The sequence below is a fragment of the Olivibacter ginsenosidimutans genome (assembly GCF_039542865.1).
Classification (GTDB): Bacteria; Bacteroidota; Bacteroidia; order Sphingobacteriales; family Sphingobacteriaceae; genus Olivibacter; species Olivibacter ginsenosidimutans.
The window spans coordinates 1-166,265 of record NZ_BAABIQ010000038.1 but is presented as its reverse complement, the minus strand read 5'-3'; the positions used below and the strand labels follow the sequence as shown (position 1 = coordinate 166,265).

145 protein-coding genes and 1 tRNA gene are annotated in these 166,265 nt (G+C 40.1%); 90 read left to right on the top strand and 56 right to left on the bottom strand.

Translation table 11 applies throughout. The features are described from left to right. Positions 1-311: 311 nt before the first annotated feature. Positions 312-1,478 carry a pseudouridine synthase gene (locus ABD930_RS14280; RefSeq protein WP_345232411.1) on the bottom strand — a complete coding sequence of 389 codons (1,167 nt, stop codon included), beginning with the start codon at positions 1,476-1,478 and terminating at the stop codon, positions 312-314. A 364-nt stretch (positions 1,479-1,842) separates the two neighbouring features. On the opposite strand from ABD930_RS14280, the gene ABD930_RS14275 reads away from it, so the two are divergent. From ABD930_RS14275 to ABD930_RS14265, 3 genes are all read left to right on the top strand, one after another. After that, positions 1,843-2,646, top strand: coding sequence for a lytic transglycosylase domain-containing protein (locus tag ABD930_RS14275; RefSeq protein WP_345232410.1), 804 nt, complete (start codon positions 1,843-1,845; stop codon positions 2,644-2,646). 319 nt (positions 2,647-2,965) lie between these two features. After that, positions 2,966-5,809 carry an excinuclease ABC subunit UvrA gene (gene uvrA / locus ABD930_RS14270; protein WP_345232409.1) on the top strand — a complete coding sequence of 948 codons (2,844 nt, stop codon included), beginning with the start codon at positions 2,966-2,968 and terminating at the stop codon, positions 5,807-5,809. A gap of 19 nt (positions 5,810-5,828) precedes the next feature. Continuing rightward, positions 5,829-6,149, top strand: coding sequence for an iron-sulfur cluster assembly protein (locus ABD930_RS14265; protein WP_345232408.1), 321 nt, complete (start codon positions 5,829-5,831; stop codon positions 6,147-6,149). Positions 6,150-6,202: 53 nt separating this feature from the next. Here the strand turns inward: ABD930_RS14265 and ABD930_RS14260 are convergent, their stop codons facing one another. Next, on the bottom strand, positions 6,203-7,477 hold the full coding sequence (locus tag ABD930_RS14260; protein WP_345232407.1) for a cation:proton antiporter: 1,275 nt from the start codon (positions 7,475-7,477) through the stop codon (positions 6,203-6,205). A gap of 26 nt (positions 7,478-7,503) precedes the next feature. Beyond that, entirely contained in the window at positions 7,504-7,998 is a 495-nt protein-coding gene (locus ABD930_RS14255) for a cation:proton antiporter regulatory subunit (RefSeq protein ID WP_345232406.1), read from the bottom strand. 320 nt (positions 7,999-8,318) lie between these two features. Between ABD930_RS14255 and ABD930_RS14250 the strand changes: the two genes are divergently transcribed. Then, positions 8,319-9,812: an NAD(P)H-hydrate dehydratase gene (locus ABD930_RS14250; RefSeq protein WP_345232405.1), complete on the top strand. Its 1,494-nt coding sequence runs from the start codon at positions 8,319-8,321 to the stop codon at positions 9,810-9,812. A 130-nt stretch (positions 9,813-9,942) separates the two neighbouring features. Here ABD930_RS14250 and lipA read toward each other — a convergent pair whose 3' ends face one another. Then, positions 9,943-10,824, bottom strand: coding sequence for a lipoyl synthase (lipA, locus tag ABD930_RS14245; RefSeq protein WP_345232404.1), 882 nt, complete (start codon positions 10,822-10,824; stop codon positions 9,943-9,945). 104 nt (positions 10,825-10,928) lie between these two features. Here lipA and ABD930_RS14240 point away from each other — a divergent pair, with 104 nt between their 5' ends. Then, positions 10,929-11,345 (top strand): OsmC family protein, encoded by a 417-nt coding sequence (locus ABD930_RS14240; RefSeq protein WP_345232403.1) that lies wholly within the window; start codon positions 10,929-10,931, stop codon positions 11,343-11,345. Here the strand turns inward: ABD930_RS14240 and ytxJ are convergent. The 4 genes from ytxJ to ABD930_RS14220 form a co-directional block, all read right to left on the bottom strand. Beyond that, positions 11,326-11,658 carry a bacillithiol system redox-active protein YtxJ gene (gene ytxJ, locus ABD930_RS14235; RefSeq protein WP_345232402.1) on the bottom strand — a complete coding sequence of 111 codons (333 nt, stop codon included), beginning with the start codon at positions 11,656-11,658 and terminating at the stop codon, positions 11,326-11,328. The two genes, ABD930_RS14240 and ytxJ, sit on opposite strands and share 20 nt — an antisense overlap. Before the next feature lie 19 nt (positions 11,659-11,677). Next, a complete protein-coding gene (locus tag ABD930_RS14230) occupies positions 11,678-12,439 on the bottom strand; it encodes a hypothetical protein (RefSeq protein WP_345232401.1) in 762 nt (253 codons plus the stop codon). Between the two features lie 305 nt (positions 12,440-12,744). Next, entirely contained in the window at positions 12,745-13,239 is a 495-nt protein-coding gene (gene ribH / locus ABD930_RS14225) for a 6,7-dimethyl-8-ribityllumazine synthase (protein WP_345232400.1), read from the bottom strand. 21 nt (positions 13,240-13,260) lie between these two features. Next, a complete protein-coding gene (locus tag ABD930_RS14220) occupies positions 13,261-13,920 on the bottom strand; it encodes a tetratricopeptide repeat protein (RefSeq protein ID WP_345232399.1) in 660 nt (219 codons plus the stop codon). A gap of 401 nt (positions 13,921-14,321) precedes the next feature. Here ABD930_RS14220 and ABD930_RS14215 point away from each other — a divergent pair, with 401 nt between their 5' ends. The 3 genes from ABD930_RS14215 to ABD930_RS14205 all read left to right on the top strand — a co-directional run bounded on the left by ABD930_RS14215 (position 14,322) and on the right by ABD930_RS14205 (position 16,398). After that, positions 14,322-14,813, top strand: coding sequence for a hypothetical protein (locus ABD930_RS14215; protein WP_345232398.1), 492 nt, complete (start codon positions 14,322-14,324; stop codon positions 14,811-14,813). Positions 14,814-14,887: 74 nt separating this feature from the next. Further along, positions 14,888-16,012, top strand: coding sequence for a DNA replication/repair protein RecF (gene recF / locus ABD930_RS14210; protein ID WP_345232397.1), 1,125 nt, complete (start codon positions 14,888-14,890; stop codon positions 16,010-16,012). A 95-nt stretch (positions 16,013-16,107) separates the two neighbouring features. After that, the gene (locus tag ABD930_RS14205; RefSeq protein WP_345232396.1) at positions 16,108-16,398 is read left to right on the top strand and encodes a DciA family protein; all 291 of its coding nucleotides are present in this window, start codon (positions 16,108-16,110) and stop codon (positions 16,396-16,398) included. Positions 16,399-16,406: 8 nt separating this feature from the next. On the opposite strand, the gene ABD930_RS14200 is transcribed toward ABD930_RS14205, so the two are convergent. Genes ABD930_RS14200 through ABD930_RS14190 form a run of 3 tightly spaced genes read right to left on the bottom strand, consistent with a single transcriptional unit; the run spans position 16,407 to position 18,689 of the window. Beyond that, positions 16,407-16,925 (bottom strand): shikimate kinase, encoded by a 519-nt coding sequence (locus ABD930_RS14200; protein WP_345232395.1) that lies wholly within the window; start codon positions 16,923-16,925, stop codon positions 16,407-16,409. Positions 16,926-16,941: 16 nt separating this feature from the next. Further along, on the bottom strand, positions 16,942-18,126 hold the full coding sequence (locus ABD930_RS14195; protein WP_345232394.1) for a BT_3928 family protein: 1,185 nt from the start codon (positions 18,124-18,126) through the stop codon (positions 16,942-16,944). A gap of 11 nt (positions 18,127-18,137) precedes the next feature. Continuing rightward, entirely contained in the window at positions 18,138-18,689 is a 552-nt protein-coding gene (locus ABD930_RS14190) for a DUF1599 domain-containing protein (protein WP_345232415.1), read from the bottom strand. A 169-nt stretch (positions 18,690-18,858) separates the two neighbouring features. Between ABD930_RS14190 and folP the strand changes: the two genes are divergently transcribed. Both folP and ABD930_RS14180 read left to right on the top strand, forming a co-directional pair. Continuing rightward, positions 18,859-19,695, top strand: a complete 837-nt coding sequence (gene folP / locus ABD930_RS14185; RefSeq protein ID WP_345232393.1) for a dihydropteroate synthase — start codon at positions 18,859-18,861, stop codon at positions 19,693-19,695. Between the two features lie 153 nt (positions 19,696-19,848). Further along, positions 19,849-20,871: a WD40/YVTN/BNR-like repeat-containing protein gene (locus ABD930_RS14180; RefSeq protein WP_345232392.1), complete on the top strand. Its 1,023-nt coding sequence runs from the start codon at positions 19,849-19,851 to the stop codon at positions 20,869-20,871. A gap of 29 nt (positions 20,872-20,900) precedes the next feature. Here ABD930_RS14180 and ABD930_RS14175 read toward each other — a convergent pair whose 3' ends face one another. Then, positions 20,901-22,055, bottom strand: coding sequence for an MFS transporter (locus ABD930_RS14175; RefSeq protein WP_345232391.1), 1,155 nt, complete (start codon positions 22,053-22,055; stop codon positions 20,901-20,903). An 8-nt stretch (positions 22,056-22,063) separates the two neighbouring features. Next, positions 22,064-23,182, bottom strand: coding sequence for a M42 family metallopeptidase (locus tag ABD930_RS14170; RefSeq protein WP_345232390.1), 1,119 nt, complete (start codon positions 23,180-23,182; stop codon positions 22,064-22,066). 235 nt (positions 23,183-23,417) lie between these two features. On the opposite strand from ABD930_RS14170, the gene ABD930_RS14165 reads away from it, so the two are divergent. Further along, positions 23,418-24,260, top strand: a complete 843-nt coding sequence (locus tag ABD930_RS14165) for an alpha/beta fold hydrolase (RefSeq protein ID WP_345232389.1) — start codon at positions 23,418-23,420, stop codon at positions 24,258-24,260. A 123-nt stretch (positions 24,261-24,383) separates the two neighbouring features. After that, entirely contained in the window at positions 24,384-25,346 is a 963-nt protein-coding gene (locus ABD930_RS14160) for an isopenicillin N synthase family dioxygenase (RefSeq protein WP_345232388.1), read from the top strand. Between the two features lie 136 nt (positions 25,347-25,482). Here the strand turns inward: ABD930_RS14160 and ABD930_RS14155 are convergent, their stop codons facing one another. After that, positions 25,483-26,919, bottom strand: a complete 1,437-nt coding sequence (locus ABD930_RS14155) for an NAD-dependent succinate-semialdehyde dehydrogenase (RefSeq protein ID WP_345232387.1) — start codon at positions 26,917-26,919, stop codon at positions 25,483-25,485. Between the two features lie 476 nt (positions 26,920-27,395). Between ABD930_RS14155 and ABD930_RS14150 the strand changes: the two genes are divergently transcribed. Both ABD930_RS14150 and ABD930_RS14145 read left to right on the top strand, forming a co-directional pair. Beyond that, positions 27,396-28,412, top strand: a complete 1,017-nt coding sequence (locus tag ABD930_RS14150) for a DUF4271 domain-containing protein (protein WP_345232386.1) — start codon at positions 27,396-27,398, stop codon at positions 28,410-28,412. 20 nt (positions 28,413-28,432) lie between these two features. Continuing rightward, the gene (locus ABD930_RS14145) at positions 28,433-29,197 is read left to right on the top strand and encodes a uroporphyrinogen-III synthase (RefSeq protein ID WP_345232385.1); all 765 of its coding nucleotides are present in this window, start codon (positions 28,433-28,435) and stop codon (positions 29,195-29,197) included. Between the two features lie 85 nt (positions 29,198-29,282). Here ABD930_RS14145 and uvrC read toward each other — a convergent pair whose 3' ends face one another. Then, entirely contained in the window at positions 29,283-31,088 is a 1,806-nt protein-coding gene (gene uvrC / locus ABD930_RS14140) for an excinuclease ABC subunit UvrC (RefSeq protein WP_345232384.1), read from the bottom strand. Positions 31,089-31,383: 295 nt separating this feature from the next. After that, positions 31,384-33,624: a transglycosylase domain-containing protein gene (locus ABD930_RS14135; RefSeq protein ID WP_345232383.1), complete on the bottom strand. Its 2,241-nt coding sequence runs from the start codon at positions 33,622-33,624 to the stop codon at positions 31,384-31,386. 172 nt (positions 33,625-33,796) lie between these two features. Between ABD930_RS14135 and ABD930_RS14130 the strand changes: the two genes are divergently transcribed. The 17 genes from ABD930_RS14130 (at position 33,797) to ABD930_RS14050 (ending at position 50,392) form a co-directional block, all read left to right on the top strand. Then, a complete protein-coding gene (locus ABD930_RS14130; RefSeq protein WP_345232382.1) occupies positions 33,797-34,012 on the top strand; it encodes an AtpZ/AtpI family protein in 216 nt (71 codons plus the stop codon). 78 nt (positions 34,013-34,090) lie between these two features. Beyond that, positions 34,091-34,480, top strand: a complete 390-nt coding sequence (locus ABD930_RS14125; RefSeq protein ID WP_345232381.1) for a hypothetical protein — start codon at positions 34,091-34,093, stop codon at positions 34,478-34,480. Positions 34,481-34,494: 14 nt separating this feature from the next. Continuing rightward, complete coding sequence (gene atpB / locus ABD930_RS14120) at positions 34,495-35,667, top strand: F0F1 ATP synthase subunit A (RefSeq protein ID WP_345232380.1); 1,173 nt, start codon at positions 34,495-34,497, stop codon at positions 35,665-35,667. Between the two features lie 45 nt (positions 35,668-35,712). Then, positions 35,713-35,919 (top strand): ATP synthase F0 subunit C, encoded by a 207-nt coding sequence (gene atpE / locus ABD930_RS14115; protein ID WP_345232379.1) that lies wholly within the window; start codon positions 35,713-35,715, stop codon positions 35,917-35,919. Between the two features lie 111 nt (positions 35,920-36,030). Beyond that, positions 36,031-36,525 (top strand): F0F1 ATP synthase subunit B, encoded by a 495-nt coding sequence (locus ABD930_RS14110; RefSeq protein WP_345232378.1) that lies wholly within the window; start codon positions 36,031-36,033, stop codon positions 36,523-36,525. A gap of 31 nt (positions 36,526-36,556) precedes the next feature. Continuing rightward, the gene (gene atpH / locus ABD930_RS14105; RefSeq protein ID WP_345232377.1) at positions 36,557-37,093 is read left to right on the top strand and encodes an ATP synthase F1 subunit delta; all 537 of its coding nucleotides are present in this window, start codon (positions 36,557-36,559) and stop codon (positions 37,091-37,093) included. A gap of 58 nt (positions 37,094-37,151) precedes the next feature. Further along, the gene (gene atpA / locus ABD930_RS14100; RefSeq protein WP_345232376.1) at positions 37,152-38,726 is read left to right on the top strand and encodes a F0F1 ATP synthase subunit alpha; all 1,575 of its coding nucleotides are present in this window, start codon (positions 37,152-37,154) and stop codon (positions 38,724-38,726) included. 95 nt (positions 38,727-38,821) lie between these two features. Continuing rightward, positions 38,822-39,706 carry an ATP synthase F1 subunit gamma gene (atpG, locus tag ABD930_RS14095; RefSeq protein ID WP_345232375.1) on the top strand — a complete coding sequence of 295 codons (885 nt, stop codon included), beginning with the start codon at positions 38,822-38,824 and terminating at the stop codon, positions 39,704-39,706. A 201-nt stretch (positions 39,707-39,907) separates the two neighbouring features. Further along, positions 39,908-40,498, top strand: coding sequence for a hypothetical protein (locus ABD930_RS14090; RefSeq protein ID WP_345232374.1), 591 nt, complete (start codon positions 39,908-39,910; stop codon positions 40,496-40,498). A gap of 127 nt (positions 40,499-40,625) precedes the next feature. Then, positions 40,626-40,844 (top strand): hypothetical protein, encoded by a 219-nt coding sequence (locus tag ABD930_RS14085; RefSeq protein WP_345232373.1) that lies wholly within the window; start codon positions 40,626-40,628, stop codon positions 40,842-40,844. A 170-nt stretch (positions 40,845-41,014) separates the two neighbouring features. Continuing rightward, the gene (locus ABD930_RS14080) at positions 41,015-41,788 is read left to right on the top strand and encodes a 5'-nucleotidase, lipoprotein e(P4) family (RefSeq protein ID WP_345232372.1); all 774 of its coding nucleotides are present in this window, start codon (positions 41,015-41,017) and stop codon (positions 41,786-41,788) included. A 199-nt stretch (positions 41,789-41,987) separates the two neighbouring features. Then, on the top strand, positions 41,988-42,644 hold the full coding sequence (locus tag ABD930_RS14075) for a hypothetical protein (protein WP_345232371.1): 657 nt from the start codon (positions 41,988-41,990) through the stop codon (positions 42,642-42,644). A 195-nt stretch (positions 42,645-42,839) separates the two neighbouring features. After that, on the top strand, positions 42,840-44,552 hold the full coding sequence (locus ABD930_RS14070) for an arylsulfatase (RefSeq protein ID WP_345232370.1): 1,713 nt from the start codon (positions 42,840-42,842) through the stop codon (positions 44,550-44,552). Positions 44,553-44,555: 3 nt separating this feature from the next. Further along, positions 44,556-46,232 (top strand): arylsulfatase, encoded by a 1,677-nt coding sequence (locus tag ABD930_RS14065; protein ID WP_345232369.1) that lies wholly within the window; start codon positions 44,556-44,558, stop codon positions 46,230-46,232. Positions 46,233-46,244: 12 nt separating this feature from the next. Next, positions 46,245-47,654 (top strand): arylsulfatase B, encoded by a 1,410-nt coding sequence (locus ABD930_RS14060; RefSeq protein WP_345232368.1) that lies wholly within the window; start codon positions 46,245-46,247, stop codon positions 47,652-47,654. A gap of 12 nt (positions 47,655-47,666) precedes the next feature. Further along, positions 47,667-49,085, top strand: a complete 1,419-nt coding sequence (locus tag ABD930_RS14055; RefSeq protein WP_345232367.1) for a sulfatase family protein — start codon at positions 47,667-47,669, stop codon at positions 49,083-49,085. A gap of 50 nt (positions 49,086-49,135) precedes the next feature. Then, a complete protein-coding gene (locus ABD930_RS14050; protein WP_345232366.1) occupies positions 49,136-50,392 on the top strand; it encodes a DUF819 family protein in 1,257 nt (418 codons plus the stop codon). 117 nt (positions 50,393-50,509) lie between these two features. Here ABD930_RS14050 and ABD930_RS14045 read toward each other — a convergent pair whose 3' ends face one another. Beyond that, positions 50,510-53,095, bottom strand: a complete 2,586-nt coding sequence (locus tag ABD930_RS14045) for a M1 family metallopeptidase (RefSeq protein ID WP_345232365.1) — start codon at positions 53,093-53,095, stop codon at positions 50,510-50,512. Positions 53,096-53,206: 111 nt separating this feature from the next. On the opposite strand from ABD930_RS14045, the gene ABD930_RS14040 reads away from it, so the two are divergent. The 3 genes from ABD930_RS14040 (at position 53,207) to ABD930_RS14030 (ending at position 56,257) form a co-directional block, all read left to right on the top strand. Continuing rightward, entirely contained in the window at positions 53,207-53,881 is a 675-nt protein-coding gene (locus ABD930_RS14040) for an outer membrane beta-barrel protein (RefSeq protein ID WP_345232364.1), read from the top strand. Between the two features lie 21 nt (positions 53,882-53,902). Then, positions 53,903-55,540 (top strand): NAD+ synthase, encoded by a 1,638-nt coding sequence (locus ABD930_RS14035; RefSeq protein ID WP_345232414.1) that lies wholly within the window; start codon positions 53,903-53,905, stop codon positions 55,538-55,540. A 168-nt stretch (positions 55,541-55,708) separates the two neighbouring features. After that, complete coding sequence (locus ABD930_RS14030; RefSeq protein WP_345232363.1) at positions 55,709-56,257, top strand: DUF4136 domain-containing protein; 549 nt, start codon at positions 55,709-55,711, stop codon at positions 56,255-56,257. A 102-nt stretch (positions 56,258-56,359) separates the two neighbouring features. Here the strand turns inward: ABD930_RS14030 and lnt are convergent, their stop codons facing one another. The 3 genes from lnt to rsmI form a co-directional block, all read right to left on the bottom strand. Continuing rightward, positions 56,360-57,976 carry an apolipoprotein N-acyltransferase gene (gene lnt / locus ABD930_RS14025; RefSeq protein ID WP_345232362.1) on the bottom strand — a complete coding sequence of 539 codons (1,617 nt, stop codon included), beginning with the start codon at positions 57,974-57,976 and terminating at the stop codon, positions 56,360-56,362. 1 nt (position 57,977) lies between these two features. Then, positions 57,978-58,625, bottom strand: coding sequence for a PH domain-containing protein (locus ABD930_RS14020; protein ID WP_345232361.1), 648 nt, complete (start codon positions 58,623-58,625; stop codon positions 57,978-57,980). Between the two features lie 144 nt (positions 58,626-58,769). Next, complete coding sequence (gene rsmI, locus ABD930_RS14015; RefSeq protein ID WP_345232360.1) at positions 58,770-59,435, bottom strand: 16S rRNA (cytidine(1402)-2'-O)-methyltransferase; 666 nt, start codon at positions 59,433-59,435, stop codon at positions 58,770-58,772. Between the two features lie 387 nt (positions 59,436-59,822). Here rsmI and serS point away from each other — a divergent pair, with 387 nt between their 5' ends. Further along, on the top strand, positions 59,823-61,094 hold the full coding sequence (gene serS, locus ABD930_RS14010) for a serine--tRNA ligase (RefSeq protein ID WP_345232359.1): 1,272 nt from the start codon (positions 59,823-59,825) through the stop codon (positions 61,092-61,094). Positions 61,095-61,169: 75 nt separating this feature from the next. Here serS and ABD930_RS14005 read toward each other — a convergent pair whose 3' ends face one another. After that, on the bottom strand, positions 61,170-62,375 hold the full coding sequence (locus tag ABD930_RS14005; RefSeq protein WP_345232358.1) for an NAD(P)/FAD-dependent oxidoreductase: 1,206 nt from the start codon (positions 62,373-62,375) through the stop codon (positions 61,170-61,172). A gap of 182 nt (positions 62,376-62,557) precedes the next feature. Between ABD930_RS14005 and ABD930_RS14000 the strand changes: the two genes are divergently transcribed. After that, complete coding sequence (locus ABD930_RS14000) at positions 62,558-63,268, top strand: hypothetical protein (RefSeq protein ID WP_345232357.1); 711 nt, start codon at positions 62,558-62,560, stop codon at positions 63,266-63,268. Positions 63,269-63,398: 130 nt separating this feature from the next. Next, a complete protein-coding gene (locus tag ABD930_RS13995; RefSeq protein WP_345232356.1) occupies positions 63,399-65,468 on the top strand; it encodes a dipeptidyl-peptidase 3 family protein in 2,070 nt (689 codons plus the stop codon). A gap of 52 nt (positions 65,469-65,520) precedes the next feature. Here ABD930_RS13995 and ABD930_RS13990 read toward each other — a convergent pair whose 3' ends face one another. The 5 genes from ABD930_RS13990 to yihA all read right to left on the bottom strand — a co-directional run bounded on the left by ABD930_RS13990 (position 65,521) and on the right by yihA (position 70,556). Next, a complete protein-coding gene (locus ABD930_RS13990) occupies positions 65,521-66,102 on the bottom strand; it encodes an LOG family protein (RefSeq protein ID WP_345232355.1) in 582 nt (193 codons plus the stop codon). Between the two features lie 4 nt (positions 66,103-66,106). Beyond that, entirely contained in the window at positions 66,107-67,828 is a 1,722-nt protein-coding gene (locus tag ABD930_RS13985; protein WP_345232354.1) for a M3 family oligoendopeptidase, read from the bottom strand. Positions 67,829-67,898: 70 nt separating this feature from the next. Beyond that, entirely contained in the window at positions 67,899-68,726 is an 828-nt protein-coding gene (locus tag ABD930_RS13980) for a hypothetical protein (protein ID WP_345232353.1), read from the bottom strand. Positions 68,727-69,076: 350 nt separating this feature from the next. Further along, positions 69,077-69,931: a UbiA-like polyprenyltransferase gene (locus tag ABD930_RS13975; protein WP_345232352.1), complete on the bottom strand. Its 855-nt coding sequence runs from the start codon at positions 69,929-69,931 to the stop codon at positions 69,077-69,079. 16 nt (positions 69,932-69,947) lie between these two features. Further along, complete coding sequence (gene yihA, locus ABD930_RS13970; RefSeq protein WP_345232351.1) at positions 69,948-70,556, bottom strand: ribosome biogenesis GTP-binding protein YihA/YsxC; 609 nt, start codon at positions 70,554-70,556, stop codon at positions 69,948-69,950. Positions 70,557-70,643: 87 nt separating this feature from the next. Here yihA and ubiE point away from each other — a divergent pair, with 87 nt between their 5' ends. From ubiE to ABD930_RS13850, 24 genes are all read left to right on the top strand, one after another. Further along, entirely contained in the window at positions 70,644-71,378 is a 735-nt protein-coding gene (ubiE, locus tag ABD930_RS13965; protein WP_345232350.1) for a bifunctional demethylmenaquinone methyltransferase/2-methoxy-6-polyprenyl-1,4-benzoquinol methylase UbiE, read from the top strand. Between the two features lie 220 nt (positions 71,379-71,598). Next, a complete protein-coding gene (locus tag ABD930_RS13960) occupies positions 71,599-72,354 on the top strand; it encodes an SDR family oxidoreductase (protein ID WP_345232349.1) in 756 nt (251 codons plus the stop codon). Positions 72,355-72,579: 225 nt separating this feature from the next. Beyond that, positions 72,580-73,029, top strand: coding sequence for a GatB/YqeY domain-containing protein (locus tag ABD930_RS13955; RefSeq protein ID WP_345232348.1), 450 nt, complete (start codon positions 72,580-72,582; stop codon positions 73,027-73,029). Between the two features lie 47 nt (positions 73,030-73,076). After that, positions 73,077-73,838, top strand: coding sequence for an alpha/beta fold hydrolase (locus ABD930_RS13950; protein WP_345232347.1), 762 nt, complete (start codon positions 73,077-73,079; stop codon positions 73,836-73,838). A gap of 148 nt (positions 73,839-73,986) precedes the next feature. After that, on the top strand, positions 73,987-74,652 hold the full coding sequence (locus tag ABD930_RS13945; protein ID WP_345232346.1) for a CBS domain-containing protein: 666 nt from the start codon (positions 73,987-73,989) through the stop codon (positions 74,650-74,652). A gap of 4 nt (positions 74,653-74,656) precedes the next feature. After that, positions 74,657-75,547 (top strand): NAD kinase, encoded by an 891-nt coding sequence (locus ABD930_RS13940; protein WP_345232345.1) that lies wholly within the window; start codon positions 74,657-74,659, stop codon positions 75,545-75,547. 163 nt (positions 75,548-75,710) lie between these two features. Continuing rightward, positions 75,711-76,457, top strand: a complete 747-nt coding sequence (gene uppS / locus ABD930_RS13935) for an undecaprenyl pyrophosphate synthase (protein ID WP_345232344.1) — start codon at positions 75,711-75,713, stop codon at positions 76,455-76,457. 118 nt (positions 76,458-76,575) lie between these two features. Further along, positions 76,576-79,146: an outer membrane protein assembly factor BamA gene (bamA, locus tag ABD930_RS13930; RefSeq protein WP_345232343.1), complete on the top strand. Its 2,571-nt coding sequence runs from the start codon at positions 76,576-76,578 to the stop codon at positions 79,144-79,146. A 189-nt stretch (positions 79,147-79,335) separates the two neighbouring features. Next, positions 79,336-79,875: an OmpH/Skp family outer membrane protein gene (locus ABD930_RS13925; RefSeq protein ID WP_345232342.1), complete on the top strand. Its 540-nt coding sequence runs from the start codon at positions 79,336-79,338 to the stop codon at positions 79,873-79,875. Between the two features lie 145 nt (positions 79,876-80,020). Next, positions 80,021-80,638, top strand: coding sequence for an OmpH/Skp family outer membrane protein (locus tag ABD930_RS13920; protein WP_345232341.1), 618 nt, complete (start codon positions 80,021-80,023; stop codon positions 80,636-80,638). Between the two features lie 171 nt (positions 80,639-80,809). Then, entirely contained in the window at positions 80,810-82,054 is a 1,245-nt protein-coding gene (gene hemA / locus ABD930_RS13915) for a glutamyl-tRNA reductase (protein ID WP_345232340.1), read from the top strand. A 188-nt stretch (positions 82,055-82,242) separates the two neighbouring features. Then, a complete protein-coding gene (gene hemC, locus ABD930_RS13910) occupies positions 82,243-83,886 on the top strand; it encodes a hydroxymethylbilane synthase (RefSeq protein WP_345232339.1) in 1,644 nt (547 codons plus the stop codon). A gap of 250 nt (positions 83,887-84,136) precedes the next feature. Further along, a complete protein-coding gene (gene hemB / locus ABD930_RS13905; protein WP_345232338.1) occupies positions 84,137-85,105 on the top strand; it encodes a porphobilinogen synthase in 969 nt (322 codons plus the stop codon). A 129-nt stretch (positions 85,106-85,234) separates the two neighbouring features. After that, positions 85,235-86,599 carry a glutamate-1-semialdehyde 2,1-aminomutase gene (hemL, locus tag ABD930_RS13900; protein WP_345232337.1) on the top strand — a complete coding sequence of 455 codons (1,365 nt, stop codon included), beginning with the start codon at positions 85,235-85,237 and terminating at the stop codon, positions 86,597-86,599. A 186-nt stretch (positions 86,600-86,785) separates the two neighbouring features. Continuing rightward, positions 86,786-87,652 carry a sensor histidine kinase gene (locus ABD930_RS13895; protein ID WP_345232336.1) on the top strand — a complete coding sequence of 289 codons (867 nt, stop codon included), beginning with the start codon at positions 86,786-86,788 and terminating at the stop codon, positions 87,650-87,652. A 154-nt stretch (positions 87,653-87,806) separates the two neighbouring features. Then, a complete protein-coding gene (locus tag ABD930_RS13890; RefSeq protein WP_345232335.1) occupies positions 87,807-88,517 on the top strand; it encodes a response regulator transcription factor in 711 nt (236 codons plus the stop codon). A gap of 3 nt (positions 88,518-88,520) precedes the next feature. After that, entirely contained in the window at positions 88,521-89,033 is a 513-nt protein-coding gene (locus ABD930_RS13885) for a hypothetical protein (protein ID WP_345232334.1), read from the top strand. Between the two features lie 17 nt (positions 89,034-89,050). Next, complete coding sequence (gene hemE / locus ABD930_RS13880; protein ID WP_425571133.1) at positions 89,051-90,076, top strand: uroporphyrinogen decarboxylase; 1,026 nt, start codon at positions 89,051-89,053, stop codon at positions 90,074-90,076. A gap of 83 nt (positions 90,077-90,159) precedes the next feature. Next, positions 90,160-90,693: a CopD family protein gene (locus tag ABD930_RS13875; RefSeq protein ID WP_345232333.1), complete on the top strand. Its 534-nt coding sequence runs from the start codon at positions 90,160-90,162 to the stop codon at positions 90,691-90,693. A gap of 99 nt (positions 90,694-90,792) precedes the next feature. Beyond that, positions 90,793-92,412: a DUF6377 domain-containing protein gene (locus ABD930_RS13870; RefSeq protein WP_345232332.1), complete on the top strand. Its 1,620-nt coding sequence runs from the start codon at positions 90,793-90,795 to the stop codon at positions 92,410-92,412. 261 nt (positions 92,413-92,673) lie between these two features. Continuing rightward, positions 92,674-95,595 (top strand): SusC/RagA family TonB-linked outer membrane protein, encoded by a 2,922-nt coding sequence (locus ABD930_RS13865; RefSeq protein ID WP_345232331.1) that lies wholly within the window; start codon positions 92,674-92,676, stop codon positions 95,593-95,595. A gap of 11 nt (positions 95,596-95,606) precedes the next feature. Then, entirely contained in the window at positions 95,607-97,130 is a 1,524-nt protein-coding gene (locus tag ABD930_RS13860; protein ID WP_345232330.1) for a RagB/SusD family nutrient uptake outer membrane protein, read from the top strand. Positions 97,131-97,180: 50 nt separating this feature from the next. Further along, entirely contained in the window at positions 97,181-98,662 is a 1,482-nt protein-coding gene (locus tag ABD930_RS13855; RefSeq protein ID WP_345232329.1) for an endo-1,6-beta-glucanase, read from the top strand. 42 nt (positions 98,663-98,704) lie between these two features. After that, positions 98,705-100,036: a DUF5125 domain-containing protein gene (locus ABD930_RS13850; protein ID WP_345232328.1), complete on the top strand. Its 1,332-nt coding sequence runs from the start codon at positions 98,705-98,707 to the stop codon at positions 100,034-100,036. Between the two features lie 149 nt (positions 100,037-100,185). On the opposite strand, the gene ABD930_RS13845 is transcribed toward ABD930_RS13850, so the two are convergent. The 8 genes from ABD930_RS13845 to rpmB all read right to left on the bottom strand — a co-directional run bounded on the left by ABD930_RS13845 (position 100,186) and on the right by rpmB (position 108,710). Further along, a complete protein-coding gene (locus ABD930_RS13845) occupies positions 100,186-103,242 on the bottom strand; it encodes a glycosyltransferase family 117 protein (RefSeq protein WP_345232327.1) in 3,057 nt (1,018 codons plus the stop codon). A 94-nt stretch (positions 103,243-103,336) separates the two neighbouring features. Beyond that, positions 103,337-103,687, bottom strand: a complete 351-nt coding sequence (locus tag ABD930_RS13840) for an MmcQ/YjbR family DNA-binding protein (protein ID WP_345232326.1) — start codon at positions 103,685-103,687, stop codon at positions 103,337-103,339. Between the two features lie 167 nt (positions 103,688-103,854). Beyond that, positions 103,855-105,444 (bottom strand): bacillithiol biosynthesis cysteine-adding enzyme BshC, encoded by a 1,590-nt coding sequence (gene bshC, locus ABD930_RS13835; protein ID WP_345232325.1) that lies wholly within the window; start codon positions 105,442-105,444, stop codon positions 103,855-103,857. An 88-nt stretch (positions 105,445-105,532) separates the two neighbouring features. Next, entirely contained in the window at positions 105,533-106,867 is a 1,335-nt protein-coding gene (gene rimO / locus ABD930_RS13830; RefSeq protein WP_345232324.1) for a 30S ribosomal protein S12 methylthiotransferase RimO, read from the bottom strand. A gap of 18 nt (positions 106,868-106,885) precedes the next feature. After that, on the bottom strand, positions 106,886-107,848 hold the full coding sequence (ftsY, locus tag ABD930_RS13825; protein WP_345232323.1) for a signal recognition particle-docking protein FtsY: 963 nt from the start codon (positions 107,846-107,848) through the stop codon (positions 106,886-106,888). 162 nt (positions 107,849-108,010) lie between these two features. Beyond that, on the bottom strand, positions 108,011-108,199 hold the full coding sequence (locus ABD930_RS13820; protein ID WP_345232322.1) for a DUF4295 domain-containing protein: 189 nt from the start codon (positions 108,197-108,199) through the stop codon (positions 108,011-108,013). 46 nt (positions 108,200-108,245) lie between these two features. Further along, entirely contained in the window at positions 108,246-108,428 is a 183-nt protein-coding gene (gene rpmG, locus ABD930_RS13815; protein WP_345232321.1) for a 50S ribosomal protein L33, read from the bottom strand. 48 nt (positions 108,429-108,476) lie between these two features. After that, a complete protein-coding gene (gene rpmB / locus ABD930_RS13810; protein WP_345232320.1) occupies positions 108,477-108,710 on the bottom strand; it encodes a 50S ribosomal protein L28 in 234 nt (77 codons plus the stop codon). A gap of 332 nt (positions 108,711-109,042) precedes the next feature. Between rpmB and ABD930_RS13805 the strand changes: the two genes are divergently transcribed. The 17 genes from ABD930_RS13805 to ABD930_RS13725 all read left to right on the top strand — a co-directional run bounded on the left by ABD930_RS13805 (position 109,043) and on the right by ABD930_RS13725 (position 129,445). Continuing rightward, positions 109,043-110,635, top strand: coding sequence for an MFS transporter (locus tag ABD930_RS13805; RefSeq protein ID WP_345232319.1), 1,593 nt, complete (start codon positions 109,043-109,045; stop codon positions 110,633-110,635). 53 nt (positions 110,636-110,688) lie between these two features. Continuing rightward, on the top strand, positions 110,689-110,913 hold the full coding sequence (locus ABD930_RS13800) for a DUF6814 family protein (RefSeq protein WP_345232318.1): 225 nt from the start codon (positions 110,689-110,691) through the stop codon (positions 110,911-110,913). Further along, positions 110,900-111,298, top strand: coding sequence for a DoxX family protein (locus tag ABD930_RS13795; protein WP_345232317.1), 399 nt, complete (start codon positions 110,900-110,902; stop codon positions 111,296-111,298). The genes ABD930_RS13800 and ABD930_RS13795 overlap by 14 nt, the downstream gene beginning before the upstream one ends. 113 nt (positions 111,299-111,411) lie before the next feature. Continuing rightward, the gene (acs, locus tag ABD930_RS13790) at positions 111,412-113,331 is read left to right on the top strand and encodes an acetate--CoA ligase (RefSeq protein ID WP_345232316.1); all 1,920 of its coding nucleotides are present in this window, start codon (positions 111,412-111,414) and stop codon (positions 113,329-113,331) included. A 144-nt stretch (positions 113,332-113,475) separates the two neighbouring features. After that, positions 113,476-113,661: a CsbD family protein gene (locus ABD930_RS13785; RefSeq protein WP_345232315.1), complete on the top strand. Its 186-nt coding sequence runs from the start codon at positions 113,476-113,478 to the stop codon at positions 113,659-113,661. A gap of 88 nt (positions 113,662-113,749) precedes the next feature. Continuing rightward, entirely contained in the window at positions 113,750-114,520 is a 771-nt protein-coding gene (gene surE, locus ABD930_RS13780; RefSeq protein WP_345232314.1) for a 5'/3'-nucleotidase SurE, read from the top strand. Positions 114,521-114,636: 116 nt separating this feature from the next. Continuing rightward, positions 114,637-114,903, top strand: coding sequence for a hypothetical protein (locus tag ABD930_RS13775; protein WP_345232313.1), 267 nt, complete (start codon positions 114,637-114,639; stop codon positions 114,901-114,903). Between the two features lie 8 nt (positions 114,904-114,911). After that, complete coding sequence (gene lpxB / locus ABD930_RS13770; protein ID WP_345232312.1) at positions 114,912-116,021, top strand: lipid-A-disaccharide synthase; 1,110 nt, start codon at positions 114,912-114,914, stop codon at positions 116,019-116,021. 78 nt (positions 116,022-116,099) lie between these two features. Next, positions 116,100-116,786, top strand: coding sequence for a FadR/GntR family transcriptional regulator (locus ABD930_RS13765; RefSeq protein WP_345232311.1), 687 nt, complete (start codon positions 116,100-116,102; stop codon positions 116,784-116,786). A gap of 104 nt (positions 116,787-116,890) precedes the next feature. Then, positions 116,891-120,130, top strand: coding sequence for a SusC/RagA family TonB-linked outer membrane protein (locus ABD930_RS13760; protein ID WP_345232310.1), 3,240 nt, complete (start codon positions 116,891-116,893; stop codon positions 120,128-120,130). 19 nt (positions 120,131-120,149) lie between these two features. After that, positions 120,150-121,613, top strand: a complete 1,464-nt coding sequence (locus tag ABD930_RS13755; RefSeq protein ID WP_345232309.1) for a RagB/SusD family nutrient uptake outer membrane protein — start codon at positions 120,150-120,152, stop codon at positions 121,611-121,613. Between the two features lie 12 nt (positions 121,614-121,625). Then, positions 121,626-122,738 carry a sialidase family protein gene (locus tag ABD930_RS13750; protein ID WP_345232308.1) on the top strand — a complete coding sequence of 371 codons (1,113 nt, stop codon included), beginning with the start codon at positions 121,626-121,628 and terminating at the stop codon, positions 122,736-122,738. 12 nt (positions 122,739-122,750) lie between these two features. Next, entirely contained in the window at positions 122,751-124,247 is a 1,497-nt protein-coding gene (locus ABD930_RS13745; RefSeq protein ID WP_345232307.1) for a PKD domain-containing protein, read from the top strand. Positions 124,248-124,339: 92 nt separating this feature from the next. Then, on the top strand, positions 124,340-125,965 hold the full coding sequence (locus tag ABD930_RS13740; RefSeq protein WP_345232306.1) for an exo-alpha-sialidase: 1,626 nt from the start codon (positions 124,340-124,342) through the stop codon (positions 125,963-125,965). A gap of 6 nt (positions 125,966-125,971) precedes the next feature. After that, positions 125,972-126,907, top strand: coding sequence for a dihydrodipicolinate synthase family protein (locus ABD930_RS13735; RefSeq protein ID WP_345232305.1), 936 nt, complete (start codon positions 125,972-125,974; stop codon positions 126,905-126,907). Positions 126,908-127,126: 219 nt separating this feature from the next. Continuing rightward, positions 127,127-128,188: a galactose oxidase gene (locus ABD930_RS13730; RefSeq protein WP_345232304.1), complete on the top strand. Its 1,062-nt coding sequence runs from the start codon at positions 127,127-127,129 to the stop codon at positions 128,186-128,188. 18 nt (positions 128,189-128,206) lie between these two features. Further along, positions 128,207-129,445, top strand: coding sequence for an MFS transporter (locus ABD930_RS13725; RefSeq protein ID WP_345232303.1), 1,239 nt, complete (start codon positions 128,207-128,209; stop codon positions 129,443-129,445). A gap of 1 nt (position 129,446) precedes the next feature. Here the strand turns inward: ABD930_RS13725 and ABD930_RS13720 are convergent, their stop codons facing one another. Beyond that, positions 129,447-131,528, bottom strand: a complete 2,082-nt coding sequence (locus ABD930_RS13720; RefSeq protein WP_345232302.1) for a TonB-dependent receptor — start codon at positions 131,526-131,528, stop codon at positions 129,447-129,449. A 210-nt stretch (positions 131,529-131,738) separates the two neighbouring features. Between ABD930_RS13720 and ABD930_RS13715 the strand changes: the two genes are divergently transcribed. Beyond that, a complete protein-coding gene (locus ABD930_RS13715) occupies positions 131,739-132,572 on the top strand; it encodes a hypothetical protein (RefSeq protein ID WP_345232301.1) in 834 nt (277 codons plus the stop codon). Here ABD930_RS13715 and ABD930_RS13710 read toward each other — a convergent pair. The 4 genes from ABD930_RS13710 to ABD930_RS13695 all read right to left on the bottom strand — a co-directional run bounded on the left by ABD930_RS13710 (position 132,569) and on the right by ABD930_RS13695 (position 134,715). Continuing rightward, the gene (locus ABD930_RS13710) at positions 132,569-132,928 is read right to left on the bottom strand and encodes a hypothetical protein (protein WP_345232300.1); all 360 of its coding nucleotides are present in this window, start codon (positions 132,926-132,928) and stop codon (positions 132,569-132,571) included. The two genes, ABD930_RS13715 and ABD930_RS13710, sit on opposite strands and share 4 nt — an antisense overlap. 100 nt (positions 132,929-133,028) lie before the next feature. Continuing rightward, positions 133,029-133,403 carry a GreA/GreB family elongation factor gene (locus ABD930_RS13705; protein ID WP_345232299.1) on the bottom strand — a complete coding sequence of 125 codons (375 nt, stop codon included), beginning with the start codon at positions 133,401-133,403 and terminating at the stop codon, positions 133,029-133,031. Between the two features lie 340 nt (positions 133,404-133,743). Beyond that, positions 133,744-134,223, bottom strand: a complete 480-nt coding sequence (locus tag ABD930_RS13700) for an OsmC family protein (RefSeq protein ID WP_345232298.1) — start codon at positions 134,221-134,223, stop codon at positions 133,744-133,746. A gap of 18 nt (positions 134,224-134,241) precedes the next feature. Then, positions 134,242-134,715, bottom strand: coding sequence for a pyrophosphohydrolase domain-containing protein (locus ABD930_RS13695; protein ID WP_345232297.1), 474 nt, complete (start codon positions 134,713-134,715; stop codon positions 134,242-134,244). A gap of 588 nt (positions 134,716-135,303) precedes the next feature. Between ABD930_RS13695 and ABD930_RS13690 the strand changes: the two genes are divergently transcribed. After that, positions 135,304-136,050: a metallophosphoesterase gene (locus ABD930_RS13690; protein WP_345232296.1), complete on the top strand. Its 747-nt coding sequence runs from the start codon at positions 135,304-135,306 to the stop codon at positions 136,048-136,050. A 346-nt stretch (positions 136,051-136,396) separates the two neighbouring features. Further along, positions 136,397-136,750: a single-stranded DNA-binding protein gene (locus tag ABD930_RS13685; RefSeq protein WP_345232295.1), complete on the top strand. Its 354-nt coding sequence runs from the start codon at positions 136,397-136,399 to the stop codon at positions 136,748-136,750. 132 nt (positions 136,751-136,882) lie between these two features. Here ABD930_RS13685 and ABD930_RS13680 read toward each other — a convergent pair whose 3' ends face one another. The 4 genes from ABD930_RS13680 to ABD930_RS13665 all read right to left on the bottom strand — a co-directional run bounded on the left by ABD930_RS13680 (position 136,883) and on the right by ABD930_RS13665 (position 139,925). Further along, positions 136,883-137,404, bottom strand: coding sequence for a hypothetical protein (locus tag ABD930_RS13680; protein WP_345232294.1), 522 nt, complete (start codon positions 137,402-137,404; stop codon positions 136,883-136,885). A gap of 146 nt (positions 137,405-137,550) precedes the next feature. Beyond that, positions 137,551-138,255 carry an SDR family NAD(P)-dependent oxidoreductase gene (locus tag ABD930_RS13675; protein WP_345232293.1) on the bottom strand — a complete coding sequence of 235 codons (705 nt, stop codon included), beginning with the start codon at positions 138,253-138,255 and terminating at the stop codon, positions 137,551-137,553. Between the two features lie 426 nt (positions 138,256-138,681). Beyond that, entirely contained in the window at positions 138,682-139,584 is a 903-nt protein-coding gene (locus ABD930_RS13670; RefSeq protein ID WP_345232292.1) for a lysylphosphatidylglycerol synthase transmembrane domain-containing protein, read from the bottom strand. 5 nt (positions 139,585-139,589) lie between these two features. Next, positions 139,590-139,925 carry a hypothetical protein gene (locus ABD930_RS13665; protein WP_345232291.1) on the bottom strand — a complete coding sequence of 112 codons (336 nt, stop codon included), beginning with the start codon at positions 139,923-139,925 and terminating at the stop codon, positions 139,590-139,592. Positions 139,926-140,134: 209 nt separating this feature from the next. Here ABD930_RS13665 and ABD930_RS13660 point away from each other — a divergent pair, with 209 nt between their 5' ends. Both ABD930_RS13660 and ABD930_RS13655 read left to right on the top strand, forming a co-directional pair. Further along, the gene (locus ABD930_RS13660; RefSeq protein ID WP_345232290.1) at positions 140,135-140,665 is read left to right on the top strand and encodes a hypothetical protein; all 531 of its coding nucleotides are present in this window, start codon (positions 140,135-140,137) and stop codon (positions 140,663-140,665) included. Between the two features lie 168 nt (positions 140,666-140,833). Beyond that, positions 140,834-142,033, top strand: a complete 1,200-nt coding sequence (locus ABD930_RS13655) for a C1 family peptidase (protein WP_345232289.1) — start codon at positions 140,834-140,836, stop codon at positions 142,031-142,033. 80 nt (positions 142,034-142,113) lie between these two features. On the opposite strand, the gene ABD930_RS13650 is transcribed toward ABD930_RS13655, so the two are convergent. After that, a complete protein-coding gene (locus ABD930_RS13650) occupies positions 142,114-145,146 on the bottom strand; it encodes a protein O-mannosyl-transferase family (RefSeq protein WP_345232288.1) in 3,033 nt (1,010 codons plus the stop codon). Between the two features lie 281 nt (positions 145,147-145,427). Between ABD930_RS13650 and ABD930_RS13645 the strand changes: the two genes are divergently transcribed. The 7 genes from ABD930_RS13645 (at position 145,428) to ABD930_RS13615 (ending at position 151,623) form a co-directional block, all read left to right on the top strand. After that, positions 145,428-145,498, top strand: a tRNA-Gln gene (locus tag ABD930_RS13645). A gap of 68 nt (positions 145,499-145,566) precedes the next feature. Further along, complete coding sequence (locus ABD930_RS13640) at positions 145,567-146,526, top strand: ribose-phosphate pyrophosphokinase (RefSeq protein WP_345232287.1); 960 nt, start codon at positions 145,567-145,569, stop codon at positions 146,524-146,526. A gap of 240 nt (positions 146,527-146,766) precedes the next feature. After that, positions 146,767-147,354 (top strand): 50S ribosomal protein L25/general stress protein Ctc, encoded by a 588-nt coding sequence (locus tag ABD930_RS13635; RefSeq protein ID WP_345232286.1) that lies wholly within the window; start codon positions 146,767-146,769, stop codon positions 147,352-147,354. Positions 147,355-147,486: 132 nt separating this feature from the next. Further along, complete coding sequence (gene pth / locus ABD930_RS13630; RefSeq protein ID WP_345232285.1) at positions 147,487-148,047, top strand: aminoacyl-tRNA hydrolase; 561 nt, start codon at positions 147,487-147,489, stop codon at positions 148,045-148,047. Positions 148,048-148,299: 252 nt separating this feature from the next. Further along, complete coding sequence (locus tag ABD930_RS13625) at positions 148,300-148,644, top strand: arsenate reductase (protein WP_345232412.1); 345 nt, start codon at positions 148,300-148,302, stop codon at positions 148,642-148,644. A gap of 243 nt (positions 148,645-148,887) precedes the next feature. Beyond that, positions 148,888-150,840, top strand: coding sequence for a M1 family metallopeptidase (locus ABD930_RS13620; RefSeq protein ID WP_345232284.1), 1,953 nt, complete (start codon positions 148,888-148,890; stop codon positions 150,838-150,840). 81 nt (positions 150,841-150,921) lie between these two features. Beyond that, entirely contained in the window at positions 150,922-151,623 is a 702-nt protein-coding gene (locus ABD930_RS13615; RefSeq protein ID WP_345232283.1) for a peptidase associated/transthyretin-like domain-containing protein, read from the top strand. A 231-nt stretch (positions 151,624-151,854) separates the two neighbouring features. On the opposite strand, the gene ABD930_RS13610 is transcribed toward ABD930_RS13615, so the two are convergent. The 12 genes from ABD930_RS13610 to ABD930_RS13555 all read right to left on the bottom strand — a co-directional run bounded on the left by ABD930_RS13610 (position 151,855) and on the right by ABD930_RS13555 (position 165,976). Beyond that, positions 151,855-152,775 (bottom strand): WD40 repeat domain-containing protein, encoded by a 921-nt coding sequence (locus tag ABD930_RS13610; RefSeq protein WP_345232282.1) that lies wholly within the window; start codon positions 152,773-152,775, stop codon positions 151,855-151,857. Positions 152,776-152,855: 80 nt separating this feature from the next. Beyond that, on the bottom strand, positions 152,856-153,440 hold the full coding sequence (gene hisIE, locus ABD930_RS13605) for a bifunctional phosphoribosyl-AMP cyclohydrolase/phosphoribosyl-ATP diphosphatase HisIE (RefSeq protein ID WP_345232281.1): 585 nt from the start codon (positions 153,438-153,440) through the stop codon (positions 152,856-152,858). Positions 153,441-153,456: 16 nt separating this feature from the next. Continuing rightward, the gene (gene hisF, locus ABD930_RS13600) at positions 153,457-154,245 is read right to left on the bottom strand and encodes an imidazole glycerol phosphate synthase subunit HisF (RefSeq protein ID WP_345232280.1); all 789 of its coding nucleotides are present in this window, start codon (positions 154,243-154,245) and stop codon (positions 153,457-153,459) included. Further along, positions 154,215-154,964: a 1-(5-phosphoribosyl)-5-[(5-phosphoribosylamino)methylideneamino]imidazole-4-carboxamide isomerase gene (locus ABD930_RS13595; protein ID WP_345232279.1), complete on the bottom strand. Its 750-nt coding sequence runs from the start codon at positions 154,962-154,964 to the stop codon at positions 154,215-154,217. The genes hisF and ABD930_RS13595 overlap by 31 nt, the downstream gene beginning before the upstream one ends. A gap of 15 nt (positions 154,965-154,979) precedes the next feature. Then, complete coding sequence (hisH, locus tag ABD930_RS13590) at positions 154,980-155,570, bottom strand: imidazole glycerol phosphate synthase subunit HisH (protein WP_345232278.1); 591 nt, start codon at positions 155,568-155,570, stop codon at positions 154,980-154,982. Between the two features lie 89 nt (positions 155,571-155,659). Beyond that, complete coding sequence (hisB, locus tag ABD930_RS13585; protein ID WP_345232277.1) at positions 155,660-156,805, bottom strand: bifunctional histidinol-phosphatase/imidazoleglycerol-phosphate dehydratase HisB; 1,146 nt, start codon at positions 156,803-156,805, stop codon at positions 155,660-155,662. Positions 156,806-156,851: 46 nt separating this feature from the next. Beyond that, on the bottom strand, positions 156,852-157,904 hold the full coding sequence (gene hisC / locus ABD930_RS13580) for a histidinol-phosphate transaminase (protein ID WP_345232276.1): 1,053 nt from the start codon (positions 157,902-157,904) through the stop codon (positions 156,852-156,854). A gap of 148 nt (positions 157,905-158,052) precedes the next feature. After that, positions 158,053-159,366 carry a histidinol dehydrogenase gene (gene hisD, locus ABD930_RS13575; RefSeq protein WP_345232275.1) on the bottom strand — a complete coding sequence of 438 codons (1,314 nt, stop codon included), beginning with the start codon at positions 159,364-159,366 and terminating at the stop codon, positions 158,053-158,055. Positions 159,367-159,518: 152 nt separating this feature from the next. After that, complete coding sequence (gene hisG / locus ABD930_RS13570) at positions 159,519-160,370, bottom strand: ATP phosphoribosyltransferase (RefSeq protein WP_345232274.1); 852 nt, start codon at positions 160,368-160,370, stop codon at positions 159,519-159,521. 687 nt (positions 160,371-161,057) lie between these two features. Further along, positions 161,058-162,314: an FAD-dependent oxidoreductase gene (locus ABD930_RS13565; protein ID WP_345232273.1), complete on the bottom strand. Its 1,257-nt coding sequence runs from the start codon at positions 162,312-162,314 to the stop codon at positions 161,058-161,060. A 10-nt stretch (positions 162,315-162,324) separates the two neighbouring features. Then, positions 162,325-163,065, bottom strand: a complete 741-nt coding sequence (locus tag ABD930_RS13560) for a helix-turn-helix domain-containing protein (RefSeq protein WP_345232272.1) — start codon at positions 163,063-163,065, stop codon at positions 162,325-162,327. Between the two features lie 70 nt (positions 163,066-163,135). Continuing rightward, the gene (locus ABD930_RS13555; RefSeq protein WP_345232271.1) at positions 163,136-165,976 is read right to left on the bottom strand and encodes a sugar-binding domain-containing protein; all 2,841 of its coding nucleotides are present in this window, start codon (positions 165,974-165,976) and stop codon (positions 163,136-163,138) included. Positions 165,977-166,265: the final 289 nt, after the last annotated feature.

Here is a 166,265-nt window from a genome sequence, read left to right as displayed (position 1 = left end):
AGCCGATGGTACTGCGGTAACACGTGGGAGAGTAGGTCGGTGCCTTACCTTATACCGAGGCCCCGCTGCAAGTCAGTAGGGGCCTCGTTCTATTTGGAGGAGTATCCCCATGAGCCCTAAGGGCCGGCGTGCAAAGCCCCCCGTTCATTCTCCTTCAAAGAAATCCATCAAGGAGGCCATGTAGACCTTCTCCCACCCCTGGGTGATTGCCCCGTAGTCTACATCAGGAATATCGGTATGGTGAAGTTTTCTATCAATAAAAAAGGGAAGCTTATTCGGCCTCCCTGTTCAATTTCATCGTTGTTATTAACTTATTTTATAAAATGCTTAAGTTGAATAATTTCTTTTTCTTCTAAATATCGCCAACGCCCTCTAGGTAAATCTTTTTTGCTCAAATTGGCATATATTACACGGTCTAATTTAACAACATCGTATCCTAAAGATTCAAAAATTCGTCTAACGATTCTGTTTTTACCACTATGAATTTGTATGCCTACCTCTTTTTTACTTGCTCCCTGAATATAACTAATGTCGTCAGGCTTAATAAATCCATCCTCCAGTTCTAGGCCATAGCTTATCTTATTAAAATCCCCTTGTGTTAAATTTTTAGATAATTCCACATGGTAGATTTTCATGATATGATTTCTGGGATGGGAGAGTTTTTCGGCTAAGTTTCCGTCATTGGTTAATAATAATAAACCTGTTGTGTTACGATCTAAACGTCCAACGGGATAAATACGCTCTTTAGAGGCCTTTTCTACCAAATGCATTACTGTGCGTCTTTCTTGAGGATCTTCTGTCGTCGTAATATAATCTTTTGGTTTATTAAGCAACACGTAAATCATTTTTTCACGCTTCAACTTTTCGCCATTATAACGAACTTCATCTTTTACAGGGTCTACTTTACTTCCTAATTCCGTGACTACTACACCATTCACCGTAACCACACCCGCTAAAATAAGTTCATCAGCTTTTCTCCGAGAGCAGACACCTGAGTTAGCTATATAACGATTTAAGCGAATTAAACCATCATCCTCTCTATCTTTTGCGAAAGCATTTCCTCGCTGCTTATGATAAGGATGATTTGGTTTGCTGAATTTGGTATAAGATCTAGGCCTGTTTCTTTCCTCAGATTCAGATATGTTATTTTCACGATTAAATTTTTTGTTGGAAGCTTGATTGAAACTTGCCCTTGTTTTTTTATCTCCAGAAAATTTTTTGTTAAAGGGTTTATCTTGGTAAGTTCTTTTTTGTTCTTTTCGCTTGTCAGCAAATGTTTGCTCTTCTTGGCTGTCGTTCCATTCTTTTTTATTTGTTCCGCTCTTGGAAAAGGCGTTTTTATTCGAAAATGAACGACCTGCTCTATCCGAATTCCAATCACTTTTAGTTGCTCTATTCGATTTTTTATTTTCGGAGTAAGGGCGTTGTTGTTTGAAGGATTTGTCATCTCGACTATTCCTATTGTTCCTTAATGGCATAATTTTACGTAAAATATAAGGAGACAAAAGTACTTAAATTTATGGGATAAATATTAAGTAGAACGGAATTTTAACAATAGAATGAGATAGATATCCCTTATAAATGAAGGTATTGATGAAGACGGGATAGTTACAGAGACAGTGATGTTCTCGCTGTATAATGTAAATTTTGATTGAGCTATTTTCAAAGAGTGGATGCTGTAAAACAGCTGTATTGTCTGCGATCTTGATTTAGGCGTAATAACCAGCAATTAACTGCAAAGGGATGCTTTGCGTTGAGTGTTTCTGTAACTATTTGGAAAATAGCTCAATAATTTTTATATTTGCTGCACTTTTTTGCATAACCAAAACAGAAAGGTAAAGCATGATAAAAAAACACCTATGTACGTGCATGGTGGTTTTGGTAACCTTGGTTCTTTCAAAGATGTTTTTATACAGTACACCTGTTAAACATCAGGTTAAAAATACCATTCCAACAAGTACAATAAGTGCAACAAATAAAACAAATAATAAGAGCAAAAAAAGTAAGCTTTTTGAAAGCTTGAATTTTGCAAATGAATATCTCCCGATAGGAGATAAGCGGATAGAACAAAAAGTTGCACGTTCGTTGAAGGCGCATTCTTTTGAAAGGCTTAAAACCCATAAGCTCCACAAGAATGCTAAAGCTTGGTTCCCTATTATTGAACCTATTTTGAAGCAATATGGTATTCCCGAAGATTTTAAATACCTGCCTTTGGTAGAAAGTGGTTTAATTCAAGGTAATTCTCACCGTGGAGCTGCTGGTCTATGGCAGTTCATGCCCGCAACCGCTAAGGCCTTTGGATTAGTGGTCGGTTCAGAAGTTGATGATCGGCTAGATGTTAAAAAATCTACTATAGCTGCCTGTAAGTATTTAAAAGTTTTGTATGCTGATTTTAATAACTGGACGTTAGTCGCTGCTGCTTACAATACTGGAGGAGGTAGCCTCAGAAAATCCATTCGCAATCAAAATCAGGAAGATTATTATAAGCTTAAACTAAATAAAGAAACAGCAAATTACGTGTACAAGCTTATTTCGACGAAGGAGATCATTGAGAACCCATCTATATACGGTTATAAGGGTGAAAAACAAGATACTAAGTTAGCCTTAGAAAACCTGGATGCTGACGAAAGTGCCAATAAACTATAAGAAGGGCTTATACCTATCCCTAATGGTATTCACCAAGAATCTACAAGAGCTCATGACTGTCTAGCAATAAATCCGGCTTAAAAGAAAGCAAACTTGTGGTCTTTTTGCATTGTATATCAAGGCAAATTCCTTAAGTTTGTAACAGACTTTAGCTGTTCTAATGTGTTACGTGCAAGATCAGTTGTTTTGTTAAAGAAAGCCCTTTCTTGGATAAGAAGAGCTCATATTTGGATAACATGGGAAACCAAAATAGAAAGGTTTATGTTATCTAGTTAAGGCAATCCAAATTTATTCCATTTTTTATTTTTTTATTAAATATATGAGTAGTAGGCATACACCTGATTTAGGAGAACAGAGCGAACTTGAAGTATTTGGAGCCCGCGTACATAATTTAAAAAACATTGATCTTACGATACCAAGAAATGAATTAGTTGTGATAACCGGTTTAAGTGGAAGTGGAAAATCTTCTTTGGCCTTTGATACCATTTATGCAGAAGGCCAACGCAGATATATGGAGACCTTTAGTGCTTATAGCCGGCAATTTATGGGAGGAATGGAGCGACCGGATGTTGACAAGATCGCCGGATTAAGTCCTGTTATCGCTATTGAGCAAAAAACAACGAGTAAGAACCCGCGTTCCACAGTGGGGACGATTACGGAGGTTTATGATTTTCTACGATTGTTATATGCACGCATTGGAGAAGCGTATTCTTATGTTACCGGTAAAAAAATGGAGCGCATGTCTGAAGATCAGATTGTTTCACGTATACTGGAACAGTTTGCAGGACAACCTGTGAATATATTAGCTCCACTTGTTAAAGGCCGTAAAGGTCATTATCGAGAATTGTTTGAACAAATTCGCAAACAGGGTTTTGTCAAAGTTAGAGTAGATGGAGAAATAATGGACGTCGTGCCCAAAATGCAGGTTGATCGGTATAAGATTCATGATATTGAAATGGTCATTGATCGATTGGTCGTTACGGAGAAAGACACGAAGCGTCTGCAGACATCCATTCAACAGGCAATGAAAGCGGCAAAAGGTATCATTAAGCTGAGCGATGCGGCAAATAAAGAATATTTCTTTAGTCGCTATTTAATGGATCCCGCTAGCGGCATCTCTTATGATGAACCACAGCCAAATACATTTTCGTTTAATTCGCCTTATGGCGCTTGTGAAAAGTGTGATGGATTAGGTTATGTTTTTGAAATAGATAAAGATTCGGTTATTCCAGATCCAAAATTGAGCATTATTAAGGGAGGTTTAGCTCCCTTAGGAGAGTATAAAGACAATTGGACTTTTCAGCAATTAAAAGCGGTTGCTAAAAAATATAATTTTTCATTAGCAGATCCGTTGAATAAATTATCTGCTGAACAATTGGATTTGTTACTCAATGGCGCTCCAGATCTTATAACGGTACCTGTTACCTATAATAAATGGAATGTTAAAGAATATAAAATAACCTTTGACGGTATTTTTAAATTGTTGGAAGAGCAGACGGAACGAAAAGGAGATGATGCGGAACTGTTTCGGGTGATGAAAAAATGTCCGGTATGTGAAGGTGCGCGGTTAAAAAAAGAGTCATTACACTTTAGAGTGGCCGATAAAAATATCTATGATCTAGCAAGCATGGATATTTTTTCACTGGTTACATGGTTTTCCAATTTAAGAGAGCGATTGAATGAACGGCAAAAAGTAATTGCCGAAGAAATTTTGAAAGAAATCATTAGCCGGCTAAACTTTTTATTGGATGTAGGGCTTGGTTATCTGACGTTAGATCGTACCGCGAGAACCTTATCAGGGGGAGAAGCACAACGGATCAGATTGGCTACACAAATAGGTTCCCAATTGGTTAATGTATTGTATATCTTAGACGAACCAAGTATTGGACTTCATCAACGGGATAACGAGCGCTTGATTCAGGCGCTTAAAGACTTACGCGACATTGGTAACTCCATTTTAGTGGTAGAGCATGATAAGGATATGATTTTACAATCCGATTATGTTGTTGATATGGGGCCTGCAGCAGGGCTTAACGGTGGTTTAGTGGTAGCACAAGGTAAACCGGAACAGATTAGGCAAGCCAAAACGCTTACTGCGGCATATCTTAATGGAACTAAAGAAATTCGCGTGCCTCAGGTTCGAAGAGATGGAAATGGCTTTCACCTCACGTTAAGCGGTGCACAAGGGAATAATTTAAAGAATCTAACGGTTAGCTTTCCTTTAGGAAAGTTGATCGCAATTACCGGTGTATCGGGAAGTGGAAAATCGACTTTAATAACGGAGACGCTTTATCCTATATTGAATCATCACTTTTTTAGAGCAAAAAAAACGCCCATGCCTTATAAAAAAATAACGGGTTTGGAACATTTGGATAAAGTAATCGAAATTGATCAGACTCCTATTGGCAGGACACCACGTTCTAATCCTTCAACCTATACAGGTGTGTTCTCCGATATTCGTAGCTTATTTGTTCAGCTTCCGGAGGCTAAAATCAGAGGATATAAGCCGGGTAGATTTTCATTTAATGTTAAAGGAGGGCGATGCGAAGTTTGCCAAGGTGCGGGAATGAAAGTGATCGAAATGAATTTTTTACCTGACGTGCAGGTCCCTTGTGAAGCTTGCAATGGGAAAAGGTATAATAGGGAAACACTTGAAGTGAGGTATAAAGGTAAATCTATTAGCGATGTGCTGGATATGAGTATTGATGAAGCGGTTCCTTTCTTTGAATCCATTCCAGCAATTTATAGAAAAATTAAAACGCTTCAGGATGTAGGTTTAGGCTATATTACATTAGGACAATCTTCTGTAACGCTGTCTGGTGGAGAGGCCCAGCGGGTTAAGCTGGCTACAGAGCTTTCTAAAAAGGATACAGGTAATACGTTTTATATATTAGATGAACCGACTACCGGATTACACTTTGAAGATGTAAATGTATTATTAGGTGTGCTAAATAGATTGGTAGACCGTGGAAATACGGTATTGGTCATTGAACACAATTTGGATGTCATTAAGGTGGCTGATTGGATTATTGATTTAGGACCGGAGGGTGGGGCAGCTGGAGGAAATATTTTATTCAGCGGAACTCCGGAAGACATGGCAGAAAATAGTACTAGTGAAACGGCTAGATTCTTAAAAGCAGAGCTTTCACAAGCTGTTGGATAATACTTAAATAGTATAGGTTATGATTGTATTGGATAAATTAGGCATAGCAGATCAAATAAAAGCGACATTAGAAACCGTTTTTGACCCAGAGATACCGGTAAATATCTGCGAATTGGGATTGATTTATGAGATTATTACCAAGGAAGATGGTACAGCGAAAGTTGTGATGACGTTGACTGCACCGGCTTGTCCTGTTGCCGGAGAATTATTAGACGAAGTGCAGCAAAAAGTATCCCAGATAGAAGGCGTAAAGAATGCCTTGGTGGAGCTTACCTTTGATCCCAAATGGGATAAAAGTATGATGAGTGATGAGGCTCGTTTAGAATTGGGATTTATGTAAGCCCTTCTGCTAATGCATGAAAAGTGCCATTTTACTTATTATCTAAAACTTACTTATGGCCTGTCCTTTTCGACAGTCATATTTTCAGTACTTTTAGCTTCTAATGCCTCTAAGGTTTTCGTTGGTTGTCTATCTTTTGCATAAAGTCCCCCTCCAAAAATTCCATGCCAAATATTCCTCGATTCTTTGGTCAGAATAGGAGCAATAATAGCCAAAATCAGTACATAAACGACAACAAATGATTGAATAATTGGATTTAGTCCACCTGCTTTACCAATATTGGCCATGATGATCGAGAATTCTCCACGTGCCGAAAGCGTGAATCCAATATCGAATGAGGTTTTTTTCTTTAAGCCTGCAAAACGAGCAGCAAAATATCCAGAAGCAAGATTTCCTATAATAGTCACTAACGCGGCGATGGCTCCCCACATTACGGCGCCACTTAAGGAGAAAGGATCGATAGATAAGCCAAAACTGAAAAAAAACATTGCTCCAAAATAGTCTTTATAAGGCGATACCAATTGCTCGATACGTTTAATATATTGTGAATCAGCTAATACTAATCCAGCCATAAGTGCACCAATCGCTTCCGCTACATGGATCGTTTCTGAAAAACCGGCTACTAAAAATAACAAAGCGAAAATAATGAGGATAAATATTTCAGATGATTTTATATTCAGCACCTTATCTATATAAGGAACGAGCTTTCTTCCCAATATTAGGAAAAGCAATATAAAAGCCAACGCCAATAAGGAGGTACTGGCAACTGTCCAAAAAGATCCCCCGCCTGTTAATACTAACCCTGACAAGAAGGAAATATGCATGGCAATGAACAAATCGTCAAACATGATCATGCCCATAATAACTTCCGTTTCCGGGTTGGCTGTTCTTTTTAAATCAGTTAATACTTTGGCAACAATTGCTGTTGATGAGCTGGTCATAATTCCGCATAAAATCATCATTTCTGCAAAAGGTAAGTCCATGAGCCAGCCTACCAGTAGCCCAGAACAGAAATTGAGCAAGACATATACCGTGCCCCCAGAAACAATTGATTTTCCGGATTTAATTAAACGGCCTACAGAAAATTCTAGACCCAAATAGAAAAGTAGAAAGAGAACCCCTAATCTGCCCATAAAATCAATAAAGGGTTTACTTTCCGTAAATTGTAAATCTATCAAACCAATTTGTGGTGCATGTTCGCCTAAAGCCATGCCGATCAAAATAAAGAACGGTATGACAGAAAATCGGAGTTTATTGGCTAATATACCAACTAGAGCTACTAGTCCAACAGCAATTCCTATTTCTAGTATTAGGGTTTGTGTATGCATACAATCACATTGGTTTTATATTTATGTTAAACAACTTGATAGCTACGTAATAACTCTTTTAATGCTTTGATGTTACTACGTTTTCCGGCAATGACCAGTGTGGTGCCAGGTGTTATTAAATAATCAGGACCTGGATTAATGGTGCTGTCTTCGTTTTTTATCGCCGCAATTATGGAAGCGCCGGTTTTCTGTCGTACACCTAATTGACCAATCGTTTGTTGGTTAATGACGGTTTTGTCTTCTACTTTATACCATTCAATGACGAGGTCATTTACCGCTAATTCCATTGTCTCAAGCGCTTTAGGTTTGTAGGACAAACCACCGATGATACCTGCAACTTGGCGGGATTCCTCATCGTTTAACGTCATGACACATTTTGTCTCATTTTCTTCGTCGTCCAAACGGTATAATTCGCGATTACCATCATCGTGGATAACCACCACCATATTGTCTCCTGCTCCGGTTTCAATTTGGTATTTTTTACCTATACCAGGTAAGTCACTTTCCCTAACGATAGACATTTTATCCTCAGTTTAAATATGCTAAATACATTCACAAATGAATTACAAAGGTACTAAAATTATCTTAGGTTTGGGTTTCATATCGGCTAAACCGAGAAACCGCATTTAACATGAAATAGACTGATCATGTTAAAAAAACTTTCGCTTGGAAATTTGTTACAACGCTAATACATCAACTTGCAAATCGCAAATTTCCTAGGTGATATTTTAAGCTGAATGAAGAGCCCTTGCCAAATAGCGCGTGATTAAAATAAATCTTCTTTTAAAATGTACTTGTACAATATGAGGAAGAAATAAGTCTTTTTTTATTAACTTTCGCTATGCAGAATTTATTAACGGCTTCTCAAATGCGGGAGGCAGATGCGTATACGATCGCACACGAACCTATAGCTTCTATTGATCTGATGGAACGTGCTGCGCATGCTTTTATAGAACGATCGTTGGCTTTATCGCTGATTAAAAAAGATCAATCTATACTTATTTGCTGTGGAGCAGGCAATAATGGGGGAGATGGTTTGGCTATTGCGCGCCAGCTTTATGAAGAAGGGTTTTCGGCTCTTCACATTTGGATTATACATTACAATGAGCGACAGTCGGCCGACTTTAAAACCAATTTAGCACGTATAGAGACCTTACCTATCAGCATTCAATCATTTGCTCAAGAAGATGAATTGCCTATGATAGAACAAAGCCTTATCATTGATGCTATGCTAGGTTCGGGATTAAACAAACCCCTTTCTGGCTCTTGGTTAAAGGTAGTTCAGCACTTAAACCAAGCGAAGAAAAAGGTAATTGCTGTAGATATACCGACTGGCATGCCAGCCGATGGTCATTTAATGAGATCAATGACTGCTTTGTTCGCCCACGAGGTTATCTCATTTCAACGACCTAAGATCAACTTTCTTTTTCCGGAATCAGCCTATTTTATGAAGCGCTTTCATGTGGTTGATATTGGACTGAATGAAGATTTTATTGCCAGACAAGCAAGCGATTTTTACGAAATAACATCCAATGATGCTCGCGCCATATACAAAGAAAGACGTCCCTTTAGCCATAAAGGAACTTATGGACATAGTTTATTGATTGCTGGGAGTGAAGATACGATGGGGGCGGCTTTGCTTTGTGCAGAGGCTTGTCTGTATACTGGTTCTGGACTAACTAGTGCCTGCATTCCAAAAACTGGTTTAACGGCTTTAAATACACGTTTACCTGAAGTTATGGCCATATCAAGGGAAGCACTTTTTCATCAACCTCTTAAGCAATATACAGCTATGGCCGTTGGTCCCGGGCTGGGAAAGAGCCAAGAAATCAGTGAATTGATGAAGCGTCTTTTGGCGAAACCTGCTATGCCTATGGTTATCGATGCTGACGCGCTAAATGTGTTAGCGGAGAATCAGCAGTTATTTGATCGTTTGCCACCGGACAGTATACTTACGCCGCATATGAAGGAGTTTGATCGATTGTTCGGCGAGCATAGTTATTGGTATGATCGGGTAGTGAAAGCTCGGGAGGAAGCCCAGCAACGCAAACTGATTATCGTGCTGAAAAATCAATATACCTTTATTGCCTTACCTAATGGTCGGATCCTCGTCAATTTTACCGGTAACCCAGCCATGGCAAGTGGAGGTATGGGGGATGCGCTTACGGGTATGTTGGTTGCCCTCTTAGCGCAGGGATATCGAGCCGAAGAGGCTGCTATTTTGGGCTGTTACCTTCATGGTAAATCGGGAGATTTATTAGCTGAAACAGGGATGGCGGTTGTTCCAGCAAATGTATTGATCCAAAACATTTCCAAGGTGATGGGAAATATTTAGCAATGCCTTAGTTTTTTCGTGAACGTTATTACTGTAAAGGGGAATGGATAGATTTCTTTCATTGTAACGTCACCAACCGAGATGGCTAAGGCTTTAAGTTAGTCGGTGTACTTTGAAAAGTTCAAAAAAATTATTGCATATCAAATAAATGTTTTTCTGCATGATAAGAAGAACGTACCAAAGGTCCGCTTTCTACATATTTGAATCCCATCTTTAGACCAATTTGCTGATAATGTTTAAATTGTTCTGGGGTAATCCATTCGATCACGGGATGATGTGCTTTGGTAGGTTGTAGATATTGCCCTAAAGTCAAGATATGCACACCTGCATCATAAAGATCTTGCATTGCCTCAATCACATCGGCTTCAGTTTCTCCAAAACCTAGCATAATACCTGATTTTGTACGTAGCCCCGCAGCAGAAATTCGGCGTAGACATTCCAAACTTCGATCATATTTCGCTTGAATGCGCACTTCTCTTGTAAGCCGCCTAACCGTCTCTAAATTATGGGAAACAACTTCTGGACGTACGGCTAAAACGCGCTCTAAATTTTCCCATATTCCCCTGAAATCTGGAATCAACGTTTCAAGGGTTGTCTCTGGGCTTTCGCTACGAATAGCATTTACCGTTTCTGCCCAGATAGTTGAACCACCATCTTTTAAGTCATCCCGATCAACTGATGTAATGACGCAATGTTTGACCTGCATCAATTTTACAGAGGTAGCAACCCGCATAGGCTCATCTAATTCGACGGCTTTCGGTCTCCCTGTAGCCACTGCGCAGAAAGAACATGAACGGGTACAAATATTGCCCAAAATCATAAATGTAGCCGTTCCTGCTCCCCAGCATTCTCCCATATTGGGGCAGTTACCACTTTCACAGATCGTGTGTAATTTGTGCTCATCAACCAAGCCCCTTACATGTTTGTATTCTTTTCCAACAGGTAATTTGACACGTAACCAATCGGGTTTGCGTTGCAATTGATTGGCAGGGATTACAGGTAGTTCAATCATACAACAAAAGTAATTAATAATTTTTATTTTAGCTACGGATTAGTGCAAAGGTCTATTCGATATTGACACTAAAGCAACACATATTATATTAATTACACGTTCAAATGGCAACAGCAGAAACCGTTTATTTAGGGGATTTGAGAACAGAAATAACCCATATTCAATCGCAAACAAAAATCATTACTGACGCTCCTACAGACAATCAGGGAAAAGGAGAAGCTTTTTCACCTACGGACTTACTTGCGGTATCGTTAACCAGTTGTATGCTAACTATCATGGGAATTGCTGCGCGCGCGCATGGAATTGCTTTTGGGAAGGTGGAAGCAAATACCACTAAAATCATGCAAGCTAATCCGCGGAAGGTTGCCGAAATTCATGTTGCCTTTCATTTTCCAAAAGGGGCTATCTATAGTGAGCATGAAAGAATTTTGCTTCAGAAGGCCGCTGTATCTTGTCCCGTGTACCTAAGCTTGCATCCGGATATTAAGAAAGATATTGTCTTTAATTGGGCAGATGAATAACGACCTTAGCTGCTTCGATAGCATTATGCGATTCATGGTAAAGACACTCATCTCCTTTGATAAGTAGTATTTGAGGAGACTCGTGTTTCACTTGCCATTTTTCTGCTATTTTATTGGACACCTCTCGGTACTTTATCAGATCCAAGAAATAAACAGGTGTTCCTTCTGGAATTAAGGTTGATTCAAATTCAAATGTTTTTTTAGCCATGTTACTTACCGGACAACGGGTACTGTGTTTAAAAATAATGGCATACGTGCCTGAATTTGCTAGTTGTTCCAGTTCTTCTACGGATGTTAATGCTATCCATTTCATACGATGTCTTGTTAATCTTTTATGGTTTTAAAAATTTATCAGCTTCTACATTAATAAGAGCGGAAATAATTGGATAGTTTATTTGAATACCGCTTTTTGTGTCGCGGAAGGCAGAAATAAGTGTAAGTCCGCCACCAACATCCTTAAAACCGGAAGTAAGTAAATTGAATAAAATTTCGTTATTGTCGGATAAGGCCTGCCATTGAAAAATCCGGCCGGTATTGGTGTCAATAAATAATTTTGAATGTCGTATTCTTGTTGTTTGTTGGGGTGTGGGAAGTTCAACTACATAATAGCGTGCACTTCCAATTAATTCTGCGCCATTTATCTTTAGCGAAGCAGAATCTTTTAAGAGTTGCGGGAAGAAGAGCCAAAAGGAATCGTTCGCAAAGGCATCTAATACAGGTTGTAAAAAACGTTGAGCAGAATCTTTAGGTGCAATAAGATTATTGTTGATGAAAACTTTTCCTTTTTTATTTCTTGTATTGAAAAGTACTACCAATTTATCTTGATGCGTGGTAGCGCCTTCAAAACGGCAATTTCCAGTTTTTCTATCCCAAATATAGGCATGTTCTCCGGGAACGGTCTGATGCCATGTTGTCTGACAACTGAACATGAAATAACGGGCTTCTTCCCAGCTTTGTCGATCGCCTATACCTTGCCAGATTAAATTTAATAGTTGATCTTTCGTTTGTGCAAATACCGGAATAGTAAACGTAAAACTAAAACATAAGGCAAAAAATAATCGCCATCTAATCTGCTGTTTATAGGAAATAGACATGTTCTTGTTTATTGATTTAATCCAACTTTTATGTTACCAGACAGTTGTGCTACAGGCATCATACACGATAAAAACTGCTGGTTATGCTAACCTATAAGTTATGGCTTTTTATTACCTAAGCCTCTTTATTTTGGGGTAAGAGTTGTATGCCGGACATAAGGGAACTCCCTTGAAAGTAAAGTAATCCGATCATTACCACAGTGACTAATACAGCTAAATTCTTCATAATGCCAGACGTTACATAAAACGGGGTAAACTTACTTTAAAAAGAGAAGATTATCAAATGATGAACTGGAAAGCGTTATTTAGCCTTTTATTGTTTTGCTCATATTAGCCATTTGTATGGCTGTAGCAGCAGCTTCTTCTCCTTTATTTCCGTGTATTCCTCCTGCACGTTCTAACGCTTGTTCTAAGGTGTTGGTGGTTAAAACGCCAAAAATCACGGGCTTATTGTATTTTAGTGCTACTTGGGTGACTCCATGGGCGACAGCTTCGCAAATAAATGTGAAATGCGGCGTGTCTCCCTGAATAACACAACCTAAACAGATCACGGCATCTATGTGCTGATTGCGTAAGATAATATCGGCTCCTGAGCTTAATTCATAGCTGCCGGGCACTTCTATGATCTGAATATTTTCAGCCGAGGCTCCTTGTTTGATCAGTAATTGATATGCACCTTCTAATAGTGATGACGTTATTTGTGCATTCCATTGAGCCACAACAATGGCAATAGTTAAATCAACAGCTGAGCCAACAGTGATATGAGAGAAATCCGAAAGACTTTTGAATTGAGTTGCCATTTATACTAAACGATTACAATATTATTGATGGGTGGCGCAACGAGCAATATAACTATCAATAATCGATGCCTCATAGCTCTGTGGGTAATTCGTTTTTATTTTTTCATAACTTTCCAGTGCTGATTTGAAGTCGCTTTGCGCCTCGTAAACTAACCCTAATTTCTTTAAAAATAGGGGGGCAGTAAATGCATTATCGCTTTTATTTGCCGCTTTTTTATATTGATCGGCCGCTTTTTTGTAATCTTTTAATTCTGAGTAAGCGTCTCCTAGTAAACCTGTTACCAGTGGGTCTAATACGGGGCTGCCTGTATCTGAATATTTGGCTAATGCCGCTGCAGCTTCTTGGTATTTACCTTGACGTAAATATAAACCACCCAAATAGGCATTCGCAACATTCGCTGATTTTGTATTGGAGTATTCTTCCGCAATTTCTTTAAATCCAGGGAATGACCCATCACCATCAATTGCACGTTTCTGTAGCGAATCTACCATTAGGTATTCTTCTGCTTTAAACATTTCGTTAGTTGCTCGCTCTGCCCTCGGAGCCAAGTAGAACCGTTGATATCCTACATAAAGTAAAATTAAAACGACAATGCCTATAGCAATAAATGCAAGACTTTTTTGATTATCGCGGACAAAGCTTCCCGTTCCGCTGTTGTTCTTTGTGTTATTAACGCTCACGTTATCTTTTGGTTAATTTGACGTACCAGTTTTTATTTAAGATTGCAAACATAGATAAATTGTTTTTCATATGCAACATAAGGTGCGTTCTTACCACCGGATCAGCTGGGGCTTTAATACTGCGTTTTCGAAGTTATATGCAGGATATCCCAATCGAAATCATCTTTCGGTGTCGATTGTGTAAATTTTTTCAATTTAAAATGGAAGATTGGAGTTATTAGTCGTTATAATTAACCACTGATAAAAGTAAGTTTAAGGCGATTAATCATTATCAAGAGGGAAATATACACCGGATTGTCGTCGATTATGACGGACCTATTCGTAAATTGTCTTATAGCATGTTAGGAAATGGTTGGTTGAAGTTAGACTATACGTATACCTTGTATGGCGATTAAGACTATATGGGGATTACGTTTTCATATCCAGAAGAAAAAGTGAAGGGCATTACTTGGCTGGGAAAGGGACCATATCGGGTATGGAAAAATAGGATGAAGGGAGGGCAGTTTGCGGTGCACCAAAAGAAATATAATAATACAGTGACGGGCATGGATTGGCGTTATCCCGAATTCAAAGGGTATCATGACCGCATGTTTTGGGCAGTAATAGATAATGAGGAGTATCCGATTACAGTCGTCTCAGAAACGGATCACATCTTTTTGCGATTATTTACACCAAAACCCACTGGAAGTAAAAATGTTGATCCCGTTTTTCCGGAAGGTGATATTTCATTTATGGATGCTATAAGCCCTATCGGTACGAAGTTCCAAAAAGCGGATCAACTAAGTCCGCAAGGTAACAAGAATCAATTTAGAAACCGAAGAGACAGGCAACGCCTATGGGGAGCCACCCTATATTTCGACTTTGGTATAGGAGCTGTCGAAAATGTACAATAAAGGAGCAGTGCTGAACTGCCCGGCAGCATCTTAAAAAAAGCAGAAAGTGAAAAGCTTTCTTTACCTTTGTGGGCATGTGGGCAAAAGAATTAACGGTTATTAATTTTAAAAATTATGAAGAAGCTTCTTTGCATTTTTTGCCAGGTGTTAACGCATTTACTGGTGATAATGGTGCAGGGAAAACAAATTTATTAGATGCGTTACATTATTTGTCCCTTTGTAAGAGTTATTTTAACCCGATAGATGTACAGCAAATTAGACAAGATGCTGATTTTTTTATCGTTCAAGGTGTGTTTGAAAAAGATGGAGAAGATGATTTATTAGCGTGTAGTTTAAAACGTAACCAAAAAAAGCAATTTAAGAGGAATAAGAAAGATTATCAACGTCTAGCTGATCATATTGGTGCCTATCCTTTGGTTATGATTTCTCCAAACGATGTCGCAATTATCGTTGAAGGAAGCGAGGAACGTCGCAAATTTATGGATAATGTTATTTCACAAACGGATAGTCATTATTTAGACGACTTAATTCTTTATAATAAATATTTGCAAAGCAGAAACAGTTTACTAAAGCAACAAGCTCAACATAAACGATATGATGATGAATTGCTCAGTATTTATACTGAGCAACTATGTGAGGTAGGGGAAAAAATTTACCAAAAAAGGAAAGCGTTTATAGCTCCTTTTATTGAAGTTTTCAATCAACATTATCACTATTTAACGGAGAATAAGGAATCAGTAGAACTCTCCTATGAATCGCAACTCGTTCAATCCAGCTTTCAAGACTTGCTTATGGCTGCCTTACCAAAGGATCGGGTATTGGAACGTACAACAGTGGGTGTTCATAAAGATGATCTAGCGTTTTCGATTCACGGTATGCCGTTAAAAAAATTTGGATCCCAAGGACAACAAAAATCTTTTCTTATTGCCCTAAAGTTAGCCCAATACACTTTTTTCTGTCAAGAAAAGGGATTTAAACCCTTGTTACTGTTAGATGATATTTTTGATAAATTGGATGAAAAGCGGATGAGGAAATTGATGCAAATGGTTTCTGCTGATGATTTTGGACAGATTTTTATTACCGATACAAGTACGGAGCGGATTGAGCATACGTTTACCGAAATTGCAGTTCCTATTCGTATTTTTGAAATCGCAGATGGGCAGATTATGGGGAATGAGATGTATGGTATAAAGGTATAAGATACGAGGTATAAAGTATAAAGGTATTGGGGGCGTTAACTGGCAGGAAATGTTACTTATAACGTAAAACGTATCCCGTATAACTTGCAATCAAAATGGGCAGAACGAATGATAAAACATTAAAAGAAGCGATCAATCAATATTTGGATGCATTAAAGCTGCGACGTAAATTTGATGAAACGTCGATTTTAGCTGTTTGGCCGGAGCTTATGGGGCCTGCTATAGCAAATAGAACGAAGCAGTTATTTATCAGGGATAAAAAATTGTTTGTACGGGTAGAATCTGCCGTTATTAAGCATGAACTGTTACTCATGCGTACCCAGATTATAGGAAAAATGAATGAACACGTTGGACGCGTTATTATAGAAGACGTGATCATTTTATGATAAGCAACTTAGGCTAATAGGCCCAATTGTTTCACCAATTGTTTCATGTCTAATTCCAGCACATTAATGTGGTGTGCAGCTTTTGCATAGAAAGGATGACGGTAGGCCATTCTGTCAGTGATAAAATCAAGAAGCTCTTCTTCGCTCAAATGTTGAATTAGGGGTCTTTTCTGTCGTTTACTGGCGGCCAATCGTTGGGCTAAGGCCTGATATGGCATCTGGAAATATATGGTAATTCCGTTTTCGTTCATCCATTCCATATTATCAAAGAAACAAGGGGCGCCTCCACCAGTTGCAATAACGGCAGGTTCTTTATCGCCGAGTTGTCGAAGAATATCCCGCTCTTTCTTCCGAAAATCCGCTTCGCCGTGGATTTTAAAATAGTCTGTAATAGACATGCCTTCCTGAGCTACAAATAGCTCATCGAGATCAATGAAATTACGTTGAAGTATTTGAGCCAATTTTTTTCCATTGGTTGTTTTTCCAACGCCCATGAATCCCACAAGAAAGAGATGTTTATCCAACATGCAGTAAAAATAGGTTTTAATCTAATTGTTCGAAATATTTTTTAGCTAAGGTTTCAAAAGATGGTGTGGTATTATAATGCCATTTTTTAATGACGGTTCCACTTTTCATGAGTAAAATACCAGGATTTGCCCTAACCATACTTTTTAAAGGTACTGCATCAGCAAAAAAAGTTTCCATATATAAATTAATTTGCTCATTAATAGCATCTACTTGTTGAGCAGAGCTAGCCGTAAGCAATACGGTACGTATCGTATATTCTTCTGTGGCTTGCTTGGCTAAATTGTTTAATTTTTCCAGTGCTTTTAGGTTCGTTTGGTTCAAATCATAAGCAACAAAGATTAGGTTATAATATGGATTATCCAGTAATTCGGTTGTATGATCTACTCCCTGAGCATCGGTAATATTTAAATCTTTGATCGGGATTTGGTAACCCGCTTTAACTATACGGCTTTCTGGATCGCCAATGATTTCCCAGTTGTTGTCTTTCCACAATTCATTTTTTAAATAGTCCTTATCCGTAACGATTTTTTTCTCTTTAGTTTGCTTATGCTGTAACGTATAGGTGATCTCATATTCATCCAAGGCAGCTCCTTTAGGGGCATGCATGAGGGTGGGCAGGTTATTACCTTCTTTATATGGAAGAAAATCAATAAATGGTAAAAAATTATAGGTGTAAATTCCTATTCCGAGACTAATTACGATCGCTGCCGATAACGTTAATGTTTGGCTGATCTCGTTAGTAAATAGTGGCTTAATGTTTTTTCTACGTAAAAATATGATGATAATCAATGCCAGCAGTACGAGGTCTTTACTAAAGGATTGCCAAGGAGTTAATGGAATGGCATCCCCAAAACAACCACAAGAAGTAACGACGTGGAAAAAGGCCGAGTAGAAGGTTAAGAAAGTGAAAAATAGAATCAATAATAAAAGACCCCAAGTCACTTTTTTTCCATATAATCCTAAAAGCAGTAATGTACCTAATACCATTTCCAAGCTACATAATACAATGGCTAGGGCTAATGCATAGTTCGCTAAGAAAGTGAGATGAAATACATCAAAATATTCCTGTAGTTTATAACTAAAACCGAGGGGGTCATTGGCTTTAATAAGTCCGGAAAAGATAAACAACACACCTACAACCACGCGAACAAACAGGAGTAGAAAATTAATCTTGTTGGTCTTTTCTGCTACGATATGCATAGTCTACGGATTTAGCTGGTAATCTTTAGTGGGGTACTTAATTTTAGGAGTGCGAAAATAGCATAATTGAGCATATCCTGATAGTTGGCTTTTACGCCTTCGGAAACCAGTGTTTTTCCACTATTGTCTTCGATTTGTTTTACCCGAAAGATTTTCATCAAGATCAAGTCGGTTAACGAACCTATTCTTAAGTCGCGCCACGCTTCACCATAATCATGATTTTTAGCCAACATCAGTTCCTTGGTCTCGGCTACATAGTGGTCATACAGTTGCTGTACCTGTGTAATCGGTAAGTTTTCTTCCGCATCTGGAGGTAGTTCCAATTGGATCATGGCAATAATACAGTAATTAATGATCCCGATATATTCAGAAGAAATATCATCCGAAATTTTAGAAAACTGGTTGTTTTCGATGGTTCGGATTCGCTGCGCTTTAATAAAAATCTGATCAGTAACAGAAGGTAAACGCATGATTCGCCAAGCGGTACCGTAATCTGCTGCTTTTTTTAAGAATAGTTCTTTGCATTGGGAGATAATAGCGTCGTACGCTTCAGAGGTGTCCATATGTTTTTTTTCTGCTGTATTCATCGCTGCGGCAAGTTCTATGCAAACCTACTATAAAATTTTTCTTTTCGGAATTATATATGTGGGGAAATTGAAAATAAAAGCGCTAAGTTTGTATGAAACCATCTAAAGCTATTTCTTATCTTGGTATTATTAGAAGACAATATTCATGAAATTTTGTAACGTAGGGGGACAATTATTGGAATTTCATCCGCCGAAGATTATGGGGATTTTAAATGTTACACCTGATTCTTTTTTTGATGGGGGAGAACATTTCGCTTTGGATCAGGCATTAGATCGGGCAGCAGTACTCTTGCAGGAAGGAGCCGATATTTTAGATGTAGGAGCCTATTCGTCCAGACCTGGTGCAAGGGAGATTAGTACACAAGAAGAGATCGATCGCTTATTACCTGTGGTCGAGCATTTAGTTCGTAGCTATCCAAAAGCAATCCTTTCTATCGATACCTTCCGGGCAGCGGTAGCACAAGAGGCTATTAAAGCGGGTGCTCACCTGATTAATGACATTAGCGGAGGCAATTTGGATGAAGACCTTTTTGATGTAGTAGCTGCGTTGGGGGTCCCCTATATCTTAATGCATAGCCGGGGTAATCCGCAAACGATGCAAAAACAAACTACCTATGCCGATTTAATCGAGGATATATTGGCGGAGTTGTTACCAAAAATAGATCAATTGAGGGCACTCGGCGTAAAGGATATTATCCTGGATCCGGGTTTTGGTTTTGCTAAAACATTAACCCAGAATTATGAGTTATTACAAAGGATAGACGAATTGAAGATTTTAGGCTTACCTATTTTAGGTGCCTTATCTAGAAAGTCAATGATTTATAAACTTTTGGGGGTCGGTCCCAAGGAGGCCTTGAATGGAACTACTGTGCTTCATACGATATTGTTAACCAAGGGTGTAGAACTGATCCGGGTACATGATGTTAAAGAGGCAGTAGAAGTTAGAAAAGTAGTTGCTCAACTCTATCAAAACAGTCAATAGGTATGACACATGGACCGTGCATATTAATCCACCGTCTGGCGGATTAATCACACAAGAACATGTAAATTTATTTACGGATTTTAACTATCCAATTGGTGTTCAGGAGTACCAATAATGAATATTAAGCATAAATTAGACGATAATTAGTTACAGATGAAACGATATTTTATCCTTTATTTAAGCGTATTTGTGCTGGGCTTTTCTGTGGAAGCCCAGACTTTTCAGTTGGCAAAAGTACAGGAAGGAAAGGCGGTTAGTTTTAGAGGAATGGCTATTCCTAATGACAGTGTTGTTTGGATTTCGGGAAGCGCAGGTACAATAGCAAAAACGATCGACGGTGGTAAAAATTGGCAATGGTTAACCGCAAAAGGCTATGAAGGATTGGATTTTCGATCTATTGTGGCCTTTTCGGATAAAAAGGCTATTGTGGTTAATGCTGGGAAGCCAGCCGTGATTTTATTAACTGAAGACGGCGGAGATTCTTGGCAGAAAGTATATAGCTACGATGTAGAAGGAGCCTTTTATGACGGCATCGGTTTTTGGGACGAGCAGAAAGGAATCGTTTTCGGCGATCCTATCGCCGGCAAGTTACAAGTACTAAGTACAGAAGATGGAGGTAAAAGTTGGAATAACATCAGTGATGAAGCCAATGTTGAAATGAAAGCAGGAGAAGCCGGATTTGCAGCCAGTGGAACCAGTATAGTAACGAAGGACAATGGCTTGGTATGGATTGGGACAGGGGGAAGCCAGGCGAGGTTATTATTTTCGTATAATTATGGGAAATCTTGGACGAGTTATCAAGTACCTATAGAGCAAGGCGAGTCATCACAAGGCGTTTTTTCTATAGCTATTAATCATCAAAACCAATTAATTGCGGTAGGAGGGGATTACCAGAATTTTAAGAACAATAATAATGTTATCCAGCTATCGAGCAATGGAATGACTTGGGCAGCGCCAAAATCCCGACTTTCAGGATATAAGTCTTGTGTACGGTACATTAATGATACCTGTGTTGTAGCTACGGGTACTTCGGGTACGGATATTTCTATGGATGGAGGGCAAACATGGAAATCGCTCTCTGAACAAGCGTTTAATGTAATAGCTGTCTCAGAAACGGGTAAACTCATCTTTCTTGCTGGGGAAAAGGGAACAATCTATCAATTGACGCGAGATTAGATTTGAGCTAACGTACAATTCAACAAGCTTTACGCTTTTTTCCAATTGATCAGCATATTTAAGAATACCAGGCCGCTTATCCCAATACAAAATACCGACCAGCCTCCAGTATGGTATAATAAAATACCTAAGGCAGATCCAATAGCGCCACCGATAAAGGTGGTTGTCATGAAAACGGTATTAAAACGATTTCTAGCATCTGGTTTTAAAGAATAGATCAAGGTTTGTTTACTAATTTGCAATGCTTGATGACCAATATCGATTAAAATAATACCGACTATTAATAAAAAGATGTGGTTTCCAGTAAAATAAAAAGCAAGATATCCTAGTAGTTGTAAACACAAGCCAAGTAGCGAGATTCGCTTTACCATATTCCTATCTCCACTACTGTTCTTGCCCACTAAAGGGGCGGCTAAAGCTCCGGAAGCCCCGATGATGCCAAATAGTCCAATCTGTACGGTATTGTAAGCAAAAGGTTTGGCAGAAAGAAAGAGTACCATGGTGACCCAAAAAGCACTCATGCTGGCAAAAGAAAGTCCGTTGCTTATAGAAGCCCATCGTAAAGCAGGAAATGTTTTGACATAATGCCCTATGGAGCGCATTAATTCCTTGTAACTGCCTCGATAAGCAGGTTCATTTTCCGGAAGAATGCGTTTGATAAGCAATACTAACAAAAAGCAAATAGCAGCTGCGATGAAATACATGTGGCGCCAACCAAGGGCATGACCAATATAACCGCTAAGCGAGCGTGATGACACAATACCGATTAGTAAGCCACCCATTACTAATCCAATAGCTTGACCTCGTTTTTCATCTGGTGCCAGACTGGCTGCAAAAGGAATAATTAATTGCGGTACAATGGAAAAAAGGCCAATTAGAAAACAGAGGATTTGTAGTATAAAGAAAGATTTGGTAAAAACGGCTCCAAGCAACACCAATATCGCAATTGTGGTAGTTGATACAATTTGTTTTTTTCTTTCCAGCAAATCTCCCAAAGGAACAAATAGTAGCAAACCACTAGCATAACCTAACTGCGTAAGGTAAGTTATGCTACCGGCTTCAGCTTCACTGACGCCAAAGTCGTCTGCTATTAAAGGCAATAACGGCTGACAGTAATAGAGATTGGCTACAATTAAACCACAGCAAACAGCCATGAACCAAGTCAGGTACTTTATTGATCGCACGATGAAAGCTATTGTTTAAAAGTCCTGAAGTCTTGTCCATCTTCAATTTTTAAAAGTGTTTCGTAAATTAAGCGAATAACATTGTCAACATCTTCCTTATGGATCATTTCTACGGTCGTATGCATATAGCGTAGCGGAAGTGATATCAACGCGGATGGTACGCCACCGTTAGAATAGGCAAATGCGTCAGTGTCGGTTCCGGTTACACGAGAAGATGCCTGTCGTTGGAAAGGGATTCCTTTTTCTGTGGCTGTAGCGATGAGCAGCTTATTCAGATTAATTTGCACTGCAGGGGCGTAAGACACCACGGGCCCTTTTCCACAAGCTAAATCACCTTGGGTTATTTTGTTAATCATGGGGGTTTGTGTATCGTGTGTAACGTCCGTTACAATGGCTACGTTTGGTTTGATGGTTTGGGTAATCATTTCAGCACCACGTAAACCAACTTCTTCTTGTACAGCGTTTACAATATACAAGCCAAAAGGTAATTTCTTTTTGTTTTCTTTGAGTAAACGGGCAACTTCGGCAATCATAAAACCACCAGCACGGTTATCTAATGCTCGACCAACATAATAACGATCATTCAATATGGTGAATTCATCTTCATAGGTAATGACCGAACCAACATGTATACCTAAATCTTCAACTTCTTCTTTAGTGGTACATCCACAATCCAGGAATATGTTTTTTAAGGTTGGTGCTTCCTCTTTTTCTCCACCACGGGTGTGGATCGCTGGCCATCCAAAAACGGCTTTTACAATGCCTTTATCCCCATGGATATTAACCCGCTTTGAAGGGGCTATTTGATGGTCTGAACCACCGTTTCGGATCACATAAATTAGACCATCTTTCGTAATATAGTTGACAAACCATGAAATCTCATCGGAGTGTGCCTCAATAACTACTTTATACTTCGCTTTTGGATTGATCACGCCAACTGCAGTTCCATAATGATCGGTAAAAGTTTCGTCTACATAAGGCTTAATATAATCTAGCCAAAGACGTTGCCCTTCCCATTCATATCCGGTGGGTGATGGATTGTTGATGTATTTTTCGAAAAATTTTAAGGTTTTTTCTGTAACGATAGGAGTGTGTTGTGCTGCAGTATTTTTTTTTGATTTTGCCATTATTCGAAATATTTGCGGTATCTAGAGCCTCTAAAAAAATCTAACCATACCAATTTAAACAAGCTCTTATTCTAAACGCTAGCAAACTTAATTAAAATGCTTTGCATTCACGAAGGCAAAACAGGAATAAATTGCTTCGTAAGTAATTCACTATCGTATACAAGCGAAATGGTTTATTTAAAAAAAACAAACATAAGCTGTTCCAGGCTGTTATGAACAACAAAATGCTATCGCTATGAATTTTATTGAAAGAACGGATCACAATAACCGGCAACGCTTAGTGTTATGCTATGAAGATATCGGTGAAGGGCAGCCAATAGTGTTTATTCATGGTTGGCCCTCCAATCATCTCATGTGGGAGCCCCAGCTCAATTTTTTCGTTGATCAAGGTTACCGTTGCATTGCTTATGATAGAAGAGGATTCGGTATGTCATCAAGACCGTCGCACGGTTATGACTACGATAACTTAACCGATGATTTGCATGAACTCATCGTTCAACTTAATTTATATGATGTCATTTTAATCGGTTTTTCTATGGGTGGAGGAGAGGTTGCGCGCTACTTTACCCGCTACAATGGTGATCGAATCAGTCGGGTTGTCCTATTGGGATCGGTGACACCCTATCTGTTGAAAACGGAGGATAATCCAGACGGATTGGATAAAAAAGTGTTCTCTTCGATGATAGAAGCCATACAAGCTGATCGACCCGCATTTTTAGAGGGGTTTTTTAATGATTTTTTTGGTGTTAACTTAGTGAATAAACCGGTAAGTAAAGCCATGTTAGAATATCAGCGTTCTTTAGCATTAATGGCTTCTTCTTTGGCTAGTCAGCAATGTGTCCGCTCATTTTCCGAAACCGATTTCAGCGCAGATATGGGTAGAATAAATGTACCCACCTTAATTATCCATGGTGATGCAGATAAGATTGTACCAGAAGATATCAGTGCCAATTTGACAAGTGCGATGATCAATGATAATCAGTTTATTTTATATGCAGGTGCCCCGCATGGTTTTTTCTTAACACATAAAGAACGGTTGAATAACGATATCCAACAATTTTTAAACAGTTCACTTTAGTGTGATATTGCTGGCCACTTCCGTTGATTTTTCTCTTAGTGGATATTGTGCAATTTAGCTAAGTTTGTAACTTTACAGCAACTCTGAGAGGAGGCTATAATTTTTACGCTAAAAGACTTAATCATGAATAATGTTCATATTCCTCGTTTAGATTTGTTGGATTTTACCACAGGTAGTCCCGATAAACAGCGCCAGTTTTCTGATGCCCTCGGCAAAGCTTTTACCGAAACAGGATTTGTAACAATAGCTAACCATGGGATGGATAAAGCATTGATTAACGAACTGTATGAAGTTGTTCAGCAATTTTTTTCCTTGCCTGAAGAACAAAAGCGCAACTATGAAATTCCGGGCTTAGCAGGACAACGTGGATACACGGCTAAAGGAAAAGAGAAGGCTAAGGATGCTAAAACCCCAGATTTGAAAGAATTTTGGCAAAGAGGCCAAACGGTTATAGGTGACGATGAGCTCCGCGCAAATTATCCCGATAATGTGGAAGTAAAGGAACTACCAAAATTTAACGCTATTACCGAAGAAGTTTATCGGCGCTTGGAGTTAGCCGGTCGATCGTTATTAAAAGCCATCGCGCTGTACCTGGATTTAACAGAAGATTATTTTGAAGATAAGGTAATTAATGGTAATTCTATTCTAAGGGCGATTCATTATTTTCCGTTAGAACATCCTGAAACATTGGCACCTGATGCGGTGCGTGCCGGTGCTCACGAAGATATTAATCTGATCACTTTACTCATTGGTGCCAGTGCAGACGGTTTGGAAGTATTAACTAGAGAGGGCACTTGGTATCCGGTAACAGCTCAAGGAGACGATATTGTTGTTAATGTTGGTGATATGTTGCAACGTTTGACGAACAATAAATTAAAGTCAACGACGCATCGTGTTGTTAATCCTCCTTTAGCATTGATGAAAACTTCTCGTTATTCCGTTCCTTTTTTCCTTCATCCAAAGGCAGACGTGAGTTTGGCTGCTCTGCCAAGTTGTGTTGATGCAGCACATCCGAAAGCATATCCCGATTGTACAGCGGGCGAATATTTGGATGAGCGGCTACGGGAAATCGGATTGAAGATGTAGTCTTTTGAGGTTTAAGGTATGAGGTCTATATGTCTATAATAAAAGGCACTTTACTTATGCTTTACACCCTTAAATGTTACACCTTAACTCTAACCTTACTTACACCCTAAACCTTACACCTTAAATTAAAACCATTTTAAAGGCCAAAGCACAAGTATTTAAGTTCGGTAAATTCATCCATACCATATTTAGAACCTTCCCGGCCTAATCCAGATTGTTTAATTCCACCAAAGGGAGCAACCGCATTAGAAATAGCCCCTTCATTGATACCGACCATACCAGACGCTAGTGCGTCAGCTACGCGCCAACAACGCTTAACATCTTGACTGTAAAAATAAGCGGCTAATCCGAATTCCGTATCATTGGCCATGCGAATGCCGTCTTCCTCTGTTTGAAATCGATATAAGGCGACAATTGGTCCAAAGGTTTCTTCCTTAGCCATTAGGGCATTTGGTGGAACATCGGCAAGTACGGTTGGCGCATAAAATAGGCCTTCCAAATGCTCTGCTCCAGTTAATATTCGTGCTCCCTTTTTTAAGGCGTCGGAAACATGGTGTTGTACTTTTTTCAGCCCATTTTGGTTAATTAAGGGGCCTACTTTTACGTGTTTATCTAGGCCATTACCGACTTTAAGCTTCTGAACAGCTTGTGTAATTGCTTCTGCAAATCGATCAAAAATGGCATCTTGAACTAAAAATCGATTGGGAGCGACACAAGTTTGACCAGCGTTTCTAAATTTAGCAGCAATTGCTCCGCGTACTGCGGCTTCTATATCAGCATCATCGAAGACCAGAAAGGGTGCATTTCCCCCCAGTTCAAATGAAACTTTCTTTATCGTAGAAGCTGCCTGTTCCATTAACGTTTTGCCAACGCCTGTAGATCCTGTGAATGAAAGCTTACGCACGATAGGGCTGGTGCTTAATATTTTACCGATTTCTGCCGAATCTTTTCCCGTAATTACATTGAACACGCCATTGGGTAAACCCGCTTCTTTAGCTAAATGCGCAACAGCTATCGCTGTTAAAGGTGTTTGTGAGGCTGGTTTTAAGATGATAGTACAGCCTGCTGCCAGTGCCGGTGCAATTTTACGGGTTACCATTGCCAGGGGGAAATTCCACGGAGTGATAGCCGCGGCTACACCAACCGGCTGTCGTATGGTGATGATTTGTTTTCCACGGTTGGGAGATGGGATTTGGTCACCATAGGTGCGATAAGCTTCCTCTGCAAACCAACTGATGAAGGAACTGCCATAGTCTACTTCGATTTTACTTTCTTCTAATGGTTTGCCTGATTCTAACGTGATGATCTCCGCAATTTCATGCTTATGTTTAACAATGAGATTGTACCAATTTTTTAAGATGTTACTGCGTTGTGCTACCTCCGTTAATTTCCAGCTTTCCCATGCGGCTTCTGAAACGGTTATGGCTTTTTCTATTGCTGTACGATTAAGGTCAGCGACGCCAATAACCGCTTCTCCAGTAGCGGGATTAATGACATCAAATGTTTTTCTGCCCTTGATCTCTTTACCATTAATAAAAGCCGTTCCCTTTATAAGCGTATTTCGTGTATTCATGATTCTGGATTAAATTTCAGCGTGCTGTATCCTTAGAGCCCGGGTAAAATTTATCTAATTATTTTTTTATGTCTTTTTTTGGCTGCACCTTCGTTAAATTTTTCGGGATAGGCTTCCGGCTATCTCTGCAAAATTTGCCTTGGTTCGCTCAAAAATAGCCTATAAAAATTTAACTATACAAATTTAAACAGGCTCTTATAGGGTAATAACATTATTTTAAGCACATGGTTTTTTTAGTAAGAAGTTTGTACTTATTGTGATCCGTAGTTCGTAGTCGGTGTTTCTTTATGTGTTATAAACCGTATTACAGATCCCCAGTTGTCGTCATGATAGTTCCAAATAACGATTTGCAACCCTTAGGTATAACACTCATGTTTCGTCGGTTCTCGCATCTAATAGCTAGTATCTCACATCTAATATCCTATAATTAAAACGAAAGCGATAACTTTGCATCTTTAAAATGGTTTAAGGGAAATATGCGCGCATTCAGGTTACTTTTAGTATCGGTACTTTTTCTACTCTTATCGGGGATCTGTACTGCACAAGATACCCTTAGCCAGCATAAGCGGATATCTCCTGCTGCATCGCTTCGCTATTTAGTGCAAGATTCGGCACGTTTCGCCCGAGCCTTAGAGCGCCAGCGGGTTAAGGATTCTATTGCGCATGTAAAAGATTCATTGCGCTTATTGCGGGATTCGCTCCGTTTTCAGTATTTAAAAGCGCCAAATCCAAATCGTCAGAATCAATTTTTAGATAGCTTAAAAAAAGTTTATATCATAACAGATGGAAATACCTTATTATGGGGTAAAGATATACCATATGGCGGGAGCAAACAGCTTGGGCTAAGGAAAGTGTACCGAACGCAATGGGTTTTGTGGACCGTATTTGCGTTGATTTTATTTCTTGCCCTTATTCGATTATTTTTTATGAAGGACTTAGAAGCCATAGCTACTTCCTTTTATAGTAATCGGGTTTTACTGCAAATTAGTAAAGAAGACAATCTCATCACATCTTGGCCTTTTGTTTTCTTGTATGTTTTATTTGGTTTCACTATCGGCTTGTTTTTATTTCTATATGTAGCGTATAATCGGATCCAGGTTAATTCTATTGAGAGTGGTTTATTCTTTACCATATCGGCGATAGTACTGCTATTGTTTATATTAAAAATCATTATTACGAGGAGTATAGGTCTTATCTTTGGCATTCAGAAATTGGTTCGAGATTACATTTCTATATTATATTTAAGTTATTTTAACGCTGCGATCATTTTTTTACCCTTACTCTTAGTATTGGTTTTGATTCCTGGTAAATATGTAAATACCTGGTTTGCAGTGTCTTGTTTGTTCGTATTGCTGGTGTTTGTCATGCAGTTTCTACGAGCATCTAATACAGTGTTAAAAAGTTATCAATTTTCAAAGTTTTATTTATTTATTTATCTTTGCACCCTCGAAGTTGGTCCAATACTTATTTTGATCAAGTTATTAGGCATTTAACCGAAACAAAAATAAAACTCGTGGCAGCAGAAGATAGAGAAAAAAAAGTAAAAAGCATCTTAGTAACTTTACCAAGACCTGAAAACGATAAATCCCCTTACTTTGCCCTCGCAAATAAATACAATCTAAAATTAGATTTTAGAGCGTTCATTCATGTAGAGGGAGTTCCAGCAAGGGATTTTAGAAAAGAAAAGATCAATCTAGCCGATTTTACAGCTGTGATATTTACCAGTAGGAATGCTGCTGATCATTTCTTTAGAATTTGTGAAGAAATGCGTTATGAAGTGCCCGCTGATTTGAAGTACTTCTGCTTGTCTGAAACCATCGCACTTTACCTACAGAAATATATTCAATACCGGAAGCGTAAAATTTTCTTCGGCAAGCAAACGGCTCAAGATCTGGAGGAAGTGTTGAAGAAACATGCCAAGGAAAAATTTTTATATCCTTGCTCTGACGTGGCTAGTGAAGAGACGCAAAACTGGCTGTTAGAAAATGGCTATGATTTTACGCCAGCGGTATTATTCAGAACGGTAGTTAGCGATCTTTCTGATTTAGCAGATGTATTTTACGATATCATCGTATTCTTCAGTCCATCGAGTATTCAATCTCTCTTTGAAAATTTTCCTGATTTCAAACAGAATGATACCCGCATTGCGGCTTTCGGATCGACCACACATCAGGCCATAGCTGACCGGAATTTGATATTGGATATTGCTGCACCCACTCCTGAAGCGCCAAGTATGACGATGGCTGTAGAGCAATATATTAAAAAGGTAAATAAATAAGTCTATAACGACGATAATGGTGAAAGCCGGGTTACCGATTTATGGAATCCGGCTTTTACTATTTCCAAGTCAATGCATCTTTTGTTTATCTGGTAGTAACAAAGTAAGTTTGTACGGCTTCAGCTTGCTTTGGAGTCACTACTTGTGCTAATTCCTCTTTAGAAGCTGCTTTGATCTTTTTTACCGATTTAAAGGCAAGCAATAGCTTCTCTGCACTTGTTTTGCCAATCCCTGGAATTTGTTCCAATTCTGTCTGGAAGGTTTTTCTGCTGCGTTGGTTTCGATGAAAAGTAATGCCGAATCGATGTGCTTCATCGCGGAGGTGCTGAATAACCTTTAACGTTTCTGATCGTTTGTCTAGATATAAGGGATATTGATCTCCCGGATAATACAGTTCTTCCAAACGTTTCGCGATACCGATCACCGTAACTTTCGTGTCGATTGCCAATTTTTTCAAACTTTTTAATGCGGCAGAGAGTTGGCCCTTACCTCCATCAATGATAATGAGTTGCGGTAAAGCTTGTCCTTCTTCTAACAGACGTTTATACCGACGGTATACAGCCTCTTCCATGGTCGCAAAGTCGTTAGGCCCCTCAACAGTCTTTACATTAAAATGCCGATAATCTTTTTTCGAAGGTTTGGCATCTTTAAATACAACAATAGCCGACACAGGATACTTACCTTGAAAGTTTGAATTATCGAAACATTCAATATGTTTCGGTAATACATTCAGGCGAAGGTCTTCTTTCATTTTATGCAGCAAGCGTTCTATTTTTACTTCTGGGTTTAATTTTTCATATTGGTCTAGGCGTTCCCGCTTAAAAAAGCTTACATTTTTATAAGATAAATCTAATAACTTTTTTTTGTCTCCTAATTGAGGAATTATTTGTTTAAAATCCGGACTCTCAATATCTAATGGAAAGGGAACAATAATTTCCTTAGATGAGCTATTAAAGCGGGAGCGAAGTTCTTGAACGGCTAAACTTAACAATTCCTGATCGCTTTCATCCAGTTTCTTCTTCAGCTCAATCGTTTGCGTTTGGATGACGGTTCCGTTCATGACTTTCAGAAAGTTGACAAAAGCGTATTGTTGTTCGGAAGCAATGCTAAAAACATCAACATTATTGATGCTATGACTAACAATAGTCGATTTGCTTTGATAATTGGCTAAAAGCTCCAGTTTTTGTTTGAGGCGATGGGCTTCTTCAAAATGAAGATGACTAATGGCTTGATCAAGATTGACTTTTAGCTGCTTAAGCACGACGCCTATTTTACCATTGAGGATATCCTTAATGCTCTCTAGATTCAGGTTATAATCTTCCTCCGTTTGATAAGCTTGGCATGGCCCATTACAATTACCAATTTGGTACTCTAAACATACCCTGAACTTTCCTTGTGCTATGTTTTGTGGGGTAAGTGGTAGATTACAGGTACGCAGCGGAAATAATTCTTTGATGACTCCCAAAATGGCATGCATCATTCCTACGGATGCATACGGACCAAAGTATTTAGAGCCATCTTTTATGATCTTTCGGGTCCAAAAGATCCGTGGAAAACGCTCATTTTTTATCACAATCCACGGATAAGTCTTATCATCCTTTAATAAGACATTATAACGGGGTTGGTGTTTTTTTATTAGGCTATTTTCTAATAACCACGCATCTATTTCGGTATCTACTAGCGTAAAAGTAATCTTCTGTATCTTTTTAACAAGTACCCTGGTTTTCGCGTTTTGTAAAAAGGTGTCTTTAACAAAATAGGAGCTTACCCGATTTTTTAAATCTTTAGCTTTTCCAATATAAATAAGAGTGCCTTGTTTATCGTAGTATTGATAAACGCCTGGTTTATGTGGTATTTTTTTTAATGCTTCCTTATAATCGAAGTCATTCATGCTCAGCTTCTGTTTATCGTTTACCCTAGTTAATTTTTATGACTATCGGATATATCACTCAAAGGGACATCAATAGGTCATTTCAACCGTAGTGGAGAACCCGAAGACCAAAGGATTTAAGCCTGTTTAAAGATGAGACCTCTCGACTACCATCGGGATGACAAATAAAGTGTTTCGCTCAAGATGGCGAGCATATACCGTCTTTTTAGTAGATTTTCTGATAGTCAATCATTTTTACGACTTTTTCCCGCTGCACTACACCCATAAAATTAACCATACAAATTTAAATAGATGTTTAGAAATCCAATCGGTCATCAATCTTTTTCTCATCTTCCCTTGGATTTTCATATTGGTATTTGCCGCAATCAAGTTCCCGCTGTAATCCACCTTCTGGAAGTTCAAAGTCGGCTTGACTATATTTTAACGATTTATCTGCATATACTTTTTGCATGTAGAAAGCAAACATGGGAAGAGCTGCATTAGCTCCCTGTCCTAATCTCGTTGAACTAAAATGGATGCTCCTTTCTTCCGCTCCTGTCCAAACACCACTCACCAGCTGTGGTGTAATACCGATGAACCAAGCATCAGAATTGGCTTGGGATGTACCAGTTTTCCCGCCTATCGGGTTGGTTAGTTTATATTTCCAGCGTAAACGTCCTCCAGAACCTTGCGTAACGACTCCCTTCAACATGTCTACCATAACATAAGCCGATTGGTCGTTCATCACTACCTTTACTTTTTTGGTATGTTCATAAATCAGAGCACCATTTTTATCTTCAATACGTAAAAGATATATCGGTTGTGTCCATACGCCATGGTTGACGAAGGCTGAATAGGCACCCACCATATCGTAAACCGATGCATCGAATACCCCTAAACAAATAGAAGGATAGGACGGTACATCTGTAGTGATTCCCATATTTTTAATGAGGTTAGCAACATTTTGTGCACCGACACGTTGGATCACATCTGCAGTAGCCCAGTTCTGCGAATTTGCTAAAGCTGTTTTTAACGTAATAGGACCGGGTACCGTACTTTCGCTTCTTGGTTCCCAACCATCTACATTGATTGGGGTATTAGGTACTTTAAAGCAAGGCGAATAACCGTTGTCAATAGCCACTGCATACGTAAAAGGTTTAGCCGTTGACCCTGGTTGCCGGGCACCCATTTTCACCTGATCATATTTATAATGGGTAAAATTAATCCCACCTACCCATGCTTTTACATAACCCGTTTGGGGTTCCATAGACATCATCGCATTGCGTAAAATGAGCTTGTTGTATTTGATTGAATCTAAAGGGGTCATGACCGTATCCAATTCTCCCTTCCAACTAAAAATGGTCATTTTTGTGGGAGTATTGAAGCTCTTTTTAATTTCGTCTTCCGACTGATCGTCCTGTTTTAACCATCGGTAACGATCAGACTGTTTGACAGCACGATCTAATAACGGTTCCAAACCCTTGAAAGGATCTCGTCCTTTGTATTCGCTCATCAAGGTGGCTTGTAGGTCTTTCATCATTTCCTTTTGTGCTTCCTCTGCATAGGTCTGCATTTTGGAATCAATAGTCGTGTATATTTTTAGTCCGTCACGATCCAAATCGTAGGGTGTACCATCCGCTTTAGTAATAGAAAGCTTATTAAAAATATTTTTAATGTCATTCTTTAAAACTGCACGTAAATAAGGAGCGATTCCTTCGCCATATACATTAGGTTTGAAAGAAAGTCCAAGTGGTTTTTCTTTATAGTTAGCAGCTTGTTCGCTGGTAATAAAGCCAGCCTTTCGCATATTATCCAATACCGTATTGCGGCGTCTGATCGAGTTTTGTGGATAACGGATAGGCGAATAAATGCCCGGGCCTTTTAACATTCCTACCAAGACCGCAGCTTGAGGAGCCGTTAGCTGGCCCGGAGTGGTGTTAAAGTAGGTTCGGGCAGCAGATTTTATACCATAGGTATTATACGCCCCAAAGTCGACTGTATTCAAGTACATCGTTAAAATTTCTTCTTTGGTATAGTTGCGCTCCAGGCGTACAGCAATAATCCATTCTTGTAACTTTTGAATGAAACGTTTCGAAAAAGAATGGGCTCTACCTTCCTCTTGAAAGAGATTCAAGGCCAACTGCTGCGTGATGGTACTGGCCCCTTGTTTTTTACCAATTAAGTTATAAAAAAGGATGGTAAATGTTCGTTTAAAATCAATGCCTGAGTGGGAATTAAAGCGAACATCTTCTGTTGCAATAAGCGCTTGAATAAGCGCCGGTGAAAGTTCTTTATACGTGACATTTGATCGATTTTGTACATAGTAGGTGCCTAATACCGCACCATCAGCGGATATGATCTCAGAGGAAAGATTGCTTTTAGGATTTTCTAAATCCCTAAATGAGGGAAGTTCTCCAAATAGACCCAATCCAACGCAGGTCAAAAACAAAAATCCTAAAATGATCAGTCCTATAAACAGCTTCCAAAAGTTATAGGTATAACGCCTAATATCCGTATTTGTTAGTTTGTTGTTGTTTTTTTTGGTATTGCGTTGCATGTATGTGATGCCTAGAATTATTTTTTAGTATATGTTACTCTTATGCTCATCCATTATGATAGATTGCTTCGATGTCGCGTCAAATTTCCTGCCAAAGCTTCCCGTGATAACGTTTTAATCTGCATACAAAGGTAACCCTCTTTTGTTAAACTTAAAATCTAAAAATTTCTCTATGTTTGTACCTATGGCAGAGAAAGAGCGGAACGCTTATATTTATTATACTGGGTTAGGTTTCCAAATGATTGCTACTATTGGCGTTTTTGCCTATATCGGATATCGGATTGATCGTTCAAAATCCGGCGAGGCTGGATTGTTTACTGCAATATTTGCTTTAATAGGTGTTTTTATCAGCTTAATCAGCACCATTCGGTCGGTAACGAAGCGGTGAAGGAGCGCGTTATCTTTGCCCATTGCGGTATCCTGATAACGTAAAATTATTACGCATAACGCATAACCCATAACGAGCATGTCTTTACCCCGTTTTACCATTTATTACATCGTATATGGTTTCATGTTGGCTTTATTAGCAAGGGTAATTGCTTCTTTATTTCCACAACGAGAAATATTAGCTAGCAACTTTTGGCAAGCTTTTGTCTTTTTGTTTTTGCTGACGTACATCGCTTATATTGTTGCCCATAATGGGATGAAACGAACGGCCCAAGCTGGTGTTATGGCCGTTATGGGAAGCATTGTGTTAAAGCTTTTAGTCGCCTTATCATTTGTTCTGTTTGTTTTAATGAAAACAGCTGTAAATCAATTAGTTTTTGCCTTAAATTATTTTTCTTTATATTTATTATTTTCACTCTTTGAAGTTATGTGTTTGTTACGTAACTTGCGCAACCAAAATAAAAAGTAAAAATCAGGGAATAAATGAAATTTAGCCACTTTTTGACTTCAAAAAAAATAGGAATACTTGCATTTTTCGCCGTTTTCTTCTCCTTTTTGAATGCCAATGCCCAAAATCATGATCAACATCAATCGACTGATTCCACAACTGTAGCGTCTCCTGAAAATAGCCATGTAGCGCAACACGATGAAGGAGCGTTTGAGATCACCAGCTTTATCTTCCACCATATCAGTGATTCGCATGAATTTCATTTTTGGGGTCATGGAGACAGCTGGACAGGGTTGTACTTACCCATTATTCTCTATACCAATAACGGATTGGTGTGCTTTAGCGCTAAAGAATTTCATTTAAATGATGATGGTAGCGTTGTGGTTGAAAAAGATGGGATGCGTTTTGCTCGGGCTCATGGTAAAATTTATTATGCTGCTGACGAACCAGAACATGGCAGTTATGTGCATCACGAAAAAAATAGTGCCGGAGATGAAGTCATTACCAATGCCCGTCCGTTGGATTTTTCGATTACTAAGAATGCGTTTACTGTATTACTTTCGGTCGTATTGTTAACGATTATATTTTTAAGTGTAGCCAAGGGATACAAAAAAAGAGAGGGAAGAGCACCTAAAGGCTTACAGTCTTTTATGGAACCATTGATCATATTTGTGCGGGATGAAATTGCACGTCCAAACTTAGGACATAAATATGAACGATATATGCCCTATTTGTTAACGGCATTTTTCTTTATTTGGTTCAATAACGTTTTAGGATTAGTTCCGTTTTTTCCTGGTGGAGCAAATGTTACAGGGAATATTGCGGTAACCATGGTGTTGGCATTGATTACCTTGGTGATTATTCTATTTAGCGGGAATAAATATTATTGGGGCCATATTTTCAATCCACCAGTGCCTTGGTGGTTAAAACCCTTGATGATTCCAGTTGAAATCTTTGGGATCTTTACCAAGCCATTTGCATTAATGATCCGGTTATTTGCGAACATTACTGGAGGGCACATTTTGGTGTTATGTATTCTTTGTTTAGTATTTATATTCCGTTCGTTGGCGGTTGGGCCAGTGTCTGTTGTGTTTGTACTATTCATTAGTATCATTGAATTACTGGTGGCTTTTATCCAAGCCTTTATATTCACTATTCTATCCGCTGTATTTATTGGAATGGCTATAGAAGAACACGTTGACCATTAAACACATATAAACATTATTGTTAAACTATATATAAATTAAATTAAAATGACTGGAACATTAGCTGCAATTGGAGCAGGTTTGGCTGCAATCGGTGCTGGCCTTGGTATTGGAAGAATCGGTGGTTCTGCAATGGAAAGTATCGCACGTCAACCAGAAGCTACTTCAAAAATTCAAACTGCGATGTTGATCGCTGCAGCCTTGATTGAGGCGGTTGCGTTATTCGCGGTAGTTGTTTCTTTGATTGCAAAGTAGCAGGAAACAACAGACAATTAAAAGGTCTATTTTCGGGGTTGCCGCTTATAGACCTTTTTACAGGCGTTTTATATCAACGATAAATTCTAAAGTAATTTAATAAAACATAATATGGATTTACTCATTCCTGAAGTAGGTTTACTTTTTTGGCATACTATTGCATTTTTGTTTCTATTATTTATCCTAACCAAATTTGCGTGGAAGCCGGTCATGAAAGCTATCGGTGAACGTGAACGTTCCATCGAAAATGCTTTGGATGCTGCTGATAAAGCGAAACAAGAAATGGCTCGTTTAACCAATGAAAATGAAGCGTTATTAAAAGAAGCTCGTGCAGAACGCGATCTTATCTTGAAAGAGGCTAAAGAAATAAAAGAGCAATTGCTGAAAGACGCAAAGGATCAGGCACAGAAAGAGGGGAGTCGGATGATTGAGAAAGCACGTATTGAAATCAATAATCAGAAGGCTATTGCTATGGCCGACGTTAAGAATCAGGTATCGAAGCTTTCTATAGACATCGCTCGTAAAGTATTGCAACACGAATTAGCTGACCCATCAAAACAAGAAGCATTGGTTGGCCAGTTATTAAAGGATGTAAAATTAAATTAATCGCGGCTAAGCCAGCATATTCATAAACTATATGTCAGAATTTAAGGTTGCATCCCGATACGCTAAAGCATTGTTAGACTTGTCGATCGAACAACAAGTGTTGGATCAGGTGAAGCAGAATGTGGAGGATTTTATTAGCGTCGCCAAGAAACATAGTGAGTTGCGTGCTGTTTTAAAGAATCCTATTGTTAAGCATGATAAGAAGAATAATATTCTGAAAACCCTCTTCGGTAATCAGTTTCAACCCGTATTGATTGGTTTCTTTACCTTGATGGTGAATAAGGGGCGTGGTGAAATTTTATTTGGTACGGCGCAAGAATTTATTCGGGAATATAATGAATATAAAGGTATCGTTATCGCACGGGTAACTTCCGCGGCACCGCTATCTGAAGAAAGTAAGGCTGCTTTGAAAGAGGTCATCAAATCATCCACTGGCCATGAGGTTATTTTGGAAAATCGGGTAGATTCGAACCTGATCGGTGGTTTTGTTGTAACCGTAGGAGATCGGCAGTTAGATGTCAGTATCGCAGGCCGATTGAATACATTAGATCGTGCCTTTCATGCTTAATTGCATTAACACGTTTATATATTAATCAATAGAAAAAGAATTTAAAAATCAAGATAAAATGGTAGAGGTAAGACCAGATGAGGTATCGGCAATTTTACGAGAACAATTGTCGAACTTTAAATCAGAAGCCGAACTGGAAGAAGTAGGTACGGTACTCCAAGTGGGTGACGGTATTGCTCGGGTTTATGGCTTGACTAAAGTTCAATCGGGAGAATTGGTTGAATTTGAAAACGGATTACAGGGTATTGTACTAAACTTAGAAGAAGATAACGTAGGGGTAGTGTTATTAGGTCCTTCGGATGAAATCAAGGAAGGTGATACCATTAAACGTACCAATAAAATTGCCTCTATCAATGTAGGTGAAGGCCTGTTGGGTAGAGTAGTTAACACCTTAGGACAACCTATTGATGGTAAAGGCCCTATTACGGGTAAGACCTATGAAATGCCTATTGAGCGTAAAGCACCAGGTGTTATCTACCGTCAACCTGTAAATGAACCTTTACAAACGGGTATTAAAGCTATCGATGCCATGATCCCCATTGGTCGAGGCCAACGGGAATTAGTGATCGGTGACCGTCAAGTAGGAAAAACGGCTGTTTGTATCGATACGATATTAAATCAGAAAGAGTTTTACGATGCTGGCGAACCAGTTTATTGTATTTATGTAGCTGTTGGACAGAAAAATTCTACCGTGGCGAATATTGTGCGTACATTGGAAGAAAAGGGAGCTTTGGCCTATACCGTGATTGTTTCTGCTTCTGCTGCCGATCCAGCACCTATGCAATTTTACGCACCAATGGCTGGAGCTGCTATTGGAGAGTTTTTCCGGGATACCGGTAGACCTGCATTAATTGTTTATGATGATTTATCAAAACAAGCGGTTGCTTATCGTGAGGTTTCTTTGTTATTGCGTCGTCCTCCTGGTCGGGAAGCTTATCCAGGTGATGTCTTTTATCTACACAGCCGTTTGTTAGAGCGTGCAGCTAAGATTAATGCATCGGATGAGATTGCGCGTAACATGAATGACTTGCCAGAATCCATTAAAGGTATCGTAAAGGGAGGCGGGTCATTAACCGCTCTTCCAATTATTGAAACCCAAGCTGGAGACGTTTCTGCTTATATTCCAACAAACGTTATTTCCATTACTGATGGACAGATTTTCTTGGAGTCTAATCTTTTCAACGCAGGTGTCCGCCCTGCGATTAATGTGGGTATTTCGGTGTCTCGTGTAGGAGGAAATGCGCAAATTAAATCCATGAAGAAAGTTGCTGGTACATTGAAGTTGGATCAAGCACAGTTTAGGGAATTGGAAGCCTTTGCTAAATTTGGTTCAGATTTGGACGCTGCAACTAAAGCAGTATTGGATAAAGGGGTGCGGAACGTGGAAATCCTTAAACAAGGACAATTTGCTCCAGTTCCAGTAGAAAAGCAAGTTGCGATTATCTATGCTGGTGTTAAAGGTTTGTTCCGTAATGTACCCGTAAATAAGGTAAAGGAATTTGAATCAAATTACCTACAGCAATTAGAGCTACGTCATCCAGAAGTACTGAAAGACCTGAAAGCAGGTAAGTTTACAGATGACATTACAGCAGTTTTGGATAAAGTAGCTAAAGAAATAGCTGCGAGCTACTAGAATGGTTGCGCGTTGCGAGTTGCCAGTTACGAGTTTTCTTATCATGTAAGACTTATAACGTACTCACAACGCACAACGCACAACTTTTATAATATATGGCTAATTTAAAAGAAGTAAGAAATCGCATAGCGTCTGTTAGTTCGACGCAGCAGATCACAAGAGCCATGAAAATGGTGTCTGCCGCTAAATTGAAACGTGCTACAAATGCAATCGTTCAATTAAGGCCTTATGCGGAAAAGCTGAAAGATATATTGGCTAATTTATCGGCGTCTGTAGAAGGGACAGCCTCACCTTATATGGCTGTACGCAAACCTAAGAAAATTCTATTGGTTGTCGTGACATCCAATAGGGGATTAGCGGGCGCATTTAATGCTAATGTCATTAAAGCTACCAATCTATTAATTGCAGAGAAGTATAGTGAGCAGCACAAAAAGGGCAATATTAAAATCATTGCTATAGGTAAAAAGGGTCAGGATTACTATAAAAAGAATAAATACGATGTGTTGGGTAACCACACCGAGCTATTTGCCAACTTAAACTTCGAGCATACTTCTAAAATTACGGATGTAATCATGAAGGGATTTTTAGCTGGTGATTTTGACCGGGTAGAGGTTATTTATAATCAGTTCAAAAATGCGGCAGTTCAATTTTTAAGAACCGAGCAATTATTACCTTTGGTACCTACTACGCATGAGGTAAACCAACCACAAACTGCGGTAGATTATATCTTAGAACCTTCAAAAGAAGAGATTATCCAAGAGCTCATCCCAAAATCTATCAAAACACAACTTTATAAGGCTGTATTAGATTCTCATGCATCGGAACATGGTGCGCGGATGACGGCAATGGATAAGGCTACGGACAATGCTGGTGAATTGTTGAAATCACTGAAGTTATCTTACAATCAAGCCCGCCAAGCTGCTATTACAACAGAACTTACGGAAATTGTAAGTGGTGCTGCTGCGCTATCTAATGGTTAAGCAGTAGTCGTTAGCAAAGAAATATTACCAGAGTCCTCTTGCTAGCCGGCAAGAGGACTTTTTTTTTCGAAACCTACTTGAACGTGAGGTTAAACTATTCATATAGACTTCCGTCTAAATTGATAACTAATACCACACGATATGCCTAAAAAACTAGCCTTATTCTTGCTCTTCTGTTTTCCTTTTTTTAGCCCTGCCCAAATGAGAAATCCAGTTCTGGAAATGGAGATAGGTGGTTCTTTGTTTTTAGATGAAGGAACCCGTGATGTTTTTCCTGCGGGTATAAATCTGTTTTTGGGACCGAAATGGGTCTTAGGCATGGCGGAAAAATTTTATGTAAAGGGTTCGGTCGGTATGAAGTGGTATATGCATTCCTTACCAGATAATTATTTAGAACATCTTGGAACTATCCGGATAGGACCAGAATTTCAATATCAAGCATTTTCGGTGGAAAATGTCGTGTTTTTTCCATCTTTAAAGATTGACTTTGCCTGGTGTACCAATTTTGATACCGAAGGTGGGGTGGCAGAAGCATTTAGCGATGATCCCGCTTATGTCGTTGCAGAACGGTACTTGCGCGGATGGGGGATAGGACAAGAGCTTGGTCTAAAGGCAGTCTTTAAAGATAAATGGTTTCTTCGATTAAGTTATGAACGGTTGCAACCGAGATTTAAGGTGCTTAATAAAACGCTCCAAGGTGATTTAGGCAAAGATTTTATCGATAGATCATCTAAAAGTTTAGACTTAAATACAGTAAATCTGAGTATAGGTTTCCATATGAATTGGGACTGAGTAAAGCTTATTTTGTTATTTTTGTAGACTTGCAGATCAACGCAATTTTAACTAAGTTTGCATGCGAGTAGCGATAAGGATCGCTACATGTTAAGGTATACTTAACGATGCATCAAAAAAGATTACTATGGCAAACTCAGTAGAACCCAGACCACATGTTAGCACAGATAATAACGCTAACCAAACGCATTATTATGTAACGTTAGTTATCGCTGTAGCTTTTGGCTTAGCAGGTACTTTCTTCCGTTTCCTTCAAGATTCTTTCTTGTTTACTTCCATTTCCAATATTTTATTGATCATTGGATCTTTTATTGGTATCCGTACCGTATTCCGGATCATAAAATAAATGCGAAATATATAAATAAAAAAGGCGTGAAAAGTAGTTCGCGCCTTTTTTCATTTTAGTACATCTCGGTTGACTCGTATCGTATAGTAGCTAGCATGAATTATTATTTAAATCCATATTTCATAGTAGTTCGTGTGCTAATACGGATGCTAGATTAAATCAACAATCCTATGGATAAAATCATTAAATCGTTTTTATACATCATTCTTTTTAGTACATCTGCGGTATTTGGTCAGGATTATGAAAAAGATTATACTACTGCAGTTTTATGGCAACAGCACGCCGGTGAATACCGAGCCCTTTGTTTTCAAGCGTATAATTATGCACGCTTAAGTTTAAATGAAGCATTAGAAAAACGCTCGGAAAAGCCAAGATGTATTGTAGTTGATATTGATGAAACGTTATTGGATAACGCTCCGCAAAGTGCTTATGCTATCTTATCTAAGAAAGGCTTTGACTTGGCTGAATGGAAGCGTTGGACTTCCTTAGCAAAAGCCGATACGGTTCCTGGAGCCTGTAGTTTTCTAAAATATGTTGCTTCCAAAAAGGTTCAGGTATTTTATGTCAGTAATCGGGATCAAAGTGAAAAACCAGCGACGATAGAGAACCTAAAGAAATTTGGATTTCCTGATGTGGATGAAACACATCTATTATTTAGAGATTCGACATCAAATAAGCAAGCCAGAAGGGATTTAATTGCTCAGACACATCAAATTATGCTATTGATTGGCGATAACTTAAGTGATTTTTCAACCGTATTTTATCAGGAAAAAGACCATGTTAAAGCAACAGTTGAACGCATGGCTCATTTGTTTGGTACGCTTTATATTATCTTACCGAATCCGATGTATGGCGATTGGGAGCAGGCCTTGTATAGAAAAGACAAGCGGCTTACAGAGGAAGAAAAGGCATCGTTAAGGGAGCAACAATTAATTTCTTTTTGAGCCGACGATTTTTTCATTAAACTAAGGTTACTAACGATTGTCTAAGTGATGTGCAATGTGCTTGATGATGGCTTGTTGAGCTAAAAACTTTTATGCCTATTCAATCGTTTTATATGCATTAGCTTGTGGTAAAAACCGTCAAAGCAGCGCGTAAAATAGTTAATAACTGGGCAGCAAAATGCCATAAAATAGGATTCAAATGAAAGCTAAATCTATTTTATTACTCCTTTTCTTTTTGGGGATGAATATGGCCTTACTAAAGGCACAAGATAGTGTACAGCATATCCAAAAGCTCGAACTAGCCAAGAAAAAGAAAAAAACATTTTCGGTGAATAGACGTGATTCTACGTTGGTCCTTACCATTGATACCCTAATTATGCAAGATAAATCATCATTAGCTTTTTTCGGTAAGAAAAAGGTGCGTTTAACCGTAAAGTATGCCGAAATACCGAAGCAGGCATATATTATCGGTACCGATAGTAAAAACAATGGATCAGATATGCAGCTGGATTTCCGTTTTGGACAACTAGGCGCCTTATATGTATTAGCAGGAGGACAGGACGCCAATAATGGTACGCGTACTTTTCCAAATGGAAATGGAGGCAATGTAGTGTTACGTTACGACAAATCAGGCATTATCCCTCAACAAGAAAATAAAAACAAGCCCAATTACGTGTTGATTGATACTAAGGCAGGTGGTTACCGGGTTAATCCGCAATCCGATTTGCGCAACATTTATTCGCAGATCGGTATGGGCATACGTTCCGGTAGTGGGCGAATGGGCGGTGTACCGCAGGGACAAATTTATTCTGGATCACCTGGAAAAGATGGAAAAAGTGAAGTCGAGGGGTATTAGGTGGTGGTTGCATTGAAACAAATCAGCAAACTTTTGATAAAAGTTATCTAAAAAGGGTTCCGTTATTTGTAGTGGGCACTGATTTAAACCAAAAAGTTAACGCTAAAAGAATCTCCCATCAGGTTAGAGTATAGGCAGGTGTTTTTATGGGATCGTTTTTAGCTCTACCGCGCAAATCAGTAAGACAAAAAGCATATGATGACCATTAAAACTAAAATCTCTTTCTTTTTTTTTAGCTATTTAATTACGTTCGGAATCGTACCCTGTACATGGGCAAAAGATATACCAAAACCTGGTGAAAGACCTAATATTATTGTCATTCTGGCTGATGATTTAGGTTATTCTGATATTGGCTGTTATGGAGGCGAGATACAGACTCCTAATCTCGATCGGTTAGCCAAGCAAGGCCTGCAATTTACACAGTTTTACAATATATCAAGGTGCTGTCCTTCACGGGCATCGTTATTGACAGGGCTTTATAACCATGATGCCGGTATAGGCGATATGACCACCCCCCAAGATAGTAGTGGATATAGGGGCTATATCGGCAGAAATGCGGTAACAATTGCCGAAGTGTTAAAAGAAGCGGGATACCATACTGCTATGGCAGGTAAATGGCATGTTTCCAATACCCTTACCCAGGCCAATCGCGAAGAGCAGATGAAATGGCTAAATCATCAGGCAGAACATCCACTTTTTTCTCCGCTGGATCAATATCCGACACAGCGGGGTTTTGAGCAGTTTTATGGTACAATATGGGGAGTGGTTGATTATTATGACCCTTTTAGCTTAGTTGAAGGAACAACTCCTGTCCAATCGGTTCCAAAAGGTTATTACCATACTGATGCCATAAGTGATAAGGCTGTATCTTATATTCGTGCATTGAGCCAATCCGACCAACCTTTCTTTCTATACGTTGCCCAGAATGCCCCGCATTGGCCTGTACAAGCACTACCGGAAGACATAGCCAAATATCAAGATACTTATAAAATAGGCTGGGAGGCCATTCGAGAGCAACGTTATCAAAAAATGATACAGCTGGGATTAATTGATTCTACCAAAACCAAACTTTCACCTCGATATCCCGGTGAAATAGATTGGACCAACAATCCCGATTCCGCTTGGGATGCACATGCCATGGCTGTACATGCAGCTATGGTCGACCGGATGGATCAAGGTATTGGTCGTATTTTAAAAGCCCTGGAAGAAACAGGCGAGCTTGATCATACACTTATAGTCTTTTTAAGTGATAATGGAGCAAGTGCCGAGTCGTCTGCTGGATACGGACCGGGTTTTGATCGACCTGGACAGACACGCGATGGGCAAAAAATTTCTTATGCAACGGACAAAAGCGTTCTTCCAGGGCCACAAACTACGTTTTTTTCTATTGGGCAAAATTGGGCAAATGTAGCTAATACACCTTATCGCTTATGGAAATCGCAATCTACTGAAGGAGGCGTGCATACACCCATGCTGGCCTTTTGGCCTAATGGTATTCAAAATCCGGGTACGAAAACCGATCAAGTGGGGCATGTAATGGACTTTATGGCAACGTTTATTGAACTCGCGGGGGCCAACTATCCAACAAGCTATAAGGGAAATAAAATTACGCCGCTACAGGGTATAAGCTTAGTTCCCGTTTTCGAAGGAAACAATAGCGTAGGTCATGAGGCACTATTTAACGAACATGAAGGAAGTAAGTATGTTCGCTATCAAAATTGGAAATTAGTGCAAGCTATTCCTGATCAGCAATGGCATTTGTATAATTTGGCAGATGACCGCACAGAACTAAATGATCTCGCTGGAACTTACCCTGAAAAAGTAAAACAATTAAGTGCTATGTGGAATCAATGGGCAAAGGAGCACCATGTGTTGCCAAAACCCGGGCGGAAGAACAAAAAGAAATAGATCATGGGTTTTCAACAGAAGCGATCCATTGCATGTGTATGCATGCTGCTGCCTTTAATGCTCTGCTTTTTTCGGGCGACAGCCATGGTGCAGGTAAAACCGAAAGAGAAGCCTAATATTCTCGTTATTTTGGCAGACGATATGGGCTATGCTGATATTGGTTGTTATGGAAGTGAAATCCATACACCGAATTTAGATCAGTTAGCGGCAACGGGTATTCGTTTCAGGGAATTTTATAACGGTGCACGGTGTTGCCCTAGTCGGGCATCCCTAATTTCTGGATTGTATGCGCATCAGACAGGAATTGGACACATGACGAATGATCCAGAAGATAGCACAAGCTTTCAATACCATCTACCAGCCTATCAAGGATCGTTAAATTTCAATTGCGTTACCATAGCTGAAGTATTAAAATCTGCGGGGTACCAAACCCTAATGTCAGGAAAATGGCATCTGGGATATCATGATAAAAACAAATGGCCTTTGCAACGGGGTTTTGATAAATATTTCGGTATTCTGGCCGGAGCAGCAAACTACTTTCACCCAACGGGAGGTAGAGGATTGACGTTATTGAATGAACAAGTTGAACCGAAAGGTGATCATTTTTATATAACTGATGCCTTCACGGATTATGCTATTCAGTTTATTAAAGAGCATAAGGAGCAAAATGAGCAACCCTTTTTTCTATATTTAGCGTATACCAGTCCGCATTGGCCTCTAAACGCATTACAAGCCGATATTAAGAAGTATCGCGGAAAATACAAACAAGGATGGTCCGCACTTCGGAAAGAGCGCTTTGAACGGATGAAACAATTGGGTGTACTCCCCGCAGACGCTATCTTAACACCTGATGATGGTGCCGATTGGGATAAGTTAAGTCCAGAAAAGCAAGATGAAATGGATTACCGTATGGCCATTTATGCGGCACAGATAGACCGTATGGATCAAAATATCGGAAGGGTTATTGAAACCCTGAAAGCTTCAGGCGAGTTAGACAATACAGTAATATTTTTCCTTTCCGATAATGGTGCATGTGCCGAAGGGGGTATCTTAGGAGCTGGAAAGAAAGCGCTATTGGGTACGGAGGGGGGATATTTTCTAAATTACGGGCAATCATGGGCTAATGCTTCTAATACACCATTTAAGAAATACAAACACTGGGTCCATGAGGGTGGAATAGGAACACCGCTTATTGTACATTGGCCAGATGGGATTCCCACGGTAGAAACAGGTAAATTCGCTAATCAATATGGTTTTTTGCCGGATATTATGGCTACTATTGTTGATGTGAGCGGAGCAAGTTATCCATTACACTATAAAGGGAATGCTATTTCACCGATGGAAGGTAAAAGCTTATTGCCGGTTATAAGAGGGAAGGAAGAACCGATACATCGTGAACCCATTTTTTGGGAACATGAAGGGAATGCTGCTGTCCGCTTGGGTAATTTAAAATTAGTTAAAGAATACCATCCATCTGGTGAAAGTCACTGGGAACTTTATGATCTAGCACAAGATCGTTCAGAAATGCACGATTTAGCTGCTGACATGCCTGATCAGGTTAGAGCAATGTCGGAGGCGTATAATCAATGGGCAGCACGCGTAGGGGTGGTATCATTTGATAAAATCAGCGCGATTATTAAACAAAAGCAATTGGATAAGCAGCAGAAAAAGCAACATTAGGTTACTTGAGTGATGAAACCATATAAATTATTTAAGCTCGTATTCGTTGTTTACACTTGTATAAGTTATGTACAAGCTCAAACAGCAACAAAACCCAATATTATCATCATCTTGGCTGATGATTTAGGCTGGGGAGATGTTGGTTATCATGGCAGTGCCATAAAAACACCGCATATTGATCGCTTATCAAAAGAGGGAATTGAGTTGAATCGATTCTATACAGCTGCCATCTGCTCACCAACCCGAGCAGGATTAATGACAGGGCGTTATCCCGATCGCTTTGGTTTGCGTAGTTCGGTTATTCCACCTTGGTCGACATTCGGCGTAGATACTGGTGAAGTATTTTTACCGCAATTACTTGCAAAGGCTGGTTATAAAAACAGAGCTATTTTAGGGAAATGGCACCTTGGACATGCGTTATTGGCTTACCATCCGCTAAACCGAGGTTTTACACATTTTTACGGCCATTTAAATGGAGCTATCGATTATTTTACACATATGCGTGAGGGAGAGTTGGATTGGCACAATGATTTTGAGGTAAGTCATGATCAAGGGTATTCTACCGACTTAATCACCGATGAAGCGATTAAAAATATCACGAGTTATAGTAAAGAATCGCCATTCTTTTTATACATTGCGTATAATGCGCCGCATGGTCCTTTACAAGCGAAGGAAGAAGATTTGTTAACATATGGTTATGATGCGCATAAACCCACCTTTGGTCAAGCCGGTAAAGGTGAAAAAGGCAGAGGAAATACGAAAGAGCAAACCTATGCTGCGATGGTTAGTAATTTAGATGAAAACATTGGCCGTATCCTTCAAACACTGAAAGATCTTCATATTGATGAGCATACTGTTATCCTATTCCAAAGTGATAATGGGCCAGCACCGAATGAAGCAGGCTCAAGTGGCGTATTAAGAGGGACCAAATTTACTGAGTGGGAAGGAGTACGGGTTCCAGCTATTATTAGATGGCCAAAAGGATTTCAGGGAGGCTACAGGAGCAATCAAGTAATGGGATATGTTGATGTTATGCCGACCTTATTAGCTATTGCAGGAGTAAAAAATCAATCGGAAAGGGAATTCGATGGAATGAATATGTTACCGGTGTTAAAAGACCGCACAAAATCGATAGACCGCACATTGTTTCTTGGTTCAGGCGCAATAATTAGTCATGATTGGAAATTAATTGAAGCTTCGGATAAAAATCCAAGTATGAAATTAACAGCCGATCAACTTTTTCGTATTGATCAGGATGTATCGGAAAAAACCAATGTTTCGAGTCAATATATATCCGAATATCAGCAGTTAAAGAAAGATTTAGTACCCTATAATGCCATTAAACCCAAACATGTTGTACCTGCTTATGAAGCGGGACGAAAAGGCTTTGTCGCACCTAAGGAATGGAAAATAGAAAAATAATAAGCAGCAAACATGAACGATACCATGAATCACTACCAACTTAGACATATCATTTGCGTAGGTATATTGATATCCATTTTTTCTTTTACGATGGGTTTAAGCATGAAGGCCTATGCGGATGGACCTGTAAAACCAAGCCAGCAACCCAATATCATCATTATTTTGACCGATGACATGGGTTTTAGTGATATTAGCGCCTTTGGTGGAAATTTCGTGCCTACACCAAACATCGATCGAATGGCCAAAAGTGGCATGAAATTTACATCTTACTATAGCGCTGCCCCTATTTGTTCACCCTCTAGAACGGGCTTATTAACCGGAATGTATCCGGCCCGATGGAATTTTTCAACCTTTCTAGATACAAAAAAGCATAACTTGAATGCACAACAGGCTGATTTTCTTGATCCGAAAGCTCCATCCATTGCGCGCTTTTTTAAAAGCGCAGGTTATCATACTGGGCATTTCGGGAAGTGGCATATGGGAGGTGGTCGGGATGTAACCAACGCTCCGGGTTTTGAACAGTATGGCATTGATGAACATGCTAGCACCTATGAAAGTCCAGATCCTGACCCGCTTATCACGGCTACCAACTGGATTTGGTCAAAGCAAGATAGTATTAAACGTTGGGATAGAACAAAATATTTTGTGGATAAAACCTTGGAATTCATGAAGAAACATAAAGGCGAGCCTTGCTTTGTTAACTTGTGGCCAGATGATATGCACACTCCATGGGTGCCCCGGACGGAAACGGAGTATACCGGCAAATTTCCGATAAATCCAGAACAAGAGGAGGCCTTCAAGCTGGTACTTAAAGAATACGATGTCCAAATCGGCCGCTTGTTTGATGGTTTAAAAGAATTGGGACTCGATGAGAATACAATAGTGATTTTTACCAGTGACAATGGGCCATTACCCAGTTTCCGCGGGAGTAGGGCAGGAGGTCTACGGGGCTCAAAGCTCTCCCTTTACGAAGGGGGAACGCGCATGCCGTTTCTGATCAGTTGGCCTGGACACGTTCCGGCAGGTAAGATGGATGAAACCTCTGTAATAGATGCGGTTGATTTGATACCTACTTTAGCAAAGATGGCTGGGATTAAATTACCCAAAGATTATAAAGGAGATGGCGTAGATCGGAGTGCGCTGTTTTCTGGTAAACCGTCATCTCGAAAACAGGATATGTTTTGGGAATATGGGCGTAATGACATTGCCTTTGCTTATCCAAAAGGTAGGGATAAAAGTCCGAACCTAGCCGTTCGGTCTGGCGAATGGAAGCTATTGATGAACCACGATGGAAGCGATGTGGAGCTGTATAATATTGCAGAGGATAAAAACGAAACGCAAAATCGGGCAGCTGAACAACCCAAAGTAGTAGACAAATTAAAGAAAAGGCTGTTGAGTTGGTGGGAGTCCATGCCTAAAAGGACAAACTAATGCACTTTTGCAGGTTTGTATAACAAGGGTGGATTCATTACTTTCGTTTTATGGAAAAAGCCGCTGCTATACAACCCTTAATAACTAATGATGCCGTAGTTTTTGGTTTGCTAATGATCATATTGGCATTGATTTTTTATACCTCCTCTTTAAACCATCGTTTTTTTAAGGGGTTATATGCTGTCTTACCAACGATCTTGTTATGCTATTTTATACCGGGTTTACTCAACTCTTTTCATATCATTTCGGGAAGCCAATCGAAGCTGTACGATATGAGTTCCAATTATTTATTACCGGCTTGCTTGATTTTATTCACGCTGAACCTCAATTTTAAAGAGTTATGGAAACTCCGAAAAAAAGCTGGAGTCATGTTTATTACGGGTAGTATTGGTATCTTATTGGGAGGACCCTTAGCGCTCTGGCTGGTATCGTTAGTTTACCCACAAGTTACCGGTGGAGAGGGCGCAGACGCCACCTGGCGGGGCTTAGCGGCATTGGCGGGTTCTTGGATTGGGGGAGGGGCCAATGAAGCGGCATTATATAGCATTTTCAAACCGTCACCCGAGCTTTTTTCAGCCATTATTGCCGTAGATGTTTTTGTAGCCTATGGCTGGATGGCCTTTTTACTTTACGGAGTGGGTAAAAACGAAGTTCTTAACCGTTTTTTTAAGGCTGACAATCAAGTAGTAGAAGAACTCCAACAGCAATTGGAAGCTGAGCAAAAGGCAAATGCGCGCATACCGGAAACCAAAGATCTGATCGTCATGATGGGCTTGGCATTCGGTGCTACGGGGCTAGCCCATTTTTTAGCGAACCCGATTGCTGATTGGATCGCTTTGCATGCTCCCGCTTTGGATAAATTTAGTTTAACCTCTTCTTTCTTTTGGGTTATTTTAGTCGCTACCTTTCTGGGTATTTTGCTTTCCTTTACCGGTGCGCGACGATTAGAACATGCCGGTGCTTCCCGCGTAGGCTCCGTTTTTTTATACGTATTGGTAGCTACCATCGGTATGCAGATGAATATTTTCGCCATCTTAGGTAATCCCGCCTTGTTTTTAGTCGGGTTAATTTGGCTATCGTTTCATATTCTTTTGCTGGTTATCGTAGGTAAGTTGATTCGAGCACCTTATTTCTTTCTCGCTGTAGGAAGTATGGCCAATGTCGGAGGTGTCGCCTCATCGACCGTTGTTGCGGCAACCTTTAATCCATCGCTGATTTCCGTTGGTGTAGTGTTGGCCGTGCTGGGTTATGCGATTGGTACCTACGGAGGTTATTTGTGTGCCATTTTGATGCAGTGGATATCGTAATGCGGTTAATGATGCAAAGCCGCTTGTGTTAGCATAATGAAACGGTATATTTTCATTTCATTGCAAATGTGGTTATTCTATGATACATATGATACAAATGAAATGGATTGTAAATGCTTATCTTACTCTCCGTAGATTATCACTGGCCTGAAGGATTTTGTTTCTTAATGTGGGGTCTAAGTGCTGATGAGCGTTTAAATAGTGTTCAACAATAGCATAAGCTTGTTTTGAATGGTATTGACCGACGGTGTTTACTAACCATGCTTTTGGAAAGAAAATGTCGCCCGTTCGTTGGATGTCTTCGACAAGCTCCAAGGCCGTGGGCAAGTATTTGATGGCTTGTTTTTGTCGCAAGGGATGATTTAGGTTGGCCAGTGCCTCCAGCACCCATGATTCTTTTTCTCGGTTTTTAGGATTCCTTAAGGTATTGAAAAATTGATTCCGAACCTGCTCGTCGGCGGCTAAGGCAGGTAATAGAAATTCAAACTGTCTTCTTTTGTCAGGATTCTGAATCCTTTCTCCGGTTTGTTTTAATATCGTTGCAGCTTCTGGATGTTGATAAATCGCTAAATTGCTTGCCAGCTTAACGGTATCATCCACATTCAGCCTCAATCCAGGGACTACAAGCTCTTTTTTCCAGATACGATACAATTTTTCCCTTTCATTGGATGGGTAAGCAACCGCACAGAATAAGTTAAATGCTGATTTTTTGCTGTTGGACGAAGCGGAACCTTGCAAGACTTTCCATAGGGTTTGCGCAATAATGGTCTGGAAGTGCTGGCGTTGTGCATCATGGAGAAAAGTCCAGAAAATGGTCTGTGTATAGCCTGTGATTAAACGGACTAAAAGTTCATTTTTTTCGGAGTGGATGGCCTGCAAATAAAGATTTAAGGTTTCCTCCGGATTTATACTGCCATTTAACATCGCTTCATAGGTATTAATGAAGCTATAGGCTCTTGCTACATCATCCTTTAAAGTAGGGAAGATGGCTAAATCAGCAGCTTTTACCGGAAAAACGCCATAGCCTAAACCTTGGAAATTATAAAGGATATGGGCTGGCTTTGGAAGTCCGATAGCAGATTTTACCGCTAAGGATGCACCGTCCATTTTTATAGGAAGCAGCTGTATGGAATCTGGATATAGAAGGGCGATGTCAAATTGCTGTGGCCATATCTTAGCACTGCCATCTTCTGCCTGTTGCTGAATTGTAAAGGACTGAATACGGTTCTTTTCGTCATACGTTACCCGATCACTAAAAATAGGTCTGCTGCTTGCATTCACCCAAACTTCACTCCAATTTTTTAAATTTTCGGTTGTTTCTTCATCCCAAAGAGCAATCAGGTCGTTCCAAGTAGCATTGGCATAGGCGTATTTTTTTAAATAGCTTATCACCCCTTTTCGGAATTTTTCCTTTCCCAAGAGTAACTCCAATTGGCGCATCATGATCGGTGCCTTATCGTAAATGATGTTTCCATAAAGTGATCCAGCATTTTTTAGGTTATCCAAGGGTTGCCGAATGGGATTGGTACCTAAGGTACGATCTTCGCTATACGCACTGGGATAATGATTAAGGAGGAAAACTAAGTCGTGATTAGTTGTTGGGAATGCCGGATTGACAATTTTATCGGCCATGAAATTGGCAAAGACCTCCTTCATCCAAACATCATTAAACCATTGCATAGTCACCAAATCGCCAAACCACATATGTGCTGTTTCATGGGCAATTAGTTTTGCTCGATTCAATTCCTCACTTGCTGTAGCGGTTTCATCCAAAAATAGTGAGGATTCTTTATACTGAATAGCTCCTACGTGCTCCATACCTCCATATTGAAAGGCCGGTATACTCGCAAAATCCAGTTTTTGAAAAGGAAAGGGAGAAGCGGTATAATCTTTCAAGTACGCAATGGCTTGCCGATGCAGCTTAAATAGTTGCGGTATACTATTTTTTATTTTCGCTGTATCTGTTTCGCGGTAAAGCATATGCATATTTAACCTGTCCGAAGTATCGCTGGCTTCACTGAATTTTCCGGCAACAAAAGAGAAAAGATAGGTGCTGATTTTAGCGGTAGGTTCGAAGTCATGTTGCGTTAATATACCCTTGTTTTCCTGTTTTACTTCGGCTGCCCCAGCCAATACCTTCCAATTGTTTGGAGCCGTTATGCTTAATTGGTAGATCGCCTTTAAATCAGGTTGGTCGAAACAGGGAAACAACGTGCTTGCGCGATCAGGAACGAGCAAGGTATATAAAAAATCTTCGTTCCGGTTTAGGGATAGTTCTCCAGCTTTAAATTGGATATGAATGGTGTTTTTCCCCAAGTTTAAATGTTCAGTCGCTACAATAAGATGTTCCTGTTCATGCTTAATAGCAACCTTTTTGCCATTGACCTCTAACGAAACTAAATGATCGGTGCCTTCATTAAAGTCCATATACAAAGGATGTTGTATAGCATGAATCCGTACTTCAACTACTTCCTCTGCCAGAATGGGATCCTCCTTTTTTACAGGTATGGTGAAATGGAGTCGGTAAATAATGTCTGAGAGCTGTTTTTTTCGGTAGTTGGCCAATTCTTTAGCAATACCTGGATCCGGCATCTTGGATTCAGTCGTGTTGGTGTCATTTGTTCCGTGCTGTATACAGGCACTTAAACCAGAAATGAAAAAAAAGAGGTAGATTTGTGCACATTTGATTTTACGTAAAGTCATGGCTCATGATGGATCTTTACGAAAATACAAATATTCGATATATTATTGTCAAATTGATCCTATTCGTTTTACCTTATTAGAGGTGTATATACTTAAGTAAAAAAGAATTTTATGTCGTTAAGAAAATTATCCTTAGTCATTACCATACTTTTACTTTCTTTACAGCTACATGCACAAGATTATAACAGTTCTACTTATGATTACAAATCGGTTAGTTTAGGGATTGCTGTTTCGCCAAATATCAATTGGTTGCGGTATGGCGATTTCGATGTAAAATCCAGTACAGCAAAAATTGGATTTAATTACGGATTAGTTGCCGATTTTGCCTTTTCTGAAAACTATTATTTTTCAAGCGGGTTGTTTATCGATAATTTACGGGCACAGTCAGAAACGTATCAAGACGAAACTGGCGGCAGTGGTGCTTTTTTGACCAATAACTACAAGCTGCAATATGCCACTATTCCTTTAGGCGTTAAATTGAAAAGTACCCAACGGTATTACCGAAGTTATTATGGTCAATTTGGATTTACGCTTGGTGTAAAGTTAAGTGCTAAACAAGAAATAATGAATGGAGATCGGGTTATTGTACAAGAATACGATAATATGAAGGGAGGCGCTGATATTTTACGATTGGGATTGCAGGTAGGTGGTGGAATAGAATGGTTATTGGATCATAATCTGCGCTTTATGACGGGGCTTACCTTTAATAATGGCTTTACCAATGTGCTTAAACATGGAGGAGCAAATAATTCATTTGTGGCTTTAAATTTGGGTATACTGTTTTAAATGATTAAAGACGAAGCGAACATGGTTATAGCGATAGCCCAAATAAATTACCATATTGGTAATTTTCAAGAAAACACCCATAAGATCATCACGACTATAGACCAGGCAAAAGAGGCTGGCGCCGACTTAGTTGTATTTCCGGAAATATCCATTGGCGGTTATTTAGCCAAAGATATGTTTCGGTATGCCACCTTTTTGGATGCCTGTGAAGACAGTATTGCCCAGATTGCTGTACATTGTCAGCAGATCGCTTGTATTATTGGTGCACCTGTACGAACGAAACGAAATCATGCCAAACAGCTTTACAATGCTGCGCTGTTTATAGCCGAAGGTCAAGTGCAGCATAGCATTCATAAGACCCTGTTGCCTGATTATGATGTGTTTGATGAATATCGTTATTTTGAACCTAATGATACCTTCCAATGCATATCCTATAAGGGAATAACTATAGCACTGACGATTTGTGAAGATTTATGGCGTAGCGATTTATCTTCCATCTATACAAAAGATCCGATGCGGGAATTGGTTAAGCAAGATCCCGATCTCATGATCAACATTGCAGCGTCTCCGTTTTCTGAAGATCACTTTCGCACCCGGCAAGCAGTGGTGAGAAACCATATTAATGCCTATAAACTGCCTGCATTTTATGTAAATACGATTGGCGCTCATGCAGACATTATCTTCGATGGCCGATCGATGGTGTTTGATCGTGAGGCTACTTTAGTGGATGTATTGGCGGCCTTTCAGGAAGACCTGCGTTATTATAGGCTAGTGCATAAATCCATTACTCCGTTGCAGGAGCCTACTGCTGTTACCGAACTTTCTTCTATAGCGCGTGTACATCAGGCACTCGTATTGGGTATACGTGATTTCTTTGCCAAATCTGGTTTTAAAAAGGCAATATTAGGACTCTCTGGAGGTATAGATTCGGCGGTTGTCGCGGCTTTGGCTTGCGAAGCCTTAGGACCAGAAAATGTACTATGTGTATTGTTACCATCGGTTTATTCTACGGAGCATTCTTTAAAAGATGCGCTGGATCTCGTGCAGGCTACTGGCTGCCTGCATGAAATCGTTCCTATAAAAACAATAACCGAAACTTTTGATACGGTGCTTGCACCGGTATTTAAAGGAAAAGGAATGGATATTACTGAAGAAAATATACAAGCTAGAGTTCGAGCGGTTATTTTAATGGCTATATCCAATAAACATGGCTATATTTTGCTGAATACATCAAACAAAAGCGAAGCGGCAGTGGGTTATGGTACTTTGTATGGGGATATGGCTGGCGCGCTGGGGGTGATAGGTGACGTATTCAAAACGAAGGTTTACGAATTGGCGAATTACCTCAATCGAAACGGCGAGATCATACCTAAAAACACGATTACTAAAGCACCGTCGGCAGAACTTCGACCCGATCAGAAAGATTCTGATTCTTTACCCGAATACGCCATTTTAGATGCCGTTTTACATCGCTATGTAGAACTGGAATGGAGTGCAGCAGCAATCATAGCGGATGGTTTTGAAGAGGCGTTGGTAAAGCGGGTGATTAAACTTGTTTCTAGTGCCGAATTTAAACGTTATCAGGCGCCGCCTATTTTAAGGGTAACCCGAAAAGCCTTTGGTTCTGGCCGGGTAATGCCTCTGGTCGCTAAGCATTAGCGTGCTGTTATGTGTTAATTGTTCATTATCAGTTAGTTGTATCGGAGTCAATGAATAGTAGTTGCGATCCTCGATAGTCAATAGTCAAAAAACGTTAAATTTTTCTAATGTGTAGCAGATTGGCATTAATTTCGTTATTTTTACATAAAACACGGAGGGTTAAATAACATGAAAAGCAGAGGATTATTGGTAGCATTGGCAGTCATTATAGTAACTGCTTGCTCGCCCTATAAATATTATACCCTGAAAAGCAACCAAGGTGATTTTTCAGCCTATAAAACGTATGCCTGGTTACCGGGCCTAGATTCCTTATCTAAATCGTATTACAATAATGCTATTGCAGAAGAAAATATTTACCGTTCTGCAGATGAAGCGCTAAAAGCGCGTGGATTAACACGGGATGAAAGTAATCCAGACCTATTATTTCGATATAAAGCCATTGTGAATAATACCAGTAGAACCGTTTATGCACCTATGTATGGCGGTTGGGGCTGGGGCTGGGGTCCATATTGGGGATGGGGTATGGGTGGTGCCGTTGGAAGAGAGCGTTTTCGTGCCGGACACATCATCATTGAAGCCATTGATGCCAAAACAAAGAAGATTGTTTGGCAGGGTAGAGGAAGTGGTGAAGTGAGAAGCCCTGAACGTGCGGTAAATGATTTGCCCGTAGTGGTACAGAATATCATGAAACAATATCCAGTAATGGCGCAAAAATAAAGATTTAAGTGATCGCAAAAAGGCTCATGCTGTAAAAGGTGTGGGCTTTTTTATTTTATGAAAGGAGTGTTCGGGTTTTCAGGTAAACTTTCCGTAGTTATTTTATTGCTGTCGCCGTAGAGTGCCGACTAATAGTACCAAATATACCAAACATCCTATACAAGCTACATAGGCTATATAATCGCCTGTTGCGGTATAAAACGTAATAGCCTCATTTAAATTGATATCAGCTTTTAAGGCTGCAGGCTCCCACCACTTGGTTTTTGCGACAATATCCCCTCGTTGATTGATAAAGGCGGAGATACCGGTATTGGCTGATCGGGCTACCCATCGGCGATTTTCAATGGCTCTTAGCTTGGCATAATCCAGGTGTTGGCTTTTGCCTGAAGTATTCCCCCACCAAGCATCGTTGGTTACGATAGCAATAAATTGAGCGCCATCTTTCACATATTGTGCAACATAATTGCCCCAAATGGATTCATAACATATAACCGGAGCTGCGCCGATACCACTTTGTGCATAAAAAACCGTGGGGTGTGCTTGTCTTCCGTAACTGCCGGTACTTCCACCGAAAGCTGCAAATAGTGGTTTTAGAAAAGACAAGGACGCAAAGGGCAATTGCTCTACTCCGGGAACCAGTTTTGATTTGTGATAAAACTGTACTTTGGATGAATTATCAATCAATACTGCGGCATTAAAAACATCAATGTATTTAGACAAACGCTCTAATTTTTGCGCAGAAGGAGTGGCTAACGTATCATAAATCAGCATTGATTCAATACCGGATAACACGTTACCGTTTCGGTAATCATCCAAAAATTGACGTATATCCAAATAATTGGTATTACTTCTAATTTCTTCTTCATTAACGCCGGGAGGCCTTTCCGGAATGGCCGATTCCGGCCAGATAAAAAATTCGGTATTGGATTGTGCTTTTGTTCGCGAAAGTGCTATGAGTTGATCGACTTGTTCGGTAATCGGCATGGTCCATTTGGCATAGGGGTCGACATTCGGTTGCACAACGACCACATTCGACGGATTGACATGCTCTTCATAAGTGAAATAGCGGATAAGCGACAGGGCGCAGGGAATCAATACGAGTGCGGCGAAACCAGCGATCGATTTAGGTAATACAAGGGGTTCTTTAAGCAAAAGCTTTTTTCGCAATAGTAGGAAAAGTAGAACATTACACAACCAAATCCATAGTGTGCCGCCATATACCCCTGTATATTCATACCATTGAATGAGTTGATGAAAATTCGCAAAGCCATTGCCTAAGGTCATCCATGGGAAAGCCAGATCCCAGCTTTGATGTAGGTATTCATAACTCATCCAAAAGCAAATCAATCCAACTAGACTGACTATTAGGCCATAACGCTTTCGTAATTGTGCATATAATCTAAAGGCTAAAGCCATGAGTAAAGCGGCTAAACCAAAGGGAATGAGTGATATGAAAACAGCAATATAAGCAGGCATTACGGCGCTAATCGCATTATACACCCAATAAATAGATGCCGTATTCCAAAGAAAACCCGTACAAAAAGCTAAACCGAAAATCTTGCGTCCACGTTTTGCCGTTCCGTCGAGGATAAGTTGTTCAACCGCTAGCAGTAAGGGAACAAAAGCTACTAATAGTAAGGGAGCAGTATAAGGAATAGGTGGCCAGCCTAACCATAATAGGAATGCACTGAGAAAGGCTAAACGATAAGAGTTTTTCACACTAAAATTGAGATAGGATGTCGTTTTTCTTTTGTTCGTATTCGGCTTGTGTAATGAGTTGTTTTTCGAAAAGGGTTTTTAGCTTTTTCAATTTAAGCGTCAATTCGTCCTCTGGCTCAGGAACAGGGACACTGGCCTTTAATACTGGTTCTTCTGTCGGTTTGAGTGGGGGTTCAATGTTGGGTAAATCGGCGGTTGATTTAAGCATCACTGGTGGTGTGGTTGCTTTTTTAAACTCTAATTCACGTAAACGCTGTTCTTCCATTTTTTTCTCCAAGGCTTCACTCGCTAGCTGGTAGAGTTTCCTCGCTTGAATTTTAGGGATGTATTCAACAGTTAGATTTTCCCCATTTTGAGGTATGATGGTGAATTTAGCGCCAAAAAACTCTTCTTTAAAAGCAACTTCTTTAACTTCTTGCCAAGTAAAAATCTCGAAATTGGTCGTTAATCCCAATTTTGCTGATTCACAAAGAATGACCCGTTTACTGGTAATAACAATACAGTCTGGCAAAAGGGTTACCGCCGGTTTTTTCTGAACAGCAATGTAGGTTATAACCTCCCCCGAGGTGAGCATATCCTTTAATTTACCCAGTAGTTTTTCCACTATCTTGGGATCCTGTTCTTCATTTAAATATTGTTCGATGTACATCTTGTTAATATCTTTATGAGTTGCGCGTTATCCGTTATGCGTTGCCAATCATGAGTAGAGTTGCCCGTTATGGAATATACATGATCAGTTAATTAACAACCGAACTACGCACACAACGCGTAACGCACAAAAATTTACGCTAATTTACGATTTTCCCGCTAAACAAATAACAAACTCCCCTTTTAGCGTATTGTTTTCAAAATGTGCGATTACTTCGCTAATCGTTCCCCGTACGGTTTCTTCATAGATTTTGCTAATCTCCCGAGAGACACTAAGCAGTCGATCATCACCAAAAATGTCTTTAAATTCTTGGAGGGTTTTGAGCAATCGATGAGGTGATTCATAAAAAATGATTGTACGGTGCTCTTCCACGAGTGATTTCAGCTTTGTTTGTCGCCCTTTTTTCACTGGTAAAAAGCCTTCAAAGACAAAACTATCAGCAGGCAAGCCTGAACTAACCAAAGCCGGTACAAAAGCTGTCGCTCCCGGAAGGCAGCAAACGGCTAATCCTTCTTTGATCGCTTCACGCACCAAAAGAAAACCGGGATCGGATATTGCTGGGGTGCCGGCATCCGAAATGAGCGCAACACTTTGCCCTTCTTTTAAAAATCGGATAATTTCGGGAAGGGCTTTATGCTCATTATGCTGGTGATGAGCATACGCTTTTTTATCAATACCGAAATGTTTGAGTAAAGGTGCACTGGTGCGCGTATCTTCCGCTAAAATGACATCTGCTTCCTTTAAAATCCGTATGGCCCTAAATGTCATGTCTTCTAAATTACCTATTGGTGTTGGAACAAGGTAGAGCATGTTTTGAAGTTATGAGTTAGTTATGAGTTATGAGTTGTGAGTTCATGTTGACATCAGTATCAGAACCTCGTTTTAAAGATATGAGCTATACGTGTTTGTACTTTTACTAAACACGCGCAACAGACAAGAAACAACTCACAAAAGCTAAAGAGCTTTTTACTTTTAATTATTGATATTGTGTTCAATTTCAAAGGTATCAATGAGCCCTTCGGGGTTATTGATATTGTGTTCAATTTCAAAGGTATCAATGAGCCCTTCGGGGTTATTGATATTGTGTTCAATTTCAAAGGTATCAATGAGCTTACCCGATACTCGGGTTCGGTTTTTACTTTTTACTTTTTAATTTTTACTTTTTAATATCTTTGCAGCAACAAACTTATAAAATATATGTTGCAAATTAGTTACATCCGTGAAAACAGAGATAAAGTTATCCAGCGTTTAGCTGTTCGTAACTTTACCCAGACCGAATTGGTAGATGAGTTGATTCATTTAGATGAAGAAATACGTTCCATTAAATCGAGGTCTGAGTCTATTTCTGCGGAGGCTAATGCAGCAGCAAAACAGATTGGTGATTTAATGCGTCAAGGGAAGCGCGAAGAAGCAGATCTTCTTAAAGTAAGGACGGGTGAATCGAAAGAGCAGGCAAAGGTTCTACATGAGCAGCTGCAAGTCTTGGAAAGCGAATTTCAGCAAAAGCTGGTACTGTTGCCAAACTTACCTTATAAGGATGTGCCAACTGGTATTTCTGCCAATGATAATGAAGTCGTATTGGAGCATGGCGAGAAGCCTGTACTTCCAGAAAATGCGCTCCCTCATTGGGAGTTGGCAGCGAAGTACGATATCATTGATTTTGAACTGGGTGTAAAAGTAAGTGGCGCAGGTTTTCCTGTTTATAAGGGAAAGGGCGCGCGCTTACAACGAGCTTTAATTAATTTCTTTCTAGATCAAGCTACGGCAAATGGTTATCGTGAAGTACAGGTGCCCATTTTGATTAATGGCGATTCTGGTTTCGGTACAGGGCAATTGCCAGACAAGGAAGGGCAAATGTATTACGTAGGTGCGGATGATTTGTATTTAATTCCTACCGCTGAAGTACCCGTTACGAATATGTATCGGGGAGACATTTTGAAAGAAGAAGATTTTCCTATAAAAAATACGGCATATACACCTTGTTTTAGGCGGGAAGCAGGCTCTTACGGTGCACATGTGCGTGGATTAAATCGACTTCATCAATTTGATAAGGTAGAATTGGTACAGATCGTCCATCCAGATAAATCTTATGAAGTATTAGAAGAGATGAGCACCTACGTACAGTCTTTATTGCAAAAACTGGAATTACCTTATCGGGTATTGCGCCTTTGTGGGGGTGATATGGGCTTTACATCGGCAATGACCTATGACATGGAAGTGTGGAGTGGCGCGCAGAAACGGTGGTTAGAAGTTTCTTCCGTATCTAACTTCGAAACGTATCAAAGTAATCGACTGAAGGCTCGCTTTAAAGGGAAAGATGGTAAAATGCATTTGGCGCATACCTTAAATGGCAGTGCTTTGGCTCTACCACGGATTGTCGCATGTATTTTAGAAGAAAATCAAAGCGATCAAGGAATCCGTATCCCAGAAGTACTAGTGCCTTATACTGGATTTGAGTGGATTTCCTGAATAGTTGAGTAGAGAAGAAGAGAAATAGTTGAGTAGTGACAGTCGTTTTAACTACTCAACTACTATGCAACTTAACTACCGCTCAAAACCAAAAACTTCCTCTCGCTTATCTTTCTTTCCTTGGATTTTGTTCCGTATCAATTGAGCGGCAATCATGCTAAAGGTAATGCCATTACCTCCATAACCTAAGGCAAAGAAAAGATTCTTTTTATCTTTATACTCACCGATATAGGGTAAACCATCATTTGTAGAACTAAAGGTGCCGCACCACGAAAAATCAGTAACCATTGGAATATGTGGAAATAATTTGCGGAATTTATTTTCCAGAACTTTAGTTTTTTCAGGCAACTTGATGTCACGAAGTGCCGCATTTTTAAACGGAATATCTTCTCCACCCATCATAATACGATTATCAGAGGTGGTCCGCAAATAGAAATAAGGTTGCCGGGTTTCCCAGATAAGGCAACGTTCTGGCCATAAGCTTTCAGTGGGTAAAGGTTCTGAGACTAGCGCATAGGTAGAAATAAGTTTCATTACCTTTTTAGGAAGAAATCTTCCGGCTTCAAAGCCGGCAGCGATGACCATATACTTACAGCTAATGGAAACTCCTTTTTGCGTTTCTACAATAAAATGATCTGCATTCCTTTTGTAAGCGATCACTTCCGTATAAGGAAATAATTTCAACTGGTGATTATTTCGGTGATAACCCAGTAATTCGGTGGCCATGCGGTAACAATCGATCTGTGCAGAAGCATTATTTTTAAGTGCTCCGAAACGATCAATGTCATAGGTTTCTTTAAGGGCTTCCCGATCTAAGAAGCTTACGGGAAGTTTATGTTTGGTACGGATAGCGTATTCTTCTTTCAGGGCACGCAGTCCCTTTCTATTGCTGGCCAGCAGCAGAGTTGGCACTTGTGTAAATTCTGCCGATATACCGGTCTGTTTAACCACTTTTTTGAGATCGGCTATTGATTTTAAGCTTGCTCGGTAAGCGAATGCTGCTTTTTCTTCACCCACCTGCTCCGCCAGTTCATGTAGCGGAACATCAATTTCATATTGTAGCTGCGCAGTACTAGCCGAAGTACTTCCGCCGGCAATGGAACGCTTATCTACTATCGCACAGGCGATGCCCGCTGTGCATAGTTCGTGAGCTACTAATGCGCCAGTGATGCCCGATCCGATAATTAAAACATCAGTCTGTATCGGTTCGGTTAAGGTATCTGTTTCCTGAAAAAGAGGGTTTTTAAGTGCCCAAAAAGGTGATCCGGAATGTAAATCCATGTACGTTTTTGTTTTGAATAACCTTTTTGCCCCGAAAATGTTTGCGTTGATTGATTTAATCTTCATGCTAGCTGGCTACGTAGTTTGTTGTTGCCAATAAGCGGAGAATAGGTAGCGATTTAATGAACATTTGTCTATTTGGAAAAAAAAGATTAATTTGAAACAAAAAACCGGAGGTCTTTATGGCGAATTTAAACGCAAATTGGTTTATTGAAGTTCCGCTTGATTTTGAATATAAAAAATACCAGTTATTGGGGTATCTCAAAGAAATCAACCATCATTTTCACAAGACACGCCTGTATCCAAATTTGAATGATTTGGTATTCCATTACAATAATCTGCAAAAATTTAAAAAAGATAAGACCACTTTACAAGACTCCTTTCCTGTACGATTGACTCATGCAGATACCAAAGCCATTCGCCTGAATTATGAAAAATTAGTGAATGATGATGATATCCTGCTTGAAATTGAACAAATCATTATTTACGCGCTAGGGAAAATCGATAAAACACTTAAAGAAGGCAAAGAAATCTATGATTTTGTCGCAAGCCACCTCAGCATAGAACCTGTTGGACTTATCCCTTTATATACAGATAGTGGCTATTTACTGTTACGTAACGGCGATCAAAAAGGCACCTTAGTTTACGAATATCATGCCACACTCTTCGAAGGCAAAGATGAAAAATACCGTGGAGTACATACCCATTATGTTACTACCTATGATCATGCATTTGTTTATCATAATCCGGCGTCCATTCGAAAAGAGCTGATACACCAACGTAAAGCCTTGCCCAATCCGGCAGTTTATCATGTTGAAAGTGATTTAACGTTCCCTTTAGATCAGACATTGTTACCGCTAGCAAAGCGAACATTGATGAAGCAGATTGCTTGAGTTTATTAATCAACTTTTTCTTTACTTTTTTCATGTCTTGCTTGTTTTTCAAGGCATTCAAGCTAATCGTAGTTTGCGGAAAAAAGTGACACAAAAAATCCTATCTTTAGCCCTTTATAAGAACCACTTCATGATGAATAAAAAACTAACAATGACCTTGCTGTCTGGCTTATTATTGTCTGGCGGAATGTATTCCTGTAATCCTTCGACGTCTTCAAACAGTACTACGGAAGAAACAAACGACTCGTTTAACGTTTCGGTCGATGCTTTTGCAGACTTGGAAATTTTACGTTATCAGGTGCCGGGTTGGGATCAATTGAATTTAAAGCAAAAAACCTTGGCGTATTATTTATACCAAGCTGCTTTATCGGGTAGAGATATCATATATGACCAACGCGGAAAGAATAACCTAAGCATCCGCAAGACTCTGGAAGCGATTTTTAATAACCCTAAGACCACGCAATCAGGAAGCGATTGGGATAAATTCAAAACCTATACTGGTCGTTTTTGGTTCAGTAATGGCAATCATCACCATTACTCAAACGATAAGTTTGTACCCGAATGCTCTTTTGAATATTTTGCCGACTTGGTAAAAGCCTGTGATGAAAAAACACTACCCCTGGAAACCGGCGAATCGGTAGATGCTTTCCTTGATCGGATAAAACCGATTATATTCGATCCAACTGTTGAACCCAAAATGGTTAATCTAACCGAGGGGATAGATCATGTGGCCCAATCATCGAATAACTTTTATGAAGGAGTAACACAGCAAGAGGTTGAGGCCTTTTATAACACGTTCCCCCACACGGGGCAGGACCCGGAATGGGGATTAAATAGCAAGGTTATCAAACTTGATGGTAAAGTACAAGAGAAGGTGTGGAAAGTAGGTGGTATGTACGGATCAGCCATAGAAAAGATGGTGAGCTGGTTGGGAAAAGCAATACCTTTTGCCGAAAATGAGCAGCAAGCGCATACGCTTTCATTATTAGTTGATTACTATAAAACGGGCGATCTAAAAAAATGGGACGAATATAATATTTCATGGGTACAGGATACAACTTCAACCATCGATTTTGCCAACGGCTTTATCGAAGTGTATAACGATGCGATAGGAATCAAGGGCAGTTATGAGTCTGTGCTATCGCTAAGGGATTTTGAAACCACCAAACGTATTAAAGCCATCGCTGATCAAGCACAGTGGTTTGAGGACCATTCACCGCTTAAACCGGAGCATAAGAAAAAGACAGTGAAAGGGATTAGTGCTAAAGCCATTACAGCCATAGTCGAAGCAGGCGATGCAGCCCCCAGCACGCCGATTGGTATCAATTTACCCAATTCGGATTGGTTACGTAAGGAATATGGTTCGAAGTCGGTTTCCTTGAGTAACATTATCCATGCGTATAATGAAAGTAGCGCTAGCAGTGGTCTTTTAGATGAATTTATGAACGATCCCGAAAAGCTGAAGCGACTGAAGGAATATGGTAATCTGGGTAGTGATTTGCACACCGATATGCACGAATGTATCGGACATGCGTCCGGGCAGATTAATCCGGGAGTAGGGACGCCTGATAAAACCTTGAAGAGTTATGCTTCCTGTTTGGAAGAGGCGCGTGCCGACTTGGTTGCGCTGTACTATATCTTAGATCCCAAATTAGTAGAGATCGGTGTGATGCCCTCTTTAGAAGTGGGAAAAGCTGAGTACGACAGTTATATGATGAATGGCTTAATGACGCAGCTTACTCGGTTAAAACTGGGTGATAACATTGAGGAGGCGCATATGCGTAACCGCGCATTGAATGCCTACTGGGTGTATGAACATGGCAAAAAAGATAAGGTAGTGGAGTTTGTCAAAGAACAGGGTAAAACCTATGTTCAGATTAATGACTATGATAAATTGCGTGTGTTATTTGGTGACTTACTACGAGAGATTCAACGGGTAAAATCTGAAGGCGATTATGAAGCAGGGAAGAATCTAGTCGAAAATTATGGCGTAAAAGTGAATCAGGAATTGCATAAAGAGGTACTTGATCGTTTTGCTAAATTGAATGTTAAACCGTATAAAGGCTTTATTCAACCGAAGTTAGTTGCCGAAGAAAAAGACGGTAAAATTACGGATGTTAAAGTAGAATATCCGGCGTCTTTATATGAACAGATGTTAGGTTATGGTAAAGCGTATTCTTTTTTGCCTATAAAGAATTAAAAGAATAGAAAAGAGGTGTTAAGTAAGATGTGGGATTAAACCCTTCTTTACTTTACACCTCTTCTTTTGCTAGCCATTTTCCTACTGATGGCGCTTGATAGGTGCGCATTTTATCCAATAAACCCGTTATACTTTCATCAACGAGCAACATATCGAAGTTAACCTCTTTTAAAAAGCCACAAAATACCATATGGCGTAATAACAATTCCAGGTTGTTATAAAATCCATACGTATTCAATACTCCAATGGGTTTTTGATGCAGCCCTAATTGTGCCCAAGTGATGATTTCAAATAGCTCTTCCATGGTGCCGAAACCTCCGGGGAGAGCGATAAAGCCATCGGATAAATCATGCATCATCGTTTTACGTTGATGCATGGTTTCGACGATATGTAGCTTGGTGATACCCTCATGGGCGATTTCCTTTTTCATGAGAAAATCGGGGAGCACTCCAATTACCTCACCGCCCTGTTGAAGTGCGCCATTAGCTACAGCGCCCATTAGGCCAACTTTTGTTCCACCATAGATAAGTTGTATATGTTGCTGGGCTAGGCTTTCGCCCAACCGTGTTGCTTCAGCTTCATAGATCGGTTGCGTGCCCATATTTGAGCCACAAAATACCGTAATATGCTTCATCTCTTTAATCGTTTTCTATATGCAAGGCCTCGTACTCTTGTTGAACAAAGGTGATCAATTCTTTTACATAGGATTGGCTGAAGTTAAATTCAATACCTGCGGTTTTATACGTTTCCGGAATGGTCTTGGTGTAGCCTAATTTCAGAGCTTCCATATATTGTCGAAGTCCCTGTTCAGGATTCTCTTTATAATTTTTCCATACCGCGATAGCTCCCAATTGAGCCATACCATATTCGATATAGTAAAAGGGTACTTCAAATAGATGCAGTTGTTTTTGCCATAAATTCGTTTTGGCTTCTTCCAAGTCTGTCCAATCCGCAAAATTGGCACCAAACTGATCAAAAATTTGGTTCCAGGCCTGATCGCGCTGCTCATGCGTATGTTCAGGATTGGTGTAAAGCCAATGTTGGAATTGATCAACTACAGCTACCCAAGGAAGAGTCTTTAAGATATCCTCCAGTTGTTCTTTTTTAGCACGGATAAGATCTTCCTGATCATTAAAAAATATATTCCAGTGGTCCATAGAGATTAGTTCCATGCTCATGGACGCCAATTCCGCAATTTCGCTGGTCAGATGCTTAAAATCGTTTAACTCTAAAGGAGCGGAAAGAAAAGTATGGATAGCATGGCCACCTTCGTGTACCATCGTTGTTAAATCCCGAAAGGTACTGGCAGCATTCATGAAAATAAACGGAGCGCCACTTTCGGCTAATGGATAATTATAACCTCCTGGAGCCTTTCCCTTTCGACTTTCAACATCAAAGAGGCCTTTTTCTTTCATAAAAGTAAGGCACTGGCCCATATAGGTATCTAGTCGACTAAAGCAGGTAATAGTCTTTTCAATAAGCTCTGTTCCGCTGATAAATGGTTTTAAGGCTGGCTTTCCACTGATATCAACCTCTAAATCCCAAGGTTTTAAGGAGCTTAATTGAAGCGCCTGTTGCCGTATGGTAGCTTTTTCTGTTAATACTGGAACGACTTCTTTTTCAATCGCTGCATGAAAAGCATAACAATCTTGTGGTGTATAATCAAAGCGACCCATGGCTTGAAACATGTAATCGCGGTAATTTTCAAAGCCTGCATTTCGGGCAACCTGATGTCGCAATTGTAATAATTTATCAAACAGAGAGTTGAGTTGGTCTTTATCCTGTAGGCGCCTACTCGTAATTTTATGCCATACTGAAGCGCGTTTTTCCCTGTCGGGATCTTTCAAAAATGCGGCAGCTTGAGGTAAAGTGTAGCTTTGACCATTTAGTTCTACCTCCATGGCGCCCGTAATGCCTTGGTATTTTTGCTGTTCCACCTGAATCTCGGTAAGTAACGGGATATTTTCGTCACGAAACAGCTCGAGGGCTTTTTTTACATGGCGTAGGTAAATGAAATATTTTTCCTGATCTAGATCATCAATAAAGGAAATAGCCATTAATTTTTTGTTCAATTCATTGCTAATGGGGGCAATTTTAGGTTCTATTTCCGTTGCAAAATATTGAAAGGCTTGTACCAATTCCTCATCAGCCGTATTGCATGTCATGCGGATATATCGCCAGGCAAAATCTTCTTCCAAGGCAGCTTCCAATTCACTACGGTCCTGCATCCACTGCGTCAAATCTTCTAATGAGGAGATAGGACGCTGCTGCAATTCTTGGAATAAGGGGGCTAAATTTTCCCAGGTGACCTCCAGATTTTCAGGTACAAAGACGCGGTTCTTTCTACGAAGTATTTGCATAAATTTTTCCTTCTTCTATTGTGGTATAACGTATAAAGTTTAGGGTTCATTGTGTTTGGAGCAGGTAAATTTATTCCCATATAATGGGTGTTGTGGGATGTTGATCTGCTTTCTTGATGGATTTTTCCGGAATAGGCTGTGGGTAATCTACCCAAGCTCCCTCTTTCATATGGGCAACATGATCGATCTGTGCAGCAATTAATTTTCGGTTGCCCGAATAATATTGTAATTCATTATCGCAGTAGTATCTTACCTGAGCAGTACAGAGGAGAAGTTTGTTGTCTAATGATGAGAGTTGTATTTTTCCTTTCTTACCTGGAAACCGAGTCTGATTAAACGGTATGACGATTTCAGGTATCAAAAAATTACTAAACGTTGACGTTTCCAGATCGATGATGCTGAACAAAAACTGTAGGGCCGCGGCACGGGTTTTAGTGTTACGGAAAAAGCAGGCAGTAGGTCGGTGTTGCCTAATGGAAATGTCAACGATACCCTTGGTATGATAATCTAACTGAACAGGGTTGTCGATGACCAATGTATCAAAAGCCGTGAATTTATTAAAATTGAAGCCAGTTAAGGCCTTGATATTATAATCGGTGAAATAAAGCTTTTCTGTTAGATATAATGGACCGGCGCGGTATATCTGCTTGCAGATTTCGGTTAGCCGGTTATGAATTCCTTGGTATTTATAGCCATCCAGTAAAGGCTTGAAAGCTGATTTTAGCTGCTTTCCCATAGCGCTTCCTAAGCCAAAACTGTGCTGGGCGGCTACGCTTCCCGCAGAAAATTTGTGCTCGCCCTGTGCTGCTGTTTTGGAAAAGTGTTTGCCACCGCGTTCGTAATGGACAAGATCGCCTAATTTGCCACTCAGTTTAATAATACCAGTTTGTTCGGCCATTTGTTTATAAATTGATTGTAAATAGGTGTTAATTATTGATGCATTTTACGATATTTTTTGTATTTTCGCAAATACGTTTCATCAACGATCTGATCTAGCTAAAATCCTTACTTTTTTCCTTAAATTTTTTTTCAAATCCGCGTGAAATCCATGTCAAGTCCACCTTTTGTCCACGTTAGATCCACCTATCCCTTTACAGTCCTTCCAATCTTCCTCCGTGTTCCTTTGCTTTTCTTTAGCACGGAAGATGTACGGGGATAGGGAGAATAGGACATGGATAAGCGATGTTGTTGAATTGGGTTGAAAGCAAGCCATAACTAAAGGTGTCAAGGTGGTGCTTCAACTTATTTTCATCCAAAAAAATAAATATCCAGCAAAAAGAAAACGGCAAAAATAACCGAAGCGATACCATTAGTGGTCATGAAGGCGCGATTAACCCGGCGAAGATCGGTTGGACTCACAATCAAATGTTGATAAATCAGCAAGCAGCAGTAAAATACCACGCCGGCCAAATAGAACCAGCTTAAATGCATGTAGAACATGGGAACAATGACACAGCATGCAGATAAGAAGTGAAATATTTCGGAAATCCGCAAAGCACCTTTTTTGCCAAAATAAGCGGGAATAGAGTTTAAGTGATGGGCGCGGTCGAATTCCTCATCCTGTAATGCATAAATAATATCAAAGCCGCCTACCCAAAATAGAACGGATAAGGCGTACATAACGGGTATGATATTAAAGCTTCCGGTCACCACCAGATAAGCACCAAGAGGCGCTAAACCCAATCCCAAACCCAAAACTAAATGGCAGAGCGGTGTAATCCGTTTCGTGTAGCTGTAAAACAGGACAACAAAGAGGGCAACAGGGGATAGATAAAAGCAAATGGGATTGATAAAATAAGTTGCTAAGATAAACAAGAGGCAATTGACAATCGTGAATACCAATGCTCCCTTGGCGCTAATTCTTCCTGCCGGAATATCCCGCATAGCGGTACGTGGATTAAGCGCATCAATATCCCGATCCAGATAGCGATTAAAAGCCATTGCCGAATTTCGTGCCGTTACCATGCAAATAAGCATGAGTACTAACAAGAGCCAATTAAAGTGATGGTTCGTATTATGAACGGCTAGGAAAAAACCAATAAAGGCAAAAGGTAAAGCAAAAATACTATGAGCAAAAAGGACTAGAGAAAAATATTTCTTCATGCTGTTTATTCAATATTCAAAATAGCGGTGTAAACTTAAGATTAACTTCGTTGATTAATGTCAGGATTTCATCACATCCGAGCCGGGTTTCGGCAGAAGTGAGGTAATATGGTGGTGTTTCTTCAAACCATTGCATAAGTGACTGACAAAAAAGCCCAATGTTGTGTTCCGACTTTACGCGTGATAGCTTATCGGCTTTGGTAAAGATCAATTGGAAGGGGATACCTTTTTCACCTAATAAACAACAGAAATCCAAGTCGATTTTTTGCGGTGTCAGCCTGCTATCAACTAAGACAAAAACGCATTGTAAGTTTTCCCGTGTAAATAAATACTTTTTAATAAACTTTCCCCATTCCGCACGGTTAGTACGTGAAGTTTTGGCGTACCCGTATCCGGGTAAATCTACCAAATACCAATCGCCATTGATCAAAAAATGATTGATTAATTGCGTTTTTCCCGGTGTTTGTGAGGTTTTGGCCAAATGTTTACGTTGCGTTAAGGCATTTATTAAGGACGACTTCCCTACATTTGAACGGCCAATAAAGGCGTATTCAGGCAAAGTAGGATTAGGAAGCTTATCTGTTTTTGTATTGCTGCAAATAAATTCAGCGCTTTTGATTACCATGAAACAAAGATAGGAAATTAGTTGTGAGTTGTGGAGTTGCGTGTTTCGCTTGCTAGTTGTAGGGAATTTATATAAGTTTGCGTACACATGACGTCAAAAACAATTACGCCCTATAAGGATAATCCTACCGGCAAGAAAGAACAGGTGGCAACCATGTTCAACAATATTTCCGGCACCTATGATTTTCTGAATCATTTTCTGTCTTTTGGAATAGATATTATCTGGCGAAAGAAAGCCATTAAAGCATTAAAAACCTTGCAACCTAAGGAAATATTAGATGTGGCAACTGGCACGGGAGACTTTGCTTTTGAAGCCATAAAAATCTTAAATCCCGAGCAGATTACCGGAGTGGATATCTCCGAAGGAATGTTGACCATTGCGCGAGATAAAATAATGAAGAGAGGTCTTCAACAGCAATTTAAGGTAGTCTTAGGCGATTCGGAAAGATTGCCTTTTGAAGAAGCCGTTTTTGACGCTGTTACGGTTGCTTTCGGTGTGCGTAATTTTGAGCATTTGGAAAAGGGTTTGGCCGATATTTGGCGGGTGTTACGGCCTGGTGGCAAGGCAGTGATTTTGGAATTTTCCAATCCAAAAGCATTTCCAGTGAAGCAATTGTACCAACTGTATTCGAGAACACTTATGCCTTTTTTTGGTCGCTTATTTTCCAAAGACAAAGCTGCTTACACATATCTTCCTGAATCAGTTGTTCAATTCCCAGATGGCGAGCGTTTTGCTTCCATATTACGGAAGGTAGGGTTTTCGGATGCCCTCTGTCGGCCACAGACCTTTGGTATCTGTACCATTTATATTGCTACTAAATGAGCAACATGCAAAAGATAAGAATAAACACATAATATATCAATATATAAATTATTGATTATGACATATTTATTTATTTTAATTGAAGTTGTAGTATCGAAATAAAAGACATCCGTAGAAACGACAAAACGGTTCTGGCACAGGGTAAAAAATGGAGGGCTTTATTACCAAGCAGTTCATGGGGGTGACAGTAAAATATAAAAACACGAATAATTATTGACAGATGAAAACAGTTTTTATAACGGGAGCAAGTTCGGGTATAGGTTTTGCCTGTGCAGAAATATTTGCTCGCGAAAAATTCAACCTATTATTGGCCTCTAGGAGAATAGATCGGTTGCATGCTATGGCAACAGATCTTCAAAATAAATATGGCGTACAAATCCGCACAGTAGGTGTTGATGTACAGGATAAGGCCTTGGTAGAAAAAGTGTGGAATGAACTACCAGAGGAGTGGAAGGTGATTGATATATTAATCAATAATGCCGGATTGAGTCAGGGTTTGGAGCCAATTCATGAGGGAGATACGGCCGATTGGGATCGTATGATTGATACGAATGTCAAAGGATTACTTTATGTAAGTCGCTTGGTTGCTCCGGGTATGCAAGAACGCAAGAGTGGACATATTATCAATATCGGATCTATTGCCGGTAAAGAAGTTTATCCGAATGGCAATGTATATTGTGCGACGAAACATGCAGTTGATGCGCTCACAAAAGCCATGCGCATCGACTTGTTACCTTATCATATTAAAGTAAGCAGTGTCGATCCTGGCGCTGTAGAAACAGAGTTTTCTATTGTACGGTTCAAAGGTGATCAGGAGAGAGCAAAGAAAGTTTATGACGGATTTGATCCCCTAACTGCGGCAGATGTGGCGGAGGCGATTTGGTTTGTGGCCTCCCGTCCGGCACACGTTAATGTAAATGATTTGTTATTAATGCCCACCGCGCAAGCTTCGGCAACCATTTTTAATAAGCAATAAGTACATTGCGTGACGAAAAACTTATTTGTAATACACTAAAAAACAATAAGTAATTAAAGATGCTATTGGATGTTTTTGAACTTTAAGCAGTAATTCTAAGGTAAATACTTAGGATAACTATTTAATTTATCGACAAAATAAGTAGTTTTGCCGGGAAACAAGCGTATAGGTTTGATTGTTCGTTTATTATTCGGTATAATTCATTAAGCGTAACCATAAATTAAAATGGCACTGGAAGATAGAATAAATCAAGATATTAAGGCCGCTATGCTGGCTAAAGATCAAGCAAAACTAAGAGGATTAAGAGCAATTAAATCGGCATTATTACTGGCGAAAACAGAGAAAGATGCTGGTGAAACCTTATCTGAAGAAACAGAAATAAAAGTTTTACAAAAGCTGGTCAAACAGCGTAAGGAATCGGCTGATATTTATAGTCAGCAAAATCGACCAGATTTATACCAAATCGAAAAGGAAGAGCAGGAAGTTATTGAAACGTATTTGCCGAAGCAGTTAAGTAAAGAAGAAATCGCCGAGCAGGTTAAATTGATGATTACAGAAACACAAGCTACAGGCATCAAAGATATGGGTAAAGTGATGGGGCAAGCCAATAAAGTACTGGCTGGGAAAGCAGATGGTAAAACCATTGCGGCAATAGTAAAGGAACTATTACATTAAGCAGAAAAGCATTTAATCAACATTAGACGTTTAGAAATAAGGGATTTATGGAGTATACCGTCAAGGAAGATAAAGGTTTCAAGTATATTGATGAAGGCGAGGGGGAAGTATTAGTCATGCTCCATGGCTTAATGGGCGCATTAAGCAATTGGGAAGAAACCGTTAATACATTTAAAGGACAATATCGGATTATCATACCCATGTTGCCTATTTATGATATGCCCATTATTTCAACTGGCGTTAAGAGCCTGACCAAATGGTTTAAAAAATTTGTAAAGCATTTGCAATTGGCAGATTTTGTGCTTATTGGTAACTCATTGGGAGGTCATGTTGCGTTAATGTACGTCGCAGAACAGCAAGATAATGTTAAAGCCTTGGTATTAGCGGGCAGCTCTGGTTTGTATGAAAATTCTTTCGGAGGGACTTTTCCAAGACGCGAAAGTTATGATTATATTAAAGAGAAGGTAGAATTCACCTTTTATGATCCGAAAACAGCAACAAAGGAATTGGTTGACGAAGTGTTTGCAACTGTAAACAACAAGGAAAGAGTCATTAAAACCATTGCCATGGCTAAATCCGCTATTCGGCATAATATGGCAAAGGAGTTGCCCAAGATTAAAATACCGGTGGGATTGATTTGGGGGAAAAATGATCGGGTGACACCTCCCGATGTCGCAGAAGAGTTTCATGCCTTATTGCCAAATGCAGAACTTACGTGGATTGATGCCTGTGGGCATGCACCTATGATGGAACAACCAACGCAGTTTAATCAGCAGTTACAGGTTTTTCTGGGAAAGTTGAAGAAATAAATAAGAGGAATTTAACAGATAAATTAAACCAAATGTTATATTTATCGTATCATTATAGAAAAAGGCGTAACAATAGCGATCTAGCTGCAGCGGTGAAAAAGAAATGCTGACATCGCTTTTCATGGCTTTTGAGAAATAAATTACGGTGATGACTACAGGTGAGCTTATAAAAAACGATATATACCCCGTACGAACGGGAGATACCCTACCTTATCTATTAGACCGTATGGCAGAGTATAAGGTATCTCAATTACCGGTGGTTCAAGGCAACTTTTATCTCGGATTGGTGTTTGAAGATGATTTATTGGAACATGTTGGTGAAATTAGCCTAGAAGCAATTGCCTCCAAACATGCCCTCCAAATCATATTTGTTTTCGAAAGCCAGCATGTATATGATGCGCTTCGTTTATTTCAGGTGCATCACTTGGATCTTTTACCGGTTGTAGACGAGCAGCAGCAATATAAAGGTGTTATTTCACAAGAAAACCTGATTGACTATTTGTCTGAAAGTTTGGTGTCGGACGAGCAAGGCGGTATTATTGTATTGGAAATTGGCAATAGAGACAATTCACTGGCACATATCGCGCAAATCGTTGAGTCTGATAATACCCAAATTTTAAGCTCCAGCGTAAGAAGTTTTCCTGACTCTACCCGTTTGGAAGTTACGTTGAAATTGAATCGTACCGACATTTCTTCAATTGTCGCCTCTTTCTTAAGGCATGACTATATTGTAAAAGCTATTTACAACGATAGAAGGGAATACGATACCACGATGGACCGCTACGACCAACTGATGAAATATTTGGACTTATAGACTCATGAAGATAGCTATCTATGGTAGAGAATTTCAATCTGCCGTTATCCAATATGTACAGGAATTATTTGATCTCCTTGAACAAAATGGAGTTGAAATCTGGGTCTACCATAATTTTAATGCATTCATTCAGGATAAAATTAGAGCGAAACAACCCACCTATAGTTTTTCGGCTTACCAAGAGCTACCAGAGGATATCCACTTCATGTTAAGTCTTGGGGGCGATGGTACCATGCTTGCAGCAGTTTCTATTCTGGCAGATAGTGGAATTCCTATTACAGGAATAAATTTTGGTCGTTTAGGATTTCTGGCTAGCATCAATAAAGATAAAATAAAAGAAGCTTTAGTCGAACTCCTAGCTGGTCGGTACGATATTGAGCGCAGGGTACTTTTAGCTAGTTATAAGGAAAATGATCATGGGCTGAAAGAAGAAAAGTTGTCTTTTGCTTTAAATGATATGACAATCATCAAAAAGGACAGCTCGGCAATGATTACGGTGCATGCTTATGTTAATGATGAGCTTTTAAATGCTTATTGGGCAGATGGGCTGATCATCGCTACACCAACTGGGTCTACGGCTTACTCTTTGAGCTGTGGAGGGCCAATTGTTATGCCTGGGTCTGGCAATTTTATTATCACGCCTATTTCTCCGCATAACCTAAACGTTAGGCCTATTGTTTTAGCAGATAATAGTCGCTTACGGATAGAAGTGGAAAGTCGTAGCGATTCATTTTTATTCTCTTGTGATTCAACAACAGAAACCGTTAATACAGGAATGGTTATTCATATTCAGCGGGCTGATTTTACGGTTAACCTTATTCGATTAAAACACGAAAGCTTTTTTAGCACTATTCGTCATAAATTGCTGTGGGGATTGGATACTAGGAATTATTAAGTGGTTTTAAAATTTAAAGTTGAGTGGAAAGCTTAAAGCTAATGGTACCAATAACGAATAACCAACTACTATTATAAATTAATTGTCTTATCTTTACCAGCTTTATTGGCTGGATATCATGCAGCTTTGAAATAGGATGTATTTCGAAAAAAAGATATAAATTTTGGAAACGAATATTATTGAACGTTTAGATCGTAGTAAACTACCGCAACACATTGCCATTATTATGGATGGAAATGGCAGATGGGCTAAAGAAAGAGGAAAATTAAGAGTATTTGGCCATAAAAAAGGTGTTGAATCTGTACGTGACATTATCGAAGGAGTTTTAGATTTGGGTATTCCTTATTTAACGCTGTATACCTTTTCTACAGAAAACTGGAATCGCCCAAAATTGGAGGTTGCAGCCCTTATGGAACTTTTAGTTTCATCGATTGCCAAAGAAACAAAAATTATGTTGGACAAAGGTGTAAAGCTAAATGCAATAGGCAATTTAGAGCAGTTACCTACTAAGGCGTTGAATTCTTTACATCGTAGCATTGCGCAAACAGCAGAAAATACCAAATGTACGCTGACCTTGGCGTTAAGTTATAGCTCGCGGTCGGAAATTGCACAGGCTGCAAAAGCACTCGCACAATTAGTAAAAGAAGGCGATCTTGACGTAGACGCCATTGATGAGCAGCTATTGAATCAGCATTTACAGACCTATCCATTACCGGAACCCGAATTGATGATCCGAACTAGTGGTGAACAACGGATAAGTAATTACTTGTTATGGCAATTAGCGTATGCTGAATTGTATTTCACACCTACTTTATGGCCAGATTTTAGGCGTAATGATTTATATCAGGCCATCTTAGAATACCAAAAACGGGAACGGAGGTTCGGATTAACCAGTGAACAGGTAAAATAATCAAGAATAAAAATCTTTTAACCAAAATACATAGCTGCTATTGGAATTCACTATAAAAAAATACTTTAACAAAAATTAACAACTGTTTATTTTACTTTAGCGGCGATAAATAAATTCAATGAAGCGACTTTTTCTTTTAATAGGTTTGTGTTTAATAGGAGCTCAAATAGCTTTTGCCCAGTTGCGGGCGGGGAACTCGTCTAAACAAGATGGCGAACTAAGTTATTTGCACCCGAAGGATTATATTATTGGCGGAGTAACGATAAGTGGCACCAAATTTTTAGATAATGATGTCTTGTTAACCATTTCGAAACTGAGTATAGGCGATAGGATTTCAGTTCCGGGAGAAGCAACCTCCAATGCTATTAAAAACTTGTGGTCGCAGGGTTTGTTTGATAATGTGGAACTTACCGTAGATGTGATTAAAGGAGATAGTATCTTCTTTAATATTGATGTTGTGGAAAGGCCGCGGCTAACACGGATTGATTTGAACGGCCTCAGTAAAAGTCAGACAGAGGAGGTACGTAAACGCCTCAATGAAAATACCGGTAAGATTATTAATGAGAATTTAATCAATACCACCCAAAATACGATCAAGCGCTATTTGCGTGAAAAAGGTTTTTTATATCCCGATATCAAGATTTCATCGGTAAAAGATACGACAGAAGCCAATAACCAAATCTTAAAAGTTCAAGTAGACAAGAACAAGAAAGTAAAAGCGAAGCGGATTAACTTTACTGGGAATAAGGAATTTTCAAACTATAAAATGCACAAGTATTTGAAGAAAGTTAAGCAAATGCGGTGGTGGCGTTTTTGGGGGCCGGGGAAGTTTAACTATACCAAATATGATGAGGGAAAGGAAGCATTGATATCCAAGATGCGTAGCAAAGGTTACCGTGATGCTACTATCGTGCGCGATACTGTTACTCAGTTAGACCGGAAACATGTGCAGCTAGATATTGAGGTGTATGAAGGTCCTAAATATTATTTCGGTGATATCACATGGTCTGGCAATGCGAAATATACCGATTCGGTGCTAACCAAGATCCTAGGTATTGAGAAAGGGGAGGTCTTTAGCGAAGAGAAGCTTAATACTAAATTATTGGGCGGGGCTAAGCAAACCGGAGCCGATGTTTCTGCTTATTACATGGACGATGGATATTTAACTTTTCAGGTAGATCCTGTACAGACGAAAATTTATGGTGATACCATTGATTTGGAAATGCGGATGTATGAAGGACCGCAATATGATGTTAACCGGATTATTTTAAAGGGTAATGATGTAACCAACGATCGCGTGGTGCGCCGTCAGTTGCAAACGAAACCTGGTCAGAAATTTTCTAAGACAAACATCATGCGTGATATACGGGAAATAGCGACTTTAGGAAATTTCGACGAAACGAAAACGAATCCGGTACCCAAACCCAATCCGGCAGATGGTACCGTAGATATCGAATATACCGTGGCAGAAAAACCTTCAGACCAAGTAGAGCTTTCTGGTGGTTTTGGTGCAGGGCGTATCATTGGTACTTTAGGATTAACGTTTAATAATTTCTCTACCCATAACTTATTTAAGAAAGGGGCTTGGAAACCGCTACCAAGAGGTGATGGACAAAAATTAAGCTTAAGAGGGCAAACCAGTGGTAAATCGTATCAATCGTATAGCTTTTCGTTCTCTGAGCCTTGGCTGGGGGGTAAAAAGCCGATTTATTTCGGTGTAAGTGCCTTTACTTCCATGTCTGCCTATGGTGGCTATGATTACTATACCGGAAGGGAATATATTACCGAAAGTACTCCACGTATTCGGATGAATGGGGTTACCGTAAGTTTGGGTAAACGTTTGAAGTGGCCAGATTATTACTTCCAAGTTAATTACTCATTGAACTTACAGCAATATAAGTTGCGGAATTACGATGCTTATTTCCTATTCAAAAATGGTACATCATACAATATTAACTTAACGCAGGAAATTAGTCGTAATTCATTAAGTGATCCTATTTTCCCGACATCGGGGTCAAACTTACGTTTTACCATTCAGGCAACGCCACCTTATTCACTATTTAATAATATTAACTATCCTACTGCACCGGATAATATTCGTTATCGTTGGGTGGAATACCATAAATGGAAATTTGATTCCCAGTGGTTCCAAACCGTGATTGGTAAATTGGTGTTCAAGGCACAGGCGCAATTTGGTTTTATCGGATCATATAGTAAAGTAACCGGTACTTCTGCTTTCGAACGCTTTAAGTTGGGTGGTGATGGTATGATGGGCTTTGATTTCTTGCAGGGATCAGAAATTGTAGCTATGCGTGGTTATGCAAATGGTTATGTGGTACCTGAAACTCGAACAAGTGATTATGATATAACAGTAGCACGAAATTCTGGTAGTCCTATTTATACGCGGTATCAAATGGAACTTCGCTATCCGGTGATGATGAACGAGCAAGCCAAGGTTTTCTTGCTGGGTTTTGCTGATGCAGGTAATACATGGGATGCCTTTAAAGATTTTAATCCGTTCCAAGTACGTCGCTCAGTAGGTATTGGTGCACGGATTTTCCTACCAATTTTCGGCTTGTTGGGTATCGATTATGGACATGCATTCGATCCTATTCCAGGTGTGGATAGAAGTCAATGGCGTCAGCCATTTACCTTTAGCATCATGCAGCAAATGGGTGGGTTTAATTAGGGAATATTGCTATGGGTCTATTTGCTAAAGTAGGGATAGTGGTGCTAAAAAATGTTAAATTTAATACCAATGAATATAAATGGTATTGGTTTGGCAGGAATTTTGGAAGTTTAATACGGGGCTCGAAGAGACTGGTTAAACCTTTATAACGGAAAACAGTCTTTTTGGTAAACAAAGGAAGAAAAAGATATGAACACTAAAAAGATAGTATTAACGTTAACGTTTATAGTGGCTGTTAGCATATCGGCATTTGCACAACGCTTTGCTTATGTGGATAGTGAATATATTTTAAAGCATGTTCCAGAGTACCTTGCTGCGCAAAAGCAGTTGGATGCCTTATCGGAAAAATGGCAAAAAGAAGTTGATACACGGTATAGTAGTATTGAGCGGATGTATAAAGCCTATCAACAAGATCAGGTCATGTTGAGTGATGAGATGCGTAAAAAGAGAGAGGATGAAATTGTGCAGAAGGAAAAGGAAACCAAAGATTTCCAAAAAAAGATTTTTGGGTTTGAGGGTGATTTGTATCAAGAGCGCTTAAAATTAATAAAGCCTATTCAAGAACGTGTTGCTAAGGCAATACAAGCGGTTGCAGAGGCACAAAGCTTGGATGCGATATTGGACAAGAAGAGTGAAGGTACTACTTTTTTATATTCAAATCCTAAATTAGACAAGAGCAATGATGTGTTGGCTAAATTGGGATATAAGGGAGAAGCACTTGCAAAATAGGGAATACTTGCTTATCATTGCATCGCATATTAGAGAAAATGATGTCTTTTTAACGAGCTAATAGCGAGTGTAAAGCATGTTGATTAATTAACTTAAACAAAAATTATATACGGCCATCAAGCCTTTAAAACAAATTAGATTACGAATGAAACATTTATTAAAGTCGATTTTAGTAGCTGCTGGGTTATTTCTAACGGTAGGTGCGGTACATGCACAGCAAAAAATTGGTCATGTTAATTCGCAGGAAATCCTGTTACTCATGCCAGAGTACAAAACAGCAAACCAAGCGCTAGAAACTTTTGTAGGCACTAAGCGTACTGAAATCCAACAGATGGATACGGAGCGTCAGAAAAAAATCAAAGAGTTTTTAGATAAGCAAAAAACGAGAAGCGAAGCTAACAAAGATGCGGTAGATAAGGAATTGCAAACCTTGAATACAGATATTCAACAAATGGAAGGCCGCATGCAAGAAGTGCAGCAAAAAGCTGAACAAGAAGTAGCGGCCAAAAGGGAAGAAGTTTTTCAACCGGTATTTGAAAAAGCAGAACAAGCGATACACGCAGTTGCCAAAGAGAAAGGTTACGCCTATGTTTTAGATATAGCCCAGCAGTCGGTGCTTTACTTTGATGGTGGCGACGATATTAGCGCTGCTGTTAAAACAAAATTAGGTATCGATCCTAATGCTAAACCTGTTGCTCCAGCACAAAATGCTCCTACAGCGGCACCAGGTACAACTCCAACAACTCCTCCGGCAACGAAGTAATCCGGACATCATAAAAAAAGCCGTTTCTAAAAAGGGAAACGGCTTTTTTTATGTTTATAGCTGCCTAATTTATAAACATTCTAAATATAGGTGTTTGACAAAGTTTTGACAGTGAAAAATACGCTTAGCTGTACTTTTGTCGACAGTATAATATAAAAAGGGTACGAAACCTTGGAACATCTTAAAGTAATAGCATTTACACATAGGCATGTAGACCTAAAAGATTTAGGTAACCTAGTGATTTGTAATGAAGAGATTGAAAGCCGTTTAATCAATGTAAAAAGCAATTTTGATATTGAAGAGCTTTTTTACATTGGCACCTGTAACCGTGTAGAATTTGTTTTCCACGGCCCGCATCAGTTAACGGCAGATTTTGTTAAGGCCTTTCTAAGAGGCTTAAATTTTTGCGTACCTGATGAACAATTTGATCAATTCTTAAACCAAGTAACCACTTATGAAGGTATAGATGCCTTGCAACATCTTTTCCGAATGTCCTGCTCGCTCGAAAGTTTAGTGGTTGGCGAGAAAGAGATTTTAGCGCAGGTGCGACGTGCTTATGAACGTTGTAGACAGTGTGGCTTAACCGGAGACTTTATGCGGTTAATGATGAACAGCTTGGTAAAGACGGCAAAAGAAGTTTATACCCATACTAAAATATCCAGAAATCCTGTCTCCGTTGTATCCTTGGCGTACCGTAAATTACGCGATTTAAAATTTGTAGAGAATCCACGGATTTTATTAATAGGAGCTGGGGAGACGAATCAGAACATTTCTAAATACCTACAAAAACATAAGTTTTCTAATTTCGTTGTTTTTAACAGAACGCTCGATAAGGCAAAACGACTAGCTAAGGACCTTAAGGGTACAGCTTATCCGCTCTATGAATTACGTAATTATAAGGGAGGCTTTGACATTTTAATTACGTGCACCGGATCTACGGAACCCATCATTACACCAGCTATTTACCAGTGTTTGCTTAATGGCGAAACAGCAAAGAAGATTGTTGTCGATTTAGCGATTCCGAATGATGTCGCTCCATCGGTTATTGAAGAGTACCCTGTGCATTATATCGAGGTAAGTGGCTTGCAAGCGATAGCCAATAAGAACTTACAAGAGCGTTATAATGAACTTATTCATGCTGAAAAGATTATCGAAGCCAATGTGGCGGAGTTCCTACCTATTTTAAAGCAACGGAAGGTGGAATTGGCCATGAGCCAAGTACCGGAAAAGGTAAAAGAAATAAAATCCTTTGCGTTGAATACCGTTTTTGCCAATGAATTGCGCAACTTGGATCCTGGATCAAGAGAAGTTTTAGAAAAGGTGATTGATTATATGGAGAAAAAATATATTAGTGGGCCGATGATTCTGGCTAAAGAAATTTTGATCACCAATAGCAAAAATGCTGCAGAGAATTAACATAACACTACACATTTCATAACATCGCTTCAGAGCCTTAATGTTTTGCTCAGAAACTTTTTAAGGATTTGTTCGTATGAATTTTAAACAGGCTCTTACGTATCAATTAATTTTTTTATTTTTATAGCATTTAAAGATGGTTTACTATATACCATCTTTTTCTATTATAGCTAAAACGCAAACAAAAGGTGAATAAGACGTGTATTATAGGAACCCGAGGTAGTGATTTGGCCTTATGGCAGGCTAATTATGTTAAAGACCGTTTGGCTGAGCACGGTATTAGCGCCGAACTTAAGATTATCAAAACGCAAGGCGACCATATTCAGCATCTTAGGCTAGATAAATTGGAAGGTAAAGGTTTCTTTACTAAAGAATTAGAAGAAGAGCTTTTGTCGGGTAAGATCGATTTAGCCGTTCATTCACATAAGGATTTACCGACCGTTAACCCTCCCGGACTAAAAATAGCTGCTGTATCTGAAAGAGAAGACCCTTCAGAGCTATTGATCGTTTTAAAGGATTGCGTTGACCTTAAAAAGCGTCTATCATTAAAGCATAATGCTATAGTAGGAACCTCTTCTAATAGAAGGAAGGCGCAATTATTGTCTTTCAGGCCAGATTTGGAAATAGAAGACTTACGGGGAAATGTGAATACACGCTTACAAAAATTGCGTGATGAACAGTACGATGCTATTATGTTGGCAAAGGCAGGAGTAGAGCGCCTGCAATTAGATCTTAGCGCATTTCATGTAGAAGTTATTCCGCCTAACGAAATTATCCCAGCACCCGCGCAGGGCGTTTTAGCTATACAAATTCGCGAAAACGATGAAGAACTTGATACACTTTTGCAACAGATTCATCAGCCTGATGTTGCAGAGACTATCCGCGTTGAACGCAATGTGTTAAATCTGTTTGAAGGAGGTTGCCATATGCCGCTTGGATGTTATTGCCGAAAGTCGGAATTCGGTTACGAAGTTTGGACAGCAAAAGCGAAAAATGGAGAAGGATTTCCTTCCCGTTTATATTTAAAATCAGACCGTACGGAAGGCTTAGCCGAAAAGATTTTGGCCAAGTTTAGTATCGACCGTAAATTGCCAAGTTCGGTTTTTATAACAAGAGAACTTTCTGAAAGTAGTTACCTCAAGCGCTCTTTGGCACAACACCATATTGCCGTAGAAGCGAGATCACTCATCAAGATATTTCCTATTATTAATACCTTAGATCCCTATATTTTAAAGTATGTACGTTGGGTTTTCTTCAGTAGTAAAAATGGTATCGAAAATTTCTTTCGATTACAGCCTCGTTTGAGTAAACATGTGCAGTATGCGGTAGTTGGAAGAGGTTCAGAAGAGGCGCTACGAAGTCATGGCATCGTTCCGGCATTTACCGGAGAGGCAGAAGGGATCGAAATGGAAAAAGTGGGAGACGCTTTTGCTAAGGTTGCTGCAGGTTCTACCGTGCTTTTTCCTAGAGCAAAAGGATCACTTAAAACGATTCAAAGCAGATTATCCACTGATACCAAGGTTATCGATTTACCCGTTTATGAAACACGCATCGATGACCATGTCGAACGTTCGGGTGCCGAGGTATTAATCTTTACTAGTCCAACCAATGTTGAGGCGTATTTCAAAGATAATCTAATAGAGCCGGGACAACACATTATCAGTATCGGCAATTCTACCGGAAAAAAACTCGAAGAAATGGGATTACCCTATAGTTTACCTTTTTCTCCCGATGAAGTTGGTTTGGCGGAAGCTGTATTTGGTATCGATAATACCAATCGGCGGACATCAGAAAGAGGAGGGTCTGCCGAAACTGTCACCTCATTGCTATAATATAGCGATCTATGTACGGGAGCACTTTTTCCTATTTATCTTTGTAGAGTGGTGCCCGAAATTCGTCATTTCGACCGGTCAACCACGTCATCTCGACCTCGATCCCGAATACTCGGGAAGGTATCTATTCAACGAACAGATCTCAAATATGCTCGATATGGAGTAGGGAGGCTTGATATGACGTAGAGAAACTATATCTAATATGACGGTGATGGAAAGATACACCCATTGAGTATTAAAATAACAGCGAATGATTTATCGACAAAGAAGATTGCGGAAGAATCCGATCGTTAGGGAGATGGTAGCGGAAACACAGCTCTCAAGGGATATGTTTATTTATCCTTATTTTGTTGTTCCGGGAACGAATGTTAAACATGCGATTGCTTCCTTGCCGGGAATACATCATTTTTCTATCGACAAGCTTTTGGAAGATGTTGGCATTGGATTGACGTTCGGTGTCAATAAAATTATGCTCTTTGGCGTTGGAGAGGAGAAAAGCTTGGACGCCCATACTGCTTATGATAAAAATGGTTTAATTCCTAAAGCGATTAAAGCATTGCGTCAGGCTTTTGGTGATGACCTTTACATCGTTACCGATGTTTGTGTGTGCTCATATACCACACATGGCCATTGTGGGATTTTGGAACACGATTATGTGCAGAATGATGCAACAGTTGACGTGATTGTAAAGATGTCATTAGCCCATGCTGAAGCAGGTGCTGATATGTTGGCTCCATCTGATATGATGGATGGCCGTATAAGGGCCATACGGGATGGTTTAGATGAGGCCGGTTATGTAAATGTGACCATCATGTCGCATGCCACAAAATTCGCATCTTCTTATTACGGACCTTTTCGCGAAGCCGCAGATTGTGCGCCAGGTAAAGGCGACCGGAAAGCCTATCAAATGGATTTTAGAAATCCAAGAGAAGCCTTGAGGGAGGCATTTTTGGATGAAAATGAAGGAGCAGATATTTTAATGATCAAACCTGCTTTGGCTTATCTGGATATTATCAACAGAATTAAAGAAGAATCCAATTTACCGCTTGCCTGCTATAACGTATCCGGTGAGTTTGCGATGATCAAAGCCGCAGCGGAAAAAGGCTGGATAGATGAACAGAAAATTGTTATGGAAACCATGTATGCTTTTGCTCGGGCAGGTGCTCAGGTAATTACTACCTACCATATTCGAGATATGGTAGAGCAGAAGTGGCTATAGGCAATTAGCTATAAGTCTTCAACCAAATTAAAAAGTAAAAGGTAAAAAGTAAAAAAACATAAAGCTTTTGGTCTTGCTACTTGATACCGATAACCAACAACAAATAACAAGCAACGAATAACGAATATAATGTTAGATTCTATAAAAAAAATATTTGCTAATACAGAAGAGGATAGGCGACCCGCAGGAGCCAAGCCGGATATATCGCGTGAAAAGTCTTCGGTTCTATTTGAAAAAGCGAAAAAGTACTTTCCCGGTGGAGTAAATTCTCCTGTTAGAGCATTTAAATCGGTTTATGGCACTCCTTTATTTATCGAAAAAGGTGACGGATGTTTTTTGTGGGATGTGGATGGAAACCAGTTTATTGATTTTTGTTGTTCTTGGGGGCCGCTTATTTTAGGGCATAATCATTCGAAGATAAAAGAAGCGGTTACCATAGCTCTGGAAAAAGGGTTAAGTTTTGGCGCGCCAACGGCTTTAGAAAATGAACTTGCCGAATTAATTCTAAAACATAATAAATATATCGAGCGGTTACGATTTGTAAGTTCTGGTACCGAGGCTGTTATGTCTGCTATACGGTTAGCTAGAGGTTATACGAAACGGGATAAGATTATCAAATTTGAAGGCTGTTATCATGGGCATTCAGACGCATTATTGGTAAAGGCCGGTTCGGGCTTGGTTACTTTTGGTGAAACGTCGTCTTTAGGTGTACCTAAAGCTTTTGCAAATGAAACGATTGTAGTCGGCCTTAATGATAAAGAAGCTTTAAGCAAAGCTTTTGAAGATTTTAAAGGTGAAATTGCAGCCGTCATTATAGAAGGGGTCCCGGCAAATAATGGGCTGTTGTTGCAAAGTAAGGAATATATCCAATTTTTACGTGAAATAACACAGACTCATGGAAGTTTATTGATTTTTGATGAAGTTATTACGGGTTTTCGTTTAGGTTTTGAAGGTGCTGCTGCCTATTATGGTATTCAGCCCGATATTTTAACGTATGGTAAAATAATCGGTGGGGGTATGCCTGTGGGAGCTTACGGAGCTTCCGCCGAGCTCATGAGCTATATATCGCCAGATGGAGGAGTTTATCAGGCCGGAACGCTTTCCGGAAATCCGGTGGCCATGGCCGCTGGGATTGCACAATTAACGGAGCTTAGTAAAGCTGGGTTTTATAAAGACCTCAACAAAAAAACAGAAGAGTTTGTTACAGCGATTCAACGTTATGTGTCAGCGAAGAATTATAAGGTAACCCTATTTCATGTGGCTTCTATTTTTTGGATCGCATTTACGGATCAAGAGCAAATACAGACTGCTTGCGCTATTGATCCTAAAAGCATAGAAAAATACAAAATATTGCATCGGGAATTACTAAATCGCGGTGTATATCTTGGTCCTTCTGGATATGAGGTCGGCTTTGTCTCTGCTGCACATACCAAGATAGAACTTGAGAAAGCAAAAAGAGCTATCTTTGAGAGCTTAGATGTGGTTTTTAGTTAATCGTTTTTAAATCAAAACATCAATATCGGGAAGCTAACGTAGCTTTTCGATAAACGGAGACCGGACTGTGTAGGGGAGAAGTATAATAACGGTAGAACATAAAACGTATCATGTATAGCATAAAACGGTTAACGTAAAACATATAACTTATATACTAAGTACTTTTGTACTAAATACTTAAAAAACATGCGTAAGCCCTTATTCTTATTTTATTTTTTGATGTTTTATGCATTGGCACAGATTATTTGGTGGGGTATATTGTTGATGCGTATTGAACCTATGCGGCAAGGCATGGTCATCGGTGAAGGAATGATTTTTATGACCGTTTTCCTGATCGGTGCACTTAAATTAAAGCGAGCCTTTGAACACGAGCACAAAGCCCATAGACAGCAACATAATTTTCTGTTATCCGTAACTCATGAGTTAAAATCTCCATTAGCCTCTATTAAATTGTATATCCAAACGATTTTAAAACGCGATTTAAATAAAGAGCAGCGAGAGCAATTCCTAGCCAATTCCTTAAAGGACATTGAGCGACTTGATGATTTGGTTGAGAACGTACTACTTGCAACCAAATTGGAAAGGATCGGGAAAAGTATACCGAAAGAAGTATTTGATTTTTCCGAATTAACCAGTCGTATAGCGGATCGCTTACAAGTGCATTCCTGTACCTCACAAATCATTAAAGCAGATATCCAGCCGGATATTTCGTATGTTGGCGATAAGTTTGCCATCACATCCGTGGTAACTAACCTCATTGAAAATGCGATTAAATATTCTCCACCCTGTGCTCATGTGCATGTTAAATTGTACAAAAATGAAGCAGGGCAGATCCGTCTTTCTGTGGCTGATTTAGGAATAGGTATTCAGGATGAAGAAAAAAAGCGTATTTTTAATAAATTTTATCGTGTGGGAAGTGAAGATACCCGGAAAACGAAGGGGACGGGGTTAGGATTATATATCGTAAAATCAGTATTGGATAAACATAACGCGCAAATTAAAGTATTAAATAACACTCCTACAGGGAGTATTTTTGATGTAACATTTAACTAAGTACATGACAAAAATTAAAAGTTACCTAAAAACGTGTCATTACGGAGCGTAACAACGAAACAACTGAAGATAGTGAGTTCATGAATTCCCTTAGAAGTAAGACAGTAATGAATAATCTACGTTTTTCGTCATGTATTAAAAACATTTAATGAATATGCAAGCAAAACAACGCATACTTTTGGTAGAAGATGAAGAGCATTTGCTCGAAGCCATTAAGTTAAACCTTGAGTTGGAAGGGTACAAAGTGACAACTGCCACGGATGGTAAAAAAGCGCTTAAGAAGTTCAAAGAAGAACGATTCAATCTTATTATTTTAGATGTTATGATTCCGGAAATAGACGGTTTCCAAGTGGCTGAAACGATACGTTTGGAAAATACAGAGGTGCCCATTATGTTTCTTACCGCTAAAAATACCAGTGAAGACCGTATTACCGGATTAAAAAAAGGAGCTGACGATTATTTGGTTAAGCCTTTCAATTTGGAAGAATTGATTTTACGGGTAGGTAATCTCGTTAGGCGGGGAATGAAGGGAGATGATCTAAAAGAATTAAATTCTTATCAGATTGGCGATAAAACCATTTACTTCAATTCTTTTGAGTTACACCACGCAGATGGTACCATAACAGCGCTAACGAAGAAAGAAACCATGTTGCTGAAGTTACTGATTGAACGTAGAAATGAAGCAGTATCACGCGAGCAGATTTTAGAAACGGTTTGGAACTATGATGTTTATCCCTCTACTCGTACAATCGATAATTTTATTTTGACGTTTAGAAAATATTTTGAGCCTGATCAAAAAAATCCAATTTATTTTCATTCCATCCGTGGAGTCGGTTATAAATTTACCGATAACAAAGCGCATTAGCCTATGATGACTTCCAAAGCCCGGTTTGGTGTAATAGGGATTGCTTTATTATTATTGGCTTTCACGGTATACGCTAAAACCTATCAATTAACGGCTTTGATAGCTTGTTTAATAGGATATACGATTTGGAGCTATTATCGTGATGGGACGGTATTGTTGGCCTCGGAAGCTTTCAAAAAAAAGCAGTATGATTTGGCTCGTACCTTGCTTGCCGATATTAAACATCCAGAATATTTAAGGAAGAAACGAAGAAACTATTACGAATTCATTAGTGGTAGTTTAGATTTGCAATTATTAGATTATGAAAATGCCGAACGGCATTTTCAGATAGCAAGTCGTCTACCCTTTCGGCGGAGAAGCGATAAAGCCTTGATTTTTGTCAACTTGGCGAATCTTAACTTAAGAAAAAAGGACTATGAACGCGTGAAGGCTTATCTGGCAAAAGTAAAAGAATTGGATATGAGTAGCAGAATAGCGCAGATCGTGAATAGAATAGAGAACGAAATACCAAAATAAAAGTGATCACAACAACGATACAAAACGATTTATTTATTCGCGCCGCTTTTTCACAGCAAACAGAACGTCCACCCGTATGGATGATGCGTCAAGCCGGCCGTTTTATGAAAGAATATTGGGATATCAAGAATAAATATTCCTTTTTGGAAATGTGTAAAACTCCAGAAATTGCTGCTGATGTAACACTCTTACCAGTAGACTTGCTGGGTATTGATGCGGCTATTTTGTTTTCGGATATTTTAGTGACCGCCGAAGCAATGGGAGGGGAATTAAGCTTTACACAAGGTGTGGGACCGCGATTCGCTAATCCTATACGGAATGAAAAGGACATTGATGCATTGAGTATAGCGGTTGAGGAGAAATTGCGTTACGTGGCCGATGCTATACGGGTTGTTCAACAACGACTGAATGGTGCTATTCCGCTTATTGGATTTGCTGGTGCTCCATTTACAGTGCTTAGCTATTTAGTGGAAGGAGGCTCTTCCAAAGATTTTAAGCTTACAAAACTTTTTTTAAACAACCACCCAGCATTAGCCCATAAATTACTGGATAAAATAGCAACGGTGACCATTACCTATCTGAATATGCAAATAGCCGCTGGGGTTAATGCTTTGCAATTATTCGATAGTTGGGCGTTGGCTTTATCTTGGGATGATTATCAAGAATTTGCTCATCAGTATAATGTTAAAATCATTGCTGAACTTAAGCGAACAGGTATTCCGATCATTTCTTTCTGTAAAGGAAGTTCAGTCTTTGCACCCTTAATGGCTGAAGCTAGACCGGATGTAATTTCGGTCGACTGGAATGCAGATTTGCGACGCATTAAGCAAACGCTACCTAAAGGTATTGCCGTGCAAGGAAACTTGGATCCTTTCGTTTTATATGCCGATCAGGCAGTTATTAAGAAAAAAATAATACAACTGCTGGAACGCATGCGCGATGAGGAGGGTTTCATATTTAATTTAGGACACGGTATTATGCCTGACATTCCTTTTGATAATGTTAAATTTGCTGTTGACGTAATTAAAGAGTTTAGGTACTAATCAGTTACGAGTTACGAGTTATGTGTTGCGAGAAGAAGTCATGATCATAACGCGTAACGGGCAACTCACAACGCACAACTTCAATGTATTTATACGCAAAAGCAATTCATATTATTTTTGTTGTCTGTTGGATGGCGGGACTATTTTATATGGTCAGGTTGTTCATTTACCATACCGAAGCGAAGCATAGGTCGGCAGGTGAATATGCCATTCTTCATAAGCAATTTATGGAGATGGAACGGAAGTTATGGTGGGTGATTACCACACCTTCGATGTATTTAACCGTATTGGCCGCTGCTGTAATGATGCATCTAAATCCTGCATGGTGGGCTCAGCCTTGGCTACATGTAAAGCTGGTATTCGTATTAGGCTTGATTGTTTACCATTTCATTTGCCAACGGATAATGTATCGCTTGGCGGCTGAGAAAAGTAGCTGGACATCTATCAAGCTTAGGCTTTGGAATGAATTGGCTACAGTGCTTCTTTTTGCCATTGTCTTTACGGTTGTTCTAAAAAGTGCTATCAACTGGATTTACGCCGTATTGGGCTTACTTTTGTTTGCCATCATGCTGATGATTGCAGTTAAAGTGTATAAAAAATTTAGAGAAAAAAGTTAACCATTATATTTATCTAAATAAACCACTTTTGTAAAGCTTTTTTCAGGCTCTTAAGCCTTTATTAGCTCAATGGATTATATTTCCTATCTTGGTACTCTTATGAATTTTCCGTTAGCCATTATAACCCTAGTCACTATAAATATTAGTGCATATGCGCAAGAAAGAGATTCTATCTCGAGGCGATTGCGCATGGTTATGGAGAACCGAACATATTATGATGCGCGAAAAAGTGAGCAAATAGTAGCCTTAAAGCAATTGCTGGTTGCAAACAGGCAAACGCCTCGGCAACAATATGCTATTCATCTCAGACTTTCTGAAGCGTATAAGAAATATAAGGCAGATTCGGCTGTATTTTATACACAACAAAGTATAGCTATTGCAACCGCACTGAATGACCAGCAACTCAATAACCAAGCAGCTGTACAATTAGCGTGGCTGTATTCTACAGAAGGCTTATACATTGAATCAAAGGAATTATTGGATCATATTGATCGCGCCTCATTAGCTAAACAATTATTGCCCGATTATTATGAAGCCTATTTGGGATTTTGTAGTCATTACGGACAAAGTAATAACAATGTTGTCTATTATCGGAAAAGTGAATTATATAGAGATTCCTTACTTTCTGTACTCGATCCTTTATCGCTCAAGTATCGGATTACCGATGCTACACGAATGTTGTATCAATCACAAACCAAACAGGCAGAAGAGTCCCTCTTGCTGTTATTGGACCAAACAAGCGATAAAGATCCGGAGCGAGCACTGATTGCTTATTTGCTTGGAGTTATCTATAAGAATAAAAATGATGTGGAGCAACAGCAGAAATTTTTCGCTATTTCTGCCATTGCAGACGTGGTGAATGCGATTAAGGATAATGCTTCTATGCAGAGTTTGGCCCTTACCTATTATGATATGGATAATGTCGATCTGGCATACCAATTTATTCAGGCGGCTATCAACGATGCCATCTTTTGTAACGTGCGATATCGAACGGTTGAAAGCTCTTCATTCTATCCCATTATCAATGCTTCGTTTCAGGAAAAAGAGCGCCAACAAAAGCGTGCATTACGTTCTTATCTCTTGCTGATCAGTGTGTTATCTCTAGTGCTTATTGCCGGTATTATGTATATCTACCAGCAAATGAAACGACTTGGTAAAACAAGAAAAGCACTTTACCAAACGAATCAACAATTAAGCAAATTGAATACTGATTTGCAACAGGCTAATGATCAACTTTTTGAGTCTAATCATATTAAAGAGGAATACATTGCCCATTTTTTTGATATATGCTCTGCCTACATTGAAAAATTGGAATCGTATCGTAAATCACTGCATAAAAAGGCTATGAGCAATCAGCTCGAATCGTTAATGAAGGACTTGAAATCGACCGATCTGGTCGAAAAAGAACTGGAGAAGCTCTACGAAAGCTTTGATTCTATTTTTCTTAATTTGTATCCCACTTTTGTAAAGGAATTTAACAGTTTATTATTACAGGATGAGCAGATCCTCCCAAAACACCATGAATTGCTCAGTACCGAACTCCGTATTTTTGCCTTGGTACGCCTAGGTATCACAGACAGCATAAAAATTGCCAGTTTTCTGCGCTATTCGCTGCGAACAGTATATAACTATCGAACTAAAGTGCGGAATAAGGCCCGCGTTTCACGCGATGAATTTGAGGAGCAAGTGAAAGCAATCGGTACTTTTAGAAAACCCTAACCCTTCTTTCTTTACTTTTTAGGTACTTTTTTGGCTATTTAATTTTTATTAAATAGTTGATTTTTAAGGCTATACTTATCTTTTGCGATTACTTTCTTCTTGTTGGAGCCAATTGGGGTGCACCGTCTTCATCAATATAGACCTAATTTTACTTCGGCTAATAATTAAATCCTATTTCATTATAACCTATCTAACAAGTGTATGAATCTTTTTAACTTAACCAAACGCATTTTGCCTATTTTTTGTTTATTGCTAGGCATAATGACAACAGCTGTATATGCGCAAGAGCATATATCGGTGTCGGGTGTGGTGACCAATGCCAGTTCAGGCGAATCTTTGCCTGGCGTATCGGTTATCATTAAAGGCACGACCCAGGGGACGAAAACTGACGAAAACGGTCGTTTTACGTTAACGAATGTACAGAGAGATGCTACCCTACAAATTACGTATATCGGTTTTAATCAAACCGAAGTAAAGGCCGTTACCAATCCATTACAAATACAATTAGAACCCTCCGTCAATTTATTGGAAGATGTAGTTGTAATCGGTTATGGCTCGGTAAAACGAAAGGATGTAACAACGGCTATCTCCAGTGTTTCTACGGCCGATTTAGATAAACGTCCTATTGTATCGACAGGACAGGCACTGCAGGGGAAAGCAGCGGGCGTGGCCGTTGTTCAACCCAATGGTGCTCCTGGTGGTGAAACGTCTATTCGTATCCGTGGTACAACTTCTTTTAATGGTAGCAACGATCCGTTGTATGTGGTAGATAATGTGCCGGTTGATAATGTGAACTTCCTTTCACCCAATGATATTGCCGATATACAGGTATTGAAGGATGCTTCTTCAGCAGCTATTTATGGATCACGTGCGGCCAATGGCGTGGTGCTGATTACAACGAAAGCGGGTTCGACCGGTAACGCCAAAATATCCCTAAATACCCAAGTGACACAAACCGATGTGATCAATAATATCAAACCCCTTAATACTGCACAGTACAAGGAACTACAAGACGAGATCGGCTTAATTAATCTGCCAGATGGGTTAACCGATCAAACCAATTGGTTTGATGAAGCGTACACTAAAGGGAATATCCAAAGTTACCAAGCGTCTGTATCGGATGGTACCGAAAAAATCAAGTACTTTCTCTCCGGTGGATATACTAATGAAAAAGGAACCCTTGCTACTGCCTTTTACAAACGGTATAATTTTCGGGCAAACATTAGTGACCAGATCCGCAAGTGGTTAAACGTAACAGCCAATATTGCCTATTCAGATTATTCCAATAACGGTGTAACGACAGGTTTAGGTGCCAATAGGGGTGGAGTAGTACTTTCGGTAATTAATACACCAACCTATGCACCGATTTGGGATCCGGAACATCCCAATCAATATTATAATAACTTTTATGGCATAGGCAATATTACCAGTCCGCTCGAAAATATGGCCCGTAGCAAGAACAACAAGAACCGTGAAAACAGATTAATCGCTTCAGGAAATGCCTTAATCACTATTTTACCCGAACTGACCTTCAAATCGTCTTTTGCTATCGATCGGAGAAATGCGGTTAATACTACGTTTTTGGATCCGATTTCGACCGCTTGGGGAAGAAACCAATACGGAGAAGGATCTGATTCACGCAACATGAATACTGTACTGACGTTTGACAATGTTGCCACCTATACCAAAGCCTTTGATAAGCACAATGTCGAAGCCATGACCGGTACGTCATGGACCAAGTCGAACTACACCAACAACTGGATTAACGGATCGCATTATCGGAATGATTTGATCGAAACATTGAATGCAGCGAATAAAATTGCTTGGGATAACACGGGTTCCGGAGGATCTGAATGGGGGATCATGTCGTACTTTGGCCGGGTTGCCTACAACTTTGATAGTAAATACTTGATCACTGCCAATCTTCGGGCTGATGGATCGTCTAAATTGCATCCAGATAGTCGGTGGGGATATTTTCCGTCGGTTTCCGCCGCATGGCGCCTTTCTTCCGAATCCTTTATGGATGGTGCTGATTGGTTAGACGATTTGAAAATCCGTGGCGGTTGGGGACAAACGGGTAACCAATCGGGTATCAGCGATTATGCTTACCTGCAACGGTATTCGCTCAGTCGCGTGGAGTGGTTTAAAGAAGGGCAGGAAAATGCAGTTCCAGTAGTAACACCAACCAATTTACGGACACGTGACCTAACCTGGGAAACCACTACCCAAAGCAATGTCGGGATAGACCTGACCGCTTTGAATAACAGGTTAACCGTAGCACTGGATTATTATTATAAGCGCACAACGGATATGTTGATGAACGTTACGGTCGGCTCAGGACCAGCCATTTCAAGAAATATCATACGGAATGAGGGTGTTATGACCAATAAAGGGATAGAGTTGACTGTTGGCAGCAAAAACATTGATGGGGCCTTCATATGGAATACCGATTTTAATATATCCTTCAACCAGAACAATTTAGAAAGCTTGGCGCTTGCACAGATTTATAACGATGCTACTACCAGTGATGTAACACACGACTATGTGGTACGAAATGAGCCAGGACGAGCTTTAGGAGGTTTCTTTGGTTATATCAGTGATGGTGTTGACCCAGAAACGGGTGAATTGCTATACCGGGATTTGAATCAGGATGGACGTATTTCCTCAACAGATCGGACCTATATTGGCGATCCTAACCCGGATTTTGTCTTCGGTCTAACGAACCATTTTTCTTATAAAAACTTTAACCTAAGTATATTTTTACAGGGCTCTTACGGTAACGATATTTTTAATGCTTCCCGTATTGAGACAGAAGGAATGTATGACGGAAAGAATCAATCAACACGTGTACTCGACCGATGGCGTATTCCAGGGCAGATAACAGACGTACCCAAAGCAAATTTTGATATCAAAAATTCGTCTTATTTTGTGGAAGATGGAAGCTATTTACGGGTAAAAAATATTTTCTTATCGTATAATATTCAATCCGCAACGCTGACTCGTTTAGGTATCGGTAAGGTACAGCCTTATATTTCGGCCAATAATTTACTCACGTGGACCAACTATACCGGTATGGATCCAGAAGTGAACCAATGGGGTAATAACGGTGCTATACAGGGAATCGATTGGGGCACTTACCCCCAAAGTCGATCGTTTGTTGTAGGTATTAATGTTGAATTTTAAAAATGAAAAATATGAATTCCAAATATAAATACATATACATCGGATTATTGGGCAGCATGCTGCTCAGCTTTTCTTCTTGTCTGAAGGATTTTGATCCGGTAGACACCTACTCCGACGTGACGGAAGGAATTAACGATGAAGGAAAAGAGGTGGTTTTTAAAGATAAAGCCGCAGTGGAAAGTCATTTAAAAACACTGTATAATCAAATGCGCGATCGGCAAGAGCATTGGTACTTAGATCTGTTGCTCATAGCGGATGCCCATGCGGATAATGCCTATGGAGGTACTACGGGTGCCGAGGTTATTCCTTTTGAAAACAATGCCCTTGAGGGATCTAATTCCGTAATTGACCGCGATTGGAATCGTTATTTAGAAGATATGGCCCGGGCTAATCGATTGATCGTTAATATTGATGAAGTAGAGGATGCAACACTGACAACAGCCTTACGCGAAAGGTATAAAGCAGAAGCAAAAATCTTTCGTGCCATGATACTTTTTGATATGGTGCGCATTTGGGGATCGATACCGGTAATTACAACCGAAGCGGGGGATATTACCGCCGAAACGATTGAAGATGTATACGATGATTATTTTCCATCGCAAGCAACCGAAGAGGAAGCCTACCGGCAGATCGAGAAAGATTTATTAGAGGCCTTAGAGACAGCACCAGAGAATGATGCAGGCGATAAAACGCGCTTTTCCAAGTCGGTAGCACGTACCTTGCTCGCTAAGGTATATGCAGAGAAGCCAATTCGGGATTATTCGAAGGTTATTCAATATTGCGATGCTGTTACTGCAGATGGTTTTGATCTGGTAGACGATTTTAGTGATCTCTTTGGAATGAATGCAGCAGGTACAGACGCCAAAATGCGTAATACGAAAGAATCTATTTTGGAGGCGCAATTCTTTTCTGGAAGCGGGAATTGGGTAACCTGGATGTTTGGTCGTGACTTAGCAAATTGGAACAGCAACTTCACTTGGGCGAAGTGGGTAACCCCATCACGTGATCTGATTAAGGCTTTTGAAACAGAAGGCGATCAGGAACGTTTCCAAGAATCGGTCGTATATTATGAAACCAGCTGGAGCAACTATTATCCTTCCGATCATTATCCATTTATGTATAAATGCCGTTCGGCTTATAGCAGTATCATTAAATATCGTTATGCCGATGTACTTTTACTAAAAGCAGAAGCCTTGATTATGGGACCTTCTGATTTAGCTGGTGCCGCTGATATCATCGATCGGATTCGGCAGCGTGCGGGGTTGAAAAAATTGCCTGCTAATATCCGTGGAGATAAAGAGGCCATGTTAAATGCGCTTTTGAAAGAGCGCCGGTTGGAACTGGCTTTTGAAGGTCAACGCTGGTTTGACCTGGTGCGGCTCAATAAGGTAGAAGAAGTCATGAATGCTATTTTCGCGAAAGATTCGGGCAGAAAGGCGCTGGTGTATCCTTTCAATGAGACTTCCTATCGCTTACCCATACCGCAAGGAGTAATTGACCAAAATCCGAAAATTGTTCAAAACCCAGGCTATTAACTGATTAGATGATTTTAATGGTAAAGTATACGATGAAATTCAATGAATATATGAAACAGCTATTAATGGTGACTTGCTTTTTAAGCACAATTTTAATTGCCTGCAGCTCGGATAAAAAGGTGACACCAGAACCACCGGAAGAAAAACCGGAGGTGAAAGGCGACGTAACGATTTACGTAACCACCAATAATCGCGCATATGATTTTGCAAAACAGGCAGTTGACTTCAATGATAAAGCAAACATGTCGCCAACCACCATTACGTTAGATCCTAACACGCGTTACCAAACGATGGATGGCTTCGGTGCAGCCATAACAGGTTCTACTTGCTATAACCTGATGCAAATGGCATCGGCAGACCGAGCCCAATTTTTAAAAGAAACCTTTTCTGAAACAGAGGGCATGGGCCAAAGTTATATCCGTATAGCCATCGGGTGTTCCGACTTCTCTTTAAGCGAATATACACTTTGTGATGAGCCAGGCATCGAAAACTTTGGTTTACAGGAAGAAGAAAAGACCTACATTATCCCAGTGCTAAAAGAGATTTTAGCGATCAACCCCCATATCAAGATTATTGGTTCGCCTTGGACGTGCCCACGTTGGATGAAGGTGAGTAACCTGACCGACCGGCAGCCGTATAATTCGTGGACAGATGGGCAGCTTAATCCTGACTATTATCAGGATTATGGTTTGTATTTTGTGAAGTGGATTCAAGCGTTGGCCAAAGAAGGAATCGACATTTATGCCGTTACGCCACAGAATGAACCATTAAATCGGAAAAATTCTGCATCACTGTTTATGAGTTGGCAAGAACAACAAGTCTTTGTGAAAGAAAGTTTAGGTAAACAGTTAAAGGCAGCTGGGTTGAATACCAAAATCTATGTATTCGATCATAACTATAATTACGATAATATAAGCGATCAGAACGATTATCCGATTAAAATCTACGAAGATGAAGCCACCGCAAACGTAGTTGCCGGTGCGGCGTATCATAACTACGGTGGTAATAAGGAAGAGTTAGCCGATATTCATCAACAACGACCAGATAAAGAGTTAATCTTTACCGAGACCTCCATTGGCACTTGGAATGATGGGCAAAATTTGTCTACCCGATTGATGGACGACATGCAGGATGTAGCGCTCGGAACGATTAACAACTGGAGTAGGGCTGTTATTGTTTGGAACCTGATGCTTGACAGCGAACGTGGACCTAACCGCGACGGCGGATGCCAGACCTGCTACGGTGCAGTAGACATCAATAAAAGTAATTACAAATCCATCACGAGAAATTCGCATTATTATATCATCGGCCATTTATCGGCTGTGGTGAAACCCGGTGCAACGCGGATCGGTACAAAGGGCTATACCGCTACTGGGATTACCTATACAGCCTTTGAAAACCCTGATGGTAGTTATGCATTTGTGCTGTTAAATAATACTGGTGAATCAAAAAAGATAACCCTAAGCGATGGTACGCATTATTTTTCGTATGACGTACCTGCCAAGGCGGTGGCTTCTTACCGTTGGAAATAAAAGGAGGATCGCCAATCTACGTTAAACTATAATTGAAATAACATGAACAAATCGATATATATCCTATTGGCGCTCGCTGTGTTATGCTTCTGGAGCGCCTGTAAAAAGGACGATCAAAAAGCTGTCGGTAATCCGGTGATGGATACGAAGACTGAATTTTCAAAAGCGCTTTTTGGTGATAGTCTGATTTTTACGGTCAACGTATCCGATCAGGAAGTACCACTGTCTACATTGAAGGCACATTTGTATTATGGAGAAGAACTGGTTTCGGAGACGGTTATTCGTACGAAAACAAACGGCGATTATACGGGTAAAATTTATATTCCCTATTATGCCGACATTCCGAATGGTACAGCAACCTTGAAATTGGTTTTGCAGAATATCCACTTTACCTTAACGGAACAAACGTATGACCTATCTTTAGAACGGCCAGATTATCCGTATCTTACTTTGGTGGCCGGTGAAGAAACTTATCGGATGGAACGTACAGATCTGTATACCTATGCCGCAACGGCTAATTTTCCCATTAAAGTAAATGCCTATATTCAAGCACCAAAAGTAGGTGAAGCAGGCAATGAGCTAACCTTTGGATGGGAAGATAATGCCATTAAAGAAGGTAGTCTAACCAATATTCCATTTTCCAACCGATCGGCTGGGCAATATAGCATTACCTTCAACTCGCTAACGTACGAAGCTGCTCCATTTATTATTGCTTATGCGATTAATGAAACGGTAATGCAACGGATAGACGATAACCATTATAAATTGGATATGAACTTAACTAACGGACAAGAATTGGCGTTTGAAGGAATCAGTGATTTCGCCGATTGGTGGATCGATCCGGATTATTTGACAAAAGTATCAGACAATACCTTAAAATTTGCTGCACCGGATGGGCAATACCGCATAATCGCCAACTTCCAATATAAGTATTTTGCAGTGGAAAAGTTAGTGAATGGTGAGCCGGCCAAATTGCAGGCTGATGGCTCAGGAGCCGTTTGGATCATAGGAGAAGGGATTGGCAAACCATCGGTTAGTACCAATGCGGTAGGATGGGATACCGGTAAGGCTTTGTGTATGGTGCCCCTTGGCAATAAGAAATACCAAATAACAGTGGTAGCTGGTACAACAGTGAATGCAGACAATATTAATTTCAAATTCTTCCATCAGAAGGATTGGGGAGATGAGTTTAATAATACGTCTTTATCAACAACAAGTGATGTCATATTCATTGGCGACGGTAAAAACGGAAGAGACCCTGGTAATTTGGGAATCGTAGAAGGGAAGAAGCTAGAAAATGGAGCTACTTATGTGTTTACCATTGATCTCAGTGAGGGGAATAACAAAGCCATATTAACCGTGGTTAAGCAATAACGGAATCTCGAGCTTGTCTACAAGCCGTCATTTCGACTGTAATGCCTTATTTCATCATAACGCTCTGCCCAGCGGTCGAGATGACAACTATACTGCATTCCGGTAGAAATGACGGCAACAAGCTTTAAATAGTTTCGGTTTCCAACGGATTATGGATTATCTGCATGGTGGAATCTATTTCCATTCATTTCTTTTTCAAGCATGGCATATTGATTCCCTAAATATTTTTCCATCTCCATCTGTTTATATTTTTTGGAGTTATCTAGCATAGCCTGTAAGATACCCATACCTAAGCGAATATCGCGTTCGTCAACTGCTTGTGGTTTATCTTTGGCCAGTGCTATCTTATATTTCACCTGCTCGGCAACATACTGACCATTTCTTCTCATTAAATCGTTTGCCTTATTCGTTTCATTAACTTCATAAAGCGTGTCTGATAAATAATAAAAATCAACCGCTTGATTCATGCCTAAGACTTTTTGAGGCAACACCGTTAAACATTTATTAGCAACTTCGCGTGCGGCTTCCCGTTGATTGGTATCCAGTAATTCTCTGGATAAATTGTTAAAATCATTGGTGAGTTGCGGTACCATGCTTTTAGTAAGCGGATCCAGATAGTTTAACTGATTAACTTTGCCCCACGTATATTTTTGCATTAAATTTGAATATAGGGCTTGATAATTGGTTAATGGGGCCGTTTCATCAGGTTGCTGGCTAAGCGCAGCGATTTTAGAGGCATCTATAGGCATTAATTTGGATACCATCCCCTCATTCACCAGGTATTTATTCAATCCCATCTGTGCACTTTTAGGCATTCCATTCGAAAAGTAGATTGGGCGTTTCCATTGATTGTTGATGAGTATATTAAAAAAAGCTAAGTCGCTACGTGTCACAAAGTCTTGATTAAAATCCCATTCCATGCTGTCGGTAATGAAATCATTCCATGCCTTAGGAACAACATGATTCGCTAAAACTGTATGCTTATTTATCGCAAATTTCAGCTTTTTAGTTGGCAGGAAATTCTCTCCGGTTTGTTGTGACTTATCTGCAGGATGATCGGATAGCATAATCGCTAAAAGATCTTTAATCTCTACACGCTCCTTGATCCCATAGTCTTCATAGGAAAGATAATCCCGTACACCTTTATCAATCTTTGCTGGATCGATATCGATGGGAAGAGGTGCCGATTGGTTGATCTTTTTGCGCATTTGCTTTACATACCAATCAGAACTTAAGTAGCCAATATTCACAATGCGTATATCTGGCCGGATATTCTCCACCTCCTGTGCGTACCAGAGCGGGAAAGTGTCGTTATCGCCATACGTAAATAATATAGCGTTTGGAGCACAGGATTCCAGGTAATTACGAGCATATAGATCGCGTGTACTGTAGCGTTGTGAGCGATCATGGTCATCCCATCCGTCTTTGATCATCAATAGGGGAGCTAGGACAAAGGCAATGGCAAAGGCGCTTATGCTAGCATATTTAGCTGCAAACTTTTTCTTAAATAGCTGTGTGAGACCAATAACACTAAAGCCTATCCATATCGAGAACGCATAAAAAGCGCCTACATAAACATAGTCGCGCTCGCGTGGCTGGATTGGCGTATCATTGAGATATAAAACAATAGCCAGACCTGTAAAGAAAAAGAATAAGCTAACAATCCCCATATCTTTCTTATTTGTCCGATAGTGCCAACATAAACCAATAATTCCCAGTAATAAAGGGAAAAAGTAAAATTGATTACGAGAGGGGTTTTCTTTTTCGGCTTTTGGTAGCGCATATTGGCCACCCAATCGCATATTGTCAATAGCCTTAATGCCACTCAACCAATTTCCGTCTGTCAGATTTCCCATTTGGCCTAAATTATCGTTCTGCCTACCAACGAAATTCCACATAAAATATCGCCAGAACATAACCCCTGCCTGATAGCTAGTGAAGAACTGGATATTACTGATAAAGTTTGGATGTTCGTTTGCTGATAAATGCAGCCAGTACCGATAGAAATCACTATCCTTTTGACTGTGCACACGAGGGAAAAGTGTGGTACGATCATAATCGTATACCGGTTTATGGCCGATCAATGTATAGTTCTTTTGATCTTTCCGGTAAATAGCAGCACCGTCGTGTACAGCCGTAGGTTGTGAATCGAAATATTTACCAGTTAGGAGTGGGTTGGGTATATATTGATCTCTGGAAATGTACTCCAGAAAAGAAAAAATATGATCAGGACTGTAGTTGTTTAGTGATGGATTGGCGCTGGCTCTTATGGCTACCATCGCAAAAGAACCGTAACCAAACAGCACAAAGGTAAAGCAAAGCAATCGTAAATTCAGCTGTGGTTTGTTCTTTTTAATCGAATAGCGGAAACCATAAATTAACGCTCCCGTTAATAATGCCGCAGTAAAAAGTATCCCACTACCAAAATGTAAACCTAGCTGATTGACAAAAAATAATTCAACGAAGGCAGCTATTTTAACCAAGTATTGAATGATACCCCATAAAATGAGTGCAAGTAAGAGCAAGCTCCAACCTAACGTTTTCAAAATTCCTTTTGTACTTACTTTTGGTGTTCTTTTGAAATAAATAACCAGCGCCAATACTGGAATTGTGAGTAAATTGAGTAAATGGACGCCTATGGAAAGCCCCATGATAAACGCTAAAAGAACCAGCCATTTGTCGGCACGTGGTTCTGAAGCATGGTTTTCCCATTTTAAAATAAGCCAAAACACCAAAGCTGTGCCTAGGGAAGACATGGCATACACTTCGGTTTCTACTGCAGAAAACCAAAAGGAATCGGAAAAAGCGTAAGCCAAAGATCCCACAACTCCTGCCCCGAATAGTTGAAAATAATGTATAGTGGTAAGGGGTTTATGGGTATGTAGCAGGGCTTTTTTGGTTAAAAAGGTAATGGTCCAAAATAAAAAAAGAATGGTTAATCCGCTACAGATAGCTGATCCAGTATTCATCCAGTAAGCCAGTGCGGCTTTATCACCCAATGCAAGGTTAGAAAAAATATTTTGGATCATTAAAAAGAGTGGGGCTCCCGGTTGATGGACAATTTGCAATTTATAGGAGGCGGCAATAAATTCTCCACAGTCCCAAAAGCTAACGGTTGGTTCTTTCGTAAAGAAATAGACTAAAGTTGCGATTAAACAACAGGTCCAACCAAAAAAGTTGTTTAATTTTTTGTAGGTCATCTCCATAATAAGGGCTATTTGTCCCTAAAAGTACTGGAGAAAAAAAGAAAATGCGTGCAAAAAAATGTTAAATAAATTAAATGTATGTGTTTTTGTTACATTAAAGCCCTTCTTTTATTTTTTGAGGAAGGCTATTGAACACGAGTGTATAGCTATGGTCAATCATTTCCTCTACTTGTTTTTTACCCAGCTCACCGTTAAGAATAACAGTGTTCCAATGTTTTTTATTCATGTGATAGCCGGGTAAAACACTATGCGGATGGCGTTCGCGCAGCTCGATAGCGCGCTCCGGATCACACTTAACATTAAAAGAAAGTGGTTGCCTGTCCAAACCAGTTAGCAGGAAGATTTTACCACCAACCTTAAATACTAAGGTATCTGGACCGAAAGGCATATCTTCTTCCGTGCCAGTTTTAGTTAAGCAGTACGTCCTCAGTTCTTCGATGTTCATTTTTTAAGTAAAAATTCAAAAGTAAAAAGCTTAAAGAGAATATAATATGCAAATAGCAAGACACAAGACAAATTTTAGCGAAATTAATAAAGCGAAAAGCACAAAGCCAAGAGCGTTAGGAATATTTGGATATTTGATACTGATGTCTTGATACTTATTACGCATAACTAATATAGTATTGTAAACTTCATCTCCAACGGATGGAAATAGCGAATCAAGTCTTTAATGAAATCATCACCATATTTCACGTAGAGCAAACCAAAGTTTTCTACTCTTTCCTGCAGCTCTCCATGGGGAAAAAATTTCTCCTTTATTTTGTCTATTTGATTGATAGCATCATCAAAATTTAATTTATCGGCCTTTACAAATTTTTTTTCCAGGTTATTAATAGCCCTGCAAAGTCGCGCTTTTATAGCTTCTGCACTTGGCCGAAGCGTAGGATCAATCTTGGTAGCTCTTTCCTTAATACGTTCAAAGATTGCTTCCATTTCCAACCATTCTTCATTTAAGTTTAATCGATGTTTAGAATGTATGCGTACATACTCTTTTTTCAGCTCATCGGATTGCTTGAAAATGCTTTTAAATGTTAAATTTAATCGAAAAATCTTATAGTCGAGGGCCTCATTGGATACGAGAGCGGAGTTGCGCGGAAGAAGAAGAGGAAAATCAACTTTATAATGGTCAAAATTGCTTTTTAATTGAAGCCAGTAAACAATCTCGGAACCTCCGCCAATATAGCACAAATTTGGTAAAATGATTTCTTGGTAGAGGGGGCGCATGACTACATTCGGACTAAAACACTCCGGTTGCTCTTCAATGGCTTGGATGAGTTCTTCTTTAGTAAAGCGTATATTGTGGTGTAAGACTTCAAATTGTCCGTCATCAGTTGCTACAATCCGTTCCCTGTATTCGTCTGTTAGGTAAAAAAAGTTAATTTCACGGGCATGTACTTGTGCTTCGAAACCAGCCTTTTCCAGAGCCTTTGTGTCTTTGGTAATATGTTGATAGCTATATTGCTCTACTATGTCTTCACGTATGTATGGGGCAAATATTTTTTTCAATGCGGGGTTGTCGGCATCTACAATAACTAAACCATACTGTTCAAATAAGCCATTAACCAAGTAGCGTGTAGCATCAGCTAAATTTTCGTGTCGGAGATAAGCATCTTCTATCAATTCAGCTAGCTTAGCAGAATTATGCGTTAGTCCGAGTAACTTTTGATACTTTTTTACCGTGCGGGCCATGGATAAGGTTTCCATACGCCCAGTAGCCGCTTGTGCTGGGATATCCCATTTAATGATTTCACCTTGAAGCTGCGTGTGGTTTATTTCCGCAAAGTCATGATCTTCCGTCGCCATCCAATAGATGGGAACAAAATGGTATGTGGGAAATTTTTCTTTTAATTGTTCGCATAGTTTAATGGTACTCGCAATTTTAAAAATAAAATACAGTGGACCAGTGAAAATATTTAATTGATGGCCAGTAGTTACGGTAAATGTATTTTCATCTGCTAGGCGTTCGATATTCGTTTTTACGGTTGGAGAACATTTTTCTAGCATCCGGTACTGCGCTTTTAATACCTGGACTAAAGTAGAACGATCCGTTTTGTCTTTTTTTTGTTCCAGTTGTTTTTCGAAACCTTGGAGGTCAGGCCAATTATTGATAAAAGGAGCAAGTTTTTTGTCTTTTGCTATATAAGCTAGTAGCGTTTCAGAAAAACTATGGGTATCGTTGTAATTAATGTAACTTGCTTTCACTGGTGTTTTATTAGCTGTTGATGATTAGCTCTCAGCCTTTAGCTCTTAATAATTAGCCATGGGCCATTAGCTTTATTCTCTTTCCGCTTTAAGCTTTCTGCATTATCGTACCGTACAAATCAAAGTCTTCTGCCCGGTTTATGTTGACCTGTACAAATCGGCCTACTGGAGCATAGTTTTTGTCTGCCGCGATGAGTACTTCATTATCCACTTCCGGAGAGTCGAATTCGGTTCGCCCTACAAAATAACCCTCCTCTATGCGATCAATAAGTACTTTATACGTTTGGCCTATTTTTTCTTGATTGATTGCATAGGAAATTCCCTGCTGGAGTTCCATTAGTTGTTCAACCCTGGATTCCTTTTCTTCTTGTGGTACATTATCTTCTAAAGAAAAGGCATGTGTCTTTTCTTCATGCGAATAAGTGAAGCAACCTAAACGATCGAAACGTGTATCTGCAACCCATTGGGTTAGCTCATCAAAATCTTGTTGTGTTTCTCCTGGATAGCCACAAATGAGTGTCGTTCTTAGGGCTATATTCGGTACACGGTCGCGGATTTCATGAACCAGATCAATCGTTTTTTGTTTGGTAATCCCTCTACGCATCGATTTAAGCATCGGATCTGAAATATGCTGTAAGGGCATGTCTAAATAATTACAGATATTACTTCGTTCCTTCATGACATCTAAAATGTCCATTGGAAATCCTGAAGGATAAGCATATTGCAACCGAATCCATTCGATTCCTTCAACATCAGAGAGATGCCGAAGCAGATCTGCCAGATTTCTTTTCCCGTAAAGATCTAAACCATAATAGGTGAGATCTTGAGCAATCAAAATCAATTCTTTGGTGCCATTTTTGGCCAATAGCTTAGCCTCCTTTATCAAATCCTCAATAGATTTGGAAATATGTTTGCCTCGCATTAGTGGGATGGCACAAAAGGAGCAAGGCCGGTTACAACCCTCGGCAATTTTGAAATAAGCATAGTGGGAAGGCGTAGTGAGCATCCGTTCGCCCAGTAGTTCATGCTTATAGTCGGCACCGACACTCGCGAGTAATTGTTGCAGGTCATTCGTGCCGAAATAGGCATCCACATTTGGAATTTCCGTCTCTAATTCTGGTTTATATCGTTCAGATAAACAGCCCGTAACAATGACTTTTTCCAACTTACCCGCTTCTTTTAACGCACTATATTGGAGAATGGTGTCAATAGATTCTTGCTTCGCGTTGTCAATGAAACCGCAGGTGTTGATGACAACGATATCGTGCGCTCCAATATTATCGGCTTCGTGTACGACATCTAGCTTATTACCACGAAGTTGTCCCATTAGTATTTCGCTGTCGTGGATATTTTTAGAGCAACCCAACGTTACCACATTGATGCGCGGTTTGGTTGGTTGCGTTAGCGTCTTTTTTGTTCTCATCCTATACTACACACCTCGTTATTTAAATAACGAATCAACAAATTCCTTTTTATTAAATAATTGCAGATCATTTATACGTTCGCCTACTCCGATATATTTAACCGGAATTTTAAATTGGTCTGATATGCCAATGACAACACCACCTTTAGCCGTTCCGTCTAATTTGGTGAGTGCTAAAGCATTTACGTCAGTAGCTTGTGTAAACTGTTTACATTGTTCAATGGCATTTTGGCCGGTAGAAGCATCCAAGACAAGTAAAATTTCGTGTGGTGCACCGGGAACAACCTTTTTCATTACATTTTTAATCTTGGTTAATTCGTTCATTAAGGCCAGTTTGTTGTGAAGTCTTCCAGCGGTATCAATGATGACCACGTCTTCCTGATTGGCTACGGCCGATTGTACGGTATCAAAGGCAACCGAGGCGGGATCAGAGCCCATTGCCTGTGCTACTACACGTACACCCACGCGTTCACCCCATAATTTGATTTGGTCTACCGCTGCGGCGCGGAAGGTATCAGCGGCTCCTAATACAACACTGTTTCCTGCTTGCTTTAATTTGTGCGCCAATTTTCCGATAGTAGTGGTCTTTCCAACACCGTTAACCCCAACCACCATAATGACATATGGTTTGTGTTGACCATATGCAAAATTTTCAAAATCATTGCTGTTATTTTCGGCGAGCAACTGTTGAATTTCATCACGCAGAATGCCGTTCAGTTCGGATGTGTTGATATACTTATCTCGCGCAACACGTTCTTCAATACGTTCGATGATTTTTAGGGTGGTGGTAACCCCAACGTCAGAGGTTACCAGCACCTCTTCCAGGTCATCAAGTACTTCTTCATCTACGGTCGATTTTCCTACAACCGCTTTCGTGATTTTACTGAAGAAACCTTCTTTTGTTTTTTCTAAGCCTTTATCTAGCGCTTCCTGCGCTTCAGGGGTCTGCTCTTTCTTTTTGAAGAAATCAAATAATCCCATAATTGTCTATATACGAGCGTCTATGTTTCAGTTGGTAAAGGTACTATTTTTCAAACTAAAATATTGTTTGTACAATATCAAGATTTGGGTATTCTAAAGTACCCTAAAAAGAAAAAGCCCTTTCCAAAGGAAAGAGCTTTTATATACCGATATGCACATTAACTATTGCGCAGCAGCGTTTTCTTCAACAATCTCTCTTGCTGCTTCAACAGCATCTTTAATATGATCGTTGTGTGCAATTAATTCTTTAAACGTATATGCACCTGTCTTGGGTGATTTTACGGCAGTAATTACTTTCGTGTAATCTTTACCTTTACCGGTTTTCAGAGTAGCAACGGTTTTCTTAGCCATTTTCTTTCTATTTTATACCCCAGATGGGGCAAGTTTATCAAAAGATTTACTTAATTTCTTTATGAACAGTTACACGTTTTAATACTGGATTGTATTTCTTTAACTCTAACCGTTCTGTTGTATTCTTTTTGTTTTTTGTGGAAATATAACGAGACATGCCCGGCATGCCACTTTCTTTATGTTCGGTACACTCTAAGATTACCTGAACTCTGTTACCTTTTTTAGCCATTGTAATATTGTCTTAATGCCGCAATTTTGCGGGATATTTTGGTGCAAACTAAACGTATCCTTTTTTAATAAACTTATTGATCACTGCCGTAATTCCATTTTTATTGATGGTTTTAATAGCAGAAGTAGATACTTTTAATGTTATCCAACGGTTTTCTTCCGGGATAAAAAACTTTTTTGTTTGAAGGTTAGGGTAAAATTTACGCTTGGTCTTAACGTTAGAATTAGAAACGTTATATCCGTTCAAAGCCGCTTTCCCTGTTAAATCACAAATTCTTGACATGACTATATGTATTCGTGTGTTGTTAAAACTTTCAGTTTCTTAAAGAGTGTGCAAATATCTGAAAATGTTTTTATTTATGCAAGTGCGTACGCGAAAATGTTCGATCAACAAGTGCGTGAGCTTAAAAAAACAAACGATGCGCGTCACTATTGCACATAAATAAGCGCCATTTAAAACCCATCTATTGATGATAAAAAAGGAAAACAACGAATATAACGATAATTTGTTGATCGTTTTTTAAGAGAAATTCAGTGGAATATAGTACCTTGCGTCGACTAAAATAAACTAAATTGTAAATCCAAAATTAACCCGATTTAAATCTCTTTTACGTTATGGCCATACATACATCTTCTGAGGCTTCCTCGAAAGGCTTATGGAAAGTTATCGGAGCTTCCTCACTAGGTACCCTTATCGAATGGTATGACTTTTATATCTTCGGAAGTCTTGCTGTCATTATTTCTACCAAATTTTTCCCTGCAGATAATCCTACAGCCGCTTTTTTATCTACGTTAGCCACTTTTGCTGCCGGATTTGTAGTGAGGCCCTTTGGTGCACTTTTTTTTGGTCGTTTGGGAGATATGATTGGTCGAAAATACACGTTCATGGTCACCTTGTTGATCATGGGACTTTCTACTGTGGCTATCGGATTAATTCCAGAATATAAAACCATCGGTTTTTTGGCGCCGGTATTGGTTTTATTGTTACGCCTGTTGCAAGGTCTAGCTCTTGGCGGTGAATATGGCGGAGCAGCAACCTACGTAGCAGAACATGCCGAACCACACCGTAAAGGCGAACGCACATCATGGATACAAACGACCGCTTCCTTTGGCTTATTTATTTCTTTGGCAGTGATCTTATTGACCAGAAAATCCATGTCTGATGAAGCTTTTGCGAATTGGGGATGGCGGGTACCTTTCTTGATTTCCATATTCATGGTTATTATCAGCTACTTTATTCGTAGAAATATGGCCGAGTCGCCTTTATTTCAGCAGGTGAAAGCAGCAGGTAAAGTTTCTACTAATCCCTTAAAAGAATCTTTTGGACACAAGTTTAATTTCAAATTTGTTCTGTTGGCGCTATTCGGTGCGGCTATGGGACAGGGTGTTGTGTTTTATACGGGGCAGTTTTATACCTTATCTTACCTACAACGAGTGTGTAACCTGGATTTTGATCAAACGAATTATATCTTGGGTATTGCTATTTTTTTAGGCACAGGTTTGTTTATTTTTTTCGGATGGCTTTCGGATAAATGGAGTAGAAAGGCTATCATGCTTATTGGTATGCTATTAGCTGTACTTACCTATAGACCTATTTATGATAAAATTTATCAACTAGCTGATGTGACAACAAAGGTGGAAATGACGGAAGATGCAAAGGTCACTCATCATCAAGAGGCCGTCTTACATGGCGACTATGGTGCCGATATGGCGCGTGTTACTACCCAGCATCGATTTTATACCGATGGAACGATGCAGGACGAAATTATACGGGAATATGTAGTTAAAAAAACGGGTGATGTAGTCCATACAGACCATACTATCGCGATTAAATTGTCCAATACGGCGATGTGGATCGTAGTTTTATTGGTGTTTTTGCAGGTGGTTTATGTTACCATGGTGTATGGGCCCATTGCTGCATTTTTAGTAGAACTATTCCCGGTAAAAATCAGGTATACTTCTATGTCTTTACCGTATCATATTGGGAATGGCATTTTCGGTGGATTAATGCCGACGGTAGCTACATATTTAGTGGCGAGAGCACAAACGGCAAATGCGTCTGCCGAAAAAGCTGGCGAGCAGTTACCTTTTGATAAACCCTACCTGGAAGGATTATGGTATCCCATTATCATTATTGGTATTAGCTTGATCATCGGTCTGGTTTATATATCCAATAAAAAGGAAAAGCAACAAGAGGATGTTCATTAAGTGAGGATTAATTTTAAGGAATTTGCATTTTTTAGCGCCTAATTATAAATAATATGATGAATTACATTAAAAGATATTTAGGAATCATTTGGATGTTACTGGCTTTGGTAGCCGGTTATTATTTGCTCGTTAGTCAGGCTATACCGCAGTTTGAAAGCGGAAAGCCAGATGATTTAGTTCCGGCCATCATTTACACCTTTGTATTGATGCCTATTATTAGCGGAGGATTATTTGTATTTGGTTGGTATGCATGGAAAGGAGAATATGACGAGGCATAATTTTTTCAATGGTACCTTTTTACTACGTTTGGCCGTGGCCATTATTCTGGTAGTGCATGGTGCAGGAGGCATGTTTAATAACGGAATAAACGATTTTGGTAATTTGTTCCTCAATCAGGTAGGTTTTGCTCCTTTTGGTGTCTTTTTGGTTTGGGTTATCAAGCTGTCTCACTTAGTTTGTGCTGTCTGTTTGCTGTTTGAAAAATATGTAAAATGGTTGGGTTGGCTGACTATTTTTATTCTCATCATGGGAATTGTTTTGGTTCATTATAAAGAAGGCTGGTTTGTGGTAGGGGGTGGAAGGAACGGAGTCGAATTTAATTTTCTGCTCATTATGGCTTTATTGACGATCATGTTCCCGCAAGGGTTAAATAAAGCGCAGTAACCATTCTCATCTACATCGTTGATAAAAAAATGGCTGAAATAAATAAAACAGTGGTTTGCAAAGCCTAACTAAGATTGCTAACTTGGGTGGCTGTTAACTAAACAACAAAACCAATGAATTTAAAAGTTAAGTCGTTTGAAGATTATAAGGAGACGTATAAAAAGAGCGTTGAAAGACCAGAAGAATTTTGGTCGGGTATAGCGGAAGAATTTAAATGGCGGAAGAAATGGGATAAGGTATTAAGCTGGGATTTCAAGGGGCCTGATGTTAAATGGTTTGAAGGGGGAAAGTTAAATATAACGGAAAATTGTTTAGATAGGCATATTGCTGAATTAGGTGACAAACCAGCCATTATTTGGGAACCAAATGATCCTAATGAAGCTTACCGTATGCTTAGTTATAAGCAATTGTTATTCAATGTCGAACAGTTTTCTAATGTATTAAAAAATAATGGAGTAGTAAAGGGCGATCGGATTTGTATCTATTTGCCCATGGTGCCGGAACTGGCTATTGCGGTATTGGCCTGCGCGCGCATTGGAGCCATCCACTCAGTGGTATTTGGCGGTTTTTCTGCTCAGTCAATAGCCGACCGGATTAAAGATGCCCAATGTAAGTTGGTTATTACAGCCGACGGCAGTTTCCGCGGTACAAAAATAATTGAACTGAAAGATATTGTTGATGATGCGCTAGGGCAATGTCCTTCCGTAGAAAAAGTTATCGTATTAACCAGAACAAGAACACCTGTTTCCATGATCAAAGGACGCGACGTATGGTGGGAAGATGAGATCAAAAAAGTGGAAACCCAAGGCAACCCACATTTTCCTGCTGAAGAGATGGATGCAGAAGACATGCTCTTCATATTATATACGTCAGGATCTACCGGAAGTCCGAAAGGTGTCGTTCATACCTGCGGAGGATATATGGTGTATACGGGCTATACATTTGCGAACACCTTTCAATACGAACAAGGCGATGTCTATTTCTGTACGGCAGATATAGGTTGGATTACAGGACACTCCTATATTGTGTATGGGCCGCTTTCACAAGGAGCAACTTCCTTGATGTTCGAGGGCATTCCGACTTATCCTGATGCAGGGCGGCTATGGGATATTGTTAAAAAGCATCAAGTAAATATTTTATATACGGCACCTACAGCCATTCGTTCATTAATGGGAGCAGGTGATGATTTCGTTGATGGAAAGGATTTTAGTTCCATTAAAACCTTGGGATCAGTTGGTGAACCGATTAACGAAGAAGCTTGGAAATGGTTTGACGAAAAGATTGGTCATGGGCAGGCACCAATCGTAGATACCTATTGGCAAACGGAAACGGGTGGATTTATTATCAGTCCGATTGCAGGAATTACACCAACCATTCCCAGTTACGCGATGTTCCCGCAGCCGGGTATACAGTTAGCCTTAATGGACGAACAGGGCAAAGAGATAGCGGGGAATAATGTAAGTGGCAATCTGTGTGTTAAATTTCCTTGGCCGGGCATGCTCCGTACAACATATGGCGATCATGAACGATGCCGGAAAACATATTTTGCAGCTTATCCGAATATGTATTTTACTGGTGATGGGTGCTTACGTGATCAGGATGGTTATTACCGTATAACCGGGCGGGTAGACGATGTGTTGAATGTCTCCGGCCATCGTATAGGAACCGCCGAAGTAGAAGATGCCATCAATAAGCATAGTGATGTGGTTGAATCAGCGGTTGTGGGTTATCCGCATGCGATTAAAGGACAAGGAATTTACGCGTTTGTCATTGCTGGCGATCATCAGAAAGATGAAGAACTCATGCGCGGAGATATCAATAAAACGGTTTCACGCATTATCGGAGCTATCGCTAAACCAGATAAAATTCAATTTGTGGATGGATTACCCAAAACCCGTTCTGGAAAAATTATGCGGCGTATTTTGCGAAAAATCGCAGAAGGCGATACCACTAATTTAGGTGATACAAGTACCCTACTTGATCCTGAAGTGGTAGAGCGCATAAAAAAAGGAGCAGAAAAGTTACGGAGTTAATCAGCCCGGATTTTTATGTAATGTTTAATCAAAAAAGAGGTCTTAGTGCCTCTTTTTTTGTTTCTCTACTCAAGCAAACATTTTTGTCTGCACGGTGTTTAACTAATACAGAAGAAAAATAAGTTATTATTTAAAAACAGAAAAATGAGCAATTTAAGTTTAAAAGGTACATGGAATCAAATTAAAGGTAAGGCAAAACAAGCTTATGCTGATTTGACTGATGATGATTTAATGTATGAAGAGGGAAAAGAAGACGAATTAGTGGGGCGTCTACAAAAGAAAACAGGTAAGACAAGAGACGAAGTGGTTGATTGGTTAAATAGCCTTTAATTTATAGGTATTTGACAAAGGGGCGCTTCAATCAGAAAATGATTGGAGCGCTTTTCTTTTTCCATGGTAAATCCATTAACTTCGCAACATGACAAAACAAAAGCCAACGATACTGGTCGTTAATGACGATGGTATTACTGCTCCTGGTATTAAAGTGTTATTAGAGGAAATGCAGCAAATCGGGAAAGTGATAGTAGTTGCACCGGATAGCCCACAATCCGGTATGGGGCATGCTATAACCATTGGTAAACCCTTACGCATTGATCCAGTAACGATTTATCCAGAGGTGGAAATGTATAAATGTTCAGGCACACCGGTAGATTGTGTGAAACTAGCGGTGAATAAAATTTTTAAGGGCAGAAAACCTGATCTTTGTGTCTCCGGAATTAATCATGGCTTAAATAATTCCATCAACGTTTTATACAGTGGTACCATGTCTGCTGCAGTAGAAGGTGCAATTGAAAGTATTCCGTCAATCGGCTTTTCTTATGACGACCATACCTTTGATGCTAACTTCGATCATTGTCGGCCTTATGTTCGGGAAATTGCTCGCCAGGTATTAAAAAATGGTATACAAGCGGGTACCTTATTGAATGTAAATTTTCCACAAGGCCAGCTAAAAGGAGCTAAAATTTGTAGACAAGCAGATGCCAAATGGGCGGAAGAATTTGACGAACGTTTGGACCCATATAATCGTCCCTATTATTGGTTAACCGGTAAATTTGTATTAAATGATCGTGGAGAAGATACGGATGTATGGGCACTTAGCCATGGTTTTGTATCCATTGTACCGGTGCAGTTTGATATGACGGCACATCACGCCATTCCGCAGTTAAATGCCTGGTCTTTTAAGTTGTAAGTAGTAATAAGTGATAAGTTTTAAGTGCATGGACAAGGTGTACACTTGCGTAAAACTTATAAGGTCTTGATACTTTAAAACGGAAAACCTATAACTTAAAACGTATAGATAAGAACATGCTCAAAAAAAACAACTTGTTTACAGGAGCGGCTCTAGGCGCTGTAGCACCGGTTATGGCCTATTGGCTAACGGAACACACCTCATTGGGAACACGATTTGTTGATAAACCGTTGTTGTTATATGTTATAGCTGCCACATTAAATTTATTGTTGGCAAGGTATTTTTACAGACGTCAAGCTGCTAAAACAGGTGGAAGCTTGATCGGCATCACCTTCGTTGGTTTGTTGCTATTATTAGTTTTTAAAGAAGGGTTTACCATTTAAATGGACATATGAACTATTATATTGTAGCTGGTGAAGCATCTGGAGATTTACATGGCGCACATTTGATCCGTGCTTTGCGTGGGATGGATGCTCATGCTCAATTCCGGATTGTAGGAGGTGATCAGATGCAACAAGCGAGTGGGGAACATGCGGTGTTACATATTGCGGATATGTCTTACATGGGGTTTGTAGAAGTACTAGTTCATATACGGAGCATTCTAAGAAATTTGAAAACGGTTAAAGCAGATTTAATAGCTTATCGTCCTGATGCATTGGTTTTAATTGACTTTCCCGGATTTAACCTCAAATTGGCTGCTTTTGCCAAACAACATGGGATTAAAGTCTTTTATTACATTTCACCGAAAGTATGGGCATGGAATACAGGGAGGGTAAAAAAAATCAAACGTATTGTTGATCATTTGTTTTGCATTCTTCCCTTCGAAGTTGATTTTTATGCTAAATGGGGTATGGAGGTCGATTATGTTGGAAACCCGCTGTTGGATGCGATTAGCCAGCATCATACGAATAAGCAATTTAAACAAAGCAACGGGTTGGACAATAAACCCCTTATCGCTTTGCTACCGGGAAGCAGAAAAATGGAAATCAGCAAGTTGCTGCCGGAAATGTCGCGGTTAGTAAAGTTGTTTCCTGGTCATCAATTCGTGATTGCTGGGGCACCAAATTTCGATAAATCCTACTATCAACACTATATACATGGGGCGGACATCCCGATCGTGTTTAATCAAACCTACGATTTATTGAAACATGCCGAAGCTGCCGTAGTGGCTAGTGGAACGGCTACGCTAGAGACCGCCTTATTACATGTGCCACAAGTAGTTGTATATAAGGCGAATGCCCTATCCATAGCAATTGGCAGGCGGGTCATAAAAGTCGCCTATATTTCATTGGTTAATTTGATTATGAACAAGGAGGTAGTAAAGGAACTTATACAGGAAGCTGCTAATTCCAATACGATTTCGAAAGAACTGGATCAATTGCTCAACAACAAGATTTATCGAGAGGAAATGCTGGCGCAGTATCAAGCGTTGCAAGAGCGAATGGGCACGCCGGGTGCATCAGAAAAAGTAGCGAGGCAACTATTGGCATATCTTAAGTAACATCATCACTCATCTAAAATACTAAATTATTTTGTTCTACATATAAACAATATTTCATTAGGCTTTTATATTTGTAAGATGGAGAAATTAAATCGCGATTTGCAACGCATCAATCCACCGACTATGGCAGATATTGTAGAGGTTCGGTTGATCGAATTTTTAAAAAAGAAAGCTTTTAAACCAGGAGATGCGCTCCCTAAAGAGCTGGAGATAGCAGAAGCGCTGGGAGTAAGTAGAAATGTAGTACGCGAAGGCTTGAGCCGGTTAAAAATGTTGGGATTGATTGAATCGCGAAAGAAACGAGGTATGGTGTTCGTCAATCCAGATATTCTTGGCACCTTTGAAAAGATTTTGGACCCCTTGATTTTAGATAGCGCGACATTGAAAGACATTTTTGAGCTACGTTTAGTGCTGGAGTTAGGGCTTAGTGAACTGCTTTACCGGAAGAAAACAGAAAAAGATATTAAAGAACTGGAAAAAATAGCTCGGAATCAAGATGTAGAAGATAATACCTTCCGTATTAAACAAGAAATTGCTTTTCATGGAAAACTCTATGAAATTACAGGTAACGATACCTTAAAACGATTCCAGAAAATGCTACTTCCTATTTTTGGATATGTTACGGCCATGGAAGATAAACCTATACGGGGAAAGATTAGCCATCTCGACTTAGTGGAAATCTTAAAACATGGTTCGAAAGAAGATTTTAATCAAGGAATGCTTGAGCATTTGAGACCCCACTTCGATCACCTCAACGAATTTTAACACTATTTTCTAGTTTCTCTGAAAAATTGGTTTTGGTATTTACATTTCTTTTTCTACATTTGTTATGTAGAACATATAAACATAAATTATAAACCAAAATCAACATGAAAAGAAGTCTCATTCAGGTGCTGCTTTTGCTGATTAGCTTAACCAATATGCTTGCTCATGCGCAGGATATTGGTTTTGTTGTTTCAGGTAAAATCACCACAAGTACTGATTTACAACCATTATCAGGTGTGAACGTTAGACTTAAAGATACTTCCATTGGCACGGTTTCAGACAAGAATGGTAGCTTTACCTTAAAAGCACCATCAGGTGAGGGTACACTGATTTTTACCTATGTTGGCTATCGTACCGTGGAAATACCTATTGACGGCAAGCATCAATTGTCTGTGTCGCTGGAAAGTGATGCGGCGGCACTGGATGAAGTGGTTGTTATTGGCTATGGTGAGCAAACTCGTTCGACCTTGACAACTTCAGTAAGCAAAGTGGATCAGAAAGAATTTGCTCATGCACCCGGGCAGAATCCGCTGTTGCAGTTGCAAGGCAAAGTGGCGGGCTTGTCTTTGCAAATTAGCAACGGGCAACCGGGGGCCAGCCCGCAGGTATTTATCCGGGGCGGGAGTTCAACGTCTCCCGAGAGCGACGCTCCGCTTATGATTGTGGATGGCCTGGTTGGTGCCATGCGTAACCTTTCGGATCTCAATCCGGATGATATCGAATCCTTACAAGTGCTGAAAGATGCGGCTTCAACTGCTATTTACGGTGCCCGGGCGGCCAATGGTGTGATCATCGTGAAAACAAAATCCGGAAAGCAGGGCAAACCCATCATTAATTTGAAGGTAACCTCCGGTTTGGAACAACTGGCTAAAGGGTACAACTTTACGAGCGCCAGGGATTATATTTATATCAGTCGACTAAACACCCAGAAATTTAATACCACGAATCCGCAGACGTTTTTGACGGGCGGAACCTATGGCATGTCTACTGGCAACCCACGAAATTCTCGGAATACACTGGAGTTTCTGGATGTTTACCTGCAAGACTACGGGCAGGATTATGTGGCCGATCTGATCGAGCATCAGGGATGGGAAACGATGGTGGATCCGGTAACGGGTAAACAGTTGATTTTTAAGGAAACCAATTATCAGGACATGACTTTCCAGAACGGCAATTCCATGCAATATGACCTGAATATGAGCGGTGGAACGGACAAAGCAAATTATTACATCGGATTGGGCCATGTCAATCAGGATGGTGTTGTAACGGGTACTTCGTATAAGAATTACAGCGCACTGTTCAATGGTACTTATGCCTTGAGTGATAAGGTGAGTGTGCATACGAATATGTCTTACCAGCTGCGCACCAGCAACGCGCCATGGAATTACCAAAACGTGCTTGCCCGGTCTATTTCCATGCCATTTACGTATCGGGATTACTATGAAGACGGACTGCCGGCACCGGGAGAAGGGGTTGCGAGTTTCAGGAGCAGGCAGTATGAGATTTATTATAAGGAAAAATACAATGATATTAAGGTGCATCGGACGACAATCGGACTGGGTTTGGATTATAACATCCTTCCGGGCTTGAAATTTTCGCCGAGCTTCTATTGGAATACAACGGAGGGGATTGAAAACTATTTTGAAGCATACAACGAAACGAATAAGAATAGAAATGCTTCGGCGGTACACGAGCAGTATCGGAAGATTCAGGCCGATGGGCTCTTGACCTATGATAAACGGATTGCTGAACGTCACCATATTAATGCCTTGCTGGGGGCGAGTTATATCAATGATGCCGAATACCATATGAGTGGCAGCGGATATAATGCAGCAACAGATTACATTCCTACATTGAATGCCACTGCACCGGAAACGCAACGCATTAGCACCACAAAAGGTACTGATGTGATCATGAGTTATTTTGGGCGGGTAGATTATGATCTCGATGCCAAGTATATGCTCTCGGCAAGCTTTCGTGTGGATGGATCTTCCCGTTTTGCGGAAGATCATCGATGGGGTGTTTTTCCGGGTTTTTCGGGAGGCTGGAATGTGCATCGCGAATCCTTCTGGGAGCCAATAAAACCGGTAGTGTCTTCCATGAAGATTCGGGCAAGTTGGGGACAAACGGGTAATAATGATTTATCTATTGCAGATGCACAAGGGCAGTATGCAGCAGGCTATACCTATAATGGTCAGGTCGGAATCAGCAATACGGTATTGGCCAACCGTAATTTGGTGTGGGAAACGACCACTTCCTTTGATGCGGGTATTGACTGGGGTTTTTTGGACGACCGTATCCGCTTGTCGACCGACTACTACAATAAGCTAACCAGCGATCGATTGTTTATGAAACCGCTATGGACATCGACTGGCTTCAGCTCCATCCGCAGTAATTTCGGCTCCATTCGTAACCGTGGCTTTGAAGTAGAGCTATCCGCTCAGCCCATCCGCAAGGATGCTTTTACCTGGGATATCGGATTTACTTTTGCCTTCAATCGGGCTACTGTGGTAAAAATGCCTGAAAACGGCGAGGATAAGAATAGGAGTGGGGGTAATTACGTGTGGGATATGGAAAAGCAGGACTATGTGAAGGTCGGCGGATTTGCCGAAGGGGAGCGTTTTGGTTCGCGCTATGCCTACCAGCTTATCGGTGTTTATGCAACCGACGCAGATGCAGCAAATGCTCCGGAAGACGTAGAAGCTAATGGCAGAAAGAAGGTGGGGGGCGATGCCATTTGGCTGGATAAGGATGAAAATGGGATGATTGACTACCGTGATATGGTATTCATGGGTTATATCCGTCCGGATAAGACCGGTGGTATGGTTAACACCGTCTCGTATAAAGGTTTCACCGCACGTTTTGTGGTGGATTATGCCATCGGGCATGTTATTGAGAATGCCAAACGCGCCTACGCAATAGGTAGTGCGCGCAACAATAACATGACCATTACCGATGTAATGAGTGATAAGATTTGGAATGAGCAGGGCGACATCGCCGAGATTCCACGTTATACCGTACAGAGCGATGCCGATTATAACTATCGTAACCACCTGCGCAGGCCCAATGGTTTGGGCAGTAGTTCGGGCTATGCCAGCAATAATTCGCTGTATTATTCTAAGGGTGATTTTCTGACATTCCGCGAAGTGTCGCTTTCCTACCAGTTTAAGGGAAATTGGCTGAAAAAGGTCAACTTGACCGGACTCAGCTTATCCGCAGGTGTATTCAATCTGGGATACCTGACGCATTATGATGGTCTCTCACCCGAAATTTATACGGGTAATGACCAAGGTGAATACCCAAGGCCAAGGCAATGGAATTTTAGTTTAACGGCAACTTTTTAACAGAATAATGAAGAATTTCATGAGCAAGAAGCTATTTTTAAGTGCACTCTTAAGCGTAATATTGCTAGGAGGATGCAACAGCATATTGGATGTCGAACAAGAGTCATCCATTATCGGTAATGGGTATTGGAATACCCCTGACGATGTGAAGGCCTACCTGACCGGTATTTACTTTGCCCTCCGCGATGGTTCAGGCACGGGTACCGGTGGCGTTATGAATACTACGTTTTGGCTGGAAGACCGGGGTGATTCTTTTGATATAGGACTGGAGTCGGGGGTTACCAATGCCTGGCAGCAAAACCTGAATGAAGCCAACGCACCTTCATGGTTGGATTTGTATAGTGTGATTCAGCAATGCAACATGCTATTAAAATATGCGCCAACCATTAACTACCCTGATGAATCGGAACGGAATAGAGCTATGGCGGAAACGCTGGTTATACGGGCCTATGTATACTTCACCTTGGTCCGTACATTTGGTGACGTGCCCTTGGAGCTGGAACCGACTGAGTCTGATAGTAAACCGGCTTTAGGCCGGAGCCCCGCAACGGAAGTGATGACACAGCTACTGGCTGATATCAACCAAGCAATCGATTGGTTTCCTGAAGATAATGTTGTAGATAAGTCGACGGTTTCTAAACCTGCGGCCTATGCGCTGAAAGCCGATGCTTTGCTCTGGAAAGCGAAAGTGTTGGAAGGTGGTAGTGCCGACTTGGAAGCGACGCTGATGGCGCTGGACAAGGCGACCGCAATGGTGTCGCCATTGGCTAATTATGCAGCTATTTTTGCTACCGATAATAAGCAAAATGCAGAAATTTTATGGTCTATGTACTTTGAACGGAATGAGAAATCAGACCACTATGGTAGTCGACTAAAACCCCGCAATATTTTTGTGGAATCTGCGGCAAATGCCAGTGAAATACCTTATGCAGTGAATGGCGCACGTAGTGTTTATGCGCCAAGTGCTAAGCTGCTCGCGGCATTCGACGCTTATCCGAATGATGTGCGTAAGGCGGCTTCCGTAATTACCGCGGTCTCTACCGCAGGAAATGTGATCGGTGTGTTTGACAATAAATTTCGCGGAACTGCCTATGATGATGACCGTCATTTTGATAATGATATTATCGTTTATCGTTGGGGAGGATTGATTTTAATGAAAGCGGAGGCATTGGCAGCATTGAATCGCGTACAGGAGGCTGTTGAAGCGCTTAATCTGGTGCGCGAACGCGCAGGTATCGGCAGTTATACCGGGGCAACGGATAAGACAACAGTGGAGAAAGCCATATTAGACGAGTCCTTTAAAGAATCGTATTTTGAGCTGAAACGGTGGCCGGATCTGATGCGCTTTCATGCCGGGGGTACGATAAATGTGTATGATGAGGTGCCGAATTTAAGCGGACAGACTTTACCCTTATATTTTCCAATCCCTCGGACCCAGATCGATTTGAATCCGGCATTGAAACAAACACCTGGATATAATTAAGCGGATAACATCATGATGAATAAGATATTAATGTGTATAGCATGGCTCTCTGTTTTTTTGATGGCAGGTTTATGCGGATGTGATAATAAATTGGGTGAAAAAATTCCCGACGATTATTTCGATGATCAAAATGGAGGTTTGGCGGCTTCCTATATTTTTAAAAAAGGCGATGATAACTACAGTTGTTTCCGGATTCCGGCATTGGTAAAGACCACCAATGGAGTCTTGCTGGCCTTCGCCGAAGCGCGTAAGAACAGCTGTAGCGATGCCGGTGATATAGACATGGTGCTCAAACGCTCGGAAGATGGAGGCAAGTCCTGGAGTGATATGGTGGTGCTTTGGGATGAGGGCGAGCATACTTGCGGTAATCCCGCTCCGGTGGTTGATGAGCAGACGGGCGATATTCATCTGTTGGCGTGCCTAGATAATGATCGCGTGTTTGTGCTATCTTCAACAGACAACGGTGTGAAATGGTCGGAACCACGGGAAATTACCTCCACCGTGAAAAAGGAAAACTGGACATGGTATGCAACGGGGCCTGTGCATGGTATTCAACTGAAGAAGGGTACTAATGCCGGTCGCCTGGTGGTTGCTTGCGATCATACGGGTGATGCCCATACGATTTATTCAGCTGACCATGGAGAAACGTGGAAATTGGGAGGCATTACCGAACATCCGGTGTTTCATCCAAATGAGTCTACCGTGGCAGAGCTTTCGGATGGTAGGCTGATGCTTAATATGCGCTGTTCCAATAGTAATAATCGCCGACTGACTTCGGTAAGTGATGACGGTGGAATGAGCTGGAGTACACCTCAGGTAAATGAAACACTGATCGATCCAGTGTGTCAGGGAAGTTCATATAGTGCTACCAGTGCCGATGGTGTGCATCGCTTGTTTTTTGCCAATCCCGCGCACGAATCGAGCCGCAGGAATATGACACTCCGCCTCAGCACGGATGATGGTAAGACCTTTTCCAAAAGTTATACTGTTTATACGGAATTTGCAGCATATTCGGACATGACATTGCTGGATGACGATCGCATGGCTATGCTCTATGAAAGAGGTGCCGCTGATGCAAATGAAGGGATTGTCTTCGAAATTATTCCGCTATCTAATTTGAATTAACGTACCATAACCATGAAAACCAGATTATTTTTATTTTTTATAGTATCCGGATTGCTTTTGCCTTGGGGCTGCAAAAAGAATGAACCGGATTTGGGTCCACTGAAGGCCGAATTTGCTGCGGACAAGCAGGAGATACAGGCTGGGCAAAAGGTGGTGTTTACCGACAAGTCGACGGGTGTGCCATCTCGTTTGTATTGGACCTTTGAGGGAGGATCGCCTGATACCTCGATACTATCTTCACCGGAAATCACCTATGCTATTCCCGGTCAGTACAAGGTGACATTACGGATCAATCGTGGCAGTGCTTCAGATGAAGTGGTAAAAGAATCATTCATTAATGTAGGTTATGGCCAGTTACAAGCAGATTTTGAAGTGGAAGATACCCTGGCATACGCGGGGGATGAAGTTACGTTTAGCAACCTCACCACGGGTGTAGCGGAGTCCTGGAAATGGACATTTACCAGTGGTAGTGTGGTATTGGAATCAGATGAAGAAAACCCGGTGATAAAATTTACCACTCCGGGACTATACGAAGTGAAATTGGTCGCTTCAAATCCGGAATACGCAGACACGGAAACGAAGACGGATTACCTGACGGTGATGGATCCAAAAGATTTGCGGGCAGCTTTTTCGGCTAACCATACCTTGATTGCCGCAGGAAGTTCTGTAACCTTCGCTAATACATCAATTGGCAGTGCAAAAACGGTAAAATGGGAGTTTGAAGGCGGCTCTCCAGCCATTTCTGAAGAGGAAAATCCTGTAGTGTCGTACGCTGAAAGCGACAGGTATAAGGTGAAGTTAACCGTATCCAATGCTTATGTGACTAAAGTGATCGAGAAAGAGCAATATGTAAAGGTACTGGATGCAGAACAGTTAGTGCTATTACTACCTTTTGATGGGGATATTAACGACATTTCCGAATCCTCGCTACAGTTGAGCGTAGAAGGCAGTGCTCTAAGCTATTCGCAGCAAGATCGCTTTGGTGTCAGCGGATCTACGGCTAATTTTGGCGGTGCAACGGGTATTGTGATAGCCGATGATGAAGCCTTGAACTTTGGGTCTGGCGACTACTCTGTTTCTGTCTGGGTGCGGACAACTTTGACTAGCAAGATGATGGTATGGCAGGAAAGTGGAAAAAACGGCTCTGGGGATAATCAAACATGGCTTCGGTTAGGTGATAATACCAGCGATCGTAAAATCCGCTACGCTACGGAGGATGCCTCCGGTGGTACGATAGTCAATTCGGATGCCTTGGTAAGCGATGGATCTTGGCATTTGGTGACGGCCGTGCGGCAAGGTGTTAAAACCTATCTGTATGTAGATGGCGAGCTTGCTAATGAGACTAGCGCATCTGCTGTAAAGGTAGTGTCCAATGCAAATGGATTTAAAATTGGGTTTCAGGAGGGAGCAACGGCGTTCAGTAATTACTTTACCGGCCAATTGGATGATATAGTGGCCTATAAGCGCGCATTGTCTGCTGCTGAAGTCCGTGATTTGTTAAACTATTGAGGCAATAGGCAATAAGCTTTAGGCAATAAGCTTTAAGCTTTAAATAATGATATCATATGCAGTATTTGATAGTATGGATAAGCTTTTTGTTCGTGTCAACGACAATACAAGGTGTAGCTAAAGAACCTGTTAGCATAGCAGAAAAACAATTTCAGGTACCGGTGCTTACAGGTAAGGCAAACAATCCTTTGTTACGTATAAAAGTATCAGTACCCCCCGGCCAAAAAGCAAAGTTGACGGCTTTTAAACTAGATGTAACAGGAACTACGGATTTATCCGATATCGCCGCTATTCGCGTATTTTATTTCGGACAGGATTCGCTTGCCGGAACGATGTACAACATCAAACGGCCGGTTTTCGGTACGGCAGAAAGTGCCGAATCGCAGACACTCATCCGGGGTAATCAGTCTCTTGCGGCAGGTGATCACTATTTCTGGATATCGGTACAATTGCGTCCGGAAGTCAACCTACAGCATATGCTTGGTTTGCATTGCTCTTCGCTTACATTTGATGGAGCGGACATCCAAAACCATCCAGAACAGGATATTCGTCAAAGGGTTGGTGTAGCTGTGCGGCAACATGGGCAAGATGGGGTACATACTTCGAGAATACCGGGATTAGCGACAACGAACAAAGGTACCCTGTTAGCCATATTCGATGCACGTTATGATAAAGGAGGCGATCTGCAAGGCAATATCGATATCGGTTTACATCGAAGTGAAGATGGCGGCAAAACTTGGCAACCGATACAAATCGTACTAGACATGGGGGAATGGGGTGGCTTACCTGAAAAATTCAATGGTGTATCAGACCCCTGTATTTTAGTAGATAAAACCTCGGGAGATATCTACATTGCCGGAACATGGATGTACGGGGTGCTTGACCAAGATGGGAAATGGATTCCGGATTTAGACGCCAATAGTAAAGCCTGGAACCATCAATGGCGGGATAAAGGTTCGCAACCGGGTTTCGATGTGAAACAGTCGGCCCAGTTTTTAATCACCAAGAGCACTGATGATGGAAAAACATGGACTAAGCCGATGAATATCACCCGCATGGGCAAAAAGGAAGCATGGTGGTTATGGGCACCGGCACCCGGGCAAGGCATTACGCTAAGCGATGGAACACTGGTGTTCCCGACACAGGGAAGGGATGAAAAGGGTGAAGCATTTTCCAATATCAGCTACAGTAAAGATGGTGGAAAAACATGGAAAGCCAGCGATCCGGCCTTAGCAGAATCAACAACGGAATGCATGGTGGTTGAACGGACCGATGGTTCACTGATGCTCAACATGCGCGCCAATTCCAATAAAGACAGAACAGGAGCCGGTAACGGTAGGGCTGTGGCTACCACCCGGGATTTGGGCCATCATTGGCAGGAACATCCTACTTCCCATGAGGCATTGCCAGAACCGGTTTGCATGGCCAGCGTCATTGGTATAGCTTATCAGCAAGGCCGGGAAGAAAAACACCTCTTGTTTTTCTCCAATCCACACTCCACCACAAAACGCCATCGGATGACCATCCAGATCAGTGATGATGAAGGTTTGAGCTGGAATAAATATAGACCTTTATTGTTGGATGAAGGGAGCAGCAGAGGCTATTCTTGTCTCACCGGCATAGATGATGAAACCATTGGGATCCTCTATGAAAGCAGTCAGGCCGATTTGGTATTTCAAGCAATTAAAATAAAAGATCTACTAGTACCTATAAAATAAAAATTAATGAAGAAAATTGAAGGGCTGATAGCAGCCACATTTGCTGCTTATGATGAGCGCGGAGCAGTCAATCTGGAAGTGATTCCGGCAATTGTAGAACAACTAATTATCGATGGTTTAACGGGTGTTTTTGTGTGTGGCACCAATGGGGAAGGCCCTAGTTTAACAACCGAAGAACGCATGCGTGTGGCAGAGGCTTATGTAAAAGCAGCGAATAAACGTATGCTGGTACTGGTTCATGTGGGGCATAGCTCAATAGTAGAAGCTAAAACATTAGCTGAACATGCGGCACGGATTGGCGCAGATGCCATTTCTTCTGTTTCGGCATTTTATTTTAAACCCAATTCCATCCAAAGCTTGGTGAGCTGTTTAGCCGAAATTGCAGCAGCAGCACCGTCTTTACCTTTTTATTATTACCACATCCCACACCTTACTGGTCTATCGATGGATATGGTGGCCTTTTTGGAACAGGCAGAAAAGCTTATCCCTAATCTTGCAGGCATTAAATACACCAGTGCTACCCTGCATGAGTATGAAGCCTGTCTAAACTATAAAAATGGAAAATTTGATATCCTTTTTGGTTTTGACGAAATGTTGCTTGGCGCTTTAGCCGTGGGTGCTAAAGGAGCTATTGGCAGTACCTATACCTTTGCAGCACCCTTATATCGGAAAATAATCGAAAAATTTGAACAAGGCGACCTGCAAGGTGCGAGAGACTTACAGTTGCATGCTGTTTATATGGTCAGGTGTTTGGTAAAACACGCACCTATACCGGCACAACGTGCTATCGTAGCGATGACCGGCATGACCATAGGCGATTGTAGGTTACCATTAATTCGTTTAAATGTGGAAGAAACGGCCATACTTCAGGATGATCTGGAAAAATGCGGTTTTTTTTCCATCCTTAAAAAATGTCGTGAGGAGCTGCTCATCAATGAATAAGAGCCTGTTTAAATTTGTATGGTTAATTTTTTTATCGGCTATTTTTGAGCGAACTAAGGCAAATGATTCACATGATTATTTGTTTCCTTTGGTGTTCATGAGCTCACTCCGTTCGGTTTTGCAGGGATAGCCGGTAGCCTAACCCGAAAAATTTAACGAAGGTGTAGCCGAAAAAAGGCATAAAAAAATAATTAGGTAAATTTTAAACAGGCTCTAAACATGTTTAAGAAAATAATAATAGGTTTAGGATTAGTTATGTTCATATCTTGTCGACATGCACCACAGCAGGATTTCTCTTTAAAATGGGAAACATTACCAGCTATCCCAGATACCATAGGCTTTGCAGGTTCGTATAGTGGTGTTGCCAACGACGCGCTGGTCGTTGCTGGTGGCGCGAATTTTCCCGATGGAGGTGCACCTTGGAAGGGTGCTAAGAAGGTTTGGCATGACGATATCTTTATATTAGAAAAAGGGGATAAGGCTTGGAAGCGCGTTGGCCATTTACCCCAAGCTGCCGGCTACGGTGTTTCCGTTACGTGGAAAGATGGTCTCATCATAGCAGGAGGGGGCAATGCCTCGACCAATCTGGCAGAAGTTTGGTATTTGCGGTATCAGGACAAAGAAATTACCTTTCAACGTATGCCCGATTTACCCCAACCCATCGCCAATGCTTGTGGTATTGTGGTGTCCGACGTGTTGTATATTATGGGAGGAACAACCTCCCCAAGGGCTTTATCTTCAGCACATAACTTTTGGACTTTAGATTTGAATCAACCCAATCAGGGGTGGCAGGTATTGGAAGCTTGGCCGGGTCCATCGCGTATGCTGGCGGTAGCTGCCGCGGTGGGCGAGGAGTTGTTTTTGTTCAGTGGTACGCAACTAAAAGAGGGTAAACGGACCTATCTAAAAGATGCCTATCGCTATCATTCAACCAGAGGTTGGGATCGTATAGCGCCTTTACCCCAGTCTGTTGTTGCGGCGCCAAGTCCTGCTTATGCATATCATCAGCAGCTATTGATTTTTGGGGGTGATGACGGAGCCTTGGCCAATGAGCAGGAACCGGACCTTGCTCAACATCCGGGATTTAGCAAAACGATTTGGGCTTATGATGTGGAAGGCGATACGTGGAAAGAAGCCGGCATATTGCCTGATTTTCCTGCTGTAACCACGCCCTTGGTTTATTGGAATCATCAATTGGTAATCCCCGGAGGAGAAATTAAACCCTCGGTGCGTACCCCACGTGTATTAGCAGGAACTATTGTTCAGAAAGAACAAGAATAAAAAACTGAAAGCGTAAAAATGAAGAATAGCAAATATTATCCCTGGGTGGTGGTAGGTTTATTGTGGGTGGTAGCACTATTAAATTATATGGACCGCCAGATGCTCGCTACGATGCGACCGAGTATGGAGGCGGATATTAAAGAGTTGAAGCTCGCTACCAATTTTGGATATCTCATGGCTATATTTTTATGGATATACGGTATCATGAGTCCGTTTGCAGGTGCTATTGCCGATCGACTGAGTAAAAAATGGCTGATTGTAGGAAGCTTACTGGTCTGGTCGGCCGTGACTTTTGCCATGGGTTTTGCTCAGTCGTTTACACAATTGCTCTTACTTCGGGCCATCATGGGTATTAGCGAAGCCTTATATATCCCCGCTGGTTTATCCTTAATTGCTGATTTTCATGAAGGAAAAACGCGCTCTCTGGCTGTTGGCATACACATGACCGGCTTATATATGGGGCAGGCATTAGGTGGCTTTGGTGCCACTTTGGCAGCCAGCTTTACGTGGCATACGGCCTTTCTTTCTTTTGGTCTGGTAGGAATGATTTATGCTTTGGTATTGGTTTGCTTTTTAAGGGATGCACCGCAGCTTAGCTCCTATGAACCGCTTTCATCAACGAAGCAAGCCTCAAGGCCTACTGTATTTCGTGGTATTGGTTTTTTGTTGTCGCACGTTTGGTTTTGGGTGATTTTGTTCTATTTTGCCGTGCCGAGTTTACCGGGATGGGCTACGAAGAACTGGTTACCAACCCTTTTTACAGAAAATTTAAACATTCCCATGGCACAGGCTGGACCGATGGCCACTATTGCTATTGCATTTTCTTCATTTGTTGGTGTCGTCGTAGGCGGCTTAACGTCCGATAGATGGGTGCAACGCAACGTGCGTGGGCGAATCTATACGAGTGCCATCGGATTGGCCCTAACCATTCCATCCTTATTGTTACTGGGATTTGGACATACCTTCTTTCACGTAGTGAGTGCAGCTGTATTATTCGGTTTGGGTTTCGGTATGTTTGACGCGAATAATATGCCTATTTTGTGCCAGTTTGTATCGTCCAGGTACCGCGCCACCGCCTACGGACTAATGAATATGGTTGGTGTATTTTCAGGAGCTTTCATTACAGATTACCTCGGCCAATCAACAGACGAAGGAAATTTAGGTAAAGATTTTGCGCTGCTGGCTGGGGTCGTATTGCTTGCTTTGCTTGCGCAATTATATTTTCTCCAGCCGAAGGTTAATGATTGTAAAGATTAGTTTAAATCAACACATTTAACCCCAGATAATAATTCCTGGGCATGGCCGCATTAAAGAAACGTCCGCCGAATGCGTTGATGTCATTTCCCAGACTATATTTTTTATTGAGAATATTGTCAATTCCGCCAGATAAACGGACTGTAGTATGGGAGATGTTCTTTTCCCACATGACTTTACCTTGAAATAAGTGATAACTACGCGCAAAAGTTGTATTGGCATCATTGAGCGGTATAGACGAGGTATAATTATGTTGAAGGTATACGCTCAATTTTTTAGGGAATAAGACATGTAACGCGCTAACGACCACTTCTCCCGGAACACCGGTTAATTTATTACCTGAATAATTGCTTTCCGCATCAGTATAATCATCAAATCTGAAATGACTCCAGGTGATGTTTGTCGACAGGCGAAGTCCCTTAATAAAGAGAGGTTCATTTGGTTGAATAATCCATGCACCGAGTGCTGCCTCCAATCCACGCTGTTTCACGCCTCCTGCATTTGTAAAAGATTCTGCTCCATCTTCAGCTATCCGCCGAACAATAGCATCTTGCATCCGATAAGAAAAGATAGAAGCGTCTGCCTGAAATCGGTTATTGGCATTTTGCCATCTGAAGCCTGTTTCATGATTCCATCCCGTCTCTGCATGCAGATTGGTATTAATCATTTGATCAGAAGGTCTTACTTCTTCCGAAGTAGGTGGCGAAAATCCTTTTCCCGTAGAAATGCGCCAGCTGAAATTCGGTGTAATGAGGTAGGAAAGTGCTGCCCGTGGCATCCAGGTGGGAGCGGGAGCAATCCGTTCAAAATGGTCACTAGCATTCGGAAAGAGATTTTGATAGGCATAATGATAATAATTTAAACTCAATGCAGTTTCAAGCATTAAGCGGTCTTCCAACTTCCCAGAAAAGCGCAGAAAGTAAAAATGCTGTTGATTTTTTAATCGATCGCCTGTTTGCTCTCCACCCTTATTCCCTTGATTGTTATCAAAATTTAAGATATCGGCCTTGCTGTTTTGCCATTCTATACCGGCGTTGATGTTCCATTTAAAGTTTTCATGATTATTTTGTGTGTACGTCAGATACGAGCGAAAACCAAGGTTATGTTCATAGCGTTTTTCATAATTGGTCAGAAATGGGTTCGTAAAGTCAGTATAGGTGCCAAATACCGATACTACATGTTTTACATGGGAACCGATTTTTGCTTCATGCACAAGTCCACCCCAAAGTGTATTGTTATAAATAGCCGCTTTTTGTTCTACGGCACCCGGATTTGGTCCTGCTGCTGGCCTGGCCTGTTTTGGATTTTCGGCATATTGACTTTCTGTAAGTCCGCCGGGTGTCTGATAACCCATCGTAGAATAAAATCCAACCAGTCGGATTTCATTATGTGCTGAATAGTTATAGCGTTGTACGGTTTGTATATAATGCCGGTGACTTGCGGTGTTTTCACGATAACCATCACTTTGCTGATGGGCATAATCTAAACTAAAGCGGTATGTATCGCTCGGCTGAAAATTCCCTGAAACATGTTGATTGAACAATCCGTAAGATCCAGCACTAAGGTCCAAGGCCAAGCCTGGAGTCTTTTGATCGCGTATACCCTTTGGACTCATTAAAACTACACCACCAGAATTTGCACCAAATAAACTTCCATCAGGCCCTTTTAGTATGGTGATTTGTTCGAATGCTAATGGATCGATCGAATTAAGGTAGGTGTTACCTGCGGCATCAGTAAGCGGAATATCATCGATATATATTTTTACATTCCGTACGCCGAAAGGTGAGCGTAGTAAACTCCCTCGGATAGAGAGTCTATAGCTTCCGGGCGATCGCTCCTCCATACGTACACCTGGAATGGTATTCAACGATGGGAGCAGGGTGTTGCCTTGTTGTAAAGTAAGTGAATTTTGGTCTAACAGACCGACCGAACTGGGTAGGGAAAGATACGGTTGAGTGCCCAGATAAGCCTGTACGTCTGCTGGAGATAGTTGATATAAGGTGTCAGTTTTTGGTTCTTGAGCTTTTAAAACGGTAATAGGCACGAAACTAGCTAAGGCAAAAAAGGATAAGAGATATAATTTCATTTTAATTTTAATCTACGGAATTACATTTTCAGAAGTAAATTCAGGATAAATGAATTGTTTTCAATCAACCATTTCTGTAAATTGTCATAATTCTTAAAAAACAGGTAGCATATCATTTTGCGAAAAAATGATTTATTAACTTGCACTGATTAAACTAAAGTAGTAAAAACACGTCAAATAAAAACACGCTAATCACATAAATTTACCGATATGAATAAAATTTTTACACTCTGCCTTTTAACCCTATTCCTTTCTTCCTGTTCAACCTATTACGTTAGTAAGGTAAACAGTCTGGATACAAAGAAAAACCCCGAAACAGGTGCTTTTTCGATTGAAAATGACTCACTAATGATTACATATAGTTTCTTCGGTGAAAATGCGCCGATTAATATTGATGTATATAACAAGTTAAATGAGCCGTTGTATATCGATTGGGAGCGATCAGCACTTATTGTGGATCAATACGCAACAAGTTATATGGGAGACAATATTGTGATCAATGGCAGTTCTTCCTTCGAAAGCTCTAGTTACCGCTCCTTTAGCGATTGGCGTAATTCATTTGGATCAAGTTCATTTAATGCCACGGCAACCTTACCCAGGGGTTTAACGTTTATACCTCCCCACGCCAAGATAGAAAAGAAGCAATTGAAGCTTTCAAGACCATTTTATAAAGAAGTAGTTCATTATAAACGAGTACCCCTAGCCCAAAAAGATGGCTCCTTTAAAAATGTTAGGCTCAGCAAATTCTCACCCGATACAAGTCCCTTATCTTTTAGAAGTTATCTCACGCTGTATATTTTGGATAAGGAGACTAATGAACCTCAGCAAATGACCATGGAGCAAAATTTTTATGTTGAAGAGCTCATGAAAACAAAAATGAATCCGAAGAAATTGTTAAGTTATCAGCAAAGGAATGGAGATACTTTTTTTATGGAGGAAGTGAAGGGGAATGGCCTCGCGATAATTGGTGGGGCTGTAGCGATAACCGCACTGGGTTATGCCGCACACGAAGAAGAGAAAGCGGAGACACGAAAAGGAAATTAAGTTCTTGAAAATAATTTTTTAACTAACAGTATTTCTCCATTTTTCAAGTAAAGAAAACCACAATCATAACAAAAATAATATCTGCTACCTTTAGCGGTATCCAATACATGTGTAAAATGATTGAAGTTAAACCCTAATTTAACCAAATCTTCCTTCAGCACTTTTGTTTTACCATTAGGGTTTAATTTTTTCATAACCGCTCGATTCTTCTTAAGAGTTGAGTTTATTTGACGGATGTAGTACTGTTCCTGATTGTTTTGCTGGTTATTATAATTGCTACGACAAGCATCATTACAGAATTTTTTATCAGCACGTCCAATAAGTAGCGTATTACAATCTAAACAAAAGCGGTCCATAAATCAATTTATTTATACCCTTGATTTTACAATAGTATAAAAAAATTAGTGTTGTAAGAGAGAACCAAAATATAATGAACAAAATGAACATGTGGTTTTTTTAGCTAACGTCAAGAATAACATATCTTTTTATGCCGACAGGCATTTTCCATTCTACTTCATCTCCTTCTTTAAATCCAATCAGGGCAGAACCGATAGGTGTTAATACAGAAATTTTTTGATGCTTCACATCAGCGTGGTCTGGAGATACAATCGTTAACGACGTAATAATTTGCGTATCAAGGTCTTTAATTTTTATGGATGAGTTTATTTTGACACGCTCTTTTTCAATCTCGTCTCTTTTTACCACCTTGGCCCGTCCCAATTCATAGGCCAAGGACATGGTGTTATCCGGTTTGTCAGATGGTCTAACGTACCTAGTAAGTAGATCATAATCTTCTTCTGTTAGGACTACTTTATTTTTTAAATGTGTCATATCTATAATTTTTTAGCTGTTTTCTGAATACCATAAATTTCTGGATACTATAAAAAGCCAATAATCTATTGGGAGATTCCGGTTAATTTTTGCTTTGAACGTTAAAGATGTGGTTCCCCCGAAGCTCTTTAGAATGTTTTTTTAAAGTCCGGGGTTTGATCATGAAATGCCTTATTGCCCAAAAAGCGATACGTGCAATGGAAAATATGGGGACATAACGACATCATCCGTTGAATTGAAGTATCAACAGCATGGAAATTTTGCCTGTTAGTTATTGTAAACTCCATCATATGATCTTTACAAACTTAGCGATAATATTCAGGATAAACAATAATCCTATCTACGTGGAAAAAACGGTACACACCGGTTGGTGATGTACAGGAAAGTTAACTGAGTTTGCGATAAAACAATATTGATTGGCTTTTTCGTGCAGTTTGGTGGCTATCGAAAGCATGGATTCATCCGCTACTTTTACCGTAGGGTTTAAGACTACTTCTTTGAAAAAGCCACTACCATCGGTGTTTTCGATCATTGTTGCCTGCGCATTATCCTGATAATCTAAGACAACGATAGCGGCTTCCGCGCAGAGATGAAGATACCATAACATATGACAGCTAGATAAAGCGGCTAAAAGCAACTCTTCGGGATTGTGCTTGGTAGCATCTCCTACAAAGGAAGGGTCTGAAGAACCGTAGATCGGGGGCTTGCCAGAAATATTAATTGTATAATTTCTGGCATAGCTGCGGTAATTTTTTGTTCCGCTACCCAGATTGCCTATCCATTTTGTCTGAAGGTGATAAAAATGTGTTTGACGTATCATGGGTTGATGCGATAACGTTTAAATATCCTTTTCGATAATACTTTTTAAGTCGGCCGGAGAATACTTAACAGACTTTAAAGTTTTACGGTCTTCTGTACGGTATACTAAATATAAACCGCCTTGTTGTTCATAAAAACAGTCAACCCCTTTGTTTTGATAATGCGCAATAGTGGCTTCCGCATCGGCTAAGCTTTTGCAGGCCTTACTCATATTGGACCGTTGCACTTCATCAAAAAGTGCTTTAAATTTATCCGCTAGCCCAAATTCTAGAATGGCGCCGGATAATACATATTGAATATCACATAAGGCATCAGCTACCTCAACGATATCCTTGTTTTGGATCGCTTCTTCCAACTCCTTTAGTTCTTCGGCAATGAGCGATACCCGTAATTGGCAACGCTGCTCGCTCGGAATAGTCGGCGTATCTACGATGGGGTGCTTAAATGTTTTATGAAATTCGGCTACGGAAGTAAGTGTAACGGGATCTTGCATTTTTGTTTTTTGTTCAAACTTAGTTAAAATGCCCGACACTTACGAGAGCTATCTCCTGAAAAATTTGCTTACTGTTTCCAGAGCTTAATCAAATGTTGTTTCAAGAGGTCCCACAACTTGTATGTGGTACGGATACGGAACCGTTTGTAACACTTTCCTTCCCTGCTATCTGCTTTACGCCAACACTCAAGTAGTATACCCAGACTCAGGTTGGAGTAAGAATAGACGAAGCATAATGAAGGGAGCGGCTAAAGGATGGTTAAGGATAGCTAAATAAAAGCTATAGGACGAACGGACTTAAACGAAGTTAAGCGGACGGACTTGGACAGACTTTTATAACTAAATACTAGGAAAAATAGAAAGGAAAACTTACTTTAGTTATATGGCATAACGCATGCCAAATCCAGGGCAAAGATAGTCAGTTTTTAGACTGCCGAAGGGAAATGGAGATCCTTCAATAAACTCCAACGATAATGGCTTCTCCGACTTGGCCTGTATTTGGAACATCAATTCAGTGGTGCACATATTGCATCATAAGAAAAGAGAATATACATTTTGGATAAGAAAAACGCTAAGCGCATATTTGCCATGGGAGATATACATGGCGCATATAAGGCAATGCAACAATGTCTTGAGCGATCAGATTTTGATTATGAAAACGATATCTTGATCCAATTGGGCGATGTTGTAGATGGTTATGACGAAGTGTTTGAATGCGTAGAAGAACTGCTGAAAATAAAACAAGTTATCGCTATCAAAGGTAACCATGATGTCTGGTTCAGTGAGTTTTTGGAAACGGATTTCCATCCGGGATTTTGGAATTTTGGGGGAGAAGGAACCATTATTTCCTATCTCAGGCATTCGGATAAAAAAGGGGTATACTTGCCCTCCAGAAGCAGTTATAAAACCACTCTTCATGCTGCGGATATTCCCGATACGCATCTGGATTTTTTCAGGAATCAGAAGCCCTATTATATTGATAAAGACCAGTGTTGTTTCGTTCATGGAGGTTTTGATCGCCATTTCTCATTTTGGGAACAACAAGAAAGCATTTATTATTGGGATCGGGATTTATGGCGAGACGCGATGCATCATAGTAACGCCGAAGCGGATCTTGAAGCGTTTGAAATAGTTACTAAATTCAAGAAAATTTATTTAGGACATACCCCAACAACAAACTGGGGTACAGACCAGCCATTAACTGCTTTTCATATTACAAATCTAGATACCGGTGCGGGTCATTCGGGAAGATTGACGATAATGAACATTGATAGCCAGGAATATTGGCAGTCAGATCCACTCAAAAACTTGTATAAAAAGAATTTTAGGAATTAAAATACCGAATTGAACTAGTGATCTAAAACCTAAACCGTACCTGCTTATGTTATGCCTGAGCGATTAAATCCTGCATATGTATTAAAAATTCGGATTAATTTACATTACCCCGCTGTTTTGCCTTATAGTCGATTATAATCGGTTATAAACGGGTATAATCGGATATATCCGGTTAACAACCGGCTATTTGTTGAGTTGTACCTGAACTTTGTTAAAGTAATGATAGAATTATACCCATTGGGATACCTTGTATTTATGCTATTGATGATTTTAAATACTAGGTATGAAGCGGGTATAAGGTACACAACGGATTTACTTTTTAATTTTTAATTTTTAATTTTTTATCATGAGTACATTAAAAAACAGCGTTCGCTTAACAGGTTTCTTAGGAAGCAAACCAGCTATCAAAAAATTTGGTGATAACAAAAGTCTAGCAAGAGTATCGATTGCCGTAAACGAACGGTATAAAACCCATAAAGGAGAATGGCTTACCGATACCCAATGGCACCATTTAGTTTTTTGGGGTAAACATGCTGCGTTTGCAGAAAAAACGTTGGACAAAGGAAGTGAGATTTCCATCGAAGGAAAACTGATCAATAGAAGCTTTCAAGACAAAGAGGGGAAAACCAGGTATGTGACAGAAATTGTAGTGAATGAGATACAGGCATTAAATGTAAACCGGAATGTCCAAGCGTCATAAATGCTATGAGGAGAAATCTCTAAAAATTCATAAATCAGGGTTTTTGAAAAAATAAAACTGGCGTTTACGTTAGTAAAATGAAAATTTTTATTTTTCAAGCAACGCGGGGTTGTGTATTTTTAGAGATTCCTATTAAAGATTTTTCGTATTAAAACTCTTTCTGGTGTATGGCCCCGGCACTGCGTGATCACCTTCTTTAAAAGAAAAGTTAACAACTTTTATCTGGGGTATCTCCGTGAAGGCATAAGTTGCTTCAGCCAAATAGGTTGTTGCTCCGGTAGTGCCGTATTGTTGGGTAAGATAAGTGGCTTCCGGAATGCTAACCTGTAACGTGTCGTGGCTCATACGGCCAACGACAAGATGAATTTCTGGATATTTTGTATTCAAAGCTTCCGCTAATTCATCCTTCGTTAAGGGAACTTTACTTTTCTGCGGGTTTTCTTTAATCTCAACCGCTGTTGATAAAGAATCTATTTCTACAATATAGGGTAACGTTAACGTCTTTGATTCATTCAATACTTGCTTATCCGCTGTATCCACGGCGGTTTCCTGCCCGTTATCTTGATAAGATTCCTGTTGGTTGTTTTGGCAAGAGCCAAGTAAAACAGCTCCTATCCATAACGCAAAAAACGCTTTTTTTTCTATTGTCTTCATCGGTCTTGTTTTTTAATAAGCTTTCCATTATCAGCTATCAGAGCTAACAGTTCTCCGTAAATAACCACAGCCATAATAGTCTTGATACGGATACCTTAGTACTGACAGCTGACAGCTCACAATGCACAACGGACAACATGCAACTATTATGGAGTTGTAACCGCAACGGGTAATATCTTACCATTAAAGAATTTGTGCCCAGTCAGTGCAAAATCAGCGATATACTTACCCATTTCAAAAGCCGCTATTGGCGACTCATAATTAGGAAACGCTTTTTCAAGCATTTCTGTTTGGGCAGATCCTATAGCCAAACAATTAATATGGATTTTTTTCTCAACAAACTCTACCGCTAAACACTCGGTTAATGCGTGTAATGCCGCTTTGCTGGCAGAATAGGCAGCCAAACCTGGAAATTTTACACTGCCTTGATATCCCCCCATACTGCCAATATTTACAATATGGCTCCCTTCAGGCATTAAAGGAAATAATTGCCTAATCATCTTAACATGTCCTAAAACATTAGTCTGCAGCATTTCTGCAAAATCTAACGCACTGGTTTCCACAAACGGTTTATTGATTAAAACACCAGCATTGTTAATCAAAATATCAACATGGCCAATTTTTTCTTTGACAAAAGGTAACAAACCCGACTCATAATCGTCGTGCACAATATCGAATCTGGCAGGGTATAAATGACAATCGGGATTCAATCCTTTTGCAATTTCGAAAAGCCGTTTAAGTTTCTCGTGCGATCGTGCTAAAGCAATTACCTGATGCTCTGCATGCAAAATCAATTCCAAAACGGCTTCAAAACCAACACCGTTACTAGCTCCTGTTATGACAATATTCATAGAAATTAAAAATTCAAAAGTAAAAAACCTGCCATCTGGCGGGTTCATTGATACCCTTAAAATTAAACAAGATATCAATAATTAAGAAAAGTTATAAGTTTTAAGTACCTATATAGTTTACAACTCACTCATCACTCATCGTTCATCACTCATATTCTACGTAATAACTATCACCACTTTATTTAGTATCAAGACATCAATTAAAGAACAATAGCACGGTCAATGTCACTAGCCTTCATTAGCTAATTATTCACACATGTTTAAGACGTTCATGAGCTCACTTCGTTCGGTTGGCTAACCATACAATTGGCTAATTCACTGCTCAATTACTGACTGCTAACAATCCGCCACTGGGCGGACAGGCTCATAATACGTAATCTACTCCTACTTTAACACAACTGTTAGGACTAAATGTTTTATTTAAAATTAATCGTCTAAGTTGATTTCATTGGTTTCGGGTAATCGCTCTTCCCCCAAAGCTCTCGGATGAAGGGTAAAATAAGAACCAGAAAGAGAGATAACAACCGAGATAAAATAAGAGATCAAGCTAATTAAAACGGCGCGATGCGCATCGAGTTGAAAATAATCAGAACCATAAATAAAAACAACTTCTCGGGCACCGAGACCTCCTATAGAAAGCGGAATGACGGCAACAATTTGAGATAAGAGAAACAGTAAAAGATACGGAGAAAATTTTCCCTCAAAATTAAGGCTATACAAAATGCAGATGGCACAAATAACTTGCAACGATTGTACCCCCAGTGCCTTAACATGTTTGAATAAAAAATTTTTTGCATAATCGTAAAAGAAACGCTGCATAACGACATAGTAAACCAATGTGCCCAATAGTACGCAGCTAATTGGCGCCCAGTGCGGAATGCCAAGCGTAGGTATAAAAATAACCAATGCTGCGGTGATTAAGCAAAGTGCCCATAAACCACTTAAACGATCAAAAAATACACAGGATAGTAGTTTTCTGCCTTTTATCTGGAATTTCTTTCGAAGGAAATATATTTTATAACCATCCCCGCCAATTCCACCCGGCAAAGAAACGTTATAGAACATACCCAGTAAATACAGTTTAAAATTATATTTTTCAGGTAAGTAAAGAGCAATTCCCTTAAAGAAGGTATTTAATCTCCATGCTGAAATAACAATGGATAGCAAAAAGCTTAGAAAACCTAACAAGAGAAAAAGTGGATCAGATTTTGTTACAACCTCTTTTAAATCCCTAAAACTTACTTTTGTAAATACCAAGTATAAAGCAAATGCAGTTACGGCTACTTTTATGAATAGTTTAAAACTACTCCAAAGCTTTTGTTTAGTCATCGACATTACTTGTATAGCACAGGATATAAGCGGGCAAAAAGCATGACCACGTAAATAATAAGCAGCAAGGTGTTCAAGGCAAGCATCCAGTTCAAATCGGTTTTTTCATGTTTTGCCCGTCCTGCCAGGATTAATAGCGTCAAGAAACTGAGGAAGAGTATGAGCGGAAATATGAAAATCCATTTGTTTTCTAGATAAACGTATGTGGTTTGCATTCTTGCCGCTACCTGATCATTTATAAATACGGGTGCAATAAAAGCTGCTAATAACAAGATAAATAGCCTAACCAATAGTTTAGCAACAAACTTACTTGTGGTATGATTTTTGGATACAAGCTTCATGAGTATGTGATGTTTATTTTACAGAGTATCTTAAAGAATAAATAACGGCAAATACTTTCAAATAGGCTATCAATCCTATATCTTTGCGCTAATTTTCTAAGCAAGTACTTTTCTGTAAAGGGAACAAACTTAGATAAACTTTCTTTTTTTCACAATGTTTAGTTGTCTTTTATGCTCATCACCGGATAAAAAATAAAATAAATATACAGATGAAAACACCTTTAAAATTTTCGATTTTAGTACCCATATTTTTGCTTTTTTTGGCTTGTTCGTCGAGTAAGCAAACAACATCGTCTTCAAGTGCATCGTCTCCAAGTGCGGGCCAATGGAAACGTGGCGTTAGAGGACAGTGGGTGCTTAATAGTGTAGAAAAACGTAATTTTCCAGCTGGAGCTAGTGTAAAGCGGATTTTTGATGAGGCTCCTATTGCTTGTTTTGTTGGTAGTACTTGGAATTTAATTGCTAATGGTAAAGGAAGCATTACATTTGCCACGGATGGAGAGCTTTGCGCCCCAGGTGCTACACGGGAAATCTTTTGGTCAATTTACAAACCTGAAGATGGGGGAGAACCGCAATTTCAATTCAAAAAGTTATTTCCTGGGGAAAAAGCAAAAGATATAACGGAGGGCTATCGTTTGGAGTTGGCCTATGCAGATGAGCAAAATTTAACCTTAAATATGCCTGTAAATACTGGGGGAAATAGTAATTCACTACTGGAATTTAAGTTTTCGAAAAAATAACGCCTATTTTCCCTACAAATATTTTACAAAGTCCTGTAACTTGGTAAGTTGCAGGACTTTTTTATTGGATTTTTATATCATAAGGGCCTGAAATTTTCAAGCCTGTAAGGTATTTTTTGTAGTTGTGCCTGAAAACCTTACTTTTACGACCCTAAACACATTTCACACATGCTAAAATTTAATAGAAAAGCCTGGACCTTGGCTGCCGCCTTATTTCTAGCGGGAAGTACAAATAGTTTTGCTCAGGACAATCTGGTCAGATCGCTGCAAAGCAACCAAAGCGATAGTAGTAAATTTGGTTTTAAATTTACTGATGTTATTAATTTACAGAATACAGCTGTAAAGAATCAAGGTTCTTCCGGAACTTGTTGGAGTTATTCCGGTAATTCTTTTTTGGAATCGGAAATGATACGGAACGGCAGAACACCTGTAGAAATTTCACAACTTTTTACTGCTCGGAACGTCTACGTAGAAAAAGGTAAAAACTATGTACGGTTACACGGAGGACTGAATTTAGGGGAAGGGGGCGAGCTTCATGACGTCATTAACATGTATCGGAAATATGGTGCAGTGCCACGCGAAGTGTATACAGGTTTGAATTATGGTACTGAAGGGAATAAGCTGGCCGAGATGAGTGCTATGACAGATGCGATTTTGGCTGCTGTGGTGAAAAATCCTAATGGAAAATTGACACCGAACTGGTTGACAGCTTATACCAATGCGATAGATACCTATTTAGGTAAGGTTCCTGAAACATTCGATTACAAAGGAAAAAACTACACCCCTAAATCTTTTGCTAAAGAAGTAATTGGGCTTAACGCAGACGACTATGTAGAGCTATCCTCATTTAAAGATCATCCTTATTACAGCAAATTTACGTTATTAATACCCGATAATTGGTCGTTCGATCAGGTATATAACGTGCCCATGTTGGACATGACAACAATTATCGATAATGCCTTAAAAAATGGTTATACGGTAGGTTGGGCTACTGATGTTAGTGAAAAAGGGTTCAGCTGGAAAAATGGTGTGGCATATGTGCCTGAAAAACCATTTGAAGAGATGACTATTGAAGAAAGGGCAACGATGTTTAACGGTCCTAAATCGGAAATGACGGTTACGGAAGATTTAAGACAGCAAGCGTTCGACGATTATTCTACTACTGACGATCACGGTATGCATATCGTTGGTCTAGCAAAAGATCAAAATGGTAAAGAGTACTATATTGTAAAAAACTCGTGGGGAGCTTCCAACGATTATCAAGGATATCTTTACGTCACGAAAGCGTTTGTCCAATATAAAACAACTGCTTTTCTATTACATAAAGGTGGAATTCCGAAAGAAATACGGAATAAGTTAGGACTTTAAGATAAGCCTATAAACAACCACAAAAAAGAGCATTTGCCCATAGGTAAATGCTCTTTTTTGTGGTTGTTAAATCAATCTCACTATTGTTGTATCCCGCCGAATAGCTTTTCTATTTCATTCAGGGATGCTTCCATTGCTTTTGCCTGTTTATCTTGCTTGTATTCCTTCGCTAGCTCTGCCGAACTGTAAATAACTTGCGTTCCTACTTGGATGTTTTGCATTTCCAGATTTGGTTTTGTTTGTGCAATAGCAATATAGTAGCGAAGCAATTGATCCACATATTTGCCATTTTGTTCTAGTAGCGCATTAGCTTTATCGGTCATACCAGCTTGATACAATTGTCGGCACAAGAAATAAAGTACCCGTGATTCTCCAAGCGTATAGATGCGTTTAGGAATAACTTCCAAACAACGGTTAAGTACTTTTTTTGCGTCATCTGTTCTGCCCTCCTCATAAAGCGTCTGACTCAGGGTACTAAAATTGTTAATGATGAGCGATAACATGCCATACGATTCGTGATCTAGGTAGCGTGCATGTGCCATATTTCCCCAAACGAACTTATTCATGGTATTATCGTAAAGCGCATCTACGTTAACGCTTTCACCCATACGCTGTTGCTCTTCTGTCCTATTAAAGTTTACCGGCATTAAACGCAAGGCGAAACCCTCGTTGATTAAATAGTTATCCAAACCAAGATAATTGCTGTTTGGTACCGTAGTGGCAAAATAAATCGGACGTTTCCAATGATTATGTACCAAAATATCAAACATGGCCAACTCGGCTTTCGAAACATAATCTTTATTGTACTTCCAGACCATGGTATCTACAATATTAGCATCCCATTTGGCAGGAACCACTTTGTTCGCTAACACTTCCGCCTTATTCACCGTAAGTTTGAAGTTCTTGGTAAATAGGTAGTTCGAGCGGCTGCCATCTTGGTATTCTACTTGATCGTTCGGGTTATCCGAAAGTAAAACATCAAGTATAGAACCCAATTCTATGGACTGTTTTAGTCCTGCATCCATATAGGATAAACCGTCACGAGTTCCTTGTTTATATTGGCTATCCTTCATGGTAATCGGTAATCCTTCGGCTTCATTTACCTTATCCTTCATTTGGCGCACATACCAGTCGGCACTCAGCAAGCTGAGGTTCACAATGCGTACATCAGGTCGGAAGTTCTCAACTTCCTGAACATACCATAATGGATAGGTATCATTATCACCGTACGTGAAGAGGATAGCATTGGGTGCACAAGACTCGAGGTAATCCTTAGCAAGATCCCGGGCTACGTATTTCGTTGAACGGTCATGGTCATCCCATCCATCTTTCGCCATAAGCACTGGAGCGGCAAGTAGGCTAATTAAGGTGGCGGCAATACCGGCGGTTTTAGGATTCATTTTCTTCTGTAGCATATCCGCTACACCAATGACTCCTAGACCTATCCAAATGGCGAAGGCATAAAACGAACCCGCATAAGCATAATCCCGTTCCCTAGGCTGTAAAGGCGATTGGTTAAGGTAAAGTACAATGGCCAAACCGGTAAAGAAAAACAGCAAAGCAACAATTCCGGCATCCTTTTGATGGCGTTTGAAATGCCACAGTGCACCTATGATACCCAGAATTAGGGGTAAGCCATAAAATTTATTGTTAGATGGATCTGATTTAAGTGAATCTGGTAGTGCGTCTTGACCACCTAAACGTGCTTGATCAATGGGCTTAACACCAGTGATCCAATTGCCTTCTGTAAAACTACCGTCTCCCTTTTCATCGTTCTGTCTGCCAACAAAATTCCAGAAGAAGTAACGTGCGTACATATGGCCTACTTGGTAAGTAAAGAAGAAACTCATGTTGTTGCCAAAAGTAGGCTGCTCATTTTCGCCTAAATTTAACCAACTGCGGTAAAATTGTGGATGCCCCCTGCCGGCATCGTTACTGTAAATTCTTGGAAAAACAGTTTCCCGATCATAAACATAGCTGTATTTCTTGCCTATATTTTCATATTTTTCATCTCCTTTAATGTAGGTGTTACCTCCCTCTGAACGATCAACTACCTTTGAGGTGAAGTAAGGCCCCTTGAATAACGGTTCTTCACCATATTGTTCCCGGTTAAGGTAACTTAAGAATGAAAAGGCATTGTCTGGATCACTATTATTCAAGCTTGGATCTGCTTTTGCACGAACTAAGATCATGGCAAAGGAACCATAGCCGAAAATAATAAAACAAATCGCTAACAGAATAAGATTCAGGCGTGGTTTAATTTTTTTAATGGAATAAAATAGACCGTATATAAGTCCGCCAACCAACAATAGAATAAAAAAGACTACCCCGGATCCAAAGCCCATTCCTAAGCTGTTAACAAAGAATAGATCAAAATAAGCTGCGAACTTGATTAGGTACTGTATGATTCCCCATAACACAAAAGCGACGATTATGCAGCCGATAATAACAGTTTTAAAGACGCCCCCATTGGTAGGTGTTTTCGTCCGTTTAAAATAAACAACTAAAGCGAGCGCCGGAATAGTAAGTAAGTTGAGTAAGTGAACACCGATGGAGAGGCCCATTACGTAAGCAATCAATAATAACCACTTATCTGCACGGGGCTCATCGGCATGCGCTTCCCACTTTAAGATGGCCCAGAAAACGATAGCCGTACAGAGCGATGACATGGCATATACTTCTGATTCGACTGCTGAAAACCAAAAGGTATCCGAAAAAGTATAAGCCAAAGCCCCTACAATGCCGGCTCCCATGATTTGTATTAGATTTCCCTGAGTTAGTTCACTGTTGTTTTTCCAAAGCACTTTACGGGCAAGTGCAGTTATGGTCCAAAATAAGAACATGATGGTTAAACCACTGGAAACGGCCGATCCGAAATTCATCCAATAAGCTAACGATTCTTTATGTCCAAAAGCCAGGTTGCTAAAGATATTTTGAAGCATCAAGAAGAGGGGAGCACCCGGTTGGTGCACAATCTGCATCTTATAGGCAGCGGCGATAAATTCACCACAGTCCCAATAACTGGCAGTTGGTTCCAGCGTAAGTACATAAACTAAGGTGGAAATTACAAAAGTAGCCCACCCAAGTACATTATTTGTTTTTTTATAATCCATCAGTTGCATATAATCATTTGCTTCGTATACAATTAAGTGCCGAAAATAAGTAATCCTATTGATATAAGTAAAAATTAAAAAGTAAAAAGTAAAAAAAGCAGGATGAAAGCCTAAAGCCTACAGCTTATCGCCTACAGGCTAAAGCATGCGAATTTCATTCAATTGATAGTCAATATGCTGCTTGTAAAACGTAAAAAAAAGGACAAAATATTTTGTGTATTTAGAATATCGCTTTATATTTGCACTCCGTTTACGGCAAATGGCTGGCAAACAGAAAGGATTGCCCGATAGTATAAAGGTAGTACAACTGATTTTGGTTCAGTTTGTCTAGGTTCGAATCCTGGTCGGGCAACAACAATAAAAAGATAGTCGGGTCGTTATTAAACGGCCCGAATTTTTTTAAACTCCAAACCCGCACTCATGCCTCTGCAATTTAACACGGTTAAATTATTTGCCGGATCAGGTAGTACAGAACTGGCAAAAAAAATCTCCCAATCTTATGGTAAGAAATTAGGTGAAATGACTTTGTCGCGCTTTAGCGATGGCGAGTTCCAACCTTTTTACAATGAATCTGTCCGTGGTAGTGACGTCTTTCTTATTCAATCGACTAATCAGCCGACAGACAATCTATTTGAATTGTTATTAATGATTGATGCAGCCAAACGAGCGTCGGCTCATTACATTACTGCCGTAGTACCTTATTTCGGTTTTGCGCGTCAAGATCGTAAAGATAAGCCACGTGTGGCTATTGGGGCTAAGATGATTGCCAATCTACTAACAGCTGCCGGGGCGCACCGCATCATGACGATGGATCTTCATGCCGCACAAATTCAAGGTTTTTTTGATATTCCAGTAGATCACCTAGACGCAGCCAGTATTTTTGTTCCGCACATCAAATCATTGAACCTGCCTAATTTGACTATTGCTTCACCGGATATGGGTGGATCGTACCGTGCTCGAACATTTGCCAAGTATTTTAATGCCGAAGTAGTGATTTGTGATAAGCAACGCAAACGGGCTAACGAGATTGAGTCGATGTCGATTATTGGCGATGTAAGCGGACAGGATATTGTTTTAATCGATGATATTTGTGATACCGCTGGAACGCTTTCGAAGGCGGCTTCCTTAATTATGGAAAACGGCGCTACAAGTGTACGCGCAGTCTGTACACATCCTGTACTTTCTGGAAAAGCGTATGAAACCATCGAAAATTCAGTGCTCAGCGAATTAATTGTTACCGATACTATTCCTTTGAAAGGGCATAGCAGTAAAATTAAAGTATTGTCTACGGCTGATTTATTTGCGCGGGCAATTACCAATATCAATGAACATGGTTCTATAAGTGACCTGTTTAAAATAATTGATCAAAACAAACAATAGGCTTACTAGCACGTGTAAAGAAAATAACGAAGACGCAACCAAAAAAAGATATAAAAAATTAATTAGGTGAATTTTAAACAGGCTCTTAAATTTTTTCCTATCTTTGCAGCCTCAAAATAAAAAAACAAATTAACAAACAAATGAATCCGACATGATAAAAATAATCATTAAACCACAGGGAAATGATTATTTTCATCATCAAAGGCTCCATTTGGCAAATAAAAACAAATTAACAAACAAATGAAATCAATTGCTATTAGCGGTTCTCTTAGAGAGAACGTAGGGAAAAGAGACGCAAAAGAATTGCGCTACGCAGGTAAGGTGCCAGCCGTTCTTTATGGGGGTGATCAACAAGTTCACTTCGCTGTGTCCGCAGCTGATTTGAAACCTTTGGTGTATACACCAGAAGTTCAATTCGTTGACTTGGAAGTTGGTGGAGCAAAGCACCAAGCTATTGTTCAGGATGCTCAATACCATCCCTTAACCGATCAGATTATTCATATCGACTTTTTGGCCTTAAACGACAAAAAGGAAGTGACAATGAACATTCCGATCGAATTAACAGGTACTTCCCCTGGGGTAAAGATGGGGGGTAAATTAATCCAGAAGTTGCGTAAGTTGCGTATTAAAGCATTACCTAAAAATATGCCACAAACCATTGAGGTGAGCTTGGAGTCTTTAGAAGTGGGCAAATCGGTTCGCGTTCGTGCTATTCAGTTGGCCGATGCTAAAGTAACTAATAACGCTGATGATACCATTGTTTCTGTTGTGATGTCCCGTGCATTGAAACAAGCAGAACAAGAAGCAGCCAAAACAGGTAAGAAATAAAAATCATTATCTCTTCGATAAAAAAACCTATAAGGGTTCAAAAGCCTTATAGGTTTTTTTATGCTATCTTAGCTCCTATAATTGCATTAGGCTATAGGCTTTACGCTTTTTACTTTTGAATTTATATCATCAATGAAATACTTAATCGTTGGCTTGGGTAATATTGGTCAAGAATATGCAGATACTCGCCATAACATTGGCTTTATGATCGCTGATCAGCTGGTAAAAGATTTTGATGCAACCTATTCAACCTTGAAATATGCTTTTTATGCAGAGTTTAAGCATAAGGGAAGGACGATTTATACCATTAAACCCACAACCTATATGAATTTAAGTGGCAAAGCGGTGAACTATTGGATGAATGCCTTGAAAATACCGCTGTCAAATGTATTGGTATTGGTAGATGATCTAGCTCTACCTTTTGGTAGTATCCGGGTCAAACCTAAAGGGAGTTCGGCAGGTCACAATGGCCTAAAAAGCATTGAAGCCCTATGTGGAGGGCAACAATATCCAAGGTTACGTTTTGGAATTGGCGATCATTATCCTAAAGGTCGGCAAATAGACTATGTTTTAGGCGCCTTTGATCCGGAAGAGCAATTGGCATTGCCAGCCTTAATAGACCATTCAGTAGAAGCGGTAAAGAGCTTCACTACAGTTGGGCTGGAATTAACGATGACAAATTTTAATAAGTGAGTAGGGAACAGTTAGTAGTTAAATAGGGAGTAGTTAAGCAGTTAAATAGGGAATAGTTAAGTAGTGATAGTAGTTGAGTGGTGAATTAGCCGATTAGCCAATGTGGTGGACAGGCTCGCAACACGCAACTGACAACTCATAACTTATAGAAGGTGATAGTGGTTGAGTAGTGAAGTGATGAGTGATTTTATAGCATATGGCTTATTGCCTATTACCTATTCACATTTTTTACTTTTTATTTTTGAAATAACCATGAAAGTTTACGGAATTAAAAATTGCAACACAGTGAAAAAAGCGCTAGATTGGCTAAGTACCCATGGCATCGCGTATGAATTTCAAGATTTCAAGAAAGTAGGGGTAAGTGAATCTACATTGAAAAGCTGGGAGAAGGAAGTAAGTTGGGAAACCTTAGTGAATAAAAAAGGGACAACTTGGAAAAGTTTGAGCAATGAGGAAAAGGAGGCGGTTGTTGACGAAAAAACAGCCAATAAGCTAATGCAGGCTAAAACCAGTGTCATTAAAAGACCCGTAATCGAATCTCCAAAGGGCTTAATTGTGGGTTTTGATGAGCATGCCTATGAAACTAAATTAAAATAGTTGTTACAAAGGCCTGATAACTAGTTTCAGGCCTTTGTTTTTTAGCGCTCCAACGGAAATTATACTATATTAGCGGCTGGTAGTTCAAACGGTCTCTACTTTGTCATTAGAGAATTTATTTTATAGCGGAACCGTCTATGTTTAAAAATTTCATTTTAGTCGCACGAGGAAATGTAAATTTTAAAGCATGATAGCTCCATCCGCCAATAGAAAAATTATTTACGGATGAAATATTTGCTGTATATGTTTAAAAAAATCTCCATTCTGATTTCAGTAACGCTGTTTAGTGTTCACGTATTTGCCCAAGAATCTGCAACAAGTAAGTATAGTTATGAAGAAGCCTTTGCTCCAGTATTCTACACACAAAGCAGCAATGGGTATCGTTCTGCAAGCGGTAAGCCAGGACCTAATTATTGGCAAAACACCGTCGATTACCATATTCAGGTACGACTCGACGAGCAGCAGAAACATCTTTCGGGCGAAGTAATATTGGATTATACCAACAATAGTCCGGATTCCTTGGCATTTATGTGGTTGCAACTGGATCAAAACCTATTCGCAAAAGAGAGCAGGGGCATGCGTAGCATTCCGGTTGGAAAAAGTCGCTATGGTTCGCACGAAACGCCCTTTGATGGCGGATATACCATTAAGTCTGTCAAATCCAGTAATGGTGAAGAGCTGAAGTATACCGTTACCGATACGCGTATGCAAGTTTTTTTACCTCATACCTTAGCTCCTAAAGGTGATCAAGTTAAACTGCAGATTGAATATGCGTATACCATTCCTGACTATGGATCAGATCGTACTGGGATTTTGACCACCGCCAATGGACCTATCTTCAGCGTTGCACAGTGGTATCCACGGGTATGTGTATACGATGATCTATTGGGATGGAATGTACAACCGTATACCGGACCAGGAGAGTTCTATCTGGAGTATGGAAATTTTGACATCGCTATTACCGCTCCAGCCAAGCAAATAGTGGTTTGTGGTGGCGAATTGCTTAATCCGGAAGAAGTCTATACGAAAGAGCAATTAAAACGGTGGGAGCAAGCGAAGAATAGTGATCAAACGGTTCTTATTCGGTCAGCAGCAGAAGTATTGCAGCATAATTCACGACCTACAGGAAAAAAGGAATTAACCTGGAAGTTTAACCTTAAAAACAGTCGGGATGTCGCTTGGGCAGCTTCCAGTGCCTTCATCATTGATGCTGCCCGGATAAATTTACCTACCCATAAACAAGCTTTGGCTATATCAGCTTATCCAGTAGAATCCAATGGCAATAACGCCTGGGAGCGCTCAACGGAGTACACAAAAGCAAGTATAGAATTTAATTCCAATAAATGGTATCCCTATCCTTATCCTGTTGCCGTGAACGTTGCATCGGCTGTGGCAGGTATGGAATATCCAGCCATCGTTTTCTGTGGCAACAAAGCAAAGGGGCCAGAATTATGGGGTGTAACCGATCATGAATTTGGCCACACCTGGTTCCCCATGATTGTAGGAAGTAATGAACGTTTGTATGCATGGATGGATGAAGGTTTCAATACCTTTATTAACACGCTCGCTACTGACGCATTTAATCATGGCGAATATAAAAAACCGAAATATGATGGCTATGTATTTGCCGCTAAAACATTTAAAGAGGGAGTGGAGCCCATCATGACAACACCCCAAGGCATGAAAGAAAGTAATATTGGAACCTTAGCGTATTATAAGCCTCAAATGGGCTTAACCTTACTGCGTGAACAAATTTTAGGTAAAGAGCGTTTTGATCAGGCATTTCGTACGTACATTCGTTACTGGGCATATAAACATCCAACCCCTTATGATTTTTTTCATACGATTGAAAATGTGGCAGGCGAGAACTTGAGCTGGTTCTGGCGCTCATGGTTCCTTCATAACTGGAAATTAGATCAGGCGGTTGAGGAGGTCAGCTATGTGGATCAGGACGCGAAACAAGGGGCCCTTATTACGATAGCTAATTTAGAGCAAATGCCTATGCCAGTTATTGCAGAAGTAACAACAACTAGCGGTAAACGATCTAGAATCAATTTACCCGTTGAAATTTGGGAACGTAATCAGGTATTTACATTTAAAACAACAACTACAGAGCCCATTGTGTCTGTTGTGCTGGATCCGGATCATGTTTTTCCAGATATTAATCCATCAAATAATACGTGGAAGGCCAAATAGTTTGATGCTTAATTGGCGAATAGACCTAACACTTTAGGCTTAACTTTGTTGTAAAAATAGCCCTTAAAATAAATATATCGTATGAAAACCGTTTTATTTTTCTTTGTTGTAGCACTTAGTGTGCTTACCACACACGCGCAAGAACAGTTTAAGGGAATTGTGCTAGAGCATAAAAGCAATGAAGCTATGCAACAGGTATCGGTGAAGAATCTGAATACGGGCGACAGCGTGTTGACCAATAAATCAGGTGAATTTTCATTGGGCGCTCATCAAGACGATATATTGACCTTTTCGGCATTTGGCTATCGGGTGGATAGTCTCGTAGTGACCGATTTTGCCGTCAAACGGGTGTACTTAAGTGGTATTGCTGATCCACGTGTGTTAGAAACTGTCCATATTATGACCAACAGTCGGCTAAAAGAAGAAATGGAGCAACTTAAAAAAGAAGCGAAATATGCGAATACGGTTTCCGGTGGGGGCATTGGTCTTTCCCCATCCCGTATCTTTGGTAATGGTGCTAGAAATGCTCGAAGACAATACAAAATATTGGCTCAAGAAAGTGATAATCGCTTAGTGGATACCCGCTTTTCGGCCAAGTTGATCCAAAGCTTAACTCCTTTGGAGGGAGAGGATCTTAATATATTCATGGCTGCTTATCGTCCAAAAGTTTCTTTTATCAAAGAAGCAAATGATGAACGTTTACGTTTATACATTATGGATTCGTATAATGCCTATAAAAAACTAGATGCTTCTGAAAAGGAAAAATTGCGGTTAAAAAATTAATTTGTGTCACTTTTATTCGTATTTGGTTTGTTTTAAAGGCACTCATGCTACTTCGTGGTTTCCGAAAAAAGTGACCAAAAACTCATCGCTTGGAACTTTGCTACAATGGTAATGCGTCAACCTGCAAACCGCAAATTTCCTAGACGATATTTTTAAGCAGAACGGAGGGATTGTGTCAGCAGGTAAGCGGAAAAGCAAGTTACAAACAAATAGGATAACACGCTAAATCTGCTATTCTAAAACCTCAATATCCCATAGAATCACCGTTTTATCGTCACTAACCGTTGCTAACGTATGAGCGTTAATCCAAAGCATATTATTAATGGATAAACGGTGGATTTCATAACCTTTTTCGAAACTAATATTTTTGATCAGCGAGTAATCATCGGCACGCCACAGTTTGACACTTTTATCTTGACTGGCAGTGGCGAATAGTGGTAAGGTGGGATGATAGGCAATACGATAAATGGTAAACATATGCGCTGTTATGTTTTTAAACAAGCTATAATTTGCGGTTTCAAAAATGTTTAACTGCGCATCCCGTCCGCCGGTCAGTAAACGGCTATCATCCGGTGAAAAACATAGGGAAGTAATCGCTGCACTGTGTTCGTCAATTTCATGTATTAACGAATACTCTTGTGCATCAAAGATACTGATCTTACTATCCTTGGCACCTAAGGCAAAGTGATTTTCCTGGTGATTAAGCGCAATGCAACGTACTGTCTCTTGCGATACGCGGAAATTATACAGCATCGTAAACGTTTGGGTATCCCATACCGATACCGTCCCATCTTCTGAAGAAATCAATAATTCATTTTTGGTATGAAATGCCTGTAAACCAAATACCGGTTTTTGATGATGCTGTAAGCGAGCTAGAATTTTATGATTTACGTAATCAACAATAGTGACCAATCCGCTGCGTTCACCAACAGCAAGGTAAGACGTGTGGGGAAGCCGATGCAAACAGTAGACCGAGCTTTTAACCGGAAGGACGATCTTCTGAAATATTCCTGAGGCTAAATTCCAAGCTACAACACCCTTATCATTGCCAGCAGTAAAAAGCAAAGCAGCACCTTCATCCACTTCCAATGCAAAAATGGGATTTTGATGACCGGTTAGGCTTAGCTTTTTGAGTACCTCTATTTTGTTCATAGCAAATAGCTTCTGTCTATCATGCAATGTCTTGACGAAAATAGTGTTTAGTAAGGCGCACGAATGGATAAAGACACCATTTACTGATGCCTAGCCTCTAGGTTTTTAGCCAAGCGCGCTAATGGAATATTTTTTTCCCGCAATAATACCAATAGATGAAACAGCAGATCAGAAGATTCATTAATGAAATCTGTTTCCGTTTCCGCCAAGGCTGCAATGACGGTTTCTACCGCTTCTTCGCCCACCTTTTGAGCAATTTTATTGAGTCCCTTGGTATGTAAGCGGTTGACATAAGATCCTTCTACCGGATGTGTATACCGGTCTGCAACGATTTGTTCCAATTGGAAGATAAAGTTTTGGTTATAGTCTGTTTTGAAGCAACTTCTAGCACCAGTATGACAAGTCGGTCCTTTCGGATTGGCCTTTATTAAAAGGGTGTCTTGATCACAATCAACAGCCGTACTCACCACTTCTAGGTAGTGACCGCTTTCTTCCCCTTTGGTCCAAAGCCGATTTTTGCTACGGGAAAAAAAGGTAACGCGTTTTTCCGCCTGTGTTTTTTCCCAAGCCTCTTCGTTCATATAACCCAGCATGAGTACTTCTAACGTTTGGTTATCCTGAACGATCACGGGGATAAGTCCTGCTCCTTTATTAAAATCTAACATATTCTTCGTTTAACGGTTATCGCACTTCAATGCTATTTTTCCTAAGTTCCTCTTTAAGCTCTGGAATCCGTATTTCTCCGTAATGAAAAACCGAGGCGGCCAACGCCGCATCCACATTTGCCTGTAAAAAAACGTCCACAAAATGTTGTGTATTGCCTGCACCGCCAGAAGCGATAATCGGAATACCAAGCATTTGATTGATCTCGGCCAAGAGCCGACAGTCAAATCCTCCTTTGGTTCCATCATGATCCATGGAAGTCAATAAAATTTCACCTGCACCACGGCTTTGCGCTTCACGTATCCACTCCTTAGTTAACATATCGGTTTTGATCCGCCCACCATTTAAATGCACGTAATGATTGCCGTCTACAAATTTGGTGTCAACGGCTACCACAACAAACTGAATCCCAAAAGCATTGGCCAATGTGTCGATTAGGTCGGGATTGCGTACCGCTGCCGAGTTGATGGATATTTTGTCTGCTCCCGAATTCAGTAGGATTTCCGCATCTTGTATTTCGTTGATGCCACCTCCAATGGTAAAGGGAATATTTACCTGACGGGCAACCGCTTTTACCATATCGACAGTCGTCTTACGCTTTTCGTGAGTCGCTGTAATGTCTAAAAACACCAACTCGTCAGCTCCCTGTGCAGAATATTGCCACGCTAATTCCACAGGATCTCCGGCGTCCCGTAGATCGACAAAGTTTACACCTTTAACGGTTCGACCATCTTTTACATCTAGACAGGGAATAATGCGTTTTGCAACGCTTGAGTTTAGAAGTTGATCAGCGAGCGCAGGTTCCATTCTTTAATTTCGTCAATACTTATTCTATCTTCGTAGATCGCTTTACCCACAACACAGGCTTCTATACGAAGCTCATCTAAAGCTTTAATATCTTCCATGGAGCTTATTCCACCAGAAGCAATCAACTTAATAATAGGTGAATGATCAAGCAATTTCTTGTACAATTCAATTCCGGCTCCACCTAATTTACCATCTTTATTGATGTCAGTACAAAGAAAACGGAAGAAACCTAAGCTTAGACAACGGTCAATATAATCGATCAATTTTACGGGAGAGCTCTCCATCCAGCCAGAATATTTGATTACTTCATCCAGTACATCAATAGCTACTACAATGTGGTCTGAACATTTTACGCCATTGCAATATAAGTGGCTTAATTCATCTAAAAATTCTGGATTGGTAATGGCCTGCGTACCTACGATAACCCGATGTATTCCCGCATCGATAAGCTCTTTAACTTTGTCAATACTCCTGACACCGCCTCCGTATTGGACTTTCATGTCGGTTTTTTGGATGATATCAAAAAGATATTCCCGATTGCTAAAATCACCTTTAGCCCCATTTAGGTCTATGATGTGGACAAATTCGGTACCATTCGACTGGTATTTTTCGATCATTTCCTCCAAACTGATATCATAAGTAGTAACCGCGTCGTATTTCCCTTCACGTAAACGGACGATCTTCTTATCTAAAATATCTATTGCTGGAATAATGTACATGACGTTATATGTTGATTAAATTTTACAAAAATTACGTAATAATTGTTCTCCTGCTGGGCCTGATTTTTCTGGATGAAATTGCACACCGTAAAAGTTTTTATACTGTATAGCAGAAGAATAGGGAATACCGTATGTGGTACTTGCCAGTGTAAAAGTAGGATTATATTCGATAAAATAGGAATGTACGAAGTAAAAATATGTTTCCGGTGCTATTTCTTGAAATAAATCGTTAGGTCGTAAAGGGTTTACTTTGTTCCAACCCATATGAGGGACTTTAAGTTTTACCCGATCGGTAAAATGTAACGTTTGCAAATCCATTATACCGAGTAGGTCTGCATTTCCTTCTTCCGAATGGCTCGTCAGCAATTGCATACCAACACAGATTCCCAAAACTGGCTGTTTTAAATTTTTTATGGCTTCTGTTAACCCCGTTGCTTGTAATTTTTCCATAGCAGCTTCCGCATGGCCTACACCAGGTATAATAATGTGGCTGTAGTTATCTAAATGATCACCCGCATTAACCATACCATATTTTACATGCAAGCGGTCTAATGCTGCTGTTAATGAAAAAATATTTCCTGCTCCGTAGTTGATAATTCCAATCATTTTTTTTAAGTATAAAGCTTTTGAGCGTAAAGCAAAAAGCTAATCGTTATTGAGTATATCTTTTAGCTTTCTGCCTTAATGCTTTCCGCTTAAAGTACTCCCTTCGTGCTAGGCAACTGCATTTTATCAGTATCGCGTTTTACGGCCATTTTAATGGCTTTAGCAAAGGCTTTAAAGATCGCTTCAATTTTGTGATGCTCGTTTTGCCCCTCGGCCTTAATGTTTAGATTACACTTCGCTGCATCAGAAAACGACTTAAAAAAGTGTAGAAACATCTCAGTAGGCATTTTACCAATTTTTTCGCGATTAAATTCCGCATCCCATACCAACCAATTTCTTCCTCCGAAATCAAGTGCTACTTGCGCTAAGCAATCATCCATAGGCAAGCAGAAACCATAGCGTTCAATTCCTCGTTTATCTCCCAAAGCCTTCAAAAACGTTTCGCCCAAAGCGAGGGCGGTATCTTCAATGGTATGGTGCTCATCAATGTGTAAATCACCCTTCGCATGGATGGTTAGATCCATACTGCCATGGCGAGCCAACTGATCCAGCATGTGGTCGAAAAAAGCCAAACCTGTTTGGATATCCGCCTTTCCTGTGCCGTCCAGGTTGATGGCAACAAAGATGTCCGTTTCATTGGTCTTTCTATGATGTTCTGCTTTTCGATCACCTACTTTTAAGAATTCATAAACATGCTTAAAATCGGTCGTCTCTAAGGCGATAACGGCAGGGTTAATGGCCAGTTCCTCCGCAGCACCCAATAGCTCATTATTGCGAAGCCAAATCGCTTTGGCTCCGAGGTTTTCTGCTAGGCGTACATCGTTTACCCGATCGCCAATAACATAGGAGTTAGCTAGATCGTACTTGTCTTCATCAAAATACTCACCGAGCATGCCGATCCCCGGTTTACGGGTGTGGGCCTTTTCATGTGGAAAAGTACGGTCGATATATTCTTTAGCAAAGTGCACTCCTTCACCGGCAAAGGTGTCCATGATGAATTGATGCACTGGCCAAAAATTCGCTTCTGGATGGGCATCAGTGCCTAAACCATCCTGATTACTCACCAAAATCAGTTCATAATCCAGTTCCTGTGCTATTCTGGGTAGATATTGCAAAGCTCCTGGATAGAATTTTAATTTAGCGAAAGAATCGATTTGTTCATCTTCCGTCTCTAGAATCAAGGTGCCATCGCGATCAATGAAGAGTAGTCGTTTTCTAGCGTTATAAGTTGACATAAAAATTTATTTCAAAGTTACCAATTAATTGGGGTTTTACCCAAAGCTAAACCCAATAATCCGTTAAGGCCTCTAATAATTGCCGATTTTCTTCCGGTGTACCAATGGTAATCCGTAAGCACCCCTCACATCGGATTACCGATGAACGATCGCGCACAATGATTCCTCGATCCACTAAGTATTGGTAAATAACCTTAGGTTCCGTCACCCGTACTAAAATAAAGTTAGCGTCTGATGGATAAACCAATTGCACAAAAGAAAGCGCCAACAGTTTGTCTGCTAATTGATCGCGTTCCGCAACGGTTTCTTTAATCCAAGCGTTAACCTGATCAACCTTTTCCAGCGCTTCCAAGGCTAATTGTTGGGAGGCCTCATTAATGTTATAGGGAGGTTTAATTTTATTGAATACCTGAATGATTTCTGCTGAAGAAAAGGCCATTCCAATGCGTAAGGCAGCAAGACCCCAAGCCTTGGATAAGGTCTGCAACACAACAAGATTATTGTACTCTGTCAGTTCCTGAATAAAAGATTTTTGCTTGGCAAAATTAATATATGCCTCGTCAATCACCACCAAACCGTTAAAATGAGCAATAACCGTTTCGATATCTTTTCGGTGGATGGAATTGCCTGTTGGGTTATTAGGTGAACAGATAAAGATCAGTTTAGTATATTCGTCTATTGCCTCGGCCATAGCATCCAGGTTCAATTGGAAATCGGTGGTGAGGTTTACTTTTTTTATCGCTACATCGTTGATGTTGGCCGATACTTCATACATGCCGTATGTGGGCGGAACCAAAAGTACATTGTCTATTCCCGGTCGGCAGAATGCGCGGAATAGCAGATCTATCGCTTCATCGCTACCGTTGCCTAAAAAGATATGGTTGGTGGGAACACCCTTAATTGCACTGATCTTGCTTTTCAATTGTTGCTGTAAGGGGTCCGGATAGCGATTATACGGATGGGGGAGCGGTGAACCAAAGGCATTTTCATTGGCATCCAATAGTACGGAAGCTTCTCCCTTAAATTCATCTCTGGCAGACGAATAAGGTGTTAATTTTTTAATGTTATCCCGAAGGAGATTGTTTATATCGATGATCATTTAAAAATTCAAAATTTAAAAGTAAAAACTCCGCTAGCTGGCGGACTCATTGATTCATTAAAAAAAACAAATAATATATCAATAATTCAAAAGCTGTAAGCTATAGGCTCTAAGCTTTGAGCAGCATAGCGCTTTATATAAATTCCTGCTACTTGCCACTGTCAGTGTTACTAAACGCCTCCAGGCGTATCGTTACTGCATTTTTATGGGCTTGTAATCCTTCCAGTTCTGCTAATATTTCTATGGTATTTCCTATATTTTCTATTCCTTCAGGCGTAATGTGTTGAAAGGTAATCTTTTTGATAAACGAGTCGACCGACACACCCGAATATGAACGGGCAAAAGCGCTGGTTGGTAGCGTATGGTTTGTGCCCGAGGCATAGTCGCCCGCACTTTCCGGGGTTAGGTGTCCAAGAAAAACCGATCCAGCATTAACAATTTTACGGGTTATTTCCTGCCATTCGTCTACCGCAATAATCAAATGTTCAGGTGCATAGCGATTACTAAAGTCCATTGCTTCCAACAAATTGCCACACAGCATGGCATAAGAGTTGCTAATCGCCACTTCCGCTATTGCTGCCCGGGGTAGTACCGCCAGTTGTTCTCGCAAGGCTTCGTTAACCCGCTCAATAAGTTGCACGCTATTGGTAACCAATACAGCCTGACTGTCCTTGCCATGTTCTGCCTGCGCCAGTAAATCGGCCGCTACAAAGTCTGGGTTGCTGGTATCATTGGCAATCACCAATACTTCAGAAGGGCCTGCGGGCATATCAATTGCGGTTGATGTAGTGGCCTGAATAATGGTTTTCGCTTTGGTTACAAATTGATTACCCGGACCAAAAATTTTGTCGACTTTCGGTATACTTGCTGTACCATAAGCCATTGCCGCAACCGCTTGTGCTCCGCCAACCAGGTAGATCCGTTTAATTTTCAATAGATAGGCGCAATAAGCTAAGTAGCCGTTTACTTTTCCGTCGGCTTGTGGTGGTGAGCAAACCACAATTTCCCGGCAACCTGCGATCCTTGCCGGGATACCCAACATCAGAAACGTACTAGGTAGTACGGCGGTTCCACCCGGGATGTATAGTCCAACCCGTTCAATAGGGCGTGGTTCACGCCAGCAGGTGACCCCAGGCATGGTATCAACCTTCTTTTCTTTACGCAGTTGCAGTTGATGAAATTTGTGGATATTGTTAAAGGCAATTTCTAATGCCCGTTGCTGTTCCCTGCCGATGCTGAAGGCTAGTGTTTGTATGGCTTCCTCATCCAAAAAGAGTTGATTGAGTTTTACATGATCAAAGCGTTCGGCATAGTCCAACAAGGCATCATCACCCTTAGTTCTAACCGCTTGGATGATATTTTCCACCGTTTCCTGAATAGCATTAGCTGGGTCGGTATTACGTAGCACCAGCTGATTTAAATCTGCTGTAGAAAGCTCGCTATAGGTATATGTTTTTAACATTTTTTGTATGAAGTATCGAGTAGCAAAAGGTAAGTATCAAGTCTTTTTAAAGTTGTGAGTTGCCAGTTGTGAGTGCCTGTATAGTTTACAATGAACGCATCACTTGTAATTGCCTTTCGCCTTTAAATCTTGTGTCTTACATCTTGTGTCTATTACATAATAATCTTCTCTACAGGCATGACCACAATGCCTTGGGCGCCGGCCGCTTTGAGCTTGTTTATTTTTTCCCAAAAATCGCGTTCCTGGATTACGGTATGTACCGCCACCCAATTTTCTTCCGCTAAAGGTACTACAGTCGGACTTTTCACTCCCGGAAGTAAGGAAAGGATCGTATCCAGGTTATCACGGACGACATTCAGTACCACATACTTGGTTTCTTTCGCTTTAAGAACCGATTGGATACGCTGTAATAATTCCTTAACGATCGCATGGTTTCCGATACCATTTTTACCAATCAAAATCGCTTCTGAAGAAAGCACATCGGCAAAAGGTTTTAACCCGTTGCTGCGTAAAGTACCGCCGGTAGAGACGATATCGCAAATCGCATCGCTTAGACCAAGGCCGGGAGAAATTTCCACCGATCCGGAGATTGTACGAATCGTTGCGTTGACCTGATTGTCATCTAAAAACTTTTTCAGGATAACCGGATAGGAAGTCGCAATAGCCTTGCCTTCCAAGTCTTTTACATGTGCAAACACGCTATCGTTCGGCACCGCAATTTTCAAGGTGCATTTACCAAAACCCAGGCGCTGGAGATAATGCACATCAACCCCTGTTTCGTTGATCACATTTTCGCCTACAATACCCAAGTCGGCAATGCCGTCTTGTACATACTCTGGGATATCATCGTCTCTTAAGAAAAGAATTTCCAAAGGAAAGTTAGCAACCGATGAAATGAGGGAGCTTTTATAATTTTCAAAGGATAAACCACAATTCTTTAATAATTCGACAGATTTTTCATTTAACCTGCCTGATTTTTGGATGGCAATTTTTAAAGAAGGCATCGAGTTTTTGTATAAGTTTTGAAATAGCATCTACTCAATATAGCTGCTGCTTCGATAAATAAAATATATTAAATAATGATGGAGGTTATGTGCTTCACGTAGAAACATACTAATTACATATCGCCGCAAGGGCGATGATGGAAATGTACGTGATGTGTGAAGACGCTGATCATGTTCTTATGTTCTTTTTTCCGTTTTTGAAATAGAACGTTGCAAACTTAGCTAAAGTTGGTCTTATATGCAAGAAAAATGTGAGATATCTGTGTTAGTTGTAAATAAAACTTGATTTTATTGAAAAATTTATTTTGTGGTGTCTTTTTTCAGTCCCTTTTATTTGCTGCTTTTCAGGAAACTTTTGGTATTATCCTGCTTTTTCTGGGGCCAATGTCCATACTTGCTTATCACCTGCTTATCCCTGAATAGCTACCAAAATTAAACCTAATTTCTATTAAATTCTTAATTTCTTTTACTATTGATCGTCTTTTCATCGTCTTTTTGCCGTCTTTTTATCGTCTTTAAGACGTCAAATAGACCTCTAAAAGACTAATAATATACTAATAATACTAGTGTTATATAAAAACTATTATATAATGTGATGAGAATTTGGTAATACGTTATATCTGGTAGGGTAGAGGGCAAGGGCGATGCTTTAAGAGCGTTAACAGGAGAGTTGATTGGGTATAACAGTTAATGAATCCTTTTTTTTCGCGTATCCATATTTAGTTGGGTTCGAAAGAAAGAGGTCTGAATGATATACTTGGTCAGAAATCTAAGTTGCTTCATTTTGTTTTTGCTGAACATGGCTAGCATATCCTTCAATGCGTTTGGCTGATGCATCCATTTGGTATTGAATAAGGTATCCTTGCCTATTTTAGCGAATCGGGTAAACATTTGCTTTTCATAGCAAGCTATTGCTTGTTTGGTATCGCTAAACACAGGATTAGTAAGGGCTTCACTAAGTTGTAACGCATCCAGCATGGCCATATTTACACCTTCACCTGCAAAAGGTGGCATCCAGTGAGCAGCATCGCCCAGCAGTGTAATATCGGCCTTAGCCTTCCATTTCTGATCCAGTGGCATGCAATATTGCGGGCGTGGGATGAAAATGGTGTCCGGGCTGTTAAAGAGCTCCCACCAAGCCGGATTCCATGCTGAAAATTCCTTTTTGTACCAGGCAAGAACTTGTTTATGATCGTTGAAATCAATATTGTTTTCTTTAGCCCAGTGCTCATTGGATTTAAAACTAGCAGCAAATCCAAAACTACCATTGCCTTTCGAACTGACGATCAGTGTTTTTTCTTTCCCATAAGCAAATAACTTTCCTCCTTTCAATAATTTGTGGATTACTGGAGCCGTTTTAGCGCCGTCTTTTAGCGATCCTTCTAGCATGGTAATACCCGTCCAGTAAGGTTTTATTGCTGTCACGAACGGTCTGATCTTAGAATTTGCCCCATCTGCACCGATAATCAGATCAGCACGAGCGGTATTCCCATTTTGAAAAACTAATTGCCATGTATCCTGTATTTTTTCAATTGATTGTACGTGACTATCCCAAACAACAGTACCTTCATCCAGGGCATTCAGCAGAATTTGCCTTAATGGTCCTCGGTCGATTTCTGGCCTATGGTTACTGTCACCAAAATCTTCCTTTTTACCTTTCTGATGTTCATCGAAATGAATTTGTAACTGATGATCCACTACCCGCATCCATCCCGCTTCCGGTCGGTAATATGTTTTAAACTCTTCCATCAATCCGGCTTTAGCCAGAGCCGCCAAACCTGAGTCGGTATGTAAGTCCAATGTGCCTCCCTGTATACGGGCATCTTTATTAATATCCCGCTCATATACATGTACATTCGCACCTTTTAACTGTAAAAGTCTTGCTAACGTTAGTCCTCCCGGTCCACCACCAACAATTGCGATCTTTTTGTTCTGAATCTCCATGAGTACAAAATTACTCCTGAGACACGTCTGATAATAGTATAAATCGGCCGTTTTTATTTTTAGCTAATTCCTTTGGAACCACTCCCGAAAATCTTTTTACTTCTTTAATAAAGTGAGTTTGGTCTGCAAAATTCAATTCAGGAAAGAACCTTCCTTCCTTAATCTGTAACAAAGACGACTTGAACCGGAAGATATTGCAATAGGTTTTCAAAGAAAGTCCAAACCGCTCGTTAAAATATCGGTTAATCTGTCTTCTGCTCCAGGCTACACGGTCAGACAACGCTTGCACTGTCATCGATCCATTGGACGTATAAATCAGATCAAATAATTCCCGTTTGCGCTTATCTATGTCAAATTTGATCAGATCAAGCATGATTCGGGAAACTTTTGTGCAAAAACCTTCAAAATCTTCTAGGTCATGTGGTTCGATATTCCAAAAATGCTTCGGTAGCAACTGTCCTTCATTTAATAGCGGTGCCATTTTAATGTCGAGTAAATATTCGATTGCCAGTAATTTAAAACTAACAGCAAACATCACCACGTTTCCGGGAATGATTGCCTGCCCAGGGTGTGTATCTAAGCCACGAAGTGTCGTATGAAAAGACTCTTTGGCCGAATAGAAGATGATATCGAACCGACCATCGGGCAGCAGAATAACTTCTTTTTCTTCTGCTGAATCATTTCGGATCATCCAAAAGCTTTCAACAAAATCGCTAAGACTTTTAGTTGGTTGTGTGATTTTCAATTCCATAACGCTGGTCAATCTTAAATGAACTATTCGGAATTCACAGCTGCCAAAATAAGTTTTTTAAACAAAAAAATTATTTAAAAATATTTCTGATAGACTGAGGGCTTAATGATACAGAAGGATTAAATTGAGGCCCACTCATGTAAGCTTTTAAGCTATATAGCAACTGTTTGGCTTCGAGTCGGTTTTCGTTATCTGTCAATAAGTCTATACCGGAAATCAGCAACGACCCTTTTCCCACGCTGCACTCAACAATTAAACCTAAGGGACGTGCCGTATACCAATCATCTATGATGCGAACGATGGGTTTGAGATCCTTAGAAAGATGATCGAGCCTTATGGCATTACAGTGAAGCAATCCGTCCTGCCATTGCCAATTGCTATAATAATCTGTAGGGAACTCGGAGAATGCCGGATGCTTAGGGTCACATAGTATACCTAACGTATGCGGAGGCTGGTTATTAGACCAGTACAAGTTCCAGAATATAGGCGAAAATCCTACCATCACATTACCGCCATCATTTTCTTTAATAATCCCTTTCTTGGTCGTTAGTAAAACTTTGCCGCCAGCATCTAAGGTATGAAGAGCCTTTTCGTCAAGCGTCTGCGTTACTAAAATATCATTTCCAATATTTTGATGCTGTGATGGATATACGAATATATCCCATGAATTTTGATAGTCACCAACGTTTATTTGTAGCGATAACTTCTCTGGTCTACTAAACGTGGATAATGGATGCTTGAGATGCCCAAGCACAAGGTTATTGCCAATCGCAATGTCAGTGGTTTTTAGATGACCTTGAAATAAAATCTTCCCTGCTTGGTTTTTTAGTTGCCATTTTGGTGTAACCTGTTTTAGAGGTGAGCGACCAAAATTGGCGATTTCGATAATTCCATCTAGGAATTCGTCATTTTTATAAATGAGCTTTTTGGTTCTGAATAATGGAACCACCGCATTACAAAAACTACTGTACGCTGCGGCAGAAACATAGCCTTTACTATTCCAGAAAGGATCCAAAACACCGACTAGCGCTGTTCCCTGTCCGGGAAAATCGTGAAGGTCAAGTAACTGAAAACCTCCAAAATTAGGTGTTCTCAACGCCGCTTCGATTTCATTTTTGTAACAGAGTACCTGAAGCTTTCCGGAGGCATAAAAAAAGCTATCGGCTAGTGTTTCGAGGTGATTTTCCTTTAAGCGATCGTAGAAAATATCGAAATTCTTCGGCTTTAGTACGCCATCATATTTTTTTATCTCCTTAAAGTCGGGATATACACACCATTGTCCGATCTCATGGCTAACAGTAGGCTGGGGCCATTTATTCACAATAGATGACCAGTCATAATCTGTTCTTGGCGTACCGTTATTGAGCACGCTGTTAAAACCTGTACCCCAAAAGCCGATCCGCGGATCACCGGTACTGTTGTAATCGCTTTCGGGAATAATTGGCCAGCCAGAACCCGATGTATATAATCTGCGGGCATCTTTTTCTTTCCAATATTTTATAAAGCTGGTCAGAAATTCTTTCGAGTGGGTGCCCGCCGGCTCATTGCCATAAGCCAACATACAAAAAGATGGGTGATTGCCGAAAGCATTAACGATGCGTTTACTTTCCTCATAGATAAATTTATCGATCGGTTTACCATCGCCGATGGCCGCCCAGGCCGAACATTCAACAGATAAATAAATGCCCGCTTCGTCAGCGGCGGCAAAGGCCGCCTCCGGTGGACACCAGGAATGAAAGCGAACATGATTGAGACCGTAAGACTGACATATTTTATAGATTCTAGCCCAAGCAGTCTTATCGGTCGGTGGAAAACCTGTTTTAGGAAAGATGGCACATTCTAGCGTCCCCCGTAAAAAAGTTGGTCGCTTATTAACCAGAAATTGTTGGCCCTTCGTCACAAATTGCCGCATCCCGAAAGTCACATCCTTCGTGTCGAGTGTTTTTTTGCCTTTCAAGGATATCTTCATCGTATAGAGGTTAGGCGTAAACTCGTCCCATAAGGCCGGATCAGGCCCCATGTTGTACGTAAAGGTTAACTGCGTAGTATCTTTGCCCAGCCTGACCATCTTTGTTAAAATGGGCAAAGATTTTTTTTTCGCACTCTTACTTTGGACAGCCATGTTTACTTCGAAGGGATCACTGTTGGCCGCAATATTATTTATGGTAACTTTGACCAGCACAACCTTTTTGTCGATGTCTGGGTAGAGTTGGATAGATGAGAGGTAGGCTGTTGGCCTAGCGATGAGCTCCAATTTTCCAATGATACCATTCCAATTGGTTTGCGTATGGTCACTTATGCTGTGGGCATCTCTTCCTGGATCGATATCCTTGATCCGGTTGTCAATCCTCAGCACAAGGGTATGCTTGCCTGGTGTCAATAGCTGGTCCAAGGTATAACGGTGTGGTGCCCCTAGTGCATTTTGCATTCCAGCTTGTTTTCCGTCTATCCATAACATTGTTTCCCAATGACATCTTTCTAAAAATAACGCGATATGTTGCCCTGACCAGCTTTTAGGAATTGTTACTTCCTTTTGGTACCATGCGGGCCCCACGTAAACTTTGTTTGGCTGTAGCCAAAACGGCACCTTGATATTTTCAGGTTGTCTGTATTTGGCATAACTGGAATCTTTCCAATAAGCACCATCTGGCCTGGTATCACCAGTCCAGTGAATTTTTAGTGTGATCTCATCCCCTTTGCCGTTCGTCGTCATGGAACCGGGTAAACGAACCTTGTCACCAAACTTCTTATTAAACCATTTCTCTTTCACGCCCTGATCCAACGAGTCTATTGCAAATGCCCAGGATCCAGAGAGGTCTATTTTTTTGGATTGAACCTGCTGTCCTTTACTAAGCGTACTGGATAAGACCAGTACCCATGTTATAACTATGGTTAAAATTGTTTTAGTCATCTGATTTTCTATTGTGTTTTGCTGAATGTTTCTAAACGTTCATATCGTTTCTGACGCCATTCTTTGAAACATTATTGATTTACGCGAACTAGTGAAGGTAAAATTCGCCTATTTATAACAATTGTTAAATAGTTGATTTTATGATTGTGATGGATTTTATTACGTATCGGAAATGCTTAATTTTTTTCAGTGTTGTCCGGTTAAATTTCGAAGCGGCAAAAAAAGGTTATTTGTTTTCTATTGCACGATGTTTTTCTGTTTAATGCCGATAGCATGGTCATGTCTGAAA

Coding starts and splice junctions, on each gene's coding strand:
- ABD930_RS14280 (WP_345232411.1), bottom strand. CDS start 1,478: ATGCCATTAAGGAACAATAGGAATAGTCGAGATGACAAATCCTTCAAA.
- ABD930_RS14275 (WP_345232410.1), top strand. CDS start 1,843: ATGATAAAAAAACACCTATGTACGTGCATGGTGGTTTTGGTAACCTTG.
- uvrA (WP_345232409.1), top strand. CDS start 2,966: ATGAGTAGTAGGCATACACCTGATTTAGGAGAACAGAGCGAACTTGAA.
- ABD930_RS14265 (WP_345232408.1), top strand. CDS start 5,829: ATGATTGTATTGGATAAATTAGGCATAGCAGATCAAATAAAAGCGACA.
- ABD930_RS14260 (WP_345232407.1), bottom strand. CDS start 7,477: ATGCATACACAAACCCTAATACTAGAAATAGGAATTGCTGTTGGACTA.
- ABD930_RS14255 (WP_345232406.1), bottom strand. CDS start 7,998: ATGTCTATCGTTAGGGAAAGTGACTTACCTGGTATAGGTAAAAAATAC.
- ABD930_RS14250 (WP_345232405.1), top strand. CDS start 8,319: ATGCAGAATTTATTAACGGCTTCTCAAATGCGGGAGGCAGATGCGTAT.
- lipA (WP_345232404.1), bottom strand. CDS start 10,824: ATGATTGAACTACCTGTAATCCCTGCCAATCAATTGCAACGCAAACCC.
- ABD930_RS14240 (WP_345232403.1), top strand. CDS start 10,929: ATGGCAACAGCAGAAACCGTTTATTTAGGGGATTTGAGAACAGAAATA.
- ytxJ (WP_345232402.1), bottom strand. CDS start 11,658: ATGAAATGGATAGCATTAACATCCGTAGAAGAACTGGAACAACTAGCA.
- ABD930_RS14230 (WP_345232401.1), bottom strand. CDS start 12,439: ATGTCTATTTCCTATAAACAGCAGATTAGATGGCGATTATTTTTTGCC.
- ribH (WP_345232400.1), bottom strand. CDS start 13,239: ATGGCAACTCAATTCAAAAGTCTTTCGGATTTCTCTCATATCACTGTT.
- ABD930_RS14215 (WP_345232398.1), top strand. CDS start 14,322: ATGGGGATTACGTTTTCATATCCAGAAGAAAAAGTGAAGGGCATTACT.
- recF (WP_345232397.1), top strand. CDS start 14,888: ATGTGGGCAAAAGAATTAACGGTTATTAATTTTAAAAATTATGAAGAA.
- ABD930_RS14205 (WP_345232396.1), top strand. CDS start 16,108: ATGGGCAGAACGAATGATAAAACATTAAAAGAAGCGATCAATCAATAT.
- ABD930_RS14200 (WP_345232395.1), bottom strand. CDS start 16,925: ATGTTGGATAAACATCTCTTTCTTGTGGGATTCATGGGCGTTGGAAAA.
- ABD930_RS14195 (WP_345232394.1), bottom strand. CDS start 18,126: ATGCATATCGTAGCAGAAAAGACCAACAAGATTAATTTTCTACTCCTG.
- ABD930_RS14190 (WP_345232415.1), bottom strand. CDS start 18,689: ATGGACACCTCTGAAGCGTACGACGCTATTATCTCCCAATGCAAAGAA.
- folP (WP_345232393.1), top strand. CDS start 18,859: ATGAAATTTTGTAACGTAGGGGGACAATTATTGGAATTTCATCCGCCG.
- ABD930_RS14180 (WP_345232392.1), top strand. CDS start 19,849: ATGAAACGATATTTTATCCTTTATTTAAGCGTATTTGTGCTGGGCTTT.
- ABD930_RS14170 (WP_345232390.1), bottom strand. CDS start 23,182: ATGGCAAAATCAAAAAAAAATACTGCAGCACAACACACTCCTATCGTT.
- ABD930_RS14165 (WP_345232389.1), top strand. CDS start 23,418: ATGAATTTTATTGAAAGAACGGATCACAATAACCGGCAACGCTTAGTG.
- ABD930_RS14160 (WP_345232388.1), top strand. CDS start 24,384: ATGAATAATGTTCATATTCCTCGTTTAGATTTGTTGGATTTTACCACA.
- ABD930_RS14155 (WP_345232387.1), bottom strand. CDS start 26,919: ATGAATACACGAAATACGCTTATAAAGGGAACGGCTTTTATTAATGGT.
- ABD930_RS14150 (WP_345232386.1), top strand. CDS start 27,396: ATGCGCGCATTCAGGTTACTTTTAGTATCGGTACTTTTTCTACTCTTA.
- uvrC (WP_345232384.1), bottom strand. CDS start 31,088: ATGAATGACTTCGATTATAAGGAAGCATTAAAAAAAATACCACATAAA.
- ABD930_RS14135 (WP_345232383.1), bottom strand. CDS start 33,624: ATGCAACGCAATACCAAAAAAAACAACAACAAACTAACAAATACGGAT.
- ABD930_RS14130 (WP_345232382.1), top strand. CDS start 33,797: ATGTTTGTACCTATGGCAGAGAAAGAGCGGAACGCTTATATTTATTAT.
- ABD930_RS14125 (WP_345232381.1), top strand. CDS start 34,091: ATGTCTTTACCCCGTTTTACCATTTATTACATCGTATATGGTTTCATG.
- atpB (WP_345232380.1), top strand. CDS start 34,495: ATGAAATTTAGCCACTTTTTGACTTCAAAAAAAATAGGAATACTTGCA.
- atpE (WP_345232379.1), top strand. CDS start 35,713: ATGACTGGAACATTAGCTGCAATTGGAGCAGGTTTGGCTGCAATCGGT.
- ABD930_RS14110 (WP_345232378.1), top strand. CDS start 36,031: ATGGATTTACTCATTCCTGAAGTAGGTTTACTTTTTTGGCATACTATT.
- atpH (WP_345232377.1), top strand. CDS start 36,557: ATGTCAGAATTTAAGGTTGCATCCCGATACGCTAAAGCATTGTTAGAC.
- atpA (WP_345232376.1), top strand. CDS start 37,152: ATGGTAGAGGTAAGACCAGATGAGGTATCGGCAATTTTACGAGAACAA.
- atpG (WP_345232375.1), top strand. CDS start 38,822: ATGGCTAATTTAAAAGAAGTAAGAAATCGCATAGCGTCTGTTAGTTCG.
- ABD930_RS14090 (WP_345232374.1), top strand. CDS start 39,908: ATGAGAAATCCAGTTCTGGAAATGGAGATAGGTGGTTCTTTGTTTTTA.
- ABD930_RS14085 (WP_345232373.1), top strand. CDS start 40,626: ATGGCAAACTCAGTAGAACCCAGACCACATGTTAGCACAGATAATAAC.
- ABD930_RS14080 (WP_345232372.1), top strand. CDS start 41,015: ATGGATAAAATCATTAAATCGTTTTTATACATCATTCTTTTTAGTACA.
- ABD930_RS14075 (WP_345232371.1), top strand. CDS start 41,988: ATGAAAGCTAAATCTATTTTATTACTCCTTTTCTTTTTGGGGATGAAT.
- ABD930_RS14070 (WP_345232370.1), top strand. CDS start 42,840: ATGATGACCATTAAAACTAAAATCTCTTTCTTTTTTTTTAGCTATTTA.
- ABD930_RS14065 (WP_345232369.1), top strand. CDS start 44,556: ATGGGTTTTCAACAGAAGCGATCCATTGCATGTGTATGCATGCTGCTG.
- ABD930_RS14060 (WP_345232368.1), top strand. CDS start 46,245: ATGAAACCATATAAATTATTTAAGCTCGTATTCGTTGTTTACACTTGT.
- ABD930_RS14055 (WP_345232367.1), top strand. CDS start 47,667: ATGAACGATACCATGAATCACTACCAACTTAGACATATCATTTGCGTA.
- ABD930_RS14050 (WP_345232366.1), top strand. CDS start 49,136: ATGGAAAAAGCCGCTGCTATACAACCCTTAATAACTAATGATGCCGTA.
- ABD930_RS14045 (WP_345232365.1), bottom strand. CDS start 53,095: ATGACTTTACGTAAAATCAAATGTGCACAAATCTACCTCTTTTTTTTC.
- ABD930_RS14040 (WP_345232364.1), top strand. CDS start 53,207: ATGTCGTTAAGAAAATTATCCTTAGTCATTACCATACTTTTACTTTCT.
- ABD930_RS14035 (WP_345232414.1), top strand. CDS start 53,903: ATGGTTATAGCGATAGCCCAAATAAATTACCATATTGGTAATTTTCAA.
- ABD930_RS14030 (WP_345232363.1), top strand. CDS start 55,709: ATGAAAAGCAGAGGATTATTGGTAGCATTGGCAGTCATTATAGTAACT.
- ABD930_RS14020 (WP_345232361.1), bottom strand. CDS start 58,625: ATGTACATCGAACAATATTTAAATGAAGAACAGGATCCCAAGATAGTG.
- rsmI (WP_345232360.1), bottom strand. CDS start 59,435: ATGCTCTACCTTGTTCCAACACCAATAGGTAATTTAGAAGACATGACA.
- serS (WP_345232359.1), top strand. CDS start 59,823: ATGTTGCAAATTAGTTACATCCGTGAAAACAGAGATAAAGTTATCCAG.
- ABD930_RS14005 (WP_345232358.1), bottom strand. CDS start 62,375: ATGGATTTACATTCCGGATCACCTTTTTGGGCACTTAAAAACCCTCTT.
- ABD930_RS14000 (WP_345232357.1), top strand. CDS start 62,558: ATGGCGAATTTAAACGCAAATTGGTTTATTGAAGTTCCGCTTGATTTT.
- ABD930_RS13995 (WP_345232356.1), top strand. CDS start 63,399: ATGATGAATAAAAAACTAACAATGACCTTGCTGTCTGGCTTATTATTG.
- ABD930_RS13990 (WP_345232355.1), bottom strand. CDS start 66,102: ATGAAGCATATTACGGTATTTTGTGGCTCAAATATGGGCACGCAACCG.
- ABD930_RS13985 (WP_345232354.1), bottom strand. CDS start 67,828: ATGCAAATACTTCGTAGAAAGAACCGCGTCTTTGTACCTGAAAATCTG.
- ABD930_RS13980 (WP_345232353.1), bottom strand. CDS start 68,726: ATGGCCGAACAAACTGGTATTATTAAACTGAGTGGCAAATTAGGCGAT.
- ABD930_RS13975 (WP_345232352.1), bottom strand. CDS start 69,931: ATGAAGAAATATTTTTCTCTAGTCCTTTTTGCTCATAGTATTTTTGCT.
- yihA (WP_345232351.1), bottom strand. CDS start 70,556: ATGGTAATCAAAAGCGCTGAATTTATTTGCAGCAATACAAAAACAGAT.
- ubiE (WP_345232350.1), top strand. CDS start 70,644: ATGACGTCAAAAACAATTACGCCCTATAAGGATAATCCTACCGGCAAG.
- ABD930_RS13960 (WP_345232349.1), top strand. CDS start 71,599: ATGAAAACAGTTTTTATAACGGGAGCAAGTTCGGGTATAGGTTTTGCC.
- ABD930_RS13955 (WP_345232348.1), top strand. CDS start 72,580: ATGGCACTGGAAGATAGAATAAATCAAGATATTAAGGCCGCTATGCTG.
- ABD930_RS13950 (WP_345232347.1), top strand. CDS start 73,077: ATGGAGTATACCGTCAAGGAAGATAAAGGTTTCAAGTATATTGATGAA.
- ABD930_RS13945 (WP_345232346.1), top strand. CDS start 73,987: ATGACTACAGGTGAGCTTATAAAAAACGATATATACCCCGTACGAACG.
- ABD930_RS13940 (WP_345232345.1), top strand. CDS start 74,657: ATGAAGATAGCTATCTATGGTAGAGAATTTCAATCTGCCGTTATCCAA.
- bamA (WP_345232343.1), top strand. CDS start 76,576: ATGAAGCGACTTTTTCTTTTAATAGGTTTGTGTTTAATAGGAGCTCAA.
- ABD930_RS13925 (WP_345232342.1), top strand. CDS start 79,336: ATGAACACTAAAAAGATAGTATTAACGTTAACGTTTATAGTGGCTGTT.
- ABD930_RS13920 (WP_345232341.1), top strand. CDS start 80,021: ATGAAACATTTATTAAAGTCGATTTTAGTAGCTGCTGGGTTATTTCTA.
- hemB (WP_345232338.1), top strand. CDS start 84,137: ATGATTTATCGACAAAGAAGATTGCGGAAGAATCCGATCGTTAGGGAG.
- hemL (WP_345232337.1), top strand. CDS start 85,235: ATGTTAGATTCTATAAAAAAAATATTTGCTAATACAGAAGAGGATAGG.
- ABD930_RS13895 (WP_345232336.1), top strand. CDS start 86,786: ATGCGTAAGCCCTTATTCTTATTTTATTTTTTGATGTTTTATGCATTG.
- ABD930_RS13890 (WP_345232335.1), top strand. CDS start 87,807: ATGCAAGCAAAACAACGCATACTTTTGGTAGAAGATGAAGAGCATTTG.
- ABD930_RS13885 (WP_345232334.1), top strand. CDS start 88,521: ATGATGACTTCCAAAGCCCGGTTTGGTGTAATAGGGATTGCTTTATTA.
- ABD930_RS13875 (WP_345232333.1), top strand. CDS start 90,160: ATGTATTTATACGCAAAAGCAATTCATATTATTTTTGTTGTCTGTTGG.
- ABD930_RS13870 (WP_345232332.1), top strand. CDS start 90,793: ATGAATTTTCCGTTAGCCATTATAACCCTAGTCACTATAAATATTAGT.
- ABD930_RS13865 (WP_345232331.1), top strand. CDS start 92,674: ATGACAACAGCTGTATATGCGCAAGAGCATATATCGGTGTCGGGTGTG.
- ABD930_RS13860 (WP_345232330.1), top strand. CDS start 95,607: ATGAATTCCAAATATAAATACATATACATCGGATTATTGGGCAGCATG.
- ABD930_RS13855 (WP_345232329.1), top strand. CDS start 97,181: ATGAAACAGCTATTAATGGTGACTTGCTTTTTAAGCACAATTTTAATT.
- ABD930_RS13850 (WP_345232328.1), top strand. CDS start 98,705: ATGAACAAATCGATATATATCCTATTGGCGCTCGCTGTGTTATGCTTC.
- ABD930_RS13845 (WP_345232327.1), bottom strand. CDS start 103,242: ATGGAGATGACCTACAAAAAATTAAACAACTTTTTTGGTTGGACCTGT.
- ABD930_RS13840 (WP_345232326.1), bottom strand. CDS start 103,687: ATGAACATCGAAGAACTGAGGACGTACTGCTTAACTAAAACTGGCACG.
- rimO (WP_345232324.1), bottom strand. CDS start 106,867: ATGAGAACAAAAAAGACGCTAACGCAACCAACCAAACCGCGCATCAAT.
- ftsY (WP_345232323.1), bottom strand. CDS start 107,848: ATGGGATTATTTGATTTCTTCAAAAAGAAAGAGCAGACCCCTGAAGCG.
- ABD930_RS13820 (WP_345232322.1), bottom strand. CDS start 108,199: ATGGCTAAGAAAACCGTTGCTACTCTGAAAACCGGTAAAGGTAAAGAT.
- rpmG (WP_345232321.1), bottom strand. CDS start 108,428: ATGGCTAAAAAAGGTAACAGAGTTCAGGTAATCTTAGAGTGTACCGAA.
- rpmB (WP_345232320.1), bottom strand. CDS start 108,710: ATGTCAAGAATTTGTGATTTAACAGGGAAAGCGGCTTTGAACGGATAT.
- ABD930_RS13805 (WP_345232319.1), top strand. CDS start 109,043: ATGGCCATACATACATCTTCTGAGGCTTCCTCGAAAGGCTTATGGAAA.
- ABD930_RS13800 (WP_345232318.1), top strand. CDS start 110,689: ATGATGAATTACATTAAAAGATATTTAGGAATCATTTGGATGTTACTG.
- ABD930_RS13795 (WP_345232317.1), top strand. CDS start 110,900: ATGACGAGGCATAATTTTTTCAATGGTACCTTTTTACTACGTTTGGCC.
- acs (WP_345232316.1), top strand. CDS start 111,412: ATGAATTTAAAAGTTAAGTCGTTTGAAGATTATAAGGAGACGTATAAA.
- ABD930_RS13785 (WP_345232315.1), top strand. CDS start 113,476: ATGAGCAATTTAAGTTTAAAAGGTACATGGAATCAAATTAAAGGTAAG.
- surE (WP_345232314.1), top strand. CDS start 113,750: ATGACAAAACAAAAGCCAACGATACTGGTCGTTAATGACGATGGTATT.
- ABD930_RS13775 (WP_345232313.1), top strand. CDS start 114,637: ATGCTCAAAAAAAACAACTTGTTTACAGGAGCGGCTCTAGGCGCTGTA.
- lpxB (WP_345232312.1), top strand. CDS start 114,912: ATGAACTATTATATTGTAGCTGGTGAAGCATCTGGAGATTTACATGGC.
- ABD930_RS13765 (WP_345232311.1), top strand. CDS start 116,100: ATGGAGAAATTAAATCGCGATTTGCAACGCATCAATCCACCGACTATG.
- ABD930_RS13760 (WP_345232310.1), top strand. CDS start 116,891: ATGAAAAGAAGTCTCATTCAGGTGCTGCTTTTGCTGATTAGCTTAACC.
- ABD930_RS13755 (WP_345232309.1), top strand. CDS start 120,150: ATGAGCAAGAAGCTATTTTTAAGTGCACTCTTAAGCGTAATATTGCTA.
- ABD930_RS13750 (WP_345232308.1), top strand. CDS start 121,626: ATGATGAATAAGATATTAATGTGTATAGCATGGCTCTCTGTTTTTTTG.
- ABD930_RS13745 (WP_345232307.1), top strand. CDS start 122,751: ATGAAAACCAGATTATTTTTATTTTTTATAGTATCCGGATTGCTTTTG.
- ABD930_RS13735 (WP_345232305.1), top strand. CDS start 125,972: ATGAAGAAAATTGAAGGGCTGATAGCAGCCACATTTGCTGCTTATGAT.
- ABD930_RS13730 (WP_345232304.1), top strand. CDS start 127,127: ATGTTTAAGAAAATAATAATAGGTTTAGGATTAGTTATGTTCATATCT.
- ABD930_RS13725 (WP_345232303.1), top strand. CDS start 128,207: ATGAAGAATAGCAAATATTATCCCTGGGTGGTGGTAGGTTTATTGTGG.
- ABD930_RS13720 (WP_345232302.1), bottom strand. CDS start 131,528: ATGAAATTATATCTCTTATCCTTTTTTGCCTTAGCTAGTTTCGTGCCT.
- ABD930_RS13715 (WP_345232301.1), top strand. CDS start 131,739: ATGAATAAAATTTTTACACTCTGCCTTTTAACCCTATTCCTTTCTTCC.
- ABD930_RS13710 (WP_345232300.1), bottom strand. CDS start 132,928: ATGGACCGCTTTTGTTTAGATTGTAATACGCTACTTATTGGACGTGCT.
- ABD930_RS13705 (WP_345232299.1), bottom strand. CDS start 133,403: ATGACACATTTAAAAAATAAAGTAGTCCTAACAGAAGAAGATTATGAT.
- ABD930_RS13700 (WP_345232298.1), bottom strand. CDS start 134,223: ATGATACGTCAAACACATTTTTATCACCTTCAGACAAAATGGATAGGC.
- ABD930_RS13695 (WP_345232297.1), bottom strand. CDS start 134,715: ATGCAAGATCCCGTTACACTTACTTCCGTAGCCGAATTTCATAAAACA.
- ABD930_RS13690 (WP_345232296.1), top strand. CDS start 135,304: ATGGGAGATATACATGGCGCATATAAGGCAATGCAACAATGTCTTGAG.
- ABD930_RS13685 (WP_345232295.1), top strand. CDS start 136,397: ATGAGTACATTAAAAAACAGCGTTCGCTTAACAGGTTTCTTAGGAAGC.
- ABD930_RS13680 (WP_345232294.1), bottom strand. CDS start 137,404: ATGAAGACAATAGAAAAAAAAGCGTTTTTTGCGTTATGGATAGGAGCT.
- ABD930_RS13675 (WP_345232293.1), bottom strand. CDS start 138,255: ATGAATATTGTCATAACAGGAGCTAGTAACGGTGTTGGTTTTGAAGCC.
- ABD930_RS13670 (WP_345232292.1), bottom strand. CDS start 139,584: ATGACTAAACAAAAGCTTTGGAGTAGTTTTAAACTATTCATAAAAGTA.
- ABD930_RS13665 (WP_345232291.1), bottom strand. CDS start 139,925: ATGAAGCTTGTATCCAAAAATCATACCACAAGTAAGTTTGTTGCTAAA.
- ABD930_RS13660 (WP_345232290.1), top strand. CDS start 140,135: ATGAAAACACCTTTAAAATTTTCGATTTTAGTACCCATATTTTTGCTT.
- ABD930_RS13655 (WP_345232289.1), top strand. CDS start 140,834: ATGCTAAAATTTAATAGAAAAGCCTGGACCTTGGCTGCCGCCTTATTT.
- ABD930_RS13650 (WP_345232288.1), bottom strand. CDS start 145,146: ATGGATTATAAAAAAACAAATAATGTACTTGGGTGGGCTACTTTTGTA.
- ABD930_RS13640 (WP_345232287.1), top strand. CDS start 145,567: ATGCCTCTGCAATTTAACACGGTTAAATTATTTGCCGGATCAGGTAGT.
- ABD930_RS13635 (WP_345232286.1), top strand. CDS start 146,767: ATGAAATCAATTGCTATTAGCGGTTCTCTTAGAGAGAACGTAGGGAAA.
- pth (WP_345232285.1), top strand. CDS start 147,487: ATGAAATACTTAATCGTTGGCTTGGGTAATATTGGTCAAGAATATGCA.
- ABD930_RS13625 (WP_345232412.1), top strand. CDS start 148,300: ATGAAAGTTTACGGAATTAAAAATTGCAACACAGTGAAAAAAGCGCTA.
- ABD930_RS13620 (WP_345232284.1), top strand. CDS start 148,888: ATGTTTAAAAAAATCTCCATTCTGATTTCAGTAACGCTGTTTAGTGTT.
- ABD930_RS13615 (WP_345232283.1), top strand. CDS start 150,922: ATGAAAACCGTTTTATTTTTCTTTGTTGTAGCACTTAGTGTGCTTACC.
- ABD930_RS13610 (WP_345232282.1), bottom strand. CDS start 152,775: ATGAACAAAATAGAGGTACTCAAAAAGCTAAGCCTAACCGGTCATCAA.
- hisIE (WP_345232281.1), bottom strand. CDS start 153,440: ATGTTAGATTTTAATAAAGGAGCAGGACTTATCCCCGTGATCGTTCAG.
- hisF (WP_345232280.1), bottom strand. CDS start 154,245: ATGGAACCTGCGCTCGCTGATCAACTTCTAAACTCAAGCGTTGCAAAA.
- ABD930_RS13595 (WP_345232279.1), bottom strand. CDS start 154,964: ATGTACATTATTCCAGCAATAGATATTTTAGATAAGAAGATCGTCCGT.
- hisH (WP_345232278.1), bottom strand. CDS start 155,570: ATGATTGGAATTATCAACTACGGAGCAGGAAATATTTTTTCATTAACA.
- hisB (WP_345232277.1), bottom strand. CDS start 156,805: ATGTCAACTTATAACGCTAGAAAACGACTACTCTTCATTGATCGCGAT.
- hisC (WP_345232276.1), bottom strand. CDS start 157,904: ATGATCATCGATATAAACAATCTCCTTCGGGATAACATTAAAAAATTA.
- hisD (WP_345232275.1), bottom strand. CDS start 159,366: ATGTTAAAAACATATACCTATAGCGAGCTTTCTACAGCAGATTTAAAT.
- hisG (WP_345232274.1), bottom strand. CDS start 160,370: ATGCCTTCTTTAAAAATTGCCATCCAAAAATCAGGCAGGTTAAATGAA.
- ABD930_RS13565 (WP_345232273.1), bottom strand. CDS start 162,314: ATGGAGATTCAGAACAAAAAGATCGCAATTGTTGGTGGTGGACCGGGA.
- ABD930_RS13560 (WP_345232272.1), bottom strand. CDS start 163,065: ATGGAATTGAAAATCACACAACCAACTAAAAGTCTTAGCGATTTTGTT.
- ABD930_RS13555 (WP_345232271.1), bottom strand. CDS start 165,976: ATGACTAAAACAATTTTAACCATAGTTATAACATGGGTACTGGTCTTA.